The organism is Shewanella glacialimarina (genome assembly GCF_020511155.1).
Lineage (GTDB): Bacteria > Pseudomonadota > Gammaproteobacteria > Enterobacterales > Shewanellaceae > Shewanella > Shewanella glacialimarina.
On sequence record NZ_CP041216.1, the window covers coordinates 1,153,430 to 1,384,115 of the forward strand.

The following is a 230,686-nucleotide window of genomic DNA, read 5'->3' on the forward strand; positions in this document are numbered from 1 at the left end:
AGCATCTATGCCGAGATATAGATAAGGCTGTTACACGATAAATTGAGTTATTCCAAAGGAATAGATAAGCATTATGGCAATGTTAGAAAAAATAATTAATTATTTAAACGGCCTGCTTTGGGGCGAACTGTTAGTTTATGGGCTGGTGGGAGCTGGCTTGTACTTTACGATACGCCTTGGGTTTATTCAGTTTTCTCAATTTGGTCACGGCCTGAAATTACTCGCCATTAGCCGTAGACCGGGTAAAAATGGATTATCTTCGTTTCAAGTTTTTTGTACCAGTATGGCAGCTCGAGTCGGTGCAGGTAATATGGCTGGTGTTGCTTTTGCTATAGGTGTAGCAGGTCCTGGAGCCGTTTTTTGGATGTGGGCTATTGCTGTTTTAGGCATGGCCACAGCGATGATCGAATCCACACTTGCTCAAGTTTATAAAGTGAAAGATGTGGATGGGCAATATCGCGGTGGCCCTTCTTACTATATGGAGCAAGGCTTAGGACAGCGTTGGATGGGGGTATTGTTTTCTGTCCTATTAATTATCTGTTTTGGTTTGGTCTTCAACGCAGTTCAAGCCAATACGATTGCCGGCGCAATGACCGCAGTATTCGATGTTGATCCTCTTTATGTCGGTATTTTGATTACGCTATTCAGTGGTGTGGTCATTATGGGGGGGTTAAGAAAGGTTGCTAAAGTATCGGAATTTGTTGTTCCTTTTATGGCATTAGTTTATATCATTATGGCGTTTATTGTTGTACTGATAAATATTGAGGAACTACCAAGAGTATTTATGCTCGTTATCAATAGTGCATTTGGTTGGCAAGAAGCTGCTGGTGGCGCCATTGCATATAGTGTGTCGCAAGCTATGCAGGCTGGGATAGCACGTGGGTTATTTTCAAATGAAGCGGGTATGGGCAGTGCTGCTAATATTGCTGCAAGTGCTTCACCCAACCCAAATCATCCTGCATCTCAAGGTTATATTCAAATGATGGGGGTATTCTTTGATACTATCGTTATTTGTACCGCAACGGCGGCAATAATATTGCTTTCGGGTGATGCTGCAGGATCTGGTGAGGGCATTGGCATGACAATCAATGCATTAACTTTCCATGTTGGTGCATGGGGCGGAGCCTTTATTGCCATTGCTATCTTGTTATTCTGTTTTACCTCTATTATTGCAAATTACTCTTACGCCGAAACTAATATCATGTTTTTGTCTGGTAACAGCAAAAAAGCGTTACCTCTATTTAGACTTGTAGTATTAGGTATGGTGATGTTTGGTGCTATGGCTAAAATTGGTTTGGTATGGGATTTAGCTGATGTGTCCATGGGACTGATGGCATTGGTTAACATTGTCGCGATAATGTTACTTTCAGGGTTGGCGATTAGAGTGATTAATGATTATCGTCAGCAAGTTAAAGAAGGAAAAGATCCGGTATTTGATACCAGTAAATTTCCTGAGCTAGCCGATCAATTGGAAGAAAAAATTTGGCCAGACTTGTCTGCTAGTAACAAAAAATAAGCCGCTATTGTTTTTTGTGCATTGATTAAAGGCGTTAGGGTAATCGAAAAAGCCATGCTGAATCAGCATGGTTTTTTTATATCAGTCACGTATTATGTGGTGTATTAAGATAAAGGAGTTAACCATGCTGGTTTTAGTCTCACCTGCCAAAACATTAGATTTTGAACATCCGCCGATAACGGCAACGTTTACTCAACCGACATTATTATCCCATAGCGAAACACTGATAAAGATATGTCGGCAACTTACGCCTGTTGATATTGCTAGTTTAATGAAAGTTAGCGATAAAATAGCGGGTTTGAATGCTGCCCGTTTTGATCAGTGGCAACCTGATTTCACTCCAATCAATGCCAAGCAAGCTATGTTCGCTTTCAGAGGGGATGTTTATACCGGATTTGATGCAGATAGCTTATCAGAGTCGCAAATTCACTCAGCACAGCAACATATGCGTATTTTGTCAGGTTTATATGGCTTGCTAAAACCCCTCGATTTAATCCAACCTTATCGCTTAGAAATGGGCACCAAATTAGCTAACTCAGCTGGAAATAATTTATATGCATTTTGGGGGGAGATTATTACCAATGAAGTGAATAAAGCATTAGCAGAGCAGGGTGATGACATCATCGTCAATCTAGCCTCTAATGAGTACTTTAAATCAGTTAAAGTCAAACAGCTTGAGGGGCAACTTATTACACCAATTTTTAAAGATTGTAAGAATGGTCAATATAAGATAATTAGCTTTTATGCCAAAAAAGCGCGCGGTTTGATGGCAAGGTATATTGTCAATAATCAACCTAAGAGACTAGAGCAGTTAATTAAATTTGACTTAGATGGCTACTATTACTGCCCTGAACAGTCCAAGCTAGATAGTCCAGTGTTTTTACGCGATGAGCAACACTAGTATTTATTAATATTTTCAGATGAATATAGAGTCAAAAGTCGGTTCAGTTTAGTCATAATAAAAATGCCCTTTTCGTTAAGGGCATTTTTATGGATAAAACATTTTATAAATATAACCTAACAGAATATTAAGTTGAGTTGGCCCACTTGACGGTGATTACTCCGATTTAGCGAGTGGCCTTAGCTCAATTTCAGATTGCGCCATCATATAAGCAAATTGTACATATGCCGCTACATTTTGGGCTAGTGCCTTTGGGTCGATTTTATCCAAAGTATCATTAGGAGTGTGATGATAATCAAAGTAGTCAGAGCCATCTTGTTTTAACGATGCAACTGGCACACCCAAGCCTGGCATCATAGAGACATCTGGACCACCAGAGGCGTCATTTGTTCCTAAAGCAATACCATTTAATGTCATTGCTGATACTTGATGCTGTATGTCGTTAAAGCTCGTTGGTGCGACATTAAAGTCAATTTGATAAACAGGACCTGCACCAAAATCTGATTCTGCAGCGATGTAATGCTTTTCTAATTCATTGGCATGCATCTCTGCGTAGGCTTTTCCACCCACTAAACCCACTTCTTCAGCAGCATATAATACAACGCGAATAGTACGGGCTGGTTTCTGTGGTAAATCTTGAATTAATTTTGCCGCTGCAGTAACAATCGCTACACCAGCTCCGTCATCAATAGCGCCTGTGCCCTCATCCCACGAATCTAAATGTGCTCCTATTAAGACGATTTCATCTGGCTTGCTGCTACCTGTCACCTCTGCTATTACATTGTAAGATGTTGCAATACCTAAGTTTTCAGATGTCATATTCAGTGACATGACAATGTTGGGATCGCGTTTTAACATGGCGTTGATTAAGTCGGCATCAGGTGCTGACATTGCCGCCGCGGGAATTTTAGGCACATCTTCTTGGTAACGCATCATACCTGTATGAGCCATACGGTCATGATCAGTCCCAATTGAGCGTATTACAACCGCAACAGCGCCTTTTTTTGCCGCTTCTACAGCTCCTTTAGAGCGTCCGCCAACAGTAATACCATATCCGTTGCCATCTTTATGCCGTTCAGTTTTATGGTCGATAAAAACAATTTTTCCCTCAATGCGTCCAGGTGAGGCTAAAGTGAGTTCTTCTAACGATTCAAACCGCACTATAGGTGCTTGAATGCCTGTCTCTGGCGTACCAATGCTGCCACCAAGAGCTGTGATCACCAAAGGTTGCTCAAATGGAGACACAATACTGGCTGATGTTATGATCCCTCTAGACCATGCCGGAACTTGAACTGATTCTTTATAGACTTTATCAAAGCCCATCAGCCACAGTTTTTCCATTGCCCATTCGACAGCCATGATATCTTTATCTGTACCAGCTAATCGCGGTCCTATTTCTACGGTGAGCGATTCAACAATATCGTAGGCTCTATTTGAGCTAAGGGCTTGTTGCGCTAACAGTTGACTGATTTGCGCATCTTCTGAGTCATTAATGACCCGTTCAATCGATTTAGGTTGTGATGGTGTTGTTTGCTGGCAGCCAAATAATGCCACTGCAAATAAAGCTGTTAAGCTGACGTGCTTATAATTTCTCATGAGTTTCCTTCAAATATTCTAACTATGTCTCACTTTTTTAAACAATCTACCAAAAAGTGTGCTTTATGTCCCGACTCTATTTTTAAGGTGACGCTATATTAGGCAAATGTTAGATGAGGAGAGTATTTTAGGTGATGGATATAGAAAAAATGCAGCAACAAGCCGACCATGCCGTTGTCTTATTAAAAGCGCTAGCGAATGAACGCAGACTGTTTATTTTATGCCACCTGCTTAATGATGGTGAAATGTGTGTAGGTGATATGAATAAAAAGCTAGGACTAAGTCAGTCTGCTTTATCTCAACACCTTGCATGGTTAAGAAAAGATAATCTAGTTGGTACACGCAAAGAGGCACAAACCGTTTATTACTCATTAAAAAGCGATGAAGTAAAAGCGCTTATTCAAGTGCTGAATAACATGTACTGCCACTAAGCTGTCTTCTTTCAAGCCTTAATCGCAATTAAACGATTAAGGCTTTTTATTATCTGTCACATAATTAATGCTATTGGTCGGCTTAATGCTTGCATCGAATACATATGCTGAATTTTAAACATAAAAAAACCGGCCTAGGCCGGTTTTTTGAGATTGAATACTAAATTAAGCAACTAGTGCTTTGATTCTAGCATTCAAACGTGACTTTTGACGGCCAGCTCTATTCTTGTGAATAAGGCCTTTTGTCGCCATACGGTCAACTATTGGTTGTGCAACTGCGAACGCTTCTGTAGCCGCTTTGTGGTCACCGCTTTTGATAGCAGCGATGACTTTCTTAACGTATGTACGTAACATTGAGCGACGGCTTGCATTATGCTGACGACGCTTTTCAGACTGAAGCGCGCGCTTCTTTGCAGACTTGCTATTAGCCAAGGTGCAACTCCTAAAAACTGGATTTGATACTTTTAAAGGCCGAGGAATATGCCTGCTTTAAGTCGCTTTGTCAACGACTAAAATTGAAATCTCATCATAAATGATAAAATATACAATCGGCGTGCTTATCTTCAACCCACTCGTGTAATATGTGGCGTAATTCTAACAGCTCTTTAGCCTATGTGACAGAGTTTGCTTAGAATATTTGCAACAAATACCATTAAATTTTATGGGCAAGATGAGCTTTTGGGGGTCAATTGAGTAAAAAGTTAATTAAATCAGGTGTCGTTGTCAGTGCTATGACGTTGATTTCTCGTGTGATGGGGTTAGTGCGTGATGTTGTTATTGCTAACTTAATGGGGGCGGGAAGTAGCGCAGATGTTTTTTTCTTTGCGAACAAAATACCTAACTTTTTACGCCGCCTATTTGCTGAAGGTGCCTTTGCACAAGCTTTTGTGCCTGTATTAACTGAATACCAAGAAAAACATTCCCCTGAAGAAACCCGGGAATTACTCGGTAAGGTTACTGGTACGCTTGGTTTGCTGGTGACGATAGTAACCTTAATTGGTGTTATTGGCTCTCCTATACTTGCAGCATTATTCGGCGGCGGTTGGTTTTTAGACTGGTTGAACGATGGCCCCAATGCCGAGAAATTCGAGCTTGCGTCTTTAATGCTTAAAATCACCTTCCCTTATCTGTGGTTTATCACTTTTACTGCGCTAGCAGGATCAATCTTAAATACCAGAGGCCGGTTTGCTGTATCGGCATTTACCCCGGTTTTTCTTAACATTGCAATTATCGGATTTGCTCTATATGCATCTCCGACTATGGAAAACCCAGAAATTGGATTGGCATGGGGGGTTTTTGTTGGTGGTCTGGTGCAGTTTGTATTTCAAATTCCTTTCTTAATTCAAGAGCGCGCTTTAGTTAAGCCTTCTTGGGGGTGGCATCATCCTGGTGTGGTTAAAATTCGCACATTAATGCTCCCCGCACTATTTGGGGTATCGGTTTCTCAAATCAATTTGCTGTTTGATACTTTTATTGCCAGCTTTTTAATGACGGGCTCGATTAGTTGGCTGTATTACGCTGATCGGTTACTTGAGTTTCCACTCGGGTTATTCGGTATTGCAATCGCAACGGTAATTTTACCTGCGCTTTCGAGAAAGCATATTAATGCTGAAGGGGAAGGGTTTCGTCAAACAATGGATTGGGGCGTTAAAGCTATTTTACTATTAGGTATGCCAGCTATGTTAGGCTTGATTTTACTCGCGCAGCCTATGTTAATGGTGTTATTCATGCGCGGGGCATTTAGTCTCACCGATGTTGAAATGGCATCATACAGTTTAGTTGCCTATGGCACAGGCTTACTGAGTTTTATGATGATTAAAGTATTAGCGCCAGGTTATTATTCTAGGCATGATACAAAAACACCGGTTAAATTCGGTATTATTGCCATGGTAACTAACATGGTGTTTAACCTTATATTTGCTATTCCATTCGGCTATGTAGGTTTAGCAATAGCGACATCCTTATCGGCATTGCTTAATGCTGGTTTGTTATATAGCGGTTTGCATAAGGCTGGGGTTTACAATCTTAGCCGCGCAACATTGATTTTTTCGCTTAAAATTGTCATCGCGACAGCGGTCATGTCTGCAATGTTATGGTATTTTTTACCTGCTCAATCGCAATGGCTTAGTTGGAGCATTAGTGAAAGAATGATGGCGTTAGTCGCGCTTATTTGTAGCGGCGCATTAACTTATCTTGTTACCTTACTTTTGCTCGGTGTCAGACCATGGAAAATAAAAACAGCCCCAGTGGTTCTTTAAACGTAGATTTATAGTCGCTTAATAGAGTTATTGGGTTTAAGTGGATAGCGGTTTGGGTATATAATCTGCCGATTTACTATTAATAAACAATTTTAGGCAAGCATTGGCGTAATGGAATTAATCCGCGGTATACACAATTTATTACCTTCTCATCATGGTTGCGTGCTAAGCATAGGCAACTTTGATGGTGTTCACCGTGGCCATGCTGAGGTGATCCGTAATTTGGTAAGTAAAGCGCACCATTTTCAACTGCCTGCGACCATAATGACATTTGAGCCACAACCCCAAGAGTTGTTTCGTGGAGAGCATGCTCCAGCAAGGTTAAGCCTTTTAAGAGATAAAGTCCGTTTATTGGACGAATTAGAAATTGACCGCCTATTATGTATTAATTTCACACGATCTTTTGCCAGTCAACCCGCTCAGGCGTTTATTGAAGAATTATTGGTCAACAAACTGGGTGTTAAATACCTAGTTGTCGGTGACGACTTTTGCTTTGGGAAAGGGCGTGAAGGCAATTTTGAGATGCTGGTAGCCGCAGGTAAGCAGTTTGGTTTCAGCGTAGTCAGCACTCAAAGCTTTGTCGTTGGAACTCACAGAGTGAGTTCAACTTTAGTACGTGAACAGCTCATGTTAGGTCATTTAGAACAAGCAAGACGGTTATTGGGTCATCCATTTATGTTGAGTGGTAAAGTGGCTCATGGGCAAAAAATTGGTAGAACTATCGGTTTTCCAACGGCAAATATTGCGTTAAAAAGAAAAGTCGTGCCAATACGCGGTGTATTTGCAGTACGATTTTTTTGGCATGGTAGTGATGTATATGAAGGTGTTGCAAATGTGGGCTTTCGCCCGACAGTGCAAGGCCAAGTTTGTCAGTTAGAAGTGCACTTATTTGATTTTGATGGTGACTTATATGGCAAGCGAGTAGAAGTTGAATTAGTGGCTAAAATCCGTGATGAACAACCTTTTGAGTCATTGGATGCACTAAAAAAACAAATTTTGAATGATGCGAATGAAGCTAAGGCTTTATTCTGCTTTGATGCAAGCTGATTATTCAGCTTAATTAACGGTATGGGATCAATGAGCGACTATAAACTGACTTTGAATTTGCCGGAAACTGAGTTTCCGATGCGCGGTAATTTAGCTAATCGCGAGCCAGAAATGTTAAATCGCTGGACGCAGGATGGGTTATATCAACACATTCGTGAACATAGAGCTGGCCGTAAACCGTTTATTTTGCACGATGGCCCTCCTTATGCGAATGGCAGTATTCATATTGGTCACTCTGTAAACAAAATCCTAAAAGACATTATTATTAAATCAAAAACCATGTCTGGTTTTGATGCGCCTTATATCCCTGGTTGGGATTGTCACGGTTTGCCGATCGAGTTAAAAGTCGAGCAAAAAGTGGGCAAACCAGGGCAAAAAATTTCAGCGGCTGAATTTCGTGAAGAGTGTCGTAAATATGCTGCTATTCAGGTAGACGGTCAGCGCGATGACTTCATTCGTTTAGGTGTGCTAGGTGACTGGCAAAACCCTTACCTCACCATGGATTTCACTACTGAAGCTAACATTGTGCGTTCATTAGCCAAAGTTATTGACAGCGGCCATTTACACAAAGGTGTAAAGCCAGTGCATTGGTGTACTGACTGTGGCTCAGCACTTGCTGAAGCTGAAGTTGAATATGAAGATAAAACATCACCAGCGATTGATGTTGCTTTTGAAGCGACAGATAGTGCTGCTGTTGCAGCAAAATTTGCTGTAGAAAATTATCCTCATCCAGTATCAATGGCTATCTGGACCACAACACCGTGGACATTACCGGCTAACCGCGCGTTATCTTTAAGCCCTGAGTTTACCTACAGCTTAGTGGAGTTTACTAAAGACGGTGTGACAGCTGCTGTGATTTTAGGCCAAGTGTTGGTTGAGTCATGTGTTGAACGTTATGGATTTGATTCACATAAAATTATTGGTGAAGTCAAAGGCGCAGAGCTTGAACTGACTCGTTTTAAACACCCATTTTTAAGCTTTGATGTGCCTGCGATTCTTGGCGACCATGTTACTACTGAAGCGGGTACAGGTATTGTTCACACTGCACCTGGGCACGGTCAAGACGACTTTGTTGTTGGCCAGTTATACGGTTTAGAAGTAGCTAACCCTGTTGGTGATAACGGTGTATTTAAGCCTGATACTGAGTTTTTTGCCGGTCAACATGTGTTTAAAGCCAATGACAACGTAGTTGCACTATTGAAAGAAAAAAGCGCACTGCTTAACCACGTTGCTTATCGCCACAGCTACCCACATTGCTGGCGTCACAAAACCCCGATTATCTTTCGCGCTACACCGCAGTGGTTCATTTCAATGGACAACAAAGGTTTACGTGCGCAAGCTTTAGCTGAAATCAAGAAAACGCATTGGCTACCGGATTGGGGTCAAAGCCGTATTGAAAAAATGGTTGAAAATCGCCCAGATTGGTGTATTTCACGTCAACGGACTTGGGGTGTACCAATCACATTATTTGTACATCGTGAAACCGATGAGATACATCCAGATAGCGTGTCATTGATGGAGCGTATAGCGCATCGAATTGAGCAACAAGGCATTCAAGCTTGGTGGGACTTAGATGAATCAGAACTATTAGGTGAAGAAGCCTCTCAGTATCGTAAAGTCACTGACACCTTAGATGTTTGGTATGACTCAGGCTCTTCATTCTCATCTGTTGTTGCGGCGCGTCCAGAGTTTCAAGGCCATGATATTGATTTATACCTTGAAGGTAGCGATCAACACCGCGGCTGGTTTATGTCATCACTGATGATTTCTACCGCGATGAACGGCAAGGCGCCTTATAAGCAAGTACTTACACACGGTTTTACCGTTGATGGTAAAGGCCGTAAAATGTCTAAATCAGTTGGTAACGTGATTGCGCCATTGCAAGTCACCAATAAGTTGGGTGCCGACATTTTACGTTTATGGGTCGCGGCAACCGATTATAGCGGTGAAATGACTGTTTCTGATGAGATTTTAAATCGTAGCGCCGATGCGTATCGCCGTATTCGAAATACCGCTCGTTTCTTGTTGGCTAACTTAAGCGGCTTTAACCCAGAAACCGATATGGTAGCGCCAGAAGATATGGTGGCATTAGATCGCTGGGTAATGCGTCGTGCTGATGCGCTACAAAGTGAAATTATTGCCGCGTATGATCAATATAATTTCCACTTAGTGACTCAAAAGTTAATGCAGTTCTGTTCAATTGAATTAGGTGCATTCTACTTAGATATCATTAAGGATCGTCAATATACCGCTAAGCAAGATGGTAATGCTCGTCGTAGCTGTCAATCGGCATTATTTCATATTTCTGAAGCTATGGTACGTTGGATCACCCCAATTCTAAGCTTTACCGCAGATGAAATCTGGCAATTGTTACCAGGCAAACGCGATAAGTATGTGTTTACTGAAGAATGGTATCAAGGGTTACAGTCTGTCACTCTTAAAAGCGATTTAAGTGATGATTACTGGCAGAAGCTGCTTGCTGTACGTAATGAAGTGAATAAAGTGATCGAACAAGCCCGCCGTGATAAACGTGTTGGTGGTTCATTAGAAGCTGAAGTGACTTTATTTGCCGATGCAGAACTTGCCGCAGAGCTAGCTAAGTTAGATGACGAATTACGTTTTGTATTATTAACCTCAAAAGCAGTAGTTGCGCCTTTAGCTGATGCACCAGCAGATGCTGTAGTAACTGAACTTGAAAATCTAAAATTAGTGGTAACTAAAAGTGAAGCGCAGAAATGCGAGCGTTGCTGGCATCACCGTGAAGAAGTTAGCACCATTGAAGCCCACCCAACATTGTGTCAACGCTGTGTGACCAATATTGAAGGTGAAGGCGAACAACGTGAGTTTGCATAGGGATAGAATGTTATGAGTACTGTTCCATTAAATTGGAAGGACAGTGGCTTGCGTTGGTATTGGGTAGCTGTATTTGTGTTTATTGCAGATCAGCTATCTAAACAATGGGTACTGGAAAACTTTGATTTATATGAATCAATTCAGTTATTGCCATTTTTTAATTTTACTTATGTACGCAATTACGGAGCCGCATTTAGTTTTTTAAGTGATGCCGGAGGTTGGCAACGTTGGTTTTTTGCGGTTATTGCGATAGGTTTTAGTACCTTGTTAACCATCTGGTTAAGAAAGCAGTCACATCAATTGTTACGTACAAACCTTGCTTATACATTAGTTATTGGTGGCGCATTAGGTAATTTAGTTGATCGTTTAATGCATGGCTTCGTAGTGGACTTTGTAGATTTCTATTGGAAAACTAGCCATTACCCAGCATTTAATATTGCTGACTCTGCCATTTTTGTTGGCGCGATATTAATTCTGTGGGAAGCCTTTAAGCCTGATGTTGCTCAAACTGAGCAGGAGCAATCAAAGTGACCGATTTAAATAAACCCGATAACCATGCTATTTTATGCCATATGAACCTTATTTTAGAAGATGGTTCAACCGCAGATAGCACCAAAGCATCAGGTAAGCCTGCGCGGTTTAATTTAGGCGATCAAAGCCTGAGCCCAGCGTTAGAAGCACAAATTAAACATTTATCAGAGGGTGATAAACATACTTTCACCCTGGATGCTAAAGATGCTTTTGGCGAGTCAAACCCTGATGCTATTCATCATATGGATCGCAGTCGTTTTCCAGCTAACATGAAGTTAGAAGCTGGGGTTATTGTCAGTTTTTCTGGCCCAGGCGGCAGCGAAATTCCGGGTATTGTGCGTGAAACAATAGGTGACTCCATTACTGTGGATCTAAATCATCCATTGGCTGGGCATAAAATCACTTTTGAGCTAGATGTTGTACAGGTTATCACGGAGTAAACATTACCTATGCTAAAAGTTGATCCTACTTCAGCTAAACTCAATATTTTATTAGCAAACCCACGTGGTTTTTGCGCGGGTGTTGATCGTGCCATCAGTATTGTTGAACGTGCTTTAGAGTTATTTGAACCGCCTATTTATGTGCGTCATGAGGTAGTACATAACCGATATGTAGTTCAAAACTTAAAAGATCGTGGTGCGATATTTGTTGAAGAGCTAGAACAAGTACCCGATAACTCAATTGTTATCTTCAGTGCACATGGTGTTTCTCAAGCGGTTAGAAAAGAAGCCAAGCAGCGTGGTTTAAAAGTGTTTGATGCAACTTGTCCCTTAGTGACTAAAGTACATTTACAAGTGACTCGAGCAAGTCGCAAAGGTATTGAATGTATTTTAATTGGCCATGAAGGCCATCCTGAAGTAGAAGGGACCATGGGGCAGTACGACAATGATAAGGGTGGCGTTTATTTAATTGAGTCACCAGAAGATGTCGCAGCATTGTCGGTGAAAAATGCGGATAACTTATGTTTTGTTACCCAAACTACATTATCTGTCGACGATACGCTCGACATTATCGCTGCTTTACAGAAACGCTTTCCTTCAATCGAAGGGCCACGTAAAGATGATATTTGCTATGCCACTCAAAATCGTCAAGATGCGGTTAGGGGGCTTTCTGCACAAGTCGATTTACTGATTGTTGTAGGTTCTAAAAATAGCTCTAATTCAAACAGGTTGCGAGAGCTGGCTGAAAAAACCGGTACCCAAGCTTACCTAGTTGATACTGCAGCAGATGTCGACCCTAGCTGGTTTAAAGATGTTTCTAAAGTTGCCGTTACAGCAGGAGCTTCAGCTCCTGAAGTACTGGTTCAGCAAGTTGTTAAGGCTATTGCTGAGCATGCACCAAGTGTGGTTACTGAAGTTGAAGGGCGTAAAGAAGACATTGTTTTTGCTGTGCCTGCAGAGCTAAGGTAGCATTAGCGCTTTTTCTAGTTAATGCTATTTACAATAAACCCGTAGCTTTAAGTTACGGGTTTTTTTTGTGCTTAAAATTTAATCGGAGTATACTTGTTACCAATAACCGCTTTATATGAACGTAAACATATTAAGCTAGATTGTTAACAACTTGTAAGTTAGAATTGTTAAACAGAAATTTGATATAAGCTATCGTTTTTTAAGCTTAAAATGTAAAATTCGAGGTCAAAAATATGACGGTTATCGGAGGGTTGACGCATGTCATCTAAAGGGAATGGATTTTCCTTAATTGAAGTTATGGTCTCACTGGTAATACTGGTGATAGGCCTTATTGGCATTTTTAATTTGCACATAGTCGCTAAACAAGGCAGTTTTGAATCTTTTCAACAAACTCAAGCCTCTTATTATGCCAATGATATTGTCAACAGAATGCGAATGAACCCATCTGAGCTGAGCAATTATGAAGGGACTTATAATGGCGGCACATCTGCGCCAACTAAAGCCTGTGATGTTGCTATTGGTGTGAACAGTATTTGCACTAATGTTGAGACCCGCCTATGGGATATATACCAGTGGGAACAGTCGTTTAAGGGTGAAAATGAAAAGTATTCTGGTACGAGTGTCGGCGGATTAGATTCTACAACCGCTTGTATAGATATTACTGGTAGGGATGTCATAGTTGTTATGACCTGGCGTGGCATTCGCGCTTCAACAGATGGATTAAGCGAGGGCAGTGCTTTTGCAAAAAGTTGTGGCTCGTCAAATGATAGGCGTCGTGCGTTAGTTATTAATACCGCGATTTTGTAGGGTAAAAAATGCTAAAAAAAATAACATTACTAGCGGGACTGTCGCTTGTTGAATTAATGGTCGCCATGCTGATCAGCTTGTTTTTAACCGCAGGTCTTTTTAGCATGTTTAGCATGTCATCAAGTAATGTGACCACCACGAGCCAGTTTAACCAATTACAAGAAAATGGCCGTATCGCATTAGCTATTATGGAAAGAGATATTAGTCAACTAGGTTTTACAGGTGATATTACCGGCACCGACTTTATTGTTGGCACCAATACTATTGTATCAGCTTCAGCAGTGCCTAATGATTGTGTTGGCGCCGGTGTAAATAATGCAAGCTTCCCTAATAACCAGCTTTCTCACTTTAGGCGGTTGTGGGGTTATGAAGCCGGGGTAAGTGGTGAAGTGTTGGCCTGCATTACCCCAAATGCGAAGATTGATGTTCTACAGATGAAGCGTCTTGTTGGTCCGTCCGTTTTGCCTGCCAATATTAATCCTACTCGTTATTATGCAGCATCTACATCTACTCAGATTGAAATTTTTAATGGTAATGCTGTTCCACCTACCCTAATGAACAGCCGTATTTGGGAATATCAACATCATGTTTACTATATTGAGAATGACGGTGATATTCCAATATTAAAACGTCGTACACTTTCAATTGGTAATGGGATGAATAACGATGAGCAATTAGTTGAAGGCATCGAAAATATGCGTATTTTGTATGGTTTTGACAATAATGGTGATGATACTGCAGACAGTTATATGCCTGTACAAAATGTAACATCACTTATGTGGGATAATGCATTTTTCCAACGTTTAGTGTCTCTTCGGGTTTACCTGTTAGTGCGTAGCTCCCAAGAAGACAGAAGTTATACTAACAACGTGACATATACTTTGGGTGATAAAACCGTTGGCCCACTTAATGATAACTTTCGTCGAAAAGTTGTCTCCACGACTATTGTATTAGAAAATCCTGTTTTAATTAGGAATTAATCATTAAACAAGTTTGCAAATACATTTAGGTAACAGCAATGCAAAATTCAATAAAAAAGCAGCAGGGAGTCGTTTTATTCTTCTCTTTGATCATTTTAGTCATAATGACAGTTATAGGTGTCGCGCTTGCAGTAAATTCTACCCAGTCATTACGTATGGCTGGTGCGGGATCTGAGCGAATAGAGGCCATGATGTCTGCTCAAGGTGCGCAGGTAAAGGTCATAGCTGATAATGAAGGCGCTGTAATGGGTGCTATGAGTGTCGTGACTGTAATGAATGATGCCGTATTAGGCGTGACGAATACGATTACTCCTATGTCAGTAGGTGATGTTGACTGCCAACGCAGTATGAAGGCTAATTCGGGAATATCACTAATATGCCGACGCTTTGAAGTATCAAGTAGAGCAAGTTTTGGTCGCAGTAATTTAGGGCAAGTTACTGTTATTTTAGGTTTTGAACAAGAAATGTTACCTTAGGAGCTAATTATGATAAAGCTTATATCGTTTACATCGTTATTTGCGGTACTTTGCTTATCTGCTAGTAGTTTCGCAGATGACACTGAACTTTATGTTTTTGAGTCCACAGCAAGGTCAGGTTCAAGGCCCCAGGTACTCATTATATTTGATACCTCAGGCAGTATGGGCAGTAACTTCAAAACGGATACACCTTATGTTCGTGGTGCAGAGAACGTCAATTCAGGTGGGACATTAAAACCAGATACTAAGCTATTTTATACTCGTAGCAGCAGTAATATCCCTAGTGCTTCTAGCAAGCAATTCTTTTTACATGGCGTTAATGGTTGTGATGTTGGTGAGAAGTATCTTCAAGATTACGGTATGTTTACTGGTTATATTCGCGAGCATAAGTATGTTGGAGAAAACGGAACCTGGTCTGAAATACCTTTAACTGATGGTTCAGGTATTAGCCAGGTTGATTGTTATGAAGATATTGCTGAGAAGAATTATTATAACAATAACACAAACTTTTGGGGCTTTCCGGTTGATGGGTTAGGAACAAGTGCTAATCCTATAAGCCATACTGCCGCAAACAACTCATCAACACCAGCTCAGATTGACGCAGCAGTCGCTAAAGCTAAACTTACTAACTTTGGTATTGGCCAACCTATTACTCTTTACACTGAAAAGTACGTAAACTGGTATCACAGTTCGAAAACTCAACAAAATTATTCTCGTCTAGAAATTGCTCAGCGAGTTATAGAAGATACCATTGTTACTACTCCTGGGGTTGATTTTGGCCTTTCAGTATTTAACTTTAATGGTGGTGACACCCGTAATGGCGGTAGAATTGTTTATGGCATATCTCCGACTAATGAATCATCAAAAGCAAAATTGTTGACAACCATAGGTGGATTTAAAGCCGAAACTTGGACGCCATTATGTGAGACCTTGTACGAGTCGTATCGTTATTTTGCAGGCTTAGGTGTGTATTATGGCGATGATGATACCAGTCGAACTCCTTATAGGGATGCCGATGCAGAGTCTGGGGGCAAATACAAATCACCTTTTGTGGGTAAACAATGTCAAGATAACGCTTATGTGATTTACGTGACGGATGGTGAGCCAACAAATGATACTAATGCTGACAATCTGATATTAGGGCTAAATGGTGTCACTAAAACCGATAAATACAGTAATAGTTATCTTCCCGCGCTAGCTGGTTGGTTAAAGAAGAATGATGTGAATACTTCTGTTGATGGTTTTCAAACTGTGAGCACATATACTATTGGTTTTAGTTCTGGCGCGGATAGCGCAGCACCTATTTTAAAAGAAACCGCATTACGTGGCGGAGGCGCATATTATTCAGCTAAAGATGCACAAAAATTGCAGGAAGCATTACAACAAATTTTCTCTAATATCTTAGAGGTTAACTCGAGTTTTACCTCACCTTCTATTGCTAGTAATAATTTTGATAGAACCCAAACCCTCGATTCCGTTTATTATGCAATGTTTTTACCTAACAAGGGGCCACGCTGGCTAGGCAACTTGAAAAAGTTCAAAGTCACTGGTAGTGGTGATGTTGTAGACCAATCAGGAAATAATGCCATTGGTGATGATGGTAATCTAAAATCCTCAGCTTGCTCATATTGGACTTCAAAAGCCGTCTGCGATGCAACAAGTGGTGGTGGCGATGGTAATAATGTTGCTATCGGTGGTGCTTCATTAATGCTTCAAAATACCGCGACAAGGACCTTATACAGTAATTTTGGTTCCAACGGTGCATTAAAGGCATTTACTAAAGCGAATGCAATTAATGGTGCTGGCATTGGTAATGAAGATGAGTTAGCTCGTTTTATGGGGGTCGATAAATCCGAGTTAGATAAATTGTTTAAATGGACCCAAGGCATTGACGTTGATGATGAGGATAAAGATAAATCTACCTCAGATACCCGTGTTGATATTATGGGTGACCCTCTTCATTCAAAACCTTTAGCAATAAACTATGGTACCGCTGGTTCTCCTGATGTTCGCGTGATATTAGGTACAAACCAGGGGTTTATTCATATGTTTAAAGATAAGGGTAATACGGTAGAAGAGTCCTGGGCATTTATGCCACAAGAGCTATTACCTAATCTAAGAGAGCTTCGCGCCAATATTCCCACTGGCGTGCATTCTGTATACGGGATGGACAGTCCTTCAGTGGCCTATGTTAAACGTAATGCTTCTGGTGCAATTGAAAAGGCCTGGTTATTTACCGGTATGCGCCGTGGTGGTAAGTCATATTATGCACTTAATATCACCGACCCAGATAAACCATCATTCATGTGGAAGGTCAGCCCTGATTCAGCCGGTATGAGTGATATGGGCCAGTCTTGGGCTGAGCCTGTTGTGACTTTTATTCCTGGTTTGCCTGCAGGTAATACAACTCCTGCTAATGCGTTACCAGTGTTGATTATTGGTGGAGGCTATAATCCTTCAACAAAGGATGGTGCTGGCGTTGGCCAAGATGATACCAATGGTCGTGGAGTGTATATACTCAATGCCGAAACTGGCGCGCTTGTACATCATTTTGGCGTAGCGGGTGGTAGTAATAAAACCAAGCTTGATGGTATTGTTGATAGTATTCCGAACAGCGTTGCAGTATTGGACAGTAACAATGACCGATTGACAGACCGAATATATGCGACTGACACAGGTGCTAATGTGTGGCGAATGGATCTTCCTAGCGCTTCGCCGGATAGTACCACAGTGCCTTGGACTGCATTTAAGTTTGCCAGTTTAGGTGGAACCTCTCAAGCGAATGATCGTCGCTTTTTTGCCGAACCTGCAGTCGCCCAAACAGTCTTTACTAACATCTCAGAAGTCAGTGTAACAACACCTACTGGTACTACGACGACGCGAACATATCAGAATGTCCCCTATGATGCAGTCACAATAGGCAGTGGCCATCGGCCACACCCGCTAGATAAGTCGCGTTCGGATAAGTTTTTTGTTTTACAGGACAGAAATGTCGTCAGTAAGTCTTTCACTGGGGCAGCAGGTAATGTGGTACCGGCGACTTTAGAGCTATCGAACCTTTACAATGTGTCATCAGCCCCTCCAGTAACTGAAGATGAGAACGTTGCCTTTGGTAAGATGCGTGGCTGGTATTATAACTTCGGTGCCATTGGTGAAAAGAGTTTGTCTGCCTCGACGATTATTCAGGGGCGTGTGTTCTTTACTTCATATGTACCTGGTGATACTACATCGGCTAATCAATGTTTAGTGTCTGGTAAAGGCCGTTTATATGGCTTTGATTTACATAAAGGTACTCGCTCATATACTCAAGAATTTATGGAAATGGGCGCTCGTGTTCCTGATACTCCTCAGCTTGTTATTCCACCTAATGGCGAAGATGATAGTTACATGTACCTTATCGGTATTGGTAACGCGGGAGACCAAATGGAGAAAGTAAAAGATCCTCTAAATCCTGATCCTGATGGCTGTAAAGCAGGTGATGAAAAATGTATTGGTGCAGGGCCTGGTGTAAACAAAATTTATTATCATATTGACGAGTAAACTGAATGAAACTAAAAAATGGTTTTACCCTGATAGAGCTTATGATTACCGTTGTTGTTATTGGCATTTTGGCATCTATTGCTTACCCAAGTTACACTCAATTTGTCGCTAAGGGCGCGCGAGCTGATGGTGTCGCTGGGTTAATGAATGCTGCAAATAGACAAGAGCAGTACTATTTAGATAATAAAAAGTATACCGATGATATGAATAAGCTGGGTTTAGGTGCGGATCCCTGGATAGTGGAGAATAAATTTTATTCCATCGATGCTGTAGTGGTAAATAATAGTGATTTTACGTTAACCGCAACAGCAAAGGGAACTCAAGCGACTCGCGATTCGGCTTGCGCTTCAATTACCTTAAATGCAGCAGGAAACAAATTGCCTAAGGAGTGTTGGAAATGAAGTTATTACCTTTACTTATCGTTGGTTTAGCATTCAGTATCACGGCTCATAGTGATGAGTTACCGCTCACCTATAAATGTTTTATTGAAACTCAAAACGGTGTAGATATAGCTAATTTTAGTTGGCTTGAAAGTGATTTGATAAAAGAACAGGCTGCGCTATTGACTCAGGATGTTAGCACTATGACAGGTAAACGCGGTGTTGTGAGGCATATTGACGAATGTGTAAAACTTGAACAAAAATTTAAGTCCAAAATAGCCAATAAAATGGATGAAGAAATTACTCAATAACTCATCAACTTAGAAATTTATTTTATTGTGTAAAAAAGGTAGCCATCGGCTACCTTTTTTAATTGCAGTTTACACTAGCCGTGATTGCTGAAACTCGTCCGGACACGCCAATTGTTATTCCTTTAGAGTCAGGATTACTCTTATCACCCGGGCAATAAATAATACTGCCTGTTTGAGCCTGATTCATTAACCCATCAGCATTGAATGTATAGCGTGATAAAGTTGATTTAATAAAGTCATTGCTGTCTACGGCATCGACGGTACGTAATACAGTATCTTGTATACCATTATTGTTTTCCAGTGACCCCAATGCCCCATTATCGATAAAAACACTAAATCCTTCAGTCCAGTCAGCGCCGCAACTTGTTCCATTAAATGGGCATATTGATACCCTGCTACCGTAACTTACGGCTTGGCTGCGGGCAAATAATATGGTTGATTCAATATTACTGATAACGCCTCTAGCACGCTGTCCTTCATATAATGATACTAATGAGGGCACAGCTACAGTCATCAAGATACCTGCGACGACCACAGTCACCATTAATTCAACTAGGGTAAATCCTTTAGTGGCTAATTTCATTTTATTATCCTTGGTCATATGTATTCAGTATAACCAAGAGACCAATGAAATTCAGCGATTTATTCTATTCACGTCAATATAAGTTGAGTGCTAGGGTTTACAGGCAATATTTTTCTTAGTGGAAAATCTGACTCTGCCAGCTTGATTGATAATAATTGCTTTAGAGTAAGGGCTATCAAACGTTTCAGGGCAATATGTAAGTGTGCCATTTGTACCTGATGCTAAGCCGTCAGGCTGATACCGTAATGCCTTGCGATTATATTGTATGATATCTTCTTGATGAAACTGGCTGACTTCTTGAATGATTTTATCTTGGCCATCTAATTCATTGGTTTTGCCGGAATCGGTAAATATAGAAAAGCCAGTGTGCCAATCATTACCACATTTTCCTTGGTATAAAGGGCATACCGTTATTCTTACGCCATAACTAATCGCCATGTTTCGAGCAAATTGCATCGATTGCTGAATTGTCCTGATATTACTGTCAACTCTGATTTGTTGCTGTAATGATTTAAACGAGGGAAAGGCGATAACAGACAGTAAGCTGGTGATCATTATTGTGGTCATTAATTCAATAAGATTAAAACCAAAATTGCGCTGACATAACATCATAATAGACTCATCCTTGATTTATCAATATGCCGCTCCCTGCGACACTTGGTTAAATTATAGTCAGCAATTGGTTTTTTGCTTAGAATAAATCAATTTAAAAATAAGTTTAAAATGCAGCAGAAACTTACCTCACTTTCGAGTAAGATATTCAGTAGTGATAGAAAGTTGATATAAACTTTAAAAGTTACATCATCTTAGGTAATTAAGTTAACCTATACAGCCCTTTTAGGAGTGATTAAATGAAGAAAGTAGAAGCCATTATTAAGCCATTTAAATTAGATGATGTGCGCGAATCACTCGCTGAAATTGGCATTACAGGTATGACAGTGTCTGAAGTCAAAGGTTTTGGCCGTCAAAAAGGACATACTGAACTGTATCGTGGCGCCGAGTATATGGTAGATTTTTTACCGAAAGTAAAAATTGAATTGGTAATACAAGATGAATTACTTGAGCAAGCTATCGATGTGATCGTCGATACGGCCAGGACAGGAAAAATTGGTGATGGTAAAATATTTGTCACCGATGTAGAGCGAGTTATCCGAATTCGTACCGGTGAAGAAAACGAAGAAGCTGTATAAACTAAGGCCATTATGGCCTTTTTTATTATCTGAGCTTTTAGTTAGTCACTATATAGTTATGCATTTTATGGTTTTTATTTAATAGGGTTATGTAATGACTCAAAAAATTGTAATCGTAGGTGGTGGAGCTGCTGGCTTAGCATTAGCCTCTCGATTAGGTCGCAAATTTGGTCGTAGTAAGCAACTTGAAGTCTGTTTAATTGATAAAAATACCATTCATATTTGGAAACCAAAACTGCATGAAGTCGCAGTAGGGGTGATAGACCAATCTATCGAAGGCCTTCAGTATCGTGATCATGGTTTAAAAAATGGTTATCAATATATTAGAGGCAGTATTGAAAATTGCGCTCCCGATCAAAAATGTATTTATTTAGCGCCGGTACTCAATGATGACAATGAAGTCATTATTCCACAGCGCAAAATTGAATATGATTATTTAGTGCTCGCACTAGGAGGTGTCTCTAACAGTTTTAATACTTTAGGTGCGGAGAAAAATTGTATTTTCTTAGACAGTTTAGAAAGTGCTAATCGTTTTCATGACAAGCTCTTAGATGCGCTATTACAACTTAACGAGACACAAACTCATCTAAGCATAGGTATTGTCGGAGCGGGTGCTACAGGTGTTGAATTAGCCGCTGAACTGCATCACGTTATAGAGTCGGTTACCCAATATGGTTATACCAATATTTCAAAGCAGCATTTAGAGATCCATCTAATTGAGGCCGCCGATAAAGTGTTGCCGCAGTTGCCGGAACAAGTCAGTTTTCGTGCTCAAGCTGTGTTAGCCAAACTTGGCATTAAGCTGCACTTAGCAGTTCAAGTAAAAGAAGTCACTAAGGCAGGTTTTATCACTGCAGCAGGTGAAACAATAAATGCCAATATAAAAGTTTGGGCAGCGGGTGTAAAAGGGCCTAAAGTGTTAGAAAACTTCAGCGCATTACCGATTACCGCTCGAAACCAAATTGAAGTTGATCATTATATGAAAGTGAAGGGGGTAGACAATATCTATGCCTTAGGTGATTGTGCCCAGCTAATACTGGATACTGGTAAGCCTGTGCCACCAAGAGCTCAAGCCGCTGCACAAATGGCTGAAACACTTTTTAAAAATATCAGTGCACAAATGAAACAACAGCCACAAAAAGCGTTTGTTTATAAAGATTACGGTTCTTTAGTATCACTAAGTCGTTTTTCTGCTGTGGGTAATTTAATGGGTAACTTACGCACGGGGACGTTTTTTGTTGAAGGGCACTTAGCGCGTCTTATGTATATTTCGCTCTATCAGCGCCACCTTATTAGTTTATATGGTTGGTTCTCGGCATTTGTATACCGCTTAGCGCAAAGGTTATTACGCTGGAAAAGACCTAAGCTTAAGTTGCATTAATTATTAATTATTCAAATTAGAAAATGCCTCGTTGATGAGGCATTTTTTATGTGACAAAAAGAGTGTATGAGTTATTTATTGTGGTGATGAGGCCGAGTCGCGGATCACAGGTGTAGGGGTAAACACCTTAAAGGTTTCTTTGCCTTGATCTTTTCGTTTATCAATTAATAATTGAGTCGCAATTTGTGCTATCTCAATATTGGGTTGATGAACAGTCGTCAGTTTTGGCCAGGTTTGACGCGAGAAAGGGCTATCTTCGAAGCCTACAATGGATAAATCTTTTGGTATATCCAACCCCGCTAGTCGTGCAGCAAACAGTGCACCAGCGGCTATTTCATCATTACAGGCAACAATTGCAGAGGGTCTATTTTTCATCGCAATTAATTTATTTGCCCCTTCAACACCCGATTCAAAAGAGTATCTTCCGTCTAATACCCAGTCTTCGTTGACGGTTAAATCATTACTTTCTATGGCTTGCTTGAAGCCATGTAATCGCTCTTTGGTTGATGCATGTTGATGATCACCACTTAAAAAACCAATATGCTGATGCCCAAGGTTTATCAAATGTTGCGTTATTTCAACGGCTCCGTGTTTGTCGTTAACTAAAACGGTTAAGCCTTTATGATCATTTATCTGCTCACCTGCGATAATTCTGACGTAATTGGCATTAATTTTATCTAGTGCAGCCAAGATATTAGGGTCTTCTGACATAGGCGGAGTTAACACTAACCCAGCTAGTCGAGAATGTTTGACCATAGTGGTGAGTTCTTCACAAATTGTTGGCGATTTTGCATTACAAGGATGAATGAGCAATTCGAAGCCCCTATCTTTGCAAGCAGATAAAATGCCGTTTTGCATATCAATAATATAATAAGCATTTGGGTTGTCATAAATGAAACAAATGACATATGAACTTGTACTGGCTAAATTTCTAGCCGCAACATTAGGTTGATAATTTAATGCACTAATAGCTTGGTTGACTTTATCTATAGTCGTTTGCTTTACCGAAGGTTCCTTGTTGGTGACCCTTGATACTGTTTTTATTGAGACGCCTGCATATTTAGCCACGTCATTAATGGTTACTTTCATGTGAAAATTAACTCTTCTTCAGGCGAAATCCAATTAACTGATCCCCCGTAATTGATCAGTTAAAAGGGTTATATATCTGCCAATAGTGCGAGTTTTTAAATAAATAGGCAATCACCAATTTATAACAGGTAGGATCTGTTCTATTTTAAAGGGTAACAGAATGTGATTTTACATTATATTTACATTCTTTACTCTTATGTTTTATATAAGATTATTTGATTCCTGATCTATTTATCAGACAAAATCACAGTAAAAAAATAGCTTGAATAGTTATTTTGTTGTGGCGTGACTGTTAATTTTTGTGTAATGTTTGCTTTAGACATGACAGCGTTGTCATTCCGTCGGAATGGTTATGAACTCTAAAACGATAATAAAGTTATGGAAGGGGAAAAAAAAGATGCGACCATCTACCTTTAAAAAAAATGTACTAGCGACTAACATCGCAATCCTACTTGGCAGTGTTGTATCTGTAGGCGCTTATGCTGCAGACGAAGCTGTTGCTGATGACAACATTGAGAAAATTGAAGTACGTGGTATGCGTGCATCGATGAAAGCTTCTGTTAATGAGAAGCGATTTTCAAACTCTGTGGTTGACGCTGTGACTGCAGAAGATATCGGTAAATTCCCTGACGGTGACGTTGGTGAATCATTAGGCCGGATCCCAGGCGTTGCGGTAAACCGTCAGTTTGGTCAAGGCCAGCAGGTTTCAATCCGTGGTGCATCAAGTCAATTGACTAGCACACTACTAAATGGTCACTCAGTTGCTTCAACAGGCTGGTTTGATCAACAAGCGATTGACCGTAGCTTTAACTATTCTTTATTACCACCACAAATGGTGAGTGGTATTGAAGTGTATAAGTCTTCACAAGCTGATTTACCAGAAGGTGGTATCGGCGGTACAGTTATCGTTAAAACACGTAAGCCGTTAGACTTAGATGCAAATACTGCATTTATTAGTGCTAAAGGCGATTACGGTACTATTTCAGAAGAAACTGACCCTGAATTATCTGGCTTATATAGCTGGAAAAATGAAGATGAAAACTTTGGTTTCTTAATTTCTGGTGCCGGTGCTAATACACAGTATCAACGTAACGGTATTGAAACACTATTAGGTTGGGGGGAGATTGTTCCTTCAACATTCCAACAAGACCGTGAACGTACAGCATTGAACGTTGCAGCTCAATATAGAGCAAGCGATGCATTAGAGTTTGGTTTAACCTATACAGGTTTAAGCTTACAAGCAAACAATGCTAACACCTCAATTTTCTTATTCCCAACTCAACAGGGTGAAAGCACCTGTAACCAAACAAATGCAGCCGGTGTATGTACAGACATCACTCATTCAGGTGTTGGTGGTTTTGCTTGGAACCAAGCTTGGGCTCGTGAAGCTGAAATGAATTCAGATACTATTGATTTCGATTTCACTTATAACAACGATAACTTCAAACTTGAAGGTCGCGTAGGTAATACTTCGGCTGACGGTGGTACTAGCTTAACGTCTAACTATGGTGGCTCTATTGGTCAGCCTGGCGACTTCGCAGGTCACTATGATGCAACTGGCGATATTATTAATATCGATATTGCTAAGAAAGATTTTGCTGCAAGTGATTATAATGGCCAATTATCTGGTGCGGGTTGGGCGTTAAAGAAACAACCTAACACAGATGAAGAGACCTATGCACAGTTTGATATCACTGTACCAACTGATTTAGGTGCGATTTCATCGATTAAAACCGGTTTACGCTATGCTGATCATGATGTAACCCAAGAAACTGATGCAGCCATTGTCGGTGATATTGCAATGCGTGATGCATCATACTATTACGATGGTACGATGAGTTCAGGTGCAGGCTTTACTTTGCCTAGACCAAACTTTGATAACATGATTAATGATGCTAAAGCGGCAATTGATGGCTTTACACGTGATAAATCTGGTTATGGTACTCTGAACGAGAAGAACCTTTCTTTATATGCAATGGCTAACTTCGAGTCAGAAGGTATCCGTGGTAACTTTGGTTTACGCTATATTTCTACCGATGTTGAGTCAGATTATTATGATTTGAGCAGCACGGGTCAGTTTGCTGATGCATTGTCGACCGATTCATCAAGCTACAGCGACGTGCTACCAAGCATTAACGTGGCATTTGATTTAGCACCAGACTTAATACTACGTACATCAGCATCACAAGTTATTTCTCGTCCTAACTATGCTGAATTATTTGCTACCTCGACTTTACCTGGCTTAAATGATGGTACTCCTGGTAATGAAAAGCTTAACCGTGGTGCAGTATCATTAGACCCGTTTAAAGCTTCTCAAGCTGATTTAAGCTTAGAGTGGTATTTCAGTGATTCTGGCTTAGCTGCGGCAACTTACTTTATCAAAGATGTTAATTCGTTTATTTCTACTCGTCAGAAGTTGAATCAACAAATTGGTATTAATGACAATGATTTAATTGGCCAAGGCGAAAGCTCATGTGGTGTTGGCGTTTATGACTGCTGGACGGTAAGCGAGAAATACAATGCTACTGGTGGTCGTATTGAAGGTCTTGAATTACAACTACAAGACTCTTATGACAGCGGTTTAGGTTATTCTGTTAACTATACTTATGCAGATGCAGGTTCTCCTGCTGAAAACTATCCTGATCAAGTGGGTGTGTTCTCTGATTCTTCTAAGCACACCGTTAACTTAGTCGGTTATTATGAAATGGATGCATTCTCTGCCCGTTTAGCTTATAACTGGCGCAGCGAGTACATGATGCGCGAACTACCAGGTTTCTATGGTAACCGTCAACATCAAGACTATGGCACACTTGATTTAAGTACAACTTACAGTGTGACAGAGTGGATGGATGTGACTTTTGAAGCAGTTAACTTAACTGAAGAAGACAGTATCCAAACGGGTGTTGCGCCATTAGATGCTGAAGTGATCCCTGAGTTCAAAGCTGATTATCCAGTTTGGAGCTTTGAAGGTGAAGCACGTTATAAAGTGGGTGTTGCGTTCCGTTTCTAATCAAATAATATAGTTGATTAAAAATCTTAAAGCCCAGCCTACGCTGGGCTTTTTATTATGTACAAAGGTGGTCGTATGAATATTCAATCAATTGCGATTATTGGTGGTGGCACAGCTGGCTGGTTAGCGGCAAATCACCTTGGTAAGGCGTTACTTAATAGGAATGTATCAATTACCTTAATTGAGTCGCCTGATATTCCAACCATTGGCGTAGGTGAGGGAACTGTTCCTACCATACGTAAAACATTACAAAGCTTTGGCATTAGTGAAACTGAATTCATTAAGCGCTGTGATGTAACATTTAAGCAGTCGATCAAATTTCAAAACTGGCTAGATAAAAATTGCCATGGAAATGATAACTTCTACCATCATCTTTTTGATCCACCAAGCCCAATGGGCGATGATTTATCTGATTTTTGGCTTCAAGGCTCAAATATGTCTTATGCAGATTTTGTGTCAAGTCAGCATGCTGTTTGTGAAGCTAATTTAGCACCTAAATTGATCACTACCCCTGAGTATCAGGCGGTACAAGGATATGCATATCATCTAAATGCGGCTAAGTTTGCCCTGTTACTCGCTGACAACGCAAAGCAAAAATTTGCCGTTAAGCATGTTAAAGCTAATGTACTGGAGACTCGTTTAGGTCAAGATGGCAGTATTGATTGCTTAATATTAGATACTTGTGGTGAACAAAAATTCGATTTTTATATAGATTGCAGCGGCTTTGAGTCTGTGTTGTTAGCTAAAGCGTTAAAAGTGCCATTTGTCGATAAGTCACAACAATTGTTTATTAACAAAGCGGTTGTTGTACAAGTGCCGACTGAGCCTGAAGCCATTATTCCACCCTATACCAAAGCGACTGCGCATCAAGCCGGTTGGATTTGGGATATTGCATTAACAAATCGCCGGGGCATTGGTTTAGTGTATTCCAATTCGCATCTTGATGATGAGCAAGCAGAGCAAAAGTTAAATCGTTACCTTAACGGACAGTTAGACCAATATTCTTATCGCACTATTCCAATGCAAGTGGGTTATCGAAAACAATTTTGGGCTAAAAACTGTGTCGGACTTGGGTTAGCTCAAGGCTTTTTAGAACCAATTGAAGCAACTTCGATTATGCTAACCGATTTTGCTGCTGGGTATTTAGCTAGTCGTTTCCCTACAGATAGCAGCCAGTGCGAAAGCTTATCAGTGCGCTTTAATCACACCATGACATATGCTTGGGAGAGGGTAGTTGAGTTTGCTAAAATGCATTATTGTTTATCCGATAGAACGGATTCAGACTTTTGGATGGATAATAAAGACGCTAGCACTATTCCAGAAGCTCTAAAGCAGAAGTTAGCTTTATGGCAGCACTATAGTCCATTGAGTGAAGATTTATTTTCAAAATTTGAAGTCTTTAATGTCGAGAATTACCTCTATGTATTGTACGGGATGAAGTACAAAACCAAGGCGCCTCAATTAACGCCTAAATCAGCGCAAGTAGCTCAACAGCATGCGGCGCAGATAGCATTAAGAGGTAAACAACTGAGTGAACATTTACCTCGACATAGAGAGTTACTGCAAAAAATTCACCAGTATGGTTTACAAAAAATCTAAAAAAATCTTTTTTGATGGATATTTAAGCGGTTAACACATTGTTATCTCGATAAGCTCAGTTCCCGCTTGAAAAATCTGAGTATCTTGGTAGTTTCAAGTACTGATTTATTTTAAACATATTATAACAAGCCTCAAAAGTTGTTATTACCATAGCCATATTTAATGAGAAGCGCCTCAAGGAGCCAAGATGTCTAACCAAATTACTCTAATTGATCATACTAAGCACGGTGATCTAAAAATCATTCCTAGTGATTTTTCTCACGTTGCAGACCAGCATATTGTACCTGTTACATTACACGAGATTGCCAGAGCAGCAACTGAGTATCCAATCGTATTTGTTAAGAACACTGATACCGGTGAGTTTCAATCTGTTGCTATGTTAGGCTTGAAGCCAGGTCAAAACTTAAGTGTTAAAGACGGTAAGTGGCTAGGCTTATATATCCCTGCAGTGGTTCGTGACTATCCATTAGGTTTAATATTAAACCCTGACGTTAAAGATAAAGTTTGGATAGGAATTCGTGAAGAAGCGAAGGACGTGAGTAAAACCGAAGGACAAGCGTTATTTGAAGGTGAGCAAGAAACCCCATTTTTAGAGTCTCGCAAAAAAGCGCTCATTAAACATTTTGAAGAGGATCAGTCTACTCGCAGTATTCTGGGGCTCTTAGCTGAAAAAGAACTGCTTGTTAGCCAAACACTTACAGTTGATGTTGCAGGTGAAAAACGTAACATTAACGGTCTATATTTGATTGATGAGCAGAAGCTAAATCAACTTTCGGACGAAGACTTTTTAGATCTTAAAAAGCGTGGGTTATTAGGTCCAATTTTTGGTCATTTAGGATCGTTAAACCAAGTTAACCGTTTAGCGCGTATGGAAGTATTAGGGCGTTAAGTTTTAATATTGCTAATAAAATGGCGCTGATAAAGCGCCATTTTTAATTAATACCCGCTAAATCCGCGGGTAGAACTCAGTGAATACAGATAAGGCAGTTTAAAGCTAAGCAATAAACAGCATTATCGTCCCGGTTAATATTATCCATACCGCAAAAAATAACTTAAGTTTCACAACTGAAAAAAACAGTGCGACCCGTTTGGCTAGCAATCCGCCGATTAATGCCCCTGGCCCAGCAAAAAGTAACACCTCAAAATTGGCTAATGAGTCTGACCCTAAGGTGATAGGTGTTGCCGACCAAACAGTGAGTGCACTGACTACAACCCCTACCGCTATTGACAGTTTGGTGCAATATCCCCGCAGCATTAAGTAAATTACCGCTATCTCTCCAACGCCAACAGATAACCAAGCAGTAATAATGCCACCGATAAAGCCTATGCAACATAATAAGACACAGTCGAATAAAGGTTTGGCCTCAAACTGAGTCGCGATGCCATTGTTCGTTTTTTTTAGGCTGTTTATAATGATAATGCTGCCTAAAATGATTGAAAATAGGCTAAAGCTGATATGTAAAGATGCAGGAGCGTTAATGTGTATTAGTTTACTACACCATAAACCTGCAATAGAGGATATCGAACAACAGATGATCATGGTACTGAAGCCATGCCAGGTTTTGTTATGATGATGTTGTTTTATATAATGATGGCACCAGGTTAATGCACCAGCTGTCATGCCAAAGCATTGGATCAGAAATGAGGTTGATATCGCTTCTTCGGGACTAAATCCTAATGCAGAAAATGCTGGAATAAATATTACACCTCCTCCCGCTCCTGTCGCATTCGCAAATATAGCTCCACATATTCCTAGCAGTGTAAAAACACTATGACTATTCAATAGCTGTGAAATATTGGGTGTGTGCCAAGCCCATAACACCCAAGAGCTAAATAAGGTAATTGTAATAATTAAACTCGTAAGTGGAATTTTGGTAATTAGACGATTCATTGGCATATAAAAAAGTGCAGCGTAAAGGAAAGAGGATTAATCCTATCAGTGTGTAGATAACATGTCATCGTACTATGTTAACAATCTGTTGTAGTATTGGAGGTGTGGCATGGTTAATGTAACTAGCTGATTCTTAATTGGTTAGTGTTTTTTTAATATTGAGTTAATAAAATTGTGTCAAAAAGATGTAGATCTCTCGTCATTTTTTAGGTAACTTAAGCAATGACAGCGTTGTCATTGCTTGTAGGTAACGTTGTTATTTAAGGTCAACATGAATAGGAAGAGGTCTCCAATTCATGAGTGATAATGATTTCTCGGTCGGGCGAGGTATCATTTTCCATTTTAATATACTTTTAGTCTCTCCCCAGAAACGAGTATAGGCTGGGAACATGTCTTAACTGATTTATGTCCCAGCTTTTTTTTTCCTTAAATTTAACATTGAACATTTATCAAGCACTCATTTTACAATGTGGTGTGCTGAATCAAACCAGCAGGATACTATTTTATAGGCAGCAGCCTAACCTCAGTATTTATTGGTTATGATATCAATCGGCCACACTAAATAAGCCCTAATAAAAACAAAATTTATAACGAGGACGCTATGAAAACGACTTGGGCGCTCAGTGCCATCATGATGTCATTAAGTTTGACTGCATGCTCTCCATCACAATCGACTGTATCAACTTCAGCAACAGCCACCTGGCAGCAAAGTCATCTTGCTGAATTTGCAGATGAACTGATGGTTAAATATCGTTTAGTCTCCAATTTACCAGAAGAAGCATGCCCAGCAGATGCTAAAGCAGATGAGCGTTGTTTTATTGCTGAGATTGATTTCACTAGTCCAAAAGATATGCTGAACGGTGATTGGGAAATCTATTTTAGCCAAATGCGCCCTGTACAATCTGTGCTGAACGATGAGTTTGATATTGAGCGTGTTAAAGGCGATCTTCACCGTTTAACGCCAACCGACAAATTTACTGGTTTTAAAGCAGGACAGGTAAAAACAGTACGTTTTCGTGGCGAGTTATGGCAATTATCAGAAACTGACGCTATGCCTAGTTACTATATCGTTGCTAAAGATGCTAAAGGTATTGAGCTAGCACCACAGATCATTAGCAGTACGCGTGTTGAAATTGATGCTGACACGGGCATGGAAGTTAGGCCATACGTCGAAGCATTTGTTGATGCTAAAAGACAATATCAGCGTAGCGATAAAGATAAATTGGTTTGGGCAAAACCCGCTGTGTTATTTGAACAGAATAAATCCGTATCTTTAGCACCTGCATTAATCGCTAATTCTTTATTACCCACACCTCAAACACAAGTCCTGCTAGATAACGTCAGAGCGGTATCTTTATCTCAAGGGATCACCTTAGACACTCAAAGTGCCACTGATGCAAAGTTGAATGTTGATGGCATTCAAGCGGCTTTAGCCCGCCTAGAACGCATTGGCGTGCCACAATCAGAAAATGGCGTGAAAGTCTCATTTACAACGTTATCGCCAGTTGATAACCTAAACACGGGCTCATATCAGCTAACGGTTGCTGATTCGGGGATTGTGATTAAGGCTAACGAACCGAGTGGATTTAGCTATGGTATTGCGTCAATAACCTCGCTAGTTAATTTAAACGATCTAACCATAAATGCGATGAAAATTGATGACAGCCCACGTTATCAATACCGTGGTATGCATGTGGATGTGTCGCGCAATTTTCACAGTAAACAATTCTTGTTAGATCTGCTTGATCAAATGGCCGCCTATAAACTTAACAAACTTCATTTGCATATGGGTGATGACGAAGGTTGGCGTTTAGAGATTGATGGCTTACCTGAATTGACGGATATTGGCAGCAAACGATGCCATGATGTAACCGAATCAAGTTGTATTTTACCTCAATTAGGCAGTGGACCTTTTGTTGACACCAGAGTGAATGGTTACTACACAAAAGCTGATTATATTGACATTCTTCAGTATGCGAATGCGCGCCAAATTCAGGTGATTCCGTCAATGGATATGCCTGGCCATTCACGCGCCGCGATTAAATCAATGGATGCTCGATACCGTAACCTTATGGCCAAGGGCGATGAGCAAGCCGCAAAAGAGTTCGTTCTCACAGATCCTAATGATACCACCCAGTATTCGTCAGTACAGTATTATGACGACAACACGCTGAACGTGTGTATGGAATCGACTTATCATTTTGTCGATAAAATTATTACCGAAATAGCAGCCCTGCACACTCAAGCGGGTCAGCCTTTAACAACTTACCATATTGGCGCAGATGAGACCGCGGGCGCCTGGTTAGAATCACCTATTTGTCATGATTTTATTGCCAATAACCAATACGGCGTGACAGATATCAAGCTAGTGGGTCCTTACTTTATTGAGCGCGTAGCGAATATGTTAGCTGAAAAAGGTATTCAGCCAGCAGGTTGGAGCGATGGTATGAGCCATACTAATCCAGCGAATATGCCGTCTAACTCGCAAAGTAATGTCTGGGATGTGGTATCTCATAAGGGCTATCAGCGTGCTCATCAGCAAGTTAACAATGGTTGGACAACGATTCTTTCAAATCCAGAAGTGCTTTATTTTGATTTCCCTTATGAAGCGGATCCAAAAGAGCATGGTTATTACTGGGCATCTAGAGGCTTAAATAGCAGACACATATTCAGTTTCATGCCAGGTAATTTACCTGCCAATGCTGAACAGTGGTTAGATATTGAAGGTAACCCATTTGAGGCTGATGATCGTCCTCAAGTAGATGAAAATGGAAAGCAAACCAGTGGCCCTATTGTTGCCGGAAAAGCCTTTGATGGTATTCAGGGACAGTTATGGAGCGAAACATTACGTAGCGATCAAACTGTTGAATATATGATTTACCCAAGATTGTTAATGCTGGCAGAAAGAGCGTGGAACAAACCTGAATGGGAAGTTCCGTATCAACATGATGGCGCGTTATATAACCAATCTACTCGGCACTTTAGTGCACAAATGAGACAGCAGCAGGCGACTGAATGGCAAAAAATGGCTAATCATTTGGGCCACAAAGAATTAGCTAAACTTGATAAAGCAGGTATTGAATATCGAGTGCCTACAGTAGGTGCAATTATTGATGACAAAGGCGTATTAACGGCAAATATTGCTTTCCCTGGTCTACAAATTGAATATAAAGAGCAAGGTAAAGCGTGGCAGTCTTATCTTAGCCCTGTAGCGGTTAAAGGCCCGGTTGAAGTTCGTGCGATTACACCTGACGGTAAGCGAAAAGGGCGCACTCTAGTTGTGAATTAGTTGTTGTCTTGTTCACTTAAAAAGTCGCTGGCAATGACATTGTTGGCGACTTTTTTATTTTAGAAAGCCAAGTTTATATCTCTCTATTATCCATCTATCATATTGTTTTTAAATGATTAAGTTTTAAATTCCATTTGGTGTGATATTTTTACGCAAAAAACAAATGACAACGCTGTCATTTTAAGTGTAACATAGCCTTAACTTATTCATTGGCTCGAATACAATCAAAAAAATAGTAGCCATAAACTGAATACCGAGAGGGAAGTCATGGGTGAAAATCAGCTTAGCAATTCGCAGCTTTACATTGGCATCGATGGCGGTGGCAGTAAATGTCGCGCAACCATTTATACTGAAGATTATAAGCTATTAGGCACTGGTGTCTCAGGCCGGGCTAATCCATTACATGGCTTAGATCAAACTTTTCAATCAATAATAGAGTCAACCCAGCTTGCTTTAGCCAATGCAGGTTTACCCGTTGAAGCCTGTAGCCAACTTGTAGCGGGTCTAGGTCTTGCTGGCGTCAATGTAGGTCATTTCTACGATCAAATTTCAAATTGGCAACATCCATTTAAATGCATGTATTTAACAACCGATCTGCATACTGCTTGTATTGGCGCACACAATGGTGCCGACGGCGCCGTGATTATTACCGGTACAGGCTCATGCGGATATGCCCATGTCGGCCATCAGAGCATCGGCTTAGGTGGACATGGTTTTGCCCTTGGTGATAAAGGCAGTGGCGCATGGCTGGGCTTAAAAGCAGCTGAGCATGTGTTACTCGCCCTTGATGGATTTGCAACCAACACTCAGCTTACACAAAAGTTACTGACTCACTTCAATGTTTCAGAGGCTATCGGTCTGGTTGAAAATCTTGCGGGTAAGTCATCGAGTGTCTACGCCCAATTAGCCCGGTTAGTGATAGAAAGTGCCCATGACGGTGATGACGTTGCTACGGCTATCGTTAAAGAGGGAGCCAGTTATATCAGTGAGCTTGCCCGAAGACTTTTCACTATTAATCCTAGCAGATTCTCAATGATTGGTGGATTAGCAGAACCCTTATTGCCTTGGCTAGATGACGATGTAGCGGATAAGGTTTCCCCTGCGCTTTCTCCTCCTGAATTTGGCGCGTGTTTATTTGCTCAAAAACAATTTAAAACCCAGTCGGTAGCTTAATACAAATAACTTGATTTAACCGTTTGAAGACACGTAATTAAATCAAGTTTTTTAAATAAGTTACTGGTTATGACATAACAATTTTGTATAAAGGTTTATTATGACAACTAATACCATCATGGAACAAGAAGCCCGCACAGCCCCTCAAAAAATAGCTGAGCAGTTAAAAGCGAATGAAAGCATTACTACATTACTGGGTGAAAAGTTACGAGAATTTAAACCAAAGTTTGTCATGATAGTTGGCCGAGGCTCATCTGATCATGCAGGGGTGTTTGCTAAATATTTATTTGAAATTGAAGCTGGCATTCCAACATTTGCAGCAGCACCATCTGTGGCAAGCGTTTATGGTAAAACGTTACAACTTGAAGGCGGTTTAGTGATTGTTATTTCACAATCTGGCCGTAGCCCTGATATTCTTGCCCAAGCAAGAATGGCTAAAAATGCTGGCGCATACTGTGTCGCGTTAGTGAATGATGAAACTGCGCCAATTAAAGATATCGTTGATGTGGTTGTGCCATTGCGCGCAGGTGAAGAGAAAGCCGTTGCGGCCACTAAAAGTTATTTAGCGACCCTTTCTGCCATTTTACAAGTTGCCGCTAAATGGACTCAAAGTGAGTCCTTAGCACAAGCGGTAGACTCTTTACCACAGGCGTTACAGACCGCTGTTGATGCTGAACCACAATTAACCGCAGAGTCATTAGATGGCGTTAAAAACCTTGTCGTACTCGGCCGTGGTTTAGGTTATGCAGTGTCAAAAGAAATAGCATTAAAAATGAAAGAAGTGTGTTCAATACATGCCGAAGCTTTCAGTAGTGCTGAATTTTTACATGGCCCAGTAACCTTAGTTGAAAAGAAACTGGCAATTGTAGATGTGTGTATTAATGATGAATCTTACGCAAGCCATGTAGAGCAAATTGATAACGTTAAGCAACGTGGTGCTGATTTAGTTCATTTGAATCAAACGGCAGCAGATATTCACCCTCGTGTAGCACCTTTAGCGTTATTACAGCGTTTTTACATTGATGTAGCAGCTGTTGCTATTGCTCGCGGTATTAATCCAGACCAACCTGCTGGCTTAAAGAAAGTAACACAAACACTGTAATATCTTTAATAAAACTAAAATAAAACGAGAGCATTATGAAACAAATCCTGATTGTTGAGCGATTATTCGATGGAGAAGATTTTCATCAAAATATGGCGGTCACTATCGAAGCAGGCTGTATTATCGCAGTTCAATCTGCTGAAGCTATAGACATTGATATTGATCCTAATACCATCTCTAAGCTAGCGGGTACGCTAACGCCAGGGTTTGTTGATGTTCAAGTTAATGGCGGTGGCGGGGCATTATTTAATGCCCAGCCCAATGTTGAATGCATTGAAACAATTGGCCGCGCCCATGCAAGGTTTGGGACCACAGGTTTTCTACCGACTTTAATCACTGATGATGTTGAAGTGATGGCAAAAGCGGCTGATGCCGTTGCGCTTGCTATTAAGCAAAATAAAGCGGGTGTATTAGGTGTTCACTTTGAAGGGCCGCATTTGAGCATCCCTAAAAAAGGCGTTCATTCGCAGCAGTATATCCGCAATATCAGTGATGCAGAGCTGGCTATATTTAGCCGCCAAGATCTGGGTATTAAAGTGGTTACCTTAGCGCCTGAAAACGTTTCAACCCAAGTGATTAAAAGTCTAGTTAAAGCTGGCGTCAGAGTATGTCTTGGCCATTCAAATGCAGATTATGACACGGTTGTTGCAGCACTTAATGCTGGCGCTACTGGCTTTACTCATTTATTCAATGCCATGTCAGCTTTAGGTTCACGTGAACCGGGTATGGTTGGCGCAGCACTTGAAAGCCAGGATGCCTGGTGTGGTCTTATTGTAGATGGGCATCATGTACACAGTGCTGCAGCCAGAATCGCAATTAATGCCAAACCACGCGGCAAAATGATGTTAGTCACTGATGCTATGCCACCAGTTGGCATGAGTGAAGATGCAAGTTTTGAATTATTTGGCATAAAAGTAGTACGTCAAGGCGATCGACTTAATGCCACAACAGGCGAGCTGGCGGGTTGTGTGTTAGATATGGTTGGTGCAGTGAATAACAGTGTCAGCATGCTGGGCTTATCTCATGGTGAAGCATTGCGCATGGCATCATTATATCCGGCCCAGTTCCTTGGTTTCGAATGCGGCCCAGGCTCAACAAGTAACTTAGGTTCATCAAATAGCTTAGGCTTTATTAAACCTGGGTATCGAGCTGATTTGGTATTACTTAATCAAAAAAATCAGGTCAGTCGAACTTACATTGGTGGCAAAATTGTTTTTGCCCAGTAATCGATTTATTCGTTCAGTTTCAGCTTCTCGATAATAATAACAATAGAGGCCAGTATGTCTGTTAAGCCCGCTACTATAATAAATAGTGAACAAACTAAGCCAGATAAACCAAGACTAAAGTCCCTTGATGCTTTACGTGGCTTTGATATGTTTTGGATTATAGGTGGCGAAGGCTTATTTGCCGCCATGTTTGCATTAACCGGTTGGGCGGGGTGGCAGTTAGCTGCGGGTCAAATGCAACATAGTCAATGGCATGGTTTTACCCTGTATGATTTAATTTTTCCGCTATTTATTTTCTTATCAGGTGTGGCACTAGGCTTATCGCCTAAGCGATTAGATAAGCTTCCTTATAATTTACGAATGCCTTTATATCGACATGCGGTCAAGCGTTTAGCGTTGTTGATTTCTCTTGGGGTACTTTACAACCATGGTTGGGGAGCGGGTATCCCTTCAGATCCTGAACAAATTCGGTTTTCTAGTGTATTGGCGCGTATTGGATTCGCCTGGTTTTTAGCGGCATTTTTAGTTTGGCATACTTCATTACGAACTCAAATTTTTACCGCTGTAGGTATACTCGTTTTCTACTCATTACTATTATGTTTTATGCCTTTTCCTGGTGGTCAAGCAGGTGTTTTCACTATGGATGGCAGCATCAATGCTTATATCGATGGCTTGCTTCGCCCAGGTATTGCTTATCAGCATAGGGCACTCGATCCTGAAGGTGTGTTATCAACCTTGCCAGCTGTCGTCAATGCGTTAGTAGGTGTGTTTGTTGGGCAATTTATTGTTAGACCGCATGATAAAGGCGATTGGGCAAAAGTTGGGGTTATGGCGCTTTCTGGGTTGGTGTTGTTAGCTTTAGGCTGGTTGCTAAACCCCCTAATTCCGGTCAATAAAGACTTATGGACCCCTAGCTTTGTATTGGTTACCTCTGGCTGGAGTTTACTCTTTTTAGCGTTATTTTATGCCACTATCGATGTGCTGAAATGGCAGAAGTGGTCGTTTGTATTTGTCGTGATAGGTACCAATGCAATTATTATTTACCTTGGTTCAAGTTTAATTGATTGGCAGTACATTACTCGCAGTGTGTTTGGTGGCGTTATTCAAGCATTTCCTTCAGCAAGCCGGCCGCTTGTTGGTGTGGTGGGTTTTATCACTGTGCAGTGGTTAATTTTATGGTGGATGTATCGTCGTAATATATTTATTCGAATTTAAATTAAAGGCAGGTCTAGCTGCTACTAGTTATAAATGACAGCGTTGTCTTGGTGGTTAAAGTGTTCTATTATCGAACAAGATAGTCTATATGTGACTCAATCCATATCTAGATTATTCAAACTACAAAGGCCCTATAAATAAAAATAATGAGCAGGTTTATGGAAATGACAACAACAGAACAACAATCTAAAAGCAGCTTTGTCCCTATGGCAATTGTCGCAGTGCTGTTTTTTATTCTTGGCTTTGCCACATGGTTGAATGGCTCTTTGATGCCATATCTTAAACAAATTTTGCAACTGACTCCCTTTCAAGCTTCGCTGATATTATTCTCATTTTATATTGCGGTAACGTTCACCGCATTACCTTCTGCCTGGGTGATCCGTAAAGTGGGCTATAAGAATGGTATGGCTTTGGGTATGGGCATCATGATGCTTGCCGGATTATTGTTTATTCCTGCTGCGCAAACGCAAATTTTTGTATTGTTTTTACTTGCGCAGTTAGTTATGGGAACGGGGCAAACGTTACTGCAAACCGCGGTAAATCCTTATGTTGTGCGTTTAGGGCCTGAAGAGTCGGCTGCTGCTCGCGTCAGTGTGATGGGTATTTTGAATAAAGGCGCGGGCGTGATTGCGCCAATGGTATTCACAGCATTAATATTAGACAGTTTTAAAGATCGTGTTGGTACTGAACTAAGCCAAATTCAAATTGATGAGATGGCTAATAGCTTGATTTATCCTTATTTAGGCATGGCTATATTCATTGGTATTTTAGCTATAGCAGTTAAGAAATCGCCACTGCCTGAGCTTGAAAAAGATGAGCAAGAACAAGGTTCTGAAAAAGGTCAAATCAAACAAGCTTTGGCCCATCCTAATTTAGCATTAGGTGTTGTTGCTTTATTTGTCTATGTTGCCGTTGAAGTGATTGCTGGTGATACTATTGGTACCTTTGCATTAACTCTTGGCGTTGAAAATTATGGAGTAATGACCTCATATACTATGCTGTGTATGGTGTTCGGTTACACTTTAGGTATCATTTGTATCCCACGGTTTATTTCACAGCCTAACGCATTAATGGTCAGTGCTATTTTGGGATTAGTGTTAACCGCTGGAATCGTATTTGGTGACAGTCAGTCCTATGCTATTGCCGATGTGTTATTGGTCCCGTTTGGCGGAGCTCAGCTTCCCGATACCTTACTGATGATCGCCTTTTTAGGTTTAGCTAATGCTATTGTTTGGCCTGCTGTATGGCCATTGGCATTGTCAGGTATGGGTAAGTTAACCAGTACGGGTTCTGCCTTATTAATTATGGGTATTGCTGGCGGCGCCTTTGGGCCACTATTTTGGGGTTTAACCAGTTCTGCAACCTCACTAGGTATGCAGGGCGGTTATATGGTGATGTTCCCATGTTACTTATTCATTCTATTCTATGCTGTTAAAGGCTATAAAATGCAAAGCTGGAAATAGCTTTTCATTATTAAGCCTTGTTAACAATAAAAAAGAGAGCGTTAGCTCTCTTTTTTATGCCTGTTAAAGTATGTTAAGTAGATTCACTTTTTTGGAATGGCAATTTATTCGTTTTTCATGCTTAACTCAACTTTCATCAGTTCTTTAATAACATCCGGCATCTCTAATTTCGCAACTTGATGGCCATACGCTTCTATAACCTCAGTGATTGGCACCATACCATCTGGCCCCACAAATGTAATTTTAGTGATTCCTACGGCTGTTATTTTGCCATTCCTTTCAAATTTGTGTTCAGTCCAAACCCACTCATCATCCCAATAAATTATTTTTGATTTCAGTACATACTTCTGAAAAATTTTAAGCGGATAGCGGTAACGGATGGTGGCAACTCTAGAGACAGGTACCCATTTGTTTTTCAGAAATGCATTCAGCAGACCGGCTTGAAGAATAATGTTTATTCGACCAAGATCCATAATCGGTAAATATCTATCGCTGCTCATCCGTTTGATATCCACATCGTTGATAAAAACGCGAAAGTGCAGTGTGTTTTCATCCATAACCCCAATAACACGTTTGAAATAATGAATTAATATCAAAAACAAAAATCGAAACCTTAAAATCATCGTATTTCCTTATGAAATCTTGTACGGCTCTTATGTAGTGTCATTTTTACTGAGTTAGTGAGAGTTCATTGTTAAGGATTATAGAATACTCTAGCGCAAACGAGCTAAATGTTAGCTTTTATAGACTTGATGTATGCAGATTAGATTTACACCATTATTGCACCCCATGCCAACGATGACGGCATATGCTTGCACTTAAGTATGCCTTTTGGCCGTTATTATTGATGATACGGTTTGGTATCCCCTAAGACTGACAGAGGAATTTCTTAACCCATGTATTTCGATGCTTCCTCCATATTTTCCCAGAGCTGAATCCGATAGGACAGGAATGAAAATGGTTACGCCCGGGTTGTCTGGCAAATCACTGTTGTTATGGCTATACGATATTGTTGAGCAATGCTTAAAAACATGGAATATGTTTATTGAACCACAACCAAACTTGATTAAGTTATGTTTTCGAGAATGGATTACTTTGGCCAATCAATTAATGGAATGAGTAATAATGAATATGAACAAAAATCGTAGATACAAAAAAACCACTCATTGAGTGGTTTTTTTGTTTATATGGTGCCGGCACCAAGAGTCGAACTCGGGACCTACTGATTACAAGTCAGTTGCTCTACCAGCTGAGCTATGCCGGCTAAATTGTGGTGCCCGAACCCGGAATCGAACCAGGGACACGAGGATTTTCAATCCTCTGCTCTACCGACTGAGCTATTCGGGCAACTAAACTAAGTGTTTAGTTATCTACTTCAAACTCAACAATCTTACTTAGTAAGGCCTGTCTCGTCTGGAGTGCGCACATAATATAGTGATGGTTTTTATCGTGCAAGTGGTTTTTAAAAGTTTTTACTCGTTCGGTTAGTTTGTGCGCAAGATGGTGGTTTTTTAAATACTATTATGGATTTTTAAAGCAAACATGAGCTTAAGTGAGTATTTAGATAGAGTTATTAGCTGGTATTTAGCGAGTAAATATCAATTTTTTACAATGGTTCTATTTATTAGAACGATTTCAACAATTTTTAGAGGTTTTATTTCAATAAATAGTAAGTAAACTGTTTAGATTAGTTTTAGTCGCAGTTACTGAGTAAAAAAACAAGGACCTGTTAATGTTAAACAATACTCCGACTCGATATGGGTTGCTTAATATCTTAGTTCACTGGATATCCGCTATTGCTGTTATAGGATTATTTGGCCTAGGTTTTTGGATGGTAGAGTTAACCTATTACAGTAGTTGGTATAAGACCGCACCAGATATTCATAAAAGTGTCGGGGTTATATTATTATTTTTAACTCTTATCAGAGTTTTTTGGCGAGCAACAACCGTAAAACCTAACGCAATCTCAACCCATAAAACCTGGGAGAAAAGCAGCGCTCATTTAGCACATAAATTACTTTATGTGCTGATGATAGCCATTATGGTATCAGGAATATTAATTTCGACCGCTGATGGACGTGGAATATGGGTATTTAACTGGTTTGAGTTACCCGGTGTCGGTGAGCTATTTACCGACCAGGCTGACTTAGCCGGATTGTTCCATCAATATGCTGCATATAGCTTAATTACTCTGGTGATAGTCCATGCAGTGGGTGCGTTAAAACATCACTTTATTGATAAAGATTCAACCTTAACCCGTATGTTATGGGTTAAGCATAAATAATCACCAAATCATTTATACAAAGGAAGGATTAACATGAAAAAACATCTAATAGCAGCATTAATGAGCACGGCAATGCTAACGCCTATGTTTGCCACAAGTACTGCCAATGCAGCTGATTACGTTATCGATACCCAAGGTGCCCATGCTTTTATTCAATTTAAAGTAAGCCACTTAGGTTATAGCTTTGTGATGGGGCGCTTTAATGATTTTTCTGGTGATTTTAGCTTCGATAGTAAGGATGTGAGCAAAGGTAACATTAAGGTTAACATCAATACCACTAGCGTTGATTCAAATCATGCCGAGCGTGATAAGCATTTACGTAGCGCCGATTTTTTAAATACCGATAAATTCCCTCAGGCCAGTTTTAAATCAACGTCGGTAGAAGATAAAGGCGAGGGTAAGTTTGTTGTTAATGGCGACTTTACCTTTAACGGCGTGACTAAGCCTATAGCGATTGATGCGGTGATGATTGGCGAAGGTAACGACCCATGGGGCGGATACCGTGCAGGTTTTACCGGAACAACCAGCTTTAAAATGAAAGATTACGGTATAAAAATGGATCTGGGTCCTGCATCTGCCAATGTCGAGCTTGAATTAGTTGTTGAAGGCATTAAGAAGTAATATTTAAATCATAATGGCTTAGTAGCCTAAGTGATTGAATCAAGTGTGATCGAATATAGAAACGGCCAGTAATTATTTTACTGGCCGTTTCTATGTCTGGGATATTGTCTATTTGACCAATTTAATAGAACCAACATTTTTCCGCATTGATTTTTCTCATTGAGCAAATGATGGTTTAACGTTACTCATTGAATAAATTAATTACTTGAGATAGCGATAAGTGTAAATGTTAGTTGTGAAGCAGTAGGTGGAGAATTCGGTGACTCAATGGCAATAAAAAAGGATAAGTTAATAACTTATCCTTTAATCAAAAAACGTGCTGAATTAGTCTTCGGCTGGTGGCACATAACCTTCGATTTCAACGTCTTTGCCTTCAAATAAGAAGTTAACCATTTGTTCTTCAAGAAACTTACGGTCCTCAACATTCATCATGCTAAGTTTTTTCTCATTGATCAACATGGTTTGTTTTTTCTGCCACAAACCCCACGCTTCTTTGCCAATATTATCAAAGATACGTTTACCCAGATCGCCTGGATAAAGTTGAAAATCTAAGCCATCAGCTGACTTGTTTAAATGAACGCAATTTACCGTGCGAGCCATGTTTACTCCTTAACGTGAACGGGGGAAGCGACAGAATCAGATTGTTGATTTAACACCGCACCAAGATTGGCAAGAATCTTTTCTGTTGCGGCGGCTAATCCGACTTTGGCTGGATGCTTGATGTTATACCAGAGTGGTGGACTTTGTTCCATCACCCCAGTAAATTCCTGTGGAATTCTACCGTCATTTTGAGTAGACACTTCAACTACAATAGGCTGAATATCTAAATGAAAATGACTAAATGTATGCCGAAAACCGACTAACTCAATGACAGATTTTTGCAGCGATTGTAACGCTAGATACTCATCTATTGATGCTTGGTCATCAAATTGTGGAAAACACCATAACCCGCCCCAAATCCCAGCTGGTGGTCGCTGCACTAATTGTACTTGGCCTTGATTAAGCATGACTAACATCCAGGCTTGTTTAGTGGGGATCGTCTTTTTAGGTTTTTTACCCGGATATAAGGTTTGTTTGCCACTAAGTTGAGCAATACAATCAATGGCAACTGGACAAGATGCGCATTGAGGTTTGCTTCTGCTACAAATGCTAGCGCCTAAATCCATCATAGCTTGATTGTACTTTTGCACATCATCACTTGGGGTTAACTGCTCCGTTAGTTGCCATAGGGCTTGTTCAACGGCTTTTTGTCCGGGCCATCCTTCAACGGCACCATGTCGAGCCAATACGCGTTTAACATTACCGTCTAAAATAGGGTGGTGCTGACCAAGTGACAATGACAAAATGGCTCCAGCGGTTGAACGGCCAACGCCCGATAATGCTAGCACTTGTTCAAATTCAATGGGAAATTCACCCTTAAACACATCGCGAACATGAATAGCGGCTTTATGAAGATTACGGGCTCTGGCGTAATAGCCAAGGCCAGTCCAAAGATGAAGCACTTCATCCTGTGGCGCATTTGCTAAATCGACAATGGTAGGAAACCTTGCCATAAATTTTTCGTAATAGGGGATCACTGTTGCAACTTGGGTTTGTTGTAACATTATCTCTGAAACCCATACACTATATGGGGTTTTATTGATTTGCCACGGCAACTTTTTACGACCGTGAACATCATACCAAGCGATAATACGCTCAGCGAAAGTGGCTGATATTTTCATGCGGGCAGTGTAGCGATACGCCTATAATCAAACAAGGTTTATATAAACAATTGTTAGTAGATTAGGTATACTGTGCCGCTGAAATAAAAAATTTAAGATTAACTATTATGATCCGGGCCGTTTCGTTGGAAATTGCACCATTGTAATAAAGAGGCAAAAATGAGCGACGTTACCACAGCTGAATTTAATGAGGAAGGTAAGTACCTTCGTAAAATCAGAAGCTTTGTATTACGTGAAGGCCGTTTAACTAAAGGTCAGTCACAAGCTATTGAATCACATTGGCCAGCAATGGGGCTTGATTATAGTCCTGAAGCATTAAATCTCAGCCAAGTATTTGGCCGTGAAGCTGATACCGTATTAGAGATCGGTTTCGGTATGGGAGGCTCTTTAGTACAAATGGCTAAAGCTGCTCCTGAGCTTAACTACATAGGCATTGAAGTACATAAACCAGGTGTTGGCGCATGTTTAGGCGATGCGGGTGAAGCGCAAGTGACTAATTTACGCGTTTATCATCACGATGCTATGGAAGTGCTAGAGCACAGTATTGCAGATGGTTCATTATCACGTGTGCAGTTATTCTTCCCGGATCCTTGGCACAAAAAACGTCATAATAAACGTCGTATAGTGCAGCCTGAATTTGCGCAGCTAATTCGCCGTAAACTTAAAATTGGTGGCGTATTTCATATGGCGACCGACTGGGAAAATTACAGCGAGTATATGCTTGAAGTAATGCAAGTTGCTGAAGGTTATAGAAACCAATCAGCCACTGGCACAGTGGTTGAAAGACCAGATTATCGTCCATTAACAAAATTTGAAGCACGGGGTCATCGCTTAGGCCATGGTGTTTGGGATATTATGTTCGAACGTATTAGTTAATAACGTCTAAATTAGGAGACAGTATCATGGCAACAAATCGTAGCCGTCGTTTACGTAAGAAATTACGAGTTGATGAGTTCCAAGAGTTTGGTTTTGACATCCAATGGACGTTTGAAGAGTCTGTGTCAGAACAAGACATTGACAGCTTAATCGATCAATTTATTCATGAAGTGATCGAGCCACGCCAATTAGGTTTCCATGGCGGCGGACATAAAGAATGGCAAGGTATTATTGCGACTCAACACATTGGTAAATGTACCGATGAAGACATTGCAGTGATTACTGATTTTTGGAAAAGTAAGCCAGTAAAAGATGTAGAAGCAACAACCTTATATGATATTTGGTGGGGTTAATTGCTAAACCAAGCATTATTACAAGAGGCGGTCGACAGTGTTCGGCCGCTTTTAGGTAAAGGCAAAGTAGCCAATTACATACCGGCATTAGCTAATATTGATAGTACTAAACTTGCAATTGCAGTAACCACAGTTGATGGTCAAACAATTGGAGCTGGAGACTATCTTGAACCCTTCTCTATCCAATCTATTTCAAAAGTATTTAGTCTAACCCTCGCACTCAATCTTTATAGTGAAGATGAGATATGGAGCCGAGTAGGTAAAGAACCGTCAGGGCATTCGTTTAACTCGTTAGTCCAAGTTGAATTAGAACGGGGTAAACCGCGTAATCCATTTATTAATGCTGGCGCGTTAGTCATTGCTGATTTGTTACAAACCAGAAGCAGTGCACCAAAACATCAAATGTTAGAAGTGGTGCGTAAGCTGAGTATGAATCCAACTATAAGTTACGACAAAGTAGTAGCTGATTCTGAGTTTGCTTTTAGTGCGCGTAATGCGGCGATTGCTTACTTAATGAAGTCGTTTGGTAATTTTAACGGCGTAGTTGAAAATGTACTTAAAAACTACTTCCATTACTGTGCCTTAAAAATGAATTGTGCTGACTTATCTAAGTCGATGCTTTACCTTGCTAATCGCGGTAAAACCTTGTCAGGTGAACAATGGATAACCCCAATTCAAACAAGGCAACTTAATGCTCTGTTAGCAACCTCGGGTTTATACGATGGTGCGGGAGAGTTTGCCTATAGGGTAGGTATGCCGGGTAAAAGTGGAGTCGGTGGCGGTATTATTGCCGTGATCCCTGGTGATATGTCGGTATGTGTTTGGTCTCCAGAATTAGACGGTAATGGCAATTCATTGGCCGGAACCGCAATGTTAGAACATCTTTGTCAAAAATTAGGTCGTTCGATCTTTTAAACATATTTCAATCTAGATAAAAATGATTAATTTAACTAAGTTTTAGTTTTTTTGGCTAATGCAATTAAGCCATTCGATTAATGATATCTTTAATTTCACCTTAAGTTGCTGAAATAAAGCGGTTTATTACTTTTGGCACACAACATGCTATATCATTAGTAACTTATCAATAATTGTTGATTGACTGCTTCTTCATAGTCAATTGTGATTCCCGTATAGCAAAAGGATTTATTAAATGACTCAACATAATCAAGCGACTAAAAGCATGCTTAATAGCCAGAAATTACTAACGGGCCTTGTATTTTCTGGACTGATTTTTACTGCTGGTGCATTTACTCCTGCAATGGCTAAAATGTCTTTGAAGGATCAAAGCTGTAATGTCACCTTGAATTACGATGTGACAGTAGAACCGAAATCGCTGAAAGTGAGCGAAAAGGGATTAGAGAAATACCGAATCGATGTTGGGCAATTATTTGTTGAAGGTAAAGCGGTAAATTTATCCGCGCAACAGCAAAAGCTGTTGACTCAATACTCTGATGAAGTGTCTCGCCAAGTACCAGAGGTAATCGATCTTGTTGGTGAAGTTGTCGGCTTAGCGACTCAAGCTGTGACAATGGCAATGACACCATTACTAGGTGATGCAGCTGGAAGCCAAATAGATAAGTTGATGAATGGCATCGAACAGCGTATTGATACCATGGCTTATCAACATGGCGATAAATTTTTCATTGGCTCAACAGAGTCGTCGTTAGAAGAAACCTTTAATGATGAATTTGAGCAAGAAATGGAAAATATTATTTCAAACTCAATCGGCAGTTTAATGATGAGTATGGGTAGCCAAATCATGTCTTCAGAAGGTGGTTCATTTGAAGAGAAAATGAATGCTTTTGCTATTAAAATGGAAAATGTAGGTAAGGACATTGAGCTACAAATGGAATCACAATCTGAGGCTCTAGAAGCAAGAGCTGACAAAGTCTGCGGCGATTTTGAACAGTTGATGGTACTAGAAAATCAACTTAGAAAAGATATTCCGCAATTAGCACCTTATAAACTAGCCAGTTTAGAGGAGCAGCCTTTATCTGAATAATCTTTTCTACCTCCCTTACCCGATAATTTTTACGCGACTCAAGCGCGTTAACTTGAGGAAGACTTTGTAAGTCATTGGTTTCACTGTCTTATGTATGTCACCTGACTTTCCCCCTGCTTGTGCTTATTTGGCAGGGGGCTTTTTATATCCGTTATGTACCTTCCTGCAGCACCTCTTCAAGTAAACTACCAAGTTTGTTCTGATAAAAAAATTCTCAATTATAAATATAGAGCAATGATATAGTTTTTTGTTATACTCATAAAAATTATAAGAAAAATGCACTCTATTTAAATTTTTGCTAGTTTTTCGGATAATTGGCGTAACTTTACAACTTATTGGGTTTATTGAGCGTTTAATAATGCTATTTAAGCCAACGGCTTCCATTGATATGACATTCATGGAAGGTAAAGTGAGTAAAGAAATTGCCGAAAATCGTTTTCAATGTCGTAACAGCTTAAGGCGACTTTCATGTTAGAACTGTTAGAACCAATTGCCATTTTTACCCATGTTGCTCGTGCAGGCAGTTTTAGTGCTGCTGCAAGACGCCTTGGAATATCCAAATCTAAAGTAAGTACGCAGGTGGCTGATTTAGAACATAAATTAGGTGTGCAGCTTATTCAGCGAACGACTCGTAGTTTAAGTTTAACAGAAGCGGGTAATTTACTTTATTTACAAGGTGAAGAGCTGCTTCGCGATGCTGAACAAGCGGTTTCTAGTGTGCATAATTTGAATGATGCCACACGTGGTGTACTTAAAGTGGGAATTTCACAATCATTTGGTACCATGCATCTTATCCCTGCACTACCAGCGTTTATGGCTAAACATCCTGATCTAGAGTTGCAAGTAAGTTTGTTGGACCATAAGGTTGATGTTGTTAGTGAAGGTTTAGATTTATTGCTAACGATGTCTGAGCAACTCCCTTTAGGCATGGTGGCTCGTCCATTAATGAAGTGTCAGTTCTTATTAGCAGCATCGCCTGAGTATGTGGCTAAGCACGGTAACATATCGCGCCCTGAACAGCTTGTTGAACACAATTGCCTAGTTTACCAAGGTGAATGGCATGAACACAGCATGTGGCAGTTCAAGAGAGGTGACGATTATTGTGAGATTGGTGTATCAGGCAATTTCCGCGTTGATAATGCACCGGCTTTAAAATCAGCAGCAGTTAGCGGGTTAGGTATAGCCTATCTTGCCAGTTATTTGATGGAAGATGAAATCGAGAAAGGCACATTAGTTCCTTTACTGACAGATTGGCAATTGACCAACAACTTACCTTTGCAAGCCGTATACCCAAGACGTAAGCACTTAGCCCCTAAAGTCAGTGCCTTTATTGACTTCATTAAAGGCCATATTGGTACATCGCCATATTGGGACGTTAAATTCGAACATTTGTATAAATTGCGTAAGTAATTTTGGAAACATTGTTCTTTAAATAAAATAAAGCCATGCAACCCAGCACGGCTTTTTTATTTGTGTTTTTTATCAAAAGCTTAAGTTGATTATTATGCAGTAAAAGCTAAAGTAGCAAATCAATGAGTTAACAGTTATTTACTAAGAGGGTGTTGCAGTCTGTTCTTATTTGAATACAATAAGATTCAGTTGATTCGAAATGATTTGAATAAGTACGATTTTGAGAAATGACCCCTTTTCATTAGCGTTTACAAATCAGCCACTTCGCAAATTTTGAGTCACGGCTGGCAGCAGTTTATAATTAAAACAATGTTAGCTTTGAAACCATCATCCTAGTTTTATTGGTTTACCCCAGACTTTGTCTGGGGTTATTTTTTTGTGTAAAAAAAAGCAACAACCCATGGTTGCTGCTTTATTTTCAAAAACTCATCTTATTGTAACCTTGTTACTTAATCGATTTAACCCACTGGTTCACTTTAGTTTCCAACACATCTAATGGTAATGGTCCATACTGTAAAACGAGTGTGTGGAAGTCGCGAATGTCGAACTTGTCGCCTAATTGTTTCTTGGCTTGTTCACGTAGCTCAAGGATTTTAATCATTCCCACTTTATATGCAGTGGCCTGTGAAGGCATAACCACATGACGTTCAACCATTTTTATGGCATCAGACTCAGCATTAGGAGTATTTTCAACGTAGTAAGCAATCCCTTGTTCACGGGTCCACTTTTTAGTGTGGATACCTGTATCTACCACTAAGCGACAGGCACGCCATAATTCCATCGCTAAGCGGCCAAAGTCTGAATAAGGATCAGCATATAAGCCCATTTCTTTTGGGAAGTATTCAGTATATAACCCCCAACCTTCACTATAGGCAGTGTAACGACCATACTTACGGAATTGTGGAATACCTTCTAATTCTTGTGCTATGGCAATTTGCATATGATGACCAGGAATACCTTCATGGTAAGCCAGTGCTTCCATTTGGTATTTAGGCATAGCGCTCATGTCATAAAGATTAGCGTAGTAAATTCCTGGTCGTGAACCATCTGGCGCAGGCTGATCATAAAAGGCTTTTCCGGCCGACTTTTCACGGAATGCTTCAACCGGACGTACAATCAAGTCCGCTTTAGGTTTGATTTTAAACACTTCATCTATACGTGACTCCATGTTATCAATCAGGGCTTTAGCATCAGTAATGTAAGCATCACGACCCGCTTGTGTATCTGGATAGTAGAATTGCTTGTCATCCCGCATAAAGGCGAAAAATGCTTGCAGATTACCTTCAAAGCCAACTTTTTTCATAATAATACGCATTTCATCTTGAATGCGCGCGACTTCACTTAACCCTAAATCATGGATTTGATCCGAAGTCATATCGGTAGTCGTTGTACGAGCTAAGGCATTATTAAAGTAAGTCTCACCTTCAGGGAACTTCCAGGCACCATCTCGGTTATCTGCTTTTTCCTCTAATTTAACAAGGTAACTTACCAGGCTTTCATAGCCTGGTTTTACACTGTCTATTAAAGCTGACTTGGCGTCTCCAAGTAATATTTCTTTTTCTGATTCAGTAATAGATAATTTTGCCACTTTACGATTAAAATCAGCCCATAATGCGCTGTCTTCTCCCGTTGAATCAAAAGGTGCTCCAGTAATAATATTCTTGCTGTCTGATATCACGTAAGGAAACACGAATTTCGGCGCAATAATATTTTTATCAGCACGTATGGTTAATTCAGCTTCAAGTTGTGTCAGCAGAGGCTTGACGCCTTCTAAACGGCTGATATAAGCCTTAGCATCGCTTACATCGGTAATTTGATGTTGGTTAATTAAAAATGAGGCAATCATTGAATGCATGCCATACATCTGGTTAACCGGGTAAGTATGGTAACGCCATTTATCATCAGCAATAGCTTGCTCTAAGCTTGCTTTAAATAGCTCAAAACTTAAGCTTGTTTGTTGATCAAGTTTGCTGACATCTAATGTCAGTAATTTAGCTAATTGTGCTTTAGCGAGAGCAAGGTTTTTATCTGCACCTGCATCTGAAATATCACCCCATTTATCATAATCTTGCTTTATACCTAAATAGGTTTGATTGATAGGATCAGCCATAATGCTTTGCATGAATAACTCATCAAACAATGCATTAGCTTTTTGAGATTCAGTCTGTGGTGAACTGACTTTTGTAACACTTTCTTCAGCACTATCAGCAGGCATTGAATTTGAGTGAGCGTAAATATTACCGCTTAAAAGGCTAGAAAGAGTTAACGCAAGTAAAGTTGTTTTAGTTTTTATCAGCATTGCAGGCATTCCAATCTTATTTTTAAAAACGCTATCCTAATAAAGCTGGAGGTAAAAGTGTAAATTGAAGTGTTAGTAAGTGTTTCGATAATGTGAAATTAACCTGAAAGACACTCAAATTAGTTACAGTCTGGTGCTACTAGTTAGCACCAGACTGATATGTTATGTGAAGCTTATTTGTTGCCTTGCTTTAATTAACTTCTTCGTTACGGTTAAATAAACTGTGACAGCAGGTCATTAACAAACATATGACCTTTTGACGTTAGCTGCCAATGGGTGTCGGTTTCAGTTAATAGCCCTCGATTAATCGATTTCACCATACCTTCTTTTACAACTGCCGCACTTTGACCTGTTCGCGCTTCAAATTCTGCTTTAGGAATTGGCGTCATCAAACGTAAGCGATTCATTAAATACTCTAAAGCTCTGTCTTCGGTTATGACCTCTGTGGTTTCTGAGGTGTAATTACTCGCCGCCAAGTAGCCCTTAGGGTGCTTAATTTTGACTGTGCGAATAATGCTGTCCGTATCTGGCTGAGTAATTTTTCCGTGGGCGCCACAACCAATACCTAAGTAGTCACCAAATTTCCAATAGTTAAGATTATGTCGACACTGAAAACCAGGCTTGGCGTAAGCTGATATTTCGTATTGCTCATAGCCTAACGCTGCAAGTCTTTCTTGTCCTTGCTCATAAATATGCCACAATTTCTCATCATCGGGTAATTGTGGTGGTTTAGAGTGAAACAAAGTATTAGGTTCAATGGTAAGTTGATACCAAGACAGATGCGGCGGCATTAAAGCGCCAGCGGTATCAATATCATGCATGGCTTCATCAAAGCTTTGATTTGGCAGACCATGCATTAAGTCTAAGTTGAAACTCAAGTAATTGGCTTGTTTGGCTTTCTCTGCAGCTGTTTTAGCCTCATCTTGATCATGTATGCGCCCCAATAGATTAAGCTTTTCTTTAGAGAAGCTTTGCACTCCAATAGATAAACGCGTTACGCCAGCGGCGCGGTATGCGGCAAAATCGTCATGTTCAAGCGTGCCAGGGTTGGCTTCCATGGTAATTTCAATGTCTGTTTCGAACGGGATCATGGCTTCAACCCCTTCGAGTAAACGTTGTATTTGGCTAGCATCGAATAGCGAAGGAGTGCCACCACCAATAAAAATGGTGTGAATAGGTCTTTGCTGGACATAACTCAGATCATTTTTAAGATCTGCTAATAACGCGTCGACATATTCTTGCTGTGGTAATTCGCCATTTTGACCATGGGAATTAAAGTCACAATAAGGACATTTTTGCACGCACCACGGAATATGGATGTACAAACTTAGTGGTGGTAATGACAACATCGATGGTTAGCCTATTTAAGTGGGTATGATTACACTATTCGCTTAGCGGTAGCTTTTAAAAACGGGTATTCAAGTCATTGTTAGCCTTGAATAATGCCTTTCTCTTGCATGGCTGCCACTAACATGGCTAATGCCTTGCCCCGGTGGCTATGAGCATTTTTCTCATCACTGGTTAATTCTGCGGCGGTTTTATCAAATCCGTGCGGAATAAAAATAGGATCATAGCCGTGGCCTTGCTCGCCTTGGGGGGCTAAATTAATGCTGCCTTCCCACGCAGCTTGGCAAATAATTGGTGTAGGGTCTTTGGCATGGCGCATATACACTAATACACATTGGAAACGAGCGGCACGATTTTGATGTAATTTCATTTCTGTAAGTAACTTTTGATAGTTGCTGACTTCTGTCGCGCCCTGGCCTGAATAACGCGCCGAATAGATACCTGGTTGACCGTCTAATGCATCAACTTCGATACCTGAGTCATCGGCTATAGCTGGTTTACCCGTGATTTCAGCAGCATGACGAGCCTTAATAATGGCATTTTCAACAAACGTGGTGCCGGTTTCAGCGACTTCAGGGACATCAAATTGGCTTTGGGCAAGCACTTGAATATTGAATTGAGCCAGCATTTGATCAAACTCATTAAGTTTGCCTTTATTACCACTGGCTAACACAATTTGTTGGGAAACGGGTGCTTGCATGAGATTGCCTTATTTTGTCATCTGAAAAGTTCGGCATTATACCTCAAGCAAGCAGTAAAAGAAGGCAGCAAATCAGCACGCAAGATTAACCCGTTTAAGTTTAGCTAACCAAATACTGAGTTATCAGTCCGTATTTTAATCAATCAACATAAAACTTTTGCTTAAATTTTAGCGAGGTATTTAATTTTTTGGCGTGTTTAATCGCGATAGAAAAATTAATCTCCTGGTCGTCACGATAGGGGACCTGGGCAATATAATAAATAGCATCGCCTTCACGAATTTCTTTAAAATTGAGATCCATTTTGGCATCAAGTAAATTATTAGCAATGCCCGATATTTCAACCGCAACAGCCGGATTGCCTTCTTGGCTTGTATCTAACACAGCAATATTGATAATGCCGTTATAGCGGCTGCGTTCAATACCGTAGGTTTTGGCAATAGCGGGTGTGATAAAGGTGCTGTTAAGCGCCATATAATGAATGTCAAAATTACCGACTTGTTGTTTCTGCTCTGCTTGTGCTGGTGCAATTAACAGCATTAAGCTTATGACGAGTGCGAACGGGAGTATTTTGTTAAACATTTTAATATCCTTTTTAAAAGCAGCACAAAACTGCTATATGGCGGAATTGTAAGTATAGCGCTATATAATGTGTCGCGGTTAATGCTAGCGTTAGGTGTTGCAATTAGCGTAACGCCATTTTTACATCAATCTAGTGCCAGTTTTCAGTATGAAAAAGGCAGTCTAAAAAGACTGCCTTTCAATATGATACGTTTTATGCTAAATCATCGCCCAAAATGGAATGTATTGGGAAAATAAAATATTGATAAAATTCATCGCAATAAACAGCACTAATACCGATAAATCTAAACCACCAATCGCCGGGATCACTTTACGGATTGGCGCTAAAATTGGGTCAGTAAGCTGAGACATTATCATTATAATGGGATTGTTGCCCTGGTTAAACCAGCTTAACACCGCACGAATAAGTAGCATCCAAAATAGCAGCACTCCAGCATTTTTCAGCACCGAGACTACCGAGAAAAGTAATAAGGTAGCAATATCAATTCCAGCGCCTGCAATGAATGTCAGCACTAACATCTTTAGTATTACTACGATTAAAGCTAAAAGTAGCGATGCTGTGTCAATGCTACCTATAGAAGGGATAACTCTGCGCATTGGCGCGACAATCGGTTGGGTAGCTTTTACTACAAATTGGCTAAATGGGTTGTAAAAATCGGCTTTAACTAGCTGTAGCCAAAAACGTAAAATAACAACCATTAAATATAAATCAAACAAGGTGCTAACTAAAAAACTCATTGCATTCATGATGTTGCCTTACCATTGTAGTGTTCAGGGTATAGTCATTGGCCTGATTTATTAACCAATGATGTCAAAATAACTTGAGTGATTTTAGCACTCAAAACCGCGAAAACACGTAATTTAAGTCAATTTATAAACTTAAAATGTTTTTGCCATTTCTTCTGCTTTAGCAACACAATTACTCATTGCGCTATCGACTAATTCTCGTAAGCCACCTTTTTCAAAGGTTTCAACGGCTTGGGCTGTTGTCCCACCTTTTGAAGTGACATTATTACGCAATGTCGCTAAAGATAAATCTTGATTCTGAATCACCATTTGCGCCGCACCTAATGCCGCTTGCTCTGCTAATGCCCGTGCTTTGGCTTCATCCATACCCATTCTTTTGCCTGTTTCTATCATTGATTCAATGAACAAGAAAAAATAAGCTGGTGAGCTGCCAGCAAGCGCGATAACTTGATTAAGTTCGCTTTCTTTTTCGACCCAAATGACTTTGCCACCGCTTTCCATCAGGGTTTGGCATATGGCTTTATGTGCTTCAGTAATACTCTCATCAGCAAAAATGCCTGTCATGCCATAACCTAATTGTGTTGGCGTATTTGGCATAGTGCGAATAAGTTTAATGGGTTGGTTGAAGTATTCTGGGTATCTCGATGCTGGAATGCCTGCAGCAATAGTGATAACTAACTTATTGGATAAATCGAGAGTTTGCATAGACTCACAAACTTGTTGCATCAATTGGGGCTTGACGCTTAGTACAATCACATCGGCATCTTTTGCAGCCTGAATATTATCGTTAGATACCAGAATACCAAAGTCAGTATTAAGTGCATCAAGCTTAGGTTGACTGGGATTAGTCGCGTGAACTAACTCACTTGGATAACCGTTTTTTACCAGTCCGCTAATAATGCTACGGGTCATATTTCCTGCACCAATAAAACATACTTTTGCTTGTGTCATTATATTGTCCAACTTTTAATTCGATTACGTATCATGTTTGTTTATATGAGGGCAAAAAAGTCATTTTCAATGTTAGCCACTGTGCAGCAGTGTCCATTAGCTATCACTTTTAGAACAACTTGAAGGTGAAACGACTCATATTTCTATCGTTATTGAGCTTGTTAATGTTGCATGCACTAACATTTAGAAGGCGTTAATACAGCGCTAGCTTACGCTCTGTCACCAAATATCGCACTGCCTATTCTTACCATGGTAGAACCATTAGCAATGGCCATATCTAAATCGCCACTCATTCCCATTGAAAGGGTATCAATACCTTCAAATTGTTGCTGCAATTGCTGATATATTTGCTTAAGTTGACTGAACTCAGCTTGCTGAACGTTGGCATCATCTGTCGCGGTCGGAATGGCCATGACTCCCCTTAGCGATAAATTTGGCATTTGACTGATTTGCTTGGCTAATTCAATAACAGCTAACGCATCAATACCTGATTTGGTGTCTTCTTGGCTGATATTGACTTGAATGCACACCTGAAGCGGTGCTTTTTGCGCAGGGCGTTGATCATTTAGCCGTTTTGCCGTTTTCTCACGGCTTAAGGTATGCATCCAATCAAAGTGTTCTGCAACAATTTTAGTTTTGTTCGATTGTAATGGTCCAATAAAGTGCCATTCAATATCTGGATGCGCCTGTTGCATTGCGATAATTTTTTGCTCACCTTCCTGGACATAATTTTCGCCAAAAAGTCGCTGTCCAGCCTGATAAGCTTCTATAATGTCGCTAATAGGTTTAGTTTTACTCACTGCAAGCAGCTTTATCTCGCTGGGCGAGCGTGAACATTTTTGCGCCGCTTGATTCATTCTACTCTGGGCGATTGATAATCTGTCTGCTATTGTTGTATTCATATTGTTAAAATGGACATCTCTATAATGGAAATCACTGAATTACTGGCTTTTAGTGTAAAACATAAAGCATCAGATCTACATCTTTCTGCAGGTGTTTCACCTATGATCCGTGTTGACGGTGAAGTAAGAAAAATTAACTTGCCGCCGTTAGATCATCAAGGTGTACACAGTTTAGTGTACGACATTATGAATGATAAGCAGCGTAAAGATTACGAAGAACATCTTGAAATAGATTTCTCGTTTGAAGTACCTAACTTAGCACGTTTTCGTGTTAACGCATTCAACCAATCCCGTGGTGCTGGTGCTGTTTTTCGTACCATTCCTTCTGACATTTTGTCACTTGAGCAGCTTGGCGCCCCGGATATTTTTAAAAAAATCTCCAGCTATCCTCGTGGATTAGTATTAGTAACAGGACCTACAGGCTCTGGTAAATCCACCACTTTAGCGGCAATGGTCGATTACATTAATGAAAATCGCCATGAGCATATTTTAACGATTGAAGACCCAATCGAATTCGTTCACCAAAATAAGCAATGTTTGGTCAACCAACGTGAAGTGCATAAGCATACCCACAGTTTCAATGCAGCGCTTAGAAGTGCACTGCGTGAAGATCCCGATGTTATTCTAGTGGGTGAGATGCGTGACTTAGAAACCATTCGCTTAGCCATGACAGCGGCTGAAACCGGCCACTTAGTATTTGGTACCTTACATACCACTTCAGCGGCAAAAACCATTGACCGTATTGTGGATGTATTCCCCGCGGGTGAAAAAGGCATGGTACGGACTATGTTATCTGAATCATTGCAGGCTGTTATTTCACAAACGCTAGTTAAAAAGGTCGGCGGAGGACGTGTAGCCGCACATGAAATTATGATGGGTACGCCCGCTATTCGTAATTTAATACGTGAAGATAAAGTGGCGCAAATGTATTCAGCTATTCAAACCGGTATGGCCCATGGTATGCAAACGTTAGATCAATGCCTACAAACGTTAGTCAATCGTGGTTTGATTACGCGTGAAGATGCAATGCAGAAGAGCGGAAATAAACAAGCCAACTTTTAAGGAATAGTACAATGGATGTTCGCCCTTTTTTAGCCATTATGGTTGAAAAAAAAGCTTCTGATTTATTTATCACAGCTATGTTTCCACCAAGTGCCAAAATTGATGGTGAGTTACATCCACTGTCAGAAGAAAAACTCACGCCTGCCCAGTCATTAGAGTTTGTTGAATCTTTAATGACCGATGTGCAGAAAAAAGAGTTTAAAGAATCTCGCGAATGTAACTTTGCCTATGCGGTTTCGGGCTTAGGGCGTTTTCGTGTGAGTGCATTTTGGCAGCGTGACTCTGCTGGCTGCGTGATGCGCCGTATTGAAACCAACATTCCTGAAATGGATGATTTGAAACTGCCGCCCATTCTTAAAGATTTAGTCATGAGCAAACGCGGCTTAATTATTATGGTTGGCGGCACGGGTACGGGTAAGTCAACATCGCTAGCCGCGTTAGTGGGTTATCGTAACGCCCATGCTCGGGGACATATTTTAACCATTGAAGACCCGGTCGAATTTGTGCATAACCACCGTAAAAGTATTGTGACTCAAAGAGAGGTGGGTATTGATACCGTGTCTTTTGATGCAGCACTTAAAAGCTCTTTACGCCAAGCGCCCGATGTTATTTTGATTGGTGAAATTCGTACCCAAGAAACCATGGAATTTGCATTATCGTTCGCTGAAACGGGTCACTTATGTATGGCAACCTTGCATGCCAACAATGCCAACCAAGCACTAGATCGAATTATGCATTTAGTACCGGAAAGTAAGCATGCTCAGTTATTATTCGATTTGTCGCTGAACTTACGGGGTATTGTTGCTCAACAGCTTATTGCTAAATCAGATGGTACAGGCCGCCGTGCTGCAATTGAAATCCTTATCAATACACCGCGTATTGGTAGTTTGATCGCAAAAAATGAACTGCATTTGTTAAAAGAAACCATGGCTAAATCGAATGAGCAGGGCATGCAAACCTTTGACCAGGCCTTACTTGGTTTGTACTCTGAAGGTGAAATTAGTTACGCCGATGCATTACACCACGCCGATTCTCCTAATGATCTGCGCTTAATGATTAAGCTTAAAACCAATGACACTTCTAATTCAGGCTTTTTGGAAGGTGTGACATTAGACATGGATTAAGCGACGTTAATTAACGCTTTGTGCCATTTATAATTAAGCCGCAACAATCGTTGCGGCTTTTTGTTATAATAGTTGCCCTTTTTCTGTACATTTACCATCACTAATTAAGCTATCACTTTACAGCCGCTCAAATGGGAATTTGCTCTTATCACGTTAACACCACCGTAAGGATTATTTCATGTCTTTTATCAAGAAATCATCACCATTACTGCTCGCTATTTTATCTTTCCAACCTCAAGCAGTTGAGGTCACTGATGAGTTAGATATTGGTGGCGCAGTTCGCGTTAATTACGGCTGGAAAGATTATGACAATAAAGCAAAATTAGAGTTTGAGTTATTTCGTGCCGATGTGAATTACAAATCCGATGATGGCTTGTTTGCTTCAGCCCAATATCGTTGGTACCAGGATATGGACGTCATCCACCATGCGTATATGGGTTATCAATTTGATGAGGCACAATCATTACAGCTAGGTGTTACCCAAGTGCCATTTGGACTACTGCCTTACGCTGCGCATTCTTTTTGGTTTGGTGCGACGTATTACATGGGTTTTGAAGATGATTACGATGCCGGGTTACATTATCAATATCAGCGCAATAATTTGCGTGTTGATTTAGCTTATTTTGCCAATGATGAGTACGGTAAAGGTAGTCGCTTTGATCGCTATTCTTTTGATATAGCAACCACAGAACAGTCACCCTATCAGGAGTCCGGGCAATTAGATGCCCGTATTGAATATGAGATAAGCCAAAATAGTTTTAGCCAAAAGATTGGTAGTTCTATTCAATATGGTCAACTCGATTATGTTGCTAGCGTTAACGGGGTAGAGGGCATTGATGGCAATACACCTAATACAGATGACATCAGCACATTTGCCGGAGCAGTGCATTGGCAAGTAGATTGGCAAACTTGGCAACTTCAATTGCAGTATTTACATTACAATTATGATGTTAAGTATGGTAATCGTATGGCATTATCTGCATTTTCATACCCATTTGAGATAGCAGCACAAGCTGATGTAGTAACCGCTAACCTATCAAAATCTATCGATGTAAATTTTGGACCTATTTCAAATATTAACTGTTATAACGATTATAGTACGGTACTTGCATCGGGTAGTGGGCTTGCTGATTCGGTTCAAAATGTAACGGGCTGTGCTATTACCGCAGGTAAATTTTATTCGTATCTTGACTGGATAGCGGGTAAGAATATGTACTTTGTTGGCGGCGATGGTGTTGGCATTGATAATGGTGATACCTCGTGGCGCTCCCGATTAAACATTAATATTGGGTTTTATTTTTAATTAGGCTTAGATTTAACGATGTGCAAGAGTTAATTTAGCTATATCAATGATTTCAAGCTAGTGATCCAAGTCAGCATTACAACCGTATATATGGAAAATATTCTGGTATGTAAATAGTGCTGATAATGTTGATTTAATCTTCGCTAGCACCTACTCAGTTAGTGCTTACTAGCTAACTAGCCATTTTCTAAAAGTCAGGTTTTAAAAGTCAGTGTTTAGTAAAACTAGTCCTCAGTAAGTTTAGTTAGAAATCGCAGCAATTTTACGTGCTCATCAATTTAATAAGGATTACTTATGTCAGATTTGTCGCAAATGTCTTCAAAAACGCTTCCTTCTATAGCGAAGCTTTCATTGGTTGCAACATCACTAGTGGCTCTAACTATTGGTATGACATTTTTCAGTGCTAATGCCAGTGCAGCAAGTTGCCCTGACTACCTAAATGTAGAAGCGCGTAAACTGCATTCAGACGATAACGTCAACTTGTGTGAGCTCACCCAAGGTAAAACAGTGTTAATAGTCAACACGGCTTCAAACTGTGGCTTTACCTCACAATTTGAAGGGCTTGAAGCCTTACACAAACAATATAAAGACAAAGGATTAGTTGTTATTGGTTTTCCATCTGATGATTTTTTCCAAGAAGAAAAAGATGAAGCAAAAACTGCCGATGTCTGTTTTATCAATTATGGTGTGACATTCACTATGGTCTCCACCTCACCAGTGCGTGGCAATGATGCTAACTCAGTGTTTCAGCACTTAAACGAGAAGAGTACTGCGCCAAAGTGGAACTTTTACAAATATTTAGTTTCGGGTGACGGTGAGACTGTCACTGAGTTTAGCTCGCGCGTAAAACCCGATAGTGAAGAGCTTAAAAAAGCTATCGACAAACAATTAAGTATTTAATTATTTAATTATTTAATTTCAGTCGCAATTTTAATAAAAAATTGAGACAAGAGGATATTTTCCAAATATCCTCTTATCATAAATAAACATATTCATCAGTACATTATACTAGGAGCGAGCTTTGGCGCGATTTTCAGGGTTAGATAAAGAGACAGGGCACAGTGCTCGCGGTAAAACAGGCGTATTATTGCTTAACTTAGGTACGCCAGATGCTCCAACCACCTCTGCCGTTAGACGTTATTTGGCAGAGTTTTTGGCCGACCCTCGTGTAGTCGAAATTCCTAAACTAGTATGGATGATGATACTTCACGGTATTATTTTACGCGTTCGTCCAGCAAAATCAGCGGCTTTATACAAGCAGATTTGGACTGAGAATGGCTCTCCGTTGCTTGCTATAAGTCAACAACAGCAGGCTAAGCTCGATAAGTTATTAGCTTCAACCGGAATGGATGCTAGCGTACACCTAGCCATGCGATACGGTTCACCCTCCGTCGCTTCAACTTTGCAAAAAATGCACAAGCAAGGAATTGATAATTTAGTGGTATTACCGCTTTATCCTCAATATGCCGCGCCCACAACTGCTTCGGCATTTGATGCAATCGCCAAAGAGTTATGCAAATGGCGCTACTTACCCGCATTACACTTTATTAATACCTATCATGATCATCCTGATTTAATATCAGCACTGGCTAATTCAATTGAGCAAGATTTTGCTAAGCATGGCAAACCGCAAAAGTTAGTGCTGTCCTATCACGGTATGCCAGAACGTAATTTACACCTAGGCGACCCTTACTATTGTTTTTGTATGAAAACCAGCCGCTTAGTGGTCGAGAAATTAGGCTTAACGGAAGACGATTACGTCGTTACTTTCCAATCTCGTTTCGGTAAAGCAAAATGGTTACAGCCCTATACTGACGTCACTATTGAGGCTTTACCTGCTAAAGGCATCAATAATATTGCTGTTATTTGCCCTGCATTTAGCGCTGACTGTTTAGAAACCTTGGAAGAAATTCAAGGGGAAAATCGTCATGTATTTGAAGGCGCTGGTGGCACAGACTTCAGATATATTGAATGTTTAAATGATAATGACGACCATATTCAAATGATGGCTAACATTGTAAAACCTTATTGTTAGAAACAGATCCCGGCCCACAAGCATTGCCGGGATGACGTATATAAGCATTGTCAGCATGACGTATAAAGTCTTTCGTCAGCCTACATGCTTCCCATGCGTCATCCCCGAGTGCTTTTGTCGGGGATCTGCTTTTGTTTCAACTAAACACCATTAACACAGCATAAAAATGTACTTTCTCGCCTCATCTATCTCAATTTCATAGACTAAAACCATTGTTCCCAATCATCATTTCTTAAGCCTGCATACTTCCAATCCATCATCCTCAATGCTTCATTTTCAATGTTTCCCATGCGTCTTCAAATGATGGCTAACATTGTAAAACTTTATTGTTAGAAACAGATCCCGGCCCACAAGCATTGCCGGGATGACGTTAGAAGCATCATCACGGATGCTTCCCATGCGTCATCCCCGAGTGTTTTTGTCGGGGATCTGCTTTTGTTTCAACTAAACACCATTAGCACAGCATAAAAATTTACTTTCTCGCCTCATCTATCTCAATTTGATAGACTAAATCTATTGTAAAAAAGCACACATAAATTATGAAAATAGATCCTAATATAAGATTAGTATTCAGTACCGATAAAGGCCGTATTGAACCTGAAAAAGAAGTAGAAGCAGTACCCGATGGTGACGGCATAGTTCGGATCCATAAAGATACTAAAGGCCGTAAAGGCAAAGGGGTGAGTGTGCTAAAGGGCCTAGGTTTAGATCAAACTGAACTTAAAGCCTTAGCGCAGAAACTAAAAAAACAGTGTGGTTGTGGCGGTACTGTAAAAGACTTTGATATCGAGGTTCAAACAGATAACCGTGAACAATTGAAAACCCTATTAGAAAAAATGGGTTACACGGTGAAGCTAGCCGGTGGATAACCCCTTAAACATTAAGCCATAGTTAATATCAAATGATTATTAACATAAAGTATTGGTTTATATACTTGTACACTCTGTTTTAATAAGTAAGTATTAGAGCTAAGTATTTAAGCAAGGGAAGTTATTATGGATGGTTCAGAAGTCAGTATTGCCAAAAAAAGCCGTCTACAAGGTGACTGTTTACAAGGTTATCTATTAATTGCTATGCCATCGCTTGAAGAGACTTTTTTTGAGCGCAGTGTTATCTACATTTGTGAGCATGATGAAAAAGGCGCAATGGGATTGGTCGTGAATCGCCCAATCGGTCTTGAGCTCGAAGACTTACTAGAGCAAATGGGGCTTAATCCTTCACCTGAGTCGGCTTTCTATATTAATTCTCAAGTATTATCGGGCGGCCCAGTGTCACCAGATCGTGGCTTTGTACTTCATAGTCCACAGCCAGATTGGATTAATAGCCATCAAGTAACAGACTACTGCATGCTGACGACATCACGCGATGTATTATCAGCAATTGGTACCCAAAAATCGCCCGCAGATTACGTCGTCGCATTAGGTTATGCCGGTTGGGGAAAAGATCAATTAGAGCAAGAATTAGCAAACAATACCTGGTTAACCATTAAAGCAACTCCAGAATTGTTGTATACCAAAGACCCTGAACACCTGTGGGATATCGCCTCTAAGCAACTGGGCTTTGATATGTGGCAAATATCATCTCAGGTAGGCCATGCTTGAGACAAAAATACGACACTAGACACTATGCCAAGCCTACATTATCTACCTGAAGGAACATCATGCAACCTCAAACCGTATTAGGTTTTGACTATGGTACCAAAAGTATTGGTATCGCAATTGGTCAGGCCATTACAGCCAGTGCCAGTCCATTAATGTCGATTAAAGCGGTTGATGGCATTCCCAACTGGGATGATATTGGCAAGTTGATAATCGAATGGCAACCAGATCTAGTGGTAGTAGGATTACCGTTAAATATGGATGGTACAGAGCAAGAAATGACCCAGCGGGCTCGTAAATTTGCTAATCGCATTAATGGGCGCTTTGGTATAAAAGTGGCTACTCAAGATGAGCGCTTAACAACGGCAGATGCCAAAGCCAGATTGTTTGAACTTGGTGGATTTAAAGCACTATCGAAAGGGCAAATTGATGCAGTTTCTGCGGTACTGATTGTCGAAAGTTACTTTGAAAATCAATTCGGAGACTAATCGGTTTTATCGTATTTTTAAATCCGCACTTTCGTTACCTTTAATAGTATTTAATTTATTGATTAAATGCTGAACTTGACAATCATTTAACTGTCTATAAGCTGGTGATTATTTAAATGTTTTTGGAGTTTGTATGAAAAAGTTAGTTTTAGCGATAGCAGTATTAGCCTTAAGTGCATGTAGCACATTAAAAACCAATACTGATTTTGACCCAGCTGTGTCATTTGACCAATATAAAACATTCACTTGGGTTGCAGCCAAAGAAGAAGACAAAGGTTATCACTTAGATGGATTACTTGATCAGCGAGTGAGAGATGCTGTCGATAGTCAAATGGTAGCTAAAGGGTTAACTAAAGTCGCAGCTGATGCTGATTTGTTAGTTAACTACCTGACCAAAGTAGACAAAAAGATTAATGTTGATACGTTTAATAACAACTTTGGCTATAACCCATATTATGGACCAGGTTGGGGATGGAGTGGTTCGATGCACACTCAAACCACGGTGCGTGAATATGAAGTAGGTACATTAATAATTGATTTAATTGATAATAAAACTGGAAAACTTGTATGGCGTGGTAGTGTTGAAGACACCATACGCGATCAAAATACGCCACAAGAGCGTGTAGAGATTATCAATAATGCGATTGGACATGTAATGTCAGCTTATCCTCCTCAGCTTAACAAGTAGCTTTGCAACAATCATCTACCTATTAGCAGACGTATCAAGTTAAAGATTTATCATCCGCTTATGTAGCACTGACCATTTCTGTTGTTGAATCTAAATCAACTGCAGAAAAGGTCTGTGTGACAAATGATACAAAAAATGGCTTTAAATTAAACTTTATTTAACTAATGCCATCCCACCAGTCTTAATCGTTCGAATAAGGTATATTATCAGCCCACTTTTAGATATGATCTAATGCATATTAGCTTACTTAATCAATTTTAAAACATGAATCAGGTCGGAGATAACTGGTGTTAGATATAACCAAGAAACTACTCATAGCAAGTTTTGTCATCCTAAGTACTCTGAACTTGCCTGCACAGGCTATTACTCCATCACCTCAGATGATTGAGCAATTTAAAAAATTGCCACAGTCAGAGCAACAACGAATATCTCAACAGTACGGCATAGATCCATCAGTTTTGTCAGGTGGAGTAAGGCAGGATACTAAGGTGACGTCACCTGATGTGGTTGGTCAACGAAACTTTGAGGAAGCAGTCAATTCACAATTGAAACAAGAAGAAGATTTAGATTTTACTGACGACTCAAATAAAAATGAATTAAAACGCTTCGGTTACAACATGTTTGCAGGTGAACCGTCTACCTTTGCGCCTGTTTCCGATGTGCCAGTGCCAAATGAATATATGGTCGGGCCTGGGGACGTTATTAACGTTCAATTATTTGGTAAAGAAAATAAAGAATATAAATTAACTATCAATCGCGATGGCACAATTCAATTCCCTGAACTTGGGCCTATATCTGTAAATGGACTGAACTTTGCAGCATTACGCCAACAGTTACAGCAGCAGATTAAAAGCCAAATGATTGGTATTGAATCTAACATCTCCATGGGAGAGTTACGCTCAATTAGAATTTTTGTTGCTGGAGATGCATATAAGCCTGGTTCATATACAGTATCTAGTTTATCAACAATTACTCAAGCATTGTTTGTTTCTGGTGGCGTGAATGAAATAGGTAGCTTACGTAACGTTCAGGTTAAGCGTAGCGGTAAATTGATTGGTAAGTTTGACCTATATGATCTGCTATTAAGAGGCGATGCCTCGGGTGATATTAATCTCCGTTCAGGTGACGTGGTATTTATTCCTTCTGTTGGTGGATTAGTCACCATTACTGGTGAGGTACGTCGCCCAGCAATATATGAACTTAGTCCAGGTGAAACTATTGCTGATGTCGTTGATATGGCAGCTGGCGTGAAAAGTGGCAGTTATTCACAATTGACAAGTGTAGAAAGATTCAATAAAAGTGGTTTAAAAACAATAGTAAATGTTGATTTAACATCTGCAAATGGTCGTCAAGTTAAAGCAAAGGCTGGGGATTACGTTTGGGTTAAAAATTCATCTCCTCAGTTTGAAAATGCCGTCACTATAGTTGGTGCTGTTGTTCGTCCGGGTAAGTATCAATGGAGCCCAAACACTAAAGTGAGTGACTTATTGCCTTCCATATGGGGTGATCTAGCAGCGACAGCTGATTTAGAGTATGCATTAGTCGTAAGGGAGCTCAATAAGTATGGTGATATTGAAGTGCACCAATTCTCACCAGGAAAGGCAATTAATGATAACCACTCGGCTGACAATATAAGTTTAACTGCTAGGGATAGAATAATTGTATTTAATTTTAACGATGACACTCTAAATAGATATGAATTAAATAAACTTGTTCAAGACAGAGTTAAAAAAGTTAATAGCTTAAGGGGCAATAACCTAGTTGGTAATGATGCTTTCCAAAGTGGCTTTAATTTAGTCAGTAATAAAGGCAACTCACAATACAAAGATGAAATTGCCGGTATAGTCGTTACTGAACAACAAAATATTGAACAAGATACAGTCAGAAACGAAGTTGAAAAAATGCTTGTTAATCTTTTCGACGACAAAGACTTAATTGCTTTAAGTAAGTCAATGAGAAGAAGTGAATTACTCTTTCCCGTGATCAGCAAGCTCACTCAACAACGGAAAGTGCGTGAAGGCGTTCAAATTGTTTCCGTTACAGGTAAAGTACGCCATCCAGGCATTTACCCTCTGTCACAAAATGCTCGAGTTAAAGATTTAATTCTAGCAGGAGGCGGCCTTCAAGAAGGCGCTTATGTCGAGAGAGCTGAGTTAACAAGAGAGAATAATACCAATGCTCAAGCAGATATCATGCATTCTAATATTAGCATTAGTGGTGTTTTTGATAATGCAGCCGAAGATAACCTAGTGTTACAAAGCCGGGATATGTTAAATGTTTTAACAACACCTGAATGGCAAGAGTCAAAATTAATTGAAGTGCGTGGCGAAGTTAAGTTTCCTGGATCTTATAATATTCGTCGTGGTGAAAAGTTATCAGATGTATTAATTAGAGCTGGTGGCTTTACTGATTATGCTTACCCTAGTGCAGCAGTTTTTGTAAGGCAGTCAATTAGACAGCAAGAACAGATTGAAATTAAAAAGCTAGCAGATCAGTTGCGAAGAGATATTGCCACTAGAGGGGTATCTAAAGATGGGACGTTAATTAACTATGCTGATGCACAATTAATGCTTACCGATCTTGAAAATATCAAGGCTGTAGGAAGATTAGTTGTTGATTTGACTGCTATTAATGTTGGAATACCTGAAGCAGATATTCAGCTTGAAGAAAGTGACATATTGTACGTACCATCGACTAAGCAAACTGTCGCCGTTATGGGTGAAGTACAGCATCCTGCTACCCACAGGTTTAAAAATGGATTAACACTTGATAACTACTTAGCTATGTCAGGTGGGTCAAGAGAGCGTGGCGATGCAGACAGAATCTATATCATAAAAGCAGATGGTTCTGTGGTATTACCGACAAAGAGTTTATGGTTTAGCTCTGATGAGCTTATACAAGCCGGTGATACTGTAATTGTTCCTCTTAATACTGAGTATAAAGATAACTTAACCTTATGGACTCAGGTAACTCAGGTTATTTACAACTCTGCAGTGGCTTTGGCTACTATTGCGACACTGTAAGCATTATGGAATTTGAAATGAAAAAAATACAAAAAGGTTTTACGTTAATTGAACTGTTGATTGTGATTGTCATCTTAGGGTTACTAATGTCACTAGTTGCGCCTACTATGTTTTCAAAAGTTGAATCAAGTAAGTCAAAAACAGCAATGGTGCAAATGGAGATGATTGCTACCTCTCTTGATACTTATCGTCTTGATATAGGTAGCTACCCAAAGTCATTAGAAGAGCTAAGAAGCTCAACTCTTCCTAAATGGGATGGCCCATATTTACCTAAAAACGTCCCATTAGACCCATGGAATAATCCTTATATTTATTCAGTACCTGGTGAGAATGGCGAGCCCTATACAATGAAATCCTATGGTAAAGACGGACAAGTTGGTGGCGAAGGTGATAATGCGGAAATCGTCTACAAATGATTGATGTTAATTCTTTATTACATCAAGAGTTTCATATATCTCAAACAGACTTAGATAAAGCGCTAACCTTTCAAAAGAAGTATGCTGGCAGGCTAGAGCATATTTTGATAAACATGGGAGCATTATCAGAAGATCTGCTCCCGAGTTTTTACGCAAAAGTACTTGATGTTGATATTTTTGAGGCTGAAAACTTTCAGAATATAGAGATAGCAATATTAAAAAGCTTCGCTGTTAATAATGAGTTGTCTGCTTTTAATTGGTTTGTGATAGAGAAGCTGGATACAACTGAACAGCATTACTTAGTCATCACCAGTGATCCATTTTCTGTTGAAGCCAACCAGTTTCTGAGCCAGAATAACATTCTGGTCAAGGTCAAAGTTGCCTCTGAAGAACAAATACAGTCAATTAAGGTTTTGTTTGCTAAAGCCGACACTGATGATATTTCTATAGTAGAAGAGCTGTCTGATCTTGAAGAAGATAGATTAAGGGAGTTGGCTGGTGAAGCGCCAACAGTTAACCTATTAAACTCATTAATTTCTCGTGCGCTAAAAGCTAGGGCATCAGACATGCATCTTGAGCCTATTGGAAATCGCTACCGAGTGAGATTTCGAATTGATGGCGTGCTTAAAGAGGCTGACTGGATTGCTCCAAGAATGCGTCTACCTGTTGCTTCTAGACTTAAAATTTTGTCTGGAATGGATATTGCCGAAAAACGTCGTCCTCAGGATGGTAAAATAGGCATGAAGATATCAAATGAAGACCTTGATATTCGAGTATCTGTTTTACCTTTGCATGATGGCGAAAGTATTGTAATGCGCTTTTTAAGGCAAGATGCAATTAGCTACAGTATGGATATGCTTGGGCTTTCTGCCGATATTGAAAAAAACATTCGTGAAGATATTGCTAAAACCGCAGGCGTGATATTGCTAACAGGCCCGACAGGTTCTGGTAAAACAACAACCTTATACACATTCTTAAATGCCATAAATGATGAAACAATTAAAATCATCACGTTAGAAGATCCTGTTGAGTATCAGATTGAAGGTATTAATCAGGTACAAATTCAATCTAGTATCGGCTTTGACTTTGCTGCCGGATTAAGAAGTATTGTCAGGCAAGATCCCGATGTCATTATGCTAGGGGAAATTCGTGACAAAGAAACTGCTCAAGTTGCAATGCAATCTGCTTTAACTGGGCATTTAGTGTTTTCGACAGTGCACACAAATGACGCTTCAAGTGCCTATACCCGTTTGCTTGACCTAGGTGCTGAAGAGTATTTACTCAATGCCGCCATTATTTCGATAATAGCCCAGCGCCTTGTTAGAAAGTTATGCGTACACTGCTGTCAACCAGATGCTAATCAAGACGCTAATATTGTGAAATATAATTTGCAGCCTCTAGCGGATGCCTATGGTTCTAAAATTCAACTGCATACAGCTGTTGGGTGTGAACATTGTTCAAATACTGGATACCGGGGCCGTATTGGCATTATTGAGTATCTGCGATGTGATGACGCTATCAAAACATTACCCAAAGATGAAAACTTTCCAACCAATGCAGTTCGTTTAAATCAAGATCGTGGCGGTCGAACACTTTTACAGGACGGCTTTATAAAGGCTATTGATGGCCAAACGACAATAGAAGAAGTGATTCGAGTAGCAGGATAATTATGGCACTGTTTGAATATAAAGCTTATGACAGCAATGGTTCTATAATTCAGAGCGAAGTCACTGCAGAAACGCTTGAGTCTGCAAAACAAAAGCTGCTTATAGAAAAGCTTATTATTGTAAATATTAGCGAAAAAATCGCCAAAGATCCCTTCCACTTAGGTTTGTCCCAAAAACTAAGTTTAGATGAGCTTGAGTTTATTACCTCTGAATTGTCACTTCTATTAAGAAGTGGAGTTAAGATTGATAAAAGCCTACATATTTTAAGTAAAGGTAAAAGTAATACACCTTCAGGGAAATTGTTAACCGCTTTATCACAATCGGTTAAGCGAGGTGAGTCTCTATCAGAGGCTTTCTCACGCCACCCTGATTTCGACAATCTATATGTCAATCTTGTCAAAATAGGAGAGGCTAGTGGTGAACTCAGCAAAGTATTTGCAGGATTAGCCCGTGACTTGATTTTCAGGAAAGAATTAAAAAGTAAAATTATTCAATCACTAACTTATCCAAGTGTTATTTTAGTGGTTTGTATCTTAGCCATTTTATTTGTTTTCAACTTTATCGTACCTCAAATGGGTGGCTTGTTTGATGGTAATGACAACTTACCTTTTTATACACTATTTTTACTAGACGCTAGTCGATGGATGCAATCCTACCAGTGGTTTTTAATTGGAGGTGTGCTTACATTTAGTATAGGTATCAAAATAGCATTACAAAAAGGACTGATTAACGAACAGTTTGACGAGTTATTAATTAAGCTACCTTTATTCAAATCAGCCGTGCATCAAATAGAGCGCATTAGGTTTAATACCAGTATGTCGCTTATGTTAGACGCTGGCGTTCAACTTGACACTGCGATAGAACTTGCTGCAGGAACAGTTAAAAACAAATTTTTGAGAAATGGCTTGTTGTCTGCAAAATCAAAAGTGAAGCGCGGTGTAAGCTTAACTGAGGCGTTAAGTGCTAGCCCTATTTACCCTGACTTTTTCATTTCATTACTTGAGGTGGGTGAAGAAAGTGGACAGCTTACTCCCGTTTTTGAAGAAATTGCCAACAGAAGTCGTAATGACTTTGGTAGTTGGACGAGTAAAGTCACCAGCTTACTCGAGCCTTTAATGATTTTATTGATGGGAGGCATTGTTGGATCTGTCGTTGTGGTGATGTTGCTAAGCATTATGTCGGTTAATGACGGTTTTTAAATGAGCTTATTTATTAATTCTCTCAATAAAAACCAGACAGTTAAAAAAGGTATTGCTGGGGTAACACTGATTGAGTTGCTTGTTGTTATAGTGCTTCTTGGAATAACAATTACATTAGTTGGGCCGTTTACGTTTAAGCAAATAGAAAGCTCAAAGGCGCGTAATGAGCAGCTTTCTCTCCAACGCTGGCTACAGAAACAGAGCTTCTATGCCTTTACAAGTCAAAGTAACATAACAATTAAATTTGATGGTAAAGCAATATACAGCGTTGTAGAGCCTCAAACCTCACCGTTAGAACAGCAATTGTTAAATCACAATGCTAACCAGGATACAGCATCTCTAGTCGCAAAAAATCAGCTTACAACTGAAACAAATTCTCGTTTTAAAAGTATAGATGACTTCCTGCAATTTGATGACAATCAGCAAGACTTAACCAATGCATTGATACCAACGCATACCTTTGATTTCATTTTTTTTGAACCGCAGCAGCTTAATATTAATAATCATGGCTACTTCGATACAGGTATTTTAACTTATAGGATTAGAGGCGTAATTGTTGAGTTAAATGTATTAGACCTAATTGAAGGTGTCTCTAATGAGTCATAAACAACAAGGTTTCACCCTTATTGAAGTGTTAATTGCGGCAACAATATTATTTGCCGTTATAGGTGCTGTTAGCCAAACATATCAAGGGGCATTAATTGCTAGCACTAAAGCGACTAGAAGTGCTGAATTGTTGGGCGTTACGCCATTATTACTCGACACAATAAGGTTTAGGCTTAAATTAGAAAACAAAACTAATACCATTAATGATGAGGGCATTATTAATGGTTTTGAGTTTTATTGGACAGCAACCGTTATTGAAAAAGGCTCTCCACCATCAAGATTTAGTCCTGAGGATGGTGAGATAATTAACTTTAACGATAAGTTTTATATTTGGGAAGTTGAGTTAACCTTGAAAAAACAGGACTTCACCAAATCTTTTGTGTTTAATGAGTTAACCTGGGGTGCTATGTAATGTTCATTCGACATAGCAGCGTAAGTCGTGGTTTTACATTAATAGAATTGCTAATAGCAATGCTCGTCATGAGTATGGTTATGTATGTGGGGAGTTTGAGTTTTGCCACTTTTAGTCAGCGATGGCAAAAAGATGTTGGTAGTTTCAATTATGAAGTTAATAAAGCTAAAAACTTAGTACTTTTACAACAAATGTTGCGTGGCGTTTCAAATTATATTGTCAAAAATGATGACGATAAGATGATTTATTTTTTTCAAGGTAACGCTAAATATCTATTGTTTGTCACTAATAATCCTCTTTTTAACTCTGGAAGTCCCGCACTTGTAAGGTTAAGTGTTAGGGTTCAAGAGGACGGCAAGCAACAGCTTAAATATGAAGAGTCCTCATTTGAGCATAACCCGTTAATCAACGCAGCAAAACTGCCTCAGCCTGAATTCAGTAAAGTGTTATTTACCGATGATAATATTAGATTTAATTTTTATGGCTGGGAAAGTCAAAATCATAGAGCAGCTTTTTTTGAAGGGGAGGAGGAAGTTGCCCCTAAGTGGCTTGCTGAATACTTTTCGGACAAAACAGGAATGTTACCTTATGCAGTTAACATTACTTGGGCAGAAAACGAGCCAATTATATTTCCATTAGCCAACGATAATGCCTACCAACTATTGTTTAGTCACAACGTAAAAGATAATGGTTAACCTATGCATATTCTAATAGCCTCACCTAGCCAGCTAAGGGCTTGCCAATCTTTTCAACAAGGTATCGCTTTGATACAGGTATTATTGCTAAGTGCTATTTTAGCAATGATGGCGCTACATTTTACCTTATCAAGTCGGCAACAGGTTAACATAGCAACTGATTTACAAAATAAAATAGACGCTGAAGTTCAAATGCGCACGTTAGAAAGTAAGGTACTTTTTGCTTTACTCACACTGCCAAGAAGCGAGCTAGAACAAGATGAACAACAAAGTAATGTGATAGGCCGTAACTGGAATTTTTTTGGAAAGCCTTTTAAAGCCGCCAATAATGCCACTGTAAGTTTTCAAGATATTAATGGTTTGCTGTCTGTTTATGGCACGGCATATAGCAAACCTTTAGAGCGTTTGCTACTACAATTTGGTCAGTCATCGCAACAAGCAAAAATTATTCTTTCCAATTTACACCATTGGCAGGGTTTGACCAGAGAGAGTTTTAATCGTGCTGAAAACCAGCAAGTACGCGGCGATTATCTGGCAAATGTGGCTGAACTCAAATTGATAGCCGGTATTGACGACATTCTTTATGAAAAACTTGCACCTGTAGTAACAACATTGCAGAATGTGCTGTTTAATCCTATGACAGCACCGCTGCCAGTACTGGAAGTGCTTATGCCTGCTGATATAGCACAAGAGGTTGAGCGGTTACGTCAAGAAGGGCAGCTAACAAAGCAGCGGTTCACCGAGCTGACCCAAATTGTTGAAGATGACACCATTACATTCGCGCCCGGTCGTCGGCAATTTATAAATATGAACGTACTGGTAGGCCATTCAATTGTTACTCGTCGTATGGTTGTCTATATTCGCCCAGAGAATCAGATCCCTTTAGTATGGTTCCAGTAATCGTTAAACTTTAAGAGCAAAAAATGCGCAATGTTATTGATAACCTTTTAAATAAAATAAAAACAATAGTTTTAAATCAGGTTATATATCTTGATTCAACAGCTTTTCGCTTTCACAAAAATGACGTTCGAGCAGATGGGGTTTACTCATTTATTCCGTTAGAAAGTGTTCAAGATGACACGCAAATCCCTAAATCAGTAGTGACTATCTTAAGTCGCAATTGCTACCATGAGCACGTGCAGTGGTATCCAATTACTAAAAAATCTGATGTGTTGAAGGTGGTTAAATTACAGTCGCAAACTTCGACTTTGCCTGTTTTATTTATTATCGGCAAAGTATTCAATGGCCAAACTCCGGTCACTTATTATCATCTTAATGATTTATCTACCAAGGTTAACTCCTGGTTAATGGTGCCGGAAACTAGCCTGCTGTCACAACCATTTGTAGCTGAAACACTAATAAGCTATCAAACCTTAGCGCCTTCCAATACTGTTTTTATAGCAAAAGGGGTGTCTGGTAGTTCATCCACTTTGAAAGGAGGCGTTATTCAAAGTGATCAACAGTTCGCTATGTCAACGGGTGTTGTTCTAACCAATAGGGTGACATTAGCAACAGATGAGCATGCAAAAATATTAAACATGCAGCTGAAAAAGCTCTATAAAATTTCTTTATCGGGGTTATTTAGCAAAGCAAGGTTGTCATCAGCAAGTTTTACCACTTTATTTTCAAAACTAGTTTTGCCTACACTTGCTGTTATAACCGTCTATTTAGTGCTATCAGTTCAAATATCCAGTGTGATTGCACAGCACACCAAAAGTGAATTAAGCGCTGCAACAAAAGAGGCTAATGAAGTCTTAAACCAGTATAATCAAATCAACAATATGATTGCACGGTATAAGCTAGTGGCAGATAAAGTGCCAGTACGTACCGAGCTACTGGCTGTTTGGCAAGTATTAGCGCCTTTATATCAATCAGGCATGACCATCAGCTCTGTGCGTCAGAATCAACAAAAAATCACCTTACAATTCTCAGCGGCGTCAGCCTCTAATTCATTACAATTATTAATACAACAACCAGGTGTAACCAATGCCAGTTTTGTCGGGCCAGTAAATCGCCAGGGCAACTTTGACACAGCTACCGTTTTATTTGAGCTAGCAACAATTGAAATCGATGAACAGTCTGTTGAAGTGCAGCTAGGTTCTAACGAGTTATCATCAAACGAAATATCGTTAACTGCGGAGGAACGTTAATGCAGGAGTTAATGAAGTATAAACATTATTTACTGTTGATTGGGTTGCTCATTTTAATCAAATATATTTGGTTACCATTATGGGACTCAAAACAAGACAACTGGCAAAATCAGCAGTATTTACAGTCTAATTTGAATAAGACCCGTGCTTTATTAGCGATAAAACAAGACATGAGCCATGCCCACATGGTTATGTCACAGCGTTTAGCCGAGGCTGAGTCGGGTTTAGCATCAACCGATAACCTTATTAGCTATAAGTTAACTACGCAGTCTAATTTAGAGAAGTTATTTAAACGATTTGACATAGTCATCAGTAACTCTACATGGCGCGATGGCTTAATTGATGAAGGTGTTCAATCTTTGTTCTTAGATATACGTTATAGTGGGTCGTTGATCCAGTATCTAAGCTTTTTAGATGACCTACAGCAAGGTGAGCAATATTCAAATATTACTATCGATACCAATCAGATTAATGTCAGCGGTCAGTCTGCAGATAATCTTGGCTCTATTAATGGGGCGATGTCGTTAAGTTTGGCTGTCAAAATAACTTCAGTGGAGGAGCTGTAATGTCAGTACTTTCTTTCGATAATGCAGTTGATTCAAACAGTCATAATAAATTACCAACTATGTTCGCCACTAAGTTAAAAACCGTATTAATGGCATTAGCGTGCGTAATCACTTTATTACTGGTTGACTACATGTTGTCGCCATCGGCGGAGCAATTTGGCGAGTCAGACTTACTGCCTGAACTTCCGCAATCATTCAAAGCAAAGGCTTCTGCTACACTGGGCGAGCAGGTTATTGCTCAGTATAATCAGTTTGAAAAAACAGAGGTGGCAGAAGTTGTTGAAGATAAGCAAAACAGCACAACTGAACAACATCTCTCAATTGAACAACAAAATAAACAGTCCGGTTTATTACGCCAACTGTATATGGGTAATGTCATTTACCGCCTCAGTGGCATTGTAAAGTCAACCAATGCCAATAACCAATATAAAGCAGCTCTCAGTTTGACATACCTAGACACAGCAACCGAGCGCTTGGCTATAGAAGTTAATGACAGCAATGAAAGCGAACAAAAAGTAGATAAAAAAGACAAACCTTATGTCACTCTGGTTCAAGGTGAAAGGTTAAATAAATATGTGGTTGAGTCCGTCAGTCACAAACGTATTGTGTTAAATGATAATGGCCGCAGGCTTTGGTTGGAGTTATTTCTTCAATCAGAAACAAGTGAAAATTGATTTAAAGGCCAATTTTTGCAATTATCGCCAAACCAAACGCGCAAGAGTTTGGTTTCTTTCTTAATTGGTATCTATTTATTTTTTATAAAGCCATAAAAATTAACTGTTAATAGCAAAATAGACGAATGAAAACTAAAGTGGAAATTTTAAATATGCCAGATCAAACGGCTAAAACAAGCTTCAAAATACAACGACTTTTAGGTCAGCTAAAAGTCGTTATGCTAGTGTCTAGTAGCATAATGCTTATTAATGGGTGTGCCAATAGTCAACAAGCCGATAATCGGCCCGCTAAAAAGTTAGATTCATCATATCTTGTTAGCACTAATGTTGACGGGAAACCTGTCGTCAATAACAATGCCGTGGTTCAAGAGAGTCTTAACGATGAAGATGTCAATACTTCGCTGATAAGAGTGCCATCGTTAGTTAAAAATAAAGTCGGCTTCAGCAATGATGAAGCAATTGCAGACAGTTTTTCGGCGCAACCGACTATGACTATCGCAGCTGACAACATGCCATTGAATGATTTTTTGCATTACTCTTTTGGCGAACTGTTGCAAACAAGTTATGTATTAGGCCAAAACCTAGCAGACGATTCAAATTCAGTAACGTTAAATTTACAAGAAAAAATCAGTCCACAAAAATTGTTTAGTTTAGTTGAGCAATTATTGCTGCAGCGCAACATTGGTATTAAAAGGCAGAATGAGGTTTTATACATACACAAACTCAGCGCCGAAAGTGGTCAAGCTACCGCTGTGGGCTATGGCCGTACAGTAGACAGCGTGCCAAATGCAATCAATGTTCAGCAAATAGTGCCATTAAGATATTTGATTAATCCAAACTCACTAAAAACATTAAGAGATATTACCGGCGTCGCGACCGATGCTGATGTTTCTCAAGGCGTTTTATTTTTAACCGGTAGTAAAGAGCAAGTTATACGCTCTCTTGAATTACTGGCACTACTAGATGCCCCCGGCAGCATTAGCCGAAATATTGGTTTTTTAAAATTAATGTATGTTGATACCGACACCTTTATAAAAGCAATTACTGAAATTTTGCAAAATGAGGGCATTATGGGCGATAGCGGCAGTAGAGATAATCGTATCTCCCTAGTGCCTATTAGCCAATTGGGTGCGGTAGCCGTTTTTGCAAGTGAAGCAGACTTTATCAACAGGGTAGAGTTTTGGGCTAAACAAATCGATAAACCAAGTAAAGGTAACGAAAAACAATATTTTGTTTATACGCCTAAATTTGCCAGGGCATCTGATCTTGGCCAAAGTGTATCAGCGTTAATCTCAGGCAGAAGCGTGTCAAGCCAGCAGGCTGAACAATCTTCTGTAGATAAAGCTGCCGCGATAGAAAATACCGCTGCCAACCAATCAAACATCAGTAGCGCAAGTAACGATGAAATCAATATGGTGGTTGATGAGCGATCAAATGCATTGATATTTTATACCTCAGGCACAGAATATCAGGCAATACTGCCGTTGGTATCCCGCCTAGATGTTATGCCAAAACAAGTGGTACTAGAGGTGTCTATTGTTGAGGTGACATTAACTGAAGAATTTAAGTTTGGGGTTGATATGGCATTTAGCTCAGGTAACTTTAATTTAAGTAACGCTTTTGGCGCTGCTGATATTAGTGGCTCGGTGTTAAAGTGGGCCAGTGGCGGCAACAGTATTGACGCCCAAGCCTTTGAAAGTAATAAATGGGTCAATGTATTATCTAAGCCGAGCTTACTAGTAAGAGATGGTGTTTCAGCCACAATTCAAGTCGGTACCGACATTCCGGTTGTGGGTAAAACAACCACAGACCCAACCAACGGTATCACTAAGTCGGTAGAGTATCGTAAAACCGGTATTGAATTAACGGTAACACCAACCATTAACGCCCAGGGCGTGGTGATAATGACCATAAGTCAAAGTAACTCTAATCAAGTCGATGGCGGCACTGATGTAGAAGGTAACCCACAAATATTTGAGCGCAGTATTGATACTGAAGTAGTTGCTGAAAGTGGTCAAACGGTTATTTTAGGCGGTTTAATAAGCGAAAACTCGAATGATAATAAATCTGGCTTACCCTGGTTAAGCCAAATCCCCGTTTTTGGTAGCTTATTTGGCACCACAACAGAAAGTAAAGTGAAAACTGAGCTAGTAATAATGGTGACCCCAAAAGTGATTCAGCGCAGCGATGAGTGGAATGAAGTGAAAGAGCAGTTTTCAAAGGGATTGCAATTCATTGAACTTTAATGTGTTTTAAAGTTGATGTTAAATATATGTTATTATGGTTTTTTTTATGTTGCAGTTGTTTGCAATAGCGGTTTCTCTTATAATCAACGCACTGGTTTTTATAAGGCCTGATTAACGGAATTAACTTTTTAAAAGTTTGATGTTTGCCACAATATTTCAATAAGTTATTAGTGGTAGGTCGTTTTGTGAGCACATGTTCATTCTGTTATTGACATATGATGGTGAATACATAAAACTATAGTCGGAAAGTTAAAGTAATGTGCGCTAGAGGATACTAGTGCTTCTAGCTTAACTTTACAAAAGCCATTGAGAAATTATAGAATCAACTGAATGGTTTAAATTTAGCTTTCTATCGAAAGTTGTAATATAACGGAACAAATAAGTTAATAAATGATTTATTGCTGCTTGTTCCAATTTCATGAAATTGGAGATTTAAAATGAAAAAGGTATTCAATGCCTCTATACTTGCTGCTGCTGTAGCACTATCTTTTGGTGCTAACGCTGCTGACGTTTCTGTTGGTACTAAATTAAGTATCACCAACGAAGCTTCTGCTGCTGGTGTGGCTTCAGCTACTTATGCAAACGACATCACGTTCTATAACCGTCAAGAACTAGCTGCAGGCGACGTTGTTACTCTAACATTCCCAGTTGGTTCAGTTGTAACTAGCGCTACTATTTCTACAGGTTCAGGTGTTGGTTCTTTTGGTGCTGCAGTAATTGCTGACTCTGGTTCATCTACTAAAAACCTTACTATTAAATTTACTGTTGCTACAGGTAGCCCAGTATTAAACAACTCAAAAACTGTTGTTTCTCTAGTAGATTTTTTACCTAAAGTTGGTGACGTTGTATACACTGCTGCTGATGGTTTCTCTGGCGCAGCTAAAGATACAACAGGTACAAATTCAGTTGCTCTAACAACTTCAACTGCTCAAGAAGTAGTTTCAGTTGCAACTAAATTCAACGGTTTTATCAAGCGTGATGCTCGTGGAACATATGAAACAACTAAAGGTACTTTAGCTGCTGAAGTTTCAATTTCACGTCCAGCTGCTACTACTGTAGCTGCTGTAGCTACTGAAACTTTAGTTATCACTGGCAAAAACTTCGACACAGTTACTTCTATCGAAGCTGCAATCTGTGATAACGGTACAACTCCAACTGCAGTTAACACTACTGGTCAGCCAGTATTAACTTGTGCTACAGGTACTAAAGTACCAGTGACAGTTGCTGCTGCTGCTGCAACTTGTGGTGGCGTAGCATGTGTTTCTCCAGCGAAACCTGATACTTTCACAATTAACACAGTTACTCTAACTGATGAATTAGTTGCTGCTGTTTCTCCAGCTACTGGTTTAGCTGGTAAAATTGCTGTTGCAATTACTTCAGATACAGCAAAAACTTTCCCAGTAGGTTCTGTTGCAGTAACTCGTAATGTTACTTACACGCAAATTGCTCCAGCAGGCGCTAACAAGTCTTATGATTATATCAAAGATGCTGACTTCGGTTTATTCAAGTTAGACGCTTCTGTAGTTAACGTTCCTTACCTACCAGTAGGTTATGATTTAACACCTAACGTTGAAATTGCTAACGCTGGTTCAACTGATGCTGAAATCCAGTTAGAAGCTTTCGACCAAAATGGTGTTGCTTATGGTCCAGTTACTCTTACTACAAAAGCTGGTAAGAAAGCTGTTACTAAAGTAAGCGAAGGCGATATCGAAACTGCATTCGGCTTAGCTGCTAACTCTAAGAAGAAGTTAAGCGTAACTTTCGTTCTTGACGCAGATGCTGCTGATATCACATTAGCACCTTACTACCGTCAAAATGAAAGCCGTGTAAACGTAATGTCTGACCAATACAAGAAGTAATCTTCTTTAGTCAAGCAAGTTTATGCTAACAAAAACGAGCCTTAGGGCTCGTTTTTTTATGTTTGCAATATGATAAACAAATGTATTTTGTGCAATGATTTACAGGTAAAAGTAGCGAGTTAACACAGTCCTTGTGTGTCTCAAAGTGACCGCGATATAAAAGTAAATAGCAAGGCTACATACATAGGGTAAATGCCAGTGACGTAATCTTGCTAAGTGGCATCACATTAAAATTGTAGAATATGATTGGCAAGGTTTATACTGTGGGATTATTATCCCAATTCAGCTTATTTATAAAAAGATTCAGTACTTTAGTTACTTAACCTCAACTCGGGTTAAGAGATGAATAAATGGCATTTTAATAGTCAAAATTCAAGTGTTTATCCTCGAACTTGAGCTTTGCGATGGTAACAAGGCGAATTAACGCGTCAATAGCTGGCCTATTGCAAGTACTTTTGCGTAAATAATAACGCAGTTAACAGTGCAAAGAGCTGTTTGATATGCATTTATTAGCCCGAGCTGAGGTTACTTAATCATTCGCTAACAACAAAGTGGTATTACACCGTATGGCCTTTTTTCAATCAAAAGTGTTCACTAATGCCAGTTGGCTTTTAACCGAAAAAATCCTGTTAACAGGAAGTGGATTACTGTTTGTTGTTTTACTGACACGACATTGGTCGGTAGAGCAGGTAGGTGACTACCAGTTTGTATTAGCAATATTAGCCTTACTCGCGCCATTTTCGTCAATGGGATTAAATTCTATTGTCAGTCGTGAATTAGTGCTATTTCCCCATCGCACCGCTTCTATTTTAGGCACAGCATTGGTTATTCGATGCAGTGGTGCGGCTGTAGCTATGCTGGTTAGTGCATTATTTTCTTTTTGGCTTGTCCCCAATGAGTTATTTTATATATTTTTATTATTGTTACTGGCTCAATTAAGCCATGGTTTTTATGTAATAGATTACTATTTTGAAGCCCATGTTAAGTCTAAAGTGTCAGCACTATTACGCACAAGCATTGGCCTGCTGATGTTGTTAGTCAAATTTATCTGGGTGGTAAATGGCTTAGGTGTTGTAGGTGTGTTAGTCATTACCGCCATTGAATGGTGCTTGTTTGCTTTAGCCTGGGTGGGTGTGTACTACTTTTTTCATCAACCTAAACCCGCTTTTGAATGGTCGTCAGCACAAGCTAAACTGTTTTTATCAAAGGGTTGGTGGTTAATTCTATCGGGTGTGGCCAGCATTATTTACTTAAAAATTGATCAAGTGATGCTTGGTTGGATGCAGGGCAGTGAAGCGGTAGCCTATTATAGTTTGGCAAGCCGCTTGTCTGAGGTGTGGTATTTGTTTCCAGGTATTATTGTTGCTTCATTATACCCTGGCTTAATTAAGGCCAAACAATTAGCTGATGTTTATCAAATAAAGCTACAGCAAATATGTACTCTACTATGCTGGATGGCGGTATTGATTGCTGTTGTGATGACAATGATAGCGCCCATATTGGTTGAGCAGTTGTTTGGGGCAGAATACCAGCCCACGGTCTTGATATTGCAAATTCATATTTGGGCGGGAGTATTTATATTTATGCGGGCGCTGTTTAGCAAGTGGATATTGATTGAGGATATTCCTAAATACTCTTTGCTGACCCATGGTGGTGGTGCCATTGTTAATGTCATTCTTAACTTTTGGCTGATCCCTGTTATGGGCGGTGTGGGCGCGGCCTGGGCAACACTTATTTCTTATGCGATGGCTTCTTACCTAGTGTTGTTTTTATGTAAACCTACACAAAAAATGGGCGTGATTATGTCAAGTTCTTTATTTGCCCCTATTCTTTTTATTGTAAGTAAAGTCAATAAACTGTTATCTAAATAAGGCTATTCTGCTGTTTTAAAAATGATTAACTATACGATGGTGTTGAAAATCCCGTAAAATAGCTGCAAATGTGAATGCTTGACTTGGTACTTATGAAAACTTTATTGCGTAATTGGCTTCCTAATAATGTTAAGCAGCAGATACGCCACCTTTTTACGGCGGTAGATGAATACCAACTGATACTGTTATCCTTTTTGTTTGCTCGTTTCCCCCGTAGCGCTACCTGGCTGTATAGTTTGGTTAATCGCGATTTTATGCGTGAACAGCAAGCCGTGTTATCAGGAAGGTTAGCTTATCGTAAGCAAGAGGGCATACAGGCGGTTTCAAGTGCTTTACTTAGGCGCAATATACATCGACTAGAAAAAGGCTTATGTATGCAGCCTAGGCGGAATGTATTTGCAACAGATTTTATATTAGCCACGGTTGAGTGTTTTGCCACTTGTATGAACAACAAGCACATTGAAGCAAGCGAGCTTAAGTGGGCTTTAGATGTGCTAAGTGCTTATTTTGACGCTGTCACTCATGTCGAAAATATCGCCCAAGCCAATGCCATTTTTATCGCTATCGATAAAAGCGTAATAGCGGGCCAATCAGATCCTAAACATAGCTTTGTTCCTTATCAGCATAAAAGCATAATCGATACAGATATTACGACCGCAAGCCTGCGTGATTTATGTATAAGAAGAAGATCGGTACGTTGGTTTACAGATAAAGCTGTAGCAGATGACCAATTGAATGAGGCAATCAGTATAGCTTTACTTGCACCAAGTGCTTGTAATCGCCAGCCATTTCGATTTCATGTTTGTAATGACCAACAACTTGCACCTGACATTGCACGCCTAGCAGGTGGTACAGCTGGGTTTGCCGATAATATTCCTTGTGTCATTACCATAGTGGGTGATTTAAGTGCCTATCCTATGTCTCGGGACCGCCATGTTATTTATATTGATGCAGCGTTGGCGGCCATGCAGCTGATGCTGGCGTTAGAAACGTTAGGGTTAAGCAGCTGCCCGATTAATTGGCCTGATATAGATGTACCAGAACAAAAAATGGCAGACAGATTAAGGTTAACTGATTTTGAACGTCCTGTGATGCTGGTTGCTATTGGGTATGCTGATCCGCATGGGATGATCCCGTATTCTCAGAAAAAATCGATTAATGTCATTCGCACAGATGTGATTTGATCGCCCTAATATAACCGCGTCATGTTTGACGGTATATCAAGGATGTTAGGCTAAATATTTGTCATGTTAACAGAGTGACTTTCGCTCTTCTTGCGACAAGGTTAAGTAACAGGTAAACCAATGATTATTGAAATTAAAGGCACTCAGTTCATTAATAAAGGTGCTGAGTTAATGCTTTATGCCGCATTAGAGCAAATTAAACTCAAATGGCCCGAGGCTGAAATCGCTTTACGCCCCTCTTCACATTCTCCTTATTTAAAGCGCGCCAAAGTGGGGGCCTGGCAAAAGTTATGTTTGCATAAGCATGTTATTGATATCAACTGGCTAAGTTATTATTTTCCTCAACCGTTACGGTCTTTCCTTAAAGGGTGGGGAATAGTCACTGAAGCCGATATTGACTGTGTGTTAGATGCATCGGGTTTTGCTTATGGCGATCAATGGCCTATACGGCAGTTAACTCATACGAGTAAAGAGATCACTCGTTTTCATCACAATAAAAAGCCCTTTATTTTATTACCCCAGGCTTTAGGACCATTTGAACTGCCAATTCTAGCCGACTCTATTAAACAGCATTGGCAACATGCTGGGTTAATTTTTGCCCGAGACAAAGTGTCTTATCGTCATATTGAAGCCTGTGTTGGAGAGTCTCAAAAACTGAGTAACTTACACTTAATGCCTGATTTTACTAATTTAGTTAAAGGGCAAGCTGTAGGGTTAGAAAATGCTAATCGAACTGTTTTATTTATTCCTAATAATAAAATGCTCAGCACTAAAAATAACAGGCGAGATTGGGTTGAGCATTATGTGGATATGATGGCCACTTATTGTGTTGATGTGGATAAATTGGGGTATATTCCGGTTTTGCTTAACCATGATGGTGATAAAGATCAGGGGCTGTGTTTAGCAATAGCTAAGCAAGCAAATTTACCTATTCGGATTGTTAAAATTGATGATCCTCTACAAGTAAAAGGCTTGATTGGCGAAGTTGCCGCGGTAATTAGTTCACGTTTTCATGGCTGCGTTAGTGCTTTGAGCCAGGGTGTACCTTGTATTGGCACCAGTTGGAGTCATAAGTATGAAGAGTTATTCGCTGACTATCATCAACAAGCTTATCTTATTAGCCAGCCTAACAGTGACCACAAACCGCAAATAGACACTTTGTTAACCGCGGACTATGCTAATGCTTGTCGCACCAATCCTGCTATTGCTGAACTTAAATCTCAGTCACAACAGATGTGGAATTTAGTGTTTGAAAAAGTGGAATCATTACGTGGTAATTGACCCTGAAGACATAACACAAGATAGCAACACTGAGCAGCCGCTTGTGACTGTTTATATGCCTACGCATAATAGGTTGGCCTTACTCAAGCGTGCTGTTCAGTCTGTTTTAGAACAGAGCTTGCAAAATTTTGAATTAATCATTGTCAATGATGGCTCAGCCGATAACACAGAAAGCTACCTTGAACAATTAGCCCAAACCGATAGTCGTATTAGGTGTTTCCATCAATCACCTGCTCAAGGCGCTTGTGCTGCGCGTAACTTTGCGATTCAACAAGCGAGGGGAATGTTTATCACCGGGCTAGACGATGATGATGAGTTTTTACCGAATCGGCTGAAAATGTTTTCACAGGCGTGGGATCCCGACTATGCGTTTTTGTGTCATGGATTTAGATGGCAATATGGTAAGCGCTTTAAGGTGGTTGATGCCACAGCCATGACGATTACTCTGCCATTATTACTGGATTATAACTATGCGACTAATCAGGTGTTTACTTTAACGAGCCGATTACGTGAAATAGCCGGTTTTGACCCAACATTTAAAGCATGTCAGGACTACGATACCTGGGTCAGATTAATCTTTAAATTTGGCAATGCTAGTCGGTTAAGTGGTGACAGTTATATTCTTCATCAAGGCCATGAAGGGCCTAGAGTAACGGTTAAGTCTATAGAGGGTTTGAAGCAATTTTACGCTAAACATGATCATTTAATGAGTCGCCGAAATAGAAAAAACCAACACTTTTTACAATTAATTGCTCAAAAAGAGACATTGTCTTTTAAAGGCTTTATGACCATTGCCACTGACGGTCATTTTCTGCGGAAGTTAAGATATTTTTTATCGAGTCATTTTCATGTCTTGGCGCGAGTTCGTCACCGCTATTTGAAAGAAGGTAAGTTTAATGGCTGGAAATAAGCTTATTATCGTTGGTACGCATTCTACAGAAACCCGTGGTGGGATCAGCGCCGCTGTATCGGGCTATGAACAGGGTTTTACCCAACAAAGTATTGAGTTTATTCGCGTCAATTCCCACAGTGATTTAAGAAGTAGAATATTCACTTGGCTGTCAGCCTGGTTTCAAGTATTGCAACTGTCTGTAAAGTATCGCTCGCGTGCGGTATTTTGGTTTCATTGCGGTCCTTGGCTGTCTTTGACCCGTAAATGGAGTTTTGCAGTAATAGCAAGGCTTTTCGGCTGTCAAACCGTTGCGCATATGCACTCACCAACATTACATAATTACATCAATAGTCAGTATGGTCAGTTTTTGCTTAAATTGTTCTTTGCCCCTTTTGGGCGTGTTATCGCATTAACGCCCTGGTGGAAGGACCAATTAGTTTTATTTGGTATAAATAAGCCAATTGATGTGTGTGCTAATCCTGTCTCAGAAGACATTTTGTCGGCAGCAATACAGACGTTATCTACGCCTAAAATAGTACGTGAACCTCAAGGTGATATCGTTATTTTATCTATGGCTAGATTAATTGAGGGCAAAGGTATTGAACATGTTATTGATGCCATGGCTATTTTACCTGAGCATTATCATTTAAAAGTTGCGGGTGAAGGCCCTTTAAAGCAGCTGCTTATTCAGCGCGCCGCCTCATTAAAACTTCAGCACAGGGTGACCTTTGTTGGTTGGGTAGACAGTGTTATTAAACATAACTTGTTTAACAGTGTAGATATTTTTTGTTTACCCTCAAAATACGACTCATTTGGTGTTGTATTCATTGAAGCTATGGCGTTTGATTTACCCATAATCGCCTGTGACTGGGGGCCAATAACAGATGTTGTAACATCTGAGGTTGGTTTGTTAGTGCCCTATTGTCATCCCCAAGCTATTGCCGATAGTGTTGAAACACTCGCTAAAAACTATCAAGATTATTGGGGCAAGGGGCCTCAGCGTGTAATGGATAACTTTTCCCCATTAACTTGTTGTAAAAATGTAATAAACTCATTTTTTCAGCAAGATAACTCAGCATAATGTTTTTTAATTATGCGGTTCATGGCCGTGGTTTAAATTACACAGCGGGAATGTGGTCATATCCTAGGTTTTACATTACAATATCGCCCCTGGCACCTATTTAGGTGCATATTTTTTTATTTGATTAGATTTGGTACAAGTAGTTTGTATGCATGAAAAAGTCATTTTGGTGATATATGGACGTGGTGGCCACAAAGAACAGATGCGCCGTCTATTAAATGAATTAAAGAAGAACTCACCAAATCTTCAATTTGTATCTATTGCTGATGTCGATGATCCGTTTGGGTCTTTGCTTCATTATAAATGCCCTGAGCCTAGGGATAAATTTAATGTATGGAGCGCGCCATTCAAAATTCCTTATTCTGCATTAATCAGTTTAATTCAATGTATTAGGTTAATTGTGAAATATAACATTACCGGCATTGTATCAACGGGTCCAGGTATGGCTGTTTTCCCATCTATCTTGTTTCGTTTACTCGGAAAACAAGTCGTGTATATAGAATCATGGTCTCGCTTTTATTCAGCCTCGCTAACGGGGCGTTTTATGTACTATATATCGACTGTTTTTTACGTGCAGAACGAGTCGATGAAGAGCATTTTTTCTAAAGCAAAATACCGTGGTCGCTTATGAATATTTTTGTAACAGTAGGCCACACACGATTTGATTCTTTATTTAGAAAAATAGACAGCTATCAAAAAGATGAATGGTTTTTTATCTCTCAAATGTATGATGGTGAGTATATACCTGAGTCGGGTACATCAATCCGATACACAGATAAAATTGACCAATATTATAACAATGCTGATGTGGTGATAACCCATGCTGGAGCCGGTACGGTTTATCATTTACTCGAAATAGGTAAACCGATTATTGTTGTCGCTAATAGCGACAGAATTGATTCACACCAAGAAGATTTGATTCGCTATGTTGAGGATAATCACTTTGCACAGGTTTGTCGTGATTTAGATGACCTTGAAGGTTTATTGAATAATATCAACAGCTATAAGGCTATTAAATATCATAGCGAGCCATTTTGTGCCGCAGCTGATATAGCAAAATTATTAAAATTAATTGATTAAGTTCATGATTAATTTTTTGAACTTACGCTTGAATAAGGTGATTTTTGATGTCTAGTGAGATAGAACGACTTAACTCAAATACTGAGGTAGTCTCTTTTAGCGCCATGTTTGCGATGTTGTGGCGTACAAAGTGGTTCATCATAATATTTACAATGGCAGTTTCAACCGCCACAGTGCTATACGCAATAAGTTTACCTAATGTATACCGAGCTTCAGCTTTATATTTGCCAAAAAGCGGAGATGAAGCTGGTGGTGGATTGGCTAAGTTAGCCGGACAATTTGGTGGTTTAGCCAGCATGGCTGGCATTAATATCGGTGGTGGCGGCACAGATAAAACGGTTGCGGCACTGGAGTTTATGAAGTCTCGTGCATTTTTGCAGAGCTTTATCGAAAAACGTGATCTCTACGTACCCATTTTAGCCGCCCAAGGCTGGGATCAAGCATCAAATAAACTTATCATAGTGCCGGAACTCTATGATGAGACAAATAATACATGGGTTCGTGCAGCACCTCCAGGTTTCAAGGTTATCCCAACAGCGTGGGAAGCTTATGACGCGCTAAATAAGATGATCACCGTATCTGAGCAGTCTAAAAAAGGCTTTGTTAAAATCGAATTGGAATATTACTCGCCTGAATTAGCCGCAAAATGGTTAGCCTGGTTGGTAGAGGATTTAAATGCGTATTGGAAGGCTAGAGAACACGCACAAACTCAAAAAAGCATTGCATTTTTAACTAAGCAAGCAGACGGAGCGCAATTGTCTGAATTAAAGAATGTTTTTTATCAGCTAATCGCTGAGCAAACTAAAACAACAGTACTCAATGAAGTCAGTGACGAAGTGCTATTCGAGACAATAGCCCCTATTGTATTGCCAGAACAAAAAAGTGCACCATCGCGGGCTTTGTTATGCATAGTTGGTTTTGCACTTGCTTTTATGCTGTCGTGTGTTTTGGGACTCTTTTATTGTGTATTTCGACCTGTAAAAAACAGTCAATAAAAGAATGATTTATTTTTTGATTAAGATACTTTACTAAATGAGCGAACATATAGTTCTGGAACGTGACGATAGAATTATTGTGCTATTACATCATATTGTGGTGTGGTTGATGGCAGGCTATTTGTTAGCTGATATGGTCTCTGGTTTTTCATTAATGAAGTTGGGCGTTGATCTAAAATTTTCGCTCATTTATAAAACACCATTATTTGGTATTTTATTGTTATTGATTGGTCGTTATCAGTTTAAGTTGATGCTTACGATTCTTAGTTTTATCGTCGTGTTAATGATTGCTCCTGCAATTTCATATTTCAAGCTTGCTCAACCGAACATGTTCTTTTTCGACTTTGGTTATGTAATTAAGTTACTCATGCCAATGACGATATTCACTTATTTTTATGTTATGACTCAACAGGCCCCTGCTTGGTCATATCGTTGGGCTAAAACAATACTTTGGACATGTTTTTATTCACTATGTTTAAACTTTTTCTTTGCTGCAATAGGCGTTGGGAGCTCGACATATAATACCGGGGGCGGTAATACTGCAGGCTCTACAGGGTTTATTTATGCAGGTAATGAGTTAGGTTCTACATTTTTGGTGATTTTTGGTTTTGCACTTCATAAAGTATGGAATGATAAGCCTAGATATTTGTATATTATATTGGCTATGTTTACCATTTATTGTGGTTTTTTGGTTGCAACTAAGACCACAATGTTAGCAGCCTTAATTTTAGTTACCATGATACCTATTGTTAATGAAAGACAGAATTTGTTTCGCTTCACTAAGTTTAAAGCAAAGCTTATTTTGCCTTTACTTATAGCCCTAACTATTTTAGCTGTTAGCTTATTCGAGATATTAGATTCTATAGGTTTATTAGGTAGATTTGAGTACTTTTATAGACAACGAGGCATAGTGGGTATTATTTGGTCAAATCGGGATGTTTTTATTATTGATTTAATATCAATATACATACACCAAAGTTCATTAATTGAGCAGATTTTTGGGCAAGGTATTGCTATTGGATTAAAGCACTCTGTTGGAAAGGGGTCTGCAGAAGTAGATTTTGTAGATTTGTTGCTTTGGTTTGGTTTTATTGGTTTATCGATGTGTTTGATATTTTATTCTTTTTTACTGGTTTTATCAGCTAAGTTGACATTAAGACTGAAAAGCATAAATGCTCCGGCTATTTTTTTAATCAACGGACTATTATTAATGCTATCGGCGTTAAGTGGCCACATCTGGATTTCAGGAACATTAGGTATTTCCGTCGGGGTTATTAATAGCTTACTTTGGTATGAAAAAATGGACTTAGATAAAGTCAGTGGTGGTTAAAATTCAACCTGATGGTATGGCAGTGTTATTTAATAAATTAAGAGAAATGTAATGTTTAAACAATCTAGAATTGCAGTGATAGGGCTTGGTTACGTCGGCTTACCTTTGGCGGTAGAGTTTGGTAAGCATTACCCAACTATTGGTTTTGATATTAATGAAATTCGTGTGGCTGAACTTAAGTCCGGCATGGATAATACTCTTGAAGTTGAAAAAGAAGAGCTTTTAGAAGCTAAGCTATTAACCTTTACTTGTGAACTTAAGGATATTGCAAATTACAATATTTATATTGTGACAGTACCGACGCCTATAGATGATAACAATGCCCCGGATTTGACTCCACTAGTTAAAGCCTCTGAAGCACTTGGTAAGGTCATTACTAAGGGCGACACTGTTATTTATGAATCTACAGTTTACCCCGGAGCTACCGAAGAGGTTTGTATCCCTATTATTGAGCAGATTTCAGGCCTCAAGTTTAATGTCGATTTTTATGCAGGATATAGTCCTGAGCGTATTAATCCTGGTGACAAAGTCAATCGCTTAACCACCATTATGAAGATTACGTCAGGCTCTACACCTGAGACTGCCGATTTCGTTGATAATCTGTATTCATCAATTATTACAGCGGGTACACACAAAGCTTCATCGATTAAAGTGGCTGAAGCAGCTAAAGTAATTGAAAATACACAACGAGATCTGAATATCGCAATTATCAATGAATTTGCGAAGATTTTTAATAGACTCGATATTGATACTGAAGAGGTGTTAAAAGCTGCTGGTACTAAGTGGAACTTTCTTCACTTTAAACCAGGTTTAGTTGGTGGTCATTGTATTAGTGTAGATCCATATTATCTCACCCATAAAGCCAAAGAAGTAGGTTATACACCAGAAGTCATACTAGCAGGTCGTCGAATTAACGACGGTATGGGAGCTTATGTTTCAACTCAAATGGTAAAAAAACTTGCTAGTAAAAAAATCCATATTGATGAAGCTAAAGTACTGGTGCTCGGTTTCACTTTCAAAGGTGATTGTCCTGACGTTCGTAATACTAAAGTTATTGACGTTATCAACGAGTTGAAAAGTTTTAATATCTCCGTTGATGTATATGATGCATGGGCTAATCCGGCGGAAGTTAAGCATGAATATGATTTAGACCTTATTTCAGAACTAAAACTGAATGAATATGATGGCATTATCATCGCAGTCGATCATAGTGAATTTAAAGCGATGGGTATCGAGAAGGTGCGCCAACTCGGAAAAGAAAACCATGTCGTTTACGATGTTAAGTATGTTTTCGGTATCAATGATTCAGATTTGAGGTTGTAATTATGAAGAAGTTTGCACTGATAGGCACCGCTGGTTATATCGCGCCAAGGCATTTAAATGCTATTAGAGACACGGGTAATGAGCTCGTGGTTGCAATGGATATTAATGATTCTGTTGGCATTATGGATATGCACTTTCCTGACTCAGAGTTTTTTACAGAATTTGAGGATTTTGCAGCTTATGTGGAAGATGAAGCAATTAAAGGCAATAAGCTAGATTATGTTTCTATATGCTCGCCTAATTATTTACATACCCCACATATGAAATTTGCGTTGAAAAATGGCATTGATGTTATTTGTGAAAAACCCATGGTGCTTCATTCAAGTGAGATAGATATTCTTGCTCAATACGAGAAAAAGTATGGTGCGAAAGTTAATACTATTCTGCAACTACGATTACACCCTTCGATTCTTGCGTTGAAAGAGAAAGTAGCAAATGCGCCTAAAGATAAAGTTTTTGATGTAGAGCTTACATACATGACATCCCGTGGTAAGTGGTATTTGAAGTCTTGGAAGGGCGATAATACCAAGTCTGGCGGTGTGGCTACTAATGTTGGTGTTCATTTCTACGATATGCTTCATTTTATTTTTGGTGATCTTAAGCATAACGAAGTCCATTATCGTGATGAACAAACTGCAGCAGGATATATTGAGTACGCCCAAGCTCGTGTTAAATGGTTTTTATCTATTGATGCAAATAATTTACCCGATAATGCGGTGAAGGGGGAGAAGACAACCTATCGTAGTATTTTAATAGGCGATGAAGAGTTAGAGTTTTCTGGTGGTTTTACCGATCTTCATACGCAGAGTTATCAACGCATTTTAGATAATAAGGGGTACGGCCTAGAAGATAATCGCGTTGCTATTGAAACCGTTGAAATTATCAGAGAACAAGCACTGGCTTCTAACCCTATAAATTATCACCCATTAATGAATAAACTGATTTAATCATTGTTCTATTTATTTACTCTGTAAGCCATTCAACAGTGGCTTACATGTTGAGTTGAGTCATTATGAAATATACTAAACATGATACTGCCATTGTCGATGATGGCGCCACAATTGGTGATAACACTCGAATTTGGCACTTTGTGCATATTTGCGGACAGGCAAGTATAGGTGAAGGTTGCTCATTAGGGCAAAACGTTTTTATTGGTAATAAAGTGGTTATTGGTAATAACGTTAAGATTCAGAATAATGTGTCCGTTTACGACAATGTATATATAGAAGATGATGTATTTTGTGGGCCAAGCATGGTTTTTACTAACGTCTATAATCCCCGCTCTTTTATCGAAAGAAAAACCGAGTATCGCGATACGTTAATTAAACGCGGTGCAACACTTGGTGCAAACTGTACTATTGTATGCGGTGTTACTGTAGGTGCTTTTTCATTAATAGGTGCTGGTGCGGTTGTTAATAAAGATGTGCCTGAATATGCGTTAATGGTAGGGGTTCCCGCTAAACAAATAGGCTGGATCAGTGAGTATGGTGAGCAGCTTCCGTTACCTTTAGTTGGTCAAGCTGAGTGTGCTTGTGAGCATACAGGAACAAAATATGTGCTCAGTAACAATACATTGACTAAAGTGAGTTAGATATAATGCAATTTATCGATTTAGCCGCTCAATATGAGCACCTTAAAACACGTATTGATTCGCGAATTCAAACCGTTTTAGATCACGGTTGTTATATTATGGGCCCAGAAGTAGAGGAACTAGAATCTCAATTAGCCGATTATGTTGGCGTTAAGCATGCTATTACCTGTGCAAATGGCACTGATGCATTACAGCTGTGTATGATGGTTTTAGACATTAAAGAAGGCGATGCAGTTTTTTGTCCTACTTTTACATTTTTCGCTACGGCCGAAGTTGTAGCATTTGCAAATGCCACTCCTGTTTTTGTTGATTCTGATGTACAAACTTTTAATATTTGCCCAGTAGATTTAGAAAAAAGAATATTAGAAGTTATCAGTGAAGGTAAGTTAATACCTAGGGCGATTATCGCTGTAGATCTATTTGGATTGCCTGCAAATTATCCTGAAATACAGAAGATCGCCGATAAGTATGGCCTTAAATTAATTGAAGATGCTGCTCAAGGTTTTGGTGGTGCTATTAATGGGCAACGCGCAGGAAGTTTTGGAGATATTGCCACAACCAGTTTTTTCCCAGCTAAGCCTCTAGGGTGTTACGGCGATGGTGGGGCTATTTTTACAAATAACGATGATTATGCAACATTGCTTAAATCCTTAAGAGTGCACGGCAAAGGTAGTGATAAATACGATAACGTTAGAATAGGCATTAATAGTCGTTTAGATACTATTCAGGCAGCCGTATTACTTGAAAAACTGGCTGTATTTCCTCAAGAGTTGGTTCATCGCAATCGGGCTGCATCATTTTATAGTACCCGTTTGAGTGATCGTTTTGTCACCCCTATACTGCCTGCAGGCTATACTTCATCTTGGGCTCAATATACCTTGATTGATGATAAGCGCGAAGCTGTTATGGCTGAATATAAAAGCAAAGGCGTACCTACCATGATTTATTATGGTACTTGTATGCATCAACAAACGGCATTTAGTCATTTAAACTACTCAGATGCTGATTTTCCCATAGCATCATTGCTTGCTAAGCAAGTGTTTAGTCTACCAATGCACCCTTATATAACAGAAACGTCTCTCGAATCTATTTGCTTAATATCAAAATGAATGGTCTTTGGAACAAAGCATTAAAGGTTTTTTTAGGGACATCTGTTTTACAGATGTCCTCCATTTTAAATTTTATTGTGCTCGCGAGGCTACTCTCATCTCAAGATTTTGGTCACTTAAGACAGCTGATGCTATTGAATCAAATTCTGTTTTCAGTCCTTTTTGCTGCAATTCCCATTTCTTTATTGTATTTTTGTGGCCGATTTACCGACAAACAAGATAAAAAAACAGTAGCTAGAAAGCATTTTGTGTTAATTCTAGGATGTGGGGTAGTGGGTGCTATTGGCATTTTGATATTTAAAAATGGCCTTTCTGAACTGTATGGTAACCCTGCGCTGTCTCATTTACTTGAGCTATTTTTTATATTTCCCCTTTTCTATATGATTTACAATTCAGTACCGACATTTCTTGTGGCATTAGATAAAACACATTTAATTAAGTGGTACTGTCCCTTAATCGCAATAGTTAATACCCTTGTAATTACATATGTAGCCACTTTTGCATCGTTTTTAGTTGTTATCTGGGTGTTAATTATCACCGCAGGTATATCCGCTGTTATTGCATTACTCCTACTTGCGTGGTTGACAAAAAATCCACAAGATGATGTTAACTTTAAAGATACCAAGTTTACTTATTCTGATGTTATAGGTTATTCATGGTTTTTAGTTATCGCGGCAGCCATAACAATATTGGGTAGTAAAATTGACCAGTTTATTATATCCAATAAGCTAGGACTCGAAGCTTTTGCTGTATATTCTGTAGGTGCTTTTCAGATACCCATTTATAGCCTCATTCAATCAAGTGTTAATTCAGTCATGCTACCGCAGTTAACCTCTCATATTGTTAATAATCAATGGGACAAACTGCGAAGTTTATGGCGTGAATCTGTCGATAAAATAAGCCTTGTAGCATTACCTTTGGCGGCAGTCTTAACAGTATTTTCATATGAGTTTATTACACTGTTTTTTGGCGATAAATATGGCGATGCAGCAACAATATTTTTGATATTTTCATTGTTAGCTCCTATAAAGTGCATTTCATTTGGATTGATTTTTAGAGCGTCAGGCAAGCCACAATATGACCTTATCGGTGCTGTAGTTTTCCTTATTATATCAACAATACTGACATTCGTAGGGGTTACTTATTGGGGTGATATAGGGGTTGCTGTTGGTGTGGTCATGGCAACATTGTTGCTGGTCTTCTTGATGACTTTGTTGATCAAAATATACACCAAAGGTGAAATGGGATTTTTTGATATACTTCCGGTTTTTTTCTTTGTCCGATTCATTGGTTGGATATCATTATTTTTTGCTTTTAAAAAAGTAATTGGGTGGATACAGTTTTGAAAGAACTCCTCAAACGTTTTATCACTGCAAACGACTTTCTTTATGGGAAGGTTTATAATTATGGCTTTGTCACTAAGTTTAACTTTCGACAGTATTTTTTTAATAGAGTGATTAATTTCTTGTCAGGTAAAAAACAGGGAAAATATAACTGTGCTCATTTTACTTCCCGAGTTATCGCTGGTGATAAGTTGATACTCGAAGGGTCTAAAAAAGGCACATATTGCAGTCTTGTTGTGAGCGGTGGTTGCTACTTACAGGCCGGTAACGGAATAAGAATTGGTGAGGGAACTATTTGGGCACCCAATGTCGCAATTATTAGTGCAAACCATGATATGAGTCGTACCGATCATGGTTGGTCTCAGGCTGAAGGCGTTGTTATTGGCAAAGACTGTTGGATTGGTACCGGTGTAACTATTTTGCCCGGTGTTGTAATTGGCGATAATTGTATTATTGCCGCGGGTGCCGTTGTGACACGCTCTTTTTCTGCTAGTCATTTGGTGATTGGTGGTGTGCCAGCGAAAGAATTACAATAGGCTAGGTTTATCTTTAGAATACATGTCTAGAATTGCACTTGAGTGTGCTCTAGCAAATATATTGATGGAGTTTTATGAAAATATTAACAGTAATTGGTGCCAGACCACAGTTTATAAAGGCTGCAACAGTGAGCCGAGTGATTGCAACAATGGATAATGTCACCGAAGTAATTGTGCATACAGGGCAACATTTTGATGCCAATATGAGTGATGTTTTTTTTGAACAAATGGGGATACCAAAACCTGACTATAACCTTGAGATAGCTTCTTTATCGCATGGTGCTATGACAGGAAGGCAATTGGAAGCCATAGAGAAAGTACTATTGATAGAAAAACCTGATTGGGTAATTGTATATGGCGATACTAACTCTACTTTAGCAGGAGCGCTTGCTGCATCAAAATTACATATTAAGGTTGCACATGTAGAGGCTGGATTACGCAGCTTTAATATGAGAATGCCTGAAGAACAAAATAGAATTGTAACCGATCGAATAAGTACAATGTTATTTTGTCCCACTCAAACGGCATTAGAAAATCTAAATAATGAAGGTTATGCCAACCTAAATATTAAAACAGTGGTTTCCGGCGATGTAATGTATGATGCGGCATTGTTCTATAAACAGTTTGCAACTAAACCGAAACAATTATGTAATTTAGATTTATCAGATGGATTTATCTTATCAACAATTCATAGAGCTGAAAATACGGATGATGCAGCAAGGTTATCGGAGCTTGTTGATGCTTTGAATGAATTACATAAGTCAAAGCCTGTTATTATGCCACTTCATCCGCGCACGAAGAATAAGTTATCTGAGTTGGGTCTACTATTGAATATTCATTTAATTGATCCTGTTGGTTATTTAGAGATGGTTTACCTCTTAGAACATTGTACTTTTGTTGCTTCAGATAGCGGAGGGGTACAAAAAGAAGCATATTTCTTTAGTAAACAATGTCTTATATTAAGGGATGAAACTGAATGGGTTGAATTAGTCCAATGTGGTTCGAACAAAATAGTTGGTGCAAATAAAAAAACAATTCTTGATGAAGCATCAAAGTTGTCTAACAATCAATTGTTTAATGAAGACTTCTACGGCGACGGTAATTCCGCTTTGAGAATTGTTAATAATTTGATTAATTTTTCAAGTTAAAATTAAATGCATTTAATTTTGGAACTATATTAATGATATTTATTACCAACTCACCAGTATGGTCACTAGGTAAAGGTAAAGGTGCACCATCATTTTATAAGACTTTAAAGCTATATAATGATAAAGAACACGATGTTTTATTGTTGACCACTGAAGCGGATTTAGAGTTAGGTGAGTTAAGTTATCTAACTGTAAAAAAAATACCTAGTTTACCATTGATTAAAAGTCATTTTTTATTTGGTAGCTTTAGATTAGTAAATAAACTCGTAAATTACTTTATCTATCAATTAATTGGTTTTTGTTATTTATTACTTAATCTGAAATCTCATAAGCTTATTTATGCCTATGAGATTGGTTTTGTACCTGCAGCCAAATTTTGTGGTTTTATTCGTCGGTTAGCAGTTGTAAGTAGATTTCAAGGTACAATTTTAACAAGTCTGGTAGAGGAAGTTTCATTATTTAAAAAGCTTTATCTTAAAATAAAGTTTTTGGATCATATTTGGGCACTAAAAACAAAAACTAATCTTAGTATTATGACTAATGATGGTACTAAGGGACTTGATGTATTGTTACTTTTGGGGAGAGATAAAGACGATATTTTATTTCTTTCAAACGGAGTAGATCTTCCTGATTTTGATAATATTGAGTTATCTTCGTATACAAAAAATCAAAAAATAAATGATATTGTTTTTTCCTCAGTATCTAGAGTGCAAAAGTGGAAAAGATTAGACAGATCGATAGATATCTTTGAGAAATTTTACAAAGCTAATCCTAATTCGCACTACAACATCTGCGGTGATGGCATCGAGCTAGAAAATATGAAAGCATATGTTAAAAATAAGAAACTATGTCACGCAATAACTTTTCTTGGCTCAATTGATAAAAATACTGTTTATAGCGTTTTACAAGATTCTCATTATTTCCTTTCAAGTTATAGTTTAAGTAATTTAGGAAACCCTTTATTTGAAGCTATTCGATGTAATAATATCGTAGTTACTTTAGATAATGGTGATACAGCTAAAGTTATAGAGGATTGTGTTACAGGATATATATCTCCTGAACTAGACTATTTGAAAAATGCAGATAGTTTGATTGGTAGCTTTGATAATAAAGTTCTTTTCAATGAAATTGTATGTAATGCAAATAAAAAGCTAGATGAAATTTTGGTTACTTGGGATGAGAGAATGAATCTCGAGTATAGTTTCGTTACTAAATATTTAACTTTTAAATAATATTGATTTTTACATATAATTTATTTTATGAATTTATAAAATTATTGTTAGGATACTTTTCTTTTGAATATTCTTTTTGTATCAAACATGTACCCGAGTAAAGAACGACCTTCTTATGGGGTTTTTGTTAAAAACATTTATGACGAAATGGAACAAGCTCATTCAGGTAAACTAATTTTGTGCGTTATGACACATTCAGAAAATAAAATGTGGCCATATTTGAATTTTTACTTAAAATTTCTATTTCTTCTGATAACTAATAAAGTTGATATTGTATACTGCCATTTTCTTTCTCGGACTTCAATTTTAGGCGCGACAGCTAAGTTTTTTTTTGGCAAGAAGGTCGTTTTTAATGTTCATGGTTCTGACTATTTATTACCTAAGATTAAGGGAGGCATTCAGCATAAGTTTAATTTATGGGCAATAAGTTTTGCTAATGGTATTGTTGTACCCTCTAATGCTTTTAAGCAATTTATTCTGCCTGATATTAATACTAGTTATGAGTATAAAATATTTATATCACCTTCTGGAGGCGTAAATATTCCGACTGATATTCAATACAGCCGTCACAATATTCAACCTTTAAAATGTTTGTATGTAGGCAGAGTAAATGCTGCGAAAGGGATTGATACTATTATTGATGCTTTAAATGCAGTCACTCGTGATGTAGAACTTACTGTTGTTGGTAAGGTTGAAGAAGACCTGTTTGCTTCATTGAATAATGAGAATGTTTCTTGTCTTGTTGTTGGGGAGGTAACTCAAGAATTACTTAAACAATATTATTCACAGTCAAATTTGTTTTTATTTCCGACCAAATATTTCGAAAGCCTTGGTCTTTCACCTCTCGAGGCTATGAGCTTCGGATTACCCGTCATTGGATCTAATTATGGTCCTGTGCCTGAATATGTTCGAGATGGCTACAATGGATTTTTAATTGAAAAAGGTAACAGTGCTGAATTGCTCGATTGTATAGAGCGTTTTTGTCATCTCAGCTCTGCCCAGCGTCAAAATTTATCTGTCAATGCTGCCAGCACCGCACTAGAATACTCCCGTAAAAAGGTAGTTAAAGACCTTTTGCGTTATTTGGAGAGTTGTTTTGAAAACGCGTAAAATACTTGGATGTCCAATAAACTTAGTCAATTCGGATATGGCAAGAGAACACATCAATAATTTTATTGAAAACAAAAGGTTTGGTTATTTTGTAGCCATTAATGCTGAGAAAATATACCGATATCGGAAAGATGAGCAGTTAAAGAATGTTATCGATGCTTCTTTATATCCTTACCCAGATGGTGCAGGGGCTGTCATTTCTGGCCGTCTATTTTTTGGTGTCAAAAGTGAAAAGATCAATATGCCAGTGCTTGTGCTGGAAGAAGCTAATAGAAATAACTGGCGTGTATTTATTTATGGTGCCCAGGAAGACATTCACAATGACGCTATTGCTAAAATAAAAATCAAGTACCCCAATATCATTATTGTTGGCAATATGCACGGTTATAACTCCCAAGAAGTTGCTATTGATAGTATTGCTAACTCAAAACCACAAATCGTTTTATTGGCTTTAGGTTCCCCTCGTCAAGAGTTTTTTGCAAACAAATGCTCTGTGTCACATCTTGAGTCGATTTTTGTTGGTTGTGGTGGTGCATTGGATATTATTAGTGGTCGCTTGAATCGGGCACCATCATTTTTTGTGAACAATGGATTAGAGTGGTTTTATAGGCTAGTTCAAGAGCCGTGGCGCTGGAGGCGTCAGCTTGTGTTGCCTTTGTTTTTGTTTGAAATAATTAAAGAAAAATTATTTAAAAAAAAATCTAAATGATTTAAAGCTCTAGTTAATACCATTAGATGATTCAAATTTAGAAATTGTTTCTTAATAGACGTATTTTCGTCTGATCTTGTTAACTTATCGATTCTGCGCAAGGATAACCTGTATCTTGTTATTGATATTCGCTAGCGCTATAATGGCGTGATCTAATAATTTTCCTATACAAAACTAATGTAAAGCGTTGTTTTTAAAGAGGTTTCATGGAAAGCGTACTCCCAGCCTTTATTACTTTTATTCTTACGTGCACTGCAGTGCAATTTCTCAAACCTTTAGCGCAGTTTGTTGGTTTAGTTGACATACCTAATGATCGTAAGCAACACCAAGGTGAAGTTCCGTTAATTGGTGGCCTGGCTATTTATCTTAGTATCCTTTTGGTTTCATCTACTTTTTTTGAATATAGTCGAGAACTAAATATTTATCTGATATCAGCTGCATTGATATTATTTTTAGGGATTTTAGATGACAAGTATGACTTGTCAGTTAGATTGAGGGTTGTCTCGCAGGTTATCATTGCATCGTTAATGATATTTGGCGCCGAAATTTATTTATCGTCCCTAGGACATATTGTGTATTTTTTCGAGTTAAAGCTTAGTTTTATGGGCATTTTCTTGACCGTTATTGCTGTAATCGCAGCGATTAACGCATTCAATATGGTTGATGGAATTGATGGCCTGGCAGGTTGTTTGAGTTTAATCACTTTTGCATCGCTTGCTTTTCTGTTACATCGAATTGACAGCCCATGGTTTATGTTACCGGTTTTATATGTTTCAGCTTTGCTTGCCTATTTAATGTTCAATTTGCGTTGGCCGTCATCAAAATTGTATAAGATATTTATGGGTGATGCTGGCAGTATGTTGATAGGTTTAACTGTTGTTTGGTTATTGGTTATTGGAACCTCTGCGGACAATAACGCATTTAATCCTGTTACAGCCTTGTATTTAATTGCGATACCTTTAATGGATATGGCTGCAATAATGTATCGCCGAGTTAAAAAGGGTCATTCCCCTTTTACCGCAGATAGAGATCATTTACACCACATATTTGAAAGAGCGGGTTATAGCAGAAGACAAACACTGGTTCGCATTAGTTTTCTTTCATTGTTATTGGCAGCTATTGGCATTTCATCTGAGCTTTTAAATGTACCAGAATGGATTATGTTTGTTGGTTTTATTGCCATATTTACCGCTTATAGTTGGGCTTTGTCTCATGTTTGGCAAATACTTACCTGGCTAAAAAAGTAAGCCAATACAGTTGAGTCATTTTTTTCTTTAGAATTTATTGAGGCCTTGAGTGAAAACTCAAGGCCTCAATGTTTTTATAGGTATTTGCTGGAATGGCAGTAGTTCCATGGCATGATTTTTGTGCTAAGTTAAATCCATCTAAAATATAAAATGGATTTTTTATGCAGATACTTCATCATGGTGCGGTTAATGGCGTAACTGGCTCTTGTCATCAATTGGATATCAATGAAACTGGCAGATTATCAAGTTATCTTATTGATTGTGGATTGTTTCAAGGCGCGGAAACCGCGGGTAAATCTTCTGCTCAGCAGCTTCAAATTGAGTTTGATATTAGTGCTATTCAAGCGTTAATTGTCACCCATTGTCATATTGACCATGTCGGTCGGATCCCTTATTTAATCGCTGCAGGTTTTGATAAACCTATTTATGCCACTAAAGCGACTGCGGCATTGTTGCCATTAGTGATTGAAGATGCATTAAAAATTGGCGTGACGCGTGATAAAAAGTTGATTGATGCTTTTTTATTACGACTTGAATCATTAATATTGCCGATTGATTACCATCAATGGACACCATTGCCTCTAGATGATAGCAATGCTAAGCAGCACGACGTTACCGAGATTAAACTTAAGTTTAAACCTGCCGGTCATATCTTGGGTTCAGCCTATGTTGAGTTTGACCTAATAGGTAAGGTAAAACATCGAGTGGTATTTTCAGGTGATTTAGGTGCAACTTATGCTCCTTTACTGGCCAGTCCCCGCAGTCCTTATCGCGCCGATACGTTAGTCATTGAATCTACCTATGGTGATAAGAATCATCAGGGTCGAAAAGATCGCAGTAAATTGCTTAAGCAGATTATTGAAAAGTGTGTTGCTGATAATGGTGTGGTACTCATTCCTGCATTCAGCATTGGCAGAACTCAAGAGTTATTATATGAGTTTGAAAACATTATAGCTAAAAACCAGCATAATCCTATTTGGCAAAATATCGATATTATTGTCGACTCTCCCATGGCGGCTAAGTTCACCCAGAAGTACCTGCAATTCCAAGCTTTATGGGATAGTGAAGCTAAACGGGTGGTTAATAAAGGCCGTCACCCGTTAGATTTTGAGCAACTTTATACTATCGATAGTCATCAAGACCATCTAGCGGTGATCAACTACCTTAACTCTCGTAATAAGCCAGCCATCGTTATTGCAGCCTCTGGCATGTGCAGTGGTGGGCGTATTATGAATTACCTGAAACGCTTTTTATCTGAGCCTACCGCTGATGTGTTGTTTGTGGGCTATCAAGCTCAAGGTACACCGGGTAGGGACATTCAAAACTTTGGCCCGAAAGGTGGCTATGTAATGTTGGATGACGAACGTATCGATATTAAAGCCGGTGTGCATACTATAAGCGGTTACTCAGCCCATGCTGATCAAGCTAATTTAATTAACTTCGTCAAACGTATGCATCATAAACCCAAACATATACGTATAGTGCATGGTGATGATGAGGCCAAACAAGCGCTTGCAGACAAGTATCACCAACTACTACCCGACTGTAATGTTGAGATTGGTAAAGCTTAGGGTCTAGGTCATTTTACGAGTTGTTATTTAATGCTGTTAGATTTTATAAATCAGATCCCGGCCCACAAGCATTACCGGGATGACGGTGGGTGGTTCATTGCCGGGATGACGGTAGGTGGTTCATGCCTGTATGAATGCAGAAGCTGCACTACCTATAAGACTGCCGGTTTATGTTTTTCTTCGTCATCCCCGAGATCTGTTATCGGGGATCTCGATCTTAGATATTTTGTATGGAGACAGGATCCCGGGCCAGAAGCATTACCGGGATGACGGTAGGTGGTTCATGCCTGTATGAATGCAGAAGCGGCACTACCTATAAGACTGCCGGTTTGATTTTTTTCGTCATCCCCGAGATCTGTTATCGGGGATCTCGATTTTAGATATTTTGTATGATGACTAGATCCCGGCCCAGAAGCATTACCGAGATGACGGTGGGTGATGCATTGCCTGTATGACAGCAGATGCGGTATTACCAATATGATTGCCGGTTTGATGTTTTTTTCTTCGTCATCCCCGAGATCTGTTATCGGGGATCTCGATTTTAGATATTTTGTATGATGACTAGATCCCGGCCCAGAAGCATTACCGAGATGACGGTAGGTGGTTCATTACCGGGATTACGGTGGGTAGGTGTATTACTGGGATGACGGTGGTTTTGTATACCGAGGTGACGGCGTGACCGTAATACCGGTGGTACATCTTAATCGTTAACCCTTGGTAGACTTTGTATTGTCACTTACAATTAACCTTAATGATTTTGATATAATTGGGTGAATGTCTTTGAAGATTTTAGTGACGGGTGGAGCAGGTTTTATTGGCTCGGCCTTAGTGCGTTTTATAATTGAGCATACCCAAGATGAAGTCGTTAATGTTGATAAACTCACCTATGCGGGTAACTTAGCGTCTTTACAATCTGTGAGTAATAACCCGCGTTATCATTTTGAGCTGGTCGACATTTGTAATCGTGCTGAGTTAGATCGTGTTTTTGCTGAACATCAGCCTGATTTTATTATGCATTTAGCCGCTGAAAGTCATGTTGACCGTTCAATTACTGGACCCAGTGATTTTATTCAAACCAATATTGTCGGCACTTTTACGTTGTTGGAGACAGCGCGTGAATACTGGCAAACACTCGTCCTTGCTAAACAGAATCAATTTCGTTTTCACCATATTTCTACCGATGAAGTGTTTGGTGACTTACCTCATCCTGATGATGTGTGTGCTGATCAAGTTGCCTATTTACCTAAATTCACTGAACAAACATCTTATGCACCCAGTAGTCCTTATGCAGCATCAAAAGCATCCAGTGATCATTTAGTTCGTGCATGGTGCCGAACATATGGCTTGCCAACGATTGTGAGTAATTGTTCGAATAATTATGGTCCTTACCACTTTCCTGAGAAGTTAATTCCACTGGTTATTTTAAATGCAATAGAGGGCAAAGATTTACCGATTTATGGTAAAGGCGATCAAATTCGTGATTGGTTATATGTCGAAGACCACGCTAGGGCACTGTATAAAGTGGTGACTGAAGGTAAGGTGGGTGAGACCTACAATATTGGTGGCCATAATGAGCAACGCAATATCGATGTAGTGAAGGCTATTTGTGGTATTTTAGATGCTCTTTTGCCTAAAGAGACTTCTTACGCTGAACAAATTACTTATGTCACAGACAGACCCGGTCATGACCGTCGTTATGCTATTGATACCACCAAAATAAGCAATGAATTGAACTGGCAACCACAAGAAACCTTTGCAACAGGTTTACGTAAAACCATCGAGTGGTATTTAACTCACCAAACCTGGTGTCAACATGTGCAAGATGGTCGTTATCAAGGTGAGCGTTTAGGCCTTAATTCTTGATAACGGTTGATTAAATACTGGCTTGTGTCACGTTGAAAATGAGAGGGGTTATGAAAGGCATTATTTTAGCGGGTGGAACGGGTACGCGTTTATATCCTCTCACGCGTGGAATATCCAAGCAGTTGCTGCCGGTTTATGATAAGCCGATGATTTATTATCCTTTATCAACCTTAATGTTGGCGGGTATAAGAGATATTCTTATTATCACTACCGCTGAAGATAAACACAGTTTTGAACGTCTTTTGGGTGATGGTTCAGATTATGGTGTGCGCCTAAGTTACGCAATCCAGGCGTCACCAGATGGCATAGCACAAGCTTTTATCATTGGTGAATCGTTTATTGGTCATGATAATGTTTGCTTGGTATTAGGGGATAATATTTTTTATGGACAGTCATTTAGCCATACCCTTAAACAAGCTGTAAGTAAGCCGTTCGGCGCAACAATATTTGGTTATCAGGTGAAAGATCCTGAGCGATTTGGCGTGGTAGAGTTTGATCCGCAAATGAATGCTATTTCGATTGAAGAGAAACCACTAAAGCCTAAGTCGAGTTACGCGGTTACTGGGCTGTATTTTTATGATAATCGGGTAGTTGAGTTTGCGAAGGCGCTTACACCTTCAGCCAGACATGAGCTTGAAATAACCGATTTAAATCAACGGTATTTAGATGATGCAAGTTTATCAGTTGAGCTTTTAGGCCGAGGTTTTGCTTGGCTTGATACTGGCACCCATCAAAGCTTGCATCAGGCGTCTTCTTTTGTGCAAACCATTGAAGCCGTGCAAGGATTAAAAGTAGCGTGTTTAGAAGAGATAGCTTGGCGTAATGGTTGGCTTTCTGACGATGACCTGCGCCGAATTGCGCAACCATTATTGAAAAATGAATACGGCCAATACCTACTACGTTTGATTGAGGAAGTAGGCTAATGCGTTTGTTGATCACTGGGGCCAATGGTCAGCTGGGGCGATCGCTAGTCGCATATTTGCACTGCGTTATGATGCCTCATGTTGAAGTATTAGTGTTAACAAAGCAGCAGTTAGATATCTCAAACCTTGATGCTGTTGAACTAGTAATGGCAAAGTTTCAACCCGATTATATTATTAATACCGCGGCTTATACCGCAGTTGATATTGCTGATAATAATGTTGAGTTAGCCTATGCAATTAATTGTGATGGTGCAGAAAATGTAGCTAAAGCTGCTAATAATATTGGTGCGACAATATTACATGTCTCGACCGATTATGTTTTTGCTGGTGATAAGCTTGGCGAATATCAAGAAGACGATATTACCAGTCCTTTAAGTGTGTATGGCGAAAGTAAACTCGCTGGTGAAGTTGCTGTAATGCAATCTAACCCTAAGCATATTATTTTGCGTACTGCCTGGATGTTCAGTGAATATGGCAATAATTTTGTCCGCACTATATTACGTTTAAGTCAGGATAAACCCACTTTACATATTGTTGATGATCAGTTTGGTGGCCCTACTTATGCGGGACATGTCGCACAGACTTTGATTTCGATTATGCTGCAATTAGATACTAATACAGCTCATACTCTAGGTGCTCAGCGTGGCCAAAATGAGCATATTAATAACACTCTTTATGGCGTGTATCATTTCTCAGGTTTGCCCCATGTGAGTTGGTATCAATTTGCGCAAAAGATAGTTCAACAAAAGATTGTGAATGATCACAAACAGACTGAAAATCATCGCATAGCAACAAAGTTGAACCTTGCTGAATTAAAGCCAATTAGCACAAATGAGTATCCTGTCGCCGCAAAACGACCGCACAATAGTAAATTACATTGTCAAAAAATCACTGACACATTCGGCATTCATCCCAGTGACTGGATGTCGGCTTTATCTAAGGTTGTGACTGTATTAGCGCCGCTTGCATTAGAGGATGATGCTTCGCAGATAAGATTTACACCTCCAATTAAGTCCGAGAAAGAGCAATAAATGAACGTGATTGAAACTAATATCGCCGGTGTAAAAATCATTGAGCCAAAGGTGTTTGGTGATGACAGAGGCTATTTCTGCGAAACCTGGAATCAACAACAGTTTGAGACATTAGTTGCAGGCAAGCCAACTCATTTTGTGCAAGATAATCATTCTAAGTCGGTAAAAGGCACCTTGCGCGGATTACATTTCCAGCGTCAGCAGACTCAAGGTAAGTTAATTCGAGTCATATCAGGTGAAATATTTGATGTTGCCGTTGATATTCGCACTGACTCGCCGACATATGGGCAATGGGTTGGGGTGTTGCTTTCTGCTGACAATAAACGCCAAGTTTGGATCCCTGCCGGTTTTGCCCACGGTTTTTATGTACTAAGTGATTTTGCAGAATGTGTTTATAAATGCACCGATTATTATCATCCACAATCAGAAGAAACCATTTTGTGGAATGATGCTCATCTAGATATCAAGTGGCCTGTAAATGATGCACCGTTATTATCGGACAAAGATCAACATGGACACTTGTTTAAAAATATTAGGCCACTTGTTTGACTAAAGCCAGATCCCGGTCCAAAAGCATTACCGGGATGACGGTGGGTGTGTGCTTACCAGGACGACGCTAGGTGGAAGCTTACCAGGACGACGCTAGGTGGACGTTATCGGGATGATGGTTGCTGGTGTATTGGCTGTATGACTGCAGATGGGGCATTACCAATATGATTACCGGTTTGATGTTTTTCTTCGTCATCCCCGAGATCTGTTATCGGGGATCTCGATTTTAGATATTTTGTATGAAGATTAGATCCCGGCCCAGAAGCATTACCGGGATGACGGTGGGTAGGGCATTTGCTGTATGACTGCCGGTTTGATGTTTTTTCTTCGTCATCCCCGAGATCTGTTATCGGGGATCTCGATTTTAGATATTTTGTATGAAGACTAGATCCCGGCCCAGAAGCATTACCGGGATGACGTTAGGTGGAAGCTTATCGGGATGACGGTAGGTGGCATTACCAATATGATTACCGGTTTGATGTTTTTCTTCGTCATCCCCGAGATCTTTTATCGGGGATCTCGATTTTAGGTATTTTGTATGAATACTAGATCCCGGCCCAGAAGCATTACCGGGATGACGCTACGTGGAAGCTTACCGAGATGGCGCTAGGTGGATACATTACCTCTATGACTGCCGGTTTGATGTTTTTTCTTCGTCATCCCCGAGATCTGTTATCGGGGATCTCGATTTTAGATATTTTGTATGAATACTCGATCCCGGCCCAGAAGCATTACCGGGATGACGGTGGGTGCATTACCTGGGTGATGCTAGGTGGAAGCTTATCGGGATGACGGTGGGTGGAAGCTTATCGGGATGACGCTAGGTGGAAGCTTATCGGGATGACGGTGGGTGGACACATTACCAATATGATTGCCGGTTTGATTTTTTTCGTCATCCCCGAGATCTTTTATCGGGGATCTCGATTTTTGCAGTTGGCAGGTATTGTACGTAGAACCTTTGATTTAAAGGCATATTTTAGGATTTAAAGTAGATCATCATAAAGATCAACCCAGTAAGGGTTATTTTTCTCTATCAGTTTGATTTTCCAATCTCGATGCCATTTTTTAAGTTGTTTCTCACGAGTGATGGCTTGATAAATATCATCATGAATTTCAAAATAAACTAATTTCTTGGTGTTATATTTTTTACTAAACCCATCACACACGTTATTTTTGTGTTCATATATACGCTTTATAAGTGAAGACGTTACCCCTATATAAAGAGTGCCGCTAGGTTTATTAGTGAGTATATAAGCGTATGATTGCTAATCCATAGCAGTGGAAACCTATCCATAGTTAGCGTATTTTCTGGTTATTATGGTAGTTGATAAAGTCACTTTTGGCATATAGCGGTAACAAGGCGCAGGTACTGGTAATAATGTTATTGAGCGCTCAAATAAGTCCAGAGAACGTCATCCGCTATTTTTGTTTGTGCGGATGACGTCATTTAAACTGGGTTAATCTAGCCCTAAAAACCCTCCTGTTTGATGTGCCCATAGCTGGCTATAAATACCGCCACTGGCGATAAGTTCTTGGTGGCTACCTTGCTCAACTATTTTGCCTTTGTCTAATACGATTAACCTGTCCATCGCGGCTATGGTTGATAGTCGATGGGCGATGGCGATAACGGTTTTACCTTCCATTAATTCATATAATGATTCTTGAATCGCCGCTTCAACTTCAGAGTCGAGTGCTGATGTGGCTTCATCTAACAGCAAAATAGGGGCGTTTTTAAGCAATACCCGGGCAATGGCGATACGTTGGCGTTGTCCGCCTGACAGTTTTACACCACGTTCACCAACTTGAGCATCCAGGCCGACATTGCCATGTGGGTCTGTTAATGCGGCAATAAACTCGGTAGCTTGTGCCTGTTGAATCGCTGCAACTAATTGTGCTTCGCTGGCATTAGGGTCACCATAAAGAACGTTTTCACGAATGGAGCGGTGCAATAGCGATGTGTCCTGTGTCACCATGCCGATATGAGCGCGTAATGAGTCCTGGGTGACATCTTTTAATCCTTGTTGATCAATTAAAATCTCACCTTTTTCGATGTCATGAAAACGCATTAATAAATTCACTAGGGTAGATTTACCTGCGCCTGAACGTCCTACTAATCCGACTTTTTCACCGGCTTTAATGTGCAAGTCTAGCCCTTCAATCACGCCAGTTTTTTCACCGTAATGAAAGCTTACCTGATTGAAGTCAATTTGCCCTCGGCTAACATTGAGTGGTTTGGCATCGACTTTATCTTCAATCAAAATAGACTTAGATAAAGTATTCATTCCATCTGTCACTGTGCCAATATTTTCAAATAATGAACTGATTTCCCACATTATCCATTGTGACATGCCATTGAGTCGCAGTGCTAAGCTAACCGCAATAGCGATAGCGCCGACTGTGATGGCATCGTCCGCCCATAACCAAATAGATACCGCAGTAATAGTGAAGGCTAAGATGTAGTTGATGATTTGTACTGATACGTTAATCACGGTGACCAGACGCATTTGGCCGTAAACGGTTTTTAAAAAAATCATCATGCTGTCTTTGGCGTAATCGGTTTCTTGTTGGGTATGAGAAAACAGTTTTACGGTGGCTATATTGGTATAGCTGTCAACAATTCGCCCTGTCATGGTTGAACGTGCGTCGGCTTGCTCTGTTGCTATAGCTTTAAGTTTTGGTACTAATTTCCATTGGATAGCCACATAAGCCGCTAACCAAATTAGCATCGGCAGCATTAGGCGTAAGTCTGCGCTGGCAATCATGACTAACATTGAGGTGAAGTAGACTAAAATGTATACCAATACATCGAGTAGTTTCATCACGGTTTCACGTACTGCAAGGGCTGTTTGCATGACTTTGGTGGCCACGCGCCCTGCAAAATCATCTTGATAGAACGAGATACTTTGTTTCAGTAAATAACGGTGTGCCATCCACCGGATAGCCATAGGGTAATTACCTAACAAGGTTTGATAAACAATTGATGCATGTAGCCAAACTAGAAAGGGAATAACGACTAACACGATAACCGACATGGTGATTAACGTGTCACCTTCATCTTGCCATAATGTCTGGGGATTTTTCGTCACCAACCAATCAACCAATTGTCCCATAAAGCCAAAAAGGGACACTTCTAGCATCGCCAAAAGAGCGGTTAGCACCGACATCGCAATCAATGGCGCGCCGAACCCTTTGGTATAATGACGGCAAAAAGCATATAAGCTTTTGGGTGGTTGAGTCGGTTCTTCGGGTGGCAAAGGTTGTACGAGTGATTCAAAAAATTTAAACATGCAAGGCTCTGGTTATTCTTCAATAATCTTTGCTGTTAGGATACCTCAAGTACTTTATAACCTCAGTATTATTTACCGCTAATATTGAGAGAAATGTAAATGGCTGTGTTTGTGGTGGTTGTTCAATTAGGGGAGGCTTCAGTACCGATTTCCGCTAGTGCAAAATGGTCTGCTGACGTAAAGTAAGCTTATTATTCCTTCTACTGGTGCCATTGTGGCTATTCTTCCTGAACATGATTGTACGATTTTGGCCGAGGTGTGTCGGCAAGCTAGGCTTAGCCGTGACGCGCGATTTGATGGCCAATTTTATACGGGTGTTTTCAGTACTGGTATTTATTGTCGCTCTATTTGTCCCGCGTCACCGCCGCATGAGAAAAACGTTCGCTACTTTGACAGCCCAATTAAAGCGGCTAATCATGGCTTAAGGCCTTGTTTACGTTGTCGTCCAGACAGTGCGCCTCACTCCTATGCGTGGATAGGCACTCAAACCACATTACAGCGGGCGATAAAGCTAATCGACAATGGCGCAATGGCAGGGGAGTCGGCTCTAAGTGTTGAACAATTGTCTGACAAACTCGGCATTAGCAGCCGATATTTAGTGAAATTATTTACTCAATTTCTGGGCACATCACCAAAGAAATATGCTCTATATCAGCAAGTGATGTTTGCTAAAATATTATTACATCAAACGGCGTTGCCGATAACCGATGTAGCACTTGCTTCAGGGTTTAATAGTATCCGCAGTTTTAATGACACATTTAAGCAAGCGCTACAATTAACGCCAACATCACTAAGAAAGAATCTTAGTAAAGCCTCTATTGATAAAAGCGACAAAACAGTTCAAACAGTGTCGACGGATATGCAAAGCAACCATCAAAACACCTATCAACGCGATGTTATGAATACCCGCGCGAGCATCACCTTAAAACTTAGCTATCGTCCCCCCTTAAACTGGCAGGCAATACATGACTTTTATCATTTAAGGCAAGTTGCCAATATGGAATGGTTGGCTGACGATATTTATGGTCGAAGTTTTAATCTTAATGGCGTTAAAGGCATATTGCAGCTCAAACACATAGAGACTAAGTCACTGTTTGAACTTGCGGTAAGCTTTGTTCAACCAACAGATTCACGTTATTTAGCTGCTGTGGTTAATGCCGTCAGAAAAATGCTTGATTTAGATGCTGACATGTTAACCATTGAGGGCCAACTGAAAAGTATTAAGGCTATCGATATCAATGCAGTTACATTAAAGCCGGGTTTGAGAATACCGGCTACGTTTTCGGTGTTTGAAGCAGCCTGCCGGGCCGTGCTTGGTCAACAAGTTAGTGTGGTCCAAGCCTCTAAGTTGCTCAATACTCTGGTGGAGCATTATGGTGAGAGTGTAACGCTTGGTCAGCAAACGTTTAGGTTGTTTCCGACGCCTGAAGTCATTGGCAGTGCTAGTTTAGATGAGCTGAAAATGCCAGGGGCAAGAAAGTTGGCATTAAATGGCTTAGGTAAGTTTGTGCATAATAACCCGCAGTCTTCACCACTCGATTGGCTTGATGTTAAAGGTATTGGCCCCTGGACTGTCGCCTATGCGCAAATGCGCGGTGAGAGTCAGTCTAATGTATTTTTGAGCGGTGATTTAGTGATCAAAAATCGCTTAAAAGCATTATGTGACAAAAGCGCTACTAGCATAGAAACCGCAAAACAATATCAACAACTGGCAGATCAGGTTGCCGAGCAAGCCGCGCCATGGGGCAGTTACTTAACGTTTCAGTTATGGTCCGCCGAGTGATGTTGGTATTACTTAATCTCGGTATGATTTAATTAAAGCCCGCCTGGATTTAATTTATACAAGGATACACAAAATGGTTAATCAATATCAGCCGCCAGTATTAACAGTCAATTTAACCAGCCCTGTGGGGGTGTTGTCAGTAAAAGCGTCAAGCGAAGGACTGACTCATTTGACGGTTGTTGATATTAGCCGTCAATCGGCTGCTGTTGAAATATTTGACGATGTTATTGAACTTGAATGTAATCGCGAGCAATCAGATGACCTAAGTCGACAACAAAAGCATCTTGCTCAGCAACACATAAATAAGGTCCATAAGCAGTTAACTGAATATTTTGCCGGTAAGCGTAAGGTGTTTGATCTATCTCTCGCGCCCAAAGGTACTGTGTTTCAGCATCAAGTTTGGCAAGCATTATCAGCCATGCAATTTGGCGAGATATGCAGTTACAGCGACATTGCTAACGGTATAAATCGCCCTAAAGCGGTAAGGGCAGTTGGTGCTGCAAATGGGGCCAACCCGATTGCGATAATAGTGCCATGCCACAGAGTTATTGGTAAAAGTGGTAAGTTAACCGGTTATGCCTATGGCTTAGAGATGAAGCAATTCTTGTTAGGGTTAGAGGCTAAATATTAAAATGCCAAGTACGATGTTGCTCGGATTGAATAAATAGAAAAGCCAGATCCCGGCCCAGAAGCATTGCCGGGATGACGGTAGGTTAGAGATTGTGGGATGAATATCTAGTGTGCTTATTTCCGGGATGAAGATCTAGTGCTGCTGCCAGGATGACGATAGGTTCGACATTGGGGGATGACTTTTCCTCCGTCATCCCCGAGATCTGTTATCGGGGATCTCGATTTTAGATACTTTGTATGAATACTGGTTCCCGGCCCAGAAGCATTGCCGGGATGACGGTAGGTTAGAGATTGTGGGATGAATATCTAGCGTGCTTATTTCCGGGATGACGATCTAGTGCTGCTGCCAGGATGACGATAGGTTCGACATTGGGGGATGACTTTTCCTCCGTCATCCTCGAGATCTGTTATCGGGGATCTCGATTTTAAATACTTTGTATGAATACTGGTTCCCGGCCCAGAAGCATTGCCGGGATGACGGTAGGTTAGAGATTGTGGGATGAATATCTAGTGCGCTTATTTCCGGGATGAAGATCTAGTGCTGCTGCCAGGATGACGATAGGTTCGACATTGGGGGATGACTTTTCCTCCGTCATCCCCGAGATCTGTTATCGGGGATCTCGCTTATTATTTCCAATTTAAAGTATTTTCGATAATGTCGTGGCTGGTTCAGAGTGTAGAATTGGATTGTTAGCTCACAGAACGGCACTCTGCTGATTGAATTATTTCAGACTTCACCCACAAACTAATGTAAAATTGTGGTTTATCCAAATTAATTGAATTGATACATGACCCAAACTGTTACTTTTACTGATTTTGGCTTGTCGGCGCCTTTGCTAGCTCGACTTGCTGAGCTAAATTATACCTCCCCAACACCTGTGCAAGCGGCGACAATTCCGGCGTTATTGCAAGGTCAGGATATTCTTGCGGGGGCCAATACCGGTTCAGGTAAAACAGCTGCGTTTGCATTACCTATCATTCAACATTTAAGCCTTAGCACCAAGAAAAATACCTCAAAAAATAATAATGTCAGTTGCTTAGTATTGGTGCCAACGCGTGAGCTCGCTAAACAGGTGGCCGATAGCTTTCAGTCTTACGCAAGTCATTTAAATGGCTTGATTAAAACCGTTGCCATTTATGGTGGTGTGTCAGTCAATACCCAAATGTTAGCTCTACGTGGCGGCGCCGATGTAGTGGTTGCTACGCCGGGGCGATTATTAGATTTACTCTCTTCAAATGCACTTAAGTTAAATACCGTTTCTCATTTAGTGCTTGATGAAGCTGATCGCATGTTAAGTCTTGGTTTTACCGAAGAGTTAAATCAAGTACTTGAGTTAATGCCAAAGAAAAAGCAAACCTTGCTGTTTTCTGCGACTTTTCCTGAAGAGGTCCAAGCGCTAGCTTCATCATTATTAACTAAGCCACTTGAGATACATTTACAAAGTGCTGAAGCAAGTACTTTGGTGCAACGCGTTTTTACTGTTAATCGTGAATCTAAAACGGCATTATTAGCGCACTTGATTAATGAAAATCAATGGCGTCAGGCACTTATATTCGTTAATGCAAAAAATACCTGTAATCATTTAGCCCAAAAACTGGCTAAAAGAGGCATTAATGCTGAAGTGTTTCACGGCGATAAAGCACAAGGTGCAAGAAATCGTGTATTAGAAGCTTTCAAATTGTCTGAAATTGATGTATTAATTGCCACCGACATTGCTGCTCGCGGTATTGATATTGAAAAACTACCCGTGGTAATTAATTTTGACTTACCCCGTAGTCCTGCTGATTATATGCACCGTATTGGCCGAAGCGGCCGAGCTGGTGAAGTGGGTTTAGCCATTAGTTTGCTTTGTCATGATGATTATCATCATTTCTCAGTGATAGAGAAAAAGAATCAAATTCGCCTTGAACGTGAGCAAATAGCTGGCTTTGAGGCAGATGAAGAAATGCCATTAAGCGCGCAAATCGTTAAACCAATGGCTAAGCCTGCAGGAACGGGAAAAAAGAAGCGTAAAAAACTTCCTCCTGAAAATGTAAATGTTTGGTCTAAAAACGAAATTAAGTAGTAGGTATATGAAACAAGTTTTTTGGTTAATAGATGGGCAACTTGCAGGACGCAGTGGTCCCAATAAAGATGCATGGGATTTAGCAGAACTTAAAGCCGCCGGATTCGGCGCGATAGCGTCACTGAATGATGGCGCTATGTGTGATACACAAGCTATGGCCGATTTAGGGATAGCACATCAAGTGTTTAGCTTACCTGATAACATTCCACCCATTGAAGATGATGTTGAGGTTTGTGCGGAAATTATGCCTAAGGTATTAGCATTTATTCGCCAGGCCGAGTCGGAAAATAAAGCCGTATTACTACATTGTCGCTCGGGGATTAATCGTACCGAACTTATGATGGCGTATTATTTAATGGAAAATGGCGCAGCTCCAGTGCATGCCGTTAGCCAGGTACGTAATGCCAGTGGTTTAGCGTTTGACGCTGAAGGCTGGGACCAGTTTGTTTACGACGTGTTATACAGACTACAAGGTTCATCTAACTAATTATTTATATTTGTTAGAATAAAGGAATACTTAACCGTTAAACACAGAGTCGATTTATCAATGACTCTTTGTAGCGCTGGTGGGTGTTCCTTTTTTATTGGATGTTATATTGGGGTTACCCAATAGCTCTAATCAACGAGCATCTCAAAGCATAATATTTTAGTATTGTGTTGGAATATTAATCGATTCAAACTTTCCATATTTGTTTAAATAGAAAATTGAATCGATAGCACAATAATGACAGCCATTTACTGCTATATTATCGAAGTAGTCATTTTATATTTTTTGTGAGGACACTCAATGGCATCAAAGGTTAGTAAAGCCAGTCAATCCCAAGGGTTGCTCCTGTTTCATTTAAATCAGAGTCAACTGTTTGCATTGGGCACATTAAAAGTTCGTGAACTGGTGCCTTTTACGGCCTTGACAAAAATTCCTAATTCTCATCCTAGTATCATGGGAGCAGCAGCTGTGCGTGGTGGCACCATTCCTATTATTGATATGGCAGCAGGTATTGGATTTAGACCGATAGATGAAAGTGAATTAAAAAATTGTTTTATCATTATTACTGATTGTCAGAGAATGGTGATTGGTTTTGTTGTACGTGCAATAGACAAAATTATTGAATGTAATTGGCGTGATATTGAACCGCCGGCGACTAATTTAGGCAAGAATGCCTTTTTAACGGGTGTGACACATTTTGAAGGCCGGTTAGTGCAATTGCTAGATGTTGAGCTATTGCTGTCAAAAATATTCCCACATGACCCATCTGTTAATCGTGCCATTTTAACCGATGTGCAGCGAGAAAAACTCAAACCATTACGTATTTTGATTGTTGATGACTCAAAAGTAGCCCGTAAGCAACTATCTGATGCGTTAGATTCGATTAACATTGGCTACCAGGTTACATCTAATGGCCAAGAAGCATTGACTATGATGGTTGAGGCGGCAAAAGAGCGCAATCCGGTGCAACTATTGGTAAGCGATATCGAAATGCCTGGTCTTGATGGATATGAATTATCGTTCGAGGTCAAAAATAACCCCGAAATTGCCAAAGCTTATATTATTTTACATACCTCGCTTTCAAGCGAAATTAGTTTAAGTCAAGCGAAGCAAGTTGGTGCCAATGAAGCGTTAACTAAGTTTGATGCCAAAGAATTGATCGAAGCCATGCTGCGCGGTGCAAAACACATTAGCGACGCAGCCAACTTGGTTAAATCTCCCAGTTAACATGTTTAATTAATGTGGCTAACATGGAAGTTTAGGGTAATTTCCGCATCAATTTAACGTCTTTGCTAGACTTTGCCCGCCTCATCCTGATATACAGACCTTAGTAAGTAAATCAATAATAATAAATAATGTTAAGGTAAAGTAATGAATCAAAACACATCACTGTTTGCACGTATCGCTAATGGTAGCTTAGTACTACAAATTATTGGCGGGATTATTTGTGGGGTTATCATCGCCTCTGTGTCAAGCGAAGCCGCTGGTCAGGTTGCTTTTTTAGGCGATCTATTTGTCGGAGCATTAAAGGCCATTGCGCCTATTTTAGTGTTTGTTTTAGTGGCGTCATCTATCGCTAATCAAAAGAAAGATAGCCACACTAATATGCGTCCTATTATTGTGCTGTATTTGATTGGTACTTTAGCCGCAGCGATTACAGCGGTTATGTTCAGTTTTATGTTTCCAACCACACTACTATTAGCCACAGGTATTGAAGGTTCTAATCCACCACAGGGTATTGGTGAAGTATTAAATACCTTGATGTTTAAAGTGGTTGATAATCCAGTTAATGCATTAATGACGGGCAATTATATTGGCATATTAGCTTGGGGTATCGGCTTAGGTGTCGCAATGCACCATGCAAGTGATTCAAGTAAACGTATGTTAGCTGACTTAAGTGATGGCGTATCGACTATTGTACGTTTTGTTATTCGCCTAGCACCTATTGGTATTTTCGGTTTAGTTGCGGCAACTTTTGCTACGACTGGCTTTGCCGCATTAGCCGGATATGGACAGTTATTGCTAGTATTAGTTGGGGCTATGTTATTTATTGCATTGGTGATAAACCCACTGATTGTATACATTAAAATTAAACGTAACCCGTATCCACTGGTGTTAAAATGCTTACGTTCAAGTGGTGTGACCGCATTTTTCACCCGTTCAAGTGCCGCTAATATTCCGGTTAATATGGCGTTGTGTGAAGAGTTGAAACTGCATAAAGATACTTATTCTGTGTCTATTCCACTGGGTGCGACAGTGAACATGGGTGGTGCTGCTATTACCATTACAGTACTGACTTTAGCGGCAGTGAATACGTTAGGCATTCAAATTGATATTACGACGGCGATTTTATTAAGCGTTGTTGCTGCCGTGTCTGCTTGTGGTGCATCAGGTGTTGCTGGTGGCTCGTTATTGCTAATACCCTTGGCATGTAGCCTATTTGGTATTTCAAATGATGTGGCGATGCAAGTTGTTGCGGTTGGTTTTATCATTGGCGTTATCCAGGACTCAGCGGAAACGGCATTGAATAGCTCAACTGACGTGGTATTTACCGCTGCGGCTTGTGAAGCGGCAGAGAATGCAGCAAACAAAACTCATTCAGTCTAAGGCATCGCTCTTTCAGCATTAAAAAATCATTACTGCATTAGAGCGTAAATGCGTTTAAAACAAAAATGCCGAACCCTTATTAGGTTTCGGCATTTTTTATGGCTTGTTTACTGAGCGAATCAATCAGTCACATTTTAAATGGTTGCTAGAAATGTGCTGAACTAACAAACTCTAATAGGGTTTGCTTGTAAGGATGAGTAATCGTTAGCGACTGTGCATGCAATTTTAATCGTGGGCTAGCATCAATACCCGCTTTATCAGCATAGAATGTGTCGCCAAGAATAGGGTGACCTAATGCCAACATATGCACCCTAAGCTGGTGGGTTCTACCGGTATGCGGACTAAGCTCAACTAAAGTGGAATAGGGACGTAGTTCAATTATTTTATAATCGGTTATAGCGGCTTTGCCTTGGTCGGTAACATGTTGAAAAGGCGGGTTATCGATTATTGGGCCTAAGGCAAAATCAATTTTGCCAGCTTGATTGTCGATATGTCCGCTTACTTCAGCAATGTAGACTTTTTTAGCTTGGCGATTTTGAAATTGGGTCTTTAGGTGTGATTCCGCCTTTTTATTACGGGCAAAAATTAAAATGCCTGAAGTGTCACAGTCAAGGCGGTGAACCAAAATGGCATCCGAGTATCGCTCTATCACCCGATTAATTGCACAGTCATGGGTTTCAGGCGCTCGTCCTGGATTCGATAATAATCCTGACGGCTTATTGATAACAATAATGTCTCTGTCTACGTATCGAATATCTAGCCAGGGAATACTGGGTGGCTGATAAGTAAATATGTGCATTGATTTTCTCTTTGGTCACTTTTGTACAGCGTGAGTTTTGGGGCTCTATAGCAAGTTCAGGTTTCTACAATAAGTAATTTCAATGATACCGCCTGTTTTGGCTTATAAAAAAGTCGTCAGCCATAAACGTAATTTTAAGCCCCAAGTGGTGGTTACACCAGAGGTAACGAAGCGGATATGCTGATTTTTATCAATAATATAGATAGAAGGAAAAGCATTTGCGCCCCATTGTTGCGATAAACTTGGCTGGTTTATCACCTGTGGTAATTGTGCCTCGTTAATGACTTCAAAACTGAGCTGATTAAGTTGCATATATTGGGTGATATCATCATCAGAACCTGAGGCGACGGCAATCGATATGACTTGGTAATCATTTGAAGAAGCAACTGAGTTAACCATTGGCGAGGTTATTTTACAGACTGAACACCAGGAGCCCCAAAAGTAAATGAGTGTCGGTTTGGTTGATGTTGATGCTAAGGTCGTTAAGTCAAAAGACTGTTGGCTAACTGTTACCGCAGATAAATTAGGTGCTTGGCCATTGATCATGTCGCGCTGTAAATAACTGGTTATAAAAAAAAGTATCACTAAGATGATACTTATATCGCGCAGTTGTTTTACCCAGAATGAGCCGGTGCGAATACGTTGGCGAAGCAAAATTCTATTGTCCATTAGCTATTATCCCAAACTTCAATAACTTCAATTTACATCATCTTATAAAGCTATTTCGGTCAGCAGCCTCTTATTGTTTGCAGACCCAATAGCTAAATATTTAATGATTAAACTAAATATTCAGCAGGCGTTTTACGGCTGTAAATACGGCTGTAGGCCATTAGTTGAGGGTAAAAGGTGCGAAATGCAATTTCAATTTCGATATAAAGTTTATCAACATCTTTTATGGCACTATTAAATAGCTCTGGTTTAGACAGACGCTTGCTGACGCCAGTGATAGCCTGATTCAAACCTTGTTTCGATTGATAACTGCTTAACCAGTCTTGTTGAATAATACTTGGAATAATCGTTTGCAGTTTCGGGGGTAATTCTTGAGTTGTCTGCATGCATTGGTAAGCTTTTTGAGTGAAATCTAGTAATGATTGTTGATGATATTCTTCCCAGTAATAAGCGAGATAATGATCAAAAGCTAAATCGATTAAAATGGGCGCAACTCTGCGAGAGCTACTTGGAAATTGACTGAGTAAATCTTTAATAATTTCATGGGAGTCAGTCACAATATCAATTTGTCTGTGTAACCAGATCCCTTGCTGCAAGTGTTTAGGGTGGTCGATTATGCTGCCTTTAGCAAAATCACCGGCAAGATTAGCAGAAAGGTGTGTATTGCTAATATCTGCGAGGTGTAAATGTGCTAGAAAGTTCATGATTTTTATGCTTCTTTTTTATGAATTTTACAGTATGATAACGAACGAAAAGTAGTCAAGCTATTTGTTAGTTATGCTATTGTTGCATTGATAATGCACTAAGTTAATGTACCACAGACTCTGTCTCGGCTGAATAAATAAAGCTGGAGTAACCATGCTATAAAGATTATTTAGAAATACGATTTATATTATTCGTTTTGTTTGTTTTAGGATCATGGAAGATGAAAAGCTGGCTTAATAAAATATTGGGGCGTGAACCTATGTTGGTACGTCGTAAAGTGCAGGTTGATTTGCGCTATCATTCCTATCGTTTCAGCATGGATGATTTTAAACATCCAAATACTGACAGTTCCACCAACACAGATGAATTAGCTTCGGCTGAAAATCAGGCCTGTGAAATCGCTTCTTCTACAGAATCTTCAATTAAGTAATTAACCCGGTCTTAAGCTGACAGATATGCCAGGAGACCCATTGGGTAATGACATCAGTGAATAACTTATAATAGTCACCGTTAATACTAAGGTTACAATAATAATATTGTCATAAATTGATCGTCTTAACTTGATCTTTATCTATGGTAGCCATAGACTGGCGGCCGATTTTTGACTAGTTGAGATCCTATTATGCGCGTCACTGACTTTTCGTTTGAGCTGCCTGATGAATTGATTGCCCGTTATCCAACGGCGCAGCGCAATGCATCGCGATTACTTACGCTTGATGGCCATAATGGCGCCTTAGCGGATAAAAAATTCACCGATTTACTGCAAATGATAAATCCTGGTGATTTGATGGTATTTAACAATACTCGCGTAATACCCGCACGTTTGTTTGGTCAAAAATCAACTGGCGGAAAGTTAGAAATCCTTGTTGAGCGCATGCTAGATGACAAGCGTATTTTGGCGCATGTTCGTAGTTCGAAATCACCTAAAGTTGACAGCCTAATTGACTTAGATGCTGGCTACCAAATGAAAATGGTTGCTCGTCATGATGCTTTATTTGAACTTGAGCTGCTGTCCGATAAAATTATTTTGGAAGTCCTTGAGCAAATCGGCCATATGCCGCTGCCTCCTTATATCGACCGTCCCGACGAAGATGCTGATAAAGAGCGCTATCAAACAGTGTATAACCAAAAGCCTGGTGCGGTTGCTGCACCAACGGCGGGGTTACACTTTGATGATGCAATGCTTGCAGCATTAAAAGACAAGGGCGTTAATATTGCCTTTGTTACCCTTCATGTGGGTGCAGGTACTTTTCAGCCAGTGAGAGTGGATAACGTGCTTGAGCACAAAATGCATTCTGAATGGGCTGATGTACCACAAGAGGTTATCGAGTTAATTGCGCAAACTAAAGCAGCCGGAAAGCGTGTTGTTGCAGTCGGTACAACTTCTGTACGTTCATTAGAAAGCGCAGCAAAAGCCTGTGGTGATGATCCATTAACGGCATTTTGCGGCGATACGGATATTTTCATCTACCCAGGTTTTCAATTTAAAGTAGTTGATGCCATGGTGACTAACTTTCACCTGCCTGAGTCGACATTAATCATGTTGATGAGTGCTTTTGCTGGTTATGAAGAGGTAATGAAGGCCTATCATCATGCTATTGAGCAGAAATATCGCTTTTTTAGCTATGGCGATGCGATGTTTGTGACGAAAAAAGCCCCGTAAGCGGCAAAATTGATTTAAAATAAGCGCCCACTCATATGTGGGCTTTTTTATTGAATTTTTACTGGTTTGAGTGTTCATTACTTGAAGTATGAACATTTGCCCTCATTACTATTGAAACAACAACAAGTCAGACTGTTTATCTGACAAGGTGATTTATGAAATTTGAGTTAGATACCACTGATGGACGTGCGCGTCGTGGCCGCCTAGTTTTTGAACGCGGAACGGTAGAGACGCCAGCATTTATGCCTGTAGGTACATACGGTACTGTAAAAGGTATGACCCCAGAAGAAGTGCGCGAGACAGGTGCAGATATTCTGTTAGGGAATACCTTTCACTTATGGCTGCGTCCTGGTGAAGAAATCATGCGTAAGCACGGTGACTTACATGACTTTATGAATTGGCAGCGCCCAATTTTAACCGATTCGGGTGGGTTTCAAGTATTTAGCTTAGGTGATATACGTAAGATCACTGAAGAAGGCGTACATTTCCGTTCACCTATTAATGGTGAAAAGATTTTCTTAGACCCTGAAAAGTCGATGCAAATTCAAGATTCGTTAGGCAGTGATGTGGTAATGATTTTTGATGAATGTACACCTTATCCAGCAACACATGATGAGGCACGTAAATCGATGCAAATGTCATTACGTTGGGCAAAGCGCTCACGCGATGAGTTTGACCGCTTGGAAAACCCAAATTCATTATTTGGCATTATCCAAGGTGGGGTGTTCGAAGACTTGCGTGATGAATCTATTGAAGGCTTAACTAATATCGGCTTTGATGGTTATGCGGTTGGTGGGTTGGCGGTAGGTGAACCTAAAGCTGACATGCATCGGATTCTTGAACATGTTTGCCCACAGTTACCTGCTGACAAGCCTCGCTATTTAATGGGCGTTGGTAAGCCAGAAGATTTAGTTGAAGGTGTGCGTCGTGGTGTTGACATGTTTGACTGTGTTATGCCAACGCGAAATGCCCGCAACGGTCATTTATTTACCAGCGAAGGTGTGATTAAAATTCGTAATGCACGTCATCGCGATGACACTGCAACACTCGATGCTAAGTGTGATTGTTATACTTGTAAAAACTATTCACGTGCCTATTTATATCACCTAGACCGTTGTAATGAGATCCTAGGTGCGCGTTTAAACACCATTCATAACCTACGTTATTATCAAATTTTGATGGAAGGTTTGCGCGGTGCGATTCAGACAGGTACATTAGACGCCTTTGTAAAAGACTTCTACACCGGTTTGGGGCGTGAAGTGCCTGAGTTTAAAGGCTAATTTACTGTTTATTTAGACTTTTTTGTTCATTTAATTGTTTATTTATAAGAAGAGAGAGAACTATGTTTATTTCAAATGCATATGCAAGCGCAGCAGGCGGACCTCAAAGTGGCGGCACCATGGAATTAGTGTTCATGCTAGTCATGTTCGGCTTAATCTTTTACTTCATGATTTTCCGTCCACAGTCAAAGCGTGTTAAAGAGCATAAAAACCTAATGTCATCGATTTCAAAAGGTGATGAAGTCCTCACTAGCGGTGGTATTTTAGGTAAAGTGACTAAAATCAGTGATGAAAACGATTATGTGTTATTAGCGATTAATGATAACAATCAAATCACCATTAAAAAGGACTATATTGCAGCAGTATTACCTAAAGGTTCTATTGCATCGCTATAAGCCAAGAGGGCGTCAGAGTGTTAAATAAATACCCTATGTGGAAAAACTTGATGGTGATAATTGTTATCGCCGTCGGGTGTTTTTATGCAATGCCGAACCTTTTTGGTGAAGACCATGCTGTTCAAGTTGTCGCGACTCGTAGTGCTGAAGTCACTGTCACCACGCAATCAAACATCACAGCCGTACTTGAGAGCAAAGGCATAGCGATTAAACGCTCTGAGCTCGAAAATGGCCAATTGTTAGTGCGTGTCAGTGATCCGGAGCAGCAATTACTGGCTAAAGAAGCGATTGCTGAGGCATTAGGTAACAATTATACCGTGGCATTAAACCTAGCACCGGCAACACCAGATTGGCTTGAAGCTGTTGGTGGTTCGCCAATGAAGTTAGGTCTTGACCTTCGTGGTGGTGTTCACTTCTTAATGGAAGTGGATATGGGCGAAGCACTACGCAAAATGGAAGAAGCTAAAATAGCTGATTTCCGTAGCCAACTGCGCGAAGAGAAAATTCGTTACGCTGGGATCCGTAAAACCCCTAAAGGCATCGAAATTAAATTTCGTGATGCAGAGACTGTGGGTGTTGCCGAACGTTTTCTGAAAACTAAAAGTAACGACATGGTTTATTCTGATGGCAGTCGTGATGGCAATTTCTTTTTAGTTGCCGATATGAGCGATGCTTATATCAAGCAAGTCAAAGAAGAAGCGTTACAACAGAACATTACCACTATTCGTAACCGTGTAAACGAGTTAGGGGTAGCTGAGCCAGTCGTTCAACGTCAAGGTGCTGAGCGCATTATCGTTGAATTACCTGGCGTTCAAGATACGGCTCGTGCTAAAGAAATTTTAGGCGCAACCGCTTCAATTGAATTCCGTATGGTTGATGACAAAGCCGATGCTGCAGCTGCTGCGAGTGGTCGAGTGTCTGCTGCTTCAGAGGTTTATCCTCGTCGTGACGGTGGTATTGCTGTACTGCGTAAAGAAGTGATGTTAACCGGCGATCATATCACTGGTGCACAACCTACTTTTGATGAGTATAGCCGTCCCCAAGTGGCAATTAACCTAGACGCTAAAGGTGGCAATATTTTCTCAAACGTGACCAAGGACAACATTGGTAAACCAATGGCGACCTTGTTTATTGAATATAAGGATAGCGGTTTACGTAATCCTGATGGCACTGTGAAAATGACTAAGATTGAAGAGGTCATTTCTGTTGCCACTATTCAAGCGCGTTTAGGACGTAATTTTGTCATTACCGGCCTTGAGCATAAAGAAGCACAAAGCTTGGCTTTACTGTTACGTGCGGGTGCCTTGATTGCGCCGGTGACTATTGTTGAAGAACGCACTATTGGTCCTAGCTTAGGTGCTGAGAATATTCAAAATGGTGTACAAGCCATGATTTTTGGTTTGGCCATCGTATTAGTATTTATGCTGGTTTATTATCGCGCATTTGGCTTTATTGCTAACTTAGCATTGCTTGCTAACCTTGTGATGGTTGTGGGCGTGATGTCGATGATACCTGGTGCGGTATTAACGCTTCCAGGTATTGCCGGTATGGTCTTAACAGTCGGTATGGCCGTTGATGGTAACGTACTTATTTATGAGCGTATTCGTGAGGAATTACTGGCTGGACGCAGTGTTCAACAGGCGATTCATGAAGGTTATGCCAATGCATTTTCAACCATTGCTGATGCCAACATTACCACCTTTATGACAGCATTAATTTTGTTTGCTGTAGGTACAGGTGCAGTAAAAGGTTTTGCGGTGACTTTAATGATAGGTATTGCGACTTCAATGTTTACCGCTATTGTCGGTACGCGTTCAATCGTGAATGCGCTTTGGGGCGGAAAACGTCTTAAAACGCTGTCAATTTAAGGGAGGAGTTGAACATGTTTCAGTTATTTTCAGTTAATAAAACCGTCAACTTTCTTCGCCATGCTGCGCCGATAAGTATTATTTCGATGCTTCTAGTGATTGCCTCATTTGTTTCTTTAGGAACAAAAGGCATTAACTGGGGCTTAGATTTTACCGGTGGTACGGTTGTTGAAGTTGAGTTTTCTAGCCCAGTTGATTTAAATGTATTACGTAGCAAGTTAACCTCAATAGAGACAGAAGGCGCCTTAGTACAGAACTTTGGTTCAAGTACTGATGTGTTGTTCCGTTTGCCTGTGCGTGAAAACATTAAAAGTGACATTCAAGCCACTGGCATTATGAAAGTGGTTAACTCAATGGATGATAACGCAATTCAAAAGCGCGTTGAGTTTGTTGGACCTCAAGTGGGTAAACAGTTAGCTGAGCAAGGTGGTTTAGCGGTTATTGTCGCATTAATCTGTATTTTGATTTATGTGTCGTTCCGTTTTGAATGGCGTCTGGCTGCCGGCTCCGTAGCCGCGCTTGCCCATGACGTTATTGTCACCCTAGGCGTATTTTCTATATTACAGCTTGAGTTTGACTTAACTGTTTTGGCGGGTCTATTAACCGTTGTCGGTTACTCGTTGAACGATACGATTGTTGTATATGACCGTATTCGCGAGAACTTCCTCAAAATGCGTAAAGGCACGCCTGAAGAGATCGTTAACCAATCAATTACGCAAACAATGAGCCGTACCGTCATTACAACTGGTACAACGTTAATTGTGGTTATCGCGCTATTCTTAAAAGGTGGCACTATGATCCACGGATTCGCCACAGCGTTATTGTGTGGTATTTTTGTGGGTACCTACTCATCGATTTATGTTGCAAGTTACTTAGCCATTAAGTTGGGTATTAACCGCGAGCATATGATGCCAGTAGAAATTGAAAAAGAAGGTGCTGATCAGCCTCCAATGATGCCTTAACCGACATCAGTAGCATGCTTTAAGTCAGCATAAAAACGCCACTTCATTTAAATGAAGTGGCGTTTTTTATTTAACTGGAGTAATTTCAGTTATCCAAAAAATGATTTTATTTGGTCCCATATTCCCAAAGATGTGTCAGGGAAGAAATCGATACCTAAGGCAGACTTTAAAATATACAACAATAATAGTCCTATTAGGATGCAGGTTATCACCACCATAAAAATACTGGTCATTAGTATCGCTACTGATGCTTTCTTTTCTCGACGAGTATAAGCACGTTTATTCTTGCCTAATAACAAGACATAATAAAATCGCCATTTTATAAATGGAAATTTAAAGGTACCGCGATTATCAATGAAATGGCCACCCCAAGTGTTGGGTCCAAGGGCACTTTTTATCCCCAGTAGCTGTTCATCAGTATAACTTTCAGATAATGACGCGGGCAAGCGGTTGAGTAATTTGGCAATTAAAGGATCTTGTCGAATTTCTGACAGTACAGCTGCGGAAGTTACAACGTGTGTTGGTTCGATTACGTCGTCATGTTCTGCCATTTATCACTCTCATTAATCACCTTTGATACCATTAACATTAAATGCGTAATTAAATAGTATATTTAGCTTATCCATTAGTTGTTGATATAAAATACGCTTTAGTTGAAGTATTGCGTGCTAAACCAGAATGTAACTAATTATAAATCTCAATGATAAAGTTATAGCGTTAATTGATGAGCTTGTCTAATGCTGCCCTATTCGATTAATCTCAGCTCGACAGCTAATAATTTTGCCAGTAGGATGAATGAAATTTTTTGCTAAAGTAATAACGTAAACTTTGGTTTTGATTACGCAAAAAGCAATGCAGTAGGATAATAATCATGGAACAGCGCAAAGTCTTATTAACTGGCGGCAATTTACTTCAAGCACATATGTGGAAAGGCCTGTTAGAAACCAGTGGAATTGAAGTGGATTTACGCGGTGAGGCGTTAATGGGAGGCGTCGGAGAGTTGCCAGTTGATCTTCAGACTGTAGAGTTATGGATCGACATGGAACATTTAAACTCGGCACAAAGCATTCTGGCCAGTTTAGATGTTGAGCAACCGCAATGGCAATGTGTACAATGTCATGAAACCAATGAGGGTAGCTTCGAGCTTTGCTGGCAATGTAGTTCGCCAAAAAGTGAAACTCATAATTAATTCAAAAACCGATATTGATACATTTATCTTCTTACTATACCTATTATAGGTACTATTAGCATCCATTACAGGGGGAATTATGCAACCCACTTCTGCATTTGCACAGCTAGTCGATTCAATTAACGATAAAGTGACTCACATTAGTATTGAACAATTTCAAGCTGATGATAAATGGGTGTTAATTGATGTTAGGGAAGATCATGAATGGCTGCAAGGTCACTTACCTAACGCGAAACACTTAGGTAAGGGGATTATTGAACGTGACATTGAAACACGTTTTCCCGATAAATCAACACCATTATTGCTTTATTGCGGTGGTGGACATCGCTCGTCATTAGCGGCTTATAATATTCAGCTAATGGGGTATACCCAGATAGGATCATTAGTCGGTGGCTTTAAAACCTGGGTTCAACATCAATTTCCAGTGGTGCAAGATTAAGTGCAATATTTTCCGTTATTTGTAGATACAAAAGAACTTTTTGTATTAATCGTTGGGGCCGGTGAGGTAGCGAGTCGAAAACTTGATTTGCTTGCCCGTACCGATGCCACTATTCATGTTGTTGCACCAGAAGTGGCTCCAGATGTTGAAGCTTATGCTAATAAAGGTAGGATAAAACTATCGCGCCGAGAAGTGTCTGTTGAAGACATGTCCTGTTATGACCTCATTTATTTAGCAACAGCAAATGAAAAACTCAATACTGAATTAGCGGTTATGGCGAGTCAAAAAGGTATTTGGGTCAATGTGGTTGATAACCCTAAATTTTGTCGCTTTATCACCCCATCTATTGTTGATAGAGGGCGACTAGTTGTTGCAATAAGTACCGCTGGTGCAGCGCCAGTATTTGCCCGTACAATTCGCTCACGTTTAGAGACCTTATTACCTAATTCATTAGCGCCCTTATTTGATTATGTTGCCAGTAAGCGAGAGGACGTGCAGCAAAAACTCACCAATGGCAAAGATAGGCGATTATTTTGGGAGCGATTCTTTAATCTTAATCAAGATCGTTTTGATACCGCGACCGATACTCATTATCAGCAAGCATTTAGTAGTTATGCTAGCCGTGGTGAAATTCTATTATTGGATGAAACCACTCCAGCAGGCTTATTACCCATCGCTGTGATGCCACTATTGCAAAAACTGGACGTAGTATTTATTGAGAATGATCTAGATGAGCATACAAATGAGCTGTTAAGGCGTGATGCATCAAGGGAGCCATTGCCAGCATTAAGTACTATCTCAAAGCAGTTTGAACTTGGTGATAGAATGTTGCTTGTGGCTTCAGCTGAAAAAGTTAGTCAACTTAAAGCACACTTTCCTATGGCAAAACATTTAAGACCAGGGGCTATTTAAGCGTATTTCATTTATGATTGCGTTCATCTTTTATAACCGAGTTAAATTAGCTCGGTTTTTTATTTTTGAGGTCAACATGGCGCCTAAATCTACCGTCTACAAAGTCAACTTACAAATAGCTGATATGGATAGACATTACTATGGTGAGCATCCATTAACGATTGCACAGCATCCATCAGAAACCGATACCCGTATGATGGTGCGTTTATTAGCTTTTGCTCTCAATGCCAGTGAATCTCTACAATTTAGTAAAGGACTTTGTGTTGATGATGAGGCTGAATTGTGGGATGTCGATTTATCAGGCGTGGTTAATTTATGGGTTGAGTTTGGTCAGGCCGATGAAAAGTGGTTACGCAAAGCATGCGGGCGAGCAAAAAATGTCATCCTGTATACTTATGGCGGTCGCAGTGTACCGATTTGGTGGCAACAAAACCAAAGCACTTTAAGCCGTTACAAAAACCTAAAAATAGTTAATTTTCCGGAAGCGGCGGTAGAGCAATTAGCTGCATTTGTTGGACGTAATATGGCGGTACAAGTGAACATTAACGAAAGCCAGGTCTGGTTATCTAATGCCGATATCAGCGTACTTGTTGAGCCTGAAATATTACAATAACATTCACTATCACTATCACTATCTCTGGCAAGGTTATACATCAACTATTGCCAGCGATATTACGTTTATATTGCCTATCCTGCTTCACTTCTTGCCTAACACAAGCCATACAGAATAATACTGAATCAAACCTTAATTATCTAAAGGTGAACTAAATTTAATCATTATGTATGTTGTGAAAATCCTACCTTGGGCCGATAATTAAATGACTATTTATTAGCTACAACTCTATAAAAATACTATAAATCAATATTTTAGCTTATTTGCTAAGGATGTCATTGTGAAAAAATTAACCCTACATGCAGTCGAAGCTGTCGATGAACTCGCTTGGCCTGAAAATCATCACGAATATACCCTCCATTCATCTGCTTTAGATGTGTTTACTGATTTTAAAAGCATAAAACCTTTAGTTATCGAAGCAAGCTCTTCTGCTGTTGAAGTAGAACGTTTGATGAAAAAAGCACATGTACGATTAAAAATAGTGATTGATAAAAATCAACATTTTATCGGCTTGGTTAGCTATAACTCACTGAATAGCCAGGAAATGGTAAAGAAGCTAGTTAAAGGTGAATCTCGTGAAAACCTAATGGTCACTGATTTTATGATCCCCAAATCAAAATTAAAAGCAATTGCTTATACTGATATAGCTAACGCCAAAATTGGTGATGTTATTGAAACTCTTAAAGTCGCGGGGCAACAACATTGTTTAGTCATAGACCGTAAAGATCATACGATCCGTGGTGTTTTATCGGCAAATGATATCGCTAAAAAATTACACTTAGCTATAGATGTGAGTACACCAACCAGTTTTGCGAGCATTTTCGAAGCTATCTCACCTATTCCTCAACCGCTTGTAGTGTAAATTTGAAGTATAAAAAAGCCCCGTGTTGCTAATAACCAAATAGCTTCACGGGGCTTATAATGTTAATCATTTTAAAACATGACTATTTTTTCTAGATTGATTTGTTACTGAAAACTCAGTGTCCAAGTATCGATATAGCCAGTGTCACTTCTTGCATTGTCCACCGCTTTTAATTGCCAAGTTCCACTCGATTCAATACCGCTAAAGTTTGCTGTATAGGTTTTGTTGATATTGTCGGTTCCACTGCCAGTGTTGCTATGTAAAGTTACTTTCTGGCCTGTAGGGCTAACCAGTTCAACTTTTAAATCACCAATATAAGTGTGGATGATCCCCACGCTAACAGAAACGGTCCCTGAATCACCAGTACGTGTCACATTAATTGAACTTGTAATACCGGTAGTATTGTTATCAGGAATGTTAAAGTTATTGGTATTGGTATAAGTCGCTGGGCCACCAGTGTTTCCGCCACCTGTAGTGCCAGCAGTATAATTAGCGACTAGGTTTACGCCACTAAATGTACTGTATCCTTTAACCATCACATAATAAGTACCAGATTGTACTGTTGTTATTGGGCAAGACTCGCTATTACCACCTTTCCAAGGACGACAGTCATAGCTAGTGGTAGACGGTGAAGCACCGTATTGAACATATAAATCTGCATCACCTGTACCACCGCTCATGGTGAAACTGAGGTTTTTAGCTCCTGCAGGGACATCTAATGAGAAATAAAGCTCCTCATCTTTTGCACCAGTAAGATTAGATTTAGCCACTCCATTAACAAGCACTAAATCTCCACCACCTGTGCCTGGGTCAGTTGGGCCATCACATGATGCATCTAAATAAGCTTTAGCTGCTGTAGCGTTAACCATACCATAGCCAGTTTGATTATCGCGTCCTGCAACACTTAAATCATCAGCAGTTGCATTTAATGCTGCACGAACTTGTGTTGCTGTACATTGTGGATGATAGCTCCACACTAATGTAGCGACACCCGAAACGTGCGGTGTTGCCATAGATGTACCATTGTAGAACGCGTAGTCCTTGTTGCCCTGGTTAGCAACTGTAGTGCTAGCACCAAGTTTCGCGCGAAGTGCTAAACCAGTTGCTCTATCTACTGATACTGTAGGAATAGTGATGTCACTATTGGCGTCAACTAGGAATGGGTTTTGTAAACCGGGCAATGCACTATTACTGTAAACAATTGCACCAACAGCACCAGCCGTTTTACATGCTTTTGCAGCATTGATTTCAGGGTAACTGCTGCCTTGATTTCCAACACGCTCAACTAAACAAATTTTGTTGCTCATATTGCCACAATTAAAGCTAGTTCCGCTTACAGTACATTCAGCTAAGGTGGCTGTTACCTGGCCATTAACAGGGCTAGGGGCATAGCTAGTGCCTGAAGGTGTTAAACGATTATGTGGTACGACGCCATTGTTGAAATATGATTGGCCACCGATAGTAATGTCAGCCAAACGGCCTTCACCTACGGTCACAGTAGATAGAATGGCTTCGCCTGGACCAGATATTTCTACCTGGTCGGTAAATTGAGAGAAGGCAGCGTGATTACGATTGCTATCAACAGCAGCGACAGACATAACACCGTCATATGAAGCAGGGTAGCTGTATGTGCTGTCGCCAGCATTACCCGATGCCGCTATGAGCAATACGCCATTATTATAATGTGCATTTAATGCATTGCGCTCAGTGGTGGTTGAACCACTACCACCTAAGCTCATAGTTACTACATTTGAGCCATTAGCCACACAGGTATCTACTGCCGCCACAAGTGATGAAGAGTAACCCCATCCTGCTTCATTAAATACTTTGACCACATGAATTTTGGCATTTTGATTAGGCATTACCCCAACAACACCTTCATTGTTGGCTATAGCCGCAATTGTACCAGCCACATGTGTACCATGGGCATTGTTACTGCCCGGTTGATACCAGTTACCTGTACCTGAGTTATTGGTGCCCGTGACATTGTTGCCACTTAAATCATTATGGCTACGGTCGTATCCTGAGTCGATAATACAGATGGTACGGTTGCCTGTTTGACTATCGCTTAATACAGTCGCACCTACATAGGTTTGTCCCCAAGGTGTGGTTTCAGCTAAAAAACGACGCTGCATATCTTCTTCGACATATTCAACGTCTGCGTGAAGGCGAAGAGATTGTACTGACTTTGGATCTAATTTCACTGTATAGCTATTACCACGAGCAATGCGTTTCATTTCTTTAGCTTGAACACTGTTTAGCGCTCTAAAATGAGAAAATATTTCGTGTGAACGCGGTTGATAATCAGCTTGTTGTAGGTTTGATTGCATAGATGTGTCATTTCTAAACTTAACAATATAACGTTTAGGTAATGGCGAGGTATCATCTAAGCTAGTTGCTGAAATACCATTTTGTGATGTTAAGTTTAGAGATTGAGGTGCGGCATACAAGCTAGTAGATACAGCAAGTGCTATACCTGAGAGGCTGAGTAAAACTAAAGGTCGTTTCTTTTGCATTTTTTATCTTCCATGTGATGTTTTTATTATTTATATTATTTTTATGGTTGAACTCTCGGGTCATTACTCAAGGGTTAACTTCGTTCAACCATTGAAATGTAACAGGATGATTACGTATGTAAACAAAATGTTACCGTGTGCTGTTTTGTATAATGATTAAGTGGTCTATAGTTGTGAATATGCAATCATTTTTGGTGACTAATTATTCACTTCGGGTGGTTGATATATAGTGTGAATAGACTTGCTGTATAAGTAATTACTAATAACCGAAACAGAAAGTTAGCGGTGGTATAGTGTTCGATGATGCTTAATGAAAAATTGATGTAGTACTTTTAGTTATATATGAAGAAAAGGAATAACTTATATATGAATGGAATATTAAGACGAGCCAATAAAGCGGATGCTTCACAAGCATTTATAGTCCGAAATCTTGCTATATTATCCCAATGTATTGATTGTTATGGTGTTGATAATATGACTAAATGGACTGAAGGGAAGATGCCTGAAGCATATGCAGATAAGCTATCATATGATGGTTATGTCTACGTGGTTGACGGGCCGTCAAGTTTACCTGAACAACAGTTAATTATTGCCACTGGAATGCTTAATGTTAGTAGCGGATTTATTGATGCGCTGTTCGTCCATCCTGAATATATGAATTTAGGTATCGGCAAGCTAATGTTGGCTCATCTTGAGCGAATAGCAAAAACATCGGGATTGCTTTTTATTGCATTAGAGTCGACGTTAAATGCTGCTGCATTTTATCGAAAATGTGGTTTTGTTGGTAATGATATTAGTGTTTATCACTCCCCTAGAGGGTTTGAATTAGACTGTATTGTAATGAAAAAGCAACTGGTTTAGTTAACCTGTTTATAGCATTTCTGACATTAAGTAACAGGGGCTATTGAATAAAAAATGCCTTTATTATTCACATAAAGGCATCTTATAACATTTGTATCCTGAACTCGGATTCTGTCGCTAACCGTTAATATTACTAAAGTAATACCAAATAAATTCAGGGTTTTGACTGTATCAATGCATCAACACCGCCCGCATTAGCGGTATTGATAAATCCTGCTTGAGTTAATGCATTATCTGCTATGCCACTTCTGCGTCCACTTCGGCAATATAAAACAATGTTGTCATCATTTTTAAGCCCAAGTTGCGTAACTCCTTCAACAATGTTCTCAAAGGGGATATTAATCGCACCTTCAATATGTCCTTCATTAAATTCTTCAGTAGTGCGCACATCAATCACTAACGCTTGTTGATTAATCATCTGCCACGCTTGTAACGGTGTGACATCTTTTGCAAAACTCATAGGTACAAATGCAACTAAGCTAGTTGCTAATATCGTCAACAATGCTAATTTGCTGTTTGGCTTTTTAATGGCTCTCATTAAACTTCATATTCCTTATATTTAGTGTAACTGATTGCCAGAAAATAGTATTTTTGGTGGCAATCTCTTATTTTTCTGTGGCAATCATTGCTTCAGTTTTCAAGCCTAGCTTTTTCATTACCATTGCAGCTGGGCAAAAACCGGTAAATGCGCTTTGAAATAGATTAGCACCTACAAATACGGTCAGCCAGATAAAATGATGGCTAACAATAGCAGTCAGTACTACTGATAGCAGTACCATAAAGCCAGCAAAGGCCATGATAGTACGTTCGACAGACATTCTGTTCACTTTGTTAATGGTTTTATTGGTCATGGTATTGCTCCTTTATTTTACGGTTAATCGGTTGCGCATCACTGCAAAGTACAACACAGGGATGACAATCAAGGTTAAAATAGTTGAGATAAAGATGCCAAATATAAGGCTAATAGCAAGACCGTTAAATATTGGGTCATCTAAGATAAATAAGGCGCCAATCATTGCCGCTAAAGCGGTTAACATAATCGGTTTAGCTCGAACTGCCCCCGCGTTAATAACCGCTTTATCGAGTGCTATGCCCTGAGTTAGTTGCTGGTTTATAAAGTCCACCAGTAGTATCGAGTTACGCACAATAATGCCCGCTAAGGCGATCATTCCTATCATTGATGTGGCGGTAAACTGTGCTCCTAATAAAGCATGTCCTGGCATAACACCAATAATGGTTAATGGTATAGGTGCCATAATAACCAATGGCACTAAATAAGATTTAAATTGGCCAACCACTAACAAGTAAATGGCTATCATGCCAACCGCATAAGCAATGCCCATATCGCGGAAAGTCTCATATGTGATCTTCCACTCCCCGTCCCACAATATTGCCACTTGCGATAATCCATCAGGCTGATTAACAAAGTGTTGTGCTATGGGGTAGGGCTTATCAATATTGGCTTCATCAAGTTGAGCTGAAATATCGAACATGCCATAAAGTGGGCTATCTGTTGGTCCCGCCATATCCGCCACTACCATGATCATCGGCACCATATTTTTGTGCACTATTGGGGCATTAATACTGCCTTTATGAATGCTGGCGACAGAGGATAAATTAATTGACTCGCCAGCTGGATTGATCAGTTTTAGATTAAGCACTTGCTGCAAATCCACTTTTTCAGCGTCATCTAATTGCAACCTGATAGGTGTGGGATATTTATTGGTTTGGGAATGTAAATAGCTGACATCTTTGCCACCAATGCTGGTGGCAATGGTGTTAACGATTTGCGCATAGGATAGCCCAAGCAAGCTTGCTTTTGAGCGATCGATGTTAATTTGCCATTGCTGTTGTTGGGCTGGTAAATAAATATCCACATCAACCACATGTTCAGTATTTTTAAAGCGCTGCGCTAAGGCGTTAGCCGTTTGCTCGCGAAGTGCTGTTGTTGGCGCGTAAACTTCCGCCAAAATTGGCGACCATACAGGCGGTCCTGGAGGCACTTCGACCACTTTTATGTTGGCGTTATAACGATTGGCAATTTCCTTTAGTGGTTCCCGCACAGCTAAAGCGATACTGTGACTGTCGCGGCTACGGTGTGACTTATCAACCAAGTTAACCTGAATGTCGCCTAGTTCCTGGCTGCTGCGTAAAAAGTAGTGACGCACAAGCCCATTAAAGTTCATTGGTGCGTGGGTTCCTGCATACCACTGCTGGTGGTTAATTTCTTCTACTGTGCTGAGGTATAAACTCATTTCTTGTAATACACGCTGGGTTTGTTCCACAGGAGTGCCTTCAGGTAAGTCGACAATGACCTGAAACTCGGATTTATTATCAAATGGCAGCATTTTGAGTACAACTGCCTGCATAACGGGTAATGCAAGTGCGATAGCAATCAGTGCGACAATACCAACGGCTAGGCCTTTTCGAGCTTTGCCGGCATGTTCACCAATTAGGAATGGTGACATTAACCGACTGAATAATTTAGCCAGTTTGTCATTTGCCTGATCTGCGCCGACTAAATCCGTGTGTTCAGCTTTTGGGTGGTGAGCCAGTAACTTGTAGGCTAGCCAAGGCGTTAGAATAAAGGCGATAGCCAGTGATAATAGCATGCCCATACTGGCGTTTATGGGAATTGGGCTCATGTAGGGCCCCATTAGACCAGACACGAATGCCATTGGAAGTAATGCCGCAATAACGGTGAATGTGGCTAATATGGTCGGTCCGCCAACCTCATCGACCGCTTCGGGAATAATTTCAAGTAACGGTTTATTGCTTAATGCCATGTGCCGATGAATATTTTCTACCACTACAATGGCATCATCGACCAGAATTCCGATAGAGAAAATAAGCGCAAACAGTGAGATCCGGTTTAGGGTAAATCCCCATGCCCACGAGGCAAATAAGGTCAGCGCTAAAGTGACAATAATCGCAATGCCAACTACGGCAGATTCACGCGCCCCCATGGCAAAAAGTACCAATAATACTACTGCAGAGGTAGCAAACATTAGCTTAAAAATAAGCGTGTTAGATTTATCTCCAGCGGTTTGGCCATAATCACGTGATATGGCAACCCCAACATTATCGGGGATCAGCAGGTTATCCACTTTTGCAATGCGGCTGAGCACTGCATCAGCAATATCAACCGCATTTTGGCCAGCTTGTTTACCAATGGCGATAGTGACAGCAGGGTAATCACCTGTGCTATCAACGTGACGAACATTGTGTTTTGGCGTATCACTTTTTAAGGTGATCTCAGCAACATCGGATAGATATACCGCAGAGGCGATACCTTGACTATTGGGGGCGGTATTGACTTTCACAAGTAAGTTTTTGACATCATCAATTGTATTGATAAATTGTCCTGCACGGACTTTAATTTCTTGGTTTTGTTGTACCAAAGACTGCAGCATAGATATTTGATTATTATCTTGTAAGCGCTGAGATATTTGATCAATAGTGACCCCAAAACTATTCATCTTGGCACTATCAAGACGGACATTTAGCACCATGTCATGACGGCCCTGGGTGTAAATTTCTTTGGTTCCGGGGATACGCTTAAGCTCGGTTTCCAATCCGTTAGCGACTTGTGTGAGTTGCTCAGCGGTCATGTCGGCGGACTTAGCATATAAAGTCAGGCTAACAATAGGGACATCATCAATGCCACGGGGTTTAATCAGTGGCTCGCCTATACCCGCAGCATGATTAAATTTGTCCCGGTTGGAGTATAGCTGGTTATATATATTGACCACAGCTTCGTCACGGGGAATACCCACTTCAAAAATGGTAATAATTAATGCGCCATCGGGTTGAGAAAAAGAGTAAAGCGTATCAACGCCTTTAATTTCGGAAATAATTTGTTCAGCGGGTAAAGTGACTTGGTGTTCAACTTCACTTGGGCTAGCGCCGGGGTAGGGAATAAAAACGTCTGCAAAGGTGACATCAATTTGCGGGTCTTCTTCCTTTGGGGTCACGATGACAGCAAAAAGTCCTAACAATAAACCTAATATTGCTAATAAAGGCGTTATTGCACTGGCTTGGAAGGTTTTAGCAATGCTACCCGAAAGGCCAAGAGCAGGTGTATTCGATGGTTTCATCTGTTTATTCCTGTTTAGTTGGCTGTAGCTTGACCAAGATGGAGCACATAATTGGCCGCGTTTAATACTATATTGTCGCCAGGCATAACACCGGCAAGCACCTCTACCATGGCCACACCTTGATCATTTTGATAGGCATTGCCTAAGCGAATTTGAGTTTGTAAATAGTGCTTTTGTTGCTTGCGGTAAACAGTGGTCATTTCTCCGACTTGGTAAAATGCAGATTGAGGGATGCTAATCACATTTTTAGTCGCAACAGGTAAAGCGACCTTTAACCATTGCCCTGCCTGCAAAGTGTTGTCGGGGTTATTGATAATAGCCCTGACCTTAAGGCTGTGGTCTTGTTGAGTACTAAATTGAAATGGATTGAGCTGTTCACTCATATATTGATAATTGTCATCAGAAAAACTGAGTTGAGTCAGTAAATTAAGTTGCTGGCGATACTGTTGTGGGACATAAAAAACGGCTCTAAGCTTATCGGTAGCATAGCCTGAAAGTAGCGCTTGGCCATAGCTAATGGTTTCACCTTCTTCTATCATTTTAGCGGTTAACCGCCCGGAGAATGGGGCACTGACAACGGTGTAATTAACGCTTTCTTTGGCGCGAACTAAACGTGCTTGGGTTGCGCTGACAGCCTGATTAGAGCTTTTAGCATTGGCAGTGGCTTCATCCATTGCACCTTGGGATACCGCTCCTTGAGGAAATAATGTTTGGTAACGTTGAAATTGAGCTTGTGCTTCCACATTCATGGCTTGTGCTTTAGCCAAATCTGCTTCAGCCGCTGCGAGTTCAGCGCCTTGCTCTTTATTGGTTATTTCCAGTAATGCAGCGCCCTCAGGGACTAAATCATTGACATCATAATGAATCGCTAATACTCGGCCGGACGTTTGTGCCGCCACGGTTGCTGCTTTTACCGGTTCAACTTTTGCGTCAAGTTGTAAGTAACTTGTTTGCTGATTTAATTGGATCTCAATGGTGTCAAAATCAGGACTTTGTGCAACGACTATGCAGGGGGCCATGAGGCCTGCGATGAGCAATATGCTCTGACTGAATGATGTAGATAATCGAAGTATTGATGTATGCATAATAGTAGCCTTATAAAAGTCCATAAGAAAATTCTAATGGACTTTGGTGATGCTTGCAAGGTGTTTATTAGTAAAAGTTAATACATTAGACTTCACTTAAGTTACACACTCGTTACATCGAAAGCCAGACATAAAAAAACCGCTCTAAAAAGAGCGGTTTAAGTATTCAATACCTAATATTAAAACCTATATGTATTAGAACTTATAGTTGTATTGAGCCGAATAGTAGGTCGCACCTGATTCAGTAAAGGCATTAACAGTCGAGCCCAGCCCGCTTTGTTCAATAACATGGACCTTTTCGCCAACAACCTTAGTGATACCGAAATCGAGTGAAGATTTTGGCGACAGATTATATGTGAAACCTGCTGAATACCACATGCGATCTGAGTCAGGAATAGATAATGAAGAGACTTCACCTACTACGCCATCATCACTGGCAATACCGGTTCTTACTGTCCAGTTGTTATTAATGTCATATGTTGCCCCTAAGCTAAGAAACCAAGAGTCTTTCCAATGGTATTCTTTTAAGCTATGTGACGCTGTACCTTTGTCACCTTCGTTTAGTGAGATCTGGTCAAAGCTGCTCCACTGAGTCCACTGCGCCGTATAGTGCACAGCAAACTTTTCAGTTAACTGATGAAAACCAGCAAATTGGGCTATATCAGCAATAGGGATATTAATTTCATCAAAATTTTCAGCTAGGTAACGTACATCGCCAGTGGCATTCATTTCTGGACTGAAACGATAGCTTAAACCAAATCTGTTATTTGGATTAATTTCATAAGCTAGTCCAACAATGCCGCCTAAAGCCCAACCATCGGCTTCAACATCAACTAATGAGCCAAGGATATTACTGTTTCTGGTTAACGTACCAGAAGCTTGGATCACGTCTAAACCTAGGCCTAGGCTAAGTGATTCATTAATGCGATATGACACACTGGCATTTAAGTTTACTGTTGTTACTTCAGTATTACCGAGTAAATCCGCTGGCGCTGGAATAGTATTTGGGCCCAGTGAGCCATGGTTATTAGCTAATGGGGTTAAATCGGTACCCGTGCCATAGTTACTGAATGCAGCAAATCCATAAGCAAAGGTGTCATTAACTGGGTTGATAAAATAGGCATTAGGGATAACTTTTGCTTCAGCGGCGTTATCAATATGGCCTAATTCAAATGTTCGCCCCATGAAGTCCATTTGTGCATCACTAACCTCTACGTTGACATCGGCATATGACACACCAACAGAGAGTGCTTTTTGATCAAACAAAGCCATTGCGGCAGGGTTACGTGCTAAAACCGATGCGTTGTCAGCTATTATGGCATCACCCGCCATCGCACGGCCAATACCTGCAGCAGATTGGCTATTAAGCTGAAAACCAGCAGCAGTTGCCTGAGCGCTTGCAAGTGCTACCGCAGCTGCTAGTAATGTCTTGTTGAATTTAGTCATTGTTTATTACCTATTTTGAGCTGTTATTATGATTGAAATTATGACTTGATAAGCCAATTTCATTGTGCAGCTTTGAATGTGCAGGCATCTTAGGTAACAGGGGAAAGGCTAACAAGTCCGACCACATGTTAGTTGTTGTTAATATTGAGTTAATTCAAAAGGCTGTTTTTTGTGTATTAAGGTTGTGGTTGGTGGTTTCTTATTTTAATTTGTTGTTTAACAGTAGGTTGGTTTATATTTTGGCTGGTTATGTTGTTAATGCCATGTTGCTTTCAAACGCGGGTGTTAGATGAAGTTAAAATGTAAGAAAGCGTACACTTGTACGCTTTTTTACACAAAGGTTGTTTATTTGTTCAGTTTGATCTATTTCAGTACCTAAGCTGTTATTTTAATCGATAACTATTTCTGGCTTTGTAGGTTTTGTTCAAATGCATTGAACTGGCCTTGCACTTCAGTCGATGGTGGGAATAATTTACTAAATACAACCCCAAAGATAGTCGCGAAAAAGAAGCCAGGAATAATTTCATATAAATCGAAAATCCCACCTTTTAATTGCTCCCAAGCTACAACGGTTACCGCACCGACTAATATTGTTGCAATTGCACCGTTACGGCTAAATCCTTTCCAGAAAAGCGATAGAATCACCACAGGACCAAATGCAGCACCAAAACCTGCCCATGCGTAACTGACTAGGCCTAATACGCTGCTTTGTGGGTCAAGGGCAATAATACCTGCGATAAGTGCGATACTAATAACGCCAATTCGACCCACTAACATTAATTCTTTACTGCTGGCTTGAGGGCGTAGCCATTTACGGTAAAAATCTTCCGTTATCACACTTGAACAAACCAATAGTTGCGAATCAATCGTGCTCATTATGGCCGATAGAATAGCCGCAATAAGTAAACCACCCACCCACGGATTAAACGCTGCACGGGCTAAGTGAATAAACACGGTTTCAGGATTGTCTAAAGGTGATTGGGCGAAATATAATGTACCTGCAATGCCGGTTGCCAGTGCACCAATTAATGCAACAATCATCCAACTCATGGCAATACGTCTTGATAAACGTAAATCTTTCGCACTGCCAATCGCCATAAAGCGAGATAGGATATGTGGTTGACCAAAATAGCCAAGTCCCCAGGCCAGTAATGACACTAGGCCAATAACTGTGGTTTTATCACCCACAAATGTCAGCATAGCAGGATCTAAACTGTCCATGTTTGCCTGAGTGTCGGAGTGATTAAATATGGCGACAGGTACAATAATTAACGCAATTAGCATTAAACAGCCCTGGAAAAAGTCTGTCCAGCTGACGGCAAAAAAACCGCCAACAAAGGTGTATGACACAATAATTACCGAGCCAATGACCAAGGCTAGGGTGTAATCAAGGCCAAAGACTTTTTCAAATAGAATGGCGCCGCCCACCATGCCAGATGATGCATAGAAGGTGAAGAATATTAAAATGGTCACCGCTGAGACCAACTTAAGGACACCATGATTATCGTTAAATCTATGTTCGAAAAAGTCGGGTAGGGTGAGGGAGTTATCTGCAAGTTCAGTATAAATTCGTAAGCGTTTTGCGACAAATAGCCAGTTAAGCCATGCGCCAAATACTAAACCAAAGCCAATCCAGGCTTCACCTAGCCCACCTAAATAAACAGCGCCTGGCAGGCCAAGTAACAGCCAACCAGACATGTCGGAAGCGCCGACACTTAATGCGGTAACTGCTGGGCCCATCTTGCGACCGCCGAGAATGTAATCATCGACAGATTCGGTTTTCTTATATGCCCAAAAACCGATCCCCATCATAACGGCTAGATAGCCTATGAAAGTGATTAAAATAGGTGCTTGAATTTCCATGATTGTTCCATATGGTTATTTTTATGGAGCAATGCTAGCAGAAGATTGATGTAGTTCACACTTTCGCGGGGGGAGGATAGGAAAAAATACTCAGCCACACTGTAAAATACGGCTGAGTGCTATGTTAATTTTGTCGTAATTATCTTAGATAAACGTTTGCTCAATTTCGCGTTTAATGTAATTTAGATCAGATTGCTGTTCACCGACAAGTAGCATATAGGTTCCGGCAAATTTGAATCCTTGTCCTTTGTATTTTGCATCGGCAAAGGCCTCATCTAGGGTTAATCTATTCTCTGCTGGCACAATAAATAAGGTTACTTTGTGACCATTTTCATCTTGCATAACCAAATGCAAAGATTTAACCCCTTGAAAATCGCAGTAGGCAGTATAGAAGACTCTTCCTGGCTGCTGAATAAATTTAGACTGTTGTAGGCCTGATAGACTGGCTAACTTGAAGTTTACGTCATTAAAACCGATGTTTTGTTCCATCTGTAGCGCTTTGGTTTCATGGTAAACATGGGCTAAAGCATTTTCAGATAAATCAATTGGGGTAAAACGTAGCATACTGAAGCTAACCCCAACAACAAACGCAATAGACGCCGCCATCGCCATTAAATAGCGAGTACGTTTTTGGGTTTGATGATGTTGGTTTAGCTGTTGACGCAGTATTAACTTGTCCGCTAGGTCATCAGGTACCGGAATATTAAGCGCTTGTGTTAGTCGATCATCAAGTGCTTGTAAATCTTTAACCAATTTCGCATCAGCTGAGTTATTTGCGATATGCTGCAAAAAGTCATCTGACTGAGTATTGGGATCGCCATAAGCTTGGCGACGAAATTGTAGATCATCCATTTGATTGACCTCTTACTTCTGGGCTGTCTAATGCATCTTTTAATTGGTTTCTGGCACGAAATAATCGTGTCATTACCGTGTTGCGATTTAATTCAAGCATCTCGGCGATTTCATCTCCGCTAAATCCACCAATGAGCTGTAATAACAAAGGTTCACGATATTCTAAATCAAGTTTGCCGATTTGCCTGCGTAGCCAATATTGCTCGGTTTCATCTTCAGTGCTACTAGAGATAACATCTTCAAGTAGCTCTTGTTCTACATCACTGTAATCAAACTGCTTACGCTCAAAACGTCGGGCATTTTCCCTACGTAAAATAGTGATAAGCCAGGCTTTTGCGGCTTTATCATCTTTTAAAGAATCTAACGCACGCCATGCCCTTAAAAAGGTTTCTTGAGTGATATCTTCAGCCACATGTTTATTACCGCATAACCAATAGGCATAACGGAAAATGTCGGTATGAAGTGCCCTGACAAGGCTATCGTAACGTCTTTGTTTATTTACCATGTCAGATAAGACCGTAGGGTCGGACTTTTTCTTTCGCAGAATTTCAAACATTTTTATATTTTTCTCATAATAATTACACTTAGCTTACTAGGTCAGCGCAAGAGTGCAACGACTATTGTGGAGGTTATTTTATTACTGGTCTTCATTATTATCAGTGACAGATCACTAGTGGCAATTATTATAAGTCGCTACAAAGTGCCAAATAACATCTCCCTTTTATGCTATTTCATAAAAGGGAGGACAACCCATTTGATAGGCCTTAAGGATTCAGTTTAGCTATGATTGAATCAGTCTGTTTATTGCTATTAGGTTGATATGATTGGATTGCATCAATAAGCTGTTTTTTATTCACAGGGGTTGTATGTTGGCTGTAGCGGCCGGATTGCAAAACGCTAATTGCTTGTGAAAGTAATGTTGAAAGCTGACTAATTTCCGCCAAAGTGACTTTACGCTTCAATATCGCTGAAAAATACTGTTGCAGCGTGCCTATCACATCGCTGACATTATTACGATCGCAGGCATCCACTATGGCTGCTAAGTTAGCCATATTCGTTGTCGGACGTGCGGTGATTGTTGTGTCACCAGCCTGATTTTGATGACTTCGGCCTGCGGCTTTTCGCCATAACACTAAAGTGATTAACCATAGTGCTGCAAATAATCCGGTCAACCATGGCCAGTAATCCGCGCTATTGTTAGATTGAGCTTGGGGCGTAATCAGTAGTGCATTATCGGCCATTTGCCCTGCGATAACGGTAATGGTTTTGGCAGGTAAAATGGCATATTCCTGCTGCTTTAATTGAATATTCCACCAAGGTACTTTTATTTCTGGCAGGGTATAAGTGCCCGGTTTAGTAGGTACCATAGCGGCAGTTAAGCTGTATTGCGAAATCACTTGTCCATCACGAATACCCGTTTGGCGTAACGGCTTCTCAGGATAAATCTTCATTCCTTCTGTCGCAGGCATTGCCAGCTCGGGGAGGCTATGTTCATCAACATTAATGGCAATTAAGCTGATGGTTCGAGTAATGGGGCTGCCTGCTTCAAAGGTGGTTTTATCATCGGGCCATACTTCGCGTAAGGACACTAAATCACTCACTAACCACTCACCTTGATAACTCGGTGGGTAGCTATTTATTTGAATCACTTTCCGCTCGGCTTCAGTTTGCATCGGAATGCTTTCATTAAAACCAAACATGCCGCCACGGTTTTGTGTTTCAATTAATACATCACCAGAAAAAGTTGCACCGTTAATAATAATTTCACCAGGTAAGCCTGCAACAATACCGTAGTTGCGCTCAATCACTCTAAAGCGGCGACCATTGACGATTTCAGTGCTGTCGGTATCTTCACCAATTTGTTTTATTTGTGCACCTTGGACGACAGGGGCACCCAGTACACCGCGTTGCAATTCTACGGCTAAATAGAGTTTTACCTTGTAGTTAATTAACTGACCAACGTAGGCTTCATCAACATTAGTGCTGACTTCAATATACAAATTTTGAGATTCTTGAGGCTGACTTCCTGCTGGGTTAACCTGCAGGGTAATTGGCGATGAACTTACTCCGCCGATAGTGAACGCTGGAATAGTCACCTTACCGGTATATTTAGGTGATAACAGCACTTGCCATCGAGTTTCTTTGGTAGTGCTGAAGTTTATCATTTGAGTACTTCTGCCCACACTTGTGCGACCAACAATAAAGTTATCCAGTAATGAAGATGTATCTAATGCGCCGGCATTGAGATCGTCATCGGCGCTGATGTTCAACACAAAGTATTCACCTTCACTCACCGGATTTTTGTCGATACTGGCTTCTACTTGAGTGAGCGCCATAACCGAAGGGGCCAAAACAATAAGTATTAGGCTTAATAAAATTCGAATTACCACTGTTCTTTTTCCTTGACCTGTTGACGACGTTTTTGATATTCCAATTGCATTTTATTGCGGATCAATACTTGTGGATCCTCATTTATTGCTCTTAATGCTCTTTCCATATCTTCTGGCAATGGTTGTTGGCCTATCGTTGTTGGGCTAATAACCTGATTTATAGGCTTGCCATCCTCATCTAATGTTTCTTCTAAAGGTGTTGCTGAAGCCGTTGGCTTATTTGATTGCTCAGCATTTTTAGCATCCGAACTTTTAGCATCCGAACTTTTAGCATCCGAACTTTTAGCATCCGTACTTTGCTCAGTATCGGCTTGCATACTGGCTTCATTACTTGGTGCAGGTTCATCTTTTGCGGTTGAGTTTTCTGAAGAGCCTGATTTAGACTGAGCGTTATCGGCATTTTCTTCTGCTTGATCATTAGGCTTATCATTGGGTTGACTGCCAGATGATTGTTGCTGGTTTTTGTCTTGGCTATCTTCAGACTGTTGTTCGTCAGGTGTTTCATTACTTTTAGATTGTTTATCCTGCTCAGCATTCTCAGACTGCTTGCCCTGTTGGTCCTGGTTAGACTGATCAGAGTTTGAGCTAGAATTTTGAGAGTCTTGTTGCTGATCATTTGGTTGACTGCTGTTTTGCTGGTCCTGATTTTGTTGCTGATTTTGTTGACTGTTCTGCTGGCTATTTTGATCATTTTGTTGTTGATCTTTATCCTGTAAGTCATTTTTCTGCTCACCATTTTGATCGCTATCTTGTTCATTGACCTGCGATTGTTGCTGTTTAAGCAATTCTTGTGCTACCGGTAGATTTTCTGCTACCTCAGTAAAATCAGGTTGTAACGTTAAAGCTTGCTCATAGCGTTTAATCGCTTCAGGAAAATTGCCTAACTGCATCAAACTATTGGCTTGGTTATATAAGCCTTCGGCGCTGTTATCTTGTTCAAAAAGTTCAAGTGCTTGTTGGTAGTTCCCGGCTTTATAATGGGCGCTAGCCTGCCAATTCGGTTGACTGAAATTTGCCGCCGCTTTGGCATACTCTTCTTTATCAAAAGCCTGCTGGGCTTGTTGATCTGCTGTCAGCCATAAATTGTCCCAAACATTTGCCTGTACAGGCTTGCTATAGCCTGTACTGAAGGCTAACAAACCCATTAGTCCAGCTAAAGGTAGCCAGGCAGTAGGTAACATAAGGTTAGCTAGCACACCGTGTTTAAAGCTTAATAACATAGGTAACAGTAATAATAGTGCTAAATAGGGGCCTAAATCTTGCCATGATTCACCTTCAAGTTCAGTGGCTTTTGCTTGGCCATCTTCAGCAAGCCATTGAATGAGTTGTTTGATATCGCTGCCATCTGACTGCGCTGCAATTAACACTCCTGAACCTTTTTTAGCCAGTTTTTGCAGCAAGTTAATATCAGTTTTAGCGACCACCACTTCATTGCTGCTATCGCGCATTAATTGGCCATCAGAGAGCTTTATAGGGGCACCGGTTTTACTGCCAAAGGCTAATATTGATAAACGGTAGCGGCTATTTTTTAATTCATCATATACCTGGTTAAATTGCTGATCTGAAACCCCATCTGTCATTAGAATAATATCACCAGTAACATGGCCTCCTTGGGCTAAAAGCTGCTGTGCTAATGTGATGGCTGAGGATAAATTAGAGCCTCTTACAGGCATAATATCCGGTGATAATGTGGGCAAAAGGTTAAGCAAAGTGCCATTGTCACGGGTCAAAGGGCTAATGGTAAAAGCATCACCGGCGTAGGCAATTAAGCCCGTTTCACCTTCTTTTATTTCAGACAGTAAATCCGTCGCGCGAAAGCGAGCGTGGGATAATCTATTTGGGGTTAGATCGGTCGCGTACATGGAGTAAGACATGTCCATAATCAACACTCGACCTTGATCCGTCGCAAATACAGGTAAATTTTGTTTGCTGATAGCAGGACCTGCTAATGCTAATACTGCAACAATCCAACAAAATGCCAGTAACCCCTTAGGCTTATTGCTTTGCTCGGCACTGTCGCTGATTAGCATGCGGGTTAGATGCGGCGCAATATACGCTTTCCAAGCAGATTGTTGCTGATGACGACGCCAAAATAGCAAGCTTAATAAAATAAGCGGCACTAAACCTAATAGCCACTCTGGGCGGATAAAGTGGATCATTCTATTTTGCCCCCACGCTTAAATGAAGGTAATACCAGACCAGTTTGAAAGTGTTGCTGGGCACTAATTAAGATACTGAGCAATAGAGACATTAATAAAGGCCAATAGAATAATTCTTTCTTCGGGCGATAACTTAATTGATCGCGGCTAACCGGCTCTAATGTATCTATGGTCTGATAAATTTTTGCCAGATCTTCACTGTTTCTAGCGCGAAAATACTGCCCATTGGTCATATCGGCTAGCTTTTGTAACTGAGTTTCGTCTAAATCCATTGATGGGTTAATGCGCTCTTTACCAAAAATAGTACGGCGCTCAAGTAACTCGGCGCCAACACCTACGGTATAAATAGTAATGTTTCTTTTTGCAGCTATTTCTGCTGCCATTTCGGGCTCAATATTGCCAGCATTGTTTGAACCGTCAGTTAACAACACCAGCACCCGATTACTTTCATCAACCATTTCAAATCGTTTTACCGCTAATGCGATGGCTTCGCCAATAGCCGTTTGTTTGCCGACTAAACCAATTTGTGCATCGGTTAAAAACTTTGCCACCGAGCGTCTATCTTGGGTCAGTGGCGCTTGTAAATAAGCGTGATCAGCAAATAATATTAATCCGAGGCGATCGCCTTTGCGACGTTCAATAAAGTCGGCTAACACATGCTGAATTAAGGTGAAACGGTCGACGATTTTGCCATCAATCACCATGTCTTCAATTTGCATGCTGCCTGATAAATCAACAGCCATCATTAAATCACGACCTTTGGACGGTAACTCAATCGGCTCGCCCAGCCATTGGGGCCTTGCTACTGCACACAATAAACATACCCACATTAGCCAATATAATTTGCGTGAGCGTTTTACCGTTTGTTGGCTTTGGTTTTTGATGGCGTGACCGACACCGGGAAGTTGCAGGTGTCCACCTTGGTCGACGATTTTTGTTTGTCTAAAAAATAACGGCAATGGCAATAAAATAAACACCAAAGGCCAAGTGGCACTTAACATGCAGCCTCCTGCTTATGCTGTTTATCAGTATCTTCAATGCTGATAGGCTCAAAGGGATGTTTATTGGCTAGCCACAGACTCGCCAGCATTAATAACTGCTGATTATCTTCAAGTGTGAGCCCTTTAGCCTGGTGGCGTTTGACTAATAACGTACCTATAAGATGCTGTTTGGTTTTTGGTAAACGTTGATCTAGCCAACTAAACCACGGTTGACCATTTAAATGTGCCAGTGATTGCCTTGGCAAATAGGTCATTGCGGTTCGTTTTAGTAAGCTATTAACCTCTGAAGCAAAGTTATCTGCTGTACTGTCCATTGATTGTAATATTTTCAGCGCGGTTTTTCGGGGCGCGTGATAACGACGTTGCTTGAGAATTTTACCAATCATCCAGCTCAGTATTAGGATAGATAGCACAAGTAATAGCCAATAGCCTGGTGCGATTGGCATAGATGAAACCATGTTAGGCAATAAAATGTCATGCATTTGAGCTAAAGGCGAAACACCTTGGTTGGCCACCGCGGCAGGTGCGGCTGCCGACGCTATGATTGAGTTAATTAAAATAGGTAACATTTAGCGTAATAATTCCAATTGTTCACTCAGTGGTTTACCTGCATCGATAAACTTAGGTTGTACATTAAGTTGCTTCATTAATTGCACAAAGCCTTGTTGGGCAACTTGCTGCTCTACTAACCATTTTTGATAGCTGTCGCGGGTTAATGTTAATTGCTGCTTGCCATCACGTACCGGAAAAGCAAACTGCTTAGGCAAATTCAGTGTCCCCTGGCGAAGCGGATCTGTTATTACAAATGCACCGATATCACAGTGACGTTTTAGCTGTGTTAGCGGCGCAAGGCATTGCGGACTGAAATGGTGACCATCGGTAATGATCCATACTAAAGAGCCCGGTTTTGCTATCCGCTGTAATCGCTGGCAAGCTTTGAACATATGTTCGGGGTCTTGCGGCAAATTATCAAATTGATTGAGCTGTTTTTGATGCACATCAATTAAACCTGATGACAGTTGTAACATGCCTTGTCTACGGCTACGGGGCTTGAGCTCTAAATGGGTTGTTTCACTGGCAATTAATGCACCGAGTTTATCACCATGCTTTACCGCACTCCATGCTATGGTTGTGGCCACGTGGGCAGCCTGAACCGCTTGTAATAATAATTGTGAACCAAAATATAAACTGTGGCTTAAATCGACTAGTAATAGGATAGGGCGTTCGCGTTCTTCAATAAACAATTTGGTGTGAGCCACGCCAGTACGCGCGGTAACTCGCCAGTCAATAGAGCGCACATCATCACCATTTTGATAATGACGTACCTCAGCAAACTCCATACCGCGGCCCTTGACTAAACTTGCCCTATGACCAGCCATAGCCGCTTTTGTGCGTGTTTTACGGTCAGCTACAACATGCGACAAGCTTTGGCAGGCAATTAACTCCTGCTCGTTCAAGTTTATGCCATCACTAAATAACGGCAGTGATAATTCTGCTGTGCTCATTGCTTAAGGTACTGCTACTTGAGACAAAATGGTGTCAATAACGCGATCTGCTGTTATGCCTTCGGCTTGCGCTTGATAGCTTAACAATAGACGGTGACGTAGCACATTAGGCGCGACGGCTTGAATATCTTCTGGTGATACATAATCACGGCCATAAAGCCAAGCTCTTGCACGGGCGCAGCGTTCTAATGAAATAGTGGCACGTGGACTAACGCCATACTCTAACCATTTAGCCAATTCAGGGCTGTATCGTTCAGGCTGACGGGTTGCCATAACGATTTCAACAATGTATTGCTCAAGGGGGTCAGCAAGGTAAATTTCTAGTGCTTGATCCCGTGCGGCAAATACATCGGCCTGCGCAACAGGCTCAGTTGTCGGCAGTTGATGACTAATCGCTTCTTTACGTGACTGACGTAAAATAAGGCACTCAGTTTCTGCATTTGGGTAATCCAGATTAATGTGCATTAAGAAACGATCTAACTGAGCTTCGGGTAATGGATAAGTCCCTTCATTTTCTAACGGGTTTTGGGTTGCCATCACTAAAAACAGTTTTGGTAAAGGGTAACTGGTTTTACCTACCGTGACTTGACCTTCTGCCATGGCTTCTAATAAGGCTGATTGCACCTTAGCCGGGGCGCGATTTATTTCATCAGCTAGAATCAAGTTATGAAAAATAGGACCTGCTTCAAATTCAAATGTGCCAGTTTGCTGGCGATAAATGTCAGTACCGGTTAAATCTGCTGGCAATAAATCTGGTGTAAATTGAATACGATGAAACTCACCTTCAACCCCATCACACAGAGCTTTAACTGCGCGGGTTTTAGCTAGGCCTGGAGGGCCTTCAACCAGTAAGTGACCATTAGCTACTAAGGCAATTAAAAGATTTTCAGTCAACACAGGTTGACCTAAAATAACAGTGTCGAGATAAGTTCTTAAAGAATGAAATCGGCTTAAAGGCATACGGTTACTCAATCATTTGCTAATAACATAAACACAATGCGCCTTATGTTATGAATTCTATATGGATTTAGCTAGTAGGATTAACAGATTTTAACCCTTAATGAAACCAATAAGCGCAATAAGGTACACTAAGAATATTTTTGTTGTTAATAGCTAAAGCCTCTGACAACGGATATGGTGCTATTGAAAGATATATCTAAACAGGTGTTTAAAACCAGCAAATAAAAAGTTAGAATCAAATCACACTTTGATGGTCTGACCACTATGGTCGGGCGAAACGGATATTAACAACTTGAGCTTGTGTCGCCAGGTTAACTATAAAAAGAGGGTGAAAAATGAGTGATAGACAACAGGTAACAAATGCCCGCGGAGAGCGTATTGCAATCGTCGCCGGCTTAAGAACGCCTTTTGCAAAGCAGGCTACCGCATTTCATGGCGTATCAGCATTAGATATGGGCAAAATGGTAGTTAATGAGTTGTTGTCTCGCTCAGAATTAGATCCCAAAACTATTGAACAATTAGTCTATGGTCAAGTTGTTCAAATGCCAGCCGCGCCAAACATTGCCCGTGAAATCGTACTAGGCACCGGTATGGATGTCTCTACTGATGCTTACAGTGTTACCCGCGCGTGTGCTACATCTTTTCAATCAGCGGTTAACGTTGCTGAATCAATCATGACGGGTAACATTGAAATTGGTATTGCCGGTGGTGCCGATTCTTCATCTGTACTGCCCATTGGCGTGTCTAAAAAACTCGCTCACGCATTAGTTGACCTTAACAAAGCGCGTACTTTTCAGCAAAAATTTGCCATTATGCGCCGTTTAGGTTTGAAAGATTTAATGCCTGTACCGCCTGCCGTAGCAGAGTATTCAACCGGTTTATCTATGGGGCAAACGGCTGAACAAATGGCAAAGACCTATGGCATTAGCCGTGCAGATCAAGATGCGTTGGCTCACCGTTCGCACACATTAGCAACTCAAACGTGGAACTCAGGCGTGTTGCAGCAAGAAGTGATGGCGGCGCATATTCCACCTTATAAGCAGTTTATCGACCGTGATAACAATATCCGTGAAGATTCAGTACTTGAGTCTTACGCCAAGCTTCGTCCAGCTTTTGACCGTAAACACGGTACTGTGACCGCGGCTAACAGTACGCCATTAACCGATGGTGCTTCAGCAATCATCTTAATGAGTGAAGGCCGAGCTAAAGCGCTTGGGTATCAGCCTATTGGTTACATTAAAAGTTACGCCTTTACTGCAATTGACGTATGGCAAGACATGTTAATGGGTCCGTCATATGCCACACCATTAGCGCTTAAACGTGCCGGTATGGAATTAGAAGATTTAACTTTAGTTGAAATGCATGAAGCATTTGCTGCTCAAACCCTTGCTAATATGCAGATGTTTGGCTCGAAAAAGTTTGCGGCAGAAAAATTAGGTCGTAATCGCGCAATTGGTGAAATTGACATGAGTAAGTTCAACGTGTTGGGTGGCTCATTAGCCTATGGTCATCCTTTTGCGGCAACCGGTACTCGTTTAATCACTCAAGTATGTCAAGAACTAAAGCGCCGCGGCGGTGGAACTGGTTTGGCAACGGCGTGTGCCGCGGGTGGTTTAGGTGCTGCAATGATCGTGGAAGTGGAGTAATTACAATGGAAAAGACATTTAATTTACAACGTCGTGATGACGGTATTGCTATTTTGACTATGGATGTTCCTGGTGAAACCATGAACACTTTAAAAGCTCAATTTGGTGCTGAAATTTCAGAAATTCTGATTGAAATAAAAACCGATTCCAGCATTAAAGGGCTAGTTGTTGTTTCTGGCAAAAAAGATTCATTTGTTGCTGGTGCTGATATCAGTATGTTGGCCGCTTGTAAAAGTGAACAAGACGCAAAAGACTTATCACAGCAGGGGCATGTGGTATTTAATGAGCTAGAAGGTTTGACTATTCCGGTAGTTGCTGCGATAAACGGCGCGTGTTTAGGCGGTGGTTTAGAGCTGGCTTTAGCGTGTCATTTACGTGTATGTAGCGATGATAGCAAAACCGTACTTGGTGTACCTGAAGTACAGCTAGGCTTGTTGCCTGGTGGTGGTGGAACACAACGTTTACCTCGTTTAGTGGGCGTAGCAACAGCCTTAGATTTAATGCTAACCGGTAAGCAAGTTCGTCCAAAACAAGCATTAAAAATGGGTTTAGTGAATGATGTAGTGCCTAACTCAATATTGCTTGCTACCGCAATTGAGCTTGCTAAAAAAGGTAAAAGCGCTGCCAAACCGATTAAGCAGTCAAAGTTAAATCAATTTTTAGAGTCAACCTCATTTACCCGTGACATCATGTTTGATCAAGCGCGTAAACAAGTCGAAAAGAAAACAGCCGGCAATTATCCAGCTCCTGGAAAAATTATTGACTGTGTTCGCCAAGGCTTAAATAAAGGTATGGCAAAAGGCTTAGAAATTGAAGCGGCTCACTTTGCTAATTTAGTTATGTCCAAGGAGTCAGCTGCGCTGCGCAGTATTTTCTTTGCTACCACCGAAATGAAAAAAGAAACCGGTGCTGAAGGTGCTGAGCCTCGCATCGTTAAAAAAGCCATGGTGTTAGGTGGCGGTTTAATGGGCGGCGGTATTGCTTCTGTCACCACAACTAAAGCTAAAATACCGGTACGGGTAAAAGATATTTCAGAGCAAGGGCTAAGCAATGCTTTAGCTTATGCCTATAAGCTGTTAGATAAAGGTGTTAAGCGCCGTCATATGACGCCTGCTGCCCGTGACAATGTGATGTCTCTTATGACAACTACCACTGATTATAAAGGTATCAAAGATGCTGATATCGTAGTTGAAGCTGTATTTGAAGACTTAGCATTAAAGCATCAAATGGTTAAGGATGTTGAGCGTGAATGTGGTGAAAATACTATTTTTGCTTCTAACACTTCATCATTACCTATTGGTCAAATCGCTGCCGCTGCCGCGCGTCCTGAAAATGTGATTGGCTTGCATTATTTCTCACCGGTTGAAAAAATGCCATTAGTGGAAGTGATTGCCCACAAGACCACTTCACCTGAAACTATCGCCACTACTGTAGCTTTTGCCCGTAAGCAAGGTAAAACACCTATTGTGGTTCAAGATGGGGCGGGATTTTACGTCAATCGTATTCTTGCGCTTTACATGAATGAGGCCGCGCAATTATTACTTGAAGGTCAGCGAATTGAACATCTTGACCGTTCATTAATTAAGTTTGGTTTTCCGGTCGGCCCAATGACTTTATTAGATGAAGTGGGCATTGATGTTGGGGCTAAAATATCGCCTATTTTAGAAAAAGAGTTGGGGGCGCGTTTTTCAGCACCAGCGGCATTTGATAAGTTACTTGCCGATGATCGTAAAGGGCGTAAAAACGGCAAAGGTTTTTATCAATATGGCCCTAAAGCAAAAAAAGCCAAGTTGGTTGATGAATCGGTTTATGGCGTATTAGGTATTAAAGCTTCATCTGATAAAGAAGCAAAAGAAGTTGCCGAGCGCTGTACTATTCAAATGCTTAACGAAGCGGTTCGTTGCTTAGAAGAAGGCATTATTGCTAACGCAAGAGATGGTGATATTGGTGCTATTTTTGGTATTGGTTTCCCACCATTTTTAGGCGGTCCTTTCCGTTATATTGATTCATTAGGGCCTAAAAACCTGGTTGATACCTTAAATCGTTATCAGAAACTTTATGGTGATCGTTTCGCTCCCTGTGAAATGCTAAAAAATATGGCAACTGAAGGAACTCATTTTCATACGAACTGATGAGTTCTGAGTCACTAGATTTAGTGGAGATTAAAAAAGCGGCAATTATTTGCCGCTTTTTATTGCCTTGTCGGAATACTTTTGCCTGAATTTTAATCGAAGTGAGTGGTGCTTTAGGCTATAATACGGCTAGTTTGTAATCTTTTAGTATTATTAAGATGTATCAATTTGGACGAAACTAAAGGATGTTTTAATAATACAGATAGCCTAGGCTGAAAATGGAATGCTGCTGTGCAGTGTTTTTAGCCATTATCATGATGGAATGCAGTTAACTGAAGATATAAAGAGGTTTCAGTGATTTTTCAATTAGATTGGTTATTACTCGCTTTATTGTTTGTATTGAGTAGCATTTTTCTTGGCTTCTCTGCTTATTATGCAGGTTTAGCGGTTAAACGCTGGGCATTGGTTGGCGTGGTTTTAGGGCCTGTGGCATACCCATTATTCACTACTCATAAGCATTTAGCTTATCGTAAAGTTGAAGGTTTAGGCGCCCATAGAGCGAGTTTTTGAGGCTTAGTGCGTACATAATATATGTTGGCTTGATGAATTAGATAGCAGAATTGGCTAGATGATTTCGCAATAGATGATTATTTAGATTGATAAAGGAGCCTGTAAATCATTATCTGCATGTTTAATAAAAGTAAATGTCTAGACAACAAAAAAGGAGCTCGCAGCTCCTTTTTTATTAATACCCGCTTAGTTATTTCCACCAGGCTTTAGCTTGAGTCACTTCTAAACGTTCTAAGCCTGCAGGCAATTTTACTTTCTTACGAGCTGGTTTGGCTAAACCCAATGCAATTTTTAATGAATTAAACATAGTTATATTCCTTATGCAGTCTGAGTGTTTAGTACTTTGATTGCGGGCAATGCCGCAGTTTGCGTGTCTAGTACTTTGATTGCTGGTAATGCCACAGTTTGCGTGTCTAGTACTTTGATTGCTGGTAATGCCGCAGTTTGCGTGTCTAGTACTTTGATTGCAGGTAATGCCGCAGTTTGCGTGTCTAGTACTTTGATTGCTGGTAATGCCGCAGTTTGAGTGTCTAGTACTTTGATTGCTGGTAATGCCGCAGTTTGCGTGTCTAGTACTTTGATTGCTGGTAATGCCGCAATTTGCGTGTCTAGTACTTTGATTGCTGGTAATGCCGCAATTTGAGTGTCTAGTACTTTGATTGCTGGTAATGCCGCAGTTTGCGTGTCTAGTACTTTGATTGCAGGTAATGCCGCAGTTTGCGTGTCTAGTACTTTGATTGCAGGTAATGCCGCAGTTTGCGTGTCTAGTACTTTGATTGCTGGTAATGCCGCAGTTTGCGTGTCTAGTACTTTGATTGCTGGTAATGCCGCAGTTTGCGTGTCTAGTACTTTGACTGCAGGTAATGCCGCAGTTTGCGTGTCTAGTACTTTGATTGCTGGTAAGGCAGCAGTATGAGAATCTAGAGTTTTAGTCTGCACAGTTGTATTAACCGATAGTATTGATAAAACAGATAGTGCAATTATTCCTTTAATCATTTTAGTCTCTCTTGGCTCAGGGTTATTATTAAATTGTTATTTTTGACAACTAACGATTTAATAGCAGTTCTTGTGCCAATGTTGATTAAAGCTGTGATATTTGTTTTTTTATGGTTTCTTACGTAGTCTTACTTTATCCGCATCTGCAGTTAACAGAGCTTCGAAGTCTTTTTCAGGCACAGGTTTACTAAATATATATCCTTGTATTTCCTCACAATTAAGAGCTTTTAAAATATTAAGCTGAGCGGCCTGCTCTACGCCTTCTCCTACAACAGTTAACCCCATATTGTGGGCAATAGTAATAATAGAATCGACCATTTTTAAGTCGCGATCAGATTTGTCTATATCGTCGACAAATGATTTGTCAATTTTTAAGCAATTGATTGGAAAGCGCTTAAGATAGGATAATGATGAATAACCCGTACCAAAGTCATCTAAAGCAAGACTAACCCCCATTTTAGCTAGTTGTTGCATCACTTTAATGGCATTTTCAGGGTTTTTAATTACGGTTCCTTCCGTGATCTCTAACTCTAAATGGTGAGCCGGTAGCTTGGTAAGCCGTAAAATTGACTCTATTCTTTGCTGTAAATCTGGGAGAGCAAATTGACGCGACGATAAATTGACGGCAACGCGGCCATTAAATAAGCCTTGCTCCAACCACTTTTGCGCAGCAAAACACGCTTTACGCAACACAACATCACCAATCTCAACTATTAAGCCGTTTTCTTCAGCAAGTGGGATAAAATCATTAGGCGGAATAATGCCATGTTTAGGGTGATTTAATCTCACGAGTGCCTCCATACCAGCTAAACAGTCACTTTTTAAATCGACTTTTGGCTGGTAGTACACTTCAAAAAAATCTTCCTTCAAGGCCTCACGAATTAAATTTTCAACTTCTAGTTGTCGTAATGCATTTTTGTTCAGGGACTCAGAATAGAATTGATAGCGACTACCACCAGCAGATTTTGCATGGTACATAGCAATATCTGCTTTTCGTAATAATGCTTGTTCGTTTTGCTCATCTTCTGGATAAAGTACTATGCCAACACTAATGCTTAGCACTAGAGAGTCCCCATTGATTTCGAATGCGGGTTTTAGTGACTGAATAATGTTAGAGGCAATCATGGCACTAGAGCCAATATCGGGGTTCTGGTCAATAAGTAATGCGAATTCGTCACCACCTAATCTATATAAACTGGCATGGCCTGGAACTGAGGTTTTGATGCGCTCTGCAACGGATATAAGCAACTCATCGCCTACTTGATGTCCTAGAGAGTCATTTATGCGTTTAAAATTATCTAAGTCTAATACCATCAAAGTATGGTGAATATCTTTCTTCACTAGGTTGTTTAAAGTTACTTGTAAACTTGAGCGATTTGGCAAACCAGTGAGTAAGTCGTTATTGGTTAATTTACGTAATTCTTCTTCTTGTTGCTTACGGCGGGTGATATCTGAAAAAACCCCTACATAATGGCTTGTCTCGCCCTGTTCGTCGTACATAGCGTCTATGGTCAATTCCATCAAAAAGAAGCTACCATCGCCTTTATTGGCTTCTATTTCACCATTCCAACGTCCTTGCTGGCGTAATGCGCTTCTAATTTGTTCTGAATATGAATTAGGATAACGAGTAAACTCAAGTTGCTGCTGTAAAAATTTATCGCGGCTACACTGCGCTATATCACAGCATGCTTCGTTAACTTCAACAAATACATAATCCTGGTTGAGAATGAACATTCCCTCTGAAATATTTTCAATTGCGCGGGCAAAAAGTTTAAGCTGTTCTTCAACCTGTTTAATATTATTAATGTCTTTAATTGTTCCTGTCATACGAACTGGATGATCTTTCTGGTCGCGTTCAACTATTTTTGCTCTGTCTAAAATCCACATCCATTGGTCATTTCGACCTTTGACCCGATAAGCGATTTCGAAGTGATCTGTAATACCGCTAAAATGGTCATTGAGGGCTTTTTGAACTCTAGGTTGATCTATAGGATGAATATTACTTTCTTCGCCAATTTTACCTGAGCGATGCCCATCTTGAGGGAAGTCTAATGTTCCCCAAATATTGGAGCGAAATATTTTTCCGCTCTCTATATCCCAGTCCCACATCTCATCGCCGCTGCCCCAAAGTGAAAGTTTAAGACGCTCTTCACTGAGTACGATTTGTTTTTGGATTTCTTGACGGCGCAAAATCGCTTTGGTTATGAGTATTAAAATAGTCAACATAATTAGGCTATAAATTATTTTTGCCTTTAATGTAAGCCACCATGGTGGTGTTATTGTTATTTCAATATTCTTTGTAAGGGTTCTTTGTCCCGTTGATTTATCAACCGCATATACACCAAAGATATATGTTCCATGTGGGACATTAGTATATGTGGCTGTATTAGTGTTTTTATTTGGTAGCCAATCATTGTCTATTTCATTTAAAATATAGTAGAAATCGAAATTAACTCTATTTTTTCCTATAATATTGTATTCAATGCTAAAAGGGTATTCAGAATGCTTAAGTTGAATTTTATTTTGATACTTTATGGCTTTGTCTAAATTTCTTGAACCTATAGTTATTGGTTCATTGAATATGGAAAGGTTTTGAATGGTCACTTCGTTTATTGAGTTTTTATGTTCAAAAGCCTTATCTAGGTTAAGATATGTCAACCCATAAGGGCCGCCAATAATAATCCCATTCAAATATTCTAAATTTGACTGCGTACTATAGTCAGGAAGTATGCCATTTTTTTGTGTTAATTTTAACTTTTGATTTGTCTTTAAGTTTATTAAATTAACTTCCATATTAGAAGGTGCAACTATTATGTCTTCAATTATATCGATGGAGTAAATGGTTTTCTCTGTTTTCAATATCTCAGATACGACTTCTTTTTGTAAGTCCAAAGATAATATCCCAGTCCTTGAACCGAAAATTAACTGATTGTTATATTGGTTTAAACTTGCAACTAACTCTTTGTTATAGATATTTTTTATTATACCATCTTTAAACTTGAGCAACCCTTTCTGTGATGCTATATATAAATTCCCATCAATAGATACAAAGTCATAAATAGGGTGGTTTGTTCTTGTGTCAATAGTATCAATTGATTTGGTTATAGGGTTGATAGTTAATATTTTTCCATCAAAAGTCGCAGCAACAATAAATCCTAAATTGTTTTGTTTTATTTTCATGATGTATTCTGACGTTAACTTTTCTTTCTCTTGTGTGTCTAAATTAACTTGGTATAAACCTTCAGGTGAACCGACGTAAATAAATTTTTTGTTTGCATAAATACTTTTGTGACCTTCGGCGAACTCTACTTTTAACTTTGTTTCATTATTAAATTTTTTGTCAAAATAAGTTATCTCTTTTTTATTGCTGGCTATGAATAAGTTGTTTTCATTTGATACGATTGACCAAATGTTCTTTATATTATTATTTATTTTTTTTGCGATATTTTTTTCAAGTGAATATACATTTATCCCATCAGTGAAGTTTGATGTGAATAGTTTGTTTTTAGTGGAGAAAGTAGTTATTTGGTTGTTTTCTTTCAGGTCGCTTTTGAATTCGCCAATAATTGTTTTTTTTATTTCATTGCTGTTTTGGCTAAGTTCAATAGAAATTACTTGGTTTTTAGTGAATAAAAGTAATGTATCGGCGAACGAAGTCGACGAAAGACTTAATGCATTTGTTTTGATAATGTTCTTTTTGTTTTTATATAATCCATTCTTTTCTAATGTTATGATATCATTGTTATTTATTTCAAAGTCTAACGTCTTGCTTGAATGTAGTTTGATTTCATCTGAATATGTAAAAATATCTCCATCATAGTTTCGTATATATAATGTGTCTTTCGAGTTTCTTATTTTTTTTATTTCTTTAAATTTTTGATTTTTAATCAAATTAATTTCTTTCGAGAAGTCAGAGTTAAATATGTAAACTTCACTATTTAAGGCAATGTAATTAATTCCATTGTCATTATATATTGCCCATATTACTGAGTTTGATATGGGGTGATTGGGTTTCGCAAGAGAAAAGGTTTCGGTAAATTTGTTAAATATAGCCAGTCCTTTATCCGTTCCCACAATAAGTTGATTTTTATCATCAATCATTAGATTGCGGATAAAAGAGCTGGGTAGGCCGCTTCCATTATCTTCAGCATAAAAATGGGTGAATTCTGTGCCATCAAAACGGTTTAAGCCATTAACAGTACCAATCCAAATGTAGCCTTCACTGTCTTCAACTATGCTGGTTACTGTATTTTGAGAAAGACCATCTGCGACTGTGTATGAATCATAATTGAGAATAATATCGAGCTGTTCTTCGTTAAAGTCCGAAAAAGACATCGACATAGCGAATGATGCTTGAAAAAAAGCAAAAAGAAATAAGAGTAAAGATAAGATTTTAGGCATAATTTTTATTTTTCTTGTTCTCGTAGATGCCAAGCAGAAGCGTTGATTTGCCTACTTTTTCAGAATCCATGGGGTTTGTCAAAAGTCTGTTAACACAAATGAGACTAAGTGTTGTTTTTTTACCCTTCTTGAGCTGGTGTAATTTTATGCGAGTTAGTTGTTTTGTTTAATTAGTACTAAGTAATTAGTGATTTACACTCCTCATAGTAAAAAAGTTAGTTTTTTGTATGGTTTAAATTGACGTTAAACATTTACAAAGTAATTTAAAGTTAACTGACATTATCTCTAAAAGTTAAATTTTTCAGCAGCTTGCTTAAATGTTCTTAGATCTAAAATCATATTTTTAGATCCGAGTTGCTGTTGAGAATGTTGCTCACCACAACTGAATAAGACTAAGCGGTCACAATGCTTGCTCCGCATCTGTTGCATCATGAATTTGATTAAGTCTGCTCTGGTAAGTGTTCCGACCTTCGCGGCAACATTTTCACGTTGATCAAATTGATAATCCCTATTACCTAGACTAACCCAATAGCGCTGTCCACGGGTTTTGAGATTAGAATCGTGTTCCATAATTTGGCTAATTAAACCTTGTTTAGTGCTTTCCCATTGTTCATTGGTTATTTGCATTACGGCATAGCTAAAGTCGGCTATAAACTCATCAATGGCTTCAAGCAAAACTCGGGGACCAGTAGAAGGGGATTGGATATAAAAAATTAACCCAGGATGTCTGTTGAGTGGCAGGTAACCCGTGCCTACCATGTAACCTAATTGCTGTTTTGTGCGCAGTTCATGAAAAAAGGTTGATGACATTGTATGGTTTAATAAACTGAACAGTGCCATCTTATCTGTCGTTGCTTCACTAGATTGATAATAAACAATAATTGCACTGTCTTGATGCTGGATTGCTTTCTCACGTAGCAAGGTACCAACACCTTGTAAGTTAACTAACTCTCGTGATGATTCATGGCTAGGTTTTGTCACCAGGGACAATAAGTGTTGTAATTTCTTACCCAATGCTTGAGCTTCTGACACTAACCAATCACCGTAGACTAGACCTTCAAGGTAGATTTTTTCATAAAATTCACTAACATGATTATGAAGTTCATCTAAGGTAATTGTTTCAAGTTCTTCCGCCATTCTCACCGGTTCAAAACTTCGCTTTTGTAATGTGACTGTTAAGCTGGTAAATAATTGCGAGATAGGTTTTGCTTGGGCAACATTATTCCAGCTTCTTAAAATCTGCTTACGGATCATGTTAAAGCGTTCTTGGGTAAATTGTCGCTCACGCCCTTTATGAATAATCAACGCGAGCAAGGTTTCCTGGTTACCCGTAAACCCAGTAAGGTGAAGGGTAATGCCACCTTGATGCGGATAAATATTATAGTTTAATCCAGCAACTTCAGCCTGATAAGTTGATTCAGTTAAGTAGTCTAGCAATAGCTCAACATATAAGCGGGTTAAGGTTGCATGACGAGGTGACATACTGGCTTTTTGTGAATCAAGTGATAAGTAAAGGTGCCCTTTGGGCACATTAAACTCGTCATCTTTTCTATGCCAAATTCGATAGCCTTCACCTTCAGCAACTACAACAGGTACTGGATTTTGACTTGCTTCATTTCTTGATTGCGGATCGGGTACAATAAATGGATTAGCCTGGGGCAGCTTTAAAGCTTGTCTAATTTCAGTTTGTTGCCAATATGCTAATCGTGATAACTCAATATCCGATACCTTGTAAGGTGTGTGATACCAGGCCGCTTGCTTGTCGGTATCAAGATCTTGGGCAACAACCTGCAAGCGCATATTGAGCGGATGCATTAATTCAAGTAGCGACTGTGCTTCAGCCACATCCAAGTTATCCATTCTATAATCACCATAGACCACATCCTCGATATCATAGTGATGCATGTTAATGCTGAGGTGGCTGGCGAGATCTAATGCTTTAATTTGTTCTTGAAACCGAAAAGCGGTGTTTAATAAATTAGCGCGTTCTTGATAACGCCAATCTTCAAGTCCATGCATTTTGATAAGTTGGATATATTCAAAAATACACTTTACGACTTCATCAATAGTATTAAAACCTTGATCAGTTAACTGAATACTGACTGAGTAATCTTTAAAGTTAAACCCATTGATGCCACCGCCAGCTGATAAGTTATTAGCTAAGCCTTGCTCTTTTAAGTAAGACAACAAACTCCCTGGACTTTCATTGCCTAACAGGTGGCTTATGAAGGTTAATGGTTTGCGTTTATAGAATTGGTCAATTCCGGGTAGTGCAAAATTAACACTGATTCGTTTTTGTTGTTTTAAAGGGATAATTGAAATCTGTTTGAGGCGTTCAGCATCAGTAATCAGTAATTCAGAAGGATAGTGTTTACTTACTCCTCGATTGACGATGCCTTCAAAATAGGTTTTAGCCCATACTTCGGACTGGTCCAGTGAAGCAGGGGAGACCAAACACAGAGTCATAATATTTGCGCAATATTGCTGCTGATAAAACGACAGTAGTTCTTCACGTAATTCAGATTGAGGGCCGGCTAATGTAGCGAGATTACCCACTGAAAATTTAGAAAAAGGGTGGGCTTGGTTAGTGGTCTCTTTTTGCACCTGATATACACGGCGAATATCGTCTTTTAGCTTTAAACTATACTCAGACTCAATAGCATGACGCTCTCTATCGACCAATTCGATATCAAATTTAGGTGCAATAAAAAACTGACTGAAGCGATCTAATGACTCTTCAAAAACATCTGCATTGATGGTGTAAAAAAAGTTTGTTTGTTCAGTGCCTGTCCAAGCATTGTTATTACCGCCATGCTGATTAATAAAAGCATGGTACTCACCTGAGTCAGGGAACTTTTCTGTCCCTAAAAATAGCATATGTTCTAAAAAGTGTGCCATACCTGGGCGATCGACAGGATCATCAAAGTGACCAACTTGAACAGCCATAGAAGCAGCAGCTTGGTTGGTTTGCACATCTTCAACCAGTAATACCCGAAGTTGATTCGATAAGCGGATATAACGATATAAACGATGATCATTTTGACTTGTATGTATTGCTGGGAAATCGGACAAGTGAAGGCTCCAAGTAACGGTTCTAGTTACATATTGATATTGTTATCGGCTTTTAGCAAATAACTCGTCAAACTTTATGACCACTATCGACTAAAGTTGAGTTAATTTTTGTTTGGTGACGGTTTCGCAAGTGCTTTAATGACGCTACAATTGTCGTATTAGTAAAATAAGATTGATAATGAGTTAAGTATGCAGCTATTTTTGATGCGCCATGGTGAAGCCAGCTTTGATGCGCTATCAGATCGTGAACGGATATTAACGCAACATGGACGCTACCAAACCGGCCAAATGGCTAACTTACTCAATAGTCGCATTTCTCAGCTTGATTTAGTTTTAGTCAGCCCTTATTTGCGCGCCCAACAAACGTGGCAAGTCGTCAGTAAACACTTACCTAAAGCAAGAAAATGCGTTGTGTTAGACAATATTACCCCTTCAGGTGACCCTAAAATGGCCGCCGATTCTATTTTAGCTTATGCACAGCAATATAAAGCAGACACTGTGTTAGTGATTACTCACATGCCGATAGTGGGTTTTTTGGTGGGTGAACTAGTTGCGGGATTAGAACCGCCTATTTTTGCCACCTCTGCTTTTGTACAAATTGACAAACATTCTGAACAAGCAAGCTTTGTAGGCATGAATTACCCTAGTGGGGTTTAACGTCTATTTCTACAAAGTTGCAGTGAATGATAGGGCTGTTTATCTTGAAAGATTAATAGCCGATTATCTATCGATCTATCTTCGATGTGGCTGATCGCCAATATCAATCAGAATCAGTAACGCTGCATCACCGCCCCATTCTTTAGGTGCTTGATGAAAAGCCTTTACTTTGGGGTGTTGTGCTAACCACATAGGCAGCTGCTGCTTTAATATTCCCATACCATACCCATGCATTACACTGCAGCAAATACTGTTTTGCTTTACGCATGCTTGAATAAGAGCGGCAAGCTCAAGTTTAGCTTCTGATTGCCTTAACCCATGTAAATCAAGCAATAGGTCTGGCACGTAATCGCCACGGCGTAAACGTTTTAACTCTATTTTATCAACGCCGTCGTTCGTCCAGCGCATTGGCCCAGTGACGGGCAATAACGGTTGATAGGTGTCAGAAAAGTAGCTACTTGAATGAAGCTGTAGCTCTTTTATTTCCACTTGCTGTTTGTTTTTTACGGGTTGTTTAAAGTGATGGGCTTGTTGCTTAAGGGGTTTTATACCGGCAACTAAATCACTAAACGACTCGAAATCAGTGATATTTTTGTCATTCATGGCGATATTGTATTGAATTCTAGCCCATCTTAATAGACATCAGTTACAATGCAGCAGAACTATTTTTTAGGAGTGTGTTTTGGATAAAATTTTTGTAGATGAAGCGGTAACCGAGTTACGTACTATTGGCGATATGCTCCGTTGGGCTGTTAGCCGTTTTAATGACGCCGGAATTTTTTATGGCCATGGTACAGATAATGCTTGGGATGAAGCCATTGCATTAGTTTTTCATGCATTACATCTACCGGAAGAAATAGGCCAGCAAGTTATTCAAAGCAACCTAACCAGTAGCGAAAAACATAAAATAGTTGAGCTGATTATTCGCCGTGTTCGTGAACGATTACCGGTTCCTTATTTGACTAATAAAGCCCATTTTGCTGGATTAGAGTTTTTTGTTGATGAACGCGTGTTAGTGCCACGCTCACCGATTGCTGAAATGATTAATAATAATTTCAGCCCTTGGTTATATAACAAACCTGTGCATCGTATTATGGATTTGTGTACTGGCAGCGGCTGTATTGCTATTGCCTGTGCTTATGCTTTTGAAGATGCTGAAGTTGACGCGCTTGATATTAGTGAAGATGCCCTAGAAGTCGCTCAAATCAATATAGAAACTCTAGGCGTATTAGATCGTGTTTTCCCAATTCAGTCAGATATGTTTGCAGCGATTGAAAAAGGGCCACATTACGATTTGATCGTATCTAATCCTCCTTATGTTGATGCCGAAGATATTGATGATATGCCAAGTGAATATCATCACGAGCCAGCCATTGGTTTAGCATCGGGCCGTGATGGATTAGATTTAACCAAGCGTATTCTAGCTAACGCAGCTGATTACTTAACCGAGAACGGTTTATTGGTGGTTGAAGTGGGTAATTCTATGGTGCATTTAATGGAGCAATTCCCTGATGTACCATTCATGTGGGTCGAGTTTGAATTTGGTGGTGACGGGGTGTTTGTATTAACCCGTGATCAGCTAGTTGAAAATCAATCACTTTTTGCCATCTACAAAGATAGTGAATAATGGTGCTGTAATAGTGTAGCATTACGCTATTCAGTTTTTATTTATGAAGGGATAAATGGCGCATGTCAGGAAATAGTATTGGGCAAAACTTTGTCGTCACCACATTTGGTGAGAGTCACGGTGTGGCACTTGGGTGTATTATTGATGGTTGCCCGCCGGGGCTAGAATTAACCGTTGAAGATATGCAACATGATCTTGATCGTCGTCGTCCAGGTACATCACGCTATACGACAGCACGTCGAGAAGCTGATGAAGTGCGTATTTTATCTGGGGTGTTTGAGGGTAAAACCACAGGGACTTCGATTGGTTTATTGATTGAAAATACCGACCAACGCAGCCAAGACTACTCCAACATAAAAGACTTATTCCGCCCTGGACATGCTGATTACACTTATCAGCAAAAGTATGGTCTACGAGATTATCGTGGCGGTGGACGTTCGTCAGCCCGTGAAACCGCGATGCGTGTTGCAGCCGGCGCTGTGGCTAAAAAGTATTTAAAAGCGGTGCATGGCATTGATATTCATGGCTATTTGTCACAGCTAGGGCCGATTAGTGCTGAGTCTATTGATTTAGCACAGGTCGAGAAAAATGCCTTTTTCTTTCCTGATGCGTCAAAGCTTGATGTACTAGATGAATACATGCGTGAGCTGAAAAAGTCAGGCGATTCTATCGGTGCAAAAATTACCGTATTGGCTACAGGTGTGCCAGTAGGTCTTGGTGAGCCAGTATTTGACCGACTAGATGCTGATATTGCCCACGCATTAATGGGCATTAATGCGGTAAAAGGTGTTGAAATTGGTGATGGATTTGGTGTGGTAACACAGAAGGGATCAGAAGGGCGTGACTTGATGTCACCCCTTGGATTTGAGTCAAATCATGCCGGCGGTGTATTGGGCGGCATATCCTCAGGCCAACCGATTGTGGCTAATATTGCCTTAAAGCCAACATCAAGTATTAGTGTGCCAGGTAAAAGTATGACAGCTCAAGGAGAAGTGGCTGATGTTGTGACTAAAGGTCGTCATGATCCTTGTGTGGGGATCCGCGCAGTGCCTATTGCTGAAGCTATGTTAGCGATTGTATTGATGGATCATCTATTACGTCATCGTGCTCAAAATCAAGATGTACACAGCCTAACACCCGTAATCGGAATGCGTTAAATGCCAAGCAGTTCTAGCCCTGAGTTTCAGCTTCGCTGGCTCAGGGCTTGTTATTTTTTCTTCTTTGCTATTCTTGGTGTTCTAGTCCCTTATCTTGGGGTATTTTTTGACGCCCGCGGGTTTGATGCCCAAGAGATTGGTTCATTACTTGCCATACTCATGGCGACGCGGATCGTTGCGCCTAACCTTTGGGCTATGGTTGCTGATAGAACAGGGATGCGTGCCAGTTTGATCAAGCTAGGGGCTTTTTGTGCTGCGCTGACTTTTATCAGCTTTTTCTTTGAAGGTGGTTTTTGGTATCTGGCGATTAGTTTGACTATTTATACCTTCTTTTGGAATGCCATTTTAGCTCAGCTGGAAGTGATAACCCTTGAAACCTTGGGTGACAATGCCAATCAATATGGCGCAATTCGAAGTTGGGGCAGCGTTGGCTACATTGTTTTAGTTGTGCTTGCGGGCGTGAGTATCGAACGTTTAGGGGCAGAGGTATTGCCTTACATCGGCATGGTACTATTTATTGGCCTATTAATATGCTCAATGCCGCTACCTTCAACTAAAGCCGCTGTGTTAAGCGGGTCTGAACGGCCTAAATTAACCTTAGATAAACCAATCATCCTATTCCTATTGTCTGCCTTATTATTACAAATGAGTGTTGGACCTTTCTACGGTTTTTTTGTGCTCTATCTTAAACAAGTTGGTTATTCGGAAACCTTCGCTGGGATCATGGTGGCCTTTGGGGTATTGGCCGAAATAGGCATCTTTTTATACGCTTCAAAATTGATTGGCAAATATGGTTTACGCCTGTTGCTTATTGTTAGTATTGTGCTGACCTCTGTGCGTTGGTTAATTTTAGGGTATTATCCCGATGTCATTTTTATGCTGGTATTTAGCCAAACATTACATGCCTTTACCTTTGGGTTAACCCATGCCGTGTCTATTCAATTTATTCATCGTCATTTTGGTATCCATCATCGCAGTACTGGCCAGGCCTTATATGCTAGCCTGAGCTTTGGTGTGGGTGGTGCGTTAGGGACTTGGGTTAGCGGCTATATTTGGGGCGATGGTAGTGGCGCTGCGCAAGTTTGGTTATTTGCAGCAACTTGTGCCATAGCCTCTGCCGTGGCCGTTATGTTTATTCCCGATATGAATGGTAAAAGCCAGCACAGCTGATGTTGTGGATTCAAATTTAGATCAATTGTTTCATTCAACAGCAATATATAGAGAAGGAGCCGATGTGAAGCCGTTTCGTTTAGGATTACTCATTAACCCATTAGCAGGTTTAGGTGGCAGTGTCGGTTTAAAAGGATCAGACGGTGTTGCCGAAGAAGCATTGGCCAAAGGTGCTGAGCCCAAAGCACATCTGCGCATGCAGCAGGCGTTAGAGCTTGTGTCCGCGTATAAAGATCGCATTCAAATCGTTACTTCGTCTGGCTGTATGGGCGAAGATATCGCTGTTAAAATGGGCTTTAATACTCAGGTTGTGCATCACTGCATCGGTAATCAAAATCAACCTGGTGCAGATCTAAGTGAACTTAATAAAAGCACTCAAAGAGTATTAAATACCACACAGCAAGATACCCGTGACGCAGTAAAGGCATTATTAGATCAGTCATTGGATCTATTACTATTTGCTGGTGGTGATGGTACTGCAAGAGATGTGTACTCTATTGTCGATGATGCTATTCCTGTATTAGGCGTACCTGCTGGGGTTAAAATTCATTCAGGCGTTTATGGCATAACGCCTAAGGCTTCGGGCTTAGTGCTTAAAATGCTGCTGGATGGTGAGTTAGTCAGTTTAATGACCGCTGATGTCATGGATATTGATGAAACGGCATTTAGGCAAGGTACAGTTAAAGCCAAACGCTTTGGTGAAATGTTAGTGCCAGCAGAGCCGCGTTATGTACAAGCGGTAAAAATGGGCGGTAAAGAAACCGATGAATTAGTATTGGCCGATATCGCAGCCGATGTGATTGAGTCAATGGATGATGAGATTTTTATCATGGGCTCAGGCAGCACAGTCGCGGCAATTATGGATGATCTTTATTTAGATAACACCTTACTTGGTGTTGATGTTATTCAAGATAAACAATTAATTGCCACAGATGTAACAGCCCAAGAGTTACTACAGATAACAAGTGGCAAACCAACCAAGCTTGTGATCACCTTGATTGGTGGTCAAGGTCATGTGCTTGGAAGAGGTAACCAACAACTGTCACCCGCATTGATAAAACAGCTGGGTAAAGACAATATTTTGATCGTAGCCACAAAAACTAAGCTAAAAGCACTTGAAGGACGGCCATTAATTGTGGATAGTGGCGACCCAGAATTAGATGTAGCTCTTACAGGCTATTATAAAGTAATAACTGGTTACCATGATTACGTCATGTATCAAGTGGCTAACCCAGATTTGGTGGAATAAACCCATGTTAGAAAAGTATGATGTCGCGATGGAATCTTGGATACAAGAAACCGTTAGCAATGGTGATGATGATGCATTATTTGCCAGTGGTTACTTACAAGGCCATATTGCAGTGGTTTTAGCAAAACTTGAAGTGCAAGCTGATCAAGGTATTGATGCACTCGATAATCAAGTGATTCAGTGTCTTGCGCTGGCAAATGAAGAACTTAATGATGCTGATTATGTATTAGTTGCCCAAGCTTGGCAGCAATTACGCAGTCGTATTGTGTCTGCAGTAGCATAGTTAATGTCACTTACTATATTAGATGATAAACAGCTCGAAACAGCATTTGAGCAAGTATCTGCTCACGTTGCAATTGGGCTGGTTAATCCCAAAACCCCAGTGAATGTGGGCGGGATTATGCGCGCATCGGGTTGTTATGGCGTCAATCAAGTATTTTATACTGGTAGACGTTATGATTTTGCGGTTAAAGCGGATACTCAATATGAAGTTGATAAAAAGCAAGCTGCCAAAACCATTCCACTGAAAGGCGTTGAATCATTATTAGCCCAAGTGCCCAAAGGCAGTAAGGTCATTTGCGTTGATCTTGTGGTGGGTGCGATTCCATTACCGCAATTTATCCATCCAGAGAATGCCTTCTACATTTTTGGCCCTGAAGATGGCACCATTCCCCAGCAGCTTATCGATGCCGCTGATGACGTAGTTTATGTGCCGACCAAAGGGTGTATGAATCTTGCTGCTTCAGTAAATGTGTTGCTGTATGACCGATTAGCCAAATCAACAGTACATCAAACGGATGATAAGCTGATTATCAAAAATCGCGATACTAACAACCGTACCCGCGTGAAGCACTGGTTAAAGAAGTAACCAATAAGTAGGGTGTTTTGCTGTTAATCATCAAGGCACTTTGCTTTCTATGTTGTTTTAATTCCACGTTTTAATTTTCTTACTTCATCCATAAATATCTATTTTTTATCTTCCTAAAAATCCGCAACAATCATCACTAGCTCATTTTTCTAGCGAAGCTTAATCAGCGGTTTTCTTTTGGCGGGCATAAAGTGATGATCCCCGATGAGTTGCTCTTAGGTTTTTGTTTTATCAGTGGGAGTTTTAAAAATAAAGAGGGTGGTGATAATAAATAGATTGCGGGAGCCGGATTACTGTTAACAACAGAAGCGACGACCTTCTTAGGCTTGTATAAAGAGTTGAGCCGGACGAGTTGCTCTAAGACTTTTTTACTATTGTGATAGTGAGATTTTAAAAAAAGAAAGGGTTGTGATTATAACTAAGATTAATAAATTGGTTGCGGGAGCCGGATTTGAACCGACGACCTTCGGGTTATGAGCCCGACGAGCTACCATACTGCTCCATCCCGCGACTGTATTTATTACTTGTATTGCTTTTACATTTAATTTGTTGCGGGAGCCGGATTTTAACCGACGACCTTTGTAGGTAATAAGACCTGAGCCCGACATATCTACAAACTAAACAACACTATTAAATTGGTTGCGGGAGCCGGATTTGAACCGACGACCTTCGGGTTATGAGCCCGACGAGCTACCATACTGCTCCATCCCGCGACTGTATTTATCACTAGTATTACTTTCATCAAATTGGTTGCGGGGGCCGGATTTGAACCGACGACCTTCGGGTTATGAGCCCGACGAGCTACCATACTGCTCCACCCCGCTACTGTATTTGAATCAATTCGTTTATCGTAATCATTTAATAAATGATTATTGGTTGCGGGGGCCGGATTTGAACCGACGACCTTCGGGTTATGAGCCCGACGAGCTACCATACTGCTCCACCCCGCGTCCTATAAAACGCTGCTTTGATGGCTAACATTCTTAACAAAGTTTGTTATGCCCTTCGAAGCGGAGCGAACTATAACGACTGACCTATGGCTTTGCAAGCGTATTTTGAAAATATGCATCTGTTTGCGGGTAAAGTACTCTGTTTGACTGTTTAAATAGCAATTTATAGCCTTAAGCCTTAAAAGAGGCAGTTATCTTATTAACATTAGGTAACAGAAGCGCGACCAAATTAGATAAGTCGTTGGGGATATCCGTTTGAACAGGTATAATGCGCATCAGAATTTATTGAGTAAAGATGACTAGCCAACCCATGTTTAATTTTTTTGCTGCCTCCCCGAAAGGGTTTGAATATAGCCTTGCTTGTGAACTGAAAGAATTCGGTGCGCAAGAGGTAAAAGAAAGTGTTGCAGGTGTTTATTTTTCTGCACCCCTTGAACTCGCCTATCGGATCACTTTATGGACAAGGTTAGCAAGCCGAATTGTGTTGGTTATCTATAAAGGTCCTTGTGAATCACCGGAGCAGTTATATAACGCTGCTTACTGTATTGACTGGCCGTCGCATTTTTCTAATAAGAATACCTTTAGTATCGATTTTCACGGTACCGGCGGTTTTATTAACAACACCCAGTTTGGTGCGTTAAAAATCAAAGACGCTGTCGTTGACCGTTTCCGTGATGATGGTGACAATCGTCCCGATGTTGAAAGGGTTAACCCTGACTTTAAAATCGATGCACATTTCCGAAATGGACAAGTCACTATAGCGATGAACTTTTCTGGTTCGTCTCTGCATCAGCGTGGTTATCGCTCGACTACCGGTGAAGCGCCATTAAAAGAAAACTTAGCAGCTAATATGTTGGTCCGTTCAGGTTGGCAACAGCAACCTGTTACTTTATTAGACCCATTTTGTGGTAGCGGCACCATACTAATTGAAGCGGCGTTAATGGCTTGCGATATTGCACCAGGTCTTAAGCGCGAACGATTTGGTTTTGAGTGTTGGCGCAGCCATAACAAAACCATGTGGGCATCTGTTCTAGAAGAAGCTCACGCACGTGCTACCTTAGGTAAAAGCCGTTGTAACATTAAATTTTATGGCTCTGATATCGATTCTCGCATCGTGTCACTGGCACAGCGCAATGCTGAAAACGCCGGTGTCGATGATCTTATTGAGTTTAATGTTACCGACGTACTCCAGTTAACCCCACCTGAAGCGGAAGGTTTCTTAATTTCTAACCCTCCCTATGGTGAGCGTCTTGGCAGTGTCACTGAGCTATTACAGCTTTACTATCAACTAGGCGACAAGTTCAAAAAAGAATTTGGTGGTTGGAAAGTGGCAATGCTGTGCAGTGATGTAGAGCTTATCTCATCACTAAAGCTTAAAGCCGATAAACAAATGAAAATGTTTAACGGTGCACTTGAATGTGTGTTTAACCTTTATACCCTGCATGCAACAGACACCCGTCGCATAGCGCCTGAGTTACCTGATGGCGTCGATATTGTTGATATTGCCCCCGCGTTTTCTAATCGTATTAAAAAGAATATGAAGCAGTTAGAAAAGTGGGCAAAGAAAGAAAATATCAATAGCTACCGTATATATGATGCCGATTTGCCAGAATATAACGTCGCTATCGACAAATACGTTGATTACGTTGTGATTCAAGAATATTCAGCCCCTGCGACTATTCCAGAAGCGATTACTAAACGTCGTGTGAGTGATGTTTTACTGTCTTTACCTGGTGCACTAGGCATTAGTGCTGACAAAATTACCTTGAAAACGCGAGAGCGCCAAAAAGGCACTAATCAATATGAAAAGTTGGATGAGAAAAAGTTAGAAGTTATCACCCAAGAATATGGCGCACGTTTCAAATTAAACTTAACCGGTTATTTAGATACAGGTCTGTTCTTAGACCATAGAGTTACTCGTAAACTGGTTGGTGAAAAGTCACGAGACCGTAATGTATTAAACCTTTTTGCCTACACAGGAACCGCCTCAGTTCATGCAGCATTAGGCGGTGCTAAATCGGTAACTACGGTTGATATGTCTAATACTTATATTAGCTGGGCGAAAGAAAACTTCAGCTTAAACCGCCTAGCGGGTAGACATTACCAATTTATACAAGCCGATTGTCTACAGTGGATTAAAGAAAATAGCCATAATAAATATGAGCTTATATTTATAGATCCGCCAACGTTTTCTAACTCAAAACGTATGGAAGATAGCTGGGACGTTCAGCGTGACTACGTAAATATGTTGGGTGATGCAATCAAATTGTTGTCACCAGAAGGTGAAATTATCTTCTCTAACAATAAACGTAAATTTAAAATGGATACCGATTTACTCACCAAGATGGGCATGAATGTGGTCAATATCGATGACCAGTGTTTGCCGCTTGATTTTAAACGTAATCCTCATATTCACAATGTTTGGTTAATTACCCATGCCAAATGAGAGTGAATATGTGTTGTATCACACCGAAGGCTGTCACTTATGCGAGTTAGCATTAGCTTTGGTTGAGCAATCTAAAGTGAATTTTAAGCAGGTCGATATTTGTGAAGTTGCAGAGTTAGCTCAGCGCTATGGCACTTCCATCCCCGTGTTTGCTGATGGCCAGCGTGAAATATGTTGGCCTTTCAATGCGTCTGAATTAGCGCGATTTTTAGGAGAGTAGTGTGAGTCTTGTTCGAATTAGTAATGGCTCATTAGCCTATGGTTACACGCCATTATTGCAAAATGCCGATTTTACCATTGAACCCGGAGAACGGGTGTGTATTGTTGGCCGTAACGGTGCGGGAAAATCGAGTTTAATGAAAATTTTGTCGGGTGATGTATTACTCGACGATGGCGAATTTAACATCACTAATAATGTGAATGTCAGTCGCTTACAACAAGACCCTCCTAAAGCTGAAACCGGCACCGTTTATGCGTATATTGCCGCGGGTTTACAAGAAGTTGGTGAAGCATTAGAGAAGTATCATCAATTGTCTCACGACATCGCCGATGCATCGCCTGAAGAAATGGATCGTATGCTAAAGGAAATGCAGCCTCTTCAGGACATTCTTGATCATAATAATGGCTGGCAGCTAGATTCTCGCATCATGCAAACCTGTGAACTACTTCGCCTAGATGCGGATAAGCCATTATCAGAATTGTCAGGTGGCTGGCAGCGTAAAGTTGCGTTGGCGCGTGCGTTAGTAAGCGAGCCAGATTTATTATTACTTGATGAACCAACCAACCATTTAGATATCGATACTATCGAATGGCTTGAGCAGTTTTTAATGAATTTTAAAGGCGCTATTGTGTTCGTCAGCCATGACCGTGGTTTTATTCAACGTATGGCGACTCGCATTGTCGATTTAGACCGAGGCGTGGTGACATCTTGGCCAGGAAACTATCAAGCATACCTTGATGGCAAGATTGAATGGTTAAGAGTTGAAGCAGAGAAAAATGCTCAATTTGATAAAAAACTCGCAGAAGAAGAAGTCTGGATAAGACAAGGTGTTAAAGCACGTCGTACTCGTAATGAAGGACGAGTGAGATCCCTTGAAGCATTACGCAAAGAGCGTGGAGAGCGTTTAAATCGTCAAGGTAATGCTAAAATGGCCGTGTCAGATGGCCAACGTTCAGGTAAGTTAGTGTTTGATATTCTTAATGTTGATTACAACATTCCAGAGAAAAACTTAGTTAAAAACTTCAGCTCAACTGTCATGCGCGGTGACCGTATCGCCTTAATTGGCCCTAACGGTTGTGGTAAATCAACCTTAGTTAAATTGCTAATTGATCAATTGAAACCGCAATCTGGTGAAATTAAAGTCGGCACCAAGTTAGAAGTGGCTTACTTTGATCAGTACCGTGAAGCACTTGATCCTGAAAAAACCGTTGAAGAAAACGTCGGTGAAGGTAAAAGTACCGTCACAGTAAATGGACAAGATCGTCATATTTTAAGCTACTTACAGGATTTCTTATTCTCGCCTATGCGTGCAAGAACGCCAGTGAAAGCCTTATCCGGCGGAGAGAAAAACAGGCTCTTACTTGCGCGCTTATTCTTACGTCCAGCAAACTTAATTATTCTTGATGAACCAACAAACGATCTTGATATTGAGACCTTAGAGTTGTTAGAGTCATTACTGACTGATTTCGAAGGCACCTTATTAATCGTCAGCCACGATAGATCATTTATCGATAATACAGTGACAAGTAGCTGGTGGTTTACTGGAAATGGCCATTGGAGTGAGTATGTTGGTGGTTACCAAGATGCAGTGTCTCAAGGGGCAAAATTTTATTCTGAGGAACCTGCGGCAGAAATCGTTGTCCAAGCTCCAGCGGTTAAGGAAGTCGTTCCAGTTAAGACACCTGAAAAGCCAGCAAAAAAGCTGTCTTATAAGATGCAACGTGAGCTGGATGAGTTGCCCGCTAGAATGGAACAGTTAGAGCAAGAAATAGCATCCTTACAAGCAACGACGAACAATGCTGACTTTTATAATCAGCCACAAGATACGGTTAATAACGCATTACAGCTATTAGCGACAACCGAACAGAATTTAGAAAAATGTTTTGAGCGATGGGAAGAGCTTGAGTCATTAAAATAAAGAATAATAAAACAGGAATAGTTTACATGAAGTTAAAGTTAGACAGAGCCTTATCATTGGTTGCTATTGGTGTATTAAGCGTTATTGGCAGTACACAAGCAGCTTCTGTATATGAAATTGTTAATTTAGATGAAGTGACTTACGATTTACGCGGTACGCTCACAGGCACTCGTTCAGGTTATGCGTTAGGTGTTGATAATAACGACGAATTAGTCGGTATTTCTAAGGGCAAAAAGAAGCTCAGCACTGAAGATATTGAAGGCGGCATCATAGATGTTGAAGATGGTATAGCACCAGCCGAACAAATTACTTATTCAATTTATAAACCAATTGAGGCAAATAACTTTACCTTTACTGCTGCTGCCAATGCTGCTGAAGCATGGAAACCTGCTTTTTTTAGCATCGCAGGTACGACTGCTCCCGGCACGTTAGATGCGGAAGGCGAGCAAGTCGTCAATTCAGTGGATAGCTATTTTTACGGCATGAATAGCAGCGGTGTTAAAGTTGGATCCTTTAGTGCGCCAGAACAACAAATACCTTATGAAGGTACAATAGCAGATCAAGAATATTGGTATATTCGTGAGTTTGAGCTGCGTGGTGTGGCGGTGAACTCCATTAACAGTCCTGCTACTGAACTGTCTTTGGTGCCTCCTTATACCACCTTTACGCGTGAAGAGAGCGGTGACAAACCCGCCGCAACTGTTGAGTTAGGCGGTTGGTCATCGGCGTCAGCGGTTAATGAAAATAATATTGCAACGGGTTACGGCAGCACTGAGCTGGCTTCATTCAGTAAAGACCGAGTCAACCTTTGTATTGATAATTTCAATCCAGATGCAGATAATCCATCACCTGTTGATGTTTGTGTTCAAGCAGATCAATACCCTATTAATAACCGTCGTAACATTCAATATCAAACCCGTGCCCTTGTGTGGGATTTAAATAATATTGATGCTGAAGGTAAGCCTTTAGTTACTGAATTACCTTTGGGGTTAACTCCAGGCGAGTCAACTTTTGTATTTACTGCCCAAGGTCTAGGTATTAATAGTCAAGCAGATGTTGTTGGACGCTCCCATGTTTATCGCAATGGGGATACTAATAATTTACGTCAAGATGCTGCTTTTTGGAAAAAAGATGCAAATGGTGTGTATCAATATAATTGGGTTGATTTTAAAGATAACGATATTTTAGCCTCAATGTCATATGATATAAATGATGATGGTTTAATGGTTGGTAGTTACCAAAAGTACATCGGCGGCTATCTACGTAGTAAGTTTTTCATTTTTGACACTAATAACACAACAGAGTTACCCGTCACTCCTGATGATTTTAATATAGGACTTTCAGATCTTAGTAGCAAAGCGAAAGACATTAATAATAAAGGTCAAGTAGTGGGTCAAATTGAAGTGACTTACGATAAAGAAAAACCTAGACCAAAAGCGGGTTTCTTATATAATCACGCAGACAAAGAATTTTTAAACATTAACAATCTTTTGGTTTGTGAATCAAAAGGTTATGAGTCTTCTGGTGATTCGTGGGCTCGTAAGAAAATCACTATTCAAGATGGTACAGGAGAAGAGTTAACTTACGATTCAGAATTTTATGTCGTTGAAGCTAATAGTATTAATGAAGATGGTACTATTGTGGGTACCGCATTTATTAGAAAACCACAGTATCAATTTGATCTTCTGGGCAACTTAATCATCAATGAAGAAAACGGCCTACCTTATTTTGCGTTAGATGGGAATGGTAATCCGGTTACATCTTATCTTCCTCGTATGGTGGTGTTAAAACCGACTAGCGGTGAAGCGTGTAGTTACACTGATGTACCAGAAGAAAAACCTTATGTGCGTCAAGGTGCAGCAAGTTTGGCATGGTTATTTGCGCTGCCACTATTATGGTTAAGACGACGCAAAGTCAAATTAGCTAAGTAAGCGTTAATCACTCTAGCAGCTTGTTGAACTCAGTTAAACGCTGATTTACGCTATGTGCTGATACTGTTATTGAGTAGACTATGAAACATAAAAAATCGAGAAAATATTCTCGATTTTTTTTTATTTTTATTCTCAATATGTTAATTAACCTTCACTCTAATTGATGATTTTTTGTGTTGATCTTGTTTGAAAAACGAGCTATTTCTATTTGTCTGGCTTGTTTAATACAACGGGTTTTAAGTATAGCGAGTCAGTTTAATCACAAACGAGGACGCTTACATGAAAAGACAAAAAAGAGATCGTTTAGATAGGGCTTTTTCAAAAGGGTTTCAAGCAGGGATAGGAGGACGCTCTAAGGAATTGTGTCCCTATGCTGGTTTAGACCCTCGGTCGCAATGGCTTGGCGGTTGGCGTGAGGGCATTGATGGCAGGTTGAATGGGCTGTTTAATAAATGATCTGAATCATTTGTGGATTATATAGACCAAAAAATGCCCTCACTTTGAGGGCATTAACATAGTCAGCTAATTAGACTTGTTGAGATCATTAATATTCAATTTTAATTGAGTTAGAAAGTAGAAGTGTCGCTAAACACACCCACTTTTAAGTCTTTCGCTGAATAGATTTGACGACCATCCACTTCTAATGTGGCATCTGCAATACCCATAACCAATTTGCGATGAATAGTACGTTTAATATTAAGTCTGTAGGTCACTTTTTTTGCATCAGGTAAAACTTGTCCTGTAAATTTCACTTCACCGACGCCTAATGCACGGCCTTTACCATCAGCGCCTTCCCAGCCCAAGTAAAATCCAACTAATTGCCACATAGCATCTAAGCCTAAGCAACCTGGCATAACAGGGTCAGTGATAAAATGGCAATCAAAAAACCATAAGTCTGGATTGATATCGAGTTCAGCAACGATCTCGCCTTTACCAAATTCACCGCCATTATCATTAATAGTGACAATGCGATCCATCATTAACATGTTGTCTACAGGTAAACGTGGGCGATTAGGACCGAGTAGATTGCCGTGACCACATGCGATTAGTTGTTCCTTGGTAAAACTGTTTGCTCTTTCCATTTTTCTCAATACCACTAGAATGACTTTTTGATGCAGACAAGATAGCGAACACGTGTAAGCTAAACAACTCCGATCACTAAATAATGCCTAATTTTGCTAATATTTTTGCAAAAAAGTTAAGTTCGACCTCGTCTCCGTGCCCTGCAAGACGATCGAGTCGTTGTTGTACCATGCCGTATAAGGTTTCTGGTGGAAAATCATTATCTTCATTTGCTACACCGGCAGGGATAGTCATCAATAATTCAACAGCTTGATCCATGTGCTCAATGGCGTAAATATGAAACTTTTCCTCGGCAATGGCAGCTATCACTTCAGGTTCAAGGTTTAATTGCAAAATATTCGCTTTAGGAATAATGACACCTTGATCACCAGTTAAACCTCGGCGAGAACATAAATTAAAGAAACCTTCAATTTTCTCATTCACGCCGCCGATAGCTTGTACATTACCAAATTGGTCTAATGCACCTGTGATAGCTAAAGATTGTAAAATCGGGTGTTCTGCAATGGCAGACATTAAGCAGCAGTACTCCGCTAATGAAGCACTGTCACCATCAATTTCTTGATAAGATTGCTCAAATACAATATTGGCATTTAAATGAAGCGGCGCATCACGGCCAAATATGCGATACAAACAGGACGAAAGTATCATCATGCCTTTTGTATGAATATTGCCTCCAAGCTCAGATTTTCTTTCAATATCCGCAATTTCTCCATCACCATAATGAACTGATGCCGTAATACGGGCAGGTTCTCCATATGAGTAGTCGCTCGTATCGATAACCGTTAATGCATTGATTTGCCCAACCATAGCCCCTTCGGTAGGGAGGTTAATAAAGTTATCATCAAAACTTTGGGCTGAATAAATTTCTGAACTATTGTGACGAAACTTGAGTTGCTGTAAAGCTTTAGCCACAGCATTACTGTTTATACCATTACCCTGTTTGTTACTTGGCAGGCTAGGAATAAAAGCCTTAGCTTGAAGCATTAAAGATCGCATGCCTATCATGTTCAGACTTAATCTTTGTTGATGCTCAATGAGTCTAGAACTGTACCAAAGTAACGGTAATATGCTTGATGTTTCAAGCACTACGCCTTGTTTATTGGCTAATGTCGCTAACCACTGCACATATTGCGTTTCTGAATGTTTGGTTAAATCTAACTCATAACTGATTTCAGCTAATATTGGAAAATGCTGACTAAATAATCTGTCTTCACTTTGTAAGTGACTAAAAGAGATACCCGAGCCCACTAGTATAATTTTGCAGTTTAATGGAATAGGGGCTAAATCTTGATTAATACGATACTCACCATCAGAGAGAATTTGTAACAACAACTCCCATAGACCTTCGCGTTTCCAAATTGACTGCAAACAAATAAACACAAAATGATTAGATGCTAATGCCCCTGCTTTATATTGACTATTTTTATCGGTCTTTTGCATTTTTCCAATCAGGTCATTACGTCTTATAGGACCTTGTAAATAACAAAACAATGATTGTTGTTTAGCGATTGTGCCAACATTTTCAGGGGGACGCTGCGGCTGCCATTTAAATTTAACCGGCTGGAGATCTTCTGTTGATTTTGTTGCAACTAGATATTGATCCGCAGGAGTATCAGCCTGTGTACATAATGCTTCAATAAAATCTACACGGTCCACACCTGGGAAATCAGCTAGAAACAGATTTTGCCCGCTCACTTTATTCATTAATTTAAAGCTATCAACAACTCTATCCTGACCCAGCAATAAGTGACTTGGATAAAAAGTACTCGGTACCTCTTTAGGTACATGAAATTGTGGTGCCAGTTTGGCACTAGGAAGCAATGTTAGATTCATAAATTAATAAGTGGACGATATACTGGAAAATAATGACTCAAATAGTAGCATAAAGCGCTGTAAAGTCTTTAAATGAATCGCCTAGCAAGTTAACTGTTATTAAGGGATACAAGCTCAAGTAGGGTGGTTTTGTCTCTTTTTGCATAAAAACACATCATAGTGGTTAAATGGTAAACATTTAGATTTTTTTTTAAAGTTTATAGTTTACAAGCACCAGAGATACTTATATTATTCAGCTCGTTCGGAGGGATGGCAGAGTGGTCGAATGCACCGGTCTTGAAAACCGGCAACGGTTTATCCCGTTCTAGGGTTCAAATCCCTATCCCTCCGCCACATTCTAATGAAGAGGCCTTATCGAAAGATAAGGCCTTTTTATTTGGGCTAAAAATAGGAATTTAAACCTCTGGGTTCCTATTTGTGACAAGCAAGCTATCCCTCCGTAAGATTCAAGACAAATATAAAAAATAGGAATAATGGGTATTGTGTTTCTGGCATTTGATGCTCTCGATAAGGACTTACTTAGACACTTAAGCTGTTAGTCATTGAATTTACAGTATCTGAAAGGATGCTAAGAGTATTACCCAAGGCATTTGTAAACTTGCTAACTTAAACTGAGATAATGATGACGAGCCACTGAATAGTCGCAAGATTTAATTGATTTTTATCACCAATGCCTCAATCTGAGACATTTTTATTTGCCGGTGAAAAATGCGTTTCATAGAGGCAATATATTTTTTTGTTACGCTTAGCTTGATACATGGCAATATCAGCATGGTTGAGTAAATGTTTACGATTGGAACCATGGCGTGGGTATTCAGCAATACCTATGCTTACCCCAACATGAATAATGTGCTGTTCATAATTTATTGGTTGGCCAATGAGCTGGTGCAGCTGCTCAACAAAGACCTGACCATGACTAGTAAAGCTGCCAAGTAATAACACTCCCAATTCATCTCCCCCAAGCCTTGCTACGACAGCATTTTCTGGTAAGCAGCTACGAATGCGTTCAGCGACAGATATTAATACTTTGTCACCGCACTCGTGCCCATGAGTATCATTGATCTTTTTAAAATCATTTAAGTCGAGTATTAAGCAGCAAAATATATGATTGTCTTGGATTATTTGTGAAAGTTTTTTATAAAATACGATCCGATTGGGTAAGCGAGTCAAGGGATCGTGATGTGCCTGGTGTAAATGTCTATTAGCTTGTTCGACAAGTAAATGAATGGTTTTTTCACTCATGCGAGTAATAATAAAAACAAAGCCCCCTCCGCCACAAAAGACTAATGCCACCACTATTTCCAATTTGGTCGCTCGGTGATCGCTTAACATGTAGAGATAACCGAGGTAACCGACGATAAAAGCAAAAACTAGCCCGAGTAAAATACGCCACCCTAGCTGCTGTTCTGTGGGTAAACGGCTAATCGACAATGTAGGTCTTAGAGATAGCAGTAAGAGTATTAGACCTATAAGAATAGGGGCTTGGGCTAGGCTATTCATTTATTCTCCCTTATTGAGGTTGGTCAACCTCAATAAGTTACTGAAACGTTAAAAAACTATAGAAGATGCATCGAAAGGCTGCAAGTGAAGATACGTTCGGTGCTTTCTTATCTGGAAGAATAAAGTGATTTATATCGGCTCGCATTTGCTTCAATCGTGCTGCTTAAATCGTACCACCCATGATTCTGTGTCGAGAACCTACGGCGCACAAGGCTGGTTACTTGAACGGTTGACGGCCAAAATGGCACTAATTGTTTTGCTTGTGGCAGCGCAGGCTGACCTTTAGTGATAACAGAAGCCAATGGCAATGATATTAAAGTAGCCTATAAATGCTTTGGTCATAAAAACAAACTGCATGACATCAACCAGGGGATAACTTTATTTGGCTACAACGCCTTAGGTGAGCTGGACAAGCAAAAGGCCTCATCAGCAATGATGAGGCCTTTTTGTTTGGGCCAATATAGGACGTTGAAGCTATGGTTTCCTCTTTGTGAAAAGTTAGCTATCCATTCGCTACATTCCAAGGTTGTTTCATTTTTGACTTTATTAACTTGGCAGTGATTTATGTAAGAGTGTCATCACTGCGAGTGATGGTTTAAGCTAATTTTCATATCAGAAATGACTTTGGCTAATGGGTCTGACAGCTGCATGTAAGGGTTCTATTTGATGCTAATCAGCAATTTTTTGGGGTATTAATGTCTGACTTGTTTTGACTTTGTCATTTAAATAGAGGTACGGCTAACTATAATACTATTTTATGTACTCCCTCAGACAAAAAAGCATGTAATATTAACAAGTTCTTGGGTTATTTTGACTTGTGTTTTAACCTAAACCAAAGGTTAATAGTCATAGCTAAATCGGCTGTTTTCTGCAGACTGCTAAATTAACGTTCAAAGGACCCGCAATGAACTTCAGTGATAAACCTGACCGCACATCGTCAAAAGCCCATAAATGGGAAAAATATAAAGGTACCGATATACTGCCTATGTGGATCGCTGATACTGAGTTTCGCTGTGCTGAGCCTATTTTGTCTGCCTTACATCAGCGAATTGATGATGGCCTGTTCGGATATACCTCACCGGCTCACGATACCGATGCCTGTGAGGCCGTTGTGGCGTGGTGCCAACGTCAGTATAACTGGAAGATTGATCCTAGTTGGCTAGTCTGGACTCCGGGTGTGGTGCCGGCTTTTAATGTGGCTATACAAGCATATTGCCAAGCAGGGGATACGATTATCGTACAAACACCCAATTATCCTCCTATATTGGCAGCACCTGCAATTAATCATCTCAACCGAACCTGTATAGGCTCGATAGAAGTGGAAGGTCGCTGGACACTTGACTTTAATGCCTTAGAAGCGGCTGCCGCGGATCCTAAAGCCAGCTTATTTATTATGTGTAATCCAATGAATCCGCTTGGTACAGTCTTAAATCAAGCCGAACTAGACACAATTGCAGCAATATGCACAAAGCATGGCGTCATGCTGTGCTCGGATGAAATACACTGCGATTTAATTTTAGATGACGTGCCACATTTGCCCGCCAGTGCGCACCCAGAGTTAGCTGAGCATTCAGTGACATTAATGGCTGCGAGTAAAACCTTTAATATCGCGGGATTAGGTACCTCTTTTGCTATTATTCCCAACGAAAAATTAAGAGCAGCCTTCAACCATGCTGCCCGCGGCAGGTTACCATCGGTAACCGTCACAGGGCTTACCGCTACTAATGCAGCCTTCAGGCATTGCGATGACTGGCATCAACAACAGCTGGCTTATTTGATAGAAAATCGCGATTATTTAGTGACTGAAGTCAACAAAATTGAAGGGTTAAAAGCTATATCACCCGCGGCGACTTTTTTACTCTGGGTTGATGCGAGCGGTTTGCAAGTCAACGATACGCAAGCCTGGTGTGAAGCCAAAGGTGTTGGTCCATCAGCGGGCAGAGACTTTGGTGATAAAGACTATTTTCGATTGAACTTCGGTTGCTCACGAGATTATTTAGTCGAAGCAATTAAAAAACTGCAGGGCGGAGTCGTTTAACCACAAGCAAAATTTTTTGCGGATAATATCAATATAAAGTAAAAAAGTTGAGCCTTTATCCAGTAGTTAATCGTATGACTATAGAATAAAAATTTAAGGAACGTGTTTCAGGATGACCTTACCTATACAAAACGCTCAAGAAATGGCTAAACGATCCGCAACGTTCGTTGAACCTGGTGCATTGCGCAGAACCCCTAAACTCAGCAGTGGCAGTGTGGATGACAAGCGCAAAGAAATCGCGCTTTACTTCACTAATACCTTCGATACCTATTCGCAACTGTTTGATTGTTTGCGCGACGATGCTGGTTTTTATCAAAAACCTATCCCCTTGCGCCACCCGCTTATTTTCTATCTTGGGCATACGGCCACTTTTTTCATCAACAAGCTACTATTAGCAAATCTGATCCCCGATAGGATAAATCCTCATATGGAGTCAATTTTCGCTGTGGGTGTTGATGAAATGAGCTGGGATGATTTGTCCGAGGACAGTTATGACTGGCCCAGTGTTGCTGCGGTAAAAGACTACCGCGCTAAAGTACGTGCCACAGTATTAACATTAATTGATACCTTGGACCTTGTGCTACCCATTGATTGGGAAAATACCTGGTGGCCTATCGTCATGGGTATTGAGCACGAGCGTATTCACCTTGAGACGTCGTCGGTACTCATTCGCCAGCATGAACTGGCCAAAATCAAGTCATTACCTCAATGGCCTGCTTGCAAAGAGACTGGCCAGGCGCCAAAAAATAAATTGATAAGCGTCGCTGCCGGCTCTGTTAATCTTGGAAAATCCTTTGATAGTGATGTCTATGGCTGGGATAACGAATATGGCCAACATCAGGCAGAGGTCGCTGAATTTACAGCCAGCCAATATTTAGTCAGCAATCAGGAGTTTCTCGAGTTTGTTGAGGCCGGTGGTTATGAGCAAAATAGTTTCTGGAGCGATGAAGGCCTGGCTTGGCGACAATTTACTGAGGCGAAACATCCAGCATTTTGGCGTTGGCACAATGGCTGGCGTTTACGCCTGATGACCGAAGAAATTGATATGGCCTGGAACTGGCCTGCGGAAGTTAACTACCATGAAGCGAAAGCGTTTTGTGAATGGAAAACAGTAGATACTGGGCAACAGATCCGCATGCCAACGGAAGACGAATGGTATCGCTTATGTGCAGAAGCGGGCGTCGAAGAGCTAGGTAATAGTAAGGCCGATGCTAACTTGCATCTTGACCATTTTGCCTCATGCTGCCCGGTAACGCGCTATCAACATGGTCATTGGTTTGATGTGGTGGGCAATGTGTGGCAATGGACTGAAACGCCTATTTACCCGTTCGATAACTTTAAAGTACACCCACTGTATGACGATTTCACCACGCCAACTTTTGATGGTAAACACAATCTAATCAAAGGCGGATCATGGATTTCAAGTGGTAACGAAGCACGCCTTAGTGCACGTTATGCGTTTAGGCATCACTTCTTTCAGCACGCAGGATTTCGCTATATTGCCTCTAGTGTTGAAGCGTCTTCTCCTAAGGCTTATTACGAAAGTAATCAATTATTGTCAGAATACGCAGAGTTTCACTTTGGTGACACCTGGTATGGCGTAGATAATTTCCCTAAAGCCTTAGCTGATATTGCACTTGAGGCAATGAAGGGTAAGCCCACAGTCAAAGCCCTTGACTTAGGCTGTGCGTGTGGTCGAGCAAGTTTTGAGTTGGCCCGTCAATTTGATGAAGTAGACGGTATTGATTTCTCAGCAAACTTTACCCGTCTAGCGGCTCAAATGGCGCAGCAAGGTGCAGTGCGTTACGCCCGTGCTGAAGAAGGCGAATTAGTGAGCTATCATACTCGTACCTTGCAAGAATTAGGGTTGCAAGCTTATGCAAACCGCGTAGCATTTCATCAAGGCGACGCCTGTAACCTCAAACCCCAATTCACTTCTTATGATTTAGTACTGGCAGCAAATTTAATTGATAGGCTCTACCAGCCGAGCCGTTTTTTGGCGGATATGGCACAGCGTATCAATGACGGTGGCTTGCTGATTATTGCATCGCCTTACACTTGGCTGGAAGAACATACACCCAAGGAAGAGTGGATAGGGGGTTTCAAAAAAGATGGCGAAAACTACAGCACATTAGATGGCTTGAAAGATCAATTATCAAGCCACTTTAAGCTAGTAGGTGAGCCGCGAAAAGTCCCGTTTGTGATCCGTGAAACTCAGCACAAGTTTCAGCATACCTTGTCTGAACTTACGGTTTGGGAACGCTTGCCACGCTGATAAGTTTCTCAATTTCGTCAGCAATCAATTTTTGGTCTACCAGTTGTTCAAACCAGCTGGTGGCCACAGTATCGCTTTGCAATCCAAGCAAGGTTCCCAGCACTATGCCGCGATGTACGTTGTCGCCGCCTAAGTTAGTATTCACTCGCAGTGCTTGCCAAGGATCATGTTGGTATTTACAGGCCAGATACAAGACTATGGGCCAGGAATCTGAAATATAACATGCCCTTGAAAACACTTGGCCGACGACCTGATTGTCGGGCATGTTACGTTTTAACAGACTGGCTAAATTAGTACTGGTTAGGCCTATACTTGCTTCAAGTAAAAGTGCTTCAGCGCCGGCCTCATCCGGGCCATCCAACAGACCACACAAGAGTTGCACGTAGCTATCACATACCTGCATTAAAGATTCATCAGGATGGGTCAATGCCAGATGCGCTCGGCAGGTAATCTTTATTTCGGCTTCGCTTATGCCTTTAAGTCGTTCTGAAAAAACCAAGGGCGCTATGGTTACCAATGCACCTATGGATGCGGTGTCGTGAGTTATCATCCCACAATTTTCAGGCTTGCGTCCCTGCGCCAAGTTAGCAAAAAATCCTCTGTGGTAGGACTCTGCATAAGTATCGGGATGAGTGGCGGGAGTCATTGTCATAAAGTCAATGTAGGCATTAACAAATGCTTGTCGATCGTAGCGTTGTGGCGAATGCGCCAGGGTGCGCATCAGCACACGAGCGCAATGGGCGTTAAGGGTGTTTTCACCCGCCAGCATGCCTTGATGATAATGCACATTCGGTTTGTCCCAAAACTGCGCCTTATCTTTTAAAATTATATCGCCTATCACTTGCGGCGGCTGATCGTGAGCGGCATGTCCCTTAGACGACCTATCATTGGATTGTCGCCCTCCTTTGTGTTTAGAGTGCAACGACATAATAGATGAAGGATGAAACTCAGGTGCGGCTTCAAAGCGCTGAATACCACCCGTAAAAGCACGCTCTATTTCTATTGGTTGATAATACCAATGCACCGGCATGGCCAAAGCATCAGCAATAAAGCTTGTTTTAAGTGCCCAGGTAACGCGAAGTAGCTGAGAAGGGTTGTGATCCATGGTAATGCCTCTTTTACATGGAATAAAACACGCGCAAATACATTATATACCGCAACAATAGCTTACGAATCGATAACGAATGGGTAATTTTTACCATGTTAATATTGATTAAAAACGTATGTAGTAATCCTTGATACGTCATTTATACCAGACTAGATGTTTTTTTAAGGTAATAGGCTAAATTTACTTCGCAAACAATCTTCACTCAGACAAGCGCAACAGTTTTTTAGCCAGCTTTGTCTTTGGCGCTAAACGACCACTTACAAAAGATGAAAGGTTTATTTTTGATATCCTGCTTGTTTATAGTTTACCCAATTACTTGTACTGATATACTCAGCTTCATCCCAATTGTTACCATAATGTGTGCCAATGTCTGTAATTACGCCTAACTTACCCCGTAGCCCTAGTTTTTTGCAGTCTCTTATCTGTTTTAGCGTGATTATCATCACCATAGCGGGTGGACTTTTTGGTCTAGGGATCAGCCTGCATACACTAATGTTTCTGTGCCTGTTGTGGGTAGGACTCAACGCTTTTAGTCTTGGTTACGGCTATATACATATACGTGAGTTGATGACTAACGCCCTCACCAGAGCCATGCCTGCCATCTATATATTTATATTGATCGGTATGGTGATTGCTAGTTTTATGCACAGTGGCACCATCGCCACACTTATTTATTATGGCCTTAGCTGGCTGAGTCCGAGTTTGTTTTTGGCTGTTGGTTTATTACTGTGCGCCTTGATGTCGCTAGCAACTGGAACATCTTGGGGGACAGTCGGCACCTTAGGTGTGGTTTTTATTGGCATCGGTTCTGCCATGAATATTCCCCTACCTTTGGTTGCCGGTATGATTGTCTGCGGTGCCACCTTCGGTGATAAAATGTCGCCGATTTCAGATACCACAAACCTTGCTGCTATGAGTGCTGGCACCGATCTTTATCGACACATTTACGCCATGCTGTTCACTACAACGCCGACTTTTATCCTCACTTTTTTAATATTTTTAGTGATCGGATTTAACTATGGTGAGCAAAATCTAGACTTGGCAGAGGTCACCTCAATTCAAACAGCACTCGCCAACAATTACAGCCTTACGCCGCTGATTACCTTGTTACCTCTGATTTTACTCGCGGTGCTGAGCATTAGAAAAGTGCCCGCTGAAGTGACTATGTCATGCAGCATTATACTTGCCGTGCTAATTGCGATTTTTTATCAGCAAGAAAGTGCTATCTCTGTGCTTAATGCACTGTGGGAAAATACACCGGAATCAACGGGTATCTCCAGTTTAGATGCTTTGCTCGGTCGCGGCGGCATTAGCAGTATGAGCTGGACCTTGCTGCTGGCGTTAATGGCTATCGCGCTAGGCGGAATTTTGCACGGCGCGGGATTTCTTAGCGCACTATTAGCTGGCATCATAAAAAGAGTGCAGCGCACCGCTACCCTTATTGCGACAACAATTATGTCCGGCTTCTTAGGTAACATTGCTATGGGCGAGGCCTATATTTCGATTATTCTAAGTTGCCAACTGTTTAAGCCTAAATATGAGCAACAAAATTTAGAGCCAGCCATTCTTTCGCGCTCAGTTGAAGAAGGGGCCACTATGACCACAGGTCTTATTCCGTGGACTACGGCCGGTGCCTTTTATACTGCCACACTAGGGGTAGATGTACTTGACTACGCGCCCTATGCTTTTTTCAACTACCTTAATGCCATTGTAGCAGTGGCAATGGCAGCCTTTGGCATTGGTCTTCTCAAACTGAAAACGAAACCTGATGTGGCATAAAGGATATTGATATCATATAAACCCTCCGGTTTTTTAGTGTTAATAAGGTAAAATTTAAGCCAATGCTTGAGTTGAATCGACCTCGGAGGTGTTTAATATTCGTAGACGATGTGGAATATTATTCCTTTTGACTAGGGGAATATATGAGTGTCTGATTTTCTGACCGAATCGATAAATTCAGCTTTACTACTAGCTCCAAGGTCGAGGAATTCATAGTGACATCAAGCACTAATACATTGACACTATTTCCCAATGTTCATGCGCTGCTTGAACAGCTTCTTCTATTTTTAAGACTTTATAACTCATGCAGAGTCGATATTCTAGGCCAATAACCTTGCCAGTATAGAGTCTAAAATTTTTAGCCATAACGATATTAATCAAACCTTTCTAACGCGAAAAGTCGCCTTCAGTTTCAAACTTTTAAATACACAAGATTGATGAGGTTCGATGCGCCCATGACCTCTCTCTATCTGGTTGCTACCCACAACACTAGATTGTTTTAGTGAGAGTGTTTTTTGTATGAATTAGCGAAGCTTTCACTGATTGCTTTTAACGGCAAGCTTAGGCAATCAGCACCTTGCGCCATAATCATGCTGTAATTGAGCATACAGTGAAAGCCTGCTTCAATAATTAACCAGCAAGCAGAGGATAAAACGTCTACTTTAATAAAGTGGACCGCAAAAATCCTACTTTTACGTGGAACTAGAGATAACATAATAACTGCGACACTTTTACTTTTATGTAAGATTATTGTTTTATTTAGTTCAACAAATTAAACCTTAAAATGAAATGAGATTGAGTTTAATTTGTCATTTATGCATCCAATATCATTTTTGTTACGTATAGACTTTGTTGATGTATTTTTGTGCACCAATGAAGACGTGATAAAGCCGCAATAATGCTATTTAATGATTATGGGAAACGCAGCAAATTATGGAACAAGACACTTTATTGGGGTTACTTAGCGCAACGGGTGCAGGCGACAAGCAGGCCTTTGCTAAATTGTATAAATTGACGAGTGGTCAGTTATTTGCAGTTAGTTTGAAAATGCTGGGGCGACGAGAGCTTGCTGAAGAAGCATTACAAGAAGCTTATGTAAAGATTTGGCACAACGCAACAGAATATCAGCATGGTAAAGGAGCAGTATTAACCTGGATGATCAGTATTGTACGGTACCGCGCCCTAGATATGTTGCGTTATCACAAGGTCAGAAAAGAAGAGGCATTAGAAGACGGGCAAGAAGCTATTTTTGAAGCGCCAAGCACAGATGATGGGCCTGATGTAGCTAAAACCAAGCTCGAAGATTGTATGGGTGAGCTTGAACCACAGCAAAAGCAAGCCATTCATTTAGCATACTATAATGGCTTAACACATCATGAGGTAGTAGGGCATTTAGACTTACCACTTGGCACCATTAAAAGCTGGATCCGCCGTGGATTACAACAACTGCAGAGGTGTTTAGCATTATGAATTATCGCGACCCCGAATTAACAGAAGCATTAGCGGCAGAATATGTGTTGGGTACTTTACGTGGTCAAGCACGTCGCCGGTTTCAGAAGTTAATGATGCAAATTCCTAGTTTGCGAGAAAGTACCTGGCTATGGGAGCAGCATTTACATGGCATGAGTGACAACTTAACGCCTGTAGAGCCTGAAGCACGAGTATGGAAACAAATTAGCCTGCGACTAGGATTCACTTCAGCTAATGCCAGTACTGATCAAAGCGTTGAATTAACGGCTGATACTCAATCAAATGTTGTGTTTATATCATCATTTAACACCCGTTTATGGCAGGGGGCTGCGTCATTGGCTACCGCCGCCGCAATACTCATGGCGGTTGTGATGGTCAAGCAGCAACCGATTGATATTCCGGTTGCTCAGCAAATGGCCGTAGTACAAGGCGCACAATCCCAAGCATTATGGTTAATTGAAGTCACAGATAACACTATTGAGGTGCGATCAACCAGCAACTTTAAGCCACTGGCGAATAAAGATTATCAGTTGTGGATGATAGCTAAAGGCGTAGATAACCCTATATCGCTGGGTTTGTTGCCTAAGTCTGGCCAATTATCATTGCCTAAAAACAGCCAGTTTGATTCGGTTGATATTGTGGCGTTAGCTGTGAGTTTAGAGCCATTAAACGGTTCACCTAATGGCTTACCTACAGAGGTACTTTACACGACAGAGCTAGCGATATTGTAATTGTTGTCATGGTTAGCGTTGCTTATAACATGATGTCTAATAAAACGGCCTGAACTTGATTCAGGCCGTTTTTTTATAATTAATTTAAAAAAGTAAGTTTTTATAAAAATCATAAAAATACATTTATTTTTAATTAATATAAAACAATGGTTTATAATTTTTTTAATTGAATGTAAAAATTAAATCCAATTTGTTGCATCCAATATCGCTGATCAACCGTTTACTGATATGACTCTACTAAACAACAAGGAATTAGTCATGCAAGTACTCAAAGTATCGCTTATCGCAAGTATCGTATGTAGCAGCTTATTAGTCGCAAATGCGTTTGCATCGAGCCACAGAGAAGCACCGAACATTACCCGTATGCCAACATTAGACTCTACCGACTTTTATGCCTTTAACAGTTATGAGGCAGGACGCGAAGAGTACGTCACATTAATCGCTAACTATATTCCGTTACAAGACGCTTATGGTGGACCTAACTACTACGCTATGGATCCTGCCGCGGTATACAGTATTCATATCGATAATGATGGTGATGCGGTAGAAGATTTAACCTTTCAATTTAAGTTCACTAACGAACTGGCTAATAAGAACCAAGGTATTGCGTTAACCGTAGGCCCCGCGGGTAATCAACGCACGGTAGCAGTGCCGCTTAAAAATATTGGCGCTATTACAGCGGGCGATCAAAGTGCAGCTAATTTTACTGAGTCTTATCAACTGAGTTTAGTTAAAGGACCACAAAACGACGGTATGGCTAACGTGTTAAGTAACAGCAATGGTGCAACCATGTTCCATAAGCCACTTGATTATATTGGTAATAAAAGCTTTGGTGACACAGCGGCCTATGCCGACTACGCTAGCCAGTTTGTGTATCAATTCTCTATTGAAGGTTGTGTAAGTCCTGCCAAGGTGTTTGTTGGACAACGTAAAGATCCGTTTGTGGTTAACCTAGGTAAAACTTTTGACTTGGTTAACTATGTACCTGTTGAAGGTGACAGCGCTCCTGGAGCTGGAGATCAAGGTGGCTTCCCTGGTGGCATTACTCAATCAAGTGATAACGATGATTTGATGGATAAAAACGTCACAGCACTGTCTATTGAAGTACCAAAGTCTTGTTTAACCACCCAAGGTAACGGCACCATAGGTGCATGGACTACAGCAAGTTTACCGCAAGCGCGTATTTTAAATCCAAGCGCTAAAATAGGTAAAACGGAAGTCAATGGCGGTGCGCTTACACAAGTGTCCCGTTTAGGTAATCCGTTAGTTAATGAACTGGTTATTGGCTTAAAAGATAAAGACACATTCTCGAGTGCCCATCCAAAAGATGACACCCAGTTTGCTGACTATGTCACTCACCCAAGTTTACCTGAGCTGCTAAACATTCTGTTTAAAGATGCGGTAAATCAAACCTTGGGCGCAAATATTGAAACCTTAGCACCGACTAACTTCCCTCGTGCTGATCTTGTTACTGCATTTTTAACTGGTTTTGCGGGTGTAAATCAACTTGCAACGGTTACACCGTCAGAAATGCTACGTTTAAATACCGGTATTCCAGCTAAACCACGTGACATGCAGTCAGCATTTGGCGTAGCGGGTGATGATTTAGCCGGTTTCCCAAATGGTCGCCGTCCAGGTGATGATGTGGTTGATATTGCGCTACGTGTTGTGATGGGGCGTTTATGTTATCCGATCCCAGTAAACGGTACCGACACTGACTTAGGTTTGTGTACCCCCGATGATGCAAGTGTTGGTAATGTGCCTTTTACTGATGGTGCTCCAGTTAATGCCAGCATGATGATGGATCACTTTCCTTATCTAGCAACGCCATTGTCAGGTTCAAAATAGGGAGTCTTAGATGAATACATCAACTAGAAATTTAACCAAGCCATTATTGTTAGTCAGCCTTTTGAGTGCCAGTTTATTGGCCGGTTGTAATTCTGATAATGACGCGATGGAAAGTGTCAATCAAGCACCAACAGCTGATGACATAATGCTATCCACGGTGACAGAAACGGCCGTTATGGGCAAAGTTAAAGCGGTGGACAGGGACAATGACCCATTAATGTTTATGCTAAAACAACAGCCAACGTTAGGGATGGTGAGCTTACAAACTAATGGCGAGTTTATTTATACGCCAGCAAATGAAGTCACCGGCATGGACAGCTTTACCATTACCGTGACCGATAATATTAATAACCCGGTTAATGTGATGGTGTCGGTGACCATTGATGCACAGCAGGTGCTGTTTTCAAGTTTAAGTCGTGAGGCATTTTTACAAGGTGTTAATGACAAGCCGTTACGAGTTAATGGCCGCGAAATAGAAAATGATGTCAGCGAAATTAACTTCTACGACGATTTGTTACTTGATCAGTAACCGCATGCGTTAACAAGATATACAAGGACGTTTATTGCCATGGAAGGCATTAGGAGAATATATGCAAGGTGTAGCAACTAGAATAAAACGAGCCACAATAACAGCCTTAATTTTTTTCGGTGTAGTGCTGACTAATACCAGTGTTGCTAATCCATACACGCCTAAAAGTGATGATGAAGTTGTCGCAAAGTGGAAAGTGCTTAATGACTCGCCTAACGTTAAATTCGATCAAATTAGTCTCGCTCAAATCAGTGACTTTATTGAACAAGGACAATACCCTGGTGAAGCAGATTATCGATACGGCCGCGCTAAAGCTTGGCTGCAAGCTAAATTGAATAATGCCAATTCTGATGAACAAACCTTTTATTTATACGCACGAGTGTTACAGCACCAACACCAATTTGATGAAGCCATTATAGCTTTACAACGCTCTATCTCTTTAGACCCTACAGCGGTGAATAGTTGGTTATTAAAAGCGAATATTCATTTGGTACAAGGGGATATTATAAGCGCGCGTAATGCTTGTTTAGCATTAATTGGCAAAGCAGACATTTTACTTATTTCGGCCTGTGCATTAGAAGTGGCTGCACAAAACGGCAAGCTCGCAGAAAGTTATCAAGAGTTGAGCCGATTACATACTTTATACAGTCCAACCAATGAGCAAGAAAATCAGTGGATCGTGCAAATATTAGCAGATATGGCATTAAGGCAGGGGGAAGCTGAAGAGGCTTTAGTACATTTACAGCAAATTGATTTAAATATCGCCCCTGTCAGTTTATTAGCCCTATGGGCTGATGTGCATATGTCGTTAAATAAATATGATCAAGTAATTGATAAAATTGGAAGTATTGTTAATTTATATCCCATTAAAGATGATGCTTTATTACTGCGCTTAGCCAAAGCTGAAAAGCGTTTAGGCACTTCAGTTGAGTGGCAAAAGTCGTTTGCCCAACGCGTTGAATTACGTGAACAAAGACAAGACAGTTTACATGCATCAGACCTAGCACAATATTATTTATACGTTGACGTACAGCCTAAAAAAGCACTTTATTGGGCCAAGCTTAATTGGCAGGTAGCAAAGCAAATTACTGACCGTACTTTACTTGAACAATCTCGAAAATTATTAACACAAAGCCAGCAAGATAAAAAGACGCTTTAAACCGTGTATTTGGACGATAAGGAATAAACAGTGACTGTATTTAAGCGAGTATTATCGGTGGCAAAAAACAGCATAATTTTGCTAGTGATGTTGTTCAGTTGCAGCAGTGTTGCCCATCAAATGAGTACCAGTTACTTGTCGATAAAAATTGACCCACAAGGACAGGTGCAGGGCACCTGGCAAGTCCGTTTATTTGACCTTTATCAAGTCATCGATATTGATAATAATCAAGATGGTCAACTGACATGGGGGGAGGTGCAAAAAAATCAACTGGCGACAACCCAATACTTGCAGTCGGCATTACAGATAAGTCGTAATGACACTTGTGGGTTGATATTTGATGTGGTTCAACAAGTTGACCAGCATTTTAATGAAGGCTACTTGGTGACATCATTTAAGGGGGCGTGCCATAGTACAGGGGTATTAAAGATTGATTATCAAGCCATGTTTGAAATTGATACCGATCATAAAGCTATTGTAACTATTGATGCCCCTGAACATCAGTACACTCGGGTTATCAGTAATGAGAATCGTACTTTGCTAGTCAACTTAGCCGAAAGCCAGATGAGTGACACCTTTGTAGAATATGTTTATCAGGGCATTATTCATATTTGGAAAGGCACTGATCACATTCTATTTTTATTGGCATTGTTATCAACGTGTGTTTTGAACCGTGAGCAAAAGCAATGGCAGGGAATTGAAAGTCCAACAAAAATAGTCAAACAAACAGCCTGGATTGTTACCGCATTTACCCTGGCACATTCAATTACCCTTACAACGACCGCAATGGGAGTTCTTAATTTTAGTAGCCATTGGGTTGAACTGGGTATTGCCCTATCAGTATTGTTTGCCGCGTTGAATAATGTGTGGCCAGTGGTGTTGAGATTGGGTTGGATTACATTTGCATTTGGCTTATTGCACGGTATGGGCTTTGCCGGTGTATTAGGTGAACTTGGATTACCTGAAAATCAAAAAATATTAACTATTTTAGCGTTCAATTTAGGTGTTGAAATAGGACAATTAGCTATTTTACTACTGGTACTACCCTTGCTAATGTTTGTTCGCAACACACTTTGGTATAAAGAGTGGGGTATGCAAATGGGTTCAGTCATGATTGGTTTGATGGCAATACAATGGTCTATAGAGCGCTTTTAATAGGTAATATCAATATATTAAAGATGTTCCCATTTAGGGGCTAACTTCAAATTTTAAAAAGATCGTCTGAGTTAACATCTTTTGTTCTTCATATACCAATGTCATGCAAGCTGTCATAGCTATTTTTGCAGGAATTCCTAACGACACAGATATTTCTGCAAAAATAAAAACGCTGTAGCGGAACCTATAATGCTTTATTTTTTTGTAGTGGCTAATGGTATAATCACTATTCATTACCAGCAGCGCATTATAAAACGCAGCTATAAAATATTATAAAAACCATCTTGGATGTACAACAAATCTTAAAGTGATAACTATTATTCGCCGGCCATCTTCTGTAAAAACTCTAAGCGTTGTAGTTCTTGTTCATCAGGTTGCCATGGCTCATCTGACAGTTGCTCGACAGCAAAATCGCCAAGATCAAAACTAGGCTGCTCGCTATGACCATAACGCGTTAACTCCCCGGGCACACCAGGGCGAAGCTCTAACACAAAAGTCGCTATTTTGAAGGGACCTGAGTGTGTAGCAAGCACGCCTTTATAAGCTTTAAGCATCATTTCAGCACCACCTTCTGAGAGTTTTTCTGAGCTGGTGAGTAAGGCTATTGGTTGGCCGTTTTCATTGTGTAAATTAGCCCGTAAACGATAATAGCCCGCTTGTTCAACGTCTAGTTTGATGGGGATAACCATATCACTGCCTTCTGCCCGAATGTTGCCTACTCCGGTGATAGTTGCTGCTGGATAACTGTATTCAATGCCTGTTGATATTGTTTGCTTTTTGCCTTTAGCGCTAAACGTTACACTCACTTCTATTGGGCCATCCCACTCTTCTTTCGCGTCGAGCTGTGCAGCCCATTCCCCTTCATCGCCGAGCATATCTTTTTTAGCAAGTATGTCATTACCATAGTTAGTATCAGTACTTTGTTCGTTTTTAAGTGAGACCTTAACAGCCGTTACTGCCATGCCGTTTACGACAAGTTTTACTATTACAGGCTCAGGATAGCTGAAACGATATTGAGGTAGCACTATGCTAGCGCTGGCACCGCCTTTTAACATAACGGGCTGTGGCAGGTAATTGTTGGGGTTAAGTAAGTGGCTATCTTCATTAGTTAATGGCATTGAATAAGAAGGTAACGTTAGCTCATTAGCATAGGCATCTGCCAACAAAGAGAAACTCTCACTGATAGACTCAGGGATTGTTTCTACTTGATATTTTATCTTGGGTTTTACCTGCGAAGTTTGAGCTGGCTGCTGAGTAATAGAAGGCTCCTTTTGGAGTGTAATCAACGCCTGAGCTGGCAATGTCGCTGGGTCAGAGGTGAAATACCAATACCCTGCTAGACCTACTAGCAGGGTAATAGCACTGACAAGTTTTTTATTATACTTCTTCACAATGATTAATTAGCCGCCTGATACACAAGGGATGACATACTGGTATTCGCCGAGTTGCGGACTAGTCGATAACGTGAACTAAACACCCACCAACCGCGTTTTTCTTCATAGGTATTAAATTGCAAATTGTCACCATTTAGGTAATTAGCACTGCTGTTAGCTGTGGTGACTTCATCTTTGGCACTGTTTAAAATAGTGTCACCATGACTGTAGCCTTCGCTCATTAACATAGGGTAATGATACGGCATAAACTGGCTCGGGCCACTGACAGATTGAAGTTTGCCATCAAATGCGACACTGCGTGAGCAGCTGTTATAACTGCCTACCGATGCTGCACCACAGCTTGAGTGGCTGGCGACTACGCCATCATCTTCACCGGGTAAAAATGCACCCGTAGCTCCAAAAAAGTCAGACCCAGCACCCGCAAAACGTAAGCGGGGTACTCTACTTTCTGGAAAGGGCGCAAGCTGGCGGGCACTATTAACACGTAAATCATTAAGTACACCAATTGTTGATGGTGTTGGAGTGGTGCCTAGCCATAAGGACACTGCAAACCTTAAGGTTGCATCGATAAGTCCTGAGCCATTGGCAACATTGACGGCAAGATCGGCTAATTCAACACCACCACCCGCACCTGCAAAATCGAAGGTGGCCACAATGTTTAATGGCTGCAGACCGGCATTTTGTAACCATAGTGCTTGATTATCAATAATATAACGGGTGACTAAATCACCTGTCGAGTGAGTGATAAACACACAGCCACTGGCACAGGTTCCATCACGGGACATTTGCTGTAATTTAGGCCATACGTAATTGCTAGTGATTTTATTGGCTATACGCTCATGTGATGGCCAATCGATACGTTCATCGGCGCGATCCCGCCAATACTGAGCCCAATATTGATCGCCATTATTACTAACCTGAGTGCCTGTTGGCTTACTTTGTAAGTTGTCGGGTTGAAAGCCATGTACTAATACGATTGGATGGCCACCTACAGCGGCTTGAGCTGCACCACTGAGTAAGCCCGCCAGGAGTAAAAATAGTGATTTATTCATCTGATATCCTTGTCTATGTTCTGCTACTGCGGCCACTATTACGACTAACATTATTGTGTTCAATGAAGGTAATAGTAGCGCTAGCATTTTTATTATAATTAGGGGGTTAATTTAATTTTTTTTACTTTCAGCAATCAACATAGAGGAGAAAAAAAAGATTGCAACAGTTAAAAATTAGTCATTTTATGACAATAAAGGGGCTCGTGTTTGAATGTTTTATAGTCAGTTTTATAAAGTTATTTTGAAGGTGTTTACCATAAGTGATTTTAAGGCATGGTTATTGTCAGTTTAAATCAATATTAGGTTAACATTTTATTAACACTGTTGTTTTAAGTTTTTACTCCAATTATTTTAAAAATATAACATTTAACTAATTATTACCTAAATATCCCGCCTCGTTAACATCAAAAGCAAGCTTGTGCAGATTTTTATATAATGAAATCGTTTTGATATCAGAGGGATGGTTTTTAACGTTATAACTTTATGTACCATTCCCGATACAAAATAAAATTTTTTGTTTCTCTGCCTAGCATAAAACCTACTCAGTGCAATACTTTATTTTAGTGACGATTACATTTTGGTAACAAATTGTTGTTGAGTCATTATGATAGCTTTAAAAAATATCTAAACGTATTTAGGTTCCCTTTATGGAATGACTGAACCATTAGAATGGATGAATTCAATCGTTTACGATGGTGACATTTTATGAGCCTACAAATTAAACATAAGATGCTGTTAAGCTCTTTAATTCCACTTGCACTGCTTATTTGTATCTGTGGCATTGCCATTAATATGATGGGTAAAATTGAGCAAGGGGTGGTACGAATATACCATGATAGAGTGGTGCCTCTTGAGGACTTAAAAGTCATTGGAGACGATTATGCTGTGTATGTTATTGATGCTATCAATAAAGCAAACGCCGGAGATTTTAGTGCACAAGATGCAGCTGATGCATTGAGAAATGCTAGAAAAAACATTGAGTTTCTTTGGACTAAATATATGGCGACTGAACTGACAACAGAAGAGGCCCGTTTAGTTAAAGAAGCGAATGCGATGTTTGTGCCTGCTGACAGGCAAATAGATATGTTAATCAGTAAACTCAATACATTATCAGGCAATATATCCGGGCAATTAAGTTCAGATATTATTCCTTTGTATCAAGTAATAGATCCTATTAGCGGTAAAATAGCAGAACTAGTATCACTGCAGATACAAGTTGCCGGAAATGAAACGCAAGCTGTGAATGAGGTTTACAAAGCTTCTGTGAACTTATTTCTTTTTCTAACCGCAATCGCGATAATTGCTAGCATCATATTGAGCCGATGGGTAAGAACAAGTGTAATGTCACCTATTACCGATATCCTTTCTAAGTTAAAAGTGATTAAAAAAGACTCTGACTTAACCTTAGTTTTTAAGCAGTTTAATGATGATGAGTTGGGCCAAATATCTATTAATTTAACCGGAGTCATTGAACATTTGAGGGGGATTCTTGAGTCAATATCTGATGCGGCGAATACGATTAATAGTTCTGCTGATAGCTTGAATGATTTTACCCGAGAAACTAACAACCGGATGCAAAAACAGCAGTGTGAAACTGAGCAAACAGCTGCAGCGATGAACCAAATGACTGCAACGGTTGCTGAGGTTGCTCAAAGTACGACAGCTGCTGCAGACTCTGCCCAAAATGCCGACAGTCATGCCCAAAATGGTGATCTAATCGTTCAACAGTCTATTAAAAGTATGTCACTTTTGTCGACTAAAATTCAGCAAACATCTGAGGTTATTACACACCTTGCTAGTGAAAGCCAAAATATAGGACAAGTGCTGGACGTGATTAAAAGTATTGCTGAACAAACTAATTTACTTGCGTTAAATGCTGCTATTGAGGCTGCGAGAGCCGGCGAACAAGGTCGCGGTTTTGCGGTTGTTGCCGATGAAGTGCGTACCTTAGCTAAGCGTACTCAAGAGTCGACACTGCAGATTGAAATCATGATTGATAACTTGCAACAAGGGGTAAAAAAAGCGGTTATTTCTATGGAGTCAGGCGTAGGACAGGTGAATGAAGCTAACAAAAACACAAATTTAGCTGGCGATGCGCTAAAAGAAATTGTCTCTTCGGTTGATAACATTACCGAGTTAAACACCCATATTGCTTCGGCAGCAGAAGAACAATCGAGTGTGGCAGAAAGTATCAATCGCAGCATTATAGCTATCAGTGATATTGCCCAGCACTCGACTATGGCAGCAGAGCAATTAAGTCATTCAGTGAATAATTTATCAAAGCTTGCGAGTACCATGCGTGCTCAGGTTGGAACATTTATATTGCATTGATTACCATGGCGTAAATTTTTACTATAATTAAGTTATTAACTTTATGCTGTAACTTGAGATTGATTTTAAACAATATCCTCATTTATGAATTAAATTTATTAATGGTTTATGCTGTTAACTGAATGATTGACGTTATGCGTCTACAATGAATCAATATAAAAATAGCTCCACAAATAAAAGAGCTACAGTTTAACCTGTGGCTCTTTTATGTTTACAAACTATGGTACTGGTTAATTCAATTTAGCTTATGCCCGCATTGATTTTTCACCACGAGACAGCCCCACCACGCCTGAACGAGACACTTCAATCACCTTAGTAACTTCTGTTAAGGCACCAATAAAGGCATCAACTTTATCACTGGTTCCAGCCATTTGGATGGTGTAAAGGCTTGCTGTTACATCAACTATTTGGCCACGAAAAATATCCGCAGTACGTTTAACTTCTTCACGCACATCACCAATAGCTTTGACCTTGACCAGAGCTAGCTCGCGTTCAATGTGCGCGGCCTCAGTAATGTTAGCCACTTTTAGAATATCAATAAGCTTATGCAGTTGTTTTTCAATTTGCTCTAACACTTTTGCATCCGCTATTACGGTAATGTTTAAACGTGACAGTGTGTTATCTTCCGTTGGTGCAACGGTTAAGCTTTCAATGTTGTAACCACGTTGTGAAAACAAGCCTACAACGCGAGAAAGTGCACCGGGTTGGTTTTCAAGTAATACAGAAATAATACGACGCATTAGCTTTTCTCCGTTTTGCTTAACCACATTTCGTTCATTGCTCCACCACGAATTAGCATTGGATAAACGTGTTCTGTCTCATCAACACTAATATCTACAAATACTAATCGATCTTTTATGGCTAATGCTTCGGCCAATTTTGACTCTAGCTCTTTTGGATCGCTAATTGTTATACCTACATGGCCATAAGCTTCGGCAATTTTGGCGAAATTAGGCACAGAATCCATGTAGGAGTGCGAATGGCGACCAGAATAAATCATATCTTGCCATTGTTTTACCATGCCCAAAAAGCGGTTATTCAAGTTGATAATTTTAACTGGGGTATCATATTGCAGTGCCGTTGATAGTTCTTGAATATTCATTTGAATAGAACCATCGCCAGTAACGCAAACTACGGTTTCGTCTGGGAAGGCCATTTGTACGCCCATGGCGGCTGGTAAGCCAAAGCCCATAGTGCCAAGTCCACCAGAGTTAATCCAACGACGTGGTTTATCAAACGGGTAATAAAGGGCGGCAAACATCTGATGCTGACCCACATCGGACGAAACATAAGCGTCACCATTGGTAAGCTTATATAAGGTTTCGATAACTTGTTGCGGCTTGATACGGTCAGTGGTTCTGTCAAATTCTAAACACTGTTGAGCGCGCCATTGGGTAATTTGTTGCCACCAAGCATCTAATGCTTCGGTATCATTCTTACCCTTGCTACTTGCTAACAGTTCAAGCATGGTATCAAGAATATTATCCGCTGAACCTACAATGGGAATGTCTACGCGTACCGTTTTTGAAATAGATGCCGGGTCAATATCAATGTGTAAAATAGTGGCATTCGGACAGTATTTGTCAACATTGTTAGTCGTACGATCATCAAAACGTACCCCAATACCAAATATTAAATCACAATTATGCATCGCGTTGTTAGCTTCAAACGTCCCGTGCATACCTAACATGCCTAAGCTTTGTTGATGAGTGCCTGGGAAAGCGCCTAAGCCCATTAATGTGCAAATTACCGGAATATTAAGCTGCTCAGCAAGTGACAATATTTGTTTGTCACACTCTGAAATAATCGCGCCACCACCCACATAAAGAACCGGTTTTTTAGCCGCTAATAAGGCTTGGAGTCCACGGCGGATTTGACCTTTGTGACCGGTAGTCGTTGGATTATATGAACGCATTTTTACGCTGTCTGGATAGACATAATCATAAAGGTTATCAGGACTTAGGCAGTCTTTTGGTAAATCGATAACCACAGGCCCAGGGCGACCAGTAGAGGCGATAAAAAATGCTTTTTTAACGATTTCAGGAATATCAGCAGGGTTTTTTACTAAAAAGCTGTGTTTAACGATGGGCCTAGAAATACCAATCATGTCACACTCTTGGAATGCATCATTACCAATGAGTGAGCTTGGCACTTGGCCAGATAACACCACTAAGGGGATAGAGTCCATGTAGGCTGTTGCAATACCGGTAATGGCATTGGTTGCACCAGGACCTGAGGTTACCAGTACCACGCCAACTTTACCCGTGGCGCGAGCATAACCATCTGCCATGTGAACCGCAGCTTGCTCATGACGAACTAATATGTGTTCTACACCAGCTATTTTGTGGAGGGCATCATAGATATCTAAAACAGAACCACCCGGGTAACCAAAAATATGGCTAACACCTTCATCTATTAGTGAGCGCACAATCATACTGGCGCCAGAAAGCTTTTCCATGAAATCAATCCTCTTAAGTTACCGTTATGGTAAACAGTATCTTGCATACAACGACGGTAATCGTTCTAAAAAATAAACTTAAACGGTTATTTAAGTCTGTTAAAGGGTAAGACGTACCTTAAACCCATTATCCGCTCTGCAGAACGTATGAGCTTTATCATATGTAAATCTATATTTACTGCAAGTGTTTTGTTTATTTTTTTAATTAATTTGAAAATATTTCATATTTAATCTAGGTGAAAGGATTATTGTCACCAGAGTATGTTGGATTAGACAAACAAAAAAGCCATCAAACGCTTGGTTGATGGCTTTGAGGAATTTACGCGTTAACTTACCAACGATAGTTATCAGTTATCAGTTATCAGTTATCAGTAAGAGTGTGATATTTGCTTTGATAATTTTGTAATATTTGACACGCGGCAACCATTAAAATGGCCACTAACATTAAGCTGGCGAATGGCACTGCTGTACCAGTATAGAAATAGGCTAGTAATGGACCTGCTGTTGCTCCAAAACCAAATCGTAATGTACCAATAACCGCAGTAGCCGTGCCGGTTTCTTGCTTAAATTTCATTAGCACAATCGCATCAGCATTCACTGACATAATCCCTAATGCACCCATTAATGGGATCAGCATTATCACGGTAAAGTGATAACTTAAATCAAACACATTCACCAGCACTAAACCAATGGCGGCAATAGTGGCAAAAAAAGTACCGACATGTAACATACGCTTTGAGCCATAACGACTGACAATACGTGAGTTAACAATGTTGGCTAACATTAATGCACCCACATTAGAGCTGAATAGAATGGCAAATAGCGACTTGTCTAATTCAAACACTTCCATGTACACAAATGGAGATGCAGTTAAATAACAGAAAAATGCAAAAGAGGTCAGTACACCACTGGTGATATGTAATTTTACACCTTGGCGAGAAAATACCGTGTAATAAGATCGAAAAAAAGATTTTTGGCTACGTTGTTCTAAATCAGTATCACTGGGCATTTTTAACTTTGTTAACACAATGATAAGTAATAATGCCGCGTAAAAACTTAATACAAAAAAGATTAAGTGCCAGTCACCCAGCTCTAATATAAAACTGCCTATTGTTGGGGCTATTAACGGCGCTAACATCATGATTAAACTGACGTAAGACATGCCTTTAGCAGTATTGTCACCGTAGATTTCTTTAATATAGCCAGGCACCACTACAGTGGCTGCTGCACCGATAAAGGCTTGTAAAAAGCGCAGTATAAGAAACTGCTCTATGGTTTGACTGAATCCAAGCAGTAAGCTGATTACACTAAAACCGATTAACCCAGTAATCACTAATGGCTTACGGCCAACTCTGTCAGCAATCGGGCCAAAAGTCAGCATGCCTAACGCATAGCCTGCCAGGTAAATACTTAGCGATTGCTGCACCATGGTCACATCGGTGCCAAAACCTTTCGCTAAAGTTGACATAGCAGGTAAGTACATATCAATTGCTAAGGGCGTTATCGCAACGATTGCCGCTAACATAGGGAGTAACATTGCCAAATGTGGAAAAGTGTTTAGGGCAGCTTTGTTTGAAGATTGAGACACAAAAACCTCAGGAAATTATAGAGAAGCCATTTGGAGCAAATAAATGAGAAATTATATTTCAGTAGAGTAGTTTAACATGTAATTGGTACTTTGGATTTGAGATTTTGTAATCAAAAGTATCAATTTTTCTCATCCTCTTAAAGCACCTTGTTAATATCCACTAAGGGCAATTATCGGTTAATGCTGCACAGGTTCATTTTTATGTCACATTTCTGTGCTAGAAAAAAATTACACAAGTTGCTGTAATTTTTTTAATAAAAACCTATCATTGCTGCATTAGCTTTAATGACAAGGAAACTGCTGTGTTGTCACGTTTGTACGAGTTTATGCCAGGTTTAAATACACTTATTAACTATGAGCGAAAGTGGTTTGCGGATGATGTTAAAGCGGCATTATCAGTTGCTGCTGTAGCGCTTCCGGTTGCAATTGCTTATGCCCAACTTACCGGCGTTAACGCAGCTGTTGGTTTATATTCCTGCGTCTTACCTATGATGATATATGCTTTGTTTGGCACCTCAAGGCAACTTATTGTTGGGCCTGATGCGGCGACTTGTGCGGTTATTGCAGCCGTTGTTACGCCACTGGCGGCCGGCGACAGTGTTAAGCATTGGCAACTGGTTATGACCATGACCGCAATGACCGGATTTTGGTGTTTAATTGCTAGCCGATTTAAATTAGGGGTGTTGGCTGATTTTCTGTCCAAGCCAATTTTAATGGGGCTATTAAATGGTGTGGCAATTACCATTATTGTTGGTCAGTTTTCAAAAATATTCGGTTTCACTTTCGACGAAAGATACTTACTTGAACGTTTAGGTGGCGCACCCACTTATTTGTCAAAAACACATGTTCCCACCCTACTAATGGCTATATTAACCGTGGCGATTTATTTTGGCATGAAACGGCTTAGACCAAGCTGGCCCTCATCAATGTTTGCCATCGCGTTTGGGGCGATATTAGTTTGGGTATTTAACCTTGAGCAATTTGATGTCAAAACCATAGGTGAAGTAGCAGGAGGATTACCTTTATTTCAGGCGCCAGAATTTAACGTTGGTATTATTCGCGAACTTGTTATGCCTGCGCTTAACTTAGCGGTAGTCAGCTTTGTCAGTATGATGCTGACTGCCCGCAGTTTTGCGGCCAAAAATGGTTATGACATTGATGCAGATAAAGAGTTTAGAGCACTGGGGCTGGCGAATATAGCCTCAGCATTATCACAGGGATTTGCAGTAAGTGGCGCTGACTCCCGTACCGCGGTAAATGATGCTAATGGTGGTAAAACACAATTGGTGTCAATTATTGCAGCGGCAATTATTGCCATTATTGCTATTTTTCTGACTGCACCGCTGGAGTTTATTCCAAGTGCAGCACTCGGGGTGGTGTTGGTGATAGCGTCAGTGCATCTTTTAGATTTAAAAGCTGTGTGGCAATTAAGACTACGCGACAAACAAGCCTTTTACCTAGCGTCAATAACCTTATTTGCGGTATTGTTCATTGGTGTTATCCCTGGGATTACATTGGCCGTGTTATTGGGTTTGTTCCAATTTATTCGAACCGTTATGCGCCCAACTGATCAGGTTTTAGGGGTTGATATAAAAGGGGTGATCAGAAGTTTAGATAGCAGTGACAAAGCGAAACCTGTGGCTGGTATTTTCATCTATCGATTCAATTCACCGTTAACTTACTTTAATTCAGGTTATTTTAAACGTCGATTGTTAGAGCAATACGCAAGACAAAAAGGCGATATAAAATGCGTTATTATTGATGCTGTACCGTGTTTTACTCATTTAGATTTAAGTGTAATGGCAATGCTTGCCGATTTAGATGCGCTGTTTAAAAAGCGCGGCGTGCGGCTTGAGCTTGCTGGGAGAAAGCGTCAATTACTCTCATGGTTTGAACAGACTGGGATGAAGTCTGGCAATGAAGGTATTTATATCCGTTCAGACTTGTACCTAGCGTTAAAAGTCAATCAAAGTAAACAAGCGGCAGATGAGGCATTGCAGGAACACTTACTCGATGCAGGGCAAGATAAATCTGAGCATCATAAGGTTGTGCTGACCCATAGCCAAATATAGACTTCGTCCTCAGGTTAACTGAGGACGTTTATGTTTAGGCACAGGCCATTTGCGTTATCAAGTTTGACCTTGGAACATCATTAACTACTGATAGTCGAAAATAACTTCTACAGGTAAACCTTCAATGGTTACAGGAAGTGAATCATCGGGTGTTAGAATTATTTTTAACACCGCCTTATCACCTTCAAAAGGCCCTGATAACTGCTGTGGTAATCGACTCACTAATTCAGTTGGCTCAGAAATTTTTGCCCTGAGCTTACTACCATCAGGCAGCTTAATTGTTGCCTGTTGTCCTATTTGTGCGTGGCTAAAGTATTTAGGAGCTAGATAAGCAGTAATAACAGGTTTTTTGCGACCAGAGATCAGTAACATGGGTTGGTTCTCAACAATATATTCCCCCGACTGAACCATTATATCGACTATTTGACTATCAAATGGCGCTGTGGTTGTCAGCTGATTCTTGATGGCGATTAAGCTGACAAGTTCTAATTCAATTTCATTTTTAGATAATGTTACACTGCCGGCAGACGACAGTATTTTTTGGCGTTGTTTTTCTTGGGCTAAATCCGCTTTCGACTTAGCGAGTTCCATTTTAGAAGAAATATAGGTTTGATGCACCATTGCCATTTCTGCCGATGCAATAAGGCCTTTATTTTTTTGCTGTAAGTCTTGATATTGTTTTACCAATCGTTCCTGTGCCGTCACCCCTTCCTCGGCGATAGATATTCGCTGCCTCAGCTGTAAGAAAATCGCATTGTCTAAGCCAACACTTTCACGCTCAAATTTGTCGAGATGATCTTTTAGCTTTGTTATTTTCGCGTCAAGCTGTGGGTTTGATATGGTAAGAATCACGTTGCCTTTTTTGACTTTATCTCCACCACTGACGTCTAAATTAACTAGCACGCCATTATAAGGTGATCTTACCTCTAGAGGTTCAGTCGTTATGATTCCGTTAGCTAAAATAAATATTTCAGGTCGAATTAGGATCCAAGAGATTAATACTAAAGGAATAATTACCAGTAACAGTAATAAATACCAACGGGTTTTAAAACCGCTACGTTTAGCGTCAGCATAGGGTACTTTTAATCCACTATCAGTTTGAGGCTTACTGGACTTAGGCGATGCGTTATAACTCACTTTCACTAAAATTTTCTCCCACGTTTTAACACCCACCAAGGTGCCATAGAGCTTTCTTCATGCGACCGACGTATTATTTCATTCAAGAGGGCAAACAAGCACACCATTCTCATAAACAGTGCGTAAAAAGGGTAGAGTGGTAACCATTTAATTAAAGATAAATCTTGTTTTAGTCGCTCTGAAATAGCACACAGCACAAAGATGTAAAAAAATAAAAGAATAGAGAAGTAAATGGTGTAAATAACCAAGGAAATAGAAACAACAAATTGCCATGGATATAATGCCGCTATTCCGACACTGTAAATAAAAATAACAAATGGCATCAATACATTTTGTAAAAAGCCATAAATTAATGTGAATATGAAGGTGCTAAACCCTAATAGTTTTGGTGTAAATGCAGGCCAATGCTTTCTGAAATAAAGAAAAAGTAAATCGCCATCCCAGCGTAACCTCTGCCAAACAAGCTCTTTCAAAGTAACAGGGGCATCAGTATGTCCTATGGCTAGGGTAGCAAACGGAATTCGCCATTGTGGGTGCCTTTTAAAATACTGTTTAATCCTAATCGTTAGATCTAAATCTTCAGCAGTATGAGTGTCCCAGCCGCCTATTTGAATCAAAAAAGTACGACGAAATGCACCAAACGCACCTGAAATATTATTGATAAGGTTCCATTGACTTAACCCGGTTTTTCCACCCTGCATAGAGATTAAATATTCGATTGCTTGCATACGAGTCACAATCGATTGGGAAACATTTCGTACTCTTAGTGCGCCGCCTAAGGCGGGTACATTTGGATCTTCAAAATACGGCACCACCTGGCTGACCATATCATTATCAAATGAAGTATCAGCATCGGCATTTATCACTATTTCACCGCTAGCAAAGTGTAATCCTGCATTTAAAGTTGATACTCGGCCACCTCTTTGCCATTTAGGTAAAACAATCACTTTTCTATTGGGTAGATTGCACGCCTGTGCAGATTGAATCGCCGACTGATAAGTTAGTGCATTTTGTACCGCGCCATCTACCACCGCAATAATTTCAATATTTCCAGGGTAGGTCTGCTCAATGAGTGATGAGATTGTACTCATTACCGCCTTGCCTTCAGCGTAACAGGTAATAATACAAGATACTTTGGGTTGATAAATGGAAGCTTTCGGTGTTTGAATGAATGTCACATAGTGAAAGCGTAAAATACCACTGATAACTATCATCATTAGAGGTAATTCATAAATAAATATTAGCGGTAAAAGCCATATAAAAAACAGCATATGATTAGCGAGTTGATACCAAATATCTGTAAAGATATAAAGTATTGTATGTAGTTCGCTCATATCGTTATAGACTTGGTGGTTAAAATTTGGTCTGTGAGCCAATCTTCAACCTTATCACCTATATCCGCTGGTAAGCTAATGGCTTTAACGGTAAATTCAATATTTGATTTATCTTGATACTCTTTTACATTCAGTAGTTTTGAGTAAATTGATTGCAACTGTTTTGTATTTGTCATCGGGAGCAATATTAACAGGCCATTATCGGTATAGTTTGTACATGCATCGGTTACTCGAACAATACTTCTTAATCTGTCTTGAAAAGCATCCAATTGCATTAGAGCCTTGGCTTCACCTTCAGATTGTAAAAATTGATTAAAATTAATCAGCTGTATACACAGTAGGGTATGGGTATGTTTATGCCTTTTAGCTAATTTGTTTTGCCAATCAATTAACCATAATAACTGCTGCAGACTCATTTGCTCTCCTGCAGAGAGTGAAAACAAAGTGTGCTTTTTACCTTGAATTGCTAATATTCGACCTTGGCTAGTCAGCTTGAATCCATATACATTTCTAACATGCAGAGCATCAATCGCATGAGCTTGTCCGCACTGTAAACATTGAGCTTCAACCTGTGCTTCTACAAAAATATGTTCACAATTATTACAGTGCTGATTTTCTATTGGGCGGTCATAATCCACCCCAATATGGCGTAAATGTTGTAAACAATTAGGACACTGTAAGCTGGTTAATTTTTTGAAATCGTCTTTAGCACCCACATGGCCACAATTGAAGCAATGCAAACTACTTCGATTACCAATATCAATATTTTTACAACTTGGGCATATATCAATGTAGTTTAAATGGCCGCAATGACAGTCTGGGCATAGTCTGATCCGATTGACTAAATGGTCGGTTTCAATCCAGTTATTTTGTCTAATACCATTTAGCCATGAAAAACAATCTTCAGGCGCTATTCCCCAAGCTTGCAATAGTGGATAAACATATAGTCGCGAGCTTTGAGGCTGGCGCATTGGTTCAAGAATACTGTCGCTATGTAGCCACATATAACAAAGTAGTTTAAACGCTAAATTATCTTGATAATCCAGTTTGACTAGGGAAGATTTTTCTAAAAAGGTGTCAAGCTGAGTGGTGACATTTTGAGTTAACATGCCATTGGATAAATACCCAGACAGCTTGCTTTCCTTAATAACGAGCAAAAGGCAAAGCGATAACTCATCATCTTTTCTAATTGCGTCGAGTTGCTTGTCTTGTTGATCCTCTGGTAGCGACAACACAATCAGAGCAGGTTTTAGGCCGCTCGATTTTAATTGGTCAAACGAGGAGAAATGTTGAAAGTCTAACGGCCAATCTTCATTTGATAAATGGCCCACCCAGCAAAGAATGGATTCACAATACCTTTTATCCGCACCATGGTGCACATCGCTCAACATAACAATCTCTATATTAAATATTTGGGGCGGCATACTACAGTAATGCCGTGAGTTATAGAACATAAATAGTACTGAAATTGTTTGAATATACATCTAACTTAAGAATTTCAACGCAGTTAGCGGTGCAAAGAGCTATTTGATACGCATTTATTATTCCGAGTTGAGGTTAAATATATTAATTATAAAAAGCTATCTATACCAGTGATATAGTAGTTCTAAGGTTATTGTTGGACGTTTTGAATTAATTGATGTTTAATTTTGAAATCGATATCGATAGGGTGATATTTATTTTGTTGTCATAATGCCATTGTTAAACTAGTATTCGCAGCCTAAATGGGTATTCACACTCTATTGAAAAATTCGGGCGTATTTAATTATTCCCTTTAAATTTAGCAAACCACGCCCCCTCGAAATTCTGACTTAATCTTGTTTTTTAAGTCCTAAAGTAAAGTAAAAAGCGTCGTCTCTTTGGATGTAGCATGTATGGTTTCGCCTATAAGTGAAGCAGTGCTGGATGTGATCGCAGATGCGTTAGTCGATAAAGGATATAGTCTTTTATCAGATATCATTCCTGATTATGTTAGTTTAGCCCTACTTGAAAAAATGCAGGCTAAGCATGACATTGATTTTAAATATGCGGCTATTGGTCGTGGTATTGAACAGCAAGTTAATGCTGAGATCCGCTCAGATAAAATCAGTTGGCTTGATAAACAAGACCACACAGACAAAGCATACCTGTCTATTATGGAACAACTTAGAGAGGGCCTTAATCGACGCTTATTTATGGGGTTGTTTGATTATGAGAGCCACTATGCAGTTTATGAGCCTGGCGCACATTATAAAAAGCATGTTGATGCTTTAAAAGGCAGCCAAAATCGAATTCTTACAACGGTATTTTTCTTAAATCCACATTGGCAATTGGACGATGGTGGCGAACTGCTTATTTACGATGAGTTCGATATACTGCTAGAAATGGTACAGCCTCAGATGGGCACGTTAGCCATATTTTTAAGTGAGCGGTTTCCCCATGAAGTGTTACCAACATTAAAAACCCGTAACAGTATCGCGGGGTGGTTTAGGGTAAGTCATGCAACGCATGGTTTTTAATGGTATCTTTGGTTTTAAAGACGTATTTGTTTAAAACCAGCACACTAAATAGGACGGGATATGAGTATTAAATTGAAATGGTTATTAACGGCCTCGTTAGTATGTTTAAGCCAAGCTGTCTATGCACAAGATCAGGCCGAGAAAGCCTTTGCCGATGAAGTTGTTCAGTGTGCAGCCTATTACCAAATTGCTTCGGAAGCGATTGGTGCAATGAATGCACCGCAAATGCAGGCAGTGGGTGAGCGTTTAAAAATATCGGCTACTGATGCTGCTACATTAGCCGAAAAATATCGCAGTGCAGAACAAGTAGCAAAAGATATTATAGCCGAGAAACAACAACAAATTGCTAAGTTAGGTGGCTCGTCTAATTTAGGCGGGTTAATGGGGCAATATAAAGAGTTGTGCAAAACCGTTGTCTATGAGCCTCAAAAACGACTGGACTATTGGTCGATGGTGACCATGTAGCATCCCAACATTAATAACGCTACCTTGCGAATACAGAAAAACCGTATTCAATGAATACGGTTTTTTGTTAGCTTATAATTTGTTATCTGAAAAATTAATACGCTTAGTCTATAAACTTATTTTATATGTCATTGTTTATAAACCACTGTTCATAAGCCATAGTTTATAAGCCATAGTTTATAAGCCATAGTTTGCCGCTAATCGGGGTAATATATTTTGCTCTTGCAGCAGTGATATCCATTTTGTAAGTTGTTGCTTGCTAATAGGTGCTTTGGGATTTAATAAAACTCCATGGTCATATTTTTGGTCCCATTTGTTAGAAATTAGTAGCTGAGATTTGACCTCTGGATACTGGGCTAAATAAAATTGTAAGTAAGACCAGGTTACCGGAGCAATATTTGCTCGCCCTCTGAGTATGCTCACAATTGAAGCCTCGTTTGATCTGACGAATTGAATATTGTAATCATTATTAAGTGCCTTTGGGTCAGCTTGCCACTGAGCAAATGCATAATGATATCCTCTTACCAGGCTGAGGACTTTACCGCTAAAGCTATCAAAATATTGTTGTTCGATAGCCTTGTCTTTTAGCGCAATAAAGAGTTCACCATCATTAATGTGCAATGGCACAAATTCATGTTCAATATCTTGCCAACCCCAAATAGGGCTTTCAAATAATATCATGTCATAACGGTCCATCTTATACGCTTTATAGCGGTTACCAATACTCGTCGCAACAAATTCAAATTGTACTTCTGATTGAATGCCATTCAATGCTTTTACAACATCAATCGATAACCCAGTATAAAGTCCATCACTTGATTGGTTCAAGTAGGGCGCAAATTGATAACCAGCAACCTTAACAATAGGTTTGCTGTGGGCAGATTGTACCGATAAGACGGCAAAAATAAGTAATATCAATAATTGGCGATGCATAGTAATTTTGTGAGTATTATATATATGTACAAAAATGTACCACAAAGGTTACAAGATAAATACTGTAATCAGAGTGACAATAAGGTGCATTGGTTAGATAAATAATATGAAATGGGCGTCATGATGAATAGAAGACAGTTTATGCAGTTCAGTTTAACCACGGCTACCATGCTAACCATAGGTGGCACAGCTTGGGTGAGTGTAGAACCTGAAGTGGTACCACTTGATATAGACTCCATGATTACATTGCTTGATAAGGTTATGATAAGTCATCCAGTCGCTAATGGAGAGTGGGATGTAGCTCAAATTCTGCAGCACTGCGCACAGAGTGTGGAGTATTCAATGTTGGGTTATCCGCAACACAAATCTGATCTATTTAAAGTAACTCTTGGGTCATTGGCATTTGCTATGTTTGAGTCAAAAAGAAAAATGTCCCATAATTTAAGTGAACCTATTCCGGGTGCAGCAATTTTGGATAAGCATTTACTGTTGAATACGAGTCATAACCTCACAAATGCTTATGCGCGTTTTAAACAATCATTAATTGATTTTCGAGCCTATGATGGAGTCCTAGCGCCGCACTTTGCCTATGGTGCGCTCACCAAAAAGCAATATGAGTTAGCCCATGGCATGCATTTTATGGATCATTTACTTGAAGTTGAACTCCGATAGTTCTGATAAAAATGTTATTAAAAATAGACCCTAAGCGAGAAAATGATGTGGTTTCAAAAAAGCATCCAACTAGCGGCTAGAAGACGAGGCTTTCACCTTGTTGAAGATGAGTTATTGCAACAATTACCTGAGCTTAAAACCTTTGAAATAGGCTTGGCGCATTTTTTCATCCAACACACTTCAGCATCACTGACATTAAATGAAAATGCCGACCCAACGGTAAGGGGCGATTTTGAACGACATTTCAATGTTATGGTGCCTGAAAATGCCCCCTATTATCGACATACCTATGAAGGTGCTGATGATATGCCCGCGCATATTAAATCGTCACTCATTGGTGCTGAACTCACTATTCCTATTAGTCATGGTCGCCTTAATATGGGGACGTGGCAGGGGATTTACCTGTGTGAACACAGAGACCAAGGTTCGGCGCGCAGTATTATTGTGACCTTAAGTGGCCAGTAAGTAATCAGCTTGAGCCGCAGACCATTTTTATTTAGTTGAAAATTAGCTTATCGTGCTTGTCTTGCTTGTGTGAGTTCAAGGATTAGTGATAAATTTGTCTGCTAGAAACTTCAAAGCATCATATGTTTTATTATGTCGATGTTTCGCAAAACAAAAAATGCCAACATTCAGGATGAATGGCAAATAATAAATAGGTGGTTGAAGTTGATATCTGTATATTTAGTTGATGATCATGAGTTAGTTCGTACTGGGATCCGTCGCCTTTTAGAAGATGAGCGTGGGATTAAAGTGGTTGGTGAAGCGCATGATGGTGAAACCGCCGTACAATGGTCTCGTCAGAATGAAGCTGATGTTATTTTAATGGACATGAACATGCCTGGGATGGGCGGTTTAGAAGCTACACGTAAAATACTACGTTATCAGCCTGATGCTAAAATAATAGTACTAACGGTACAAACTGAAGACCCTTTCCCTAAAAAAGTTATGCAAGCAGGAGCGTCGGGTTACTTAACCAAAGGTTCAACTTCCCCAGAGGTTATCCGCGCAATTAGCCAAGTGTCTCGTGGCCAGCGTTATTTATCCCCTGAAATTGCGCAGCAAATGGCGTTAAGCCAGTTCGATAGCAGCGATGAAAATCCTTTTACTAGCCTTTCAGAGCGTGAGTTACAAATCATGCTGATGATAACCAACGGTGAGAAAGTAAATGAAATTTCTGAAAAGCTCAATCTAAGTCCTAAAACGGTTAATAGTTATCGTTACCGATTATTCGCTAAGTTAGGTATTAATGGTGATGTTGAATTGACCCGCTTAGCCATTCGATACAAAATGCTCGACACGGGTTCATTCTAATCAAAGTTCGCGAGAACCCAATTAGGTTGTCGTGATTTTTATTTGTGTCACCATTAAATGTGTTGTAATCAATTATGTCTGACGGGTTCCAATCTAAACCATTCCTTAGCACTGTAACATCATCACCTGGAGTTTATCGTATGTACGATAAACTCGACAAAGTGATTTATGTTGGCAAAGCCAAAGACCTTAAAAAGCGTTTAACCTCTTATTTTCGGTCTAATTTACCCAATGTAAAAACCCAGGCATTAGTCGCTAATATTGATCATATTGATGTCACAGTTACCCACAGCGAAACCGATGCACTTATTTTAGAAAATGACTATATCAAGCAGTACATGCCTAAATACAATGTATTGTTACGTGATGATAAGTCTTATCCTTATATTTTACTGAGTGGCCATAAACATCCGCGTTTGGCTTATCATCGCGGAGCAAAGCGCGAGAAAGGTCATTATTTTGGGCCATATCCTAACGGCGGAGCTGTTCGCGAAAGCCTTAATTTAATGCAGAAGTTATTTCCTATTCGTCAATGTGATGACCTGTACTACAAGTCTCGATCTCGCCCGTGTTTACAGTATCAATTGTCCCGTTGTAGCGCCCCGTGTGTTGGTATTGTGTCTGATGATGATTATCAAGAGCAGGTTAAATTAGCCACGTTATTTTTACGTGGTAAAGATCAGCAGGTGATCAGCACTTTAGTGGTTAAAATGGAACACGCTGCTATTAACATGGCCTATGAGCAAGCTGCTCAATACCGCGACCAAATTAGCGCATTACGTAAAGTGAGTGAGCAACAAGAAGTCTCTAATAATAAAGGTGATATGGACGTAATTGGCGTGCATTATGCGTCTGGAATTGTCTGTTTCCACTTACTGTTTATTCGCGAAGGTAAGATTTTTGGTAGCCGCAGTTATTATCCAAGTGTGCCAGTGGCCACAGAGTTAGATGAGGTACTATCATCATTTTTGGGGCAGTTTTATTTAAATGAAGACGTGCAGCGCACAGTGCCCAAAGAAGTGATTCTCAGCCACGAATTTGACGGGATGGAAGTGGTCGCCGCCTCAATAGAACAGGCGTTACAGAAAAAGTTTTCGATAAAAACACACGTTCGTGGTGAGCGAGCTAACTTTTTACGTTTAGCGATAACAAATGCCAGTAATGCCGTGGCTACCAGATTGTCACACAAGAATACAATTGAACAACGTTTTAGCTTACTAGAAGAGGCCTTAGAGCTGTCTACGCCAATAAACCGTATGGAATGCTTCGATATCAGCCATACCATGGGTGAGAGTACAGTGGCTTCGTGTGTGGTGTTTAATCGTGAAGGGCCGCATAAAGCGGATTATCGACGCTATAACATCAATGGTATAACGGGCGGAGATGATTATGCTGCAATGGAACAAGCAATTAGCCGCCGCTTTGACCGAATTGATGAAACCGGCAAGGTGCCTGATATTTTATTTATTGATGGTGGGCTAGGCCAACTTCGTATTGCGCAAAATATCGTTGATGAAAAATGCGCCCATTTAGCTAAACCACCTTTGATTGTGGGGGTAACGAAAGGAGAAGGGCGTAAAGCGGGGTTAGAAACCTTTGTATTAGGTGGTTCTGAAGAAATTATTCAAATTGCCAGTGATTCACCCGCATTTCACCTTGTGTTGCATATTCGAGATGAGTCTCATCGTTTTGCTATTACAGGACACCGTAATAAACGTCAGAAAACGCGTAATACTTCAACTTTAGAATCGATAGCGGGTGTTGGACCTAAAAGACGTAAAGCTTTATTGCAACATTTGGGCGGATTACAGGAAGTAAAGGGTGCCAGTGTGGCAGAATTAACAAAAGTTCCCGGAATTAGCCTAGAAATGGCACAAACGATTCATGACACATTGCGAGGGGGCTAAAATTAAGGCAAGATTGGCGCAGCTTACGAATAATTGGTCTATTTATGCCGTTTAACTTACCTATTGCATTAACACTGTTTCGTTTAGTGCTACTGCCTGTATTTATATTTTTCTTTTATTTACCCTATACTTGGGCACCTTTTGCTGCAGCATTTATTTTCTGGCTTGCTGCGGTGACGGATGCATTAGATGGTTATGCTGCCCGTAAATTAGGTCAACTAACCCGTTTTGGTGCTTTTTTAGACCCAGTTGCAGACAAGGTGATGGTATCGACTGCATTAGTCTTGTTGGTTCAGCAAAATGATAATATTTATTTAACTCTAGCCGCATTGTTTATGATTGGGCGTGAGATTGTTATTTCAGCATTACGAGAGTGGATGGCTGAAATAGGCAAACGTGGTGTTGTTGCCGTGTCCTGGATTGGCAAATATAAAACAGCAGCCCAAATGGCCGCGATAGTCGGTTTGATTTGGCAACCTACGCCATTTCTAACGGATATGGCCTATGTGTTGTTCTATGTGGCAGCATTGCTGACTTTCTGGTCGATGATAAGTTACATTTCAGCGGCTTGGAATGATTTAACCGCGGAATAGCACATAAATACTTCAATAAGATTATTTAGTGCGCAAACGATAAGTTTTAATAAAAACAGCAATTGACACCGGGGATGAAATCGGTAAAATGCACCCCCGTAGACAAGAGACTAACAGCTAGACAGCCTAGTGCTTAAAGCGAGTTAATCAGATTTACGCGACATTAGCTCAGTTGGTAGAGCGATACCTTGCCAAGGTATAGGTCATCAGTTCGAACCTGATATGTCGCTCCAAATCCTTTTTTACGTTGTGGCGCGATGGCAGAATGGCTATGCTGCGGATTGCAAATCCGTCGACCTCGGTTCGACTCCGGGTCGCGCCTCCACTAAATTGAGTTTGATTGCTAATATGTCTTTAGCCATTAAAACAACACTTTGCCCGAGTGGTGGAATCGGTAGACACAAGGGATTTAAAATCCCTCGCTGAATAAGCGTGCCAGTTCAAGTCTGGCCTCGGGTACCATTATTAGACTCACCTTGATATTTTATATCTGGATTGAGTGATGGATAAACAAGCCTCGACATTGCGTCGGGGCTTTTTTATGTCTGTAGGTTTTTAATGTTTGAATTAGCAGGCACGCTAAAGCAAGCGTGCCACTTTCCGTTGTCAGTGCAGTCTGGCCTCGGGTACCATTATTTATAGTAAGAAATTACATACTTAACTCTTTTTAATGAAGAATGGTGTGATAAAGCCTCAACAATAGTTGGGGCTTTTTTACGTCTGTAATTTAGCTTACATATTGAGTGATAAATAGATAAAAGCTAACGACGAACATAGATACTAGAACGGACTTAATCCTGCTAGTCCGCTACGCGGCTATAAGAGCGGGGGATTCGGAAAGTAGGTAGATTCTTTGGCTCATATTATTTATTTTATAAGATCATTGTCTTATGTTGCAGTGCCAGCTGAGTATAAAAAATATGTAATAAAAGTTAATTCCTATATCGTTATGGACAGTTTAGATTCTATGAATGGGTTATGGATATAAAACATTTTTGCCATTTTTTTGCCATAATTGATCAGATTTGTTTTCTAGAACTTCCAACAATGAGCTGATAATATTGGTCGTTAAAATCAACTTATTAGTTTATATATGGATTTATTATGCATCGTTTAGCTATATTGGCTGTATGTATTGTAGCGTCAATGTTCGTGTTACCTACTTTCGCAAAAGAGTGGATCGAAACTCCCCGTTGGGATAGTCATTTTACTCAACGTCAGGCCCAAGGCGTGATGGTGTTATGGAACGAAAATAAGCAACAAGGCTTAACTAACAGCCTTCAACGCGCGAACCAAGGCTATTTACCTGCTTCGACTTTTAAAATTCCTAATAGTTTGATTTCTCTTGAACTCGGTGTCGTCAAAGATGAATTTCAAGTTTTTAAATGGGATGGTAAAAAGAGAGACATTCTAACCTGGAATCATGATCAAACCATGATAACTGCGATGAAATATTCTGTTGTCCCTGTATATCAAGATTTTGCCCGCCAAATTGGTGAAAAACGAATGAGTAAGATGATTGCTTCTTTCGGTTATGGCAATGAGAACATATCTGGGGATTTAGAGAGTTTCTGGCTGGACGGTGATATACGTATCTCTGCAACTGAACAAATCAATTTCTTGCGTCGCTTGTATCACAATAAAATAAATGTATCCGAGCGTAGCCAGCGTATTGTCAAGAAAGCCATGCTCACTGAAGCCAATGGTGACTATATTATCCGTGCTAAAACCGGTTATGCGGTTAGAGCTAAGACTGGTATCGGTTGGTGGGTAGGTTGGGTTGAACTCGATGATAATGTATGGTTTTTTGCAATGAACATTGATATTCCTACATCTAATAGCTTGCCATTTCGCCAAGCTATTACTAAGGAAATATTAACGCAGGAAGGTATTATTTCTTAGCCGACTCGCGAGAGAAATTACCTCAGTATTAATTGAGCCTTTTAAGCATTTGGTAAGTTACAGAAATTTTTATCAGTACTTACGATTTGGTATTTAAAAATCCATTTTAAAGGACAAAAAATAGTTGATTTTGCTTCTGAATCGCCAATTTAGACAACTAACTTTTGCCAACTAAAACCTGGCATTAGAGTATGGTAGAGCAACATCGATTTATTCATCCCACTACTCACTTTATATTCAAAAATGAGTTAGTCATGTATGCAAATGGTAAAATTCAGCTTTGAACTTGAGGCCGTTGAAGACTTTTTTATAAAAGAATGCGTGAGCTGGCCATGGATGGCTCGCTAGCTTTCGCGGTACAGGTCGTTCCTTGGCATCCGGCCATCACGACATTCGTGAATCCATTCACATCAGATGTACCATCGGAAGCTATAGCATTTTCGAATAAGGCTGAAGAAGTCTGCAAATGTAGGTCAAAGTTAAATCTGACCCCATGGCGACTTTTCGCCGCTGTTGTTTTGTAAAGAGCGAAAATGTTGCGGGGCGGCTGGGCTAATTCTTTTATAAAGAGTAAAGAGGAAACAGCCGTTTGTTTCCTCTTGGTCTGGTGTGGGCGAAGCGCCATGACGTCAGTGGCCGTAGGCCATGAGTACAAAAGTACAAAAGTACAAAAGTACAAAAGTACAAAAGTACAAAAGTACAAAGAAAACACCGGGATCCCGGCTTAAAAACACTGCCGGGATGACGAGAAGGTCGCTAACAAGCTATAAACATCGAAGTTATTATGAGTCTGTGCTCTACAACGCCAACAGCTGTGGTAAATATTCGCTGTCTAACGCTGCAATTTCGACTTGTTCGGTGAGCACATCATGCAATATTTGATGACTGGTCAACGGATTAGCGAGTACCACACGAAATACTGTGGTTTGTTGGCGCAAGTATTTTGCCGGTTTAATCCGTGTTCGTGACACAAATGACTTGCCTTGTTCACGTTGATGTTTTTGAATGAATTGAGTTAATCCATCCAGTAGTTCGTTGATTGTTGCAACTAACTCTGTGTCTTGATTCGAGATGGCTGTTGTTAGTATTGCTTGTACCGATGCGGGGACGTAGCGATAGGTTAGTAAACATAACTCAGGCGCAGTGACTAATTCAAAATCCTTATGTTGTTCAATAATCGTTGCAAAATAACGGGCTTTTTCTAGGCTGTTATTAATGAGTATTTCATAGCCATCACGACCAATTATCTGCAGGCAAGCGTGCACTAACATCGCCATACCTGGGCGCGAACCTTCCAGGGTTTGACTGCCTAAATCTTTTGATCCCACACGGAGAATATATTCCGCATGATGGGCAATAGTATGTGCCAGTTCAGGGTCTTTAAATAACACCATACCAGCACCCATTGGCACATACATTTGTTTATGGGCATCAATAGTCACTGAGTCAGCCAGTTCAATTCCTTTAAGTAAATGACGATACTTATTGGACAATAAGCTGGCGCCGCCCCAGGCTGCGTCAACGTGAAAATGGCAGCCAAGTTCTGTGGCGAGTTCGGCTAACTCGGTTAGTGGGTCTACGTTACCTGTCTCTGTGGTGCCAGCAACGCCGACTATGGCCATTACTTTTATATTATTTTGCTTAAGCTTTAACGCGGCTTGACGCATGGCGGATACATCGACTTTATTATTGGCATCCGTAGGAATACTCACAATATTATCCCGACCAATGCTGAGTAAATCAGCGGCTTTACCTAATGAATAGTGGCCTCGTTCAGACACTAAAATTGCTAAGTCATCATAACCATAATGGCGTAGTGCTTTAAGCATGCCTTCTCGGCCTACACCTTTGAAACTTCCCTCAGCTTTTAACACTTGATTGCGTGCTATCCACAGTGCAGTAATGTTGGCCACTGTACCACCAGAGCAAAATGCGCCTAAAGAATGATTGGCGCTGTGCATCCATTGTTGGTAAAAAGTTTCATCTTGATCATAAATTAAATGATGAATCATGCCTAAAACCTGACGCTCAAGCGGGGTAAAGGCTTTAGATGTTTCAATTTTAACTAAGTTTTGATTGAGCCCAACCATCATTTTAGACAAGGGCAATACAAAATAGGGTAAGGCAGAAGTCATGTGGCCAATAAAGCTCGGCGCTGATGTATGCACTGAGTGAGCCACTAAGTTTTGCATGATTTCATCTGTATAATCAGATACAAAGCGTGGCGCAGCAGGTATTTCAAACGCTTGAAAATCGGTTTCTATTTCTGCCAATGGTTTTTCTAACGCGGCAATGCTGTTTCCCAAAAAACCAGCTAAGTCTTGGGAAAGCTTTTGTTCGATAATACTTAAGGTCGACTTAGCATCTTCTGGCACAGTAAAAATGCGCAATAAACTTTGTTCTGATGCATCAGCTTGACGGGTTATATTCGAGGTCATTTAGGCTTGCCGTAATAATAAAAAAGCGCCTCAATGAGTATTGATTAATGTTGATAGAAGTACAACAACACCCATTGACGAAATAAGGGGGCTAACTTTACTTTATGGCTTAGTTTGCTTCAAGTTTTTATCTTCATTGCCTGTGGCGCAATCGTCATATTTTTACTACAGCTTTATCACCTAAACTAACCGCAGTAACTAACGCGCAATACCCATGTTAGGCACATTGAATTTCTGCATGGTTTGCAGCACAACGCATGCTCGGCTAGATTGGCAATCATTTTGCGTTGGTCGACAGTTACGGCTTTTTAACTGATTAGGTGTTTTTATTTTACACATACACAATAAAAATGTTCGATTACCGCACTAGAGTGATGTTTATCCGCATGCCTGCACTAAATAGCCGTCAGTTATGCTAGTATTAGCCACTAATTTTTGTGCCGTTTTAATTAAAGAATAACACCTATTCTTTAATTAACTTTTTGGTACAAAGTGTTACTTTTTACGGGAGACATTATGTCTATTAAGACAAGTATCAACCCGCCTGTATTTCTCTCTTCAGTTATTCTTATTACCATGATGGTTTTACTATGCGCCATCGCACCAACTGAAGCTAGCTTGTTTTTTAAATCAGTACAACACTGGTTAGAAGTGAAAACGGGTTGGATGTACATATTAGGCGTTGCCATTTTCTTAGTGTTTATCATTTTTGTCATGATGAGCCGCTTTGGAGATATTAAGTTGGGGCCAGAGCATTCTGTGCCAGATTATAGTTATAAAAGTTGGATCGCCATGCTGTTTTCGGCAGGTATGGGCATAGGCCTGATGTTCTTTGGTGTTGCTGAGCCTGTGATGCATTACCTGGCGCCACCCGATGCATCACCTGAATCGATTAAAGCGGCGAAAGATGCATTAAAGATTACTTTTTTCCACTGGGGCATTCATGCCTGGGCTATTTATGCTGTAGTGGCATTGTCTTTAGCCTACTTCTCGTATCGACACAAATTACCTTTATTACCTCGCTCCGCTTTATACCCGTTAATTGGCGAGCGGATTTATGGCCCAATTGGTCATGCCGTTGATACCTTTGCGGTACTTGGCACCATGTTTGGTGTGGCCACGTCATTAGGTTTTGGTGTGCTGCAGATAAACTCAGGTTTGAGCTATCTTATTGACGGCCTGCCTAACAACACCACAGTGCAGGTGGTGTTGATTGTGATTATTACAGGCATGGCCACTTTATCGGTGTTTTCAGGACTCGATAAAGGGGTGAAACGCTTAAGTGAGTTGAATTTAGGTTTAGCATTATTATTAATGGTATCGGTATTGGTTCTGGGGCCAACTGTGTTGTTGATGCAATCTTTTGTGCAAAACACCGGTGGATATTTAAGTGAGATTGTTGGTAAAACCTTTAACTTATATGCCTATGAGCAAAAAGATGACTGGATAGGCGGTTGGACTTTATTGTATTGGGGCTGGTGGATTTCATGGTCTCCTTTTGTGGGCACCTTCATTGCGCGCGTCAGTCGCGGTCGTACTATTCGTGAATTCTTAATCGGCGTGTTATTTGTGCCATCAGCGATTACTTTTTTATGGATGACAGTGTTTGGTAATACGGCAATCGATGCCATTGCCAATCATGGTGCGAGTTATTTATCTGAAGCGGTATCCAGTGATGTATCAGTTGCACTGTTCAAGTTTTTTGAACACATGCCATTCTCGACGATTTTATCAACAATTGCTGTCTGCTTAGTGGTGACATTCTTTGTGACATCATCTGATTCTGGCTCACTGGTTATTGATAATTTAACCTCGGGCGGTGACAATAATGCTCCGGTTTGGCAACGTATATTTTGGGCGGCATTACAGGGTGTTGTAGCATCTGTGTTGTTGGTGGCGGGTGGTTTACAAGCGCTGCAAACGGCCGCTATCGCCAGTGCAATGCCATTTTTAATCGTGATGCTATTGATGTGTGTGGGTCTGTATAAAGCATTAAAAGATGATTGGCTTAAAATCAACAGCGTGCAGTCGCACAATACCAGCGTGCAATATGTTAAGGCCAATATGACCTGGCAAGACAGGTTAGATATTTTAGTGTCTATGCCCACTAGAGAGGATGCACAAAATTATCTTGATACCATAGCTCAACCGGCTTTAACAGAGATGAGAGATACCTTAATAAGCAAGGGCCAATTAGCGGATATTATTTTTAAGGATGAGCGGGTTAGGTTAGTTATTGGTCCCGATGACTTATTATCGTTTGTATATGGCCTTCGAATACGAGCTTACACAGTTACGGGCACAACAGAAGAGAATATTAGCTCTGATCAAGCTTATTATCGTGTGGAGGTTTTCCTTGAGCACGGTGGTCAGCAATATGATGTGATGGGTTACACTCAAGAGCAAATTACAGCTGATATTGTCACTCAATATGAGCGTTATTTGCATTACGTGCACTTGTCTCATGCGGAACTTGTCGATTAATTAACGCTAATTACTGCACATTTGTGCATTAACAAAACAAAATCATTGCCCCAAGCGATAAGCCTTATTATCCTTGGGGCAATTTATTTATGCTGAGGTTAGATTCGACATGGTTGGTGAGAGCAAATTAGACAAGGTATTGGCTGAAGCAAGAGACTATAAAGCCAAGCGTGAGACCGGTTATCGTGAACAGGCGTTAAAGCTCTACCCTTGGGTTTGCGGACGCTGTACTCGAGAGTTTACCCATAAAAACTTGAGTGAGTTAACCGTACATCATCGTGATCATAACCACGATAACAATCCATCGGACGGCACTAATTGGGAATTGTTGTGTTTATATTGTCATGATAATGAGCATTCGCGTTTTGAAGAGTTAATTCGTTATGGCAGTACTACAGAAAACAAGCAAGATGTCGCGACCCATAATCCGTTTGCCAATTTAAAGTCGATGATGAAAAAGTAAGCTTGTTTATTCATAGTGCCAATAGCCATATCAGCTTGAATGCCGTTAATGGGTCAAGCTGAGTGCTATTGTTTACGTTTGCTTGAGAGTGCCAGTTAATACATTAATAATGTTGTGATGTTTGCCTAAAGTAATCTTTTTTCAGCATCTAACCATTTAGCTCTTGATAGAGCCTGGTTATTTTTACTGTCAGCAAACTGTAATTTACGAGATTCTAGTTGATCCAAAATGTGTTGCTGTTGTTGATCGTTGGCCTGTGACCAGATAACAATTTCATCGATATGTCGATAACACCCCATACAGAAGTCATCTTCATTTAAGCCGCATCGCGCGACACAAGGAGAGTGCATTTAATTTTACCTATAATTATTGATTAAATGAGGTTAACAACGCGATATTACCATGTTTAAAATTGAGCTGTTACAATTGCAGTTATCGATTTGCTAATGTGTTAACTGTCATTATGGCCGAACAGGTTCAAATATCTCAGCAAGATAGCGAGTTAACGCAATCTGCAGCGCTCCCCCTAAAAGATGTTATCAAGCCAGATTACGCTACTCGGCTAAGCCAATTATCCAAGTTATTAGCGTTGACTCAGCCTTTATGGCAGGTGGTGGCATTTGATTGCAAGTACCTGCCTTGGCAACAAGCATTTCCAACATTAGCAGCCAAACTATGGCGCATTCCTGATACTGAGATTGATCTAATAGACAGTAACCCCTCGTTACTGTTAAGCAGTTTACTGCCGGCATTAGAACAGGATTTGCAAGCTGCAAAACAGCACCAGACTCTCAGTTTGCTGCCGTTACTTAATCGCCAAGCTTATGAGTTGGCAGCGGAAATAAATCAGCCCATTGATGAGTCTGCTCTTAAACATTTTAGTGGTCATATTAAAGGCCGTAAATGGCAACAAATTATTGCTTTTACTGAGCAGGCTTTTGCTAATAACCATGACCACCTTCCAATACTTGAGTGGTGCGCAGGTAAGGGTCATTTAGGCCGATTGATTGCAAAAACACAACAAGGTTCTGTGACCAGCTTAGAGTGGCAACAGGATCTCTGTGAGCAAGGGCAGTCTTTTGCTGATAAATGGCAGTTAGACCAGAAATTTTTTTGTGCAGATGCGTTTGCCGATGTTGGCGCAAATACTTCGCCGATTAAACAAACACAACATGCAGTGGCTTTGCATGCCTGTGGCGATTTACATGTTCGTTTACTTCACTTGGCCTGTGAAGCAGGTACCCAGATTATTTCAATTTCGCCATGTTGTTATCATTTAATTCAAGATAGCCATTATCAGCCATTATCAAGTATCGCAAAACAAGCTAAATTAACCTTGTCCCGACATGATTTACAATTGCCATTGCAGCAAAGCGTGATTGCCAATCAAAAACACAATGTCCTAAGACAACAAGAAATAGCATGGCGTTTAGGGTTTGATAGTTTGCAAAGAACAGTACGCCAATCGGATCAATATTTGCCCATACCCACCATCAAGCAAAGCCAGTTAGCCAGTTCGTTTAGTGATTTTTGTTTTTGGGCAGCAGCCCAGAAAAGTATATCTATACCCAGTGATACTATTTTTGATGATTATCTTCAGCAAGGGCTTAACCGTCAGAGGTTAACCCAGCGGATCGATCTGGTTCGACATTTATTCAGGCAAGCTATCGAGCAATGGTTGTTAATAGATAGAGTGTGCTTTTTAAACGAGCAAGGTTACCAGGTAACACTGACGGAATTTTGTCCAACTGAAATAACCCCAAGAAATGCTTTAATCCATGCCTATAAAACACATTTGGTTTAATTTATGTTATTAAGCTTTTGTTTAGACTGTTTTATTTTATAAAAGTCTGATTGATTCAGTTATCTAGCGCAAACTTAATTTACAGCAAGCGAATAATTAAATAGCAAAACCATGTGAGTTTTAACGGTTTTTTATTGCAGTTTTAAGCCATTCTTGTTCAAATGTCGGGTTATTAGTGAATTACAACAAATCAAGCCACCCAACAGTGATGTTTGTGTAACGACATCTTGGTATAAATGACCCTGTGCTTTGGATATTTAAGCCAAATCTGAGTGGTATTGAGTAAAAGTGAACAAATGGTTTAATGAAATACTCTCGCGTGTTTATCAATAGTCTGGCTTATGAGCTAGCGCCTCAAATTGTCACAAGTCTAGATCTCGAATCTCGTCTTGCGCCTTTATATCAAAAGTTTCGTATACCTATGGGGCAACTTGCTGCTTTAACGGGCATCACTGAGCGCCGCTGGTGGCCTAAAGGTTATCGTCTATCTGACGGTGCAATTGCTGCGGCAAATAAAGCAGTGAATGAAACCGGCATCAATGTGAGCGACTTAGGGGCTGTGGTTTATACCGGAGTGTGCCGTGACCAACACGAACCGGCAACGGCTTGTCGTATTGCCGCTAAGTTAGGTGTATCTAAAGATACTGCTATTTATGATATCAGTAATGCTTGCTTAGGCGTTTTATCCGGTATTTTAGATATTGCTAACCGTATTGAACTTGGACAAATTAAAGCCGGTATGGTGGTGTCTTGTGAATCTGCTCGCGATATCGTTGAAGCAACCATAGACCATATGTTGGCTGAACCGACTATGCAAAATTTTGCCCAGTCATTAGCTACTTTAACAGGTGGCTCTGGCGCGGTGGCAGTTATTTTGACTGATGGCAGTTTATCGCTTAAAAATACTCGTCAGCACCAATTATTAGGCGCAAGTCATCTTTCAGCACCCGAGCATCACAATTTATGCGAGTGGGGCTTACAGGAAGCGGGGCATATGTTGTACCGCGAATTTATGCGTACCGATGCGGTAACCTTGTTAAAAGAAGGCGTCGACTTAGCCAAGCATACCTGGGATCATTTTCTAGAACAGCGTGATTGGGTTGTGGAACAGGTTGATAAGGTCATTTGCCATCAGGTAGGGGCATCTAATCGTAGGCAAGTGTTGAATGCGTTAAACATTCCGCAAGAAAAAGAATATCCAACCTATCAAACCTTAGGCAATATGGGCACGGTGTCTTTACCCGTTACTGCGGCTATGGCCCATGATGAAGGCTTTTTACGTCAAGGCGATCAAGTCAGCTTTTTAGGTATTGGCAGTGGTTTGAACTGCATGATGTTAGGGATTAAGTGGTAAAAATCCCTTATTAATTGAACACAACTCATTGAACATAAAACAATAAGCATTCAATAGGACACATCATGACGTCGCACACAGAACAATTACAGTCATTACTGCCATTTGAAAGCCATTTTTTAGATAGAAATGGCCATCAGTTACATTATATTAATGAAGGCCAGGGCGAACCTGTTGTTATGGTTCATGGTAATCCAAGCTGGTGTTATTACTTTCGCAACTTAGTCAGTGCGCTTAGTGCTAATCATCAGTGTATTGTGCCTGATCATATAGGTTGTGGAATATCCGACAAACCAAATGATCCTGATTATGATTACACCCTAAACAATCGTATTGATGATTTAGAAGCCCTACTAGACAGTTTAGGTATTACAGAGAACATTACCTTAGTCTGTCATGACTGGGGCGGGATGATAGGCACAGGCTTTGCTGCACGTCATCCTGAGCGAATTAAACGTTTAGTGTATTTAAATACCGCAGCGTTTCATTTACCTCAGTCTAAGCCGTTTCCTTGGGCATTGTGGATTTGCCGTGAAACCTTATTAGGCACCTTGTTAGTGCGCGGTTTAAATGCATTTTCTTCAGCCGCATCGTATGTCGGTGTTAAGCGCAAACCTATGGATAAAGCCGTGCGTGAAGCCTATGTCGCGCCATTTAATTCGTGGAAAAACCGTATTTCGACCATTCGTTTTGTGCAGGATATCCCATTAAAACCAGGTGATCGTAACTTTGATTTAGTCACTGACATTGGTGATAGCCTAGCTAAGTTTGCGGATGTGCCCACCTTGATTTGTTTTGGTTTACAAGATTTTGTGTTTGATAAACACTTTTTAGCCGAGTGGCGAGTACGTATGCCCCACGCTGAAGTTCATGAGTTTGCAGACTGTGGACATTATATTTTGGAAGACGCCAGTGACGATGTTATTGAGCTAATTCAAGGTTTTATCAAGCAAAACTAAAGGCTCTTCGGAGCCTTTTTTATTAAAGACTTAAGAATTTTTATCGGTAATAACGGCAAATTGATTTAATTGGCATTATTTTTATTCCACTTTGATTAAGTAACTCAGCTATTTATGACTAACTCAACATCTTTGCCTGATCCAACAGCGGATCAACACACGCAGCCTAACTCAGTAACTGAATATGCTAATTTGTGTCAGCATTTAGTGAATGCCGCTATGCACAGCCCTGATTTATTAGCGGTAGCAGTGCAACAGGCTAAAAGCTACGGCCAGTATCAATATCAAGAGTTAACCTTTGCCGAACTGCATAAACAATCCGACGAGATGGCCTATAAGCTCAACGCCGCTGGCATTCAACAGGGCATGAAAGCGGTATTAATGGTGTCGCCAAATATCGCTTTTTTCAATCTTACTTTTGCACTTTTTAAAGCCGGTATCATTCCCATTTTAGTTGATCCAGGTATGGGGATTAACAATCTAAAGCAATGCTTTATTGAAGCCAAACCTGACGCCTTTATTGGTATACCTAAAGCCCATATAGCAAGACGTATACTCGGTTGGGGAAAAAAATCAGTCAAGTATTGCATTAATGTTGGCGGTAATCGCGTTGAGCGCTGGCTAGCGGGTTGCCTCAGTATTGAGTCGTTAAAACAGGTTAATGGTACCCAGTACAATCGTTATCCTATGGTTAAATTAGCCGAAGATGAGATGGCCGCAATTCTGTTTACCAGTGGCAGTACCGGCACGCCCAAAGGCGTGGTTTACAGCCATAAAATGTTTGAGGCCCAAATCAGTGCCTTAAGAAATGACTATGGCATTAGCGTTGGCGAACGCGACTTAGCCACTTTCCCGCTGTTTTCATTATTTGGCCCCGCCTTAGGCATGGCTTCAATTGTGCCTGACATGGATGCCAGTAAGCCTATTACGGCTGAGCCGAAACACTTATTTGCGGCAATCACGCAATATCAATGCAGCAATATGTTTGTTAACCCCGCACTTCTTGAACGATTAGGCCAGGCTGGCGAGCAAACTCAACATAAGCTGACCTCGGTAAAGCGGGTTATTTCAGCCGGCGCGCCAGCAACTATTTCATCTATCAAACGTTTCAGCAATATGCTTGAGCCTGACGTTGAAGTGCTTAATTCCTATGGCGCGACCGAGTCGTTGCCCATCAGTAAAATTGCCAGCAGCGCATTATTCACTACAACCGATAAAACCGATCAAGGCGCAGGCATTTGTGTCGGTCAGGCCATTGAGGGTGTTGAAATAGCG

The 230,686-nt window shown here is 40.3% G+C and carries 196 protein-coding genes and 10 tRNA genes (1 of these 206 only partly in view); 144 read left to right on the forward strand and 62 right to left on the reverse strand.

What is annotated here, in order from left to right; translation table 11 throughout:
• Positions 1-79 precede the first annotated feature (79 nt).
• A complete protein-coding gene (locus FJ709_RS04985) occupies positions 80-1,516 on the forward strand; it encodes an alanine/glycine:cation symporter family protein (RefSeq protein ID WP_226414003.1) in 1,437 nt (478 codons plus the stop codon).
• Positions 1,517-1,640: 124 nt separating this feature from the next.
• Positions 1,641-2,417, forward strand: coding sequence for a peroxide stress protein YaaA (gene yaaA / locus FJ709_RS04990; protein ID WP_226414005.1), 777 nt, complete (start codon positions 1,641-1,643; stop codon positions 2,415-2,417).
• Between the two features lie 156 nt (positions 2,418-2,573).
• Here the strand turns inward: yaaA and FJ709_RS04995 are convergent, their stop codons facing one another.
• Positions 2,574-4,013 carry a M20/M25/M40 family metallo-hydrolase gene (locus FJ709_RS04995; RefSeq protein WP_226414007.1) on the reverse strand — a complete coding sequence of 480 codons (1,440 nt, stop codon included), beginning with the start codon at positions 4,011-4,013 and terminating at the stop codon, positions 2,574-2,576.
• Positions 4,014-4,147: 134 nt separating this feature from the next.
• Between FJ709_RS04995 and FJ709_RS05000 the strand changes: the two genes are divergently transcribed.
• A complete protein-coding gene (locus FJ709_RS05000; RefSeq protein ID WP_226415862.1) occupies positions 4,148-4,444 on the forward strand; it encodes an ArsR/SmtB family transcription factor in 297 nt (98 codons plus the stop codon).
• Positions 4,445-4,609: 165 nt separating this feature from the next.
• Here the strand turns inward: FJ709_RS05000 and rpsT are convergent, their stop codons facing one another.
• Complete coding sequence (gene rpsT / locus FJ709_RS05005) at positions 4,610-4,876, reverse strand: 30S ribosomal protein S20 (RefSeq protein WP_226414009.1); 267 nt, start codon at positions 4,874-4,876, stop codon at positions 4,610-4,612.
• 257 nt (positions 4,877-5,133) lie between these two features.
• On the opposite strand from rpsT, the gene murJ reads away from it, so the two are divergent.
• The 12 genes from murJ (at position 5,134) to FJ709_RS05065 (ending at position 19,036) form a co-directional block, all read left to right on the forward strand.
• Positions 5,134-6,702: a murein biosynthesis integral membrane protein MurJ gene (gene murJ, locus FJ709_RS05010; protein ID WP_226414011.1), complete on the forward strand. Its 1,569-nt coding sequence runs from the start codon at positions 5,134-5,136 to the stop codon at positions 6,700-6,702.
• A gap of 111 nt (positions 6,703-6,813) precedes the next feature.
• Positions 6,814-7,749, forward strand: coding sequence for a bifunctional riboflavin kinase/FAD synthetase (ribF, locus tag FJ709_RS05015; RefSeq protein ID WP_226414013.1), 936 nt, complete (start codon positions 6,814-6,816; stop codon positions 7,747-7,749).
• Positions 7,750-7,779: 30 nt separating this feature from the next.
• Positions 7,780-10,602 carry an isoleucine--tRNA ligase gene (gene ileS / locus FJ709_RS05020; protein ID WP_226414015.1) on the forward strand — a complete coding sequence of 941 codons (2,823 nt, stop codon included), beginning with the start codon at positions 7,780-7,782 and terminating at the stop codon, positions 10,600-10,602.
• Between the two features lie 12 nt (positions 10,603-10,614).
• A complete protein-coding gene (lspA, locus tag FJ709_RS05025) occupies positions 10,615-11,133 on the forward strand; it encodes a signal peptidase II (RefSeq protein WP_226414017.1) in 519 nt (172 codons plus the stop codon).
• On the forward strand, positions 11,130-11,573 hold the full coding sequence (fkpB, locus tag FJ709_RS05030; RefSeq protein ID WP_226414019.1) for an FKBP-type peptidyl-prolyl cis-trans isomerase: 444 nt from the start codon (positions 11,130-11,132) through the stop codon (positions 11,571-11,573). The genes lspA and fkpB overlap by 4 nt, the downstream gene beginning before the upstream one ends.
• 9 nt (positions 11,574-11,582) lie before the next feature.
• Positions 11,583-12,542 (forward strand): 4-hydroxy-3-methylbut-2-enyl diphosphate reductase, encoded by a 960-nt coding sequence (gene ispH, locus FJ709_RS05035; RefSeq protein ID WP_226414021.1) that lies wholly within the window; start codon positions 11,583-11,585, stop codon positions 12,540-12,542.
• Positions 12,543-12,800: 258 nt separating this feature from the next.
• Positions 12,801-13,349, forward strand: coding sequence for a type IV pilus modification protein PilV (pilV, locus tag FJ709_RS05040; RefSeq protein WP_226414023.1), 549 nt, complete (start codon positions 12,801-12,803; stop codon positions 13,347-13,349).
• An 8-nt stretch (positions 13,350-13,357) separates the two neighbouring features.
• Positions 13,358-14,329 (forward strand): PilW family protein, encoded by a 972-nt coding sequence (locus FJ709_RS05045; RefSeq protein ID WP_226414025.1) that lies wholly within the window; start codon positions 13,358-13,360, stop codon positions 14,327-14,329.
• A 50-nt stretch (positions 14,330-14,379) separates the two neighbouring features.
• On the forward strand, positions 14,380-14,805 hold the full coding sequence (locus tag FJ709_RS05050; protein ID WP_226415863.1) for a pilus assembly PilX family protein: 426 nt from the start codon (positions 14,380-14,382) through the stop codon (positions 14,803-14,805).
• A 6-nt stretch (positions 14,806-14,811) separates the two neighbouring features.
• Positions 14,812-18,345 (forward strand): pilus assembly protein, encoded by a 3,534-nt coding sequence (locus FJ709_RS05055; protein WP_226415864.1) that lies wholly within the window; start codon positions 14,812-14,814, stop codon positions 18,343-18,345.
• A gap of 5 nt (positions 18,346-18,350) precedes the next feature.
• Entirely contained in the window at positions 18,351-18,746 is a 396-nt protein-coding gene (locus FJ709_RS05060) for a type IV pilin protein (protein WP_226414027.1), read from the forward strand.
• On the forward strand, positions 18,743-19,036 hold the full coding sequence (locus FJ709_RS05065) for a TapY2 family type IVa secretion system protein (RefSeq protein WP_226414029.1): 294 nt from the start codon (positions 18,743-18,745) through the stop codon (positions 19,034-19,036). Before FJ709_RS05060 ends, FJ709_RS05065 begins: the two co-directional genes overlap by 4 nt.
• A gap of 58 nt (positions 19,037-19,094) precedes the next feature.
• On the opposite strand, the gene FJ709_RS05070 is transcribed toward FJ709_RS05065, so the two are convergent.
• Positions 19,095-19,619: a GspH/FimT family pseudopilin gene (locus tag FJ709_RS05070; RefSeq protein WP_226414031.1), complete on the reverse strand. Its 525-nt coding sequence runs from the start codon at positions 19,617-19,619 to the stop codon at positions 19,095-19,097.
• A 90-nt stretch (positions 19,620-19,709) separates the two neighbouring features.
• Positions 19,710-20,231: a GspH/FimT family pseudopilin gene (locus FJ709_RS05075; protein WP_226414033.1), complete on the reverse strand. Its 522-nt coding sequence runs from the start codon at positions 20,229-20,231 to the stop codon at positions 19,710-19,712.
• A 239-nt stretch (positions 20,232-20,470) separates the two neighbouring features.
• Here FJ709_RS05075 and glnB point away from each other — a divergent pair, with 239 nt between their 5' ends.
• Together glnB and FJ709_RS05085 are read left to right on the forward strand one after the other, a co-directional pair.
• On the forward strand, positions 20,471-20,809 hold the full coding sequence (glnB, locus tag FJ709_RS05080; RefSeq protein ID WP_226414035.1) for a nitrogen regulatory protein P-II: 339 nt from the start codon (positions 20,471-20,473) through the stop codon (positions 20,807-20,809).
• 94 nt (positions 20,810-20,903) lie between these two features.
• Positions 20,904-22,190: an NAD(P)/FAD-dependent oxidoreductase gene (locus FJ709_RS05085; protein ID WP_226414037.1), complete on the forward strand. Its 1,287-nt coding sequence runs from the start codon at positions 20,904-20,906 to the stop codon at positions 22,188-22,190.
• Between the two features lie 75 nt (positions 22,191-22,265).
• Here the strand turns inward: FJ709_RS05085 and FJ709_RS05090 are convergent, their stop codons facing one another.
• Entirely contained in the window at positions 22,266-23,279 is a 1,014-nt protein-coding gene (locus FJ709_RS05090; protein WP_226414039.1) for a LacI family DNA-binding transcriptional regulator, read from the reverse strand.
• A 397-nt stretch (positions 23,280-23,676) separates the two neighbouring features.
• On the opposite strand from FJ709_RS05090, the gene FJ709_RS05095 reads away from it, so the two are divergent.
• The 3 genes from FJ709_RS05095 to FJ709_RS05105 all read left to right on the forward strand — a co-directional run bounded on the left by FJ709_RS05095 (position 23,677) and on the right by FJ709_RS05105 (position 28,777).
• The gene (locus FJ709_RS05095) at positions 23,677-26,289 is read left to right on the forward strand and encodes a TonB-dependent receptor (protein WP_226414041.1); all 2,613 of its coding nucleotides are present in this window, start codon (positions 23,677-23,679) and stop codon (positions 26,287-26,289) included.
• A gap of 75 nt (positions 26,290-26,364) precedes the next feature.
• A complete protein-coding gene (locus tag FJ709_RS05100; protein WP_226414043.1) occupies positions 26,365-27,888 on the forward strand; it encodes a tryptophan halogenase family protein in 1,524 nt (507 codons plus the stop codon).
• Between the two features lie 187 nt (positions 27,889-28,075).
• The gene (locus tag FJ709_RS05105) at positions 28,076-28,777 is read left to right on the forward strand and encodes a SapC family protein (RefSeq protein WP_226414045.1); all 702 of its coding nucleotides are present in this window, start codon (positions 28,076-28,078) and stop codon (positions 28,775-28,777) included.
• Between the two features lie 105 nt (positions 28,778-28,882).
• On the opposite strand, the gene FJ709_RS05110 is transcribed toward FJ709_RS05105, so the two are convergent.
• The gene (locus FJ709_RS05110; RefSeq protein ID WP_226414047.1) at positions 28,883-29,785 is read right to left on the reverse strand and encodes a sulfite exporter TauE/SafE family protein; all 903 of its coding nucleotides are present in this window, start codon (positions 29,783-29,785) and stop codon (positions 28,883-28,885) included.
• Positions 29,786-30,380: 595 nt separating this feature from the next.
• Between FJ709_RS05110 and FJ709_RS05115 the strand changes: the two genes are divergently transcribed.
• From FJ709_RS05115 to nagP, 6 genes are all read left to right on the forward strand, one after another.
• On the forward strand, positions 30,381-33,068 hold the full coding sequence (locus FJ709_RS05115) for a family 20 glycosylhydrolase (protein WP_226414049.1): 2,688 nt from the start codon (positions 30,381-30,383) through the stop codon (positions 33,066-33,068).
• 267 nt (positions 33,069-33,335) lie between these two features.
• Positions 33,336-34,241 carry an N-acetylglucosamine kinase gene (gene nagK, locus FJ709_RS05120; RefSeq protein ID WP_226414051.1) on the forward strand — a complete coding sequence of 302 codons (906 nt, stop codon included), beginning with the start codon at positions 33,336-33,338 and terminating at the stop codon, positions 34,239-34,241.
• Positions 34,242-34,341: 100 nt separating this feature from the next.
• On the forward strand, positions 34,342-35,343 hold the full coding sequence (gene nagB-II, locus FJ709_RS05125) for a glucosamine-6-phosphate deaminase NagB-II (RefSeq protein WP_226414053.1): 1,002 nt from the start codon (positions 34,342-34,344) through the stop codon (positions 35,341-35,343).
• 35 nt (positions 35,344-35,378) lie between these two features.
• Positions 35,379-36,569, forward strand: a complete 1,191-nt coding sequence (nagA, locus tag FJ709_RS05130) for an N-acetylglucosamine-6-phosphate deacetylase (RefSeq protein WP_226414055.1) — start codon at positions 35,379-35,381, stop codon at positions 36,567-36,569.
• Positions 36,570-36,623: 54 nt separating this feature from the next.
• Positions 36,624-37,784, forward strand: a complete 1,161-nt coding sequence (nagX, locus tag FJ709_RS05135; protein ID WP_226414057.1) for a transmembrane glucosamine N-acetyltransferase NagX — start codon at positions 36,624-36,626, stop codon at positions 37,782-37,784.
• A 158-nt stretch (positions 37,785-37,942) separates the two neighbouring features.
• Positions 37,943-39,247: an N-acetylglucosamine MFS transporter NagP gene (gene nagP, locus FJ709_RS05140; protein ID WP_404830015.1), complete on the forward strand. Its 1,305-nt coding sequence runs from the start codon at positions 37,943-37,945 to the stop codon at positions 39,245-39,247.
• Positions 39,248-39,351: 104 nt separating this feature from the next.
• Here the strand turns inward: nagP and FJ709_RS05145 are convergent, their stop codons facing one another.
• Positions 39,352-39,870, reverse strand: coding sequence for a thioesterase family protein (locus FJ709_RS05145; protein WP_226414065.1), 519 nt, complete (start codon positions 39,868-39,870; stop codon positions 39,352-39,354).
• Positions 39,871-40,198: 328 nt separating this feature from the next.
• Between FJ709_RS05145 and FJ709_RS05150 the strand changes: the two genes are divergently transcribed.
• Positions 40,199-40,366, forward strand: a complete 168-nt coding sequence (locus tag FJ709_RS05150) for a hypothetical protein (protein ID WP_226414067.1) — start codon at positions 40,199-40,201, stop codon at positions 40,364-40,366.
• Between the two features lie 69 nt (positions 40,367-40,435).
• On the opposite strand, the gene FJ709_RS05155 is transcribed toward FJ709_RS05150, so the two are convergent.
• Both FJ709_RS05155 and FJ709_RS05160 read right to left on the reverse strand, forming a co-directional pair.
• Positions 40,436-40,511 (reverse strand) — tRNA-Thr (locus FJ709_RS05155).
• Between the two features lie 7 nt (positions 40,512-40,518).
• Positions 40,519-40,594, reverse strand: a tRNA-Phe gene (locus tag FJ709_RS05160).
• 385 nt (positions 40,595-40,979) lie between these two features.
• Between FJ709_RS05160 and FJ709_RS05165 the strand changes: the two genes are divergently transcribed.
• Both FJ709_RS05165 and FJ709_RS05170 read left to right on the forward strand, forming a co-directional pair.
• Positions 40,980-41,531, forward strand: a complete 552-nt coding sequence (locus tag FJ709_RS05165; protein WP_226414069.1) for a cytochrome b — start codon at positions 40,980-40,982, stop codon at positions 41,529-41,531.
• A 33-nt stretch (positions 41,532-41,564) separates the two neighbouring features.
• Positions 41,565-42,152: a YceI family protein gene (locus tag FJ709_RS05170; RefSeq protein WP_226414071.1), complete on the forward strand. Its 588-nt coding sequence runs from the start codon at positions 41,565-41,567 to the stop codon at positions 42,150-42,152.
• Between the two features lie 324 nt (positions 42,153-42,476).
• On the opposite strand, the gene FJ709_RS05175 is transcribed toward FJ709_RS05170, so the two are convergent.
• Together FJ709_RS05175 and mutY are read right to left on the reverse strand one after the other, a co-directional pair.
• On the reverse strand, positions 42,477-42,752 hold the full coding sequence (locus tag FJ709_RS05175) for an oxidative damage protection protein (protein WP_226414073.1): 276 nt from the start codon (positions 42,750-42,752) through the stop codon (positions 42,477-42,479).
• Between the two features lie 2 nt (positions 42,753-42,754).
• The gene (gene mutY, locus FJ709_RS05180) at positions 42,755-43,873 is read right to left on the reverse strand and encodes an A/G-specific adenine glycosylase (protein ID WP_226414075.1); all 1,119 of its coding nucleotides are present in this window, start codon (positions 43,871-43,873) and stop codon (positions 42,755-42,757) included.
• Between the two features lie 159 nt (positions 43,874-44,032).
• On the opposite strand from mutY, the gene trmB reads away from it, so the two are divergent.
• From trmB to FJ709_RS05205, 5 genes are all read left to right on the forward strand, one after another.
• Positions 44,033-44,749 (forward strand): tRNA (guanosine(46)-N7)-methyltransferase TrmB, encoded by a 717-nt coding sequence (gene trmB, locus FJ709_RS05185; protein ID WP_226414076.1) that lies wholly within the window; start codon positions 44,033-44,035, stop codon positions 44,747-44,749.
• 26 nt (positions 44,750-44,775) lie between these two features.
• A complete protein-coding gene (locus FJ709_RS05190) occupies positions 44,776-45,102 on the forward strand; it encodes a 50S ribosome-binding protein YggL (protein WP_226414077.1) in 327 nt (108 codons plus the stop codon).
• Positions 45,103-46,017 (forward strand): glutaminase B, encoded by a 915-nt coding sequence (glsB, locus tag FJ709_RS05195; protein WP_226414078.1) that lies wholly within the window; start codon positions 45,103-45,105, stop codon positions 46,015-46,017.
• Between the two features lie 235 nt (positions 46,018-46,252).
• On the forward strand, positions 46,253-47,104 hold the full coding sequence (locus tag FJ709_RS05200; protein ID WP_226414079.1) for a YggN family protein: 852 nt from the start codon (positions 46,253-46,255) through the stop codon (positions 47,102-47,104).
• A 468-nt stretch (positions 47,105-47,572) separates the two neighbouring features.
• Complete coding sequence (locus FJ709_RS05205) at positions 47,573-48,514, forward strand: LysR family transcriptional regulator (protein WP_226414080.1); 942 nt, start codon at positions 47,573-47,575, stop codon at positions 48,512-48,514.
• A gap of 445 nt (positions 48,515-48,959) precedes the next feature.
• Here the strand turns inward: FJ709_RS05205 and FJ709_RS05210 are convergent, their stop codons facing one another.
• The 7 genes from FJ709_RS05210 to FJ709_RS05240 all read right to left on the reverse strand — a co-directional run bounded on the left by FJ709_RS05210 (position 48,960) and on the right by FJ709_RS05240 (position 56,040).
• Positions 48,960-50,813: a DUF885 domain-containing protein gene (locus FJ709_RS05210; RefSeq protein WP_226414081.1), complete on the reverse strand. Its 1,854-nt coding sequence runs from the start codon at positions 50,811-50,813 to the stop codon at positions 48,960-48,962.
• A 212-nt stretch (positions 50,814-51,025) separates the two neighbouring features.
• A complete protein-coding gene (gene hemW, locus FJ709_RS05215) occupies positions 51,026-52,162 on the reverse strand; it encodes a radical SAM family heme chaperone HemW (protein WP_226414082.1) in 1,137 nt (378 codons plus the stop codon).
• An 80-nt stretch (positions 52,163-52,242) separates the two neighbouring features.
• Positions 52,243-52,860, reverse strand: a complete 618-nt coding sequence (gene rdgB, locus FJ709_RS05220) for an RdgB/HAM1 family non-canonical purine NTP pyrophosphatase (RefSeq protein ID WP_226414083.1) — start codon at positions 52,858-52,860, stop codon at positions 52,243-52,245.
• Positions 52,861-52,999: 139 nt separating this feature from the next.
• Entirely contained in the window at positions 53,000-53,440 is a 441-nt protein-coding gene (locus tag FJ709_RS05225) for a DUF4426 domain-containing protein (RefSeq protein WP_226414084.1), read from the reverse strand.
• A 198-nt stretch (positions 53,441-53,638) separates the two neighbouring features.
• Positions 53,639-54,187: a YggT family protein gene (locus FJ709_RS05230; RefSeq protein ID WP_226414085.1), complete on the reverse strand. Its 549-nt coding sequence runs from the start codon at positions 54,185-54,187 to the stop codon at positions 53,639-53,641.
• 132 nt (positions 54,188-54,319) lie between these two features.
• The gene (gene proC, locus FJ709_RS05235) at positions 54,320-55,138 is read right to left on the reverse strand and encodes a pyrroline-5-carboxylate reductase (protein ID WP_226414086.1); all 819 of its coding nucleotides are present in this window, start codon (positions 55,136-55,138) and stop codon (positions 54,320-54,322) included.
• Positions 55,139-55,347: 209 nt separating this feature from the next.
• Positions 55,348-56,040, reverse strand: coding sequence for a YggS family pyridoxal phosphate-dependent enzyme (locus tag FJ709_RS05240; RefSeq protein WP_226414087.1), 693 nt, complete (start codon positions 56,038-56,040; stop codon positions 55,348-55,350).
• 24 nt (positions 56,041-56,064) lie between these two features.
• Here FJ709_RS05240 and FJ709_RS05245 point away from each other — a divergent pair, with 24 nt between their 5' ends.
• The 47 genes from FJ709_RS05245 to rfbC all read left to right on the forward strand — a co-directional run bounded on the left by FJ709_RS05245 (position 56,065) and on the right by rfbC (position 106,850).
• Entirely contained in the window at positions 56,065-57,102 is a 1,038-nt protein-coding gene (locus FJ709_RS05245; RefSeq protein WP_226414088.1) for a type IV pilus twitching motility protein PilT, read from the forward strand.
• Positions 57,103-57,113: 11 nt separating this feature from the next.
• Complete coding sequence (locus tag FJ709_RS05250; protein ID WP_226414089.1) at positions 57,114-58,226, forward strand: PilT/PilU family type 4a pilus ATPase; 1,113 nt, start codon at positions 57,114-57,116, stop codon at positions 58,224-58,226.
• 178 nt (positions 58,227-58,404) lie between these two features.
• Positions 58,405-59,529: a hypothetical protein gene (locus tag FJ709_RS05255; protein ID WP_226414090.1), complete on the forward strand. Its 1,125-nt coding sequence runs from the start codon at positions 58,405-58,407 to the stop codon at positions 59,527-59,529.
• Between the two features lie 387 nt (positions 59,530-59,916).
• Positions 59,917-60,429, forward strand: a complete 513-nt coding sequence (locus FJ709_RS05260) for a glutathione peroxidase (RefSeq protein ID WP_226415866.1) — start codon at positions 59,917-59,919, stop codon at positions 60,427-60,429.
• A 121-nt stretch (positions 60,430-60,550) separates the two neighbouring features.
• Positions 60,551-61,564, forward strand: a complete 1,014-nt coding sequence (gene hemH, locus FJ709_RS05265) for a ferrochelatase (RefSeq protein WP_226414091.1) — start codon at positions 60,551-60,553, stop codon at positions 61,562-61,564.
• Positions 61,565-62,103: 539 nt separating this feature from the next.
• Complete coding sequence (yciH, locus tag FJ709_RS05270; protein ID WP_226414092.1) at positions 62,104-62,433, forward strand: stress response translation initiation inhibitor YciH; 330 nt, start codon at positions 62,104-62,106, stop codon at positions 62,431-62,433.
• A gap of 126 nt (positions 62,434-62,559) precedes the next feature.
• The gene (locus FJ709_RS05275) at positions 62,560-63,165 is read left to right on the forward strand and encodes a YqgE/AlgH family protein (protein WP_226414094.1); all 606 of its coding nucleotides are present in this window, start codon (positions 62,560-62,562) and stop codon (positions 63,163-63,165) included.
• Between the two features lie 59 nt (positions 63,166-63,224).
• Positions 63,225-63,650: a Holliday junction resolvase RuvX gene (ruvX, locus tag FJ709_RS05280; protein ID WP_226414096.1), complete on the forward strand. Its 426-nt coding sequence runs from the start codon at positions 63,225-63,227 to the stop codon at positions 63,648-63,650.
• A gap of 133 nt (positions 63,651-63,783) precedes the next feature.
• Positions 63,784-64,338 carry a DUF4136 domain-containing protein gene (locus tag FJ709_RS05285; RefSeq protein WP_226414098.1) on the forward strand — a complete coding sequence of 185 codons (555 nt, stop codon included), beginning with the start codon at positions 63,784-63,786 and terminating at the stop codon, positions 64,336-64,338.
• A 287-nt stretch (positions 64,339-64,625) separates the two neighbouring features.
• Positions 64,626-67,361 carry an SLBB domain-containing protein gene (locus FJ709_RS05290; RefSeq protein WP_404830016.1) on the forward strand — a complete coding sequence of 912 codons (2,736 nt, stop codon included), beginning with the start codon at positions 64,626-64,628 and terminating at the stop codon, positions 67,359-67,361.
• A 17-nt stretch (positions 67,362-67,378) separates the two neighbouring features.
• Entirely contained in the window at positions 67,379-67,777 is a 399-nt protein-coding gene (gene gspG / locus FJ709_RS05295; protein ID WP_226414100.1) for a type II secretion system major pseudopilin GspG, read from the forward strand.
• Entirely contained in the window at positions 67,774-69,444 is a 1,671-nt protein-coding gene (locus FJ709_RS05300) for a GspE/PulE family protein (protein WP_226414102.1), read from the forward strand. Before gspG ends, FJ709_RS05300 begins: the two co-directional genes overlap by 4 nt.
• Before the next feature lie 2 nt (positions 69,445-69,446).
• Positions 69,447-70,643 carry a type II secretion system F family protein gene (locus tag FJ709_RS05305; RefSeq protein ID WP_226414104.1) on the forward strand — a complete coding sequence of 399 codons (1,197 nt, stop codon included), beginning with the start codon at positions 69,447-69,449 and terminating at the stop codon, positions 70,641-70,643.
• Entirely contained in the window at positions 70,644-71,249 is a 606-nt protein-coding gene (locus FJ709_RS05310; protein WP_226414106.1) for a pilus assembly FimT family protein, read from the forward strand.
• Positions 71,239-71,661: a PulJ/GspJ family protein gene (locus FJ709_RS05315; RefSeq protein ID WP_226414108.1), complete on the forward strand. Its 423-nt coding sequence runs from the start codon at positions 71,239-71,241 to the stop codon at positions 71,659-71,661. Before FJ709_RS05310 ends, FJ709_RS05315 begins: the two co-directional genes overlap by 11 nt.
• Positions 71,661-72,356: a PulJ/GspJ family protein gene (locus FJ709_RS05320; RefSeq protein ID WP_226414110.1), complete on the forward strand. Its 696-nt coding sequence runs from the start codon at positions 71,661-71,663 to the stop codon at positions 72,354-72,356. Before FJ709_RS05315 ends, FJ709_RS05320 begins: the two co-directional genes overlap by 1 nt.
• A gap of 3 nt (positions 72,357-72,359) precedes the next feature.
• Entirely contained in the window at positions 72,360-73,256 is an 897-nt protein-coding gene (locus tag FJ709_RS05325) for a type II secretion system protein GspK (RefSeq protein WP_226414112.1), read from the forward strand.
• 23 nt (positions 73,257-73,279) lie between these two features.
• On the forward strand, positions 73,280-74,506 hold the full coding sequence (locus FJ709_RS05330) for a hypothetical protein (RefSeq protein ID WP_226414114.1): 1,227 nt from the start codon (positions 73,280-73,282) through the stop codon (positions 74,504-74,506).
• Positions 74,507-74,517: 11 nt separating this feature from the next.
• A complete protein-coding gene (locus FJ709_RS05335) occupies positions 74,518-75,072 on the forward strand; it encodes a hypothetical protein (RefSeq protein ID WP_226414116.1) in 555 nt (184 codons plus the stop codon).
• Complete coding sequence (locus tag FJ709_RS05340; RefSeq protein ID WP_226414118.1) at positions 75,072-75,746, forward strand: hypothetical protein; 675 nt, start codon at positions 75,072-75,074, stop codon at positions 75,744-75,746. The genes FJ709_RS05335 and FJ709_RS05340 overlap by 1 nt, the downstream gene beginning before the upstream one ends.
• Before the next feature lie 125 nt (positions 75,747-75,871).
• Positions 75,872-77,992 carry a secretin N-terminal domain-containing protein gene (locus tag FJ709_RS05345; RefSeq protein WP_226414120.1) on the forward strand — a complete coding sequence of 707 codons (2,121 nt, stop codon included), beginning with the start codon at positions 75,872-75,874 and terminating at the stop codon, positions 77,990-77,992.
• Positions 77,993-78,429: 437 nt separating this feature from the next.
• Entirely contained in the window at positions 78,430-79,851 is a 1,422-nt protein-coding gene (locus FJ709_RS05350) for a hypothetical protein (RefSeq protein WP_226414122.1), read from the forward strand.
• 566 nt (positions 79,852-80,417) lie between these two features.
• Positions 80,418-81,722 (forward strand): flippase, encoded by a 1,305-nt coding sequence (locus FJ709_RS05355; RefSeq protein WP_226414124.1) that lies wholly within the window; start codon positions 80,418-80,420, stop codon positions 81,720-81,722.
• 92 nt (positions 81,723-81,814) lie between these two features.
• Entirely contained in the window at positions 81,815-82,906 is a 1,092-nt protein-coding gene (locus tag FJ709_RS05360; protein ID WP_226414126.1) for a nitroreductase family protein, read from the forward strand.
• A gap of 120 nt (positions 82,907-83,026) precedes the next feature.
• Positions 83,027-84,187, forward strand: coding sequence for a polysaccharide pyruvyl transferase family protein (locus tag FJ709_RS05365; protein WP_226414128.1), 1,161 nt, complete (start codon positions 83,027-83,029; stop codon positions 84,185-84,187).
• Complete coding sequence (locus tag FJ709_RS05370) at positions 84,156-85,097, forward strand: glycosyltransferase (RefSeq protein WP_226414130.1); 942 nt, start codon at positions 84,156-84,158, stop codon at positions 85,095-85,097. The genes FJ709_RS05365 and FJ709_RS05370 overlap by 32 nt, the downstream gene beginning before the upstream one ends.
• Entirely contained in the window at positions 85,084-86,160 is a 1,077-nt protein-coding gene (locus tag FJ709_RS05375; RefSeq protein ID WP_226414132.1) for a glycosyltransferase family 4 protein, read from the forward strand. Before FJ709_RS05370 ends, FJ709_RS05375 begins: the two co-directional genes overlap by 14 nt.
• 148 nt (positions 86,161-86,308) lie before the next feature.
• Positions 86,309-86,791 (forward strand): PssD/Cps14F family polysaccharide biosynthesis glycosyltransferase, encoded by a 483-nt coding sequence (pssD, locus tag FJ709_RS05380; protein ID WP_226414134.1) that lies wholly within the window; start codon positions 86,309-86,311, stop codon positions 86,789-86,791.
• Positions 86,788-87,240 carry a PssE/Cps14G family polysaccharide biosynthesis glycosyltransferase gene (gene pssE, locus FJ709_RS05385; protein ID WP_226414136.1) on the forward strand — a complete coding sequence of 151 codons (453 nt, stop codon included), beginning with the start codon at positions 86,788-86,790 and terminating at the stop codon, positions 87,238-87,240. Before pssD ends, pssE begins: the two co-directional genes overlap by 4 nt.
• A 47-nt stretch (positions 87,241-87,287) precedes the next feature.
• Positions 87,288-88,235 (forward strand): Wzz/FepE/Etk N-terminal domain-containing protein, encoded by a 948-nt coding sequence (locus FJ709_RS05390; RefSeq protein ID WP_226414138.1) that lies wholly within the window; start codon positions 87,288-87,290, stop codon positions 88,233-88,235.
• 121 nt (positions 88,236-88,356) lie between these two features.
• Positions 88,357-89,565 carry an O-antigen ligase family protein gene (locus tag FJ709_RS05395; RefSeq protein ID WP_226414140.1) on the forward strand — a complete coding sequence of 403 codons (1,209 nt, stop codon included), beginning with the start codon at positions 88,357-88,359 and terminating at the stop codon, positions 89,563-89,565.
• A gap of 51 nt (positions 89,566-89,616) precedes the next feature.
• Positions 89,617-90,888, forward strand: coding sequence for a Vi polysaccharide biosynthesis UDP-N-acetylglucosamine C-6 dehydrogenase TviB (tviB, locus tag FJ709_RS05400; protein WP_226414142.1), 1,272 nt, complete (start codon positions 89,617-89,619; stop codon positions 90,886-90,888).
• A 2-nt stretch (positions 90,889-90,890) separates the two neighbouring features.
• Positions 90,891-91,835 carry a Gfo/Idh/MocA family oxidoreductase gene (locus tag FJ709_RS05405; RefSeq protein ID WP_226414144.1) on the forward strand — a complete coding sequence of 315 codons (945 nt, stop codon included), beginning with the start codon at positions 90,891-90,893 and terminating at the stop codon, positions 91,833-91,835.
• Positions 91,836-91,900: 65 nt separating this feature from the next.
• Positions 91,901-92,479, forward strand: coding sequence for an acyltransferase (locus FJ709_RS05410; RefSeq protein ID WP_226414146.1), 579 nt, complete (start codon positions 91,901-91,903; stop codon positions 92,477-92,479).
• A gap of 5 nt (positions 92,480-92,484) precedes the next feature.
• Positions 92,485-93,588 (forward strand): DegT/DnrJ/EryC1/StrS family aminotransferase, encoded by a 1,104-nt coding sequence (locus FJ709_RS05415; RefSeq protein ID WP_226414148.1) that lies wholly within the window; start codon positions 92,485-92,487, stop codon positions 93,586-93,588.
• Positions 93,585-94,934: a lipopolysaccharide biosynthesis protein gene (locus FJ709_RS05420; RefSeq protein ID WP_226415868.1), complete on the forward strand. Its 1,350-nt coding sequence runs from the start codon at positions 93,585-93,587 to the stop codon at positions 94,932-94,934. Before FJ709_RS05415 ends, FJ709_RS05420 begins: the two co-directional genes overlap by 4 nt.
• Entirely contained in the window at positions 94,931-95,467 is a 537-nt protein-coding gene (locus FJ709_RS05425) for an acyltransferase (protein ID WP_226414150.1), read from the forward strand. The genes FJ709_RS05420 and FJ709_RS05425 overlap by 4 nt, the downstream gene beginning before the upstream one ends.
• A gap of 74 nt (positions 95,468-95,541) precedes the next feature.
• Positions 95,542-96,615: a non-hydrolyzing UDP-N-acetylglucosamine 2-epimerase gene (gene wecB / locus FJ709_RS05430; protein WP_226414152.1), complete on the forward strand. Its 1,074-nt coding sequence runs from the start codon at positions 95,542-95,544 to the stop codon at positions 96,613-96,615.
• A gap of 32 nt (positions 96,616-96,647) precedes the next feature.
• On the forward strand, positions 96,648-97,847 hold the full coding sequence (locus FJ709_RS05435; protein ID WP_226414153.1) for a glycosyltransferase: 1,200 nt from the start codon (positions 96,648-96,650) through the stop codon (positions 97,845-97,847).
• A 63-nt stretch (positions 97,848-97,910) separates the two neighbouring features.
• Complete coding sequence (locus tag FJ709_RS05440) at positions 97,911-98,957, forward strand: glycosyltransferase family 4 protein (protein ID WP_226414154.1); 1,047 nt, start codon at positions 97,911-97,913, stop codon at positions 98,955-98,957.
• Complete coding sequence (locus FJ709_RS05445) at positions 98,944-99,666, forward strand: WecB/TagA/CpsF family glycosyltransferase (protein ID WP_226414155.1); 723 nt, start codon at positions 98,944-98,946, stop codon at positions 99,664-99,666. The genes FJ709_RS05440 and FJ709_RS05445 overlap by 14 nt, the downstream gene beginning before the upstream one ends.
• Before the next feature lie 206 nt (positions 99,667-99,872).
• On the forward strand, positions 99,873-100,913 hold the full coding sequence (gene wecA, locus FJ709_RS05450) for a UDP-N-acetylglucosamine--undecaprenyl-phosphate N-acetylglucosaminephosphotransferase (RefSeq protein WP_226414157.1): 1,041 nt from the start codon (positions 99,873-99,875) through the stop codon (positions 100,911-100,913).
• 161 nt (positions 100,914-101,074) lie between these two features.
• Complete coding sequence (locus FJ709_RS05455; protein ID WP_226414159.1) at positions 101,075-102,484, forward strand: MBL fold metallo-hydrolase RNA specificity domain-containing protein; 1,410 nt, start codon at positions 101,075-101,077, stop codon at positions 102,482-102,484.
• Between the two features lie 780 nt (positions 102,485-103,264).
• Positions 103,265-104,347, forward strand: a complete 1,083-nt coding sequence (gene rfbB / locus FJ709_RS05460) for a dTDP-glucose 4,6-dehydratase (RefSeq protein WP_226415869.1) — start codon at positions 103,265-103,267, stop codon at positions 104,345-104,347.
• A 50-nt stretch (positions 104,348-104,397) separates the two neighbouring features.
• Positions 104,398-105,270 carry a glucose-1-phosphate thymidylyltransferase RfbA gene (rfbA, locus tag FJ709_RS05465; RefSeq protein WP_226414161.1) on the forward strand — a complete coding sequence of 291 codons (873 nt, stop codon included), beginning with the start codon at positions 104,398-104,400 and terminating at the stop codon, positions 105,268-105,270.
• On the forward strand, positions 105,270-106,301 hold the full coding sequence (gene rfbD / locus FJ709_RS05470; RefSeq protein ID WP_226414163.1) for a dTDP-4-dehydrorhamnose reductase: 1,032 nt from the start codon (positions 105,270-105,272) through the stop codon (positions 106,299-106,301). The genes rfbA and rfbD overlap by 1 nt, the downstream gene beginning before the upstream one ends.
• Positions 106,302-106,850, forward strand: coding sequence for a dTDP-4-dehydrorhamnose 3,5-epimerase (gene rfbC, locus FJ709_RS05475; RefSeq protein WP_226414165.1), 549 nt, complete (start codon positions 106,302-106,304; stop codon positions 106,848-106,850).
• A 983-nt stretch (positions 106,851-107,833) separates the two neighbouring features.
• Here rfbC and FJ709_RS05480 read toward each other — a convergent pair.
• Positions 107,834-108,100: a GIY-YIG nuclease family protein gene (locus FJ709_RS05480; RefSeq protein ID WP_226415870.1), complete on the reverse strand. Its 267-nt coding sequence runs from the start codon at positions 108,098-108,100 to the stop codon at positions 107,834-107,836.
• 207 nt (positions 108,101-108,307) lie between these two features.
• Complete coding sequence (locus FJ709_RS05485; RefSeq protein ID WP_226414167.1) at positions 108,308-110,137, reverse strand: ABC transporter ATP-binding protein; 1,830 nt, start codon at positions 110,135-110,137, stop codon at positions 108,308-108,310.
• Positions 110,138-110,351: 214 nt separating this feature from the next.
• Between FJ709_RS05485 and FJ709_RS05490 the strand changes: the two genes are divergently transcribed.
• The 6 genes from FJ709_RS05490 to sstT all read left to right on the forward strand — a co-directional run bounded on the left by FJ709_RS05490 (position 110,352) and on the right by sstT (position 117,710).
• Positions 110,352-111,920: a DNA-3-methyladenine glycosylase 2 family protein gene (locus FJ709_RS05490; protein ID WP_226414169.1), complete on the forward strand. Its 1,569-nt coding sequence runs from the start codon at positions 110,352-110,354 to the stop codon at positions 111,918-111,920.
• A gap of 73 nt (positions 111,921-111,993) precedes the next feature.
• Complete coding sequence (locus FJ709_RS05495; RefSeq protein WP_226414171.1) at positions 111,994-112,551, forward strand: methylated-DNA--[protein]-cysteine S-methyltransferase; 558 nt, start codon at positions 111,994-111,996, stop codon at positions 112,549-112,551.
• 787 nt (positions 112,552-113,338) lie between these two features.
• Positions 113,339-114,616, forward strand: coding sequence for a DEAD/DEAH box helicase (locus tag FJ709_RS05500; RefSeq protein WP_226414174.1), 1,278 nt, complete (start codon positions 113,339-113,341; stop codon positions 114,614-114,616).
• A gap of 7 nt (positions 114,617-114,623) precedes the next feature.
• Positions 114,624-115,103, forward strand: a complete 480-nt coding sequence (locus tag FJ709_RS05505; RefSeq protein WP_226414176.1) for a dual specificity protein phosphatase family protein — start codon at positions 114,624-114,626, stop codon at positions 115,101-115,103.
• A gap of 300 nt (positions 115,104-115,403) precedes the next feature.
• On the forward strand, positions 115,404-116,330 hold the full coding sequence (locus tag FJ709_RS05510) for a chemotaxis protein (protein WP_226414178.1): 927 nt from the start codon (positions 115,404-115,406) through the stop codon (positions 116,328-116,330).
• 144 nt (positions 116,331-116,474) lie between these two features.
• On the forward strand, positions 116,475-117,710 hold the full coding sequence (gene sstT / locus FJ709_RS05515) for a serine/threonine transporter SstT (protein ID WP_226414180.1): 1,236 nt from the start codon (positions 116,475-116,477) through the stop codon (positions 117,708-117,710).
• A 145-nt stretch (positions 117,711-117,855) separates the two neighbouring features.
• Here sstT and FJ709_RS05520 read toward each other — a convergent pair whose 3' ends face one another.
• The 3 genes from FJ709_RS05520 to FJ709_RS05530 all read right to left on the reverse strand — a co-directional run bounded on the left by FJ709_RS05520 (position 117,856) and on the right by FJ709_RS05530 (position 119,882).
• On the reverse strand, positions 117,856-118,509 hold the full coding sequence (locus FJ709_RS05520) for a pseudouridine synthase (protein ID WP_226414182.1): 654 nt from the start codon (positions 118,507-118,509) through the stop codon (positions 117,856-117,858).
• A 102-nt stretch (positions 118,510-118,611) separates the two neighbouring features.
• Positions 118,612-119,178, reverse strand: a complete 567-nt coding sequence (locus tag FJ709_RS05525; RefSeq protein ID WP_226414184.1) for a protein disulfide oxidoreductase — start codon at positions 119,176-119,178, stop codon at positions 118,612-118,614.
• A 107-nt stretch (positions 119,179-119,285) separates the two neighbouring features.
• Positions 119,286-119,882: an acyl carrier protein phosphodiesterase gene (locus FJ709_RS05530; protein ID WP_226414186.1), complete on the reverse strand. Its 597-nt coding sequence runs from the start codon at positions 119,880-119,882 to the stop codon at positions 119,286-119,288.
• A 221-nt stretch (positions 119,883-120,103) separates the two neighbouring features.
• Here FJ709_RS05530 and FJ709_RS05535 point away from each other — a divergent pair, with 221 nt between their 5' ends.
• The 6 genes from FJ709_RS05535 (at position 120,104) to secF (ending at position 126,051) form a co-directional block, all read left to right on the forward strand.
• Positions 120,104-120,313, forward strand: a complete 210-nt coding sequence (locus tag FJ709_RS05535; protein ID WP_226414188.1) for a hypothetical protein — start codon at positions 120,104-120,106, stop codon at positions 120,311-120,313.
• Between the two features lie 192 nt (positions 120,314-120,505).
• Positions 120,506-121,546, forward strand: coding sequence for a tRNA preQ1(34) S-adenosylmethionine ribosyltransferase-isomerase QueA (gene queA, locus FJ709_RS05540; protein ID WP_226414190.1), 1,041 nt, complete (start codon positions 120,506-120,508; stop codon positions 121,544-121,546).
• A gap of 155 nt (positions 121,547-121,701) precedes the next feature.
• Positions 121,702-122,826 carry a tRNA guanosine(34) transglycosylase Tgt gene (gene tgt / locus FJ709_RS05545; RefSeq protein WP_226414192.1) on the forward strand — a complete coding sequence of 375 codons (1,125 nt, stop codon included), beginning with the start codon at positions 121,702-121,704 and terminating at the stop codon, positions 122,824-122,826.
• 62 nt (positions 122,827-122,888) lie between these two features.
• Complete coding sequence (yajC, locus tag FJ709_RS05550) at positions 122,889-123,221, forward strand: preprotein translocase subunit YajC (RefSeq protein ID WP_226414194.1); 333 nt, start codon at positions 122,889-122,891, stop codon at positions 123,219-123,221.
• A 17-nt stretch (positions 123,222-123,238) separates the two neighbouring features.
• Complete coding sequence (secD, locus tag FJ709_RS05555) at positions 123,239-125,089, forward strand: protein translocase subunit SecD (protein WP_226414197.1); 1,851 nt, start codon at positions 123,239-123,241, stop codon at positions 125,087-125,089.
• Positions 125,090-125,103: 14 nt separating this feature from the next.
• Positions 125,104-126,051: a protein translocase subunit SecF gene (gene secF / locus FJ709_RS05560; protein WP_226414199.1), complete on the forward strand. Its 948-nt coding sequence runs from the start codon at positions 125,104-125,106 to the stop codon at positions 126,049-126,051.
• A gap of 89 nt (positions 126,052-126,140) precedes the next feature.
• Here the strand turns inward: secF and FJ709_RS05565 are convergent, their stop codons facing one another.
• Positions 126,141-126,602: a hypothetical protein gene (locus FJ709_RS05565; RefSeq protein ID WP_226414201.1), complete on the reverse strand. Its 462-nt coding sequence runs from the start codon at positions 126,600-126,602 to the stop codon at positions 126,141-126,143.
• Positions 126,603-126,922: 320 nt separating this feature from the next.
• On the opposite strand from FJ709_RS05565, the gene FJ709_RS05570 reads away from it, so the two are divergent.
• The 5 genes from FJ709_RS05570 to FJ709_RS05590 all read left to right on the forward strand — a co-directional run bounded on the left by FJ709_RS05570 (position 126,923) and on the right by FJ709_RS05590 (position 130,066).
• Entirely contained in the window at positions 126,923-127,240 is a 318-nt protein-coding gene (locus FJ709_RS05570) for a putative signal transducing protein (RefSeq protein ID WP_226414204.1), read from the forward strand.
• 79 nt (positions 127,241-127,319) lie between these two features.
• Entirely contained in the window at positions 127,320-127,679 is a 360-nt protein-coding gene (locus tag FJ709_RS05575; RefSeq protein ID WP_226414207.1) for a rhodanese-like domain-containing protein, read from the forward strand.
• Entirely contained in the window at positions 127,680-128,591 is a 912-nt protein-coding gene (locus FJ709_RS05580; RefSeq protein ID WP_226414210.1) for a precorrin-2 dehydrogenase/sirohydrochlorin ferrochelatase family protein, read from the forward strand.
• 76 nt (positions 128,592-128,667) lie between these two features.
• Positions 128,668-129,204 (forward strand): YaeQ family protein, encoded by a 537-nt coding sequence (locus FJ709_RS05585; protein ID WP_226414213.1) that lies wholly within the window; start codon positions 128,668-128,670, stop codon positions 129,202-129,204.
• Positions 129,205-129,484: 280 nt separating this feature from the next.
• Positions 129,485-130,066, forward strand: coding sequence for a CBS domain-containing protein (locus FJ709_RS05590; protein WP_226414216.1), 582 nt, complete (start codon positions 129,485-129,487; stop codon positions 130,064-130,066).
• Positions 130,067-130,170: 104 nt separating this feature from the next.
• On the opposite strand, the gene FJ709_RS05595 is transcribed toward FJ709_RS05590, so the two are convergent.
• Entirely contained in the window at positions 130,171-132,582 is a 2,412-nt protein-coding gene (locus FJ709_RS05595) for a S8 family serine peptidase (RefSeq protein WP_226414219.1), read from the reverse strand.
• A 366-nt stretch (positions 132,583-132,948) separates the two neighbouring features.
• Here FJ709_RS05595 and FJ709_RS05600 point away from each other — a divergent pair, with 366 nt between their 5' ends.
• On the forward strand, positions 132,949-133,443 hold the full coding sequence (locus tag FJ709_RS05600) for a GNAT family N-acetyltransferase (RefSeq protein WP_226414221.1): 495 nt from the start codon (positions 132,949-132,951) through the stop codon (positions 133,441-133,443).
• Positions 133,444-133,597: 154 nt separating this feature from the next.
• Here the strand turns inward: FJ709_RS05600 and FJ709_RS05605 are convergent, their stop codons facing one another.
• The 14 genes from FJ709_RS05605 to FJ709_RS05670 form a co-directional block, all read right to left on the reverse strand.
• On the reverse strand, positions 133,598-133,981 hold the full coding sequence (locus FJ709_RS05605; protein ID WP_226414223.1) for a rhodanese-like domain-containing protein: 384 nt from the start codon (positions 133,979-133,981) through the stop codon (positions 133,598-133,600).
• A 67-nt stretch (positions 133,982-134,048) separates the two neighbouring features.
• Entirely contained in the window at positions 134,049-134,261 is a 213-nt protein-coding gene (locus tag FJ709_RS05610) for a YgaP family membrane protein (protein ID WP_226415871.1), read from the reverse strand.
• Between the two features lie 45 nt (positions 134,262-134,306).
• Positions 134,307-137,540 (reverse strand): efflux RND transporter permease subunit, encoded by a 3,234-nt coding sequence (locus FJ709_RS05615; RefSeq protein WP_226414225.1) that lies wholly within the window; start codon positions 137,538-137,540, stop codon positions 134,307-134,309.
• A 14-nt stretch (positions 137,541-137,554) separates the two neighbouring features.
• Entirely contained in the window at positions 137,555-138,625 is a 1,071-nt protein-coding gene (locus FJ709_RS05620) for an efflux RND transporter periplasmic adaptor subunit (RefSeq protein ID WP_226414227.1), read from the reverse strand.
• 195 nt (positions 138,626-138,820) lie between these two features.
• A complete protein-coding gene (locus FJ709_RS05625; protein ID WP_226414229.1) occupies positions 138,821-140,071 on the reverse strand; it encodes an outer membrane protein transport protein in 1,251 nt (416 codons plus the stop codon).
• A gap of 399 nt (positions 140,072-140,470) precedes the next feature.
• A complete protein-coding gene (gene putP / locus FJ709_RS05630) occupies positions 140,471-141,934 on the reverse strand; it encodes a sodium/proline symporter PutP (protein ID WP_226414231.1) in 1,464 nt (487 codons plus the stop codon).
• A 144-nt stretch (positions 141,935-142,078) separates the two neighbouring features.
• Entirely contained in the window at positions 142,079-142,786 is a 708-nt protein-coding gene (locus tag FJ709_RS05635) for a DUF3379 domain-containing protein (protein WP_226414233.1), read from the reverse strand.
• Positions 142,779-143,342 (reverse strand): sigma-70 family RNA polymerase sigma factor, encoded by a 564-nt coding sequence (locus tag FJ709_RS05640; RefSeq protein ID WP_226414235.1) that lies wholly within the window; start codon positions 143,340-143,342, stop codon positions 142,779-142,781. Before FJ709_RS05640 ends, FJ709_RS05635 begins: the two co-directional genes overlap by 8 nt.
• A gap of 208 nt (positions 143,343-143,550) precedes the next feature.
• Positions 143,551-145,176, reverse strand: a complete 1,626-nt coding sequence (locus FJ709_RS05645) for a BatD family protein (RefSeq protein ID WP_226414237.1) — start codon at positions 145,174-145,176, stop codon at positions 143,551-143,553.
• The gene (locus tag FJ709_RS05650) at positions 145,170-147,335 is read right to left on the reverse strand and encodes a VWA domain-containing protein (protein WP_226414239.1); all 2,166 of its coding nucleotides are present in this window, start codon (positions 147,333-147,335) and stop codon (positions 145,170-145,172) included. Before FJ709_RS05650 ends, FJ709_RS05645 begins: the two co-directional genes overlap by 7 nt.
• Positions 147,332-148,336, reverse strand: coding sequence for a vWA domain-containing protein (locus FJ709_RS05655; protein WP_226414241.1), 1,005 nt, complete (start codon positions 148,334-148,336; stop codon positions 147,332-147,334). Before FJ709_RS05655 ends, FJ709_RS05650 begins: the two co-directional genes overlap by 4 nt.
• Positions 148,330-148,905, reverse strand: coding sequence for a DUF4381 domain-containing protein (locus FJ709_RS05660; protein ID WP_226414244.1), 576 nt, complete (start codon positions 148,903-148,905; stop codon positions 148,330-148,332). The genes FJ709_RS05655 and FJ709_RS05660 overlap by 7 nt, the downstream gene beginning before the upstream one ends.
• Positions 148,906-149,841 (reverse strand): DUF58 domain-containing protein, encoded by a 936-nt coding sequence (locus tag FJ709_RS05665; protein WP_226414247.1) that lies wholly within the window; start codon positions 149,839-149,841, stop codon positions 148,906-148,908.
• 3 nt (positions 149,842-149,844) lie between these two features.
• Positions 149,845-150,801: an AAA family ATPase gene (locus FJ709_RS05670; protein WP_226414250.1), complete on the reverse strand. Its 957-nt coding sequence runs from the start codon at positions 150,799-150,801 to the stop codon at positions 149,845-149,847.
• Between the two features lie 335 nt (positions 150,802-151,136).
• On the opposite strand from FJ709_RS05670, the gene fadI reads away from it, so the two are divergent.
• The 3 genes from fadI to FJ709_RS05685 all read left to right on the forward strand — a co-directional run bounded on the left by fadI (position 151,137) and on the right by FJ709_RS05685 (position 155,089).
• Entirely contained in the window at positions 151,137-152,447 is a 1,311-nt protein-coding gene (gene fadI / locus FJ709_RS05675; RefSeq protein ID WP_226414252.1) for an acetyl-CoA C-acyltransferase FadI, read from the forward strand.
• A gap of 5 nt (positions 152,448-152,452) precedes the next feature.
• Entirely contained in the window at positions 152,453-154,579 is a 2,127-nt protein-coding gene (gene fadJ, locus FJ709_RS05680; RefSeq protein WP_226414256.1) for a fatty acid oxidation complex subunit alpha FadJ, read from the forward strand.
• Positions 154,580-154,909: 330 nt separating this feature from the next.
• On the forward strand, positions 154,910-155,089 hold the full coding sequence (locus tag FJ709_RS05685) for a hypothetical protein (RefSeq protein ID WP_404830044.1): 180 nt from the start codon (positions 154,910-154,912) through the stop codon (positions 155,087-155,089).
• Between the two features lie 318 nt (positions 155,090-155,407).
• Here FJ709_RS05685 and FJ709_RS05690 read toward each other — a convergent pair whose 3' ends face one another.
• From FJ709_RS05690 to FJ709_RS05700, 3 genes are all read right to left on the reverse strand, one after another.
• Positions 155,408-156,085 carry a hypothetical protein gene (locus FJ709_RS05690; protein WP_226414261.1) on the reverse strand — a complete coding sequence of 226 codons (678 nt, stop codon included), beginning with the start codon at positions 156,083-156,085 and terminating at the stop codon, positions 155,408-155,410.
• Positions 156,086-156,193: 108 nt separating this feature from the next.
• Positions 156,194-160,486, reverse strand: a complete 4,293-nt coding sequence (locus FJ709_RS05695; RefSeq protein WP_226414264.1) for an EAL domain-containing protein — start codon at positions 160,484-160,486, stop codon at positions 156,194-156,196.
• A gap of 285 nt (positions 160,487-160,771) precedes the next feature.
• Positions 160,772-163,558: an insulinase family protein gene (locus tag FJ709_RS05700; RefSeq protein ID WP_226414266.1), complete on the reverse strand. Its 2,787-nt coding sequence runs from the start codon at positions 163,556-163,558 to the stop codon at positions 160,772-160,774.
• Positions 163,559-163,747: 189 nt separating this feature from the next.
• Between FJ709_RS05700 and sixA the strand changes: the two genes are divergently transcribed.
• Positions 163,748-164,215, forward strand: coding sequence for a phosphohistidine phosphatase SixA (sixA, locus tag FJ709_RS05705; RefSeq protein ID WP_226414269.1), 468 nt, complete (start codon positions 163,748-163,750; stop codon positions 164,213-164,215).
• A gap of 75 nt (positions 164,216-164,290) precedes the next feature.
• Here sixA and smrB read toward each other — a convergent pair whose 3' ends face one another.
• Positions 164,291-164,818, reverse strand: a complete 528-nt coding sequence (gene smrB / locus FJ709_RS05710) for an endonuclease SmrB (RefSeq protein ID WP_226414271.1) — start codon at positions 164,816-164,818, stop codon at positions 164,291-164,293.
• Between the two features lie 79 nt (positions 164,819-164,897).
• Here smrB and prmB point away from each other — a divergent pair, with 79 nt between their 5' ends.
• The 6 genes from prmB (at position 164,898) to FJ709_RS05740 (ending at position 170,286) form a co-directional block, all read left to right on the forward strand.
• Positions 164,898-165,842 (forward strand): 50S ribosomal protein L3 N(5)-glutamine methyltransferase, encoded by a 945-nt coding sequence (gene prmB / locus FJ709_RS05715; RefSeq protein WP_226414274.1) that lies wholly within the window; start codon positions 164,898-164,900, stop codon positions 165,840-165,842.
• A gap of 62 nt (positions 165,843-165,904) precedes the next feature.
• The gene (gene aroC, locus FJ709_RS05720) at positions 165,905-166,999 is read left to right on the forward strand and encodes a chorismate synthase (RefSeq protein WP_226414277.1); all 1,095 of its coding nucleotides are present in this window, start codon (positions 165,905-165,907) and stop codon (positions 166,997-166,999) included.
• Positions 167,000-168,169, forward strand: coding sequence for an MFS transporter (locus FJ709_RS05725; protein ID WP_226414280.1), 1,170 nt, complete (start codon positions 167,000-167,002; stop codon positions 168,167-168,169).
• 64 nt (positions 168,170-168,233) lie between these two features.
• Positions 168,234-169,418: an ATP-NAD kinase family protein gene (locus FJ709_RS05730; protein ID WP_226414283.1), complete on the forward strand. Its 1,185-nt coding sequence runs from the start codon at positions 168,234-168,236 to the stop codon at positions 169,416-169,418.
• A gap of 4 nt (positions 169,419-169,422) precedes the next feature.
• On the forward strand, positions 169,423-169,701 hold the full coding sequence (locus FJ709_RS05735; RefSeq protein ID WP_226414285.1) for a YfcL family protein: 279 nt from the start codon (positions 169,423-169,425) through the stop codon (positions 169,699-169,701).
• A gap of 3 nt (positions 169,702-169,704) precedes the next feature.
• Positions 169,705-170,286 carry an RNA methyltransferase gene (locus FJ709_RS05740; RefSeq protein WP_226414288.1) on the forward strand — a complete coding sequence of 194 codons (582 nt, stop codon included), beginning with the start codon at positions 169,705-169,707 and terminating at the stop codon, positions 170,284-170,286.
• 433 nt (positions 170,287-170,719) lie between these two features.
• Here the strand turns inward: FJ709_RS05740 and FJ709_RS05745 are convergent.
• The 4 genes from FJ709_RS05745 to FJ709_RS05760 form a co-directional block, all read right to left on the reverse strand.
• Positions 170,720-170,796, reverse strand: a tRNA-Met gene (locus tag FJ709_RS05745).
• 126 nt (positions 170,797-170,922) lie between these two features.
• Positions 170,923-170,999: transfer RNA gene (locus FJ709_RS05750), tRNA-Met, on the reverse strand.
• Positions 171,000-171,033: 34 nt separating this feature from the next.
• Positions 171,034-171,110: transfer RNA gene (locus FJ709_RS05755), tRNA-Met, on the reverse strand.
• Positions 171,111-171,159: 49 nt separating this feature from the next.
• Positions 171,160-171,236 (reverse strand) — tRNA-Met (locus tag FJ709_RS05760).
• 310 nt (positions 171,237-171,546) lie between these two features.
• Here FJ709_RS05760 and rlmKL point away from each other — a divergent pair.
• From rlmKL to rmf, 5 genes are all read left to right on the forward strand, one after another.
• On the forward strand, positions 171,547-173,682 hold the full coding sequence (gene rlmKL / locus FJ709_RS05765; protein ID WP_226415872.1) for a bifunctional 23S rRNA (guanine(2069)-N(7))-methyltransferase RlmK/23S rRNA (guanine(2445)-N(2))-methyltransferase RlmL: 2,136 nt from the start codon (positions 171,547-171,549) through the stop codon (positions 173,680-173,682).
• Positions 173,672-173,902, forward strand: coding sequence for a glutaredoxin family protein (locus tag FJ709_RS05770; RefSeq protein WP_226414291.1), 231 nt, complete (start codon positions 173,672-173,674; stop codon positions 173,900-173,902). Before rlmKL ends, FJ709_RS05770 begins: the two co-directional genes overlap by 11 nt.
• A 1-nt stretch (position 173,903) precedes the next feature.
• Positions 173,904-175,820, forward strand: coding sequence for an ABC transporter ATP-binding protein (locus tag FJ709_RS05775; protein WP_226414294.1), 1,917 nt, complete (start codon positions 173,904-173,906; stop codon positions 175,818-175,820).
• A 26-nt stretch (positions 175,821-175,846) separates the two neighbouring features.
• The gene (locus FJ709_RS05780) at positions 175,847-177,751 is read left to right on the forward strand and encodes a DUF3466 family protein (protein WP_226414296.1); all 1,905 of its coding nucleotides are present in this window, start codon (positions 175,847-175,849) and stop codon (positions 177,749-177,751) included.
• 279 nt (positions 177,752-178,030) lie between these two features.
• The gene (rmf, locus tag FJ709_RS05785; RefSeq protein WP_226414298.1) at positions 178,031-178,207 is read left to right on the forward strand and encodes a ribosome modulation factor; all 177 of its coding nucleotides are present in this window, start codon (positions 178,031-178,033) and stop codon (positions 178,205-178,207) included.
• Positions 178,208-178,317: 110 nt separating this feature from the next.
• On the opposite strand, the gene fabA is transcribed toward rmf, so the two are convergent.
• Together fabA and FJ709_RS05795 are read right to left on the reverse strand one after the other, a co-directional pair.
• Positions 178,318-178,833, reverse strand: coding sequence for a bifunctional 3-hydroxydecanoyl-ACP dehydratase/trans-2-decenoyl-ACP isomerase (fabA, locus tag FJ709_RS05790; protein ID WP_226414301.1), 516 nt, complete (start codon positions 178,831-178,833; stop codon positions 178,318-178,320).
• 76 nt (positions 178,834-178,909) lie between these two features.
• Complete coding sequence (locus FJ709_RS05795) at positions 178,910-180,667, reverse strand: S16 family serine protease (protein WP_226414304.1); 1,758 nt, start codon at positions 180,665-180,667, stop codon at positions 178,910-178,912.
• Positions 180,668-180,910: 243 nt separating this feature from the next.
• Here FJ709_RS05795 and FJ709_RS05800 point away from each other — a divergent pair.
• Positions 180,911-181,000, forward strand: a tRNA-Ser gene (locus FJ709_RS05800).
• Positions 181,001-181,342: 342 nt separating this feature from the next.
• On the opposite strand, the gene FJ709_RS05805 is transcribed toward FJ709_RS05800, so the two are convergent.
• On the reverse strand, positions 181,343-182,167 hold the full coding sequence (locus FJ709_RS05805; RefSeq protein ID WP_226414307.1) for a GGDEF domain-containing protein: 825 nt from the start codon (positions 182,165-182,167) through the stop codon (positions 181,343-181,345).
• Positions 182,168-182,452: 285 nt separating this feature from the next.
• Between FJ709_RS05805 and FJ709_RS05810 the strand changes: the two genes are divergently transcribed.
• From FJ709_RS05810 to ovoA, 3 genes are all read left to right on the forward strand, one after another.
• Complete coding sequence (locus FJ709_RS05810) at positions 182,453-182,728, forward strand: hypothetical protein (RefSeq protein ID WP_226414310.1); 276 nt, start codon at positions 182,453-182,455, stop codon at positions 182,726-182,728.
• 343 nt (positions 182,729-183,071) lie between these two features.
• Positions 183,072-184,205, forward strand: a complete 1,134-nt coding sequence (locus FJ709_RS05815) for a MalY/PatB family protein (protein ID WP_226414312.1) — start codon at positions 183,072-183,074, stop codon at positions 184,203-184,205.
• Positions 184,206-184,317: 112 nt separating this feature from the next.
• A complete protein-coding gene (gene ovoA / locus FJ709_RS05820) occupies positions 184,318-186,480 on the forward strand; it encodes a 5-histidylcysteine sulfoxide synthase (RefSeq protein ID WP_264177961.1) in 2,163 nt (720 codons plus the stop codon).
• Here the strand turns inward: ovoA and FJ709_RS05825 are convergent.
• Positions 186,452-187,585: an ADP-ribosylglycohydrolase family protein gene (locus FJ709_RS05825; protein WP_226414314.1), complete on the reverse strand. Its 1,134-nt coding sequence runs from the start codon at positions 187,583-187,585 to the stop codon at positions 186,452-186,454. The genes ovoA and FJ709_RS05825 overlap by 29 nt on opposite strands.
• Before the next feature lie 369 nt (positions 187,586-187,954).
• Between FJ709_RS05825 and nhaC the strand changes: the two genes are divergently transcribed.
• From nhaC to FJ709_RS05860, 7 genes are all read left to right on the forward strand, one after another.
• On the forward strand, positions 187,955-189,367 hold the full coding sequence (nhaC, locus tag FJ709_RS05830) for a Na+/H+ antiporter NhaC (RefSeq protein ID WP_226414317.1): 1,413 nt from the start codon (positions 187,955-187,957) through the stop codon (positions 189,365-189,367).
• A 933-nt stretch (positions 189,368-190,300) separates the two neighbouring features.
• Positions 190,301-190,837, forward strand: coding sequence for a sigma-70 family RNA polymerase sigma factor (locus FJ709_RS05835; RefSeq protein WP_226414320.1), 537 nt, complete (start codon positions 190,301-190,303; stop codon positions 190,835-190,837).
• Positions 190,834-191,568: an anti-sigma factor gene (locus tag FJ709_RS05840; RefSeq protein WP_226414323.1), complete on the forward strand. Its 735-nt coding sequence runs from the start codon at positions 190,834-190,836 to the stop codon at positions 191,566-191,568. Before FJ709_RS05835 ends, FJ709_RS05840 begins: the two co-directional genes overlap by 4 nt.
• A gap of 258 nt (positions 191,569-191,826) precedes the next feature.
• On the forward strand, positions 191,827-193,416 hold the full coding sequence (locus tag FJ709_RS05845; RefSeq protein WP_226414326.1) for a DUF4331 domain-containing protein: 1,590 nt from the start codon (positions 191,827-191,829) through the stop codon (positions 193,414-193,416).
• A 10-nt stretch (positions 193,417-193,426) separates the two neighbouring features.
• Positions 193,427-193,945, forward strand: a complete 519-nt coding sequence (locus FJ709_RS05850) for an Ig-like domain-containing protein (RefSeq protein WP_226414328.1) — start codon at positions 193,427-193,429, stop codon at positions 193,943-193,945.
• Between the two features lie 61 nt (positions 193,946-194,006).
• Positions 194,007-195,104: a tetratricopeptide repeat protein gene (locus FJ709_RS05855; RefSeq protein ID WP_226414331.1), complete on the forward strand. Its 1,098-nt coding sequence runs from the start codon at positions 194,007-194,009 to the stop codon at positions 195,102-195,104.
• Between the two features lie 87 nt (positions 195,105-195,191).
• Positions 195,192-196,259, forward strand: a complete 1,068-nt coding sequence (locus FJ709_RS05860) for a HupE/UreJ family protein (protein WP_226415875.1) — start codon at positions 195,192-195,194, stop codon at positions 196,257-196,259.
• 317 nt (positions 196,260-196,576) lie between these two features.
• Here FJ709_RS05860 and FJ709_RS05865 read toward each other — a convergent pair whose 3' ends face one another.
• The gene (locus FJ709_RS05865; protein ID WP_226414333.1) at positions 196,577-197,650 is read right to left on the reverse strand and encodes a hypothetical protein; all 1,074 of its coding nucleotides are present in this window, start codon (positions 197,648-197,650) and stop codon (positions 196,577-196,579) included.
• Between the two features lie 5 nt (positions 197,651-197,655).
• Positions 197,656-198,705: a hypothetical protein gene (locus FJ709_RS05870; protein ID WP_226414335.1), complete on the reverse strand. Its 1,050-nt coding sequence runs from the start codon at positions 198,703-198,705 to the stop codon at positions 197,656-197,658.
• Between the two features lie 705 nt (positions 198,706-199,410).
• Between FJ709_RS05870 and FJ709_RS05875 the strand changes: the two genes are divergently transcribed.
• Entirely contained in the window at positions 199,411-201,036 is a 1,626-nt protein-coding gene (locus tag FJ709_RS05875; protein WP_226414338.1) for a methyl-accepting chemotaxis protein, read from the forward strand.
• Positions 201,037-201,281: 245 nt separating this feature from the next.
• Here FJ709_RS05875 and ilvN read toward each other — a convergent pair whose 3' ends face one another.
• From ilvN to FJ709_RS05890, 3 genes are all read right to left on the reverse strand, one after another.
• A complete protein-coding gene (gene ilvN, locus FJ709_RS05880; protein WP_226414341.1) occupies positions 201,282-201,776 on the reverse strand; it encodes an acetolactate synthase small subunit in 495 nt (164 codons plus the stop codon).
• Positions 201,776-203,494 carry an acetolactate synthase 3 large subunit gene (locus tag FJ709_RS05885; RefSeq protein ID WP_226414344.1) on the reverse strand — a complete coding sequence of 573 codons (1,719 nt, stop codon included), beginning with the start codon at positions 203,492-203,494 and terminating at the stop codon, positions 201,776-201,778. The genes ilvN and FJ709_RS05885 overlap by 1 nt, the downstream gene beginning before the upstream one ends.
• Before the next feature lie 361 nt (positions 203,495-203,855).
• Positions 203,856-205,031 carry a multidrug effflux MFS transporter gene (locus tag FJ709_RS05890; RefSeq protein WP_404830045.1) on the reverse strand — a complete coding sequence of 392 codons (1,176 nt, stop codon included), beginning with the start codon at positions 205,029-205,031 and terminating at the stop codon, positions 203,856-203,858.
• Positions 205,032-205,384: 353 nt separating this feature from the next.
• On the opposite strand from FJ709_RS05890, the gene FJ709_RS05895 reads away from it, so the two are divergent.
• Positions 205,385-207,154: a SulP family inorganic anion transporter gene (locus tag FJ709_RS05895; protein WP_226414347.1), complete on the forward strand. Its 1,770-nt coding sequence runs from the start codon at positions 205,385-205,387 to the stop codon at positions 207,152-207,154.
• Positions 207,155-207,238: 84 nt separating this feature from the next.
• On the opposite strand, the gene FJ709_RS05900 is transcribed toward FJ709_RS05895, so the two are convergent.
• The 3 genes from FJ709_RS05900 to FJ709_RS05910 all read right to left on the reverse strand — a co-directional run bounded on the left by FJ709_RS05900 (position 207,239) and on the right by FJ709_RS05910 (position 211,016).
• Entirely contained in the window at positions 207,239-208,327 is a 1,089-nt protein-coding gene (locus tag FJ709_RS05900) for an HlyD family secretion protein (protein ID WP_226414349.1), read from the reverse strand.
• A complete protein-coding gene (locus FJ709_RS05905; RefSeq protein WP_226414352.1) occupies positions 208,297-209,508 on the reverse strand; it encodes a glycosyltransferase family 2 protein in 1,212 nt (403 codons plus the stop codon). Before FJ709_RS05905 ends, FJ709_RS05900 begins: the two co-directional genes overlap by 31 nt.
• A 113-nt stretch (positions 209,509-209,621) precedes the next feature.
• A complete protein-coding gene (locus FJ709_RS05910; RefSeq protein ID WP_226414355.1) occupies positions 209,622-211,016 on the reverse strand; it encodes a TackOD1 domain-containing metal-binding protein in 1,395 nt (464 codons plus the stop codon).
• 483 nt (positions 211,017-211,499) lie between these two features.
• Between FJ709_RS05910 and FJ709_RS05915 the strand changes: the two genes are divergently transcribed.
• Both FJ709_RS05915 and FJ709_RS05920 read left to right on the forward strand, forming a co-directional pair.
• Positions 211,500-212,123, forward strand: a complete 624-nt coding sequence (locus FJ709_RS05915) for a 2OG-Fe(II) oxygenase (RefSeq protein ID WP_226414358.1) — start codon at positions 211,500-211,502, stop codon at positions 212,121-212,123.
• A 60-nt stretch (positions 212,124-212,183) separates the two neighbouring features.
• Positions 212,184-212,588, forward strand: a complete 405-nt coding sequence (locus tag FJ709_RS05920; RefSeq protein WP_226414360.1) for a hypothetical protein — start codon at positions 212,184-212,186, stop codon at positions 212,586-212,588.
• Positions 212,589-212,765: 177 nt separating this feature from the next.
• Here the strand turns inward: FJ709_RS05920 and FJ709_RS05925 are convergent, their stop codons facing one another.
• Positions 212,766-213,521 (reverse strand): substrate-binding periplasmic protein, encoded by a 756-nt coding sequence (locus tag FJ709_RS05925; RefSeq protein WP_226414362.1) that lies wholly within the window; start codon positions 213,519-213,521, stop codon positions 212,766-212,768.
• A 123-nt stretch (positions 213,522-213,644) separates the two neighbouring features.
• Here FJ709_RS05925 and FJ709_RS05930 point away from each other — a divergent pair, with 123 nt between their 5' ends.
• The 9 genes from FJ709_RS05930 to blaOXA all read left to right on the forward strand — a co-directional run bounded on the left by FJ709_RS05930 (position 213,645) and on the right by blaOXA (position 219,909).
• A complete protein-coding gene (locus tag FJ709_RS05930; protein ID WP_226414364.1) occupies positions 213,645-214,193 on the forward strand; it encodes a DUF1569 domain-containing protein in 549 nt (182 codons plus the stop codon).
• A 42-nt stretch (positions 214,194-214,235) separates the two neighbouring features.
• Positions 214,236-214,658: a secondary thiamine-phosphate synthase enzyme YjbQ gene (locus FJ709_RS05935; RefSeq protein ID WP_226414366.1), complete on the forward strand. Its 423-nt coding sequence runs from the start codon at positions 214,236-214,238 to the stop codon at positions 214,656-214,658.
• A gap of 204 nt (positions 214,659-214,862) precedes the next feature.
• A complete protein-coding gene (gene uvrY / locus FJ709_RS05940; protein WP_226414368.1) occupies positions 214,863-215,507 on the forward strand; it encodes a UvrY/SirA/GacA family response regulator transcription factor in 645 nt (214 codons plus the stop codon).
• Positions 215,508-215,581: 74 nt separating this feature from the next.
• Entirely contained in the window at positions 215,582-217,414 is a 1,833-nt protein-coding gene (gene uvrC, locus FJ709_RS05945; protein ID WP_226414370.1) for an excinuclease ABC subunit UvrC, read from the forward strand.
• Positions 217,415-217,458: 44 nt separating this feature from the next.
• Positions 217,459-218,007, forward strand: a complete 549-nt coding sequence (gene pgsA / locus FJ709_RS05950; protein WP_226414372.1) for a CDP-diacylglycerol--glycerol-3-phosphate 3-phosphatidyltransferase — start codon at positions 217,459-217,461, stop codon at positions 218,005-218,007.
• Between the two features lie 157 nt (positions 218,008-218,164).
• A tRNA-Gly gene (locus FJ709_RS05955) sits at positions 218,165-218,240 on the forward strand.
• A gap of 18 nt (positions 218,241-218,258) precedes the next feature.
• Positions 218,259-218,332: transfer RNA gene (locus tag FJ709_RS05960), tRNA-Cys, on the forward strand.
• A gap of 51 nt (positions 218,333-218,383) precedes the next feature.
• Positions 218,384-218,469 (forward strand) — tRNA-Leu (locus FJ709_RS05965).
• Between the two features lie 642 nt (positions 218,470-219,111).
• Complete coding sequence (blaOXA, locus tag FJ709_RS05970) at positions 219,112-219,909, forward strand: class D beta-lactamase (protein ID WP_226414374.1); 798 nt, start codon at positions 219,112-219,114, stop codon at positions 219,907-219,909.
• A gap of 797 nt (positions 219,910-220,706) precedes the next feature.
• Here the strand turns inward: blaOXA and panP are convergent.
• On the reverse strand, positions 220,707-222,347 hold the full coding sequence (panP, locus tag FJ709_RS05975) for a pyridoxal-dependent aspartate 1-decarboxylase PanP (protein WP_226414376.1): 1,641 nt from the start codon (positions 222,345-222,347) through the stop codon (positions 220,707-220,709).
• A 516-nt stretch (positions 222,348-222,863) separates the two neighbouring features.
• On the opposite strand from panP, the gene FJ709_RS05980 reads away from it, so the two are divergent.
• Both FJ709_RS05980 and FJ709_RS05985 read left to right on the forward strand, forming a co-directional pair.
• Positions 222,864-224,831, forward strand: coding sequence for a BCCT family transporter (locus FJ709_RS05980; RefSeq protein WP_226414378.1), 1,968 nt, complete (start codon positions 222,864-222,866; stop codon positions 224,829-224,831).
• 109 nt (positions 224,832-224,940) lie between these two features.
• Positions 224,941-225,294 carry a YajD family HNH nuclease gene (locus FJ709_RS05985; protein WP_226414380.1) on the forward strand — a complete coding sequence of 118 codons (354 nt, stop codon included), beginning with the start codon at positions 224,941-224,943 and terminating at the stop codon, positions 225,292-225,294.
• A gap of 125 nt (positions 225,295-225,419) precedes the next feature.
• Here the strand turns inward: FJ709_RS05985 and FJ709_RS05990 are convergent, their stop codons facing one another.
• Complete coding sequence (locus tag FJ709_RS05990; protein ID WP_226414382.1) at positions 225,420-225,644, reverse strand: DUF1289 domain-containing protein; 225 nt, start codon at positions 225,642-225,644, stop codon at positions 225,420-225,422.
• A gap of 98 nt (positions 225,645-225,742) precedes the next feature.
• On the opposite strand from FJ709_RS05990, the gene FJ709_RS05995 reads away from it, so the two are divergent.
• The 4 genes from FJ709_RS05995 to oleC all read left to right on the forward strand — a co-directional run.
• Positions 225,743-227,098, forward strand: coding sequence for a methyltransferase (locus tag FJ709_RS05995; RefSeq protein WP_226414385.1), 1,356 nt, complete (start codon positions 225,743-225,745; stop codon positions 227,096-227,098).
• Between the two features lie 304 nt (positions 227,099-227,402).
• Positions 227,403-228,452, forward strand: coding sequence for a 3-oxoacyl-ACP synthase III (locus tag FJ709_RS06000; protein WP_226414388.1), 1,050 nt, complete (start codon positions 227,403-227,405; stop codon positions 228,450-228,452).
• A 65-nt stretch (positions 228,453-228,517) separates the two neighbouring features.
• Positions 228,518-229,411, forward strand: coding sequence for an alpha/beta fold hydrolase (locus FJ709_RS06005; protein ID WP_226414391.1), 894 nt, complete (start codon positions 228,518-228,520; stop codon positions 229,409-229,411).
• A 114-nt stretch (positions 229,412-229,525) separates the two neighbouring features.
• On the forward strand, positions 229,526-230,686 hold the 5' portion of the coding sequence (oleC, locus tag FJ709_RS06010; protein ID WP_226414394.1) for an olefin beta-lactone synthetase. It continues 582 nt past the right edge of the window; only the first 1,161 of its 1,743 coding nucleotides appear in the window; it begins with the start codon at positions 229,526-229,528; its stop codon lies beyond the right edge, outside the window.

Bases quoted from the DNA above. Each gene is read 5' to 3' on its own strand.
- FJ709_RS05105 (WP_226414045.1), top strand. From the start codon at position 28,076: ATGTCTAACCAAATTACTCTAATTGATCATACTAAGCACGGTGATCTA.
- FJ709_RS05640 (WP_226414235.1), bottom strand. From the start codon at position 143,342: ATGTTTGAAATTCTGCGAAAGAAAAAGTCCGACCCTACGGTCTTATCT.
- FJ709_RS05435 (WP_226414153.1), top strand. From the start codon at position 96,648: ATGATATTTATTACCAACTCACCAGTATGGTCACTAGGTAAAGGTAAA.
- FJ709_RS05060 (WP_226414027.1), top strand. From the start codon at position 18,351: ATGAAACTAAAAAATGGTTTTACCCTGATAGAGCTTATGATTACCGTT.
- FJ709_RS05845 (WP_226414326.1), top strand. From the start codon at position 191,827: ATGCAAGTACTCAAAGTATCGCTTATCGCAAGTATCGTATGTAGCAGC.
- FJ709_RS05455 (WP_226414159.1), top strand. From the start codon at position 101,075: ATGCAGATACTTCATCATGGTGCGGTTAATGGCGTAACTGGCTCTTGT.
- FJ709_RS05085 (WP_226414037.1), top strand. From the start codon at position 20,904: ATGACTCAAAAAATTGTAATCGTAGGTGGTGGAGCTGCTGGCTTAGCA.
- FJ709_RS05570 (WP_226414204.1), top strand. From the start codon at position 126,923: ATGGAACAGCGCAAAGTCTTATTAACTGGCGGCAATTTACTTCAAGCA.
- FJ709_RS05535 (WP_226414188.1), top strand. From the start codon at position 120,104: ATGAAAAGCTGGCTTAATAAAATATTGGGGCGTGAACCTATGTTGGTA.
- FJ709_RS05100 (WP_226414043.1), top strand. From the start codon at position 26,365: ATGAATATTCAATCAATTGCGATTATTGGTGGTGGCACAGCTGGCTGG.
- FJ709_RS05725 (WP_226414280.1), top strand. From the start codon at position 167,000: ATGCCAAGCAGTTCTAGCCCTGAGTTTCAGCTTCGCTGGCTCAGGGCT.
- FJ709_RS05165 (WP_226414069.1), top strand. From the start codon at position 40,980: ATGTTAAACAATACTCCGACTCGATATGGGTTGCTTAATATCTTAGTT.
- ribF (WP_226414013.1), top strand. From the start codon at position 6,814: ATGGAATTAATCCGCGGTATACACAATTTATTACCTTCTCATCATGGT.
- FJ709_RS05340 (WP_226414118.1), top strand. From the start codon at position 75,072: ATGTCAGTACTTTCTTTCGATAATGCAGTTGATTCAAACAGTCATAAT.
- FJ709_RS05150 (WP_226414067.1), top strand. From the start codon at position 40,199: ATGAAAATGGTTACGCCCGGGTTGTCTGGCAAATCACTGTTGTTATGG.
- FJ709_RS05245 (WP_226414088.1), top strand. From the start codon at position 56,065: ATGGAAATCACTGAATTACTGGCTTTTAGTGTAAAACATAAAGCATCA.
- nagX (WP_226414057.1), top strand. From the start codon at position 36,624: ATGTCTGTTAAGCCCGCTACTATAATAAATAGTGAACAAACTAAGCCA.
- FJ709_RS05585 (WP_226414213.1), top strand. From the start codon at position 128,668: ATGGCGCCTAAATCTACCGTCTACAAAGTCAACTTACAAATAGCTGAT.
- FJ709_RS05905 (WP_226414352.1), bottom strand. From the start codon at position 209,508: ATGATGATAGTTATCAGTGGTATTTTACGCTTTCACTATGTGACATTC.
- FJ709_RS05770 (WP_226414291.1), top strand. From the start codon at position 173,672: ATGCCAAATGAGAGTGAATATGTGTTGTATCACACCGAAGGCTGTCAC.
- ilvN (WP_226414341.1), bottom strand. From the start codon at position 201,776: ATGCGTCGTATTATTTCTGTATTACTTGAAAACCAACCCGGTGCACTT.
- FJ709_RS05615 (WP_226414225.1), bottom strand. From the start codon at position 137,540: ATGAAACCATCGAATACACCTGCTCTTGGCCTTTCGGGTAGCATTGCT.
- FJ709_RS05170 (WP_226414071.1), top strand. From the start codon at position 41,565: ATGAAAAAACATCTAATAGCAGCATTAATGAGCACGGCAATGCTAACG.
- yaaA (WP_226414005.1), top strand. From the start codon at position 1,641: ATGCTGGTTTTAGTCTCACCTGCCAAAACATTAGATTTTGAACATCCG.
- FJ709_RS04995 (WP_226414007.1), bottom strand. From the start codon at position 4,013: ATGAGAAATTATAAGCACGTCAGCTTAACAGCTTTATTTGCAGTGGCA.
- tgt (WP_226414192.1), top strand. From the start codon at position 121,702: ATGAAATTTGAGTTAGATACCACTGATGGACGTGCGCGTCGTGGCCGC.
- pilV (WP_226414023.1), top strand. From the start codon at position 12,801: ATGTCATCTAAAGGGAATGGATTTTCCTTAATTGAAGTTATGGTCTCA.
- FJ709_RS05980 (WP_226414378.1), top strand. From the start codon at position 222,864: ATGTCTATTAAGACAAGTATCAACCCGCCTGTATTTCTCTCTTCAGTT.
- FJ709_RS05815 (WP_226414312.1), top strand. From the start codon at position 183,072: ATGAACTTCAGTGATAAACCTGACCGCACATCGTCAAAAGCCCATAAA.
- FJ709_RS05885 (WP_226414344.1), bottom strand. From the start codon at position 203,494: ATGGAAAAGCTTTCTGGCGCCAGTATGATTGTGCGCTCACTAATAGAT.
- FJ709_RS05115 (WP_226414049.1), top strand. From the start codon at position 30,381: ATGAAAACGACTTGGGCGCTCAGTGCCATCATGATGTCATTAAGTTTG.
- FJ709_RS05065 (WP_226414029.1), top strand. From the start codon at position 18,743: ATGAAGTTATTACCTTTACTTATCGTTGGTTTAGCATTCAGTATCACG.
- FJ709_RS05145 (WP_226414065.1), bottom strand. From the start codon at position 39,870: ATGATTTTAAGGTTTCGATTTTTGTTTTTGATATTAATTCATTATTTC.
- FJ709_RS05500 (WP_226414174.1), top strand. From the start codon at position 113,339: ATGACCCAAACTGTTACTTTTACTGATTTTGGCTTGTCGGCGCCTTTG.
- uvrC (WP_226414370.1), top strand. From the start codon at position 215,582: ATGTCTGACGGGTTCCAATCTAAACCATTCCTTAGCACTGTAACATCA.
- rdgB (WP_226414083.1), bottom strand. From the start codon at position 52,860: ATGCAAGCACCCGTTTCCCAACAAATTGTGTTAGCCAGTGGTAATAAA.
- rmf (WP_226414298.1), top strand. From the start codon at position 178,031: ATGAAAAGACAAAAAAGAGATCGTTTAGATAGGGCTTTTTCAAAAGGG.
- ileS (WP_226414015.1), top strand. From the start codon at position 7,780: ATGAGCGACTATAAACTGACTTTGAATTTGCCGGAAACTGAGTTTCCG.
- nagP (WP_404830015.1), top strand. From the start codon at position 37,943: ATGGAAATGACAACAACAGAACAACAATCTAAAAGCAGCTTTGTCCCT.
- FJ709_RS05985 (WP_226414380.1), top strand. From the start codon at position 224,941: ATGGTTGGTGAGAGCAAATTAGACAAGGTATTGGCTGAAGCAAGAGAC.
- FJ709_RS05660 (WP_226414244.1), bottom strand. From the start codon at position 148,905: ATGTTACCTATTTTAATTAACTCAATCATAGCGTCGGCAGCCGCACCT.
- FJ709_RS05620 (WP_226414227.1), bottom strand. From the start codon at position 138,625: ATGCATACATCAATACTTCGATTATCTACATCATTCAGTCAGAGCATA.
- FJ709_RS06000 (WP_226414388.1), top strand. From the start codon at position 227,403: ATGAAATACTCTCGCGTGTTTATCAATAGTCTGGCTTATGAGCTAGCG.
- FJ709_RS05935 (WP_226414366.1), top strand. From the start codon at position 214,236: ATGATGTGGTTTCAAAAAAGCATCCAACTAGCGGCTAGAAGACGAGGC.
- FJ709_RS05420 (WP_226415868.1), top strand. From the start codon at position 93,585: ATGAATGGTCTTTGGAACAAAGCATTAAAGGTTTTTTTAGGGACATCT.
- FJ709_RS05175 (WP_226414073.1), bottom strand. From the start codon at position 42,752: ATGGCTCGCACGGTAAATTGCGTTCATTTAAACAAGTCAGCTGATGGC.
- wecB (WP_226414152.1), top strand. From the start codon at position 95,542: ATGAAAATATTAACAGTAATTGGTGCCAGACCACAGTTTATAAAGGCT.
- FJ709_RS05670 (WP_226414250.1), bottom strand. From the start codon at position 150,801: ATGCCTTTAAGCCGATTTCATTCTTTAAGAACTTATCTCGACACTGTT.
- FJ709_RS05415 (WP_226414148.1), top strand. From the start codon at position 92,485: ATGCAATTTATCGATTTAGCCGCTCAATATGAGCACCTTAAAACACGT.
- blaOXA (WP_226414374.1), top strand. From the start codon at position 219,112: ATGCATCGTTTAGCTATATTGGCTGTATGTATTGTAGCGTCAATGTTC.
- FJ709_RS05850 (WP_226414328.1), top strand. From the start codon at position 193,427: ATGAATACATCAACTAGAAATTTAACCAAGCCATTATTGTTAGTCAGC.
- FJ709_RS05835 (WP_226414320.1), top strand. From the start codon at position 190,301: ATGGAACAAGACACTTTATTGGGGTTACTTAGCGCAACGGGTGCAGGC.
- pssE (WP_226414136.1), top strand. From the start codon at position 86,788: ATGAATATTTTTGTAACAGTAGGCCACACACGATTTGATTCTTTATTT.
- gspG (WP_226414100.1), top strand. From the start codon at position 67,379: ATGAAAAAAATACAAAAAGGTTTTACGTTAATTGAACTGTTGATTGTG.
- fadJ (WP_226414256.1), top strand. From the start codon at position 152,453: ATGGAAAAGACATTTAATTTACAACGTCGTGATGACGGTATTGCTATT.
- FJ709_RS05095 (WP_226414041.1), top strand. From the start codon at position 23,677: ATGCGACCATCTACCTTTAAAAAAAATGTACTAGCGACTAACATCGCA.
- yciH (WP_226414092.1), top strand. From the start codon at position 62,104: ATGAAAATAGATCCTAATATAAGATTAGTATTCAGTACCGATAAAGGC.
- FJ709_RS05275 (WP_226414094.1), top strand. From the start codon at position 62,560: ATGGATGGTTCAGAAGTCAGTATTGCCAAAAAAAGCCGTCTACAAGGT.
- FJ709_RS04985 (WP_226414003.1), top strand. From the start codon at position 80: ATGTTAGAAAAAATAATTAATTATTTAAACGGCCTGCTTTGGGGCGAA.
- FJ709_RS05795 (WP_226414304.1), bottom strand. From the start codon at position 180,667: ATGAATCTAACATTGCTTCCTAGTGCCAAACTGGCACCACAATTTCAT.
- nagK (WP_226414051.1), top strand. From the start codon at position 33,336: ATGGGTGAAAATCAGCTTAGCAATTCGCAGCTTTACATTGGCATCGAT.
- FJ709_RS05740 (WP_226414288.1), top strand. From the start codon at position 169,705: ATGTCACTTACTATATTAGATGATAAACAGCTCGAAACAGCATTTGAG.
- tviB (WP_226414142.1), top strand. From the start codon at position 89,617: ATGTTTAAACAATCTAGAATTGCAGTGATAGGGCTTGGTTACGTCGGC.
- sstT (WP_226414180.1), top strand. From the start codon at position 116,475: ATGAATCAAAACACATCACTGTTTGCACGTATCGCTAATGGTAGCTTA.
- FJ709_RS05735 (WP_226414285.1), top strand. From the start codon at position 169,423: ATGTTAGAAAAGTATGATGTCGCGATGGAATCTTGGATACAAGAAACC.
- ovoA (WP_264177961.1), top strand. From the start codon at position 184,318: ATGACCTTACCTATACAAAACGCTCAAGAAATGGCTAAACGATCCGCA.
- nhaC (WP_226414317.1), top strand. From the start codon at position 187,955: ATGTCTGTAATTACGCCTAACTTACCCCGTAGCCCTAGTTTTTTGCAG.
- rfbD (WP_226414163.1), top strand. From the start codon at position 105,270: ATGCGTTTGTTGATCACTGGGGCCAATGGTCAGCTGGGGCGATCGCTA.
- wecA (WP_226414157.1), top strand. From the start codon at position 99,873: ATGGAAAGCGTACTCCCAGCCTTTATTACTTTTATTCTTACGTGCACT.
- FJ709_RS05655 (WP_226414241.1), bottom strand. From the start codon at position 148,336: ATGTTAAGTGCCACTTGGCCTTTGGTGTTTATTTTATTGCCATTGCCG.
- FJ709_RS05510 (WP_226414178.1), top strand. From the start codon at position 115,404: ATGGCATCAAAGGTTAGTAAAGCCAGTCAATCCCAAGGGTTGCTCCTG.
- FJ709_RS05915 (WP_226414358.1), top strand. From the start codon at position 211,500: ATGGTTTCGCCTATAAGTGAAGCAGTGCTGGATGTGATCGCAGATGCG.
- panP (WP_226414376.1), bottom strand. From the start codon at position 222,347: ATGACCTCGAATATAACCCGTCAAGCTGATGCATCAGAACAAAGTTTA.
- FJ709_RS05315 (WP_226414108.1), top strand. From the start codon at position 71,239: ATGAGTCATAAACAACAAGGTTTCACCCTTATTGAAGTGTTAATTGCG.
- FJ709_RS05405 (WP_226414144.1), top strand. From the start codon at position 90,891: ATGAAGAAGTTTGCACTGATAGGCACCGCTGGTTATATCGCGCCAAGG.
- FJ709_RS05045 (WP_226414025.1), top strand. From the start codon at position 13,358: ATGCTAAAAAAAATAACATTACTAGCGGGACTGTCGCTTGTTGAATTA.
- sixA (WP_226414269.1), top strand. From the start codon at position 163,748: ATGCAGCTATTTTTGATGCGCCATGGTGAAGCCAGCTTTGATGCGCTA.
- FJ709_RS05410 (WP_226414146.1), top strand. From the start codon at position 91,901: ATGAAATATACTAAACATGATACTGCCATTGTCGATGATGGCGCCACA.
- FJ709_RS05305 (WP_226414104.1), top strand. From the start codon at position 69,447: ATGGCACTGTTTGAATATAAAGCTTATGACAGCAATGGTTCTATAATT.
- FJ709_RS05690 (WP_226414261.1), bottom strand. From the start codon at position 156,085: ATGATTAAAGGAATAATTGCACTATCTGTTTTATCAATACTATCGGTT.
- FJ709_RS05200 (WP_226414079.1), top strand. From the start codon at position 46,253: ATGACTCAACATAATCAAGCGACTAAAAGCATGCTTAATAGCCAGAAA.
- FJ709_RS05075 (WP_226414033.1), bottom strand. From the start codon at position 20,231: ATGATGTTATGTCAGCGCAATTTTGGTTTTAATCTTATTGAATTAATG.
- FJ709_RS05875 (WP_226414338.1), top strand. From the start codon at position 199,411: ATGAGCCTACAAATTAAACATAAGATGCTGTTAAGCTCTTTAATTCCA.
- FJ709_RS05600 (WP_226414221.1), top strand. From the start codon at position 132,949: ATGAATGGAATATTAAGACGAGCCAATAAAGCGGATGCTTCACAAGCA.
- FJ709_RS05325 (WP_226414112.1), top strand. From the start codon at position 72,360: ATGCATATTCTAATAGCCTCACCTAGCCAGCTAAGGGCTTGCCAATCT.
- FJ709_RS05695 (WP_226414264.1), bottom strand. From the start codon at position 160,486: ATGCCTAAAATCTTATCTTTACTCTTATTTCTTTTTGCTTTTTTTCAA.
- nagA (WP_226414055.1), top strand. From the start codon at position 35,379: ATGAAACAAATCCTGATTGTTGAGCGATTATTCGATGGAGAAGATTTT.
- proC (WP_226414086.1), bottom strand. From the start codon at position 55,138: ATGACACAAGCAAAAGTATGTTTTATTGGTGCAGGAAATATGACCCGT.
- FJ709_RS05840 (WP_226414323.1), top strand. From the start codon at position 190,834: ATGAATTATCGCGACCCCGAATTAACAGAAGCATTAGCGGCAGAATAT.
- ruvX (WP_226414096.1), top strand. From the start codon at position 63,225: ATGCAACCTCAAACCGTATTAGGTTTTGACTATGGTACCAAAAGTATT.
- rlmKL (WP_226415872.1), top strand. From the start codon at position 171,547: ATGTTTAATTTTTTTGCTGCCTCCCCGAAAGGGTTTGAATATAGCCTT.
- FJ709_RS05110 (WP_226414047.1), bottom strand. From the start codon at position 29,785: ATGCCAATGAATCGTCTAATTACCAAAATTCCACTTACGAGTTTAATT.
- putP (WP_226414231.1), bottom strand. From the start codon at position 141,934: ATGGAAATTCAAGCACCTATTTTAATCACTTTCATAGGCTATCTAGCC.
- fadI (WP_226414252.1), top strand. From the start codon at position 151,137: ATGAGTGATAGACAACAGGTAACAAATGCCCGCGGAGAGCGTATTGCA.
- FJ709_RS05225 (WP_226414084.1), bottom strand. From the start codon at position 53,440: ATGTTTAACAAAATACTCCCGTTCGCACTCGTCATAAGCTTAATGCTG.
- FJ709_RS05635 (WP_226414233.1), bottom strand. From the start codon at position 142,786: ATGGATGATCTACAATTTCGTCGCCAAGCTTATGGCGATCCCAATACT.
- FJ709_RS05605 (WP_226414223.1), bottom strand. From the start codon at position 133,981: ATGAGAGCCATTAAAAAGCCAAACAGCAAATTAGCATTGTTGACGATA.
- mutY (WP_226414075.1), bottom strand. From the start codon at position 43,873: ATGAAAATATCAGCCACTTTCGCTGAGCGTATTATCGCTTGGTATGAT.
- FJ709_RS05190 (WP_226414077.1), top strand. From the start codon at position 44,776: ATGGCAACAAATCGTAGCCGTCGTTTACGTAAGAAATTACGAGTTGAT.
- FJ709_RS05485 (WP_226414167.1), bottom strand. From the start codon at position 110,137: ATGTTTAAATTTTTTGAATCACTCGTACAACCTTTGCCACCCGAAGAA.
- FJ709_RS05625 (WP_226414229.1), bottom strand. From the start codon at position 140,071: ATGACTAAATTCAACAAGACATTACTAGCAGCTGCGGTAGCACTTGCA.
- FJ709_RS05920 (WP_226414360.1), top strand. From the start codon at position 212,184: ATGAGTATTAAATTGAAATGGTTATTAACGGCCTCGTTAGTATGTTTA.
- FJ709_RS05210 (WP_226414081.1), bottom strand. From the start codon at position 50,813: ATGCTGATAAAAACTAAAACAACTTTACTTGCGTTAACTCTTTCTAGC.
- FJ709_RS05665 (WP_226414247.1), bottom strand. From the start codon at position 149,841: ATGAGCACAGCAGAATTATCACTGCCGTTATTTAGTGATGGCATAAAC.
- FJ709_RS05530 (WP_226414186.1), bottom strand. From the start codon at position 119,882: ATGAACTTTCTAGCACATTTACACCTCGCAGATATTAGCAATACACAC.
- hemW (WP_226414082.1), bottom strand. From the start codon at position 52,162: ATGTTGTCATTACCACCACTAAGTTTGTACATCCATATTCCGTGGTGC.
- FJ709_RS05825 (WP_226414314.1), bottom strand. From the start codon at position 187,585: ATGGATCACAACCCTTCTCAGCTACTTCGCGTTACCTGGGCACTTAAA.
- rfbA (WP_226414161.1), top strand. From the start codon at position 104,398: ATGAAAGGCATTATTTTAGCGGGTGGAACGGGTACGCGTTTATATCCT.
- rfbC (WP_226414165.1), top strand. From the start codon at position 106,302: ATGAACGTGATTGAAACTAATATCGCCGGTGTAAAAATCATTGAGCCA.
- aroC (WP_226414277.1), top strand. From the start codon at position 165,905: ATGTCAGGAAATAGTATTGGGCAAAACTTTGTCGTCACCACATTTGGT.
- FJ709_RS05520 (WP_226414182.1), bottom strand. From the start codon at position 118,509: ATGCACATATTTACTTATCAGCCACCCAGTATTCCCTGGCTAGATATT.
- FJ709_RS05495 (WP_226414171.1), top strand. From the start codon at position 111,994: ATGGTTAATCAATATCAGCCGCCAGTATTAACAGTCAATTTAACCAGC.
- FJ709_RS05890 (WP_404830045.1), bottom strand. From the start codon at position 205,031: ATGTTACTCCCTATGTTAGCGGCAATCGTTGCGATAACGCCCTTAGCA.
- FJ709_RS05205 (WP_226414080.1), top strand. From the start codon at position 47,573: ATGTTAGAACTGTTAGAACCAATTGCCATTTTTACCCATGTTGCTCGT.
- FJ709_RS05285 (WP_226414098.1), top strand. From the start codon at position 63,784: ATGAAAAAGTTAGTTTTAGCGATAGCAGTATTAGCCTTAAGTGCATGT.
- FJ709_RS05250 (WP_226414089.1), top strand. From the start codon at position 57,114: ATGGATGTTCGCCCTTTTTTAGCCATTATGGTTGAAAAAAAAGCTTCT.
- FJ709_RS05360 (WP_226414126.1), top strand. From the start codon at position 81,815: ATGAAAACTTTATTGCGTAATTGGCTTCCTAATAATGTTAAGCAGCAG.
- secF (WP_226414199.1), top strand. From the start codon at position 125,104: ATGTTTCAGTTATTTTCAGTTAATAAAACCGTCAACTTTCTTCGCCAT.
- FJ709_RS05230 (WP_226414085.1), bottom strand. From the start codon at position 54,187: ATGAATGCAATGAGTTTTTTAGTTAGCACCTTGTTTGATTTATATTTA.
- FJ709_RS05805 (WP_226414307.1), bottom strand. From the start codon at position 182,167: ATGAATAGCCTAGCCCAAGCCCCTATTCTTATAGGTCTAATACTCTTA.
- FJ709_RS05375 (WP_226414132.1), top strand. From the start codon at position 85,084: ATGGCTGGAAATAAGCTTATTATCGTTGGTACGCATTCTACAGAAACC.
- FJ709_RS05310 (WP_226414106.1), top strand. From the start codon at position 70,644: ATGAGCTTATTTATTAATTCTCTCAATAAAAACCAGACAGTTAAAAAA.
- smrB (WP_226414271.1), bottom strand. From the start codon at position 164,818: ATGAATGACAAAAATATCACTGATTTCGAGTCGTTTAGTGATTTAGTT.
- FJ709_RS05390 (WP_226414138.1), top strand. From the start codon at position 87,288: ATGTCTAGTGAGATAGAACGACTTAACTCAAATACTGAGGTAGTCTCT.
- FJ709_RS05525 (WP_226414184.1), bottom strand. From the start codon at position 119,178: ATGGACAATAGAATTTTGCTTCGCCAACGTATTCGCACCGGCTCATTC.
- FJ709_RS05260 (WP_226415866.1), top strand. From the start codon at position 59,917: ATGACATTTTTCAGTGCTAATGCCAGTGCAGCAAGTTGCCCTGACTAC.
- queA (WP_226414190.1), top strand. From the start codon at position 120,506: ATGCGCGTCACTGACTTTTCGTTTGAGCTGCCTGATGAATTGATTGCC.
- FJ709_RS05780 (WP_226414296.1), top strand. From the start codon at position 175,847: ATGAAGTTAAAGTTAGACAGAGCCTTATCATTGGTTGCTATTGGTGTA.
- FJ709_RS05335 (WP_226414116.1), top strand. From the start codon at position 74,518: ATGAAGTATAAACATTATTTACTGTTGATTGGGTTGCTCATTTTAATC.
- FJ709_RS05355 (WP_226414124.1), top strand. From the start codon at position 80,418: ATGGCCTTTTTTCAATCAAAAGTGTTCACTAATGCCAGTTGGCTTTTA.
- FJ709_RS05330 (WP_226414114.1), top strand. From the start codon at position 73,280: ATGCGCAATGTTATTGATAACCTTTTAAATAAAATAAAAACAATAGTT.
- FJ709_RS05320 (WP_226414110.1), top strand. From the start codon at position 71,661: ATGTTCATTCGACATAGCAGCGTAAGTCGTGGTTTTACATTAATAGAA.
- FJ709_RS05650 (WP_226414239.1), bottom strand. From the start codon at position 147,335: ATGATCCACTTTATCCGCCCAGAGTGGCTATTAGGTTTAGTGCCGCTT.
- fabA (WP_226414301.1), bottom strand. From the start codon at position 178,833: ATGGAAAGAGCAAACAGTTTTACCAAGGAACAACTAATCGCATGTGGT.
- nagB-II (WP_226414053.1), top strand. From the start codon at position 34,342: ATGACAACTAATACCATCATGGAACAAGAAGCCCGCACAGCCCCTCAA.
- glnB (WP_226414035.1), top strand. From the start codon at position 20,471: ATGAAGAAAGTAGAAGCCATTATTAAGCCATTTAAATTAGATGATGTG.
- FJ709_RS05930 (WP_226414364.1), top strand. From the start codon at position 213,645: ATGAATAGAAGACAGTTTATGCAGTTCAGTTTAACCACGGCTACCATG.
- FJ709_RS05575 (WP_226414207.1), top strand. From the start codon at position 127,320: ATGCAACCCACTTCTGCATTTGCACAGCTAGTCGATTCAATTAACGAT.
- FJ709_RS05860 (WP_226415875.1), top strand. From the start codon at position 195,192: ATGTTGTTCAGTTGCAGCAGTGTTGCCCATCAAATGAGTACCAGTTAC.
- FJ709_RS05090 (WP_226414039.1), bottom strand. From the start codon at position 23,279: ATGAAAGTAACCATTAATGACGTGGCTAAATATGCAGGCGTCTCAATA.
- trmB (WP_226414076.1), top strand. From the start codon at position 44,033: ATGAGCGACGTTACCACAGCTGAATTTAATGAGGAAGGTAAGTACCTT.
- FJ709_RS06005 (WP_226414391.1), top strand. From the start codon at position 228,518: ATGACGTCGCACACAGAACAATTACAGTCATTACTGCCATTTGAAAGC.
- FJ709_RS05910 (WP_226414355.1), bottom strand. From the start codon at position 211,016: ATGTTGAGCGATGTGCACCATGGTGCGGATAAAAGGTATTGTGAATCC.
- ispH (WP_226414021.1), top strand. From the start codon at position 11,583: ATGCTAAAAGTTGATCCTACTTCAGCTAAACTCAATATTTTATTAGCA.
- FJ709_RS05595 (WP_226414219.1), bottom strand. From the start codon at position 132,582: ATGCAAAAGAAACGACCTTTAGTTTTACTCAGCCTCTCAGGTATAGCA.
- FJ709_RS05505 (WP_226414176.1), top strand. From the start codon at position 114,624: ATGAAACAAGTTTTTTGGTTAATAGATGGGCAACTTGCAGGACGCAGT.
- lspA (WP_226414017.1), top strand. From the start codon at position 10,615: ATGAGTACTGTTCCATTAAATTGGAAGGACAGTGGCTTGCGTTGGTAT.
- yajC (WP_226414194.1), top strand. From the start codon at position 122,889: ATGTTTATTTCAAATGCATATGCAAGCGCAGCAGGCGGACCTCAAAGT.
- FJ709_RS05990 (WP_226414382.1), bottom strand. From the start codon at position 225,644: ATGCACTCTCCTTGTGTCGCGCGATGCGGCTTAAATGAAGATGACTTC.
- FJ709_RS05345 (WP_226414120.1), top strand. From the start codon at position 75,872: ATGAAAACTAAAGTGGAAATTTTAAATATGCCAGATCAAACGGCTAAA.
- FJ709_RS05925 (WP_226414362.1), bottom strand. From the start codon at position 213,521: ATGCATCGCCAATTATTGATATTACTTATTTTTGCCGTCTTATCGGTA.
- pgsA (WP_226414372.1), top strand. From the start codon at position 217,459: ATGCCGTTTAACTTACCTATTGCATTAACACTGTTTCGTTTAGTGCTA.
- FJ709_RS05855 (WP_226414331.1), top strand. From the start codon at position 194,007: ATGCAAGGTGTAGCAACTAGAATAAAACGAGCCACAATAACAGCCTTA.
- FJ709_RS05365 (WP_226414128.1), top strand. From the start codon at position 83,027: ATGATTATTGAAATTAAAGGCACTCAGTTCATTAATAAAGGTGCTGAG.
- FJ709_RS05610 (WP_226415871.1), bottom strand. From the start codon at position 134,261: ATGTCTGTCGAACGTACTATCATGGCCTTTGCTGGCTTTATGGTACTG.
- pssD (WP_226414134.1), top strand. From the start codon at position 86,309: ATGCATGAAAAAGTCATTTTGGTGATATATGGACGTGGTGGCCACAAA.
- FJ709_RS05565 (WP_226414201.1), bottom strand. From the start codon at position 126,602: ATGGCAGAACATGACGACGTAATCGAACCAACACACGTTGTAACTTCC.
- FJ709_RS05300 (WP_226414102.1), top strand. From the start codon at position 67,774: ATGATTGATGTTAATTCTTTATTACATCAAGAGTTTCATATATCTCAA.
- FJ709_RS05350 (WP_226414122.1), top strand. From the start codon at position 78,430: ATGAAAAAGGTATTCAATGCCTCTATACTTGCTGCTGCTGTAGCACTA.
- FJ709_RS05070 (WP_226414031.1), bottom strand. From the start codon at position 19,619: ATGAAATTAGCCACTAAAGGATTTACCCTAGTTGAATTAATGGTGACT.
- FJ709_RS05255 (WP_226414090.1), top strand. From the start codon at position 58,405: ATGTCTTTTATCAAGAAATCATCACCATTACTGCTCGCTATTTTATCT.
- FJ709_RS05000 (WP_226415862.1), top strand. From the start codon at position 4,148: ATGGATATAGAAAAAATGCAGCAACAAGCCGACCATGCCGTTGTCTTA.
- FJ709_RS05870 (WP_226414335.1), bottom strand. From the start codon at position 198,705: ATGAATAAATCACTATTTTTACTCCTGGCGGGCTTACTCAGTGGTGCA.
- FJ709_RS05240 (WP_226414087.1), bottom strand. From the start codon at position 56,040: ATGAATACAACAATAGCAGACAGATTATCAATCGCCCAGAGTAGAATG.